This window comes from Treponema sp. SP13, assembly GCF_050938355.1.
GTDB lineage: Bacteria > Spirochaetota > Spirochaetia > Treponematales > Treponemataceae > Treponema_D > Treponema_D socranskii.
In genome coordinates this window covers 114,119-344,804 of sequence record NZ_JADOVM010000003.1, presented here as the reverse complement: position 1 = coordinate 344,804, position 230,686 = coordinate 114,119, and the positions used below count along the sequence as shown (strand labels likewise).

Annotated in this window: 214 protein-coding genes, 3 tRNA genes and 2 pseudogenes (2 of these 219 cut by a window edge); 118 read left to right on the top strand and 101 right to left on the bottom strand. The window is 49.2% G+C overall.

What is annotated here, in order from left to right:
* Together IZU26_RS07880 and IZU26_RS07875 are read left to right on the top strand one after the other, a co-directional pair.
* A protein-coding gene (locus IZU26_RS07880) for a DbpA RNA binding domain-containing protein (protein WP_021329394.1) crosses the window boundary here: on the top strand, nucleotides 1-344 show its 3' end. Its footprint begins 457 nt before the window's first position; only the last 344 of its 801 coding nucleotides appear in the window; its start codon lies off the left edge, out of view; its stop codon occupies nucleotides 342-344.
* Between the two features lie 71 nt (nucleotides 345-415).
* Nucleotides 416-1,102: an MBL fold metallo-hydrolase gene (locus IZU26_RS07875; RefSeq protein ID WP_433278102.1), complete on the top strand. Its 687-nt coding sequence runs from the start codon at nucleotides 416-418 to the stop codon at nucleotides 1,100-1,102.
* Between the two features lie 481 nt (nucleotides 1,103-1,583).
* Here IZU26_RS07875 and IZU26_RS07870 read toward each other — a convergent pair whose 3' ends face one another.
* Nucleotides 1,584-2,426 (bottom strand): sigma-70 family RNA polymerase sigma factor, encoded by an 843-nt coding sequence (locus tag IZU26_RS07870; RefSeq protein ID WP_038080380.1) that lies wholly within the window; start codon nucleotides 2,424-2,426, stop codon nucleotides 1,584-1,586.
* 474 nt (nucleotides 2,427-2,900) lie between these two features.
* Here IZU26_RS07870 and IZU26_RS07865 point away from each other — a divergent pair, with 474 nt between their 5' ends.
* The 13 genes from IZU26_RS07865 (at nucleotide 2,901) to IZU26_RS07805 (ending at nucleotide 16,563) form a co-directional block, all read left to right on the top strand.
* The gene (locus IZU26_RS07865; protein WP_433278100.1) at nucleotides 2,901-3,101 is read left to right on the top strand and encodes a hypothetical protein; all 201 of its coding nucleotides are present in this window, start codon (nucleotides 2,901-2,903) and stop codon (nucleotides 3,099-3,101) included.
* Nucleotides 3,102-3,252: 151 nt separating this feature from the next.
* Nucleotides 3,253-5,046, top strand: a complete 1,794-nt coding sequence (locus IZU26_RS07860) for an FAD-dependent oxidoreductase (protein WP_310822267.1) — start codon at nucleotides 3,253-3,255, stop codon at nucleotides 5,044-5,046.
* A 439-nt stretch (nucleotides 5,047-5,485) separates the two neighbouring features.
* Entirely contained in the window at nucleotides 5,486-6,508 is a 1,023-nt protein-coding gene (gene aroF, locus IZU26_RS07855; RefSeq protein ID WP_310822269.1) for a 3-deoxy-7-phosphoheptulonate synthase, read from the top strand.
* Between the two features lie 39 nt (nucleotides 6,509-6,547).
* Nucleotides 6,548-7,468: a prephenate dehydrogenase gene (locus IZU26_RS07850; protein ID WP_433278098.1), complete on the top strand. Its 921-nt coding sequence runs from the start codon at nucleotides 6,548-6,550 to the stop codon at nucleotides 7,466-7,468.
* A 100-nt stretch (nucleotides 7,469-7,568) separates the two neighbouring features.
* Nucleotides 7,569-7,793: a DUF1902 domain-containing protein gene (locus IZU26_RS07845; RefSeq protein WP_021329482.1), complete on the top strand. Its 225-nt coding sequence runs from the start codon at nucleotides 7,569-7,571 to the stop codon at nucleotides 7,791-7,793.
* 76 nt (nucleotides 7,794-7,869) lie between these two features.
* A complete protein-coding gene (locus IZU26_RS07840; protein ID WP_021329490.1) occupies nucleotides 7,870-8,403 on the top strand; it encodes an adenine phosphoribosyltransferase in 534 nt (177 codons plus the stop codon).
* A gap of 77 nt (nucleotides 8,404-8,480) precedes the next feature.
* Nucleotides 8,481-9,512, top strand: coding sequence for an aspartate--ammonia ligase (asnA, locus tag IZU26_RS07835; protein ID WP_433278095.1), 1,032 nt, complete (start codon nucleotides 8,481-8,483; stop codon nucleotides 9,510-9,512).
* A gap of 31 nt (nucleotides 9,513-9,543) precedes the next feature.
* The gene (locus tag IZU26_RS07830; protein WP_433278093.1) at nucleotides 9,544-10,464 is read left to right on the top strand and encodes an RluA family pseudouridine synthase; all 921 of its coding nucleotides are present in this window, start codon (nucleotides 9,544-9,546) and stop codon (nucleotides 10,462-10,464) included.
* Nucleotides 10,465-10,629: 165 nt separating this feature from the next.
* Nucleotides 10,630-11,586 carry an ACP S-malonyltransferase gene (locus tag IZU26_RS07825; RefSeq protein ID WP_433278091.1) on the top strand — a complete coding sequence of 319 codons (957 nt, stop codon included), beginning with the start codon at nucleotides 10,630-10,632 and terminating at the stop codon, nucleotides 11,584-11,586.
* Nucleotides 11,586-12,329 carry a 3-oxoacyl-[acyl-carrier-protein] reductase gene (fabG, locus tag IZU26_RS07820; RefSeq protein WP_310822278.1) on the top strand — a complete coding sequence of 248 codons (744 nt, stop codon included), beginning with the start codon at nucleotides 11,586-11,588 and terminating at the stop codon, nucleotides 12,327-12,329. The genes IZU26_RS07825 and fabG overlap by 1 nt, the downstream gene beginning before the upstream one ends.
* Before the next feature lie 97 nt (nucleotides 12,330-12,426).
* Nucleotides 12,427-13,677, top strand: a complete 1,251-nt coding sequence (gene fabF / locus IZU26_RS07815; RefSeq protein WP_021329396.1) for a beta-ketoacyl-ACP synthase II — start codon at nucleotides 12,427-12,429, stop codon at nucleotides 13,675-13,677.
* A gap of 22 nt (nucleotides 13,678-13,699) precedes the next feature.
* Nucleotides 13,700-14,137 carry a 3-hydroxyacyl-ACP dehydratase FabZ gene (gene fabZ, locus IZU26_RS07810; RefSeq protein WP_021329455.1) on the top strand — a complete coding sequence of 146 codons (438 nt, stop codon included), beginning with the start codon at nucleotides 13,700-13,702 and terminating at the stop codon, nucleotides 14,135-14,137.
* A 137-nt stretch (nucleotides 14,138-14,274) separates the two neighbouring features.
* Nucleotides 14,275-16,563 carry a DUF4954 family protein gene (locus IZU26_RS07805; RefSeq protein ID WP_433278089.1) on the top strand — a complete coding sequence of 763 codons (2,289 nt, stop codon included), beginning with the start codon at nucleotides 14,275-14,277 and terminating at the stop codon, nucleotides 16,561-16,563.
* Nucleotides 16,564-16,568: 5 nt separating this feature from the next.
* On the opposite strand, the gene thrH is transcribed toward IZU26_RS07805, so the two are convergent.
* Nucleotides 16,569-17,174: a bifunctional phosphoserine phosphatase/homoserine phosphotransferase ThrH gene (thrH, locus tag IZU26_RS07800; protein WP_038080410.1), complete on the bottom strand. Its 606-nt coding sequence runs from the start codon at nucleotides 17,172-17,174 to the stop codon at nucleotides 16,569-16,571.
* Nucleotides 17,175-17,367: 193 nt separating this feature from the next.
* Complete coding sequence (locus tag IZU26_RS07795; RefSeq protein ID WP_433278086.1) at nucleotides 17,368-18,249, bottom strand: hypothetical protein; 882 nt, start codon at nucleotides 18,247-18,249, stop codon at nucleotides 17,368-17,370.
* A 124-nt stretch (nucleotides 18,250-18,373) separates the two neighbouring features.
* On the opposite strand from IZU26_RS07795, the gene IZU26_RS07790 reads away from it, so the two are divergent.
* From IZU26_RS07790 to IZU26_RS07770, 5 genes are all read left to right on the top strand, one after another.
* Nucleotides 18,374-19,603 carry a dicarboxylate/amino acid:cation symporter gene (locus tag IZU26_RS07790; RefSeq protein WP_433278084.1) on the top strand — a complete coding sequence of 410 codons (1,230 nt, stop codon included), beginning with the start codon at nucleotides 18,374-18,376 and terminating at the stop codon, nucleotides 19,601-19,603.
* Between the two features lie 302 nt (nucleotides 19,604-19,905).
* Complete coding sequence (locus IZU26_RS07785; protein WP_310822288.1) at nucleotides 19,906-20,829, top strand: leucine-rich repeat domain-containing protein; 924 nt, start codon at nucleotides 19,906-19,908, stop codon at nucleotides 20,827-20,829.
* 280 nt (nucleotides 20,830-21,109) lie between these two features.
* Nucleotides 21,110-22,639: an ABC transporter ATP-binding protein gene (locus tag IZU26_RS07780; RefSeq protein ID WP_433278082.1), complete on the top strand. Its 1,530-nt coding sequence runs from the start codon at nucleotides 21,110-21,112 to the stop codon at nucleotides 22,637-22,639.
* Nucleotides 22,636-23,814 (top strand): ABC transporter permease, encoded by a 1,179-nt coding sequence (locus IZU26_RS07775; RefSeq protein WP_433278079.1) that lies wholly within the window; start codon nucleotides 22,636-22,638, stop codon nucleotides 23,812-23,814. Before IZU26_RS07780 ends, IZU26_RS07775 begins: the two co-directional genes overlap by 4 nt.
* A gap of 1 nt (nucleotide 23,815) precedes the next feature.
* Nucleotides 23,816-24,751: an ABC transporter permease gene (locus IZU26_RS07770; protein ID WP_433278077.1), complete on the top strand. Its 936-nt coding sequence runs from the start codon at nucleotides 23,816-23,818 to the stop codon at nucleotides 24,749-24,751.
* A 51-nt stretch (nucleotides 24,752-24,802) separates the two neighbouring features.
* Here the strand turns inward: IZU26_RS07770 and IZU26_RS07765 are convergent, their stop codons facing one another.
* On the bottom strand, nucleotides 24,803-25,558 hold the full coding sequence (locus IZU26_RS07765) for an RsmE family RNA methyltransferase (RefSeq protein WP_433278075.1): 756 nt from the start codon (nucleotides 25,556-25,558) through the stop codon (nucleotides 24,803-24,805).
* A 97-nt stretch (nucleotides 25,559-25,655) separates the two neighbouring features.
* Between IZU26_RS07765 and IZU26_RS07760 the strand changes: the two genes are divergently transcribed.
* The 4 genes from IZU26_RS07760 to rsmG all read left to right on the top strand — a co-directional run bounded on the left by IZU26_RS07760 (nucleotide 25,656) and on the right by rsmG (nucleotide 29,445).
* Nucleotides 25,656-26,900: a hypothetical protein gene (locus IZU26_RS07760; protein ID WP_433278073.1), complete on the top strand. Its 1,245-nt coding sequence runs from the start codon at nucleotides 25,656-25,658 to the stop codon at nucleotides 26,898-26,900.
* 64 nt (nucleotides 26,901-26,964) lie between these two features.
* The gene (locus tag IZU26_RS07755) at nucleotides 26,965-27,774 is read left to right on the top strand and encodes a hypothetical protein (protein ID WP_310822297.1); all 810 of its coding nucleotides are present in this window, start codon (nucleotides 26,965-26,967) and stop codon (nucleotides 27,772-27,774) included.
* The gene (locus tag IZU26_RS07750) at nucleotides 27,761-28,750 is read left to right on the top strand and encodes a hypothetical protein (protein WP_433278071.1); all 990 of its coding nucleotides are present in this window, start codon (nucleotides 27,761-27,763) and stop codon (nucleotides 28,748-28,750) included. Before IZU26_RS07755 ends, IZU26_RS07750 begins: the two co-directional genes overlap by 14 nt.
* Nucleotides 28,747-29,445 (top strand): 16S rRNA (guanine(527)-N(7))-methyltransferase RsmG, encoded by a 699-nt coding sequence (gene rsmG / locus IZU26_RS07745; RefSeq protein ID WP_433278069.1) that lies wholly within the window; start codon nucleotides 28,747-28,749, stop codon nucleotides 29,443-29,445. Before IZU26_RS07750 ends, rsmG begins: the two co-directional genes overlap by 4 nt.
* Nucleotides 29,446-29,493: 48 nt before the next feature.
* On the opposite strand, the gene thyX is transcribed toward rsmG, so the two are convergent.
* Nucleotides 29,494-30,330, bottom strand: a complete 837-nt coding sequence (gene thyX / locus IZU26_RS07740) for an FAD-dependent thymidylate synthase (protein ID WP_433278067.1) — start codon at nucleotides 30,328-30,330, stop codon at nucleotides 29,494-29,496.
* A gap of 194 nt (nucleotides 30,331-30,524) precedes the next feature.
* On the opposite strand from thyX, the gene IZU26_RS07735 reads away from it, so the two are divergent.
* From IZU26_RS07735 to IZU26_RS07690, 10 genes are all read left to right on the top strand, one after another.
* Nucleotides 30,525-31,574 carry a mannose-1-phosphate guanylyltransferase/mannose-6-phosphate isomerase gene (locus IZU26_RS07735; protein WP_433278065.1) on the top strand — a complete coding sequence of 350 codons (1,050 nt, stop codon included), beginning with the start codon at nucleotides 30,525-30,527 and terminating at the stop codon, nucleotides 31,572-31,574.
* Between the two features lie 80 nt (nucleotides 31,575-31,654).
* Nucleotides 31,655-32,353 carry an HAD family hydrolase gene (locus IZU26_RS07730; RefSeq protein ID WP_433278063.1) on the top strand — a complete coding sequence of 233 codons (699 nt, stop codon included), beginning with the start codon at nucleotides 31,655-31,657 and terminating at the stop codon, nucleotides 32,351-32,353.
* A 16-nt stretch (nucleotides 32,354-32,369) separates the two neighbouring features.
* Nucleotides 32,370-32,442 (top strand) — tRNA-Ala (locus IZU26_RS07725).
* Between the two features lie 90 nt (nucleotides 32,443-32,532).
* The gene (locus IZU26_RS07720; protein WP_433278061.1) at nucleotides 32,533-33,666 is read left to right on the top strand and encodes a tyrosine-type recombinase/integrase; all 1,134 of its coding nucleotides are present in this window, start codon (nucleotides 32,533-32,535) and stop codon (nucleotides 33,664-33,666) included.
* 466 nt (nucleotides 33,667-34,132) lie between these two features.
* On the top strand, nucleotides 34,133-34,873 hold the full coding sequence (locus tag IZU26_RS07715; RefSeq protein ID WP_433278059.1) for a hypothetical protein: 741 nt from the start codon (nucleotides 34,133-34,135) through the stop codon (nucleotides 34,871-34,873).
* On the top strand, nucleotides 34,874-36,880 hold the full coding sequence (locus tag IZU26_RS07710) for a terminase gpA endonuclease subunit (protein WP_433278057.1): 2,007 nt from the start codon (nucleotides 34,874-34,876) through the stop codon (nucleotides 36,878-36,880). It abuts the gene before it with no gap.
* Between the two features lie 285 nt (nucleotides 36,881-37,165).
* Nucleotides 37,166-37,648 carry a hypothetical protein gene (locus tag IZU26_RS07705; protein ID WP_433278055.1) on the top strand — a complete coding sequence of 161 codons (483 nt, stop codon included), beginning with the start codon at nucleotides 37,166-37,168 and terminating at the stop codon, nucleotides 37,646-37,648.
* Complete coding sequence (locus IZU26_RS07700; protein ID WP_433278053.1) at nucleotides 37,632-37,838, top strand: hypothetical protein; 207 nt, start codon at nucleotides 37,632-37,634, stop codon at nucleotides 37,836-37,838. The genes IZU26_RS07705 and IZU26_RS07700 overlap by 17 nt, the downstream gene beginning before the upstream one ends.
* A gap of 186 nt (nucleotides 37,839-38,024) precedes the next feature.
* Nucleotides 38,025-38,303 (top strand): hypothetical protein, encoded by a 279-nt coding sequence (locus IZU26_RS07695; RefSeq protein WP_433278051.1) that lies wholly within the window; start codon nucleotides 38,025-38,027, stop codon nucleotides 38,301-38,303.
* On the top strand, nucleotides 38,261-38,848 hold the full coding sequence (locus IZU26_RS07690) for a hypothetical protein (RefSeq protein ID WP_433278050.1): 588 nt from the start codon (nucleotides 38,261-38,263) through the stop codon (nucleotides 38,846-38,848). The genes IZU26_RS07695 and IZU26_RS07690 overlap by 43 nt, the downstream gene beginning before the upstream one ends.
* Before the next feature lie 3 nt (nucleotides 38,849-38,851).
* Here the strand turns inward: IZU26_RS07690 and IZU26_RS07685 are convergent, their stop codons facing one another.
* The gene (locus tag IZU26_RS07685) at nucleotides 38,852-39,538 is read right to left on the bottom strand and encodes a hypothetical protein (RefSeq protein WP_433278048.1); all 687 of its coding nucleotides are present in this window, start codon (nucleotides 39,536-39,538) and stop codon (nucleotides 38,852-38,854) included.
* 157 nt (nucleotides 39,539-39,695) lie between these two features.
* Here IZU26_RS07685 and IZU26_RS07680 point away from each other — a divergent pair, with 157 nt between their 5' ends.
* From IZU26_RS07680 to IZU26_RS07585, 20 genes are all read left to right on the top strand, one after another.
* Nucleotides 39,696-39,998: a hypothetical protein gene (locus tag IZU26_RS07680; protein ID WP_433278046.1), complete on the top strand. Its 303-nt coding sequence runs from the start codon at nucleotides 39,696-39,698 to the stop codon at nucleotides 39,996-39,998.
* A gap of 1 nt (nucleotide 39,999) precedes the next feature.
* The gene (locus IZU26_RS07675) at nucleotides 40,000-41,577 is read left to right on the top strand and encodes a phage portal protein (RefSeq protein WP_433278044.1); all 1,578 of its coding nucleotides are present in this window, start codon (nucleotides 40,000-40,002) and stop codon (nucleotides 41,575-41,577) included.
* A 15-nt stretch (nucleotides 41,578-41,592) separates the two neighbouring features.
* Complete coding sequence (locus IZU26_RS07670) at nucleotides 41,593-41,985, top strand: hypothetical protein (RefSeq protein ID WP_433278042.1); 393 nt, start codon at nucleotides 41,593-41,595, stop codon at nucleotides 41,983-41,985.
* A gap of 49 nt (nucleotides 41,986-42,034) precedes the next feature.
* The gene (locus IZU26_RS07665) at nucleotides 42,035-42,238 is read left to right on the top strand and encodes a hypothetical protein (RefSeq protein ID WP_433278040.1); all 204 of its coding nucleotides are present in this window, start codon (nucleotides 42,035-42,037) and stop codon (nucleotides 42,236-42,238) included.
* A gap of 169 nt (nucleotides 42,239-42,407) precedes the next feature.
* Nucleotides 42,408-42,689, top strand: coding sequence for a hypothetical protein (locus tag IZU26_RS07660; protein ID WP_433278037.1), 282 nt, complete (start codon nucleotides 42,408-42,410; stop codon nucleotides 42,687-42,689).
* Complete coding sequence (locus IZU26_RS07655; RefSeq protein WP_433278035.1) at nucleotides 42,658-42,924, top strand: hypothetical protein; 267 nt, start codon at nucleotides 42,658-42,660, stop codon at nucleotides 42,922-42,924. Before IZU26_RS07660 ends, IZU26_RS07655 begins: the two co-directional genes overlap by 32 nt.
* Nucleotides 42,924-43,478, top strand: coding sequence for a hypothetical protein (locus IZU26_RS07650; protein ID WP_433278033.1), 555 nt, complete (start codon nucleotides 42,924-42,926; stop codon nucleotides 43,476-43,478). Before IZU26_RS07655 ends, IZU26_RS07650 begins: the two co-directional genes overlap by 1 nt.
* Nucleotides 43,475-43,804 carry a hypothetical protein gene (locus tag IZU26_RS07645; RefSeq protein WP_433278031.1) on the top strand — a complete coding sequence of 110 codons (330 nt, stop codon included), beginning with the start codon at nucleotides 43,475-43,477 and terminating at the stop codon, nucleotides 43,802-43,804. Before IZU26_RS07650 ends, IZU26_RS07645 begins: the two co-directional genes overlap by 4 nt.
* Nucleotides 43,805-43,861: 57 nt before the next feature.
* Nucleotides 43,862-44,947 carry a head maturation protease, ClpP-related gene (locus IZU26_RS07640; RefSeq protein ID WP_433278029.1) on the top strand — a complete coding sequence of 362 codons (1,086 nt, stop codon included), beginning with the start codon at nucleotides 43,862-43,864 and terminating at the stop codon, nucleotides 44,945-44,947.
* A gap of 14 nt (nucleotides 44,948-44,961) precedes the next feature.
* Complete coding sequence (locus tag IZU26_RS07635; protein ID WP_433278027.1) at nucleotides 44,962-45,342, top strand: hypothetical protein; 381 nt, start codon at nucleotides 44,962-44,964, stop codon at nucleotides 45,340-45,342.
* 38 nt (nucleotides 45,343-45,380) lie between these two features.
* Nucleotides 45,381-46,469, top strand: coding sequence for a major capsid protein (locus IZU26_RS07630; protein ID WP_433278025.1), 1,089 nt, complete (start codon nucleotides 45,381-45,383; stop codon nucleotides 46,467-46,469).
* A 12-nt stretch (nucleotides 46,470-46,481) separates the two neighbouring features.
* The gene (locus tag IZU26_RS07625; RefSeq protein ID WP_433278023.1) at nucleotides 46,482-46,784 is read left to right on the top strand and encodes a hypothetical protein; all 303 of its coding nucleotides are present in this window, start codon (nucleotides 46,482-46,484) and stop codon (nucleotides 46,782-46,784) included.
* Complete coding sequence (locus tag IZU26_RS07620) at nucleotides 46,784-47,149, top strand: hypothetical protein (RefSeq protein ID WP_433278021.1); 366 nt, start codon at nucleotides 46,784-46,786, stop codon at nucleotides 47,147-47,149. The genes IZU26_RS07625 and IZU26_RS07620 overlap by 1 nt, the downstream gene beginning before the upstream one ends.
* On the top strand, nucleotides 47,142-47,771 hold the full coding sequence (locus tag IZU26_RS07615) for a hypothetical protein (RefSeq protein WP_433278020.1): 630 nt from the start codon (nucleotides 47,142-47,144) through the stop codon (nucleotides 47,769-47,771). Before IZU26_RS07620 ends, IZU26_RS07615 begins: the two co-directional genes overlap by 8 nt.
* Nucleotides 47,772-47,827: 56 nt before the next feature.
* On the top strand, nucleotides 47,828-49,291 hold the full coding sequence (locus tag IZU26_RS07610; protein ID WP_433278018.1) for a hypothetical protein: 1,464 nt from the start codon (nucleotides 47,828-47,830) through the stop codon (nucleotides 49,289-49,291).
* Between the two features lie 12 nt (nucleotides 49,292-49,303).
* Nucleotides 49,304-49,681, top strand: a complete 378-nt coding sequence (locus tag IZU26_RS07605) for a hypothetical protein (protein ID WP_433278016.1) — start codon at nucleotides 49,304-49,306, stop codon at nucleotides 49,679-49,681.
* 33 nt (nucleotides 49,682-49,714) lie between these two features.
* Complete coding sequence (locus tag IZU26_RS07600) at nucleotides 49,715-50,140, top strand: hypothetical protein (RefSeq protein WP_433278014.1); 426 nt, start codon at nucleotides 49,715-49,717, stop codon at nucleotides 50,138-50,140.
* A gap of 62 nt (nucleotides 50,141-50,202) precedes the next feature.
* Nucleotides 50,203-50,358 (top strand): hypothetical protein, encoded by a 156-nt coding sequence (locus tag IZU26_RS07595; protein WP_433278012.1) that lies wholly within the window; start codon nucleotides 50,203-50,205, stop codon nucleotides 50,356-50,358.
* The gene (locus IZU26_RS07590) at nucleotides 50,342-52,432 is read left to right on the top strand and encodes a phage tail tape measure protein (RefSeq protein WP_433278010.1); all 2,091 of its coding nucleotides are present in this window, start codon (nucleotides 50,342-50,344) and stop codon (nucleotides 52,430-52,432) included. The genes IZU26_RS07595 and IZU26_RS07590 overlap by 17 nt, the downstream gene beginning before the upstream one ends.
* 48 nt (nucleotides 52,433-52,480) lie before the next feature.
* Nucleotides 52,481-53,179, top strand: coding sequence for a hypothetical protein (locus tag IZU26_RS07585; protein WP_433278008.1), 699 nt, complete (start codon nucleotides 52,481-52,483; stop codon nucleotides 53,177-53,179).
* Nucleotides 53,180-53,189: 10 nt separating this feature from the next.
* Here the strand turns inward: IZU26_RS07585 and IZU26_RS07580 are convergent, their stop codons facing one another.
* The gene (locus IZU26_RS07580; RefSeq protein ID WP_433278005.1) at nucleotides 53,190-53,579 is read right to left on the bottom strand and encodes a type II toxin-antitoxin system HicB family antitoxin; all 390 of its coding nucleotides are present in this window, start codon (nucleotides 53,577-53,579) and stop codon (nucleotides 53,190-53,192) included.
* A 47-nt stretch (nucleotides 53,580-53,626) separates the two neighbouring features.
* The gene (locus IZU26_RS07575) at nucleotides 53,627-53,803 is read right to left on the bottom strand and encodes a type II toxin-antitoxin system HicA family toxin (protein WP_433278003.1); all 177 of its coding nucleotides are present in this window, start codon (nucleotides 53,801-53,803) and stop codon (nucleotides 53,627-53,629) included.
* A gap of 367 nt (nucleotides 53,804-54,170) precedes the next feature.
* Between IZU26_RS07575 and IZU26_RS07570 the strand changes: the two genes are divergently transcribed.
* The 9 genes from IZU26_RS07570 to IZU26_RS07530 all read left to right on the top strand — a co-directional run bounded on the left by IZU26_RS07570 (nucleotide 54,171) and on the right by IZU26_RS07530 (nucleotide 61,727).
* Nucleotides 54,171-54,641: a hypothetical protein gene (locus IZU26_RS07570; protein WP_433278001.1), complete on the top strand. Its 471-nt coding sequence runs from the start codon at nucleotides 54,171-54,173 to the stop codon at nucleotides 54,639-54,641.
* Nucleotides 54,638-54,844 carry a hypothetical protein gene (locus tag IZU26_RS07565; RefSeq protein WP_433277999.1) on the top strand — a complete coding sequence of 69 codons (207 nt, stop codon included), beginning with the start codon at nucleotides 54,638-54,640 and terminating at the stop codon, nucleotides 54,842-54,844. Before IZU26_RS07570 ends, IZU26_RS07565 begins: the two co-directional genes overlap by 4 nt.
* Before the next feature lie 98 nt (nucleotides 54,845-54,942).
* Complete coding sequence (locus IZU26_RS07560) at nucleotides 54,943-56,223, top strand: DNA circularization N-terminal domain-containing protein (protein WP_433277997.1); 1,281 nt, start codon at nucleotides 54,943-54,945, stop codon at nucleotides 56,221-56,223.
* Complete coding sequence (locus IZU26_RS07555; protein WP_433277995.1) at nucleotides 56,216-57,493, top strand: hypothetical protein; 1,278 nt, start codon at nucleotides 56,216-56,218, stop codon at nucleotides 57,491-57,493. Before IZU26_RS07560 ends, IZU26_RS07555 begins: the two co-directional genes overlap by 8 nt.
* A complete protein-coding gene (locus IZU26_RS07550; protein WP_433277993.1) occupies nucleotides 57,481-58,050 on the top strand; it encodes a hypothetical protein in 570 nt (189 codons plus the stop codon). The genes IZU26_RS07555 and IZU26_RS07550 overlap by 13 nt, the downstream gene beginning before the upstream one ends.
* Nucleotides 58,050-58,529 carry a hypothetical protein gene (locus tag IZU26_RS07545; RefSeq protein ID WP_433277991.1) on the top strand — a complete coding sequence of 160 codons (480 nt, stop codon included), beginning with the start codon at nucleotides 58,050-58,052 and terminating at the stop codon, nucleotides 58,527-58,529. Before IZU26_RS07550 ends, IZU26_RS07545 begins: the two co-directional genes overlap by 1 nt.
* On the top strand, nucleotides 58,504-59,727 hold the full coding sequence (locus tag IZU26_RS07540; RefSeq protein WP_433277989.1) for a baseplate J/gp47 family protein: 1,224 nt from the start codon (nucleotides 58,504-58,506) through the stop codon (nucleotides 59,725-59,727). Before IZU26_RS07545 ends, IZU26_RS07540 begins: the two co-directional genes overlap by 26 nt.
* Nucleotides 59,717-60,415 (top strand): hypothetical protein, encoded by a 699-nt coding sequence (locus IZU26_RS07535; RefSeq protein ID WP_433277987.1) that lies wholly within the window; start codon nucleotides 59,717-59,719, stop codon nucleotides 60,413-60,415. The genes IZU26_RS07540 and IZU26_RS07535 overlap by 11 nt, the downstream gene beginning before the upstream one ends.
* Nucleotides 60,416-60,440: 25 nt before the next feature.
* On the top strand, nucleotides 60,441-61,727 hold the full coding sequence (locus IZU26_RS07530) for a hypothetical protein (RefSeq protein ID WP_433277985.1): 1,287 nt from the start codon (nucleotides 60,441-60,443) through the stop codon (nucleotides 61,725-61,727).
* A gap of 262 nt (nucleotides 61,728-61,989) precedes the next feature.
* Here IZU26_RS07530 and IZU26_RS07525 read toward each other — a convergent pair whose 3' ends face one another.
* Entirely contained in the window at nucleotides 61,990-62,181 is a 192-nt protein-coding gene (locus IZU26_RS07525; RefSeq protein WP_433277983.1) for a hypothetical protein, read from the bottom strand.
* Between IZU26_RS07525 and IZU26_RS07520 the strand changes: the two genes are divergently transcribed.
* Nucleotides 62,117-62,959 carry a recombinase family protein gene (locus IZU26_RS07520; protein WP_433277981.1) on the top strand — a complete coding sequence of 281 codons (843 nt, stop codon included), beginning with the start codon at nucleotides 62,117-62,119 and terminating at the stop codon, nucleotides 62,957-62,959. The genes IZU26_RS07525 and IZU26_RS07520 overlap by 65 nt on opposite strands.
* A gap of 13 nt (nucleotides 62,960-62,972) precedes the next feature.
* Here IZU26_RS07520 and IZU26_RS07515 read toward each other — a convergent pair whose 3' ends face one another.
* The 13 genes from IZU26_RS07515 to IZU26_RS07455 all read right to left on the bottom strand — a co-directional run bounded on the left by IZU26_RS07515 (nucleotide 62,973) and on the right by IZU26_RS07455 (nucleotide 72,268).
* Nucleotides 62,973-63,272: a hypothetical protein gene (locus tag IZU26_RS07515; protein WP_433277979.1), complete on the bottom strand. Its 300-nt coding sequence runs from the start codon at nucleotides 63,270-63,272 to the stop codon at nucleotides 62,973-62,975.
* 2 nt (nucleotides 63,273-63,274) lie between these two features.
* Nucleotides 63,275-63,580, bottom strand: a complete 306-nt coding sequence (locus tag IZU26_RS07510) for a DUF4406 domain-containing protein (protein ID WP_433277977.1) — start codon at nucleotides 63,578-63,580, stop codon at nucleotides 63,275-63,277.
* A gap of 27 nt (nucleotides 63,581-63,607) precedes the next feature.
* A complete protein-coding gene (locus IZU26_RS07505) occupies nucleotides 63,608-64,618 on the bottom strand; it encodes a DNA-methyltransferase (RefSeq protein ID WP_433277975.1) in 1,011 nt (336 codons plus the stop codon).
* A 22-nt stretch (nucleotides 64,619-64,640) separates the two neighbouring features.
* The gene (locus tag IZU26_RS07500; RefSeq protein WP_433277974.1) at nucleotides 64,641-65,312 is read right to left on the bottom strand and encodes a hypothetical protein; all 672 of its coding nucleotides are present in this window, start codon (nucleotides 65,310-65,312) and stop codon (nucleotides 64,641-64,643) included.
* A gap of 9 nt (nucleotides 65,313-65,321) precedes the next feature.
* Nucleotides 65,322-68,249, bottom strand: a complete 2,928-nt coding sequence (locus tag IZU26_RS07495) for a toprim domain-containing protein (RefSeq protein ID WP_433277972.1) — start codon at nucleotides 68,247-68,249, stop codon at nucleotides 65,322-65,324.
* Between the two features lie 97 nt (nucleotides 68,250-68,346).
* Complete coding sequence (locus IZU26_RS07490) at nucleotides 68,347-68,571, bottom strand: hypothetical protein (RefSeq protein WP_433277970.1); 225 nt, start codon at nucleotides 68,569-68,571, stop codon at nucleotides 68,347-68,349.
* 15 nt (nucleotides 68,572-68,586) lie between these two features.
* Entirely contained in the window at nucleotides 68,587-69,471 is an 885-nt protein-coding gene (locus IZU26_RS07485; RefSeq protein WP_433277968.1) for a ParB/RepB/Spo0J family partition protein, read from the bottom strand.
* Between the two features lie 2 nt (nucleotides 69,472-69,473).
* Nucleotides 69,474-70,187 (bottom strand): ParA family protein, encoded by a 714-nt coding sequence (locus IZU26_RS07480; protein ID WP_433277966.1) that lies wholly within the window; start codon nucleotides 70,185-70,187, stop codon nucleotides 69,474-69,476.
* Between the two features lie 18 nt (nucleotides 70,188-70,205).
* On the bottom strand, nucleotides 70,206-70,628 hold the full coding sequence (locus IZU26_RS07475; RefSeq protein ID WP_433277964.1) for a single-stranded DNA-binding protein: 423 nt from the start codon (nucleotides 70,626-70,628) through the stop codon (nucleotides 70,206-70,208).
* Nucleotides 70,625-70,894 (bottom strand): hypothetical protein, encoded by a 270-nt coding sequence (locus IZU26_RS07470; RefSeq protein ID WP_433277962.1) that lies wholly within the window; start codon nucleotides 70,892-70,894, stop codon nucleotides 70,625-70,627. Before IZU26_RS07470 ends, IZU26_RS07475 begins: the two co-directional genes overlap by 4 nt.
* A complete protein-coding gene (locus IZU26_RS07465) occupies nucleotides 70,891-71,217 on the bottom strand; it encodes a hypothetical protein (RefSeq protein WP_433277960.1) in 327 nt (108 codons plus the stop codon). The genes IZU26_RS07470 and IZU26_RS07465 overlap by 4 nt, the downstream gene beginning before the upstream one ends.
* Nucleotides 71,214-72,086: a BRO-N domain-containing protein gene (locus IZU26_RS07460; protein WP_433277958.1), complete on the bottom strand. Its 873-nt coding sequence runs from the start codon at nucleotides 72,084-72,086 to the stop codon at nucleotides 71,214-71,216. The genes IZU26_RS07465 and IZU26_RS07460 overlap by 4 nt, the downstream gene beginning before the upstream one ends.
* A complete protein-coding gene (locus IZU26_RS07455) occupies nucleotides 72,083-72,268 on the bottom strand; it encodes a hypothetical protein (protein WP_433277956.1) in 186 nt (61 codons plus the stop codon). The genes IZU26_RS07460 and IZU26_RS07455 overlap by 4 nt, the downstream gene beginning before the upstream one ends.
* Before the next feature lie 89 nt (nucleotides 72,269-72,357).
* On the opposite strand from IZU26_RS07455, the gene IZU26_RS07450 reads away from it, so the two are divergent.
* From IZU26_RS07450 to IZU26_RS07430, 5 genes are all read left to right on the top strand, one after another.
* On the top strand, nucleotides 72,358-72,717 hold the full coding sequence (locus IZU26_RS07450; RefSeq protein ID WP_433277954.1) for a helix-turn-helix domain-containing protein: 360 nt from the start codon (nucleotides 72,358-72,360) through the stop codon (nucleotides 72,715-72,717).
* Between the two features lie 249 nt (nucleotides 72,718-72,966).
* A complete protein-coding gene (gene ptsP, locus IZU26_RS07445; RefSeq protein ID WP_433277952.1) occupies nucleotides 72,967-74,682 on the top strand; it encodes a phosphoenolpyruvate--protein phosphotransferase in 1,716 nt (571 codons plus the stop codon).
* 31 nt (nucleotides 74,683-74,713) lie between these two features.
* Nucleotides 74,714-76,174, top strand: coding sequence for a ribosome biogenesis GTPase Der (der, locus tag IZU26_RS07440; protein WP_433277950.1), 1,461 nt, complete (start codon nucleotides 74,714-74,716; stop codon nucleotides 76,172-76,174).
* Nucleotides 76,175-76,185: 11 nt separating this feature from the next.
* A complete protein-coding gene (locus tag IZU26_RS07435) occupies nucleotides 76,186-76,521 on the top strand; it encodes a MerR family transcriptional regulator (RefSeq protein ID WP_016521687.1) in 336 nt (111 codons plus the stop codon).
* Nucleotides 76,508-77,797, top strand: a complete 1,290-nt coding sequence (locus tag IZU26_RS07430) for a small ribosomal subunit Rsm22 family protein (protein ID WP_433277948.1) — start codon at nucleotides 76,508-76,510, stop codon at nucleotides 77,795-77,797. Before IZU26_RS07435 ends, IZU26_RS07430 begins: the two co-directional genes overlap by 14 nt.
* Before the next feature lie 160 nt (nucleotides 77,798-77,957).
* Here IZU26_RS07430 and IZU26_RS07425 read toward each other — a convergent pair whose 3' ends face one another.
* From IZU26_RS07425 to IZU26_RS07370, 12 genes and pseudogenes are all read right to left on the bottom strand, one after another.
* Nucleotides 77,958-79,211: a hypothetical protein gene (locus tag IZU26_RS07425; RefSeq protein ID WP_433277946.1), complete on the bottom strand. Its 1,254-nt coding sequence runs from the start codon at nucleotides 79,209-79,211 to the stop codon at nucleotides 77,958-77,960.
* Nucleotides 79,201-82,080 carry a FecR family protein gene (locus IZU26_RS07420; protein WP_433277944.1) on the bottom strand — a complete coding sequence of 960 codons (2,880 nt, stop codon included), beginning with the start codon at nucleotides 82,078-82,080 and terminating at the stop codon, nucleotides 79,201-79,203. The genes IZU26_RS07425 and IZU26_RS07420 overlap by 11 nt, the downstream gene beginning before the upstream one ends.
* Nucleotides 82,046-83,950 carry an adenylate/guanylate cyclase domain-containing protein gene (locus IZU26_RS07415; RefSeq protein ID WP_433277942.1) on the bottom strand — a complete coding sequence of 635 codons (1,905 nt, stop codon included), beginning with the start codon at nucleotides 83,948-83,950 and terminating at the stop codon, nucleotides 82,046-82,048. The genes IZU26_RS07420 and IZU26_RS07415 overlap by 35 nt, the downstream gene beginning before the upstream one ends.
* Before the next feature lie 222 nt (nucleotides 83,951-84,172).
* Complete coding sequence (locus IZU26_RS07410) at nucleotides 84,173-86,047, bottom strand: methyl-accepting chemotaxis protein (protein ID WP_433277940.1); 1,875 nt, start codon at nucleotides 86,045-86,047, stop codon at nucleotides 84,173-84,175.
* A gap of 135 nt (nucleotides 86,048-86,182) precedes the next feature.
* Complete coding sequence (locus IZU26_RS07405; protein ID WP_187385199.1) at nucleotides 86,183-86,971, bottom strand: ABC transporter ATP-binding protein; 789 nt, start codon at nucleotides 86,969-86,971, stop codon at nucleotides 86,183-86,185.
* Between the two features lie 3 nt (nucleotides 86,972-86,974).
* Nucleotides 86,975-87,937, bottom strand: a complete 963-nt coding sequence (locus IZU26_RS07400) for an ABC transporter permease (RefSeq protein WP_310822316.1) — start codon at nucleotides 87,935-87,937, stop codon at nucleotides 86,975-86,977.
* Nucleotides 87,938-88,014: 77 nt separating this feature from the next.
* On the bottom strand, nucleotides 88,015-88,956 hold the full coding sequence (locus IZU26_RS07395) for an ABC transporter substrate-binding protein (protein ID WP_433277937.1): 942 nt from the start codon (nucleotides 88,954-88,956) through the stop codon (nucleotides 88,015-88,017).
* A gap of 321 nt (nucleotides 88,957-89,277) precedes the next feature.
* Nucleotides 89,278-90,192 carry an ABC transporter substrate-binding protein gene (locus tag IZU26_RS07390; RefSeq protein WP_433277935.1) on the bottom strand — a complete coding sequence of 305 codons (915 nt, stop codon included), beginning with the start codon at nucleotides 90,190-90,192 and terminating at the stop codon, nucleotides 89,278-89,280.
* A 58-nt stretch (nucleotides 90,193-90,250) separates the two neighbouring features.
* A pseudogene (locus IZU26_RS07385) lies at nucleotides 90,251-91,243 on the bottom strand (ABC transporter permease).
* Nucleotides 91,244-91,253: 10 nt separating this feature from the next.
* Nucleotides 91,254-92,762, bottom strand: a complete 1,509-nt coding sequence (locus tag IZU26_RS07380) for a sugar ABC transporter ATP-binding protein (protein WP_310822319.1) — start codon at nucleotides 92,760-92,762, stop codon at nucleotides 91,254-91,256.
* A 7-nt stretch (nucleotides 92,763-92,769) separates the two neighbouring features.
* Nucleotides 92,770-94,035, bottom strand: coding sequence for an AGE family epimerase/isomerase (locus tag IZU26_RS07375; protein ID WP_310822320.1), 1,266 nt, complete (start codon nucleotides 94,033-94,035; stop codon nucleotides 92,770-92,772).
* 72 nt (nucleotides 94,036-94,107) lie between these two features.
* On the bottom strand, nucleotides 94,108-95,121 hold the full coding sequence (locus tag IZU26_RS07370; protein ID WP_433277932.1) for a LacI family DNA-binding transcriptional regulator: 1,014 nt from the start codon (nucleotides 95,119-95,121) through the stop codon (nucleotides 94,108-94,110).
* A 788-nt stretch (nucleotides 95,122-95,909) separates the two neighbouring features.
* On the opposite strand from IZU26_RS07370, the gene IZU26_RS07365 reads away from it, so the two are divergent.
* The 7 genes from IZU26_RS07365 (at nucleotide 95,910) to IZU26_RS07335 (ending at nucleotide 102,885) form a co-directional block, all read left to right on the top strand.
* Nucleotides 95,910-96,494 carry a hypothetical protein gene (locus tag IZU26_RS07365; RefSeq protein WP_433277930.1) on the top strand — a complete coding sequence of 195 codons (585 nt, stop codon included), beginning with the start codon at nucleotides 95,910-95,912 and terminating at the stop codon, nucleotides 96,492-96,494.
* 130 nt (nucleotides 96,495-96,624) lie between these two features.
* Nucleotides 96,625-97,659 carry a hypothetical protein gene (locus IZU26_RS07360; RefSeq protein ID WP_310822323.1) on the top strand — a complete coding sequence of 345 codons (1,035 nt, stop codon included), beginning with the start codon at nucleotides 96,625-96,627 and terminating at the stop codon, nucleotides 97,657-97,659.
* A 73-nt stretch (nucleotides 97,660-97,732) separates the two neighbouring features.
* Entirely contained in the window at nucleotides 97,733-98,341 is a 609-nt protein-coding gene (locus tag IZU26_RS07355; protein ID WP_021329538.1) for a helix-turn-helix domain-containing protein, read from the top strand.
* A 105-nt stretch (nucleotides 98,342-98,446) separates the two neighbouring features.
* Nucleotides 98,447-98,659: a 30S ribosomal protein S21 gene (rpsU, locus tag IZU26_RS07350; RefSeq protein ID WP_016520808.1), complete on the top strand. Its 213-nt coding sequence runs from the start codon at nucleotides 98,447-98,449 to the stop codon at nucleotides 98,657-98,659.
* 199 nt (nucleotides 98,660-98,858) lie between these two features.
* The gene (locus IZU26_RS07345; protein WP_021329542.1) at nucleotides 98,859-99,806 is read left to right on the top strand and encodes a PilZ domain-containing protein; all 948 of its coding nucleotides are present in this window, start codon (nucleotides 98,859-98,861) and stop codon (nucleotides 99,804-99,806) included.
* Nucleotide 99,807: 1 nt separating this feature from the next.
* Complete coding sequence (locus tag IZU26_RS07340) at nucleotides 99,808-100,974, top strand: tetratricopeptide repeat protein (protein ID WP_433277927.1); 1,167 nt, start codon at nucleotides 99,808-99,810, stop codon at nucleotides 100,972-100,974.
* A 12-nt stretch (nucleotides 100,975-100,986) separates the two neighbouring features.
* Nucleotides 100,987-102,885, top strand: coding sequence for an FAD-dependent oxidoreductase (locus IZU26_RS07335; RefSeq protein ID WP_433277925.1), 1,899 nt, complete (start codon nucleotides 100,987-100,989; stop codon nucleotides 102,883-102,885).
* A gap of 160 nt (nucleotides 102,886-103,045) precedes the next feature.
* Here IZU26_RS07335 and IZU26_RS07330 read toward each other — a convergent pair whose 3' ends face one another.
* The 4 genes from IZU26_RS07330 to murB form a co-directional block, all read right to left on the bottom strand.
* Nucleotides 103,046-103,546: a DUF192 domain-containing protein gene (locus IZU26_RS07330; protein WP_433277923.1), complete on the bottom strand. Its 501-nt coding sequence runs from the start codon at nucleotides 103,544-103,546 to the stop codon at nucleotides 103,046-103,048.
* Between the two features lie 53 nt (nucleotides 103,547-103,599).
* Nucleotides 103,600-104,142 (bottom strand): hypothetical protein, encoded by a 543-nt coding sequence (locus IZU26_RS07325; protein ID WP_433277921.1) that lies wholly within the window; start codon nucleotides 104,140-104,142, stop codon nucleotides 103,600-103,602.
* Between the two features lie 25 nt (nucleotides 104,143-104,167).
* Nucleotides 104,168-105,358: a Crp/Fnr family transcriptional regulator gene (locus IZU26_RS07320; protein WP_021329401.1), complete on the bottom strand. Its 1,191-nt coding sequence runs from the start codon at nucleotides 105,356-105,358 to the stop codon at nucleotides 104,168-104,170.
* Between the two features lie 83 nt (nucleotides 105,359-105,441).
* Nucleotides 105,442-106,374, bottom strand: coding sequence for a UDP-N-acetylmuramate dehydrogenase (gene murB / locus IZU26_RS07315; protein ID WP_433277919.1), 933 nt, complete (start codon nucleotides 106,372-106,374; stop codon nucleotides 105,442-105,444).
* Nucleotides 106,375-106,423: 49 nt separating this feature from the next.
* Here murB and cysS point away from each other — a divergent pair, with 49 nt between their 5' ends.
* From cysS to IZU26_RS07230, 17 genes are all read left to right on the top strand, one after another.
* Nucleotides 106,424-107,893 (top strand): cysteine--tRNA ligase, encoded by a 1,470-nt coding sequence (gene cysS, locus IZU26_RS07310; protein WP_433277917.1) that lies wholly within the window; start codon nucleotides 106,424-106,426, stop codon nucleotides 107,891-107,893.
* Between the two features lie 15 nt (nucleotides 107,894-107,908).
* Nucleotides 107,909-108,478 (top strand): RNA polymerase sigma factor, encoded by a 570-nt coding sequence (locus IZU26_RS07305; RefSeq protein WP_433277915.1) that lies wholly within the window; start codon nucleotides 107,909-107,911, stop codon nucleotides 108,476-108,478.
* The gene (locus tag IZU26_RS07300) at nucleotides 108,459-109,181 is read left to right on the top strand and encodes a zf-HC2 domain-containing protein (protein WP_433277913.1); all 723 of its coding nucleotides are present in this window, start codon (nucleotides 108,459-108,461) and stop codon (nucleotides 109,179-109,181) included. Before IZU26_RS07305 ends, IZU26_RS07300 begins: the two co-directional genes overlap by 20 nt.
* On the top strand, nucleotides 109,178-110,884 hold the full coding sequence (locus tag IZU26_RS07295) for a transglutaminase domain-containing protein (RefSeq protein WP_433277911.1): 1,707 nt from the start codon (nucleotides 109,178-109,180) through the stop codon (nucleotides 110,882-110,884). Before IZU26_RS07300 ends, IZU26_RS07295 begins: the two co-directional genes overlap by 4 nt.
* 49 nt (nucleotides 110,885-110,933) lie before the next feature.
* Nucleotides 110,934-111,632 (top strand): UMP kinase, encoded by a 699-nt coding sequence (pyrH, locus tag IZU26_RS07290; RefSeq protein WP_375164337.1) that lies wholly within the window; start codon nucleotides 110,934-110,936, stop codon nucleotides 111,630-111,632.
* A 250-nt stretch (nucleotides 111,633-111,882) separates the two neighbouring features.
* Nucleotides 111,883-114,021, top strand: coding sequence for a methyl-accepting chemotaxis protein (locus tag IZU26_RS07285; RefSeq protein WP_433277909.1), 2,139 nt, complete (start codon nucleotides 111,883-111,885; stop codon nucleotides 114,019-114,021).
* Nucleotides 114,022-114,377: 356 nt separating this feature from the next.
* Nucleotides 114,378-114,968 carry a DUF937 domain-containing protein gene (locus IZU26_RS07280; protein ID WP_433277907.1) on the top strand — a complete coding sequence of 197 codons (591 nt, stop codon included), beginning with the start codon at nucleotides 114,378-114,380 and terminating at the stop codon, nucleotides 114,966-114,968.
* A gap of 19 nt (nucleotides 114,969-114,987) precedes the next feature.
* Entirely contained in the window at nucleotides 114,988-115,719 is a 732-nt protein-coding gene (locus tag IZU26_RS07275) for a hypothetical protein (protein WP_433277905.1), read from the top strand.
* A gap of 143 nt (nucleotides 115,720-115,862) precedes the next feature.
* Nucleotides 115,863-117,350 (top strand): ketol-acid reductoisomerase, encoded by a 1,488-nt coding sequence (ilvC, locus tag IZU26_RS07270; RefSeq protein ID WP_310822333.1) that lies wholly within the window; start codon nucleotides 115,863-115,865, stop codon nucleotides 117,348-117,350.
* A gap of 75 nt (nucleotides 117,351-117,425) precedes the next feature.
* Entirely contained in the window at nucleotides 117,426-117,704 is a 279-nt protein-coding gene (locus IZU26_RS07265; protein ID WP_162147000.1) for an HU family DNA-binding protein, read from the top strand.
* On the top strand, nucleotides 117,694-119,193 hold the full coding sequence (locus IZU26_RS07260; RefSeq protein WP_021329517.1) for an HU family DNA-binding protein: 1,500 nt from the start codon (nucleotides 117,694-117,696) through the stop codon (nucleotides 119,191-119,193). The genes IZU26_RS07265 and IZU26_RS07260 overlap by 11 nt, the downstream gene beginning before the upstream one ends.
* A gap of 16 nt (nucleotides 119,194-119,209) precedes the next feature.
* Nucleotides 119,210-119,455, top strand: a complete 246-nt coding sequence (locus IZU26_RS07255) for a TIGR03905 family TSCPD domain-containing protein (protein ID WP_021329536.1) — start codon at nucleotides 119,210-119,212, stop codon at nucleotides 119,453-119,455.
* 152 nt (nucleotides 119,456-119,607) lie between these two features.
* The gene (locus tag IZU26_RS07250; RefSeq protein ID WP_433277902.1) at nucleotides 119,608-121,443 is read left to right on the top strand and encodes a phosphoenolpyruvate carboxykinase (GTP); all 1,836 of its coding nucleotides are present in this window, start codon (nucleotides 119,608-119,610) and stop codon (nucleotides 121,441-121,443) included.
* Nucleotides 121,444-121,747: 304 nt separating this feature from the next.
* Nucleotides 121,748-121,821 (top strand) — tRNA-Ala (locus tag IZU26_RS07245).
* A 487-nt stretch (nucleotides 121,822-122,308) separates the two neighbouring features.
* Nucleotides 122,309-122,479: a hypothetical protein gene (locus IZU26_RS07240; RefSeq protein ID WP_433277900.1), complete on the top strand. Its 171-nt coding sequence runs from the start codon at nucleotides 122,309-122,311 to the stop codon at nucleotides 122,477-122,479.
* A gap of 14 nt (nucleotides 122,480-122,493) precedes the next feature.
* Complete coding sequence (locus IZU26_RS07235; RefSeq protein ID WP_433277898.1) at nucleotides 122,494-122,694, top strand: hypothetical protein; 201 nt, start codon at nucleotides 122,494-122,496, stop codon at nucleotides 122,692-122,694.
* Nucleotides 122,695-123,077: 383 nt separating this feature from the next.
* A complete protein-coding gene (locus tag IZU26_RS07230; RefSeq protein ID WP_433277896.1) occupies nucleotides 123,078-124,100 on the top strand; it encodes a PfkB family carbohydrate kinase in 1,023 nt (340 codons plus the stop codon).
* Nucleotides 124,101-124,188: 88 nt separating this feature from the next.
* Here IZU26_RS07230 and IZU26_RS07225 read toward each other — a convergent pair whose 3' ends face one another.
* Genes IZU26_RS07225 through IZU26_RS07205 form a run of 5 tightly spaced genes read right to left on the bottom strand, consistent with a single transcriptional unit; the run spans nucleotide 124,189 to nucleotide 129,573 of the window.
* Nucleotides 124,189-124,665: a methylglyoxal synthase gene (locus IZU26_RS07225; RefSeq protein ID WP_021329523.1), complete on the bottom strand. Its 477-nt coding sequence runs from the start codon at nucleotides 124,663-124,665 to the stop codon at nucleotides 124,189-124,191.
* Between the two features lie 34 nt (nucleotides 124,666-124,699).
* Complete coding sequence (gene prtP, locus IZU26_RS07220; protein WP_433277895.1) at nucleotides 124,700-126,436, bottom strand: dentilisin complex serine proteinase subunit PrtP; 1,737 nt, start codon at nucleotides 126,434-126,436, stop codon at nucleotides 124,700-124,702.
* A gap of 11 nt (nucleotides 126,437-126,447) precedes the next feature.
* A complete protein-coding gene (prcA, locus tag IZU26_RS07215; RefSeq protein WP_433277893.1) occupies nucleotides 126,448-128,298 on the bottom strand; it encodes a dentilisin complex subunit PrcA in 1,851 nt (616 codons plus the stop codon).
* A gap of 9 nt (nucleotides 128,299-128,307) precedes the next feature.
* Nucleotides 128,308-128,889, bottom strand: a complete 582-nt coding sequence (prcB, locus tag IZU26_RS07210; protein WP_433277891.1) for a dentilisin complex subunit PrcB — start codon at nucleotides 128,887-128,889, stop codon at nucleotides 128,308-128,310.
* Between the two features lie 33 nt (nucleotides 128,890-128,922).
* Nucleotides 128,923-129,573: a 5-formyltetrahydrofolate cyclo-ligase gene (locus tag IZU26_RS07205; RefSeq protein WP_433277889.1), complete on the bottom strand. Its 651-nt coding sequence runs from the start codon at nucleotides 129,571-129,573 to the stop codon at nucleotides 128,923-128,925.
* 238 nt (nucleotides 129,574-129,811) lie between these two features.
* Here IZU26_RS07205 and IZU26_RS07200 point away from each other — a divergent pair, with 238 nt between their 5' ends.
* The 5 genes from IZU26_RS07200 (at nucleotide 129,812) to IZU26_RS07180 (ending at nucleotide 133,570) form a co-directional block, all read left to right on the top strand.
* On the top strand, nucleotides 129,812-130,090 hold the full coding sequence (locus tag IZU26_RS07200; protein ID WP_021329442.1) for a co-chaperone GroES: 279 nt from the start codon (nucleotides 129,812-129,814) through the stop codon (nucleotides 130,088-130,090).
* Nucleotides 130,091-130,188: 98 nt separating this feature from the next.
* Nucleotides 130,189-131,073, top strand: a complete 885-nt coding sequence (locus IZU26_RS07195; RefSeq protein ID WP_433277887.1) for an alpha/beta hydrolase — start codon at nucleotides 130,189-130,191, stop codon at nucleotides 131,071-131,073.
* Nucleotides 131,074-131,116: 43 nt separating this feature from the next.
* The gene (locus IZU26_RS07190; RefSeq protein WP_433277885.1) at nucleotides 131,117-131,761 is read left to right on the top strand and encodes a flavodoxin family protein; all 645 of its coding nucleotides are present in this window, start codon (nucleotides 131,117-131,119) and stop codon (nucleotides 131,759-131,761) included.
* A gap of 490 nt (nucleotides 131,762-132,251) precedes the next feature.
* Nucleotides 132,252-132,509, top strand: a complete 258-nt coding sequence (locus tag IZU26_RS07185) for a BrnA antitoxin family protein (RefSeq protein WP_187385069.1) — start codon at nucleotides 132,252-132,254, stop codon at nucleotides 132,507-132,509.
* 251 nt (nucleotides 132,510-132,760) lie between these two features.
* On the top strand, nucleotides 132,761-133,570 hold the full coding sequence (locus IZU26_RS07180) for a class I SAM-dependent methyltransferase (RefSeq protein ID WP_433277883.1): 810 nt from the start codon (nucleotides 132,761-132,763) through the stop codon (nucleotides 133,568-133,570).
* 40 nt (nucleotides 133,571-133,610) lie between these two features.
* Here the strand turns inward: IZU26_RS07180 and IZU26_RS07175 are convergent, their stop codons facing one another.
* From IZU26_RS07175 to groL, 6 genes are all read right to left on the bottom strand, one after another.
* Nucleotides 133,611-135,527, bottom strand: a complete 1,917-nt coding sequence (locus IZU26_RS07175; protein ID WP_433277881.1) for a tetratricopeptide repeat protein — start codon at nucleotides 135,525-135,527, stop codon at nucleotides 133,611-133,613.
* A 20-nt stretch (nucleotides 135,528-135,547) separates the two neighbouring features.
* Nucleotides 135,548-136,000 carry a transcription antitermination factor NusB gene (nusB, locus tag IZU26_RS07170; RefSeq protein ID WP_021329411.1) on the bottom strand — a complete coding sequence of 151 codons (453 nt, stop codon included), beginning with the start codon at nucleotides 135,998-136,000 and terminating at the stop codon, nucleotides 135,548-135,550.
* Nucleotides 136,001-136,009: 9 nt separating this feature from the next.
* Complete coding sequence (locus IZU26_RS07165) at nucleotides 136,010-137,110, bottom strand: peptidylprolyl isomerase (protein ID WP_021329431.1); 1,101 nt, start codon at nucleotides 137,108-137,110, stop codon at nucleotides 136,010-136,012.
* A gap of 130 nt (nucleotides 137,111-137,240) precedes the next feature.
* Complete coding sequence (locus tag IZU26_RS07160; RefSeq protein WP_433277878.1) at nucleotides 137,241-139,049, bottom strand: alanine--tRNA ligase; 1,809 nt, start codon at nucleotides 139,047-139,049, stop codon at nucleotides 137,241-137,243.
* A 74-nt stretch (nucleotides 139,050-139,123) separates the two neighbouring features.
* Complete coding sequence (locus IZU26_RS07155) at nucleotides 139,124-140,710, bottom strand: pallilysin-related adhesin (protein ID WP_433277876.1); 1,587 nt, start codon at nucleotides 140,708-140,710, stop codon at nucleotides 139,124-139,126.
* Between the two features lie 145 nt (nucleotides 140,711-140,855).
* Nucleotides 140,856-142,484, bottom strand: a complete 1,629-nt coding sequence (gene groL / locus IZU26_RS07150) for a chaperonin GroEL (protein ID WP_433277874.1) — start codon at nucleotides 142,482-142,484, stop codon at nucleotides 140,856-140,858.
* Between the two features lie 171 nt (nucleotides 142,485-142,655).
* Between groL and IZU26_RS07145 the strand changes: the two genes are divergently transcribed.
* Nucleotides 142,656-143,537, top strand: coding sequence for a hypothetical protein (locus tag IZU26_RS07145; protein WP_433277873.1), 882 nt, complete (start codon nucleotides 142,656-142,658; stop codon nucleotides 143,535-143,537).
* Nucleotides 143,534-144,709: a hypothetical protein gene (locus IZU26_RS07140; protein WP_433277871.1), complete on the top strand. Its 1,176-nt coding sequence runs from the start codon at nucleotides 143,534-143,536 to the stop codon at nucleotides 144,707-144,709. Before IZU26_RS07145 ends, IZU26_RS07140 begins: the two co-directional genes overlap by 4 nt.
* Nucleotides 144,710-144,764: 55 nt before the next feature.
* Here the strand turns inward: IZU26_RS07140 and IZU26_RS07135 are convergent, their stop codons facing one another.
* Both IZU26_RS07135 and IZU26_RS07130 read right to left on the bottom strand, forming a co-directional pair.
* Nucleotides 144,765-145,061: a BrnA antitoxin family protein gene (locus tag IZU26_RS07135; protein ID WP_021329478.1), complete on the bottom strand. Its 297-nt coding sequence runs from the start codon at nucleotides 145,059-145,061 to the stop codon at nucleotides 144,765-144,767.
* Entirely contained in the window at nucleotides 145,036-145,305 is a 270-nt protein-coding gene (locus IZU26_RS07130) for a BrnT family toxin (RefSeq protein WP_021329406.1), read from the bottom strand. Before IZU26_RS07130 ends, IZU26_RS07135 begins: the two co-directional genes overlap by 26 nt.
* A 135-nt stretch (nucleotides 145,306-145,440) precedes the next feature.
* Here IZU26_RS07130 and IZU26_RS07125 point away from each other — a divergent pair, with 135 nt between their 5' ends.
* Together IZU26_RS07125 and IZU26_RS07120 are read left to right on the top strand one after the other, a co-directional pair.
* Nucleotides 145,441-146,859 (top strand): hypothetical protein, encoded by a 1,419-nt coding sequence (locus IZU26_RS07125; RefSeq protein ID WP_156001993.1) that lies wholly within the window; start codon nucleotides 145,441-145,443, stop codon nucleotides 146,857-146,859.
* The gene (locus IZU26_RS07120; protein ID WP_433277868.1) at nucleotides 146,843-148,498 is read left to right on the top strand and encodes a peptide ABC transporter substrate-binding protein; all 1,656 of its coding nucleotides are present in this window, start codon (nucleotides 146,843-146,845) and stop codon (nucleotides 148,496-148,498) included. The genes IZU26_RS07125 and IZU26_RS07120 overlap by 17 nt, the downstream gene beginning before the upstream one ends.
* 82 nt (nucleotides 148,499-148,580) lie before the next feature.
* Here IZU26_RS07120 and IZU26_RS07115 read toward each other — a convergent pair.
* The 8 genes from IZU26_RS07115 to IZU26_RS07080 all read right to left on the bottom strand — a co-directional run bounded on the left by IZU26_RS07115 (nucleotide 148,581) and on the right by IZU26_RS07080 (nucleotide 155,670).
* Nucleotides 148,581-148,653 (bottom strand) — tRNA-Asn (locus IZU26_RS07115).
* A 156-nt stretch (nucleotides 148,654-148,809) separates the two neighbouring features.
* The gene (locus IZU26_RS07110) at nucleotides 148,810-150,306 is read right to left on the bottom strand and encodes a tripartite tricarboxylate transporter permease (RefSeq protein ID WP_021329512.1); all 1,497 of its coding nucleotides are present in this window, start codon (nucleotides 150,304-150,306) and stop codon (nucleotides 148,810-148,812) included.
* Nucleotides 150,307-150,323: 17 nt separating this feature from the next.
* A complete protein-coding gene (locus IZU26_RS07105) occupies nucleotides 150,324-150,785 on the bottom strand; it encodes a tripartite tricarboxylate transporter TctB family protein (RefSeq protein WP_433277866.1) in 462 nt (153 codons plus the stop codon).
* Between the two features lie 299 nt (nucleotides 150,786-151,084).
* On the bottom strand, nucleotides 151,085-152,059 hold the full coding sequence (locus IZU26_RS07100; protein WP_433277864.1) for a Bug family tripartite tricarboxylate transporter substrate binding protein: 975 nt from the start codon (nucleotides 152,057-152,059) through the stop codon (nucleotides 151,085-151,087).
* 66 nt (nucleotides 152,060-152,125) lie between these two features.
* Complete coding sequence (locus tag IZU26_RS07095) at nucleotides 152,126-153,148, bottom strand: sialidase family protein (RefSeq protein WP_433277862.1); 1,023 nt, start codon at nucleotides 153,146-153,148, stop codon at nucleotides 152,126-152,128.
* A gap of 255 nt (nucleotides 153,149-153,403) precedes the next feature.
* The gene (locus IZU26_RS07090; RefSeq protein WP_310822363.1) at nucleotides 153,404-154,198 is read right to left on the bottom strand and encodes an IclR family transcriptional regulator; all 795 of its coding nucleotides are present in this window, start codon (nucleotides 154,196-154,198) and stop codon (nucleotides 153,404-153,406) included.
* A gap of 166 nt (nucleotides 154,199-154,364) precedes the next feature.
* Nucleotides 154,365-155,441 carry an acyltransferase family protein gene (locus IZU26_RS07085; RefSeq protein ID WP_433277860.1) on the bottom strand — a complete coding sequence of 359 codons (1,077 nt, stop codon included), beginning with the start codon at nucleotides 155,439-155,441 and terminating at the stop codon, nucleotides 154,365-154,367.
* A 103-nt stretch (nucleotides 155,442-155,544) separates the two neighbouring features.
* Nucleotides 155,545-155,670: a hypothetical protein gene (locus IZU26_RS07080; protein ID WP_269207993.1), complete on the bottom strand. Its 126-nt coding sequence runs from the start codon at nucleotides 155,668-155,670 to the stop codon at nucleotides 155,545-155,547.
* Between the two features lie 41 nt (nucleotides 155,671-155,711).
* On the opposite strand from IZU26_RS07080, the gene IZU26_RS07075 reads away from it, so the two are divergent.
* The gene (locus IZU26_RS07075; protein ID WP_433277858.1) at nucleotides 155,712-157,256 is read left to right on the top strand and encodes a DUF5312 family protein; all 1,545 of its coding nucleotides are present in this window, start codon (nucleotides 155,712-155,714) and stop codon (nucleotides 157,254-157,256) included.
* A gap of 92 nt (nucleotides 157,257-157,348) precedes the next feature.
* On the opposite strand, the gene IZU26_RS07070 is transcribed toward IZU26_RS07075, so the two are convergent.
* The 4 genes from IZU26_RS07070 to IZU26_RS07055 form a co-directional block, all read right to left on the bottom strand.
* Complete coding sequence (locus tag IZU26_RS07070) at nucleotides 157,349-158,011, bottom strand: methionine ABC transporter permease (RefSeq protein WP_310822367.1); 663 nt, start codon at nucleotides 158,009-158,011, stop codon at nucleotides 157,349-157,351.
* Between the two features lie 3 nt (nucleotides 158,012-158,014).
* Entirely contained in the window at nucleotides 158,015-159,037 is a 1,023-nt protein-coding gene (locus IZU26_RS07065; protein ID WP_310822368.1) for a methionine ABC transporter ATP-binding protein, read from the bottom strand.
* Nucleotides 159,037-159,462: an acyl-CoA thioesterase gene (locus IZU26_RS07060; protein WP_038080446.1), complete on the bottom strand. Its 426-nt coding sequence runs from the start codon at nucleotides 159,460-159,462 to the stop codon at nucleotides 159,037-159,039. Before IZU26_RS07060 ends, IZU26_RS07065 begins: the two co-directional genes overlap by 1 nt.
* Before the next feature lie 86 nt (nucleotides 159,463-159,548).
* Nucleotides 159,549-162,020: a hypothetical protein gene (locus IZU26_RS07055; protein ID WP_433277854.1), complete on the bottom strand. Its 2,472-nt coding sequence runs from the start codon at nucleotides 162,018-162,020 to the stop codon at nucleotides 159,549-159,551.
* A 151-nt stretch (nucleotides 162,021-162,171) separates the two neighbouring features.
* On the opposite strand from IZU26_RS07055, the gene hflX reads away from it, so the two are divergent.
* Genes hflX through IZU26_RS07040 form a run of 3 tightly spaced genes read left to right on the top strand, consistent with a single transcriptional unit; the run spans nucleotide 162,172 to nucleotide 164,237 of the window.
* Nucleotides 162,172-163,419, top strand: a complete 1,248-nt coding sequence (gene hflX, locus IZU26_RS07050; protein WP_433277852.1) for a GTPase HflX — start codon at nucleotides 162,172-162,174, stop codon at nucleotides 163,417-163,419.
* A gap of 3 nt (nucleotides 163,420-163,422) precedes the next feature.
* Complete coding sequence (locus tag IZU26_RS07045; RefSeq protein WP_021329484.1) at nucleotides 163,423-163,920, top strand: flagellar basal body-associated FliL family protein; 498 nt, start codon at nucleotides 163,423-163,425, stop codon at nucleotides 163,918-163,920.
* Nucleotides 163,921-163,937: 17 nt separating this feature from the next.
* Nucleotides 163,938-164,237 (top strand): ATP-binding protein, encoded by a 300-nt coding sequence (locus tag IZU26_RS07040; protein ID WP_433277849.1) that lies wholly within the window; start codon nucleotides 163,938-163,940, stop codon nucleotides 164,235-164,237.
* A gap of 59 nt (nucleotides 164,238-164,296) precedes the next feature.
* Here IZU26_RS07040 and IZU26_RS07035 read toward each other — a convergent pair whose 3' ends face one another.
* From IZU26_RS07035 to IZU26_RS07005, 7 genes are all read right to left on the bottom strand, one after another.
* Nucleotides 164,297-164,599 (bottom strand): type II toxin-antitoxin system YafQ family toxin, encoded by a 303-nt coding sequence (locus tag IZU26_RS07035; RefSeq protein ID WP_375164333.1) that lies wholly within the window; start codon nucleotides 164,597-164,599, stop codon nucleotides 164,297-164,299.
* Nucleotides 164,566-164,844 (bottom strand): type II toxin-antitoxin system RelB/DinJ family antitoxin, encoded by a 279-nt coding sequence (locus tag IZU26_RS07030; RefSeq protein WP_290121765.1) that lies wholly within the window; start codon nucleotides 164,842-164,844, stop codon nucleotides 164,566-164,568. The genes IZU26_RS07035 and IZU26_RS07030 overlap by 34 nt, the downstream gene beginning before the upstream one ends.
* A gap of 107 nt (nucleotides 164,845-164,951) precedes the next feature.
* Nucleotides 164,952-165,968, bottom strand: a complete 1,017-nt coding sequence (locus IZU26_RS07025) for a peptidoglycan DD-metalloendopeptidase family protein (protein ID WP_433277847.1) — start codon at nucleotides 165,966-165,968, stop codon at nucleotides 164,952-164,954.
* Between the two features lie 156 nt (nucleotides 165,969-166,124).
* A complete protein-coding gene (locus tag IZU26_RS07020) occupies nucleotides 166,125-166,736 on the bottom strand; it encodes an SAM-dependent methyltransferase (protein WP_021329422.1) in 612 nt (203 codons plus the stop codon).
* 112 nt (nucleotides 166,737-166,848) lie between these two features.
* The gene (locus IZU26_RS07015) at nucleotides 166,849-168,432 is read right to left on the bottom strand and encodes an NAD(P)H-hydrate dehydratase (RefSeq protein WP_433277845.1); all 1,584 of its coding nucleotides are present in this window, start codon (nucleotides 168,430-168,432) and stop codon (nucleotides 166,849-166,851) included.
* Nucleotides 168,433-168,505: 73 nt separating this feature from the next.
* Nucleotides 168,506-169,051 carry a hypothetical protein gene (locus IZU26_RS07010; RefSeq protein ID WP_021329397.1) on the bottom strand — a complete coding sequence of 182 codons (546 nt, stop codon included), beginning with the start codon at nucleotides 169,049-169,051 and terminating at the stop codon, nucleotides 168,506-168,508.
* Between the two features lie 12 nt (nucleotides 169,052-169,063).
* A complete protein-coding gene (locus IZU26_RS07005) occupies nucleotides 169,064-169,906 on the bottom strand; it encodes an undecaprenyl-diphosphate phosphatase (RefSeq protein WP_433277843.1) in 843 nt (280 codons plus the stop codon).
* Between the two features lie 143 nt (nucleotides 169,907-170,049).
* On the opposite strand from IZU26_RS07005, the gene IZU26_RS07000 reads away from it, so the two are divergent.
* Nucleotides 170,050-170,685, top strand: a complete 636-nt coding sequence (locus IZU26_RS07000) for a site-2 protease family protein (protein ID WP_433277841.1) — start codon at nucleotides 170,050-170,052, stop codon at nucleotides 170,683-170,685.
* Between the two features lie 77 nt (nucleotides 170,686-170,762).
* Here the strand turns inward: IZU26_RS07000 and IZU26_RS06995 are convergent, their stop codons facing one another.
* The 3 genes from IZU26_RS06995 to IZU26_RS06985 all read right to left on the bottom strand — a co-directional run bounded on the left by IZU26_RS06995 (nucleotide 170,763) and on the right by IZU26_RS06985 (nucleotide 174,754).
* Complete coding sequence (locus tag IZU26_RS06995) at nucleotides 170,763-172,883, bottom strand: TIGR03545 family protein (RefSeq protein ID WP_433277839.1); 2,121 nt, start codon at nucleotides 172,881-172,883, stop codon at nucleotides 170,763-170,765.
* A gap of 2 nt (nucleotides 172,884-172,885) precedes the next feature.
* Nucleotides 172,886-173,401 (bottom strand): TIGR03546 family protein, encoded by a 516-nt coding sequence (locus IZU26_RS06990; RefSeq protein ID WP_021329383.1) that lies wholly within the window; start codon nucleotides 173,399-173,401, stop codon nucleotides 172,886-172,888.
* A 114-nt stretch (nucleotides 173,402-173,515) separates the two neighbouring features.
* Nucleotides 173,516-174,754 carry an FprA family A-type flavoprotein gene (locus IZU26_RS06985; protein ID WP_433277837.1) on the bottom strand — a complete coding sequence of 413 codons (1,239 nt, stop codon included), beginning with the start codon at nucleotides 174,752-174,754 and terminating at the stop codon, nucleotides 173,516-173,518.
* Nucleotides 174,755-174,977: 223 nt separating this feature from the next.
* Between IZU26_RS06985 and IZU26_RS06980 the strand changes: the two genes are divergently transcribed.
* Nucleotides 174,978-175,880, top strand: a complete 903-nt coding sequence (locus IZU26_RS06980; RefSeq protein WP_433277835.1) for a 1-acyl-sn-glycerol-3-phosphate acyltransferase — start codon at nucleotides 174,978-174,980, stop codon at nucleotides 175,878-175,880.
* 101 nt (nucleotides 175,881-175,981) lie between these two features.
* Here the strand turns inward: IZU26_RS06980 and IZU26_RS06975 are convergent, their stop codons facing one another.
* Together IZU26_RS06975 and IZU26_RS06970 are read right to left on the bottom strand one after the other, a co-directional pair.
* Entirely contained in the window at nucleotides 175,982-176,137 is a 156-nt protein-coding gene (locus IZU26_RS06975) for a hypothetical protein (protein ID WP_433277833.1), read from the bottom strand.
* 23 nt (nucleotides 176,138-176,160) lie between these two features.
* Nucleotides 176,161-177,444 carry a hypothetical protein gene (locus IZU26_RS06970; protein ID WP_433277831.1) on the bottom strand — a complete coding sequence of 428 codons (1,284 nt, stop codon included), beginning with the start codon at nucleotides 177,442-177,444 and terminating at the stop codon, nucleotides 176,161-176,163.
* Nucleotides 177,445-177,753: 309 nt separating this feature from the next.
* On the opposite strand from IZU26_RS06970, the pseudogene IZU26_RS06965 reads away from it, so the two are divergent.
* Nucleotides 177,754-178,623: pseudogene (locus IZU26_RS06965) on the top strand (hypothetical protein).
* 319 nt (nucleotides 178,624-178,942) lie between these two features.
* Here the strand turns inward: IZU26_RS06965 and IZU26_RS06960 are convergent.
* From IZU26_RS06960 to IZU26_RS06910, 11 genes are all read right to left on the bottom strand, one after another.
* A complete protein-coding gene (locus tag IZU26_RS06960; RefSeq protein ID WP_310822397.1) occupies nucleotides 178,943-179,641 on the bottom strand; it encodes a DUF3800 domain-containing protein in 699 nt (232 codons plus the stop codon).
* A gap of 454 nt (nucleotides 179,642-180,095) precedes the next feature.
* Complete coding sequence (locus IZU26_RS06955; RefSeq protein ID WP_310822398.1) at nucleotides 180,096-180,344, bottom strand: DUF2442 domain-containing protein; 249 nt, start codon at nucleotides 180,342-180,344, stop codon at nucleotides 180,096-180,098.
* A gap of 3 nt (nucleotides 180,345-180,347) precedes the next feature.
* Complete coding sequence (locus IZU26_RS06950) at nucleotides 180,348-180,617, bottom strand: DUF4160 domain-containing protein (RefSeq protein WP_433277830.1); 270 nt, start codon at nucleotides 180,615-180,617, stop codon at nucleotides 180,348-180,350.
* 16 nt (nucleotides 180,618-180,633) lie between these two features.
* Entirely contained in the window at nucleotides 180,634-180,978 is a 345-nt protein-coding gene (locus IZU26_RS06945) for a hypothetical protein (protein WP_433277828.1), read from the bottom strand.
* Nucleotides 180,979-181,039: 61 nt separating this feature from the next.
* The gene (locus tag IZU26_RS06940) at nucleotides 181,040-181,168 is read right to left on the bottom strand and encodes a hypothetical protein (protein ID WP_433277825.1); all 129 of its coding nucleotides are present in this window, start codon (nucleotides 181,166-181,168) and stop codon (nucleotides 181,040-181,042) included.
* A 59-nt stretch (nucleotides 181,169-181,227) separates the two neighbouring features.
* Nucleotides 181,228-187,701: a hypothetical protein gene (locus IZU26_RS06935; RefSeq protein WP_433277823.1), complete on the bottom strand. Its 6,474-nt coding sequence runs from the start codon at nucleotides 187,699-187,701 to the stop codon at nucleotides 181,228-181,230.
* Nucleotides 187,702-187,776: 75 nt separating this feature from the next.
* The gene (locus IZU26_RS06930) at nucleotides 187,777-192,450 is read right to left on the bottom strand and encodes an Ig-like domain-containing protein (protein ID WP_433277821.1); all 4,674 of its coding nucleotides are present in this window, start codon (nucleotides 192,448-192,450) and stop codon (nucleotides 187,777-187,779) included.
* Nucleotides 192,451-192,928: 478 nt separating this feature from the next.
* On the bottom strand, nucleotides 192,929-193,786 hold the full coding sequence (locus IZU26_RS06925) for a 5'-nucleotidase, lipoprotein e(P4) family (RefSeq protein WP_433277818.1): 858 nt from the start codon (nucleotides 193,784-193,786) through the stop codon (nucleotides 192,929-192,931).
* Nucleotides 193,787-193,943: 157 nt separating this feature from the next.
* A complete protein-coding gene (locus IZU26_RS06920; RefSeq protein ID WP_433277816.1) occupies nucleotides 193,944-195,515 on the bottom strand; it encodes a bifunctional metallophosphatase/5'-nucleotidase in 1,572 nt (523 codons plus the stop codon).
* 204 nt (nucleotides 195,516-195,719) lie between these two features.
* A complete protein-coding gene (locus IZU26_RS06915) occupies nucleotides 195,720-202,052 on the bottom strand; it encodes a right-handed parallel beta-helix repeat-containing protein (RefSeq protein ID WP_433277814.1) in 6,333 nt (2,110 codons plus the stop codon).
* 308 nt (nucleotides 202,053-202,360) lie between these two features.
* Nucleotides 202,361-203,038, bottom strand: coding sequence for a hypothetical protein (locus IZU26_RS06910; protein ID WP_021330376.1), 678 nt, complete (start codon nucleotides 203,036-203,038; stop codon nucleotides 202,361-202,363).
* A 97-nt stretch (nucleotides 203,039-203,135) separates the two neighbouring features.
* Here IZU26_RS06910 and IZU26_RS06905 point away from each other — a divergent pair, with 97 nt between their 5' ends.
* From IZU26_RS06905 to IZU26_RS06895, 3 genes are all read left to right on the top strand, one after another.
* Nucleotides 203,136-203,570 carry a helix-turn-helix transcriptional regulator gene (locus tag IZU26_RS06905; RefSeq protein WP_433277812.1) on the top strand — a complete coding sequence of 145 codons (435 nt, stop codon included), beginning with the start codon at nucleotides 203,136-203,138 and terminating at the stop codon, nucleotides 203,568-203,570.
* Nucleotides 203,571-203,655: 85 nt separating this feature from the next.
* Complete coding sequence (locus tag IZU26_RS06900; protein ID WP_433277810.1) at nucleotides 203,656-204,471, top strand: CheR family methyltransferase; 816 nt, start codon at nucleotides 203,656-203,658, stop codon at nucleotides 204,469-204,471.
* A 36-nt stretch (nucleotides 204,472-204,507) separates the two neighbouring features.
* Nucleotides 204,508-205,692, top strand: a complete 1,185-nt coding sequence (locus tag IZU26_RS06895) for a protein-glutamate methylesterase/protein-glutamine glutaminase (protein WP_433277808.1) — start codon at nucleotides 204,508-204,510, stop codon at nucleotides 205,690-205,692.
* 91 nt (nucleotides 205,693-205,783) lie between these two features.
* On the opposite strand, the gene IZU26_RS06890 is transcribed toward IZU26_RS06895, so the two are convergent.
* The 6 genes from IZU26_RS06890 to ychF form a co-directional block, all read right to left on the bottom strand.
* Complete coding sequence (locus IZU26_RS06890) at nucleotides 205,784-206,473, bottom strand: DNA alkylation repair protein (protein ID WP_433277806.1); 690 nt, start codon at nucleotides 206,471-206,473, stop codon at nucleotides 205,784-205,786.
* Nucleotides 206,474-206,558: 85 nt separating this feature from the next.
* A complete protein-coding gene (gene efp, locus IZU26_RS06885; protein WP_021330369.1) occupies nucleotides 206,559-207,128 on the bottom strand; it encodes an elongation factor P in 570 nt (189 codons plus the stop codon).
* Between the two features lie 54 nt (nucleotides 207,129-207,182).
* A complete protein-coding gene (gene earP, locus IZU26_RS06880) occupies nucleotides 207,183-208,316 on the bottom strand; it encodes an elongation factor P maturation arginine rhamnosyltransferase EarP (RefSeq protein ID WP_433277804.1) in 1,134 nt (377 codons plus the stop codon).
* Nucleotides 208,313-208,948 (bottom strand): SGNH/GDSL hydrolase family protein, encoded by a 636-nt coding sequence (locus IZU26_RS06875; RefSeq protein ID WP_433277802.1) that lies wholly within the window; start codon nucleotides 208,946-208,948, stop codon nucleotides 208,313-208,315. Before IZU26_RS06875 ends, earP begins: the two co-directional genes overlap by 4 nt.
* 30 nt (nucleotides 208,949-208,978) lie before the next feature.
* Nucleotides 208,979-210,457 carry a hypothetical protein gene (locus IZU26_RS06870; protein WP_433277799.1) on the bottom strand — a complete coding sequence of 493 codons (1,479 nt, stop codon included), beginning with the start codon at nucleotides 210,455-210,457 and terminating at the stop codon, nucleotides 208,979-208,981.
* A 102-nt stretch (nucleotides 210,458-210,559) separates the two neighbouring features.
* Nucleotides 210,560-211,699 carry a redox-regulated ATPase YchF gene (ychF, locus tag IZU26_RS06865; protein WP_433277797.1) on the bottom strand — a complete coding sequence of 380 codons (1,140 nt, stop codon included), beginning with the start codon at nucleotides 211,697-211,699 and terminating at the stop codon, nucleotides 210,560-210,562.
* 136 nt (nucleotides 211,700-211,835) lie between these two features.
* On the opposite strand from ychF, the gene IZU26_RS06860 reads away from it, so the two are divergent.
* On the top strand, nucleotides 211,836-213,434 hold the full coding sequence (locus tag IZU26_RS06860; protein ID WP_310822418.1) for a hypothetical protein: 1,599 nt from the start codon (nucleotides 211,836-211,838) through the stop codon (nucleotides 213,432-213,434).
* 57 nt (nucleotides 213,435-213,491) lie between these two features.
* A complete protein-coding gene (locus IZU26_RS06855; RefSeq protein ID WP_021330379.1) occupies nucleotides 213,492-214,562 on the top strand; it encodes a glycosyltransferase group 4 family in 1,071 nt (356 codons plus the stop codon).
* Nucleotides 214,563-214,591: 29 nt separating this feature from the next.
* Here IZU26_RS06855 and IZU26_RS06850 read toward each other — a convergent pair whose 3' ends face one another.
* Genes IZU26_RS06850 through IZU26_RS06840 form a run of 3 tightly spaced genes read right to left on the bottom strand, consistent with a single transcriptional unit; the run spans nucleotide 214,592 to nucleotide 220,219 of the window.
* Complete coding sequence (locus tag IZU26_RS06850; protein WP_433277795.1) at nucleotides 214,592-218,014, bottom strand: PG0541 family transporter-associated protein; 3,423 nt, start codon at nucleotides 218,012-218,014, stop codon at nucleotides 214,592-214,594.
* The gene (locus IZU26_RS06845; RefSeq protein WP_433277793.1) at nucleotides 218,011-218,934 is read right to left on the bottom strand and encodes an efflux RND transporter periplasmic adaptor subunit; all 924 of its coding nucleotides are present in this window, start codon (nucleotides 218,932-218,934) and stop codon (nucleotides 218,011-218,013) included. The genes IZU26_RS06850 and IZU26_RS06845 overlap by 4 nt, the downstream gene beginning before the upstream one ends.
* Nucleotides 218,935-218,947: 13 nt before the next feature.
* Nucleotides 218,948-220,219 (bottom strand): TolC family protein, encoded by a 1,272-nt coding sequence (locus tag IZU26_RS06840; RefSeq protein ID WP_021330378.1) that lies wholly within the window; start codon nucleotides 220,217-220,219, stop codon nucleotides 218,948-218,950.
* Between the two features lie 256 nt (nucleotides 220,220-220,475).
* On the opposite strand from IZU26_RS06840, the gene IZU26_RS06835 reads away from it, so the two are divergent.
* Both IZU26_RS06835 and IZU26_RS06830 read left to right on the top strand, forming a co-directional pair.
* Complete coding sequence (locus IZU26_RS06835) at nucleotides 220,476-220,805, top strand: YhbY family RNA-binding protein (RefSeq protein ID WP_433277790.1); 330 nt, start codon at nucleotides 220,476-220,478, stop codon at nucleotides 220,803-220,805.
* Between the two features lie 198 nt (nucleotides 220,806-221,003).
* Nucleotides 221,004-221,846, top strand: coding sequence for an Rpn family recombination-promoting nuclease/putative transposase (locus IZU26_RS06830; RefSeq protein ID WP_433277788.1), 843 nt, complete (start codon nucleotides 221,004-221,006; stop codon nucleotides 221,844-221,846).
* Between the two features lie 38 nt (nucleotides 221,847-221,884).
* Here the strand turns inward: IZU26_RS06830 and IZU26_RS06825 are convergent, their stop codons facing one another.
* From IZU26_RS06825 to IZU26_RS06800, 6 genes are all read right to left on the bottom strand, one after another.
* Nucleotides 221,885-222,721, bottom strand: a complete 837-nt coding sequence (locus IZU26_RS06825) for an NYN domain-containing protein (RefSeq protein ID WP_310822425.1) — start codon at nucleotides 222,719-222,721, stop codon at nucleotides 221,885-221,887.
* Between the two features lie 111 nt (nucleotides 222,722-222,832).
* Nucleotides 222,833-223,342, bottom strand: a complete 510-nt coding sequence (locus tag IZU26_RS06820) for a hypothetical protein (RefSeq protein ID WP_433277786.1) — start codon at nucleotides 223,340-223,342, stop codon at nucleotides 222,833-222,835.
* The gene (locus IZU26_RS06815; RefSeq protein ID WP_310822428.1) at nucleotides 223,342-224,193 is read right to left on the bottom strand and encodes a metal ABC transporter permease; all 852 of its coding nucleotides are present in this window, start codon (nucleotides 224,191-224,193) and stop codon (nucleotides 223,342-223,344) included. Before IZU26_RS06815 ends, IZU26_RS06820 begins: the two co-directional genes overlap by 1 nt.
* Nucleotides 224,190-224,900, bottom strand: a complete 711-nt coding sequence (locus tag IZU26_RS06810; RefSeq protein ID WP_433277783.1) for a metal ABC transporter ATP-binding protein — start codon at nucleotides 224,898-224,900, stop codon at nucleotides 224,190-224,192. Before IZU26_RS06810 ends, IZU26_RS06815 begins: the two co-directional genes overlap by 4 nt.
* A gap of 82 nt (nucleotides 224,901-224,982) precedes the next feature.
* Nucleotides 224,983-226,032: a metal ABC transporter substrate-binding protein gene (locus tag IZU26_RS06805; RefSeq protein ID WP_433277781.1), complete on the bottom strand. Its 1,050-nt coding sequence runs from the start codon at nucleotides 226,030-226,032 to the stop codon at nucleotides 224,983-224,985.
* Between the two features lie 402 nt (nucleotides 226,033-226,434).
* Nucleotides 226,435-226,899, bottom strand: coding sequence for a Fur family transcriptional regulator (locus tag IZU26_RS06800; protein ID WP_433277779.1), 465 nt, complete (start codon nucleotides 226,897-226,899; stop codon nucleotides 226,435-226,437).
* Between the two features lie 360 nt (nucleotides 226,900-227,259).
* Here IZU26_RS06800 and cas9 point away from each other — a divergent pair, with 360 nt between their 5' ends.
* Nucleotides 227,260-230,646 (top strand): type II CRISPR RNA-guided endonuclease Cas9, encoded by a 3,387-nt coding sequence (gene cas9, locus IZU26_RS06795; protein ID WP_433277776.1) that lies wholly within the window; start codon nucleotides 227,260-227,262, stop codon nucleotides 230,644-230,646.
* A 35-nt stretch (nucleotides 230,647-230,681) separates the two neighbouring features.
* Nucleotides 230,682-230,686, top strand: the 5' end (the start) of a protein-coding gene (gene cas1, locus IZU26_RS06790) for a type II CRISPR-associated endonuclease Cas1 (RefSeq protein WP_315329153.1). The gene runs 916 nt beyond the window's last position; the window shows 5 of its 921 coding nt (coding positions 1-5); it begins with the start codon at nucleotides 230,682-230,684; its stop codon lies off the right edge, out of view.

The following is a 230,686-nucleotide window of genomic DNA, read 5'->3' as shown; positions in this document are numbered from 1 at the left end:
GCGTCGCCGGCCTCGACCGCGACAGAATCGGCGATATCCGCGTGCTCGCAAATTATTCGTTCGTGCAGCTGTTCAAAGACGATACGGAAAAAGCGATCGCCGCGCTCAACGGTTACGATTACCGTGGTCGAAAACTTGCAGTGAGCTTTTCCCGTCAAAAAGACGACACAGCCAACGGCGAAAATGCGTACTCCTCCGATGTGCCGGACACGACGCAAACGACAGAAGACGCAAAGGCCTACGCAGCTGCGGAAAAAGCCGCACAGGACAAAGAACCCTTCGCTTCTCCCGCATATAAGGGCGAAAACGACGAAACGCCGCCGTCGGGCGACTATCTCGTCTAAACATCGGTAAAGCCGTCTCTTTTCGGGACGGCTTTTTTATAAAGGAACGGCGAAAACAAAACGGGGGCATTATGGAAGCATTAACAATTTTGCGAACCGGACCGCTCGGCGTAAACACATATATCGTGCCGCTTGCAGGCGATACCGTATACATCGTCGATCCCGCCGCCTGCGCCCTCTCCGGCGATGAAACGAAAATCACCGCATGGCTTAAAGAGCACAAAAAAGAGCCGCGCGCAATTATCTTAACGCACGGACACTTCGATCACATTTTGGGGCTTCCGATTTTAAAGCGTGCCTACCCCGCCTGTCCGATCGCCGTTCACAAAGACGATGCGTGCCTGCTCGGAGGCACTTCGGCTCAAATCGAATCGCTTCGCTTGATGGGCATTGAAGCGATAGCCCGTACGCTTCGCGATATGCCTCTTTGCGACATAACGTTTTCCGGAGGCGAGACGCTCGAAGAAATCATCCCGTGCGAAGACGGCGGCGTGAGCGCTTTTCTTTCAAAGTGGAAGATAGTGCATACGCCGGGACATACGCCCGGCTCGGTTTGCCTCTACAGCGCAGAACGAAATGAGCTCATCTCGGGCGACACGGTATTTTACCGCAGCTGCGGTCGTACCGATTTGCCGGGCGGAGATGAGCGCACAATGTATGCAAGTCTTGCCTTAATCAAAAAAGAGATTCCGCCGAACACGCTCGTATACCCCGGACACGACGCTTACGGTTTTCCGCTTAGTGAAAATTATCAGTAGAAAAGCGGGGTTTTGAAAGTATCAGCCAATAAAGCTATACTTTCGGCGAGAACTTCGTCCGCTGGCTCACGCCGTTCGCTGCGCTTACTGACGAGTTTGCGTTGCAAACTCGCCGTATAAATGCCGCGGTTGTGCTTTTAAACGCCGCTTCCGCAAGCTGAACGCACAAAATCGTACGCAGGTCTCCCGCTTGAACGCCGCATCGCGCTTGCTTCCGGTCGTTTTGTCACGCGGCCTGAAAGTCGCATCCGTACATTTTTATTTGTTTTCAAAATTTGATATTTAATCGATTCGTAAAACAAACGGAAAAGGGTCTGTCTTAAAAGTTACTTACTTTTTCGACAGTCCTGCGAGTTTTAGAAAACTCGAAATTGAACCTAATAGACAACATTAAATTGATAAAAAACCGCTGCAAAGCGCCCGTATCACTCTGCAGCGGTATGTCACTCTCTCTGTCTCCGATGTTCTCTATGCGGTATGGTTATGCCGTCAGCGTCTCCTCTTTCGCTTCGCCGAAAATGGGTGCGTTTTCTTTTATAAAACGCACTGCACGTATTTCAGCTTTGCGTACGGTTTCCGAAGATACGCCGAGCAGCTTGCTCGTTTCAAATAATGTCCGCTGTTCCATGCTGTCGAAATCGTAACGGCAACACATGACACGACTCTCGCCTTTCGGGAGCGTATCGATAAACGAGCGGACTTCCTGTTTTAAAATCCTGCCGATCGCCGTTTCTTCCGGCCCTGCACTCATATCGGGTATGCTGTCGCCGAACGCGGTATCGTCGTATTCGCTGCACGGAGCATCGAGGCTTACGACGTTCCACGGCATGACCGCGATGTCGCGCACCGTTTTTTCTTCAATGCTCAACACGCGTGCGATATCCGCATCTGACGGCGCAAAACCGTTTTTCGCAAAAAGCTCCATACGCGCTTCGTTGATTTTCCGAAACAATTCGATTTTGTTATCGGGGATATAGACTTCCGTCGATTTTGTGTGTACGTAGCGCTGCATGTATTGCAAAATCCACGGGTAAGCATACGTCGAAAATCGAGTATGAAACGATGTTTTGAATTTCGAAAGAGCGGTCATCAAACCGATATTGCCTTCCTGTATCAAATCCATAAAGGGCGTATACGAATCCGCAAAGCGCCCTGCGATGCTGATGACGAGGCGCAGGTTCGAATTGATAAAGCGCTTTCGTGCAGCTTCGTCGCCTTCGGCAATGCGCTCCAATAGCGCTTTTTCTTCTTCCGCCGTCAGCAAACGGTACGTTTTGACTTCATTGAGGTACAGAGCGTAAACGGTATCGCTTTGTTTTTTCATACGTGTGCTCCATCGTAAAAACGCGTTCATATAGCCGAGCGGCCGCCTCTTCTCAACCGCCGGTATTTGTCACGCTCCGATATATCCCTCCGAAAGTTGAACTCTCGATTATTTATATGCAAATATTGTGCCAAATAATTTATTTTTCACGTTTTTCGACAAATCATATAATTCATTGTAATATAATTAATTATATGTTATATCGAAACAAAAAAGGTTTTCCAATGAAAACAAAATAAGACACTGTATACTTTTTTATACTATTAAAGTAGATGATATGTACAAACTGTCTACTTTTATGCACAGTGAGTACATACCGAAGCGGCAGATATACCGGCCGGTACGACGGCGGGCAGTCAGAGGGGCGTACGGAAAAGTTACGCAAGCGGCGCCCAGCGATGCGTTTAGCATACGGCATCCGAGAGGCTGTCTCAAAAGTCGGTTACTTTTTCGACAGCCAAACCCCGCTTTACGTTGATACGGGACAGTATCGCTTACGGTAATTTGGAAGCAAGCGATGCGCAGATTATCGCTGCTGCCCGCCTTGCAAATGCGGACGCTTTTATCCGCAGACTTGAAAAGGGTTACGATACCGTCATTTCGGGCGACGGCTTCGAAAACGAGAGCACGATTTGTTTTGCGAACAAGCAGATGAGAACGCAGACAATGAGCTGAGAGCGTAAGATGTACGAGATTGACGTCAGGAACGAACCGTGTTAGTGTATCTAAACGTAATTAATAAAAAGCAAAGTGAAAAAATCGAACCGTTGATATGAAGGTTGCAACGTTGTTATCCTGACACTCTGTTTTTTTATAGGAGGAAATTATGAAAAAATCGGTAAAGGTGCTTACGGCGCTTTTGACGGCGGTAAGTTTATTCGCATGCAAATCGGGAAAGGTGCCTGAAAAAAAAGCTTCGTTCAAACCGGGAACGTATTCCGGTCAAGCGCAAGGGTTTCACGGCCTTATCAAACTCAACGTTACGGTGGACGAACGCTCCATCAAAAAAATTGTCATTACCGAACAAAATGAAACGGAAGGGATCGGAAGCAATGCGGTGGAACAGCTGCCCGGAAAAATCGTCAAAGCGCAAAGCTTGGCGGTGGATACGATCGCGGGCTGTACGATTTCGAGTAAAGCCATTCTTGCGGCAGTCGAGACGGCATTGGCGTCGTCGGGAGCCGATACGGCGGCGCTGAAAAAAGTGCAAAAGACGGAGGCTCGGACGGTTGCGACAAAAGAATTAAATACGCAGGTTTTGGTCGTCGGAGCGGGAGGGGCAGGCATGACGGCAGCTCTTCGCGCGGCGCAAAAAGGCCTAAAAGTATTGGTCGTTGAAAAGATGGCGTATGTGGGCGGAGCGACGGCTATGTCGAGCAGTTCCACCTTTGCACAAGGTACGCGTACACAAAAAGAAAAAGATTCTCCCGAAGCGGCAAAAGAAGATTTATTGAAAGTGGGCAATAATAAAAATGACGATATTCCCGTTACGCTGCTTGCGACATATTCCGGAGAAGCAGTTGACTGGCTCGATGACAGCGGTGTCGATTATGCTGATGACACGGGAAGGGCAAGCGCCGAATACCGCGTAGGACGCGCACGTATGCATATTTCAAGGTCGGGAGCAGGATTAATAAAAAATCTTTACGACGTATTGCGTGCACAGGGCGTGGAAGTGAAACTCAATACTCCGGCTTATAAATTGATTACGGATAACGGCAAGGTGACGGGTGCATGGGCACACGGCGAAGATGCCGATTATAAAATCAATGCCGACGCCGTCATTTTGGCGACGGGCGGCTATTGTTATGACAATCGCTATATTTCAAAAGAATTGAAAAAACTCCCGAACAGCGGATCCGTTGCCAATACGGGAGACGGCTTGACGATGGTGGAACCTCTCGGCGCCAAGCTTATCAATATGGAATATGTCGCGGTTGCAGGTCACGGCATCAGAAAAGGTAATTCATCCCAGCATACCAAGCCGCAGTGTTTGACGGCTTACCGTACGACAGGTACTATCCTGGTGAATATGGCGGGTAAAAGAATTGTCAACGAAACGGGTACCGATGCCAAATTGGTGGATGCCATGGCGAAGGCGGGCAGAGTATTCATGCTTATGGACAAAGCCGCTTTCGATGCGTATACGTCGAGTGCCATCGAACGAAAATATTTTTCCGAAGCGGATAAAGAGCAGTGGCTCAAAGAAAACGGTACGGGCATAACGGTGTTCGCGCACGGTGATTCGCTGAAAGAAGTTGCCGAAAGGGTCGGTATGGATGCCGCAGGTCTTGAAAAAACATTTGAAGCATATAAGTCGTACGCGGCGAAAGGCGAAGACCCCAACTTCGGCAGAAAAGCGACGATCGCATTGAGCGATAAAGGACCGTATTATCTTGTCGAACAGTGCCTGCGTTACAGCACGACGCTCGGCGGGGTCCAAATCAATGAAAAATTGCAGGTACTCAAAAAAGACGGTACGGCGATTGAAGGCTTATATGCCGCAGGCGAATTCGTAGGCGGCGTGTTCGGCGAGCGTTTTCCGCCTTCATCCGGCGTCGGCTGGGCTATGACGAGCGGCAAACTGGTCGGAGAATCGGTTGCTGAAGCGCTGAAGTAGACAGATGTTTGTAGACACGGACTTCGGAAAATGATATGCGGTAGTTCGGCAACACCCTTGACAAACGCGATTGTTTTTCGCTAGAGTAAAATCATGAAACACGGCTTTTCCGTAAAAAACGATATGCGCTCACTTTCTGCGGGCGGCTTGCCTGCAGCATACTCTTATTATCGCTATCGCTTTTTCTCTGTATGCGGAAGAGTCCCGCCGGCCTAAGGCTGCGTATGTGTTTTACTGAAAGTAGGTAAACAGAGGGAACTCTTCGGAGTTCCCTTTTTTATTCGTGCAGAGGGTTTAATACCCCGACGCTTGCGTCGTAACAAAGGGTATTAAAGCCGACTGCAACCACCTTATAGAACACACAGTGCGAAACATTGAGCACTGTGCCACGACGCTTGTGTCGGGGTTGTTGATTTTAAATTATTAAAAGGGGTGTGCGATGATTGTTATTTTGAAAAAAAATGCGACGGATGCCGAGATGCAGGATTTTATCCGGCACTGGAAAGAAAGAGGCTACGGCGTTCACGTTTCGTGCGGAGAGGAAGCGACGATCCTCGGCTTGCTCGGTGATACGACAAAACTCGATACGGAAAGCGTTATCGCGAATCCGATTGTCGAAGACGTAAAGCGGGTTACGGCTCCGTACAAAATGGCGAACCGTGCCTTTCATCCCGACAATACGGTCATCACCGTCGGTACGGGAGGAGATGCGGTAAGTTTCGGGGGCAATACGGTTCCCGTGATTGCGGGTCCGTGTTCCGTCGAAAGCGAAGAGCAGGTTGTCGCGATTGCGAAAGCAGTGAAAAAAGCGGGTGCAAAATTGCTTCGCGGCGGCGCGTTTAAACCGCGCACATCTCCGTATGCGTTTCAGGGGCTCGGTGCACAAGGTCTTGAATTTTTAAAATCGGCAAAAAAAGAGACGGGACTTCCGATCGTTACCGAATTGATGGACGTACGCCAGCTGCAGTATTTTGCCGACGTCGACGTGATTCAAATCGGCGCGCGCAATATGCAAAACTTCGATTTATTAAAAGAGATGGGCAAAGCCGGAAAACCGATTTTATTAAAACGTGGCATGGCGGCAACGGTTAAAGAACTGCTCATGTCCGCCGAATACATTATGGCAAGCGGCAACGAAAACGTCATCCTCTGTGAACGCGGCGTGCGTACCTTCGATTCCTATACGCGTAACTGCCTCGACGTGAGCGCCGTTCCGTATCTGCACAAAGTGAGTCACCTCCCGGTTATCATCGATCCGAGCCACGCGTGCGGCATGAGCTGGATGGTACCGACTCTTGCAAAAGCCGCCGTCGCGGCAGGCTCAGACGGCCTTATTATCGAAGTGCATAACGATCCGAGCCGCGCTCTGTGCGACGGCGAGCAAAGCCTGCGTCCCGACGAATTCGCTTCGCTGATGAAAACGCTCGCCCGCGTTGCGGAAATCGAAAGACGAAGCGTGTAACGACACCGTGCATAATGCGCACAATTTATGGGGGAAATTATGAATGCGATGAGTAATCTTCGGGATGCTCTGTACGGCATCGTCGGGCTCGGCATCATGGGCGGCTCCGTTGCAAAAGCCATCCGCGCCAACGTGCTCGACATGCCGGAAGCTCGAGGAAAAATTTTTGCATGCGATGCGCTTGGCGCAACGCTCGACGCTGCCGTCCGCGACGGCGTTATCGACGAGGGCTTTGCTCCGAGCGATGCGGGCGCCATGCTCTCTCAGTGCGATATCGTATATATTTGCCTTTATCCGCACGCAACGCTCGAATTTATTAAAGCGCACCGAAACGATTTTAAAAGCGCATCGATCGTTACCGACATAAGCGGCGTCAAAACGTTTTTAGCCGACGGACTTGCAGATTTTTCGAGGAACGACGTCGATTGTATCTTCGGGCACCCGATGGCCGGCGGTGAAAAGGAAGGATATGTCAACTCGAACGGTGCATATTTTAAAGGGCGAAATTATATCTTGATGCTGCAGCCTTCGAATAAAGCCGAAAACATCGCACTCATAAAAAGCCTTATCGCCGCGATGGGCTTTACACGCATCGTCGAAACGGACTGCAAAACTCATGATCGAAAAATCGCTTTTACGAGTCAGCTGTGCCACGTCATCGCATCCGCCCTGGTCAAAAGCGCCGAAGACGAAACGATTACCGAATTCGGCGGCGGAAGCTTTGAAGACTTGACGCGCATCGCGATGATCAACGCGCCCTTGTGGACGGAACTTTTTCTCGCAAATAAAGACGAACTTCTTTCGCATATCGCAGCCTTTGAAAAGCAGCTTACGCTTATAAAAAAAGCCGTCGCCGAATGTGATGCCGCTTCGCTCGAAGCTTACCTCGAAGATGTGCGTACACGCCGAATGAATATGGGAACCTTCGTCGTCAAAACGAGTACGGTACCGAACGGTTGAGGATGCGCCGATTGATCCGAAGGGGGCTGCCGCTGCAAACTTCGAAATTAAGTAATTTTTGAACCTTGTACTCAGGCGCCAATCATGATACGATATTGATATGGAATATAGGATAAAAACGATTTGGGATCCTGAAGCTGCCGTATGGACTGCGACGAGTGACGATGTACCCGGACTCTGTCTTGAATCCGGTTCACTCGATGCGCTTATTGAAAAAGTTAAATATACCGTGCCCGAACTTTTAGCGATGAATACGAAAACGACTGCCGGTACGGATATCGCGGTTTCATTTGCAGCGCAGCGTAAAGAAGTCGTGGCTCTTTGACGGCGGAATACGAAAAAAAGATTTGTTTAAACCTTCGTATTGACGAGGTGAAGTCCGTTCATTAAAATTGATAACTATGAGCGATCTTGACGTGCTCGACGGAGCGATCCGTCGTGTTCCCGACTTCCCGAAGCCGGGTATTCTTTTCTACGATATCACCGGCATCTTCGTCAACCCGCAGGCGTTTTCATTTTGCATCGACAGCATGGTAAACATATACGGCGATAAAAATTTAGATGCGGTTGCTGGCGTCGAATCGCGCGGCTTTTTATTTGCCGCTCCGTTTGCGCTTCGCATGGGGATCCCGCTCGTGCTCGTACGCAAAAAAGGAAAGCTTCCGGGCGATAAATATACGTGTGCGTATTCGCTCGAATACGGACAAGCGGAAATCGAAGCGCATAAATCCGACATTGAAAAAGGGAAACGCTATCTCATCGTCGACGATCTGATCGCGACGGGCGGAACACTCCAAGCTTCCCGCAGCCTTATCGAACAGGGCGGCGGCATCGTTTCCGATTTTTTCGGCGTCATAGGACTTTCCGACCTGCATTACAGAGAAGCGCTTGAGCCCATACGTGTTACGACGCTCATCGATTATCACGGTGCATAATCAAATTTAACAATCGCAGGCTTCCGGGAACTCGACCGTTTTTTGGAAGTCTCCGATTATCGATTACGGATGTTTTTATGAATGAATTGCCGCAGCATTACAAGCAGATACTGAATTCGAAAGAAACGGAACACGCTATCGTTTTGATAAAAAATTTTTTTCAAACGGCGCTTTCAACCGAATTGAATTTGACGCGCGTCACCGCTCCTCTTTTCGTGCAGAGCGGACTCGGCATAAACGACGATTTGAACGGTGTCGAAGAGCCGGTATCGTTTCCGGTAAAAGATATGGGAAACAAGCGCATGGAAATCGTACAGTCGCTCGCCAAGTGGAAGCGGCTCAAAGTGACGGAACTCGGTATGCAGCCGAGCTTCGGCATTTACACCGATATGAATGCGATCCGTCCCGACGAAACGCTCGATGCGATTCATTCGCTGTACGTCGATCAATGGGATTGGGAAATGGCGATTATGCCTGAAAATCGGACGGTGTTTTATCTGCACGAAATCGTAAAAAAAATCTACCGCTGCCTCAAGCGCGCAGAGTTTTATATTTACGATCACTACGCTGCGATTACGCCGTCTCTTCCGGAAAATATTACGCTGCTGTATGCCGATGATTTGGAACGCGAATATCCGGCTCTCTGTCCGCACGAACGGGAAGCGAGGGCTGCAAAGAAATACGGCGCGGTGTTTATAACCGGCATCGGCGGAAAAATGTCGAGCGGTTCCGTTCACGACGGACGCGCGCCCGATTACGACGATTGGATTACCGAAACGGGCGACGGACACCGCGGCTTAAACGGCGACATCATCGTGTGGAACAGCGTCCTCAAAGCGCCGCTCGAACTTTCATCAATGGGCATCCGCGTTTCTCCCGAATCGTTGAAAGCGCAGCTCAAAGAGCGGGGCTGTATCGATCGCGAAAAATTCGAATTTCACAAAAAATTATTAAAAGGCGAACTGCTGCAAACGCTCGGCGGCGGCATCGGACAGTCGCGGTTGTGCATGTTTTTGCTCAGAAAAGCGCACATCGGCGAAACACAGGTGAGTATTTGGCCGAAAAAAATGATTAAAGACTGCGCCGACTTAGGCATTGCGCTTTTGTAGCGCGAAGGATCCGCATAAAAGCGGCTGCTCGGTGGAAACGATTTTTTTTATTGCCGATGAAACTTCCCGTCTCGACGAGCTTTTGAGAAAAAAACTGGTACAATATTTGAGCGGCGAAAATCCCGTAAGCAATTCGAAAATACGCCGCCTCATCGTCGCAGGCGCGGTATTCGGCGACGGCACCCAGCGGCGAATACCTGCGTACACGGTAAAAAAGGGATGCCGCATCGCAGTAAAAATCGACAGAGAAAAATTTTTTTACGAAAAACAAAACGACGACATATTTTTCGAGCTTTCGGAAAAATCGATTTTATACGAAGACGATTGTTTGATAATCGTCGATAAACCCGATCGCTTTCTTACGGAGCCGACGGTTGCGGGAAAGCGCGGCAATATGCACGATGCGGTCATCGCTTGGTTGTGGAAAAAAGATCCGTCGCTTCGAAACAGGCCGTATGCGGGTATCATGCACCGCCTCGACAGGACGACGAGCGGCGTGCTGCTTTTTACAAAACAGCGATCGGTCAACGCGCGTATGCATGAACTCTTCGAAAACGGCGGCGTGAAAAAGACGTACCGCGCCCTCGCCGTAAAACCTTTCGCATCGCCCGAAGCGTACTTCAGCGTCGAAAGTAACATCGGCAAAATCGGCGGAAGCGGCATGTGGGGCGAAGCAAAAGACGGGCGCTTTGCGCGCACCGATTTTGCACTGCTCGGCGAATGCACGAGGGACGGGAAAAAATTGTTAAGGGTTGAAGCGAAGCCGATTACGGGGCGCACGCATCAGATCCGTATCCACCTCGCCTCTCGCGGCATGCCGATTTTAGGCGACGAACGCTACGGCGGGGAAAAGGCCGAACGGCTTTTTCTGCATGCGTATTCGATTTCGTTTCCGCATCCGCTAAGCGGGAAAATGCTTACGGTGTGCGCTCCGCTGCCTGCGGGATTTTAGGGTGCACGAAATTTAATAACGATTTTGATTTGAATGACGGAGCATACCTTATTCGTTTTTATCTGTCGTTTTTACCTTGACAAAACCCGTAATTTCACTATTATATAATTGTATTGAGTATGACAAAATATCGTGTTTTGTCATTTTGATTTTGACGAGGTACCAATGAAAAAATATGCTTTTTTGTTTCCGGGTCAGGGCGCACAGGAACCCGGCATGATGAAAGACGTGTGCGAATCTTTTCCCGAAGCGCGTACGCTGCTCGATTCCGTTTCATCGATTACCGGGAGGGATATGGCAAAGCTTTTGTGGGAAACGGATCAGGCGGAATTGAGCCGCAGCGACAACAGTCAACTCGCGATCACGTCCGCCTCTCTCATGGTTTCCGAAGCGTTGAAATCGAAGGGTATCGTGCCGTCCGCTGCTATGGGATTCAGCCTCGGCGAATTTCCGGCGCTCGGCATTTCGGGCGTGCTTTCGTTTGAAGACCTCATCCGTGTCGTGCAAAAGCGCGGCGATATAATGCAGCGCGTGTGCGAAGAAATCGCTTCCGCAAATGCAGGTCATGCTCCGGGCATGAGCGCGATTATCGGTTTGCCGCCGGAAAAGGTGCAGGAAATCTGCTCCGGTCTTTCGGACGTGTACGCCGCAAATTTAAACAGCGCCAAACAGACGGTTATCAGCGGTACGGCCGACGGTCTTGCCGCAGCCGAAAAAGCGTGTACCGAAGCGGGCGCTCGGCGCGCGATCAGGCTTTCGGTTGCAGGCCCCTTCCATTGTCCGCTCATGCAAAAAGCCGCCGACGAATTTGAAAAAGCGATCGCGGACGTAACGTTCGCCGATCCTAAAATCGATTTGTTCAGCAACGTAACCGGAGAAAAAGTTCTCAAAGGAAGCGATGCGAAAAAAAATGCGGTGCTGCACTTGACGAATCCGGTACGGTGGACTCTGGAAGAAAAAGTGCTCGCCGATGTCATGGATGCGGATTCCGCAAACGAATGGCGCGTGCTTGAGCCGGGTGTCGGCAAAGTGCTGAGCGGGCTTTGGCGCGATTCTCCTTTCGGCGAAAAGCGGCCGAGTACACCTGTCAATTCGGCCGAATCGATAGGCGGAGTCGAGTGATGCTGCTTAGGGGTAAAAAGGCGCTCGTCACGGGATCGAGCCGCGGCATCGGTCGAAAGATTGTAGAAACTTTTTTGCACGAAGGCGCTGAAGTATGGGGGCTCTGCTCGCATCCGTCGGAAGCGAAATCGGAGCTGGAACAGTTCGCCTCATCGCACGGTACGGCTTTTCACGAACTTGTCGCCGATGCGGGAGATGCCGCCCGCCTTTCGGAAGTCGTTAAAGAAGCGCTTTCGGCTTCCGGGGGATTCGACGTGCTCGTCAATAACGCGGGCATCACGAAGGACGGTCTTTCGTTTCGCATGAAAATCGAAGATTGGCAAAAAGTTCTCGATGTCAATCTCACTGCGGTGTTCGTTGCAACGCAGATCGTTTCAAACGATATGATTCACAAAAAATCAGGTTCGATAATCAATATGTCGAGCATCGTCGGCATACACGGCGGTGCTGGTCAGGTCAACTACAGCGCGAGTAAAGCTGGTCTTATCGGCTATACGAAAAGCCTTGCAAAAGAAGTCGGTTCCCGCGGCGTACGCGTAAACGCCGTAGCGCCAGGCTATATAGAAACGGACATGACAAAGGCGGTGAACGAAAAAGCGCGCGAAGCGTGGGTCGCTCAGATTCCGCTCAAACGTGCGGGGCAAACCGAAGACGTCGCGAACGCGGTGCTGTTTTTGGCAAGCGATCTGTCGGCATACGTTACGGCCCAAGTGCTCGGCGTAGACGGCGGCATGGGCGCGTGAGGCTATGGACGCCTCCGAAAATCATGCCGGATTTTTGGAGACGCTTTTATGTTATTGATTAGTAATTTTATAACGGAATGAACAGGAGTTGGCGGTTATGGAAAAGAGGCGGGTTGTGATAACGGGTATCGGGGCGATTACCCCGATCGGAAATTCGGTTGCGGAAACGTGGGCTGCGGCAAAAGCGGGTAAAAGCGGAGTTGCGCTCATCACACATTTCGATGCGAGTACGTTTAAAGCGCGGTATGCGGGCGAAGTAAAAAACTTCGACGCGACCAAGTATATGAATCCCGAAGCGGCGCGCAAGATGGCGCGCTTTTCGCAGTATGCGGTCGCCGCGGCAAAAATGGCGCTCGACGATGCATCTATTGAAGCGAACAGCGATGTTATCAAAGACGCTGCGATCTTTATGGGCGTCGGTATCGGCGGTTTTGAAGTGAACGAAGACTGCTGCATCAAATATTCGCAGAGTCCGCAGCACCGTCTGCCGCCTATGACGATTCCCGAACTGATTCCGAATGAAGCATGCGGTAACATTTCCATGGCTCTCGGCATTCACGGGCCGGCACACACGGTGACGACTGCATGCGCGAGCGGTTCGGACGCACTCGGAGATGCACTCGATTTTATCAGAGGCGGCAGGCGCGATATCTGCCTCGCCGGCGGAGCCGAGAGTACGATCAACGGATTCGGCATCGCGGGTTTTGAAGTGCTCCACGCGCTTTCGACTTCTTTTGCCGACAATCCCGCAGCGGCAAGCCGTCCCTTCGACAAAAGGCGCGAAGGTTTTGTCATGGGTGAAGGCAGCGCGGTATTCGTGCTCGAAGAATACGAACATGCGAAAAAACGCGGCGCGAAGATATACGCCGAACTCGCAGGCTACGGCGGAACGAGCGACGGTTATCACTTGACCGCTCCGAACCCCGACGGCGTTTGGGGAGCGGCGGCTATGACGGAAGCGCTTAAAGACGCGGGCGTAAAACCTGAAGAAGTGCAGTATTACAACGCGCACGGAACGGCGACGAAAAAGAACGACCCCTGCGAAACGCAGATGTTGAAGATCGCGTTCGGCGAAGAAAACGCGAAAAAGCTGCACATATCGTCGACGAAGAGCATGACAGGACACTGCCTCGGAGCTACCGGTGCAATCGAAGCGATGTTTGCAGTCAAAGCAATCGAAGAAGGCTTTATTCCCCCGACGATCAATCTCGACGAACAGGATGTCGAAGGCGGCTGCGATTTGAATTATACGCCGAACAAAGGCATCGAATGCAAAGTCGACTGCGCCATGAGTTCGACATTCGGCTTCGGCGGACACAACGGCGTTATCGTACTGAAAAGAATTTAATATTTTCCGAACGGGAGACACTATGGTTACGAACGATATCGCTTCTCTTTTGCCGCATCGAAAGCCGTTTTTATTCGTCGATGAAATACTTTCGTGCGATGAAAAAGGCAGCGTAAGCACGCGAAAATTTACCGACGACGATTTCTTTTTTAAGGGACATTTTCCGCAGTATCCCGTCGTGCCCGGCGTTATCCTCGTTGAAACGATGGCACAGGCGGGAGGAGCGGCGCTCAGCTTTCAAAAGAAATTTCAGGAAGACAGTTTGTTTTTTCTCGCTACGGTCGATAAAGTGAAGTTTCGAAATCAAGTGCGTCCCGGCGATACGGTGCGTATGGAAATCGCGAATCTGCGCGTTTCACCGCACATGGTAAAGCAGTCGGGTAAAGCCTATGTCGGCGACGTTTTGGCGGCGGAAGCCGAATGGATGTGCCTCGTCGGAAGCGAAAGCGCCGTACGATAACCACCGCCGTTTCCGGCCGGTTATGCGTTTCCCTATAAGACCGAGATGAGTCTGTCGAAAAAGTAAGCGCCTTTTAAGACAGTCCTTCCCTTATACGATTTGACAAAGTCGTATGTCCATATATACAATAAAGCGTTATGGTACAGGTAACGCATACGAATAAATGTTCGCTCTCCGTTTCCGTCCCGTCCGAGCTTACGGCGGGGAAGCGGAACCTTACGCAAGCGGAAATCGAAGCGCTTGAAAAAAATCAAAACACGTCCGACGATCCTTCGTGGCAAAACTTTTACGTCGATGCGGAATGCTTCGACGCCTCGCTCATACGCGATTCGTCATTTTCCGGTTTTATCGTTTTGGGAAAGCTCAGGCACGCCGCGCTGAAATATCACGACCTCGAACTCGAAGAAGGTATCTACGCTTCCAAATTGATAAACGCCGTGACGGGTGACGACAACGTGATCCGAAACGTCGCGTACTTTGAAAACTACCGGCTCGGAAAAAACGTCATGCTGTTCAATATACAGGAGATGAGCTGTACGACGCATTCGAAATTCGGCGAAGGGATTTTAAAAAAAGGCGAGCCGGAAGAAAACCGTATATGGATCGGCGTCGCAAACGAAAACGGCGGGCGGGAAGTGCTTCCGTTTAAAAGCATGATTCCCGCCGACGCATATCTGTGGTCGCGCTATCGCGAAGACGGCGCTCTTATGAAGCGATTTGTCGAGCTTACGGAAAAAGGTGCTTGCTGTAAAGGAGCGACGTACGGGATTGTTAAAAATAATGCCGTCATAAAAAATACGACGCTTTTAAAAGATGCGGAAATCGGAGAATGCGCGTACATCAAAGGCGCGTTCAAATTGAAAAACATCACAGTGCTCTCTTCGGAGGCGGAGCCGTCGCAGATCGGCGAAGGCGTCGAAATGGTAAACGGCATTATGGGAGCCGGCAGCCGCGTCTTTTATCAGGCGGTTGCGGTGCGCTTCGTCATCGGAAAAAACTGCCAGCTTAAATACGGCGCACGGCTTTTGAATTCGGTGCTCGGAGACAATTCGACCGTGTCGTGCTGTGAGATTCTTAACAATTTGATATTTCCGTTTCACGAACAGCATCACAATTCGTCTTTCCTCATCGCATCGACTATCATGGGGCAGTCGAATATCGCATCGGGCGCGACGATCGGCAGCAATCACAATTCGCGCAGTCCCGACGGCGAGCTCATCGCTTCGCGCGGATTTTGGCCTTCTCTTTCGAGCGATTTTAAACACAACAGCCGATTCGCGTCGTTCGTCCTCATCGCAAAAGGCTCATACCAATACGAGCTCGATATCCCGTATCCGTTTTCGCTCGTTGCGCTCGGGGAAAACGGCGATCGGAGCATACGCATTTTTCCGGCGTGGTGGTTTATGTACGATATGTTTGCCCTCGTTCGAAACCGTTACAAATTCAAAAAACGCGATAAGCGGGTCGTGCCGGTGCAGCACATCGAAACGGATCCCTTTGCTCCCGATACGATGCAGGAGATTATGACGGCGCTCGACCGCATCGTCCGTTTGACGGCGAAAGAGCGGATACCCCATCGCGGACAAACGGAATCAGGTATACACGAAACGGAGGATGTACGAATGCGCGGGAAAACACGCGGCTTCGGAATTCGGACGAGTGCGGATGCAACCGACGGATTCGAAGACGCCGCAGGTGGAAATACTGCAAACGGTACACGCGAAGACGATACGGACAAGGAGCGGATCGCGGAAACGAAGACGTTTTTTGAAAAAAATCCCGACGCCGATTTTACCCTTTCCGACGCGCAGTGCCAGAAAAGATACGGCGCGACGGTATTTCGGCCGGCGTATGCGTATCACCAATACCGGAAAATTATTAAATATTTTGCCGCGAAAACGATAATCGAATACTGCGATGAAAACGGCATCGCATCCGTTTCGCCTGCCGTCCTTGCGGAAATCGCGCGGCATCCGCTGTACACCGGGTGGCTCAACGCGGGCGGACAGATTATCCCGCTCGAAAAAATCGATGAACTGCGTGAAAAAGTAAAGCGCGGGGAAATCGCGAGTTGGGAAAAAGTGCACGCCTTTTACGATGCGTGTGCGGCTTCCTACCTCGCCGACAAAACGCGCTATGCGCTCTATCTTTTGGAATGCATCTACGGCGTTCCCTTTGAGCGATGCAGCGCGGAGCAATACCGCAACCTCGTCGAAAGCGTCGCCGCCGTTTCCGACGATATGTACGCATTGTCGGTGTCGTCGCGTGAAAAGGATTATACCGATTACTACCGAAAAATGACGTACCGGAACCGCGAAGAGATGGACGCGGTGCTCGGCACGATAGACAGAGATGACTTTTTAACGATGCTGAAAGACGACACGGAGCGCTTTAATAAAAAATTGCGCCGCGTATTCACGGTTTAAAACCGTCAGCGCCCCATCGCGTTTTTAATGCCGGCGAGGAGCTCCGAGTATTCGGTGTATGCCGGCAGAGAAGGATTATCTTTAATAATCTGCTCCGTCGATTTGAATAAAAATCCCGCTTTGGAAGCTTTGATCATCGCGAGGTCGTTAAACGAATCTCCCGCCGCGATCGTTTCGAAACCGACAGACTGCAGCGCTTTTACCGTTGCGAGTTTGCTTTCGGGGCAGCGCATTTTGTAACCGGTGATCTTTCCGCTTGCGTCGTGTTCCAGCGTATTGCAGAAAATCGTCGGACGACCGAGCTTTTCCATAAGCGGAGCGGCAAACTGTTCGAAAGTATCGCTCAAGATGAGCACTTGCGTAAACGAACGCAGTTCGTCGAGAAAATCTTTTGCACCGGGCATCGGGTCGATTTTTTTAATCGTTTCGCGGATTTCGTTCAAACCGAGATTGTGTTTGTCGAGAATATCGATCCGGTAACGCATCAGCGTATCGTAGTTAGGTTCGTCGCGCGTCGTGCGCCGCAGTTCGGGAATGCCGGTCGCTTCGCTGAACGCGATCCATATTTCGGGGACGAGCACGCCCTCAAGGTCAAGACAAGTGATAAACATACGGACAGTATAGCGTATCGAAGCGTTTTGTAAAAGGCCGCATATTTTCATATTTTGATAAATAAACGACCCGGCCGGTTTTCGTTTTACGAGAGCGACATCGCAGTGCGGACGAAAAACCTAATGCGCGCTTATGCAAGGTTATCTCCTACGCACCCGAGCTGCTATAACCGGCGAAGCGAATACACGGGTGCTATCGAAAGCGCGAAAGGAGATTTTGTCCCAGAGAACCCGGCGCCTTCGATCCGGCTTTTATCCAAGAAAGCGACTGTTTTGCACTGCGCCTTTTTATCCCGTCAAGGACGGCAAGGTAATCGGCGAGCCAAGATGCGAGAGAGCCGTCTTTTTCAGCCGCATCGTTTTGGACATCGCATGAGACGAGCACGACGGAAACGTTTTGTTTGTCTCCGGCGTAAGCTGCGATATTGTCGGCAAAGGCGGTAAATGCGGCTTCGGCGCTGCTGACAAAGGGACCTGCGGCGGAGGCGGTACTGCTCCGAATCGCCGAAGAGCGAATGACATCCGCCATGCTCGGATGATGACGCACGATATAGATGAGCTTACCGCTTTCTTTGCGCTGTTCGATGCGGCTGAGGATTTCCATCGTTAAGTAGTGATAGCCCGAAATCATCGTGTCGATTGCGCGCGTACATTCTTCGGGCGAAAGCGCCGTAAACTGCTGCGCGTATACGGCAGCGTCGAAATAGAGCACCGTTTCATCGATGACCGTAAATGCGTTTTCCGCCTGGAGCACGAGGGAACGGGCGGAAACGGACGAAGGCCTGTTCCACGATGCGATGACGATATCGCCTGCCGTGACGGCCGCTCCGTCGCTTTCGGGATTGCCCGTTACGACGACATTGTATCCTGCGAGCGCCATGCCGTCGGCAAAGTCTCCGCCGTAGGGCAAATCTTTTCCCGCAATCAAAATTGTCTTTTCCATACACGATACTATAACATACTGTTGCGCAAATAAAAAGTCGTCGTTCGCATGAGTCCGCTTGATGTCGTTCCAATCGATATTTCGGATGACGCCGTTTTGCCATCCCGCCTTCCGCGCTTCGGTAACCCTCATTCCCGCCGTCGCTCCCGCTCGCGGCGGGAACGCTTCGCGGCGCTCCACGCGGGCATAGGCCGGAACGAAACGTACGGCGTGCGTGCGATTGTACGAAGTGCGGACGCTGTGCTATACTGATCGTATGAAACTTTGGCTCAAGTATTTAATCGGAGCGCTGCTCGGTGTCGCGCTTTCGTTTGCCGTGCCGTCGACTTCGGAAGCCGCGTCTTCCGCACTCGCTTTTATTACGGAAGTGATCGTCCGCTTCGGCAGATATATCGTCGTACCGCTCGTTTTTTTTACCGCGATGACGGCAGTCAACAAACTGCGCGAATCGAAGATGATTTTAAAAACCGGTATGTGGACGGCAGCCGTAACGATCGCTTCGGCATTGCTTTTGACTTTTATCGGCCTCGTCGCGATTTTGGCGATCCGTCTGCCGCGCATTCCCATCACTGCGGATAAAGCCGCCGAAGCCGCTTCTCTCAACATAAACGATTTGATACGTGCGCTCTTTCCGTCGTCCGCATTTGAAACGCTCATAAACGGTACGTTTTTGTTTCCCGCATTTTTGTTTGCGTGTTTTTCAGGCGGCGCGTGTACCGGCGATCAGGCGGCATTTCGTCCGATCGTGACGATTACCGACGCGCTTTCAAAGCTCTGCTACAATATCGTAACGCTCTTTACCGAAGTCCTTTCGATCGGCATGATAGCCGTCATGTGCAGCTGGGCGATACAATTCCGCACGGTCGTCACAGGCGGCACTTTCGTTCCGCTCATCCTCCTCCTGTTCGGCATACTCATACTCGTCGCGGGCGGCATCTACCCCGTGCTCTTGCATTATATTTGTCACGATCCGCACCCGTACCGCGTGCTCTATGCGAGTCTGTGTTCGATCATTACCGCGTTTTTCAGCGGCGATACGAACTTCGTGTTGCCGATCAATATGAGAGCGGGTAAAGAAAGCCTCGGCATCAGGCGCAGAATCAACGGCATCGCGTATCCGCTCTTTTCGATTTTTGCGCGCGGCGGGGCGGCGCTCATCGTGACGGTAGGCTTTGTCGTCATCTGGAGATCCTACGCATACATGACGATTCCCGTAAGCAATATCCTGTGGATTTACTGCATGTCGATCGGCTTATCGTTTTTGCTCGGCGGACTTCCTGCAGGCGGCCCCTTTATCGCGCTTACGGTGCTGTGCACGCTTTACGGACGCGGCTTTGAAACGGGCTATCTCCTTTTGCGCCCCGTCGCTCCGATCCTCTGTTCGTTTGCCGCAGCTTTCGACGTTTTGAGCGCGATGTTCGGAAGCTATATCGTCGGTGTGAAAACGCACATGATAGAGCACCATTCGGTACAGCATTTTATTTGATACGATTGAAGGAGTGCAGCGATTCTTTGCGAGAACGCCGACGCGAAACGCTTTGCGCTGAACATAATTTGCATACATAAGCGTGAATCGCAATCGAAGCCGCCCTTGAACGGTATTATATTGCGTGCGCTTATGAATCCTCATAAGTTGTTACCGGTTTTAGGCAAAATTGTTTTCTGTGGTGAAGCAATGCGTTCTCTTACAAAACTGCGGTAAGAGTGATACGGTTTATCCTCGACATCCGTGGCCGGGATAAAAAAATATTTAGTGGAAAGAAGAATCATCAATACGGAGGTGTTACAATGAAACATACGATAAAAACATTTTTTACGCTCGCTTTGGTACTGGCGCTGTTCGGTATGACCGCATGCAAAGGTCCGAGTGACAACAGCAGCGACAGTACGGACGAAGGCGTAAGGCCATGGACGGCCGAACTTACCCTCAGTTCCGATAAGCTTGGCATTAAAGTTACGGTCACAACCGATGACGGTACTCCCGTTACGGTAGAAGGCTGTACCGAAACGGAACTTAAAAGCGGTACCGAAACCGACCTGAACGCAAACGGCACGACGGTAAAGCTTACGGGAAAAATCACTGCGCTGTCCTGCAGCAACAATAAGCTTACCGGACTTAACGTGCGAGGCGGCTTAACCGCATTGCGAAGTCTGTCTTGCGATAAAAATGAACTTGCCTCTCTCGATGTGCAAGGCTGTACCGTTTTGTATAATCTGTCCTGCGATAGCAATAAGCTTCCCTCTCTTAACGTACAAGGCTGTACTGCTTTGAAAGAGCTGCGCTGCGAGGAAAATCAACTTGCCGAACTCAATGTACAAGGCTGTACCGCTTTAAGATGGTTGGGCTGCTACGGCAACAAGCTTGACACCCTTAACGTGGAGGGTTTTACCGCTTTGTCAATGCTGACCTGTGCAAAAAATCAGCTTACTTCTCTTAACATACAGGGCTGTACCGTTTTGGGCTATTTGGACTGCTACGGCAACAAGCTTGACGCAGCCGCACTTACAAAGATTTTGAACGACTTACCTGTATATGAAGGCGGACTTTGTACGCTTTATACTGAACAAACCGACGTTACCGAAGACAATTCTAAAGACTTTACCTCGGCAACTGCCCCGGCGGATCTGAAAGCCGCCTTTACCAAGGCAAAAACCGAAAAGAAGTGGACGATGAAAAAGTATAATGCAAGCGGAAATTCGGTTGAAATTTAATGTAATTAATGGGCACATGTGCGAGGTTTCGGGGACGCGGATGCTTTCACAATCTCACTATCGGCCGGAAGAGAATTCTACCATGATGCCGTCATAACGCAGCAGTTGAATTGTCAAGTATGTAGAAAATATTGAGGCGGCATTCGGTGTAAAAGCCGGAGAGCTGCCTCGATTTTTATCTGCCGCATATCACACACTGCCGGCAAAAAATCCTATACCGCAATTTTGCAATCTGTGCTATACTGTTTTATACAATATCAGTGCATAATCGGAGGCGTGAATGGGCGGCGATAATTACGTAATCGAAATGCTTCACATCAGAAAGGAATTTCCCGGCATCGTTGCGAACGACGATATCACGCTGCAGGTAAAAGACGGTGAAATCCACGCGATACTCGGCGAAAACGGCGCGGGCAAATCGACGCTCATGAGTATTTTGTTCGGGCTCTATCATGCCGACGGCGGTACGATAAAAGTACACGGTAAAGAAGCCGCTGTCAAAAATCCGAACGATGCGACGCGACTCGGCATCAGCATGGTGCATCAGCATTTTCAGCTCGTGCGCAATTTTACCGTCACCGAAAATATCATTCTCGGAAACGAAGGCGCTTTCGTGCTGCACCGGAGGGAAGCGTCGAAAAAAATTAAAGCGCTGAGCGAAAAATACGGACTCAACATCGACCCCGATATGAAGATCGAAGACATTTCCGTCGGTATGCAGCAGCGCGTCGAAATACTCAAAATGCTGTACCGCGATGCGAAGATATTGATCTTCGACGAACCGACGGCAGTGCTTACGCCGCAGGAGATCGACGATCTCATGCGGATTATGAAAAATCTCGCCAAAGAAGGCAAATCGATTATCCTCATCACGCATAAGCTCAATGAGATAAAGACGGTCGCCGACCGCTGTACGATTATCCGGCGCGGCAAAATGATCGGTGTCGTCGATGTCGCATCGACGAGTATGCAGGACATGGCGGCGAAGATGGTCGGTCGTCCGGTAAATTTTAAAGTCGATAAAGCGCCGTCGCATCCGGGGCGCGCGATCCTTGAAATCAAAAATCTCTCCGTCATGAATGCGAAAAACGTTGCAGGCGTCAAAAACTTTTCGCTTTCGGTACACGAAGGCGAAATCGTCGGGCTTGCCGGGGTCGACGGGAACGGGCAGAGCGAACTCGTCGAAGCGATCACGGGTTTGACGCCGATCGCAGACGGTTCGATTTTTATCGACGGGGAAGACGCAAGCGCTTTTACAATCCGCGAGCGCAACGAAAGCGGCATCGCGCATATTCCGGAAGATCGGCAAAAGCGCGGCATTATCCCGACCGAATCGATTGCGGAAAATATCGCCGTCAAAGATTTTTACCGCTGGCCTTTCAGCAAGCGGGGTATCCTCGACGACAAATATATCAATTCATACGCCGAAGACGTCGTTAATAATTTCGATGTCCGCTCGGGCGAAGGAATAAAATCGCCTGCGGGAAAACTTTCCGGCGGAAACCAGCAAAAGCTCATCATCGGCCGCGAGCTTTCCGTTAAACCGAAACTGCTCATCGCCGTTCAGCCGACGCGCGGACTCGATGTCGGTGCGATCGAATATATTCACAAACAGATCGTCGCGCAGCGTGACAAGGGAAACGCCGTGCTGCTCGTTTCGCTCGAACTCGACGAAGTGTTCAATCTGTCCGATAAAATCGCCGTTATAAGCGGCGGCGAACTTATCGATATCGTAAAAACACAAGAGACGAACGAACACGCGGTCGGTCTTATGATGGCGGGCGTCAAACACGGAGGAGCGCAGCGATGAAGCACGGGGCAACGCATATCGAAAAACGCGGAAAAGCGAAAAAACGGAAGGGTGAAAAAAACGAAGATCGTAAAAGCGGGCCGTTTTTAATTGCGCTGAGTGCCGTCGTGCTCGGTCTTATAGCGGGCGGCATTCTCATGGCGGTTATCGGAGAAAATCCGCTTGAAGCGTATCTCTATATGTTCCGCGGCAGCCTTATGAATTCGGAGCGCGTCGGAAACATGATCGCCGTTTCGACGACGCTGTTTTTTACAGGCCTCGCGTTTGCGTTCGCGTATAAAACGGGCTTGTTCAATATCGGCTGTTCCGGGCAAATGCTCGCGGGCGGCATAGTCGCGACGATAGCGGCGCATTATCTCTTTTTGCCGCGTCCGCTCTATCTCATTGCATTGATCCTGTGCGCAGTGCTCGGCGGGGCGCTGTGGGCTGCGATCCCCGGTTTTTTTAAAGCGAAATTCAACGTGCACGAAGTCGTATCGACGATTATGATGAATTGGATCGCATATTGGAGCGTGTATTATTATATTCCCGCGTATCTCAAAGGGCCGTCGCTTGAAACGGAAAGCTCCGCAATCGCCGTAACGCAGTCGCTCCGTACTCCGTGGCTTACAAATCTCTTTGCCGGTTCGACCTATATCAATTTAAGCGTTTTTATCGCGGTCATCGCACTCGTCGCCGTGCAGTTTTGCTTGAGTAAAACGACGCTCGGTTTCAGTTTAAAAGCCGTCGGCGCAAATAAAAGCTGCGCGGAATATGCGGGCATCAGCGTCAATTCGAGCATTGTTTTGTCCATGATGATTTCGGGTGCGCTCGCGGGACTGGCCGGTCTTTCCTATTACACGGGCTATTCGCTCAATATGCAAATCGGCGTCATGCCTTCTCAAGGCTTCGACGGCATAGCGGTCGCCTTACTCGGCGCTTCGACGCCCGTCGGTGTTTTGCTCGCGTCGATATTTTTCGGCATACTGCAGTCGGGCAAAGGATTTATGAACGCGATGACGTCCGTTCCGCCTGAAATCGCCGACACGATCATATCCGTCATCATTTACTTTACCGCGACGAGTATTTTGTTCGAACGGCTGTGGAACGGTGTTTTCCGTGCCATGCGCGGAAAGCGAAAAACAAATAGTAACAATGCCGATAGCGCGCAGCGTACGGCGCAGGGAGGCCGCTGATATGTGGGAACTTTTTTCGCAGATTTTTCCGTACGTCATCGCATATACGATTCCCATGCTCGTCACGAGTTTGGGCGGCCTCTACAGCGAACGTTCCGGCGTTACGAACTTGGGGCTTGAAGGACTCATGCTTTCAGGCTATTTCGGAAGCGCATTCGTCATCAAACTCACCGAAAACGTATTGCCGCACGGCGCGTATACCGCCCTCGGCTTGGCGGCGGGAGTGCTGTGCGGTATGCTCGTCGCGTCGCTTCACGCGTTCGCATCGATCAATCTGAAAGCCGATCAGACGATTTCCGGAACGGCGATCAATATGCTCGCGGCCGCTCTCACCGTGTACGTCGCGCGCCTCGTCACCGGAAGCGGCAATATTCCTATTGTCATGGGCATCGTACGCGACGACATTCCGTTTCTTTCAAAGATTCCCGTAATCGGCGCGCTGTTTTTTTCGCGCTCGTACTGGTCGACGTGGCTCGTGCTTGCGGTGTGGAGCTTTTCGTTTTGGCTTTTATACAGCACGTCCTTCGGTTTGCGTCTGCGCGCCTGCGGCGAACATCCGTCGGCGGTAGAAAGCGCAGGCGTCAACGTGCACAGGATGCGCTGGTTCGGAGTGCTCGCAAGCGGTGCGCTTTCGGGACTCGGCGGCGGCGTTATGCTCGTCACGTACAGCGGTGAGTTCAACGGCAGCGTCGCAGGTCTCGGCTTTTTGTCGATCGCGGCGCTCATCTTCGGGCAGTGGAAGCCGCTCGGTATTTTAGGCGCGACGTTCTTTTTCGGATTTTTTACGACGCTTGCAAACGTGTCGCAGGCGATCCCCGCGCTCAACGTCGTGCCGACGGTCATCTTCAAAGTATTCCCATACATCGTCACGCTCGTAGCTCTCGTCTTTTCATCGAAGCACATGTCCGCGCCTGCAGCCGACGGAATTCCGTATTGAAATCTATGCCGGAAAAGAGAGCGCTTTTTCGGCAAAATTGTTTATCTTAAATTAGCCCAATATTCCCATTTCCGCCAAAATGATCGAAGCTGCGGCCGTCGCCGCGGTTTCCGTGCGCAAAATCCGCTCTCCCATCGAACAGCGCGTATAACCGCAGTTTTCGAAGCGCGCGCGCTCGGCATCCGTCCAACCCCGCTCGCTTCCGATTGCCGCGATAACGGGACACGGAAAAAGTTTTTCTCCCTTCTTTTCCGAAAGAAAGGCTGTAAGCGAAAAAGGTGCGCTTACGTTATCGAGCGCAATTTTAATCGCGCGCTCTTTATCCGCGGCGGCAATACACTCGGCAAGCGTTTCGTGCAGAGAGAGGCAAGGCACGTGCGTGCTTCCCGCTTGAGCACTTCCGTCGAGGAGCATTTTATACGCTGCTCCCCGCTCGACGAGCGACGACTGCATATAGGATTTTTCACCGAGTTCCGTCCCCGTCAAAAAAATGTGCGAAGCGCCGAGACCCGCGACGTCGCGCAAAAGACGCTTGAGCTGGATCGGACGCGGAAATCCGACGATGAGCGTAAGAGGCGAAAGCTCTTTTCCGTCCGTTTCGGGCGTAAACGAAAATCGTATGGCGCCTCCTTCCGTTCCGGAGCTTATATCCGTAATCAAAGCTTTTCCCGCCATTCCTCCGATGACGCCTGCGCTGAATGTGTCGCCCGTTTTTTTGTGAAGAATCTTTACGATATGCCGTGCGCGTTCGTCGCAAAGCGGAAGCGGATTATCGATTTCATCGGCGGTAAAAAGACAGATATTCATAATTTTAAAAAGCGGCGTTTTAAAAATAACCGCCGCGGAAAAATCCTAATTCAATCGGTCGATTTAATCAAGCGCAAAATTATGCTATAATGCGGCCATGCGAAAAAATCGATTCGACGATATGACGTGGCCCCTTATGCTGTCCGCGTTTTCGAAAAGCGCAAGCCTCCCGATCGCCTCATATCACCGTATCCTCTCTCCTGATTTTCCCGAATTTATTAATAAGTATGTCGATCTTCCGATTTTGCAGCGGCTTTCGGGGATCGGACTTTTGTGCGGCACGGATTGGACGCCGCTTTATCGAAATCGATTTTTTTATTCGCGGCTCGATCACAGCATCGGAGTCGCGCTCATATTGTGGCACTTTACGCACGACAGGGCTGAAACGCTCGCAGGTCTTTTGCACGACGTTTCGACGCCCGTTTTCAGTCACGTTGCGGATTTCAGAAACGGAGACGCGCTTACGCAGGAATCGACGGAAAACGAAAACGAATCGATGATCCGAAACGACGATGCCCTTTGCGCTAAACTTCGAACCGACGGTATTTCGATCGATGCCGTTGCCGACTATCATGTCTATCCGCTTGCGGACAACAAGCTCCCGCATCTTTCGGCTGACAGACTCGAATACATGTTTCCCTCGGGAGCCGCGCTTGAAGGAAGCTGGACGCTTTCCGAAATCGCAGAAGCCTACGGCAATATCAATATCTGCATCAATGAAGACGGAGAACGCGAGCTCGGCTTTCGAACGCAAAAAATTGCGGAAACCTACTGTGAAAAAACTTGCCGGACGGGGCACATTCTGCAGCTCAACGAAAACAAACTCGCGCTCAAGCTGCTTTCGGATATCGTCGACCGCGCGATCGCGATCGGGTTGATCGCCGAAAAAGACTGCTATGAAAAAACCGAGCGCGAAATCGTCGCCCGATTCGACTCGTTCAGTGAAAGCGTACAAAGCGGAAATGCAGCAAGCAAAAAATTGTATGGCGGAGAGGCGACCGGCGACAACCGTGATGTCGTGTGCGCCGCTTCCCGTAACCCGCCAGCTTCCGCTCTGCAAAAAGAATTCGTTAAACGCTGGCGAACGTTCCGAACGATGACGCGTATCGAACATACGGAAGACGCATTGCCCGATCATTTTTGCGTATCGCTCGACGTAAAGATGCGCTATATCGACCCGCTCGTCATCGGCGACGGCGAAAGTGCTGCCGGAGCGCGGCGGCTTACGAGCGTTTCAAAAAAATCGGCTGCCCTCATCGAAGATTTTCTTTCGTGGCGCGATACGAAATACGGATGCGCCGAGTACGCATTTCCTCTGCACTTTACGGAAAAAAACGGGTAAAAGCGCATAAGCGCGTGCTGCATATGCGCTCGCAAACTCCGTACGATTTCGCTATACTTGACCTATGGACAACGCAAAAATCAAAGAGCTCCTCCTCGACATTCAAGACACAAAGCTCGACTTTACGGTCATTCAATCGGGAAAAGAGAGCCGGCGCGTCAACGGTTTGTATAAACCCGATACGCATGAAATTATTTTGCACAATAAAAATTTTAAAACCGACAACGAAATGATTTATACCGCCGTCCACGAATACGCGCATCACCTGCTCACCGAAGAAGCGCTTGCGACGATGGGCGACACGGCGCTCCCCAACGCAAGGGTGCACACGCAGGCGTTTTGGGCGAAGTTCAACGAATTGTTGATCATCACCGAAAAAAAGGGTTACTACGCGCTGAACATTCAAAGCTCGCCGGAACTCGAAAAACTCACCGAAGAGATCCGCAAAAATTACCTTGAAAAAAACGGCGAGCTCATGCAAGAGTTCGGACGGCTCCTCGCAAAAGCCTACGATCTCTGTGAAAAAGCCAATATCCGCTATGAAGATTACATCGACCGCGTGCTCTGCCTCCCGCGCAATTCCGCACGCGATATCCGAAAGCTCGGCATGGAAAACGTCAATCCCGCCCTCGGCTACGACAATATGAAATTCGTCGCGTCGCTCAAAAATCCCGACGACAGAAGCGCCGCGGAAAAGCAGCTTTTGCACGGAGGAAGCCCCGACAGCGTGCGCGCCCTTATGCGGCGTAAAAGCTCGGACGATGCCGACGATAAAAAAACGAAACTCGAAAAAGAAAAAAAACGCATCGAGCGCGCGATCGAACAGCTGCAAAAGCGGCTCGAATTCGTGGAGGCGGCAATTGAAAATATGTAAGATCATGCCGGCGGTTTTCGCTTTTGCAATCGTATCGACCGTGATGCCGCTTTCGGCGCAAAACGGAACATCGTCCGGAAGCGTAAAACAGAATGCTCCCGTAACGGCGCCTGTTATGCCGACCCCTCCTTCGATGCCGACGCTGAGCGTTCCTTCGATGAGCGCTCCTCATTATACGCCCGGCCGAAACACCGCCGCACAGCAGCAGACGAACACAGGCTCCGATCCCGCCGCAAACGAAACGCCGCCGCAAACAATGCAACGGATACCGAGCGGCAAAGCGCAAAGTACCGAGCCGGCAGATGCAAACAGCTCGAAAAAATTATCCGCCGTTACAGCTGCAGACTTAACGGCGCTTGCAAACAAAGGTCTCCTTAACAATTTTTATTCGCTGCTCGGCGCGTCGGGAAACGGCGCGCTCCTGCCGGGCGGCACAACAACGGGCGGTCTATCGTCAGGCGGAATATCTTCCGGTGCGGCGCTGCCGTCTTCATCGAACGCGATGCTCGAAAAAATCCTTTCGGAGCTTGACAATGTAAAAAAACAAAATGCCGAAGCGGTAAAATCGAACGAAGAGCAGCCCCTCGCCTCTTCCGCGCGTCCCGGTATTCTGCGTTTTATCGTAAACGGCTACGATGTCCTCTCTTCGTGCCGTGCCGTGTATTTCAGCGACGTCGGGGAAGACGGCACGTTTTTGCTGACGGGCGACAGAACGTATACGGCAAACGGGCAAAAGCGGATGGAAACGTTTTACTTACTCTTTCGGCCGGCAGGAGCAGCGGGATTTTCGGCGCAGTATAAAGTGGAATGCTCCGTCGTACAGGATTATACGAATGTGCATTCGTTCATGTATCGGCTTGCATCGCTCGGCAATTTAAGTGCGGCAAAAACCGGCAACCTCGTTTCGTTGCGCACATCCGATCCGAATTGCCGTGCGGATTTACTCATCGACATCGGAAGCGCGAAACAACAATGAGCGACATACTGAACGAGGGGCTTTCCGAGCTCGGCTTTGCACAGTCTTCGATTCCGCTTTTTGCGCAAAAGCTCGGCACGTACATAAAAGAAATGCAGCTATTTAATTCCGCGTACAATCTCGTCAACACGAGCGACTTCGAAGAGCTTGCCATTCGTCACGTATTCGACAGTCTCGCCGCACACGATATTATCAACTCGCTTGCGGCAGACATACGAAACGTCGGCGTCACCCGCAGCGGCGATATCCTCATCGGCGATATCGGTTCGGGAGGAGGACTGCCGGGCATTCCGCTTGCCGTCGTCTTTCCGCAATTTCGCTTTACGCTCGTCGAACGCATGGACAGGCGATGCGCCTTTCTCGAAAACTGCGCCGTAATGCTCGGTTTGCAAAACGTTGCCGTGCAAAAATCGGAAGCCGAAAAAATTCCGCATGAAAGTTTTGACATAGCGGTGTTCCGCGCGCTGAAACCCCTCGACGCTCGCTTTGCAAAAACGCTTTTATCGCTTATAAAAAAAGGCGGATATCTTGCCGCATATAAAGCGAAAAAAACGAATATCGAAAAAGAAATGGACGCGATACGTTCGGTCATCGCCGATTATACGGCTCTCGAAGTGCGCGTGCCGTTTATGAAAGACGCCGAGCGGAACATCGTCGTCGTAAAAAAAATAAGTATACCGCAACACAGCGCATGACGCGGCATTGAACACTTCACACGAATAAAAACCGCTTTTGCCGGCACGCTACAGCTGCACTCCCGTCCGCAGTTTTTCTTCGAAACGTTCGCGCTTTTTTCCTTCGAGCGGATTTTGTTCTCCGGAAAGTATTTTGCGCAGCGCTTCCATCTCTTCGCCCGAAAAGCGCACGCCTTCGTTTATGTGATTGATAAAGGACTTCGTCGCAAGAGGGGCGACCGTGCGGCACAGCGCAAGGATAACTTTCGCGTATTCGCGGATTTCATACTGCGCGTGTCCGTCGAGCCTGAGTTTTAAAAATCGAAAGAGATTGTGCAGATCCATTTGCCAATAGAATTCGGTATAGAGCGCAAGCGGCAAATCGATACGCGCGATTTCCCGCGCAAGAGACGCATCGATGAGTTTCGTATACGTTTCGTAGGAAACCTTTTGTCCTTCTTCGAGCGCCGCTCGGATATTTTCCGCTTCGTCTTTTGAAAAGGGTTCGGCCGCCCTACCCTGTTTGTTGTCCTTACTCTGCGGTGCGATATTTTCATCGGAGGGAACGTAGAACTCGTCTTTCATGATCGAATAACGGCCGGACACTTCGTTCATCCTGCCCGTGCGGTGGCGCACCCATTGACGCGCGACGAAGATCGGCATTTTAAGGTGAAAGGTCATCACCACCTGTTCAAAGGGAGAAGTGTGTTCGTGGCGCAAAAGATAATCGATGAGCGCGCCGTCCTGCGAAACCGTCTTCGTTCCTTCTCCGTACGAAACGCGCGCCGCCTGAACAATCCGCGCGTCTCCGCCGAAATAATCGACAAGGCGGACAAAACCCTTGTCGAGCACGGGATATTCTTTATCGAGAATCGCTTCCGCTTCGGGAACAACACAGTGAGCCATATATATTCCTCTTGTACATGTGCGTATGTATTATGCATCCAACTTTTCAATTGACAAGAATATAACAAATTTCCGTGCACAGTGCAATATTCGAAAAATGCTCATTCGGACGTATCCCTCGCTTCGCTCGGGTCAGGCTTTCCGGCGTTACGCTGCCGCTTGCCTTTCGGCGCCAAGCGTGATACAGTAGTCCCATGTTGCCCGTAATCCTTTCGGGCGGTTCGGGCTCGCGCCTGTGGCCGCTTTCGACACCCGACGTACCCAAACAATTTCTTCCTCTCACGGACGCAAAGCGGACGATGATCCAGCAGACGGTCATGCGGCTCGACGGTCTCGATTTTATGTCGTCTCCGCTCGTAATCTGCAACGAACACCATACCGCACTCGTCCGCTCGCAGCTTTCGGACATCGGCAAACTGCAGCGTCCCGTCATGCTCGAACCGGTCGGGCGCAATACCGCACCGGCGATCGCGGCGGCAGCTCTGTACTGTACAGAGCACGAAGGCGACGGGCTTATGCTCGTTCTCCCCTCCGACGCAACGATTTTAAACGTACCCGTATTTCAAAAGGCGGTCGCAAAAGCGCATAAAGCCGCATTGAAAAACAAATACGCGCTCTTCGGCATTGTGCCTACAAGGGCGGAAACGGGATACGGCTATATCGAAACCGAAGCGGGTATGCTCGAAGATGCACGTCCGGTCAAAGCCTTCAAAGAAAAGCCGGACGAAGCGACCGCCCGGCGATACGTTGCGGAAGGAAATTATTTTTGGAACAGCGGCATGTTTGCAATTCCCGCCGAACTCTACCTCGCGGAGATAAAAGCGTTCGCGCCTGAAATGCTGTCGCACGTAAAAGATGCGTATAAAAATGCCGAACGGACGGATACGGCCGTAAAGCTCAATAAAAGCGATTTCGAAGCGATAGAAGGCAATTCGATCGATTACACCGTCATGGAACACACGAAAAACGCCGTCGTCATTCCGCTCGATGCGGGTTGGAGCGACGTCGGCTCGTGGAACATGGTGTGGGAACTTTCCGAAAAAGACGAACTGGGAAACGCGGCGAACGGCATCGCTTTTTTCAAAGATGCCTCCGGCAATCTCATTCACACCGAAAACGGAAAAGCGGTCGCACTGCTCGGCATAAAAAATTGCGCCGTCATCGAATCGAAAGACGGACTGCTCATCGCCGATATGCAGTACGTACAGGAAGTAAAAAAAGCCGCCGAACGCTTTTTAAAATAACGCGAACTTTTAAAAATTGCAATTATTAAAGGCTTGCTTTGAACATTTTCTACCCGTCAATACACAGGAGCAGCGACAGCATGAAAATCACACGCCTTATATTCGACCTCGACAGTACGCTGTATGCTCCGACTGCAGGCATCACGGCAGGATTTTCGGATCGCACGCTTTCGTTCGTTTCGGATTTTTTTAACATAAGCCGCGAAGAAGCGCGCGCAAAGCGCCTTCGCAATCTGCCGAATTTTTCCACGACGCTCGAATGGCTGCAAAGCGAAGGTCTCACCGATGTCGAAGGCTATTTGGCGTATATGCACCCCGAAAGCGAAGCGGACGAACTGGAAGCCGATGCAAACCTGCGCCCGCTTCTCGAATCGATCGGCATACCGAAATCGATTTTAACAAATTCGCCGCTCGAACACGCCGAGCGCGTCCTCAAAAAATTAAACGTCGCCGACGAGTTCGAATCGATTTGCGACATACGCGATTGTAATTTCAGAGGCAAACCCTACGAAACCGCTTACCGCGCCGCTCTCAAAAAATGCGGCGGCACGACGGACAACAGCCTCTTTTTCGACGACCAATTCAAATACGTCGACGGATATGCGGCGCTCGGAGGAGTCGCCGTCCTCGTCGGCACTCACAACGGCACGCCTCTGGGAGCGGGAGCATCTCCCGCGCTGAGCGCCGCTTCCGCGCCTCCTTTGCACCCCGGACGTGTGCTCCGCATGGCCGATATTTATGCACTGCCCGCCCTCTTGAAACAAATCGCCGATTTATAGTATAATGGTGAAATACGGGGATATAGCTCAGTTGGTAGAGCGATAGGTTCGCAATCTATAGGTCACCGGTTCGATCCCGGCTATCTCCACTTTTAATTCTTTGCATTATAAGTAATTGCAAGCCTTGTATTGTTTTAAAGTACAGGCAGAATGTCAATAAAATATCAAGGACTTGCATTATGGATTATCATGTATTCAAAAAGCCGGTTGTCGGCAAAAACGGAAAAATCGAAAAACGTTGGTACTACTGGTATGTTTTAAACGGCAAACAGTATCAAAAGATTTGTAAAAACTGCCGAACGCGTGCCGAAGCGGAAGCGTTTATCAGTGAACTTCCCGATGTTAATAAATTAAAATTATTAATTTCAGATGTCGCGAAAGATATGTACTTGCCCGGAAGCGAACACGTTTCACGTCGAGAGCAACTCGGCCGATCGGTCGTACGTGAGACGTTGCATGAGGCGCGTATTTTTACCGACCATATTATCAAACGATGGGGATCGTATCGCTTAGATGAAATTACCGTCAGTGAAGTCGGAAATTATTTGATGGCATTACCGCGTTCCGGATCGTGGAAAAACCGATATGTTTCTATTTTTCGGGAGATATTTGATGAGGCAGCGTGGTACAATGTAAAAGTAATGAAACCGAATTTTCCTCGCTTCGCAAGAAAACGCGGTGATTATGACGTTTTATCTTCAGATGAGCTTAAAATTCTGTTTACGCAAGAGAATTTTACAGCGGAAAAAACGGATGCGGAAACGTTGTTCCTGTTTTTTTATTGTACCGTATATGCAGGTTTGCGTATAAGCGAAACGCGGGCGCTTCGTACAAAACAATTTTTATTTGATAGAGATGCGTTGATTATTGACGGTTATTGCAAGCGAGACGGCACAAGAACGAGTTTTAATAAAAAAGGCTCGATTGAGAAACCGAAACATCGTGCCGTTTGCTTGCCGGAAGATTTGGTGGCTCGTATGCAACTCTATATAATACAACGAAATAAAAAACCCGACGATTTTGTTTTTACCAATGCTTTCGGCGATCCATTACGAGTTGAATACATGGAAGATGTCTTTACTCGCGCGCTGGGCAGGGCGAAAATAAACACTACCGATAGAAAGCTCACGCCGCATTCGTTGCGCTATACGTATATTACAAAAATGCGGCGTATGGTCAGCGGCGATGATGTTATGAAGCTCGCAGGGCATACCGAAGTCGGCATGACAGATTACTACAATACCCCTTCAATCGAAGACGCCCTTGCCGGTATTGCCGATTTAAAGCCGGCAGTGAAACGGCTTTTTGATTAATTTTATCTTTTTCCATAGCAAACATAGCTGATTTTCTGCGAGAGAATCGAATTTGAAAAAAAACGAAAAAAAGTGAGTTTTTCATTTTTTTTCGTTTTTTTTTATTTTTCAATTTTGTGTATTTTACCACGTTTTTTTAATGATTTATATTCATTAATATAGCTATTTATATACGGTAAAGCGGTAAAGTAATTTGTATATGTATAAGTCAGTACCTTGAGATAAAAAAATATCGTCTTTTTTATCTATAGCGAATTAAGTTTATCACGGCAAAAATGCACTACTTTCTTACTGTTTGCCGATAAAATGTTTTACCGAACAAAAGGTACTGTGACAGGGGGATACGGGGTGCAATTATTCGGCGGCGAGTGCCTTTAAAAATTTGTGTGCCATGTCCGGTGTCGGGTTTGCTTTTAGTTTACATCCATATAGCGATTTAACACGAATGTCTTTACAGTTAGCAAGTATGGAAGTGTCATTAGCTGAATTTGCACGTATGGCGGGAGTTTCCCGCGCGGCAATTTCAACGAAAAAGAAAAATCATACACTCGTCATAAACAGCGCCGGAAAACTCGATACGGATAACCCGCTGAACCGCTCGTACCTCGATCGCCGCCGGCAAATGTCTCGACAGCAATTCGAGGCGCGCCGAATCGCAGAGGAAGCGACTGCGCAGGCGACTTCTCACGTGAGAAGTGCCGCGTATACGGCTGCCGTACCGTATGCAGGAAACGCAACCGGCACGACGGGCGCGGCGCAGGAAGCGTTGAATATGACGCTCCGCGATCTCGTCATCAAACACGGGAGCATAGACAACATAGAACGCTATGCGAAAATCCTGCGCGATTTGACGGCGGCCGACGAACGCGATCAAAAAATACAGGCGCGCCGTCTTACGCAAGTGCCGAGAGATTTCGTCGTCTCGCGGCTGTTTTCGTTCGAAGATCAGCTGATGAATAAACTGCTGGATGTACCGGAAAATGTCGTCGATCAAATTATCGCCGTCGCAATGGCGGACAGCGATACGAAACGGCAGGATATTATTAATATTTTAAGCGACAATCTGACGCGGTGCGTCGCCGGAAGTAAAGAGCATATCATAAACGAAGTGAACGCCCTGCGCGGAAAATACGAACGGCAGGAAACGGAAGCCGACGCCCTCGCCGAATTGAACGATCGCTTAGATACCATACAGCGGGAGACGTAAATGCTTGATGCAGGGAGTATCAATGCGAGCGATATCGATTTTATTGTCGAACAGTTTTCGCGTCTGACGGAAAAACGGAGCTACCAAAAACCGAGTGAATACATCGAAAAGGTGCGCTATATTGACCGCGCGCTTTCTCCGTTTCCCGGCAAATTCAGCTACGAAAAATTTCCGTATTTTCGCGAGATCGTCGATTGCTTCGCGCCTGACAATCCTACGCGGCGCGTGTACCTGATGAAAGGCAATCAGATCGGCGCGACGACGGGAGTGCTTGAATCGATTATGATGTATTACATCGGGGCGGTACCGTCGCCGGTGCTGTACGTACTGCCCGATGAGGGCATGGCGCGCGATGCGATGCGAACGAAAATCGAACCGACGATAGACAACTGCGGACTGCGGCCGCTTATTTTTGCGCAGTCGCGAAAAGCGGCGGGATCGAAAAACACGGGCGATACGTCGCTGAAAAAAGAATATACCGGCGGGTATCTGCACGCTACCGGCGCCGGCAGCGGAAACCGCTTCCGCAATTTTTCATACAAAATCGAACTTGTCGACGAAGCGGACGGCATGGAAGCGAAGATAAAAGGCGAAGGATCGATTTACGATATTGCGCTCGCGAGGCTCGACGCATATCCGAATTCAAGCAAGCTCTATATCGGCTCGACGCCGAAAGAAGAGCGCTCGTCGATTATTAATAAATTGTTTCATGACGGAACGCAGGAATATTTTTACGTGCCGTGCAAATACTGCGGAACGATGCAAAAACTCGAATGGTGCGTATGGGACGAAACGCGGACAAAACAGATAGGCGGTATCGTTTGGGAAAACGACGAAAATTATGTGCCGAAGCTGGAGACGGTCGGCTACCGATGTCCGCACTGCGGCGGCGTGATGAAAAATTACGACAAGGCGATCATCATGCAAAAGGGCGAATGGCGCTCCGACGTCGCCGCACATGATTTATTTACGCGCTCGTTTCATTTGACCGCGCTGTATAATCCGCCGGGAATGTTTTCGTGGGAAAATTATGTAACGTCATGGGCGGCGTGTTGGGATTTGAAAGAGAACCGCGTGAAGGACATTGAAAAGTATCGCGTTTTCAGAAACTTAAAACAGGGCCTGCCCTTTCAGGAAAAGAACGAAGGCATTAAATACGAAAAAGCGGTGGTTCACCGTCGGACGGGTTTTGCGCGCGGACACGTGCCGAACGAACTTGCGTCGCAGGATTCCGGCAGTGCGATTTTAATCGTCGTGTGCAGTGTGGACGTGCAGAAAAACAATCTGTTTGTCGATACCAAAGGCTATTCGTGGGGCGGCGTTACGTGGACGCTCGATTTTTTTTCGATCGACGGGCCGACGGAAGATTTCAACGGGCCGTGGGATAAACTCGCCGCGTATATCGACGAACACGTATTCGACGGAGATGACGGAAAGCATTACAAAATCGCGATCACGCTTGTGGATTCGGGCCGCTATACGGACTGGGTGTATTCGTTTGTCGGACGGTTTTCGACGGGTGTGTACGCGTGTAAGGGTATGGACTGGATTAAAAACGGCGAAACGTATCAGCTGTTTTCGCCCGCGACGCTTGCGCGTATCGGCTTGCCACTCGCCTATCACGTCAACACGGGCAAGCAAAAAGACCGCATCAGCAACGCGCTCAATTCGCTGCAGTGGAACGAAGGCGAAAAACAGCCGGCGTGGTATCCGAATTTTCCGGAAGATTTTCACGACGATTATTTCCGTATGTTCGAAGCGGAAGAGAAAGTCGAAGTCATCGACAAAAATACGGGACAATGGCTTAAAACGATTTGGCGGCAAAAGTTCGGCGCGGCGAATCACGGCTTCGACACGTATGTCTATAACCGTACGGCGCTTGAAATTTTCGCGGACGATATCTGCAGGAACACGCTCGGCATCGGGCATTTGGAGTGGGAAGCGTTTTGGAACTACGCGAAAGCGGGCGAGTTTTACTGGGCGGACGCGGACACGCCGACGACATAATTTTATTAATTTTTTTTTATTTTTGCCTCTTGACAAATTCGCCGTTTGGGCGCATAGTATAGATGCATAAAACGAAACTTCAAATGGCGGAAATTCGCGCCGTAACGCGATGTTTTTTTTGCCCGCAGCTTTATACTGCGGCAAAAGAGGCATAGTCGTGTGAATTTGCCGTGACTGTCGGTAACCCGCGAGGGCCCGAACGTTCCACCATTTGGGGGCGTTATGCGCAGTCACGGTTTTTTTTATTTTAAACCGGCTGCATTTTATCAAATGGAGGTACAAGCTATGGAAAAAGGCTTGACCATGCAGGAAGCCGCGGATGCATTAAACGCGGTTGTCGTCAAAGAAACGATCGGCGGTGCGGTTCGCGTCGCGGCGTTTCCCGTCACTTCTCTGCTTCCGGTGCCGAATCTTACGGCGGCGGGGCTTGAGTGGTTCGTGCGCGAAGTGCGTCTCGACATCACAAAGCTCATGTCGATCGCGTCGGTGTGCGACGGGAGCAGGTATTCGGCGTACGTGCCGAAAAATACCGCGCGCATCTTCTTTCCCGAAAAGGAAGGGGGTACGCAGCATCCGGCGTCATGGGTGATCCCGACGGGAGGCGGTATACCGGCTGACATCGTGGATATGCTGGCCGACTGGGAAGACGACGACTACGAGGAATTCAGCGACGAGGATGCCGCTGATGAAGCGCAGGCGCGGGAAGCGGAATCGAAGGCGGAAACTGCCGACAAAGAGGCAGGAGGTTCGCATGAACAAAGGCCTTGATTTTGACGCGGATGCGATGGGTACTGCAATCGACGACGTGGAGATGCTCGGCGATTTGTTGGCGCAGACTGCGGGGGAATCGTTTCGGAAAGGGACGCTCCAGCGTATGGGCATACAGCTGTTGGGTGATGCCGATGTGCTCAACGCGCAAAAGATGCGGCTGCTCGGTTTTACGGGCGACGACGATTAAGTAGCGGCGAACGCGCTGCAGGACGAAAAGTCTTGCGGCGCGTTTTTTTAGAGTTTCCGGCGGTTTGAATATATTTGAATTTTTCTATATATTTTTAAATATAAAACAGTATTTTTATTGAATAAACGCTTGAAATCGGTTATAGTATTATGAAATCAATAATCAGCAAAAGACAGGAAAGGAACTATGGAAACAAAAGAAACTTGTGTGCCGAACAGACAAGTGCTTGTTGCCGGAATCCGTGAATGTGAGACGCGAGAGGAAGTCGAAAATACATTTGCATTATTTTCGGTTTCCGATGACAAAGAGCGGTATGATGTGCTTGTCGAGGCTATGTATCAGCCGGAAATGTTTTTTTCAACGGACAATCCTGCATGGAAGCTGCGATATGAACTCGCGCTCGAACTCTTTTTAACGAAGACATGGAAGGTGCCGCCGTTTTACGAGCAGAGGGGTGCCGTCTGATGGGGTCGTTTGAATTTACCGATGAAACAGTTGCGCATATTGCGGAAAAATTTAATATAGACCGGCAGACGATAAAAACACTTTATGATAAATATGCTGACATTCATAAGCGAATGAAGAGCCAGTATCTTGCGCATGTTATGCGCTCGCTTGAAGATTTTGTACGCGAAGCGTGCCATGCGCCTTCTTTTCGTATTACGTGTACTCCGTCGTCAAATAATCCTGCAATAAAGGGTACCGGGTGCGCGAGTTATCAAAAAAATCATAGTTTTAATATTTTGTTCGATTCAATGCTGAATGCAAGGGAAGCCCGTGTCGTTATTGCGCACGAGCTCGGGCACTTGTTCTCGATAATCACGTTCGGCATGGAATACAAAGACAAGCATGAACCGCTTTCGTCGGTATTTGGTATCTTCACCATTATCGACAAAAATAATTTTTATGCGAATGAAACGCGCCCGCTCTTGCATCATTCATGCAACGATATAGTCGATGATTTTGCGTTGCTGAAAAATCGGGCTGACGAGCGTTATAATATATCCTAATTTCTATAATTTATCCATTTCGCTGTTGTATATTCTCTGCATATCTTCGGCGGCATAATCCGACGCGGGGCGAAGCCACGGGCGCGGTTTTGTCGTCGTGTTTGAAAATTTGAAGTTCCGTATCATTTTTAAAACGAATGACACGCTTGCCCCGTTGCGTTTGAAACGGGTGACGCGGTGCAGGTTTCCACCGTAGTTTATGAGTTTGCCGGTTTTTGCCGCGACGGCTGCCCGTGCGACGGAACGCGAGCGGCGTGTGCCGGATTTGGAAAAGGGGCCGCGCACTTTTTGCATGTCGGACATTTTGTATTGCCGGCGGATGCGGCCGCGGAATGCGTTTCCGGATCGGGCGGCGTTTGTCGGTATGGCAAGTTTGTTTCCGCGTTCGGGGGTATGTATACCGCCGTATTCCTGCCGTTCCATATAGGCGATTTCCCGTACCGCTCCGGTCGTCGCTTTAATGTCATCGATACGGCGGACGCCTTTCGGGCATTGATCGACGAGTACGTGACGCGCGGTGAACGTGTTTCGCGTTATAAAATTGCGCTGTATGTTTTCGATCGCTTTTTTGCGCGCTCGGAACGCAGTTATGTTTACGGTGTTCGCCCCTGCGCGCAGCATTGTTTTTTCGGTGTCTCTGATGACGTTGCGGAACGCATGAGGCCCGCGAAATATTTTTACCGATGCCATAAGCCGACTATAGCCCTTCCCCGCTTCCCGCGCTATATGGACTTCTCACGTGAGAAGTCCGCAAACGGGGCGAGTATACACAAGTAAAAATCCTGATTACATTATTTTTTTAAAATCCATATAGCGAAATTCTCATACAAATCCCATAATTTGAAATATGGGTATTTATTTAGATGATCCCGACGGTGTCGGAAACCTTTCGCCGGACAGCCGCGTACGAATGCAGCTGCAGCACGACAAGGTTTTACTGAATCAAATCGATCGCGCAATTCTCGCGTTTACGCTTACGAACAGCAGCGTGCAGGAATACACGATCGATACGGGACAGGATAAGCAAACGGTGAAACGTACCGACTTGCAAAATCTGTATGCCGTCAAACGCCAGCTTTTGGGCGAAATCGCGCAGTTGGAATCGGCGTTGTCGGGCGGCGGAGCGTTCCGAATCGTACCGGGATTTTAATATGCGAATCACTGAAAAACATCTCGACAATTATAATTTTTATCTTGCGGATTTCGCGCGGGAAGCGCTGGACGGCTGGGACGGCTCGAAATTTTCGGGTTCGCTCGGTGCGCTCGGCGATTTTGATTTTGTCGATTATTGGACGCTGCGGAAACGGTCGCTGCGTCTTTTCCGCGAAAATATTTACGCAAAGGGTATTATCCGCCGCCTTGTCCTGAATGAAATTCATACGGGGCTTATCCTTGCGCCGACGCCCGTCGCATCGGTTATTTGGCCGTACGACGACGGAGCGAAGCGGGACGAGCTGGGAGTTGAATACGGAGATGCGTTTTCTACGCAGTTCGGTTTGTATGCGTCTACCCCCGCTGTTTTCGATTACGACGGGACAATCACTTTCGGCAAGTTTCAGGAAATTGTGCGGACGGAAAGTCTTATCTGCGGGGACGGCGTTATCATTTCGCGGATCAACAGGAATACGAAGCTCCCCTCTTGGCAATGGGTGAACGGGGACGCGGTGCGCACGCCGACGGATTATACCCCGCGCAACGGAAATTATATTCGTCACGGCGTGGAGTTCAATCAATACGGCAAGCAGGTGGCGTTCCATATCAGACAGGAGATCAACGGCAAGGAATCCTATGAGCGGGTACCGTGCCGCGGCGAAAAGAGCGGACGGCGGATCGCGTGGATGGTATACGGATCGAAGACGCTTGTCGACGATATCCGCGGTGAACCGTTTCTTGCGGACACGTTGTATATGCTCAAAGACCTTGACAGATACCGTGACGCGGAAACGAGGGCGGCGGTCGTGAATGCGATGCTTGTGTGGTTTATCAAAAAAAATCAAACGGGTGTGAGCGGTGCCCGTCCTACCGACAATATGCCGAATATTAAGCCCGGCACAAAGTTTGTGTACAGGGGCGAAGATAAAGCGCGCCTTCCGATGAAAGTCAATGAACCGGGGACGGTGTTTGATTTACCGTACGGCGAGGAAGTGCAGAGTTTTCAGACGAACCGCCCGAACGTGAATTACGGGACGTTCGAGGGCGCCATTCTTGCGGCTCTTGCATGGACGCACGATATTCCGCCTGAAATTCTTTTGCTTAAATTCAGCAGCAATTACAGCGCTTCCCGCGCAGCGAATATTGAGTTTGAAGTGTATTTGAAACGGCAGATTAAACGGCTTTCGGACAGTATTTGCACGCCGGTTTATTGCGAGTTTATCACGCAGGCTGTTTTGACGGGGCAGCTTGCGGCTCCGGGATTTATCGAAGCGCACGCGGACGGGAGCGCATGGCGCGTCATTGCGGCGTGGCTTGACTGCGCGTGGATCGGGCTTTCGCGGCCTGCAATCGATCGTGAAAAAGAAATAGACGCGTCGCAAAAAGCGCTTGATAACGGGCTTACGACGTTCGATATCGAATCGCGGCGCGCCTGCGGACTGTCGTTCCGGCAGGTGATGGCAACCCGCAAGAGAGAAAACGAGCTTATGGAGCGTATCGGTTTTACGCCGCATGTGTACGAAGACAATAACGGCGTACCGGTCGCAAAATCCGAAGCGGAAAGTGATGAAGAATAGGAGGGCGGGAGATATATGGCGGTAAAGCAGCAGCAGGTTTCACAGCGGGGTTTACTCGAACAGATGTACGGAAGGATTGAAAACGTCGCTGAAATGTTCAGTGCGCAGGGTGCGGTTTTGGCACGGCTTGATGAGCGGGTACAGTCAATGCAGCGGACGCTTGATTTACATCAAAAAAAAATCGAGGAAAACGACGTCGCGCGCGATGTCAAGATGTTGTGTGAAAAAGTGGAACATTTTGAAATAAAGGTGGATGCAAGTATCGCTGCATTGGACGGACGGCTCGATGTGCTTGAAAAGCAATCGGGGAACACGGCGCTTTCGGTGTGGAAAAAAATCGGCGGAGCGGCGGTTACGGTTATAACGTCAAGCGCGGTTGCGTGGATCGTTTCCGCGCTGAACAAATAGGGCATTACGGCGCAGGGGCGCCGTTTTGATATTTTGTCGGAGGTTTGCTATGAGCAAAATCGTCGCGTTTTTTAAGAACAAAGCGGTCAGAATCATCGCATGGATTTTGCTTGCGGCTTCGGTTGTCGCGCTCGGCTTCGGCGGCGCGATGAAAGAAAGCGTGAGCGGGTTCGATGTGGTTGTATTCTCGGTGGTCGCGGGCGTGTCGGCTCTTATCGCGTTTATTACAAATGCGGTAAAAAGCGACAAGTAGTTTTTACGCCCCTGCCGGCTTTTGTAAAATCCTGTCTCGGCAGGCAGGGGCATCTTGGCGGTATGAAAAAGTTTTTATTTTTGGCAATTTTGGCGGCGGTATTTATTTACGATGTGTATTGTATTTGTTTACTGCTGCGTTTTATCGGGTTTGTGTTTTCGAGGCTGGTATGAAAATTTTATTAATTATTATTGCCGTGCTTTTGTTTTTATGCGCTGTTTTCTTTTTTTTGTGGCGGCTGTCCGCGCAAAAAAACAAAAAAACGAAATATTTGTACGACGAAGCATGCAAGCGGAATATCGCGCTGAACGAGCTGATCGGAAAAATGAAGGCGGGTGAAATTCTAAAAAGCGAGGTACGGAAAAATGCGGACAAAAAAATCGGCGGTATGTACGGCGGCGATAATCGCAGCCGTTTTGATGCTGCAAATAACCTCATGCGCGACAACTAAAGAGGTTCCGCGCGTTTTTATTCCCGAACTCGAAGTGCCGGTCTTCCCCTACCCGTCGTCGGCGGTACTCGACGAAGAGCGCGGAACGGTTACGATGTCGCTTTCTGATTATCTGCGGATCGCCGAATACAAAGTGCGTGTCGACGAGCTGAAAGAATATATCGACGGTTTGAAACGAATCTATGCGCAGGATGAAACTGATTCTGCGCTTGATAAAACAGGCGGAGGTTCATAATGTTTCATTTTGTACTTGCACGCGATCCGAAAAGTTACGATTTCAAAGCGGATCGAAAAAAGCCGGACGGTTTTACGAATAATTGGAAAAACAACAGTATTGACGAGCTTGCGTTATATCACGATGACACGCTCGTTTTTCGTGCGCGCTGTCAGTCGGTTGCAAATTATTGCTTCGGAGCGATGGCGCCGGGCGATACGACGTCTTTCGGCGATACTGTCGCGCCGGGAAAATTTACAGTTCGTTGTTTCGTCCCGTCGCGTGCATTTCACGGGGAAATTCATGCGATCGTCAATACGCGCGATATCGACGGACAGGTCATCAATCACGACGCGATGCAGCTTTCATGCAAGGGTTTCCAAAACGGGCGCTGGCTTATCCATGACAGGTATTCGACGAAGCTCGGACGCGATACGAATTACGCATGGTCGGCGGGATGTTTTATTCTCGCGTCGGCGGATTTGGCGCGGCTTGCCGGTGTTATGCGTTGTGTCGGCATAAAAGCAGGCGATGAAATTTCGGGTGCCGTCATAGAAAAGGGGGCGAAGCTATGATTTTTGACTTGTCTCGACTGCTCGACGCGGGTGTCGGTGTTGCGATTGTGCTCACGGTTATTTTTACGGAGCTTATTAAAAAACTCGATAAAAACGACAGGTTGAAAGGCTATAGGGTATGGATTCCCGCGATTTTGTCGCTGGTGTTCAGCGCCGTTATGGCGTTCGGCGAGTTTTTTATTTTGCAGCAGATTCCGTTTTATGCGGCGGTTATCTTCGGTGTTTCGGTTTTCTGCTACGAGGCAATTTTGAAGCGATTCAGGTCGGATTCGGGGAACGATCGGCGCGATTACGATGCGGGTGAAATCAATATCAACGAAACATAAAAAAATGCAATATCCATATAGCGATATTTTTCAGCGGGCGTAATAATCGAGGTATCTATGTTTGAATTATTAATTAATAAACAGATTGGTGACAGCTTTTGGGACGAAGGCATAACACCGGAGTTCGTGCGGGATCAGCTTAAAAGCGTTCCGGCGGGCGAAGATGTGTGTATCGTTATCGATAGTCCCGGCGGCAGCATTTGGGACTGTATATCGATTTATAACGAAATACGGCAGTTTGCGCGGGCACACGACGGCACGATCGAAACGTATATACAGGGCATGGCGGCGAGCGCAGCATCGATTATTGCGCTTGCGGCAAAAGACGTTTCCCGCAAAAACAAAGTCGTCGTAGAAGACAACTCGGTTTTTATGATTCATAACTCGTGGGTTTTGGTGTCGGGCGACAGGAATCAGCTGCGCGAAAGCGCGGACAATATGGAGCGCATCGACAACCTGATGGCGCAGTGTTATTCGCGTGTCAGCGGCCGCGCGCTTTCCGTCATCAAAAAAGAGATGGATGAAACGACGTATTTTTACGGCGACGAAATCGTCAATGCGGGTTTTGCCGACAACGTTATGGCAACGGAAGAAACGGAAGAGACGAAGGAAGAATTTATCGAAGCGGCGCGCGCAAAGCTGCTGCGGATGCACAGCAAAGCACGGGCGGTTTCCGGAGAGGCAGCATTGCAGAAGCTCGCCGCCCTTGCCGTCAACGTACCTATGGGAAAAGCGGGCAGCAAGCCCGGAAACAATATGCCTACGGGCAAAGTGGAGGGCTGTATGACAGTCGATGAATTGAAAAAAAGCAATCCCGACGTATATGAATCGGTTTTTGCGATGGGCAAAGCGGACGGTGTGAAAATTGAACGCGAGCGCGCCGGTTCGCTTTTGAAGATGGGCGAACTCGCGGGCTGTATGGATGTGTCGGCGGAGTTTATCCGAAACGGATCGGAAGTCGCCGATAACGCCGTGCAGGAAAAATTTTTCGAAAAGCGTCTTGCAAAGAAAACGCTTGACGCGCAGGCGCTTGATAAAGTGCCCGATGTCGTGACGCCGAAGGGCGACGGCATGGAAGACAAGGCGGCGAACGAGCGCGACTTTATGTCGGCTTTTTCAAAGGAAACGGGCTTGGCGGAATAAGGCAAGGAGCGGTTATGAACGGAAATAAAGAGATTATCAATCACGGCGGTGCGAAGCTGCTTTTAGGCGACAACATTTTTGCAAGCGGTATCGTTTCGCTCGGAAACGGAAAAACACTGAAAGACGGTGCGCTGCTTACCGTTGAAGCAAGCGGCAAGTTCGCCGCGGCGACTGCGGCAGGGGCGAATTGTGCCGTGTATGTCGGTGATGAAATCGTCAATCACAGCGCATCCGCGGCGGATATCCCCGTCCGCGTGTGTATCGGCGGAAAGCTCCGGCGCGATGCGGTTTTGGTCGGAGATGCCGCCATCGAGGCGAAGGCTGCCCTTTCGCTTCGCTCGTCGGGTTTGTTTTTGCTTGAAGTGCAGGATATCGGCAAGCAGGACAATCAATAATTTTTTTTGAAAGATTATTAATTATTAAGGAGTGTATTATGATTGAGCTCTTGAAAAAGATTCTCAAGATGTTTACGGATGACGTTCGGATGCAAAAGCGCGGCTTTTTCACGACGTTTTTCAAAACAACGGAAGAGGACTATACGGACAGCGAATACGCCGATATCGACATTGAGCGCACGGGCGATCAGGTTGCCCCCGTGCTCAAAGATCACCGCACGGGCGGTACGATTATCGATGACGATGTTTTTACGGAAAAGAAATTCAAGCCCCCGTTTACCTGTTTGCAGCGTCCGGTACCGCTGTACGATCTGATGAAGCGGCAGCCGGGGGAAAGCGACGCGGCGGATGTGCGAGGGGAATGGTTTGGGAGGCTTGTAAAAAAAATTGTCAAAGCAATCTCGAAGATGCACAGAATGTGCAAGGAACAGGTCGAACTGCAGGCGGCGCAGATTATGCAGACAGGCACGGTTTCCCTTGCCGACGAAAGCGGCAATGTCGTGTACGATCTCGACTATAACATGAAGGCGTCTCATAAACCGACGGTTGCCGTGTCTTGGGGCGCGGCCGGCGCTACGCCGCTTTCGGATATCGAATCGTTGTGCGATGCGATCAACGATGACGGCAAGGCCGATCCGTCTATCGCCGTTTTCGGTAAAAACGCATGGAACGCTGTGCTTAAAAACGATGAGTTCAAAGACATGGTGAAGCGCGATGGGCTTAATCTCGGACAGCTTTCGCCTGCTCTCAAGAATCACGGCGGGCGTTATAAGGGATATATCGATGTCGGCAGCTATCGTCTTGAGTTGTGGGTGTATAACGACAGCTATGAAAAAGTCAAGGACGGCACGCGCGTCAAATTCATGGATCCGGACAAGGTTATCATCACGGCAGCGATCGAAGACCTTGACTTCCGGCTGGTGTTCGGCGGCATTCCGACACTCGGCATGAAAGAACCGTTCCGTAGTGTCGTTCCCGATGCGGTCAAATACGAGGGCTTTATCAAAGTTCAAAACCGCGTTTTCAGCGACGAATCAAACGATACGTATACCGCCGAGGCGAAAATGCGTGCGCTTGCAATTCCCGTTTCGATCGATCGCTTCGGCTGTCTCAAGACGACGGCATAACGGAGGTGTGCAATGAGCAAAAAAACGGTTATCGCCGAGGGTGTTTCGATAACATCTAAGGGCATTATCTATACGTCAGGACAGGAAGTTTCCGCGGACGATTTTGTGTCTAAGGAAGTGTTCGATGTACTGATGAAACGAGGCAAAGTTGTCGAAGTGCAAGACACTTCCGACAAAGCGGCAAAGGCTGCTGCTGAAAAGGCTGCCGCTGAAAAGGCTGCCGCTGAAAAGGCTGCTGCTGAAAAGGTTGCCGCTGAAAAGGCTGCTGCTGAAAAGGCTGCCGCTGAAAAAGCTGCGGGCGGGAAGGGAAAATAATGAATCTGCGACGGCTTGCCGCAAATGATACGGTCATCACGATAGAGGGTGTCGATTCCGGCAACGCGGAATTTACCCTTATCGATGACAAGGGTGCCGTGTGGCATCTTACCGGCATTGTCGGCGATATCGGGTTAATGCTCGATACCGAAGGCAATGTTATCGCGGGGCGCACGGTGCAGGTTGTTTATCGCAGTAATCGAGTAATGTCAGGCGAAACGGTTATCGAACCGAAACGCGGGTGGAAGGTCAGCTATGCGGATCTGTCGGGCAAGGTGTGGCATTTGTTTGTGTCATTTTGCGAACCCGACAGAACGCTGGGGCTGACGCGTATGTATTTAGTGCTGGATTTGAAAAATGAATAAGATCGAGCGATTTATCAACAGCCCCGATTCGATCGAAATCATACGCGATCAAACAGCGGCGATTTTGACGCTCGAATTTGCCCGGCAACATGAGTTTGCACTTTCGGCGGGTGATGCCGATGCGCATGATTATGACGTATGTGTCTACGTTGAAAGCAGCGATCCCCTGCAGCTTGTAAACGACAAGGATAACCCCTTTCCACTTGTAAATGTGAGTGTAGACAGTACCGAACGCGACAGGGGTAGCGATCGAATATATACGCGGCGTATGAATGCGCGGATTGTGCTTGACTGCTATGCGGGGAGTAATTTTACGGGCGCGGCGGATATGAGTGCGGAAGCTACGCTGAAAGCGTGGAAGCTCGCCCGCATTGTGCGGAATATTATCAATGCCGAGCCTTATGTGTATCTTGGGTTGCGCGGGACAGTGTTCGGACGCGATGTTGTGAAGTATGAAGCGGGTGCGCCCGCCAATGTACAAAGTGCGCTGCGTGTGAGCATCGTGCGGTGTACGCTTGAAGTCGATTATCGAGATGATGTCGATGTCGTTTCGGGGGCGGCGTTCGAACTTGCGAGTGTTACGATTAAGAATGACACGGGAAAAATCCTTATTAATAATTAACGGAAAAGTCGCTTCCTTTCGGGGGCGGGAATCGAAACAGTATAGAGAGGTAAATCATGGGTGTAAGTAACAGTGCAATAAGCCGAGTTACCGGTGTCGATGTTGCATACAAAAATTTCAATGTCGGCAAGGCCGCGATGCTTCCGCAGCGCGTCGCGATTATCGGGCAGGGAAACGATGATGTGACGTATCCTCTTGATGCGTACGAATGCGACGGAACGTCTTCGTCTGTTGCCGAGCGATACGGGTACGGTTCTCCGTTGCATCTTGCGGTTATGCAGCTTTTCCCGATGACGGGCAATGCGGCGTCGTTTCCCGTGACAATATATCCCGTCAAAAAGAAATCGGATGCGACAAAGGCTGCCGGCAATATTCTTTTCAGCGGAACAGCGACGGCGGCGGGCCGTATTACGATTTCAATCGGCGGGAACGATATTTCGTTTTTAGCGGCAAAGGGCGATACTGCGGAGAAAATTTCCGCTGCCGCTGTTCTTGCGGTAAATGCCGAACTTTCCGTTCCTGTGCGTGCGGGAGCGGGTGCGAGCGGCGGTGTCGATCTTGCGGCAAAATGGAGCGGCGTGCTCGGCAATGATATTAGCCTTTCGTGTGAGTGCGAAGCGGACGGTATTACCGTGACGGTTACCGCAATGACAAGCGGTTCCGGCGTCCCCGACATATCGGATGCACTTGTCTCTATCGGAGAAGTGTGGGAAACGTTCGTACTCAACACGTTCGGTTATAAAAATGCAGCATTGCTTGATAAGTATCAGGCGTGGGGAGAGGAGCGCTGGAGCGTTACCAATAAAAAGCCCGCGCTTGTATGTACGGGCTGTACCGACGATTACAGCGTGCGGACAGCAATAACCGATGCCCGTCCCGCCGATTTTATCAACTTTCTCGCCGTTTCCGTCGGTTCTCCCGAACTGCCGTTTGTCGTTGCGGCAAAGGCGCTTGTAAGCGATATCGTGACGACTGCGGATAATAACCCCGCACAAAATTACAAGGGAAAACTTTCGGGCTTGAAAGCCGGAAAAGATGCGGCGCAGGAATCGTATGTCGTGCGCAACAATGCGGTCGGCAAAGGCAGCAGCACGAATATTAAAACGGGAAGCGTCGCCGAACTGAACGATATTGTGACAATGTATCATCCTTTCGGCGAGGGAAAATATCCGTCGAAGCGATATGTCGTCGATCTCGTCAAACTGATGAATATCGTGTACAACGTGCGCCTTATCATCGAAAGCGATGCGGTTAAAGGTGCGCCCCTTGTTACGGATGATACGGTTACGAGCAATGAAGCGGCGTTGCAGCCGAAAACATTCCGCACGTGGTTTTCGAACCTTGCCGATTCTCTTGCGGACGTCGCGCTTATCACGGAACCGAAATTCACAAAGAAAAATCTTTCCGTCGCGATTTCGAGCGAAAATCCGAAACGCATCGATGTTGTTTATCCGGTGAAACTTTCCGGCAATGTCGAAGTCGCAAGTGTCGATCTGCGTTTCGGTTTTTATCTTGGTTAATGGAGGTATGTTATGGCAAATGCAAGCGGGCCGATAGAATCGATCGTCATCAACGGACGTCGTTTTACGAGCGACGGGGATGACAGCTGTACCGTTACGTATAACGGGTTCAATAATGAAATTAAGCCGAACGGAGACGGGACGATGCGTATGCTGAAATCCCGTCATGCAGGGAGTATCGGCGGGTTGCATATCGTTATTCGACATGAGCGCAACGATATGGAGTTTTTAAAAGAAACGCAGGACGGCATGGATTTTGTCGCGGTGTCTGCGACGCTTGTCGACGGTACGGTGCTGTCGGGAAACATGCAGCTTACCGATGCGGTCGAACTCGACACGAAAGAGGGGACGGCGTCCATTACGTTGGAAGGGGTGCTTGAAAAATTGTAAGCATCACGATAACGAATCCTGTGAGGTTGGAACATGAAAAAAGATGTTGTTATGAGCAAAGAGCTTGCGCAAGAGGCATTCGATCAATGGGCGGACGAAAACGGTATTGAGCTCGACACGGATATACTCGGCGAAGATACGATAAAGACGATACAACCGTTTAAGGCGCGTATCGTCCGCGCTTTTATGAACGGTGCACTTGTCGTAAACGACAACGGAAACCTTGTGTACACTGTCAGCACGCTTTCCGACGAGGGGTTTGCAGGAGAGCATGTTGAAATCAAAAGCCCGAAGGGTGACGGTTTTATTCCGTCGGGAAAAAGAAAAGACGATGAGGTGTATCGTCTTGTCGAAATTACGGCGAGCATGACGGGGAAAGATACCGGCTGGTTTTTGAAGCTTTCGGGAAACGATTTTAAAGTATTTATCGCCGTCACGTCGCTTTTTTTAATTGCCTGACAGTGACAATCGCCGACAGGTGTGAACGCCGCCGCGTCCCGGCTTGTGTCGGCGTTCCGGTCATGCTCAGGCAGATTTACAGCGATTATCATTTGCCGACGGATCCGAAGGTATTATCGCTTTCGGAGATTACTTTTTGGTATGAAGCGCTGATTCCGCAGCTTATCGCGATACAAAAACTCGACAAAGAGAAGATAAAACATGGCAAGGGCATATAGCATACAAACGAATTTTTTCCTTACCGACTACGCGTCAAAAGCTCTCGCAAATATCGGTGTTCAAAGCGAAAAGATGCAGGGTATGTTTAAAAACTCGTTTGCGGCTGCTGAAACCCGTCTTAATAATTTCAATCATGCGCTTAAAACAACCGCGAAATATGCTACGGGGGCGGCTATCGGTGCTGCGGCTTCGGGTGTCGTTGTCGCAACGCGGCAATACGCGGAATTCGACAATCAACTGCGTCGGGCGGGCGCGCTTTTCAGTGATCTCGATACGACATCGGCGGATTACGAGCAGTCGCTTGCGCAAATAGGGGCTACGGCGCGCGACGTCGCGGCAAAAACGGAGTTCAACGCGGTCGATACATCGCGGGCGCTTGCGGCAATGGCGCAGGCAGGTTATACGAGCGCGGACGCTATGAAGCTGCTTTCGGGAACGGCAGATATGGCAACGGCTGCGGGAACAAGTTTAGGGGAAGCGGCGTCTATCGTTACGTCGTCGCTCGGTGCGCTCGGTCTTGATAAAACGGAAGATGAGCTGCGTCGTGTGTCCGATGTATTTGCGATGGTGCAGTCACGGTCGCAACTCGACATATCCGGTATGTTTACGGGCGTCGCAAAAGCCGGCGGGCAGTTTTCGCGGGCGGGGCAGGATGTCGAACAGCTTGCGGCGGCGGCGGCGCTTATCAGGCCGTCGTTCGCGTCGGCGGAAGAGGCGGGAACGGCGCTTAATGCTGCTTTTGTACAGCTTGGTTCAAGCAAAAATCAGGATTTCCTTAAAAGCATAGGTGTCAACGTAAAAGATGCAAAGGGTGATTTTCTTGCATTTGAAGATATTCTTTCACAGTTGGAAGAGGCGCTTGAAGGCAAGGGAACGGCCGAACGTGCCGGTATTCTCAGCAGTGTTTTCGGAACGCGAGGCGAAAAAGCTATCGGGTCGCTTATTACAAAAGGGGCGGACGCTTACAAGTCGTATATCGCCATGCTCAAAGGAGCAAGCGGAGCGTCGGCAACTATGGCGGCGGCAATGCGCGAATCGCTTCAAAACAGATTCGAAGTTTTGAAGAGTGCGCTCATGGAACTCGGATTCAAGTTTGTCGAGGTGTTTCGTGAAGACGGTGTAAACGCGATGGCAAAACTGACAAAGGCGATAAATGAGTTCGATCCTAAGCCTGTTGTAAAATTTGTCCGCGATGCGGCGACAGTCATCGGTACGCTTGTAAAGGTCGCATGGAAGCTGCGCGGGGTTATCATTGCGGTGTATACGGTAGTGACGGTATACAGAACCGTTATGATGGGTGTCGTCATCTGGCAGCGGGCGCATACGGCGGCAGTGAAGATAGCGATCGCAGTGCAAAAGATATGGAGTGTTTTGATTGCCGCTAAAAATATCACCGTGTATGTGGCACAGCTCGTTGCGGCGAAGGTCGCAACGCTCGCTTACGTTGCCGCATCGAAGATCGCCGCCGGGGCGCAGGCGCTTTTAAACGGCGCGGTCGGGGTCATGAATGCGCTGTTTGTCGCTTCTCCGATAGGTTGGATTGTCCTTGCGATCGGTGCGCTTACGGTTGCCGTTATTTTAGCGCATAAGCATTGGGACAAAATAACCGCCGCGATCGGGAAAGCGTGGGAAGTGACGAAGAGTATAACCGCCGCGATCGGAGGCGGGCTTGTCAACGCATTCAAGTCGCTCGGCGAATGGCTTCAAAATACCGGCATTATCGACGCGTTGCGGGCGATAGGCGCGGCGGTGTTCGATTTTTTGACGTTTCCGCTGCAGAATGTGCTTGAGCTTATTTCGAGGCTTCCGCTTGTCGGAAAGTTTGCGGATATCGGATTGAACGGTTTGCAGGCCGCATCGCAGGCGATTGCGGGAGACAGAGGGGGCGCGGCGGTTGCCGATGCGGGCCCCGTGACGCCCGCATCACGTGCCGCGGCAGCGTCGTATTCGCGGAGTGAGGAAGTGAACACGTCACAGGTTGAAATCGGTTTGGCGCAGGGTTTGACGGCGCAAGTGAGCGGGGCGGCTCCGAATATCACCGTGCGGAGGACGCACAGCGGCGCATTTTATTGATTGACTTTTCGCGCGGTGTGAATATACTTTTATAAGCGGGGGGCGACTATGAGTACCAAAAAACCGACAGATACCGGCTGCTTATCCGTAATCATGTTTTTTATCATGATAAGCTATGCCGTCAGCTCGATTCGAAACTGTTTTACCGGCGGAAAGAAAAAAGCGGAAACGCCGCCCGTGCAAGAGATACAACGAACACCGCCGGTGCGAGAATACGTCGTGCCGCCTGAAATTAAAGGGAAGTATCGCATCGCGTCGACAAAGGACGTGTCGTTCCCGATGGTCAAACGCTATGTGTACAACGTCGTCGTAACGGGAGAACCGACAAAGGCGGAGCTGACTGAAATCGCATACGCGGTTTTTGAGGAAGCAAAAAAACGCACGCCGTTCAACGCTTTATCGGTCGTGTTTTACGATTACGAGTGCCTTATCTATCACGGCATTGTCATGGGGAATGCCGATTTTGCGCCCGACGGAGACTGGGGCAAGGCAATGGATGTGCAAACCGGCAATTACCGGACGATGAAAATTATCAATGAGATCGAAGAGCCGTACTGGCCGAATGCGGTTACGGAAAGAGAAGCGGAGATATACGCCGAATTTCAAGACGCCTTGTATAAAGTCGTATCTGAAGATGCTATGGCGGACGAAGATGTCGTTGCTGCGGAGTTCGCGAAGAAATACGGCATGACGGAAAAAGCGTTCAACGATTTGTACATTCGCGTCAACGCACGACTACGAAAATAGCTCGTGTGATTTACCGTGCGATGCCGAGTTTTTGACAGAGGGCATCCTGCAACGTTTGGCTGAAATTGACGGAAGCCCTTTCGGCTTTTGTGTTCAGCCACGCGGGGATCGAAAGCGTTTTTTTTATCGCCCTGCCGTCAAATTCTTTTCGCCATTCGTCCGTGTCCGCGAGGATATACGACACGGTTCCGCGCGTTTTTATTTTATTAATTTTGCTTGCCGGCGGAATCGCCTGCCCGTCGTCTTCGTAGCTTGCGAGCATCATTTCAATGCAGTCTTTCGCCATTTCGATGGCATCCGCCATATTGTCGCCGAACGTATAACAGTGCGGAATATCGGGAACGGTTACGCCGATTTTTCCGTCGTCGTCTTCGAAAATCGCAGGATACACGTATTTCATATCAAACCTCCGAAAAAAGGCGGGCGTTTTCGCGCCCACCGGAAAACCTATTTAAGACCGGCGTCTTTTAAGATTTTTTGGGCCGTACCCGTCGGTATGTCCCCTGCATGGCGTGGAATCGGCACTTTTTGTCCTGTCGGGCTGACCGCAAGGTCGTGTGCCTTACCGTGAACGATTTTCCAGCCGGCTTTCTTGAACTTCCGTTCAATTTCAAGCTTCGTCATATCGTTCCCCCATGTCTTTAATATAATACGTATTATTACGTATGTCAAGCATTTTTTTAAGTTTTTTTTATATTTTCCCCGCTCCGCATAAAAACCTCGCCGCAAAAAATCGCTTGACAAAAGAGCGTCCGTGATATAAGCTGTAATCACCTAAAACGAAACTTCAAATGGCGGAAATTCGCGCCGGATCGCGATGTTTTTTTTGCCCGCAGCTTTATACTGCGGCAAAAGAGGCATAGCCGTGTGAATTTGCCGTGACTGTCGGTAACCCGCGAGGGCCCGGACGTTCCACCATTTGGGGGCGTTAGGTGCAGTCACGGTTTTTTATTTTAAACCGTCTGCATTTTATCAAATGGAGGTACAAGCTATGGAAAAAGGCTTGACCATGCAGGAAGCCGCGGACACCTTAAACGCGGTTGTCGTCAAAGAAACGATCGGCGGTGCAGTTCGCGTCGCGGCGTTTCCAGTTACATCTTTACTTCCGGTGCCGAATCTTACGGCGGCGGGGCTTGAATGGTTCGTGCGCGAAGTGCGGCTCGACATCACAAAGCTCATGTCGATTGCGTCGGTGTGCGACGGCAGCAGGTATTCGGCATACGTGCCGAAAGATACCGCGCGTATCTTTTTTCCCGAAAAAGAAGGCGGCACAAAACATCCGGCGTCATGGGTGATCCCGACGGGCGGCGGCATACCTGCGGACATCGTGGATATGATGGCGGACTGGGAGGACGACGAGTACGAGGAATTCAGCGACGAAGACGCCGCTGATGAAGCGCGGGCACGGGAGGCGGAATCGAGGGCAGGAACTACCGACAAAGAAGTAGGAGGTTCTGCATGAACAAAGGCCTTGATTTTGACGCGGATGCGATGGGCGCTGCAATCGACGACGTGGAGATGCTCGGCGATCTTTTAGCGCAGTCTTCCGGGGATTCGTTTCGGAAAGGGACGCTGCAGCGTATGGGCATTCAGCTGTTGGATGACGCCGATGTGCTCAATACGCAAAAGATGCGGCTGCTCGGCTTTACGGACGACGACGATTAAGTAGCGGCGAACGCGCTGCAGGACAACATGTCTTGCGGCGCGTTTTTTTTTATAATATCCATATAGCGATATTTTTCGGCGGGGCGTATGATTGTGTTATGTCATGGCAGGATGCTATCGCGGAAGCTGCATATACATCTCATTCGGGAAAACGGCAAACGTTCCGTTTCGAATCGGTTTCCCGCGAAACCGATTTAAAAACCGCGACGTTTACGTTTCCGGGCAAAGACGGCGCGCTTGTGCAGTCGCTCGGCATCGGCGGCAGGCGGTTCCCGCTTACGTGTTATTTTTCGGGCGCGCAGTGCATGAAAGATGCCGACGATTTCGAAGCGCTTTTGCGCGAAAGCGGGAGCGGAAGGCTTTCGCATCCGGTGTACGGAACGGTTACGGTTATTCCGACGGGAACGATAAAACGAAGCGACGATTTGATTGCGGGCCTCAATCAATCGGTCGTCGATGTTACGTTTACCGAAACGCTCGATGTGTCGTTTCCCGAATCGGAGGTTGCGCGCGAAGATACGCTGCAAAGTGCGCTCGGCAATTACGAAGATGCCGCCTGCGCCGCGTATGTCGATATGCTTGCAACCGATAAAATCAGTGATAAAATCGAATTGCAAAGTACGCTGAAAGCGGAACTGTACGAAGTCAATAAGGGGACAGAAAAACTTATCAAACAAGCCCCTGCCCTGTCTAAAAAAAATATTTTATCGGAGCTGTCGTCGCTTTATGCGCAGGTGACCGGTTGGATCGGATCGGTCGATAAAGTCGCAAAATACGCAATGGAGATTGCGGCGGTTACGCTGAAAATTATTAAATTGCCTTCGACGATTGCGATCGGAGCGGAGGCAAAAATCGAGGGATATCGCGCGCTTTCAAAAAACATTATGCGGGCTGCGGGACGGGGAAACGCCGGTGTCGGTGCGCTTCGCAATCGATACGCGGCGACAAGCCTCGTGCTTTCGGCCATATCGGCGCATCTTGCGGCGGGTACGGCGCTCATCGATAACGACTATACGCGCTTTACGTCGCGGAGCGGAGTTCTGCGGGCGGCAACGGGTATATCGGAGCAGTTCGAAAACTATAAAACATACGTCGATGCCGAGACGGCACGGAATATTTTTGTCGCAAGCGATGAGGTGTACGAATGTGTTTTGCGCGTCGTTTCGGCGGCAACTCATGCGCTTTTGACGAAATCGTATTCGCTGCCGACAACGCGCGTTGTTACGCTCGACAGGGATAGGCAGATTGTCGAGCTTGTCGCATCGCTGTACGGTGCGGACGGTTTTAATAAAATCGACGATTTTATTAATGATAATGCGCTTACGGCCGACGAAATCGTGTTGATTCCTGCAGGCAGGGAGATACGCTATTATGTCTAAATGCCATACGGTCGTCGCGGGTGACACGCTTTCCCGTATCACCGTTCGTTATTACGGCAAAGGGGAACGCTGGACGGATATCGTAAAATCGAATCCGCAGCTTGTCGGCAGGCGCACGGCTCCCGACGGCTCCCCTGTTATACGCGCCGGCGATATGCTGCTGATACAGGGATATGACGAGGGCTTTTCTGCAAATAAAGGGGAAACGGTCGTACTCGATGCAAACGCGAAGCGCGATATTACGCTTTTCATCGACGGCAAAAAATTCACCGGATTTACCGCAATTACGATAGACAGCCCCGTCGATTCGTTCGATGCGTTTTCGTTTTCGGCAGCCTGGGATTCGTCGAATGTTTTTGTGCGAAATGCGTTTCGGCCGTTTTCATACAAACGGTGCGAACTGCGTTATGACGAAGAGGTGCTGTTCCGCGGCGTGATGCTTCCTTCCGTTCCGCAGATTTCACCGGAGGCAAAAACGATCGGCGTGCAGGGCTATCCCTTGTGCGGCGTGCTTTCCGATTCGTGCATTCCCGATTCGATATACCCCCCGCAGTTCGATGGGCTTACGCTGAAACAGATCGCCGATACGGTGTGCGAGCCGTTCGGCGTTTCCGTACGGATGAATGATGACTGCGGAACGGCGTTCGAAAAGGTCGGCATTGAATCGAATGAAAAAGTATTCGATTTTTTGAAAAAACTTGCAGAGCAGCGCGGGTTGTTTTTGTCGAATGCTTCCGACGGCTCGTTGCTTATTTGGAAGCCGAAGACGGAGGCGGTCTCGGCGTCGTTCAAAGAAGGCGAAGCGCCGTTTGTGTCGTGCGTACCGTCGTTCGACGGGCAGAATATGTTTTCGCATCTTACGGGATTTACGAAAGTCAGCCGCTTGGAAAAATCGGAAAAATATACCTACGAAAATAATTATTTAATAAAAAACGGCGTTTTGCGGCAGCATACCGTTACGATCGACGATGCGGAATCGGACACGCTTGAAAACTCGGTTAAAGCGCTTGCCGGTCGTATGTTCGCGAGCGCAGTGAAATACACGCTTACCGTGACGGGGCATCGCGATAAGAACGGCAGGTTATACCGGAAAAATATGACGGTTTCTCTTTTTGCGCCGGATGCCGAAGTGTATCGTGACACGAAATTACAGGTCGATTCCGTACAGCTTAGTCGAAGCGACAGCGACGGAGATATTGCCGTGTTGTCGCTTGTCCTGCCAGGCGCGCGAACGGGGCAGCTGCCGGAGGTTTTCCCGTGGGAAGAATAGGGAGGCATTTATCCAGTGAAATAAAAGACTATATCGATCAGACGGTTGAAACACGGATGAATTTCAATCAGCTTGCAGAAACATACGCCCCGTCCGGAGATGATTCGCCGCCTGTTGCCGATGATCGTGTAGTGCTTGTGCAGGTTGACGGTACCGGCCGATTCGTTGCGGTCGGTACACTCGTACTTTCGCAGGGGGCGAAGCCCGGTGAAAAATATTTATTTTCGCGGGATAGAGACGGCAATGTGCAAGCGATTTTGAAATTATTAAACGACGGAAAGGTGCGGCTTGAAGCCCCCGGCGGTGTTTCGCTCGATACCGAAAAAGGCGTAGAAGTGCATGCAAAAGAAAGTATGGAGCTGTCGAGCGAAAAAAAAATAAAACTGGCGGGCGGAGGCGCGGATGCGGCACGGAAAGGGGATACGGTTGAAGTCGAAATTCCTGCAGGGAGCGTTATTGTAGCGGTTACCGGCAATGCGAGCGGGACGCCGAACCCTGCTCCGATTAAATGTACCGGCACGATACGGGCCGGCAGTTCGAATGTGGAGATAGGCTGATGTCGAGCAGTGTTTTTTCAGGCGACGTGCTTTTAAAGGCAACCGATAACGGCGGCGAAATTATCATAGAAGACGGCTTGGTTGTCGATTGCACAGATTTTTCAAGCGCGGCGTATCTTTCGCTTTTCGGCGGCAATGAAGACGATGAGGTCGGAAGAGAAAAAGAAACATGGTGGGGGAACCTTGTGCCGGGGACGTTGAAAAGTGAAAAACACGTTTCGGCTTTTCAGTCGATTATACGGGGTTGTCCGCTTACGGCAATAAATCTTAGAAAGGCACAAGAGGCGGCCGTGTCGGATTTGAACTGGTTTATCGACGAAAAAATTGCAGATGAAATCGCCGTTTCGATACGCGCCGAAGGCGTAAAACAGGTTGTTCTTTCGGTTGTGATAAAAAAAGATGAGAAGGCGATTTTTTCATGCGGTTACAGTTTTCAATGGCAGGGGGCGATAAGTGGCATACGGCAATACAACGATTGACGGCGTCTATACATTGTTAATCAATGCACTACAGGAAAAATTTAATAATCGGCTGCGGCTTTTGCCGAAAGCATTTATCACGGTGCTTGCAAAGGTGCTTGCCGCAATATATATCATCCCGTTCAAGCTGTGCGGTTGGTTTTTTTTGCAGCTTTTCCCCGATACCGCGTCATGGGACACCGTTACCGTGCAGGGGCATACGTTTCGCCCGCTCGTAAAGCTCGGCAACTTATTCGGATTGGGCGATCCGCTTACGGGGGATGCGTGGAGGGGCAAGATTAAAGTAGCTGTGACGGAACAGGGAAAGACGCTGGCATTCGGTACGCAGCTAAAAAGTGCGCGGACGGGTTTTGTGTATTGTATCGCAGATACAGTGCTGCTTGATAAGAGCGAACAGATTGTCGGTGTATATTGCACGGAATCGGGCACGGACGGCAGGCTGTCTAACGGCGAAGAGCTTGCGTTCGTGTCGCCGCTTGCATATGTGGGACGGACGGCAAAAGTTACTGAAACGACACAAGACGGAACCGACGATGAAAGTGAAGCACATTACCGCCGCCGTGTCATCAATAAATACGGTACGCAACCGCAGGGCGGAGCGCTTGCGGATTACAGGCAATGGGCGCTCGATGTCGCGGGCGTGCTGCAGGTTTATCCGTATAACGATAACAGTGTGCCCGGCGGGGTCGCGCTGTATGTTGCCGGTACAACCGATTTATTTCCCGACAGGGTTCCCGGACGTGCGCTCTGTTGTGCAGTGGGAAAAGCATGCACGTATAATCCTGAAACCGGAATTGCGGATAGAAAACCGCTTACGGCTATAATTGATCCGGCGGGAGACGAAACCTATACACTTGTTAAACCGGTTTCGATAAAAAAAATCGATGTATATATAACCGAAATACAAGATGCGTATAAAGCGACGTTCGGCGCGACATATAAAGCGGAGCTTGCTGTGTATTTCGAATCGCGGGAACCTTATATACGAGGTTTATCCGATGATAACAGCAAAACGAACGATGTCTCACGAAATACGCTTATAAGTCTTGCCGATTCGGTAGCGACGTCTCTCAAAATGACATTCGGAAGCGTGGCAATGAAAGTTTCCGGCAGCGACATGCCGCTGTATACGCTCGGCAAGGGCGAGCTGGCGGCTCTCGGCAATTTTTATATAAACGGGACATTGTATGAAGCATAATTTTTTTGATGCGATAAAAGCGTTGCTTCCTACGGGCCGCGCTTGGGATATAACTCAAAACACGAATATGCGTCGTTTTTTTAGCGCAATAGCGAAACTCGGTGATGCGCTGCGAAAAGAAATTGAAGGAGTATATCTCGATTACTTTCCTGATACGACGAGAGCGCCTGAACTATGGGAATCGGTTTTCCGGGTTGTGTTTCAAAAAGACGAACTTTTTGTGCGTCGGCAAGTGCTGTTTGCAATGTGGCAGGTGAACAATGGCGGACAGTCTGCCGCATTTATGCAAAGTATATTGCAAAATATTGTGCCTGCGATACGTGTCGTTGAAAATGTTCCTGTCGGGAATCCCCGACAATCGACGGTTGCTCGATTTTTCGTGTGCGGTTATAAATCTGCCGTGTGTTCGAATCGAATTGCCGCTTGCGATTGGAGAAAGGGGAATGAAATAGGATCAATATCCATTATCGCGAACGATGTATCGTCACCGTATGATATACCGGTCGACAGTCGTTATTGGGGATATTGTTTTTTTGTTTGTAAAGGTGTCGTTCGAAATTCCATCGGGGAAATTGTTTATGTAGAAGTGCTTACTCTTGATAAAAAATATAAAAATTATATCGAATATTTAATTTTACGGACAAAACCGGTGCAATCCGTCGCAGTGATGGATATAAGGTGGATATAAATTATTAATTTTATAGGGGCGTATTATGCAACAGTATAAAGACAACTATTCGGATTATTATAATGCGACGGATAAGGGTTATCCGTTCGGAAAAGCGGTAGATTGCAGTTCGCCGGAATCGATTGACGGCACTCCGATAAAGGCATCATTGGTGAATGATGTTATCGGTATGATGCAGGCTATCTTTTTAGGCGGCATGGGAAGTTCTGCGTTGCCGACGGGAACCCCTGAAAAAGTCGGCGCGTCCGACGTGTGGAATGCGATACAAAAAAAGATAACGGACGTAAATACAGCGGAAGCGCATACGCGCGCGGAAGCGGTTACGCAACTTGAAAATCAATTAAGTGAGGAAATATCCGCACGGCAGAAGGGGCAATCGGAGTTGCATACTGCGCTTGCCGGTCATACAGGCAATAAAAATAATCCTCATGCGGTGACGAAAGAACAGGTCGGGTTGGGAAAGGTTCCGAATGTTCCTACCAATGATCAAACACCGACATATTCCGATGCGGTGTCTTTTGCTACATTGTCGAGCGGTGAAAAATTAAGTATCGCTTTTGCCAAAATAAAACTTGCAATCACAAATTTAATAAATCATATCGGCGATAAATCAAATCCGCATGGCGTTACAAAAAAGCAGGTAGGGTTGGAAAACTGCAATAATACAGCAGATAAAGATAAAAAGGTCGCTACGGCACGGACATGGGAAGCCGTACGTAATTTTGAAGGGCAATTTGTCGACGGCAGTTCGAATGTCGTTTTTTTCGGCAAGAGCGATACTGCGGGAAACATGCAGGCAAAAACGGTGTTTGTAGCGGGAACATTTTCGCTCGTTATGGGAGCGCGTATCAATGTGCAATTTCAAAACGGCAATACGGTTGATAATCCGACGCTTACGGTGAACAATACCGGCACGCATGCGATCAGGATTAAAAATACCAATATGCCCGGCGGCACGGGGTGTTTTGATGCCGGCGGAATTTATGAATTTATTTTTGACGGTACTTATTGGGTGTGTGTATCAAGTGATATCGTTGCCAAATCGCTGGGGGAGACAAGCAGTTATATAAAATATGCGAACGGTTTAATTAAGCAGTGGCTGTTAGCAAGACAAACAGCCTTGTCTCAAGATTTCACACTACCTTTAGCACACAGTACAGTTGTATCTTATGCCGCTTTCGTAAATCAAAACGAATTAAACAGTGACCGTACACGTCTGATAAAGGTATATCAAAAAACCGCTCAAACTGTAACAGTCCAATGTCAAGATTATAGCAATCTGCCTATCAGTATTTTTTCTATCGGGTTTTAAGTTTTTTATTTAAAAACCTATTTTCCAATACAAATAAACGAAAGACTGGAATTTTTTATCTCGTTGGACTGGTTTGCAGCGATATCAAAGCCGCCAAGAGTTTTGTTAAAAACTTTGACAGTTCCCGCATAAGAAGATGCCCCTGTGTTAGACATAGAACCAAGTACCGCAGGAATTGTTATAAATCGTATTGGAAAAAAAACTCTTCCCCCGTCAACCCAATTCGCTGAAACATTTATCGACTGTACAATTAAACCGTTCGTTATTTACCTATACAAAAAAACGAAAGACTTGAATTTGTTATTTCGCCGGAATGGTTTGCGGAGATATTAAAACCTTCACGATTTTTATCAAAAACCTTCACCGTTCCTGAATAAGAGACAGTACCTATGTTGGACATCGAGCCTAAAACGCTTGGAATTTCTGAGAATTTTATGGGGAAATATACCCTCATCGATTCAGACCAATTTCCAGCAACGTTTATCCACTGTAAAATCAAACCGTTCCTTAAAATCATAACCTTCATAGATTTATTATGGAGGTGTTATATGATTTATGGGTATATTCGCGTATCGACCGACGGGCAAACAATAGAAAATCAAAAGTTGGCAATCAGATCGTATTGCAAAAAGATGAAACTCACTCATGTACACTGGATTGCGGAAAAGATAAGCGGGTTAAAGAATCCTGAAAAAAGAAAACTAGGTGAATTATTAAAAACTGTACAGCCGAATGATACAATCATCATGACAGAACTGTCGAGGCTTGGCAGATCATTGATAATAATTCTAAATGTGCTGCAAAAATTATTAGAAAGAAAGGTGCGCGTTGTTACAATAAAAGAGGGATTTGAATTGGGAGATAACTTACAATCAAAGGTTCTTGCGTTTGCCTTCGGGTTATCCGCCGAGATTGAACGTTCACTGTTGTCAGAGCGTACTAAGCAAGGGTTGGAGCGGGCGCGAAAAGCAGGGAAGCAGATAGGGCGTCGCAAGGGTGAAAAACCTCGTTATTATAAATTAACTCCGTATCGTTATAAGATAAAACGCGCTTTAAAAAACGGACGAAGCAAATTATCCCTTGCGAACGAATTCGGGGTAACATGGGTAACGCTGAACAGGTTCGTACGAGAACATATCAATGATACATTACCGCCGCCGCTTACGGAGCGGCCGAAAAAGCACGGTCATCCGACTATTCGCGAAAAAGAATATTTTATTAAAAACCCTTAACGTGCAGGTGCTGTCAGTCAAATAATTCCTGCTGTCGGCAATCGATGATTTCAAACTGACGCAGGTATTTTTTTAGTGAAGGTTGTTCGTCTGCCCATGATTTGATGGCTTCCGTTGCTTTTAGGCGGGCGGAAAGAATCGTCGTTGCCGGTGTTTCTTCGATTTGTTGATATGTTGATTTTATGAATTTTCCGAGTTTACAATTTACTCCGTATGCGTAACCGCCGTGTACGGAATAAATTGTAATTATAATTCGTGATAGTCCGTGTTGTTCGTTGCGGCGATAAGCTACGGGGTGTTTCGTTATATCCATAATTATTTTTGATAAATGACGATCATAGCAAGGGTTACTGCAATGCGGTGTTCCAGTCTTGCGCCGGGGCTTGTTTTCCAGTGGGATAACATATATATTGCATCGCAAGTGAAAAGCGCTGATAAATCATTTCGCATATATTCGGCGTAAGTGGGTTCGCGGCGCAATCGTTGCTGCAGATTTTCAGAAACTTCCACGGGGTTAACTGCAATATAGCCTTGTCGTTCAAGGTATTCTCTTGCGTTTTTGAATTTGTTTTTGTAGTTTTCCATATCGCTCGATATAGCTCCGCTTATGTATATACGCATAAAGATGTTCTCCTTTGTATTTTATATTCACTGGCAAAACAAACCTAGCCGCTCTTTATAAAGGTTTTTATAATTTTCATTTATTTCTATTCCTAGCCATTTGCGATTCAATAGTGTTGCGACTTCTCCTGTTGTGCCGCTACCGAAAAAAGGATCAAGGATAATATCACCTTCCTTGCTGCCGGCTAAAATACACGGTCGTATAAGGGAAGGTGGAAAAACAGCAAAATGGGCGCCTTTGTACGGCGAAGTATTTACTGACCAAACATCACGTTTGTTTCGTTTTGTAATATCGTAATCGTCGTTTTTTCGGTTAAGTCGTTTTTGCGGATAATGTTGCTTTATGGGATCACGCTTGTCGTTGCGACAAAAAGTATATCTTGCGGAAAGACTGTTCAGTTTGCTGTGATAATTACATTCTCTATTTCTTATTATTCCCGGCAAGCGATTTTCAAAAGTTGAAGAATTTTCTTGTATTGCTTTGTAATCAAAATAATAATTTCGTTCTTTGGATAACAAAAAAATATATTCGTGAGATTTCACGCAACGATCTTTGATTGATTCCGGCATTGCATTAGGTTTATTCCAGATAATATCTTGCCGCAAATACCAGCCGTCCATCTGCAGGGCGAAAGCAACGCGCCATGGAACGCCGATTAAATCTTTTGGTTTTAATCCATTTGATGCAGGTGTTTTTTGTAACAAGCCTATATGTCTTCCAGTATGTTTTTCTTCCTTACTTCCATTGCTTAATTTTCCTTGTTTCCCGTCATGATTTCTGCCTTTGCCGCTACTGGCATAACTGTCCCCTAGATTAAGCCAGAGAGTACCGTCATTTTTTAGTATGCGTCTTGCATCACGAAAAACACATACTAAATTATTAACATACTGTTCAACGGAATCTTCTTGTCCGATTTGTCCCTGTGTTCCATAGTCTCGTAATTGATAATATGGAGGACTTGTAACGATACATTGTATACTGTTAGAAGGGAGTGTCGGTAAAATTTCGCGGCAGTCTCCGATTAAAAGTTTATTCATGGTTTCTTTACATTATCTCCTTTTATAGTATGTATTCACGAATAAATCTGTTTGCATAAGTCTGTGATATAAGAGAACGAAGTGTTTGTTTATTTTTGCCTTTTACATAGTCGGATTTCCATAATATTTCAGATTGCAAATTTTCAAAACAAAAATTTTGTTTGGGTTTAAAATTGATAAACCAATATTGTGTCGGTTTTTTTGCAGTATCACCGTATTTACTTCTATCCGTATGTATCACACTGGGTTTTATAGGGAGATAAGTGTGCAAAAAATGCGGTTGTGTGTATGGGTTTTCAATGACAAGACGTATTCGTTTTTCTATGCAGATTAAAATTAATTTGCATAAGAGTTGATAGTGGTTGTGTATTTCATTTTCGATTTTCATTGAATATTCGATTTTTTTTTCATAGTTCCAATTTTTCTGTTGTGCCGCTTCTCCGCGTGAAAGAAGCGGTATTTTTGCGTTGAAACGGGTACATGGAAAAAATGCTAAGGCTATATCTTTGTTGTTAATTTTATCGAATATACTTATTTTGTTCTCGCGTGATTTATTAATTTCTGCAAATAAATCCATCTTGTAATCGGTTTGTGCAAAATCGTCACGAATATCTATATCCACTGCATTTACACCTAATTTGATGAATTCCTTTTTAAAGGTGCCTGATTGTTCGAATAAACACCACGCCTTCATATTTTTCTCCTAAAATATCTCATACGGTTCGTCCGGGAACGGATTGTCGTCCGGCGGAGAATCATCCGGTTTTTGCACTTCGATTTTCGGCGGCTGCGGAGTTTGTGCGATGTCGTCTTTTAATTTTACATTAAAAAAGCATAGTTCCGGGTAGCCGTCGATTTTTTTTTGCTTGTAATTGATTTCGATGTAATCTCGTTTCAAATAACGCGTGAATTTATTGCGAGACAGGGCTTCTTTGCTTTCGGCCGTAAGTCCATAATAAGCGAGGTAGCGTTCATAGACGGTTTGCACTTTTTCATAGACTTCGCCTTTATGAGACAGATCGAATTCAATGCAGTCGTTTACGAATTTATCAAGATCGGTTTTTTGCTCTTCGACATATTGTCCTTTATAGTTTTCGCACTCTTCGGACAATGGAATTTCTCCGTGTAAATTGATATGCAGATTGATATATCGTTCTATGAGCATTTTGATTACAGCGGGGAATTCCGGCCGTAATTCGTTTATAAAATCGTTTGAGGTTTTGAAATTTTTATCGCTTTTGCTGTGTTGTATTTTAAATGGGATAACTATCATTCGGGAAATAGCGGCTTCGTCGTGCGCGTCGAAATTCGGACTGTAGTTTGATGCGATTATTATCTGGGATGTCGGAATAAAATTGTGCGGATCGCGATAGAGATTACGGGCAGTTAGCGTATCGCCGCCGGTTAACTCTTTCCAGAAGTTCGCGTTCAGATATGCGTTTCGCGCGGTTTCCTGTACAAAAGAAGCGCACTTCCCTTCCATCTTTGCAATTTCGGGTGTTGCTTCGTTTCCGCCTTGCCGGCGCAAATTTGTGGAGACAAGTACGTCCGATTTTACTCGTGTGGTCATGCCGGTGAAAACTGCTTCTATGAGGTTCAGTGTCGTTGATTTACCCGTATTGTGGCGGCCGATAAAGATACCGCCATATTTATAGGATGTATTGCGGGACGGAATAAGCGACAGGTAGTCAAGCAGGGTGTTCAGTGTTTTTTTATCGCTGAAATTGCCGTTCATAAATTGCATGAATTTTTCAGGGATGCCGGATTTTTTTATGTCGTCGGTTTTGTAAGGTAACATCTGCCGGCGGTACTCGTCCGGCTGCGATTTTTTATACTCGATCTCTTTACCCGAAAAGTCGACAACTCCGTCGAGCATCGTCAAGGTTCCGCGAATCTGCTGCCCGTCGAATTGTACGCTTTCACGAAAGACTTCCGGTTTTAATCCGTTTAAATCCTGTGCAAGTTCAACGCGGAAACGGCGACCGCCCACTTTCGTAAGCAGTTTGTATACAAGCCGTTTCGATGCAAGCGCGTTTTGAAAAAAATATTTTAATAATGCGGCTAAAATTTCATACGCCATCCCTGCGACGTCGGGTTCGTGAATCCATACATGCCCGTCAAAAAAATAATTTTCTTTTTCGCTTTTAACGTATATCAATCTGTTTTGCAGTACGTCGGCGACGGTACGGGCTGCGCTTCGGACATCATTCGTTTGTAAAAACTGATTCATGTTTTCGTTCTGTTCCATGCTTTTGTAATTGATGGAAACGAGTATTTTTTTATTGTTTATATTTTTGACGATCTCTTCGCCGGGCAACAGTGCAACTTGCAGTTCGGTTTTGAGATATTTCGATATGCCGTATCGCTCACAGGTTTCAAGCAAAAAATACGGCGACGCATCGTTGTCGGCTTCTATTTGTTCGGCTGTAGCCCCCCATTTCAAAAGCTCTTGCCTGACAGCAGGATGACGGCAGGATTTTACGGCGGCGGTTATAAAGGGCTGGACGTCGTCGTCGTCCATTTCGTCCCGCTTTATCTTTTTAAGCAGGGAGACAAGCCGCTGGAGCGTAATCGTTTCGTAACGTTCCCAGATGGTGCCGCGTATATTCGGTTTTTTGTGTAACGGTCGATACGGTTCGGCTTTTTCGATCGCTTCTTTTATCAAATCGGCTTTGCCCGCAATTACGGCCGCATCCTGATCTTTATAGGGGCAATTCTCTTTAAACCTGGCGATTTTTATAATACCCATATAGCCGGCTTTGTGCAGTGTGTCGGGTACGGTTGTGCGTTGTTTTTCATCACTTTCACCGGCTTCAATTCCTGCGGCGCGCCTTCCTGCGGTATCGTTATCAAAAAAGATTATTATTTCCGGTGTGTTCAGCAGATACTGTTTTACTTTCGGCTTTGTAATTCCGTTCACTCCACCGGCGGAATACACATTCGAGATTCCTGCCGCCGTACATGCAAGCGCGTCGAGTTCACCTTCGACGAGTATGACGGACTTATCTTTTTGCAGAGTGCCGGGCATGGGAAATGTACTGCATGATCGCGATCCGCGTTTTTCGCATGATCCGTTTTGATAAAAATGCAGTTTGTATCCCGTACCGAGTTTTACGATAACGCCGGGATGGCTCCATGAACTTATGCCGGTATTAGGGTTTTTGCCGGGAATTCCCGCTTTATAAAGCGTATCGAATGAAATATCCCCTTCCGCTGCGTCATACCCCGGCCAGTAAAAAAAATATTCGGCAAGGTTTTTACGGATTTCATCCGGGTATTGCGCAATCTGTTTATTTGTACTCGATATCGCCCGCGTATTTAAAAATGTCAGTATTTCCTGTTTTGCGGCTTTGTTTTTCGACAAATATGATTCAAGTCTTTTTTCTGCTGTCGGATCGGGTATGAATGTCGTATTTTTTACAGGGACATATATACTCGGTTTTACAGTGCCGTTGAATACGCTTTCTATTTCTTTGAATTGTTCCGACTTCTTTTTTATTCCGTCGATGATTTCGCATGCGTCGTAAATATCACCGTCGATACCGCAACCGTAACAGTGAAAGTGATCTTCGGAGAGTTGGCATGACGGCGTGTTGTCGTCGGTGTGAGATGGATTAAAGCAGTGTATCATTGCGCGGGGCGCAGCTTCTTTGATACCTCGAAGCTGTAGATATTCAATCAGCTTCCCTTTGTATAAATTGTAATTCACTTCCCACCTTGCCTTTTACTCATTTGCTGTACTCGTCTGCGGCGTTGATAATTTCGCCGTTAAATACTTTTTTTAGTAAATGCACTTCAATCGGTAATTCGTTTTCGCCGAGCAATTTTACTTCGTTCGGCGAATACTTTGTGCCGTCGCGGCAAAAAACCCAGCCGGAATTCATATCGTACGCGATTGTTTGTTTGAGTGTTTTCGATTCGATATATTTCCAGTCGGATTTTTTGTCGCCCATTTTTTTAATATATCCTCAATTTTTTAAAATCTGTGTTGCGGGTGTGTCCGTTTCAATGACGTTCACTTCCGTTTCTGCGACATTCGGCGGGAAGAGACCGTGTGAAAAAATACATTTGGAAATATTTTGTGCGAAAAGTTTCCTTCCGTTTTCCGGCCCCGCGATGATGATCGTGAATTGGTTATCATCGATCGGACTGTTTTCGAATATGCTGTTAAGCCGCTGTAATTTTTCCTCTTTGTGAACTGCGCTATCCGGTTTTTGTCGGGTGTTCCGGTCTTTGTATTCGTGCGTAATTTTTTCCGCAGCTTTGTTTGTTCCCCCTGCCTCCGCAAGCATATTGACGGTTTTAGGGATATCTGCGGATTCTACGGTACGCAACTGCGCAAGTGCGCGCGTACCGATATTGTCCGTCTTTATCCCCGCTCTTTCCGCTTTCGCGCGGACTTTTGCGCCGGCGAGTATATCGGACACATAGCTGATCGGTTTATTCAGTTTTTTAGCGATTTCGCTTTGGGTCCATCCTTGTTCAATCATTTTTGCAACCGCGGCTTCTTTTTCTTGCGGTGACAAATTGACGCGCTGTATGTTTTCAATCATGCGCAGCGCCCATGTATCACCGGTTGTTATTTTACAGTCGACAAGTGAAAAATCTTCGCCGCGGGAACACAATAAATCAATCGCACGTTTGCGGCGTTCGCCGCAAATTACTTCGTACATTTTGATGCCGTCTTTTTCTACGGGCGGTTTGACGTTTATCGGCGACAAAAGCCCGTGATCGCGAATCGATTCGGCGAGCTGTCCTATTTCGTTTTCGTCGAATGTGCTTCGGACATTTTCGCCGATAAACAGCTGTGTTATCGGGATTTTTATGTTCGTTTGAGTATTTGAAAATTTCATGTTTACTCCCATTGTTTGTTCGTGATCGCGGCAATAAAATCGGAAAAACGGTTTTGTACGGTTTTATTGATTTTATAGTCGGGGTTCGATGCGATCCGCTGCAGGCTGTTTACTTCCGGCAACGGCGGCATAACCAAAAAATCGCCGAACGTATCAATGTATTTTTGCAGCGTGTTATCAGGATCGCGGCGTTTATTATATGCGTTGCATACAACGAAAACTTCACTTTCGAGACCGCAAGATTCAAGCAACTCCATATATTTGACGGTTGCTTTATAGTCGAGCGGAGAACACTTGCCGCAAACAATGACCGTGTCTGCTGCGAAAACCGCATTACGCGTTTGCGCGTTCCATGCGCCCGGCGGATCGATAATGATATAATCGTATACGTTATTAAAGCCCTGTTTTTGTATTTGCCGGCGAAGCTGGATATCGGTAATATTCGACAACATAGACAGATCGAGATCGGACGGTATGATGTCGATATAGTTAGTGTCTGTTGCTTTTTTGCGATAGGGTTTCACTTCCCTGCCTGTCAAAAGCTCTTTCGAGTTTTCGTCTTTCAGAATAAATCCGTAAATTTCGCTTATCGAGCAGTTCGGATCGACGTCGATAATAAGCACTTTCGCCCCGTGTCTATAAAGATATTCTGCCGTGTATGTACCGAGTGTCGATTTTCCCGTGCCGCCTTTGCCGTTTGTAAAGCTTAATATCATAGTGTGCCTCACAAATAATCAGAACGGGATATCTTCGGGCGGCGCGCTTTCCGTATTTACTGCCGGCACTGTATTTACTTCGTCATCCTGCTTTGTGTGTTTTCCTTCACCGGGACGACGCAACGCGCGGACGTTTTGTACGGCGAGTTCGATTGTAGAATGTTGTTTATTGTTATTGTCAGTCCACGCATTTTGTTTCAGTTCGCCCTCGATAATAACTTCGCGTCCTTTCGTCAGGTCTTTAAAAATCCAGTCGGCATGTTTACCGAAATAAACGGCATTGAAAAAAGAACTCTTTGTCTCCCAGTTGCCGTCTTTTGTTTTTACCGATTTTCCGCAAGCAAAAGAAAACGATACGCGTACGGTACCGTTCGCACATACGGATCGTTCCGCGTTTTTCGTTAATCTGCCTTGCAAAATGACCATGTTCAAATCACTCATACTTTCCTGCCTTCCGGCGTTGCCGGTTTGTAATTATATTCAGGGTGCTTTTTCACCCAGTCTTCCAAAATAATTTCAATTTTGTTGATTTTTATCGGAGCGTATTTATTCTTTTTCAGTTTCATAATCAGCCAAGAATAATTGAGTTCACAATCAATCGCTGCGGAAAATAAGCTGCGATATTTTCGACCGTTGATATAGCACGGTCTTGAATTCTTGCCTTTATTCGCACGCAGATTGTCCGAAAAAATCTGTTCCGTATTCATTTTCTTTTGGGTATTTTTACTCCGAACTGCGAAGCGTATTTTTCAATGTCGGAATCGGGAATAGATGCCCAGATAATGACATCGGACTTTCGCCATGATTTACGACCGGCAATGCGTTCCGAGTGCGTACCTGCGCACGGCTGCAGCCAATATCGAGTTCGGTATGTTTCGTACGCTCCCCCGCCCTTGTATTTAACGGCTGTTGCCAAATCAACCCATTCCGGCAATTCAGCCGGATTTTTGATATTTTGCCGCTGTACCAAATCGAGCATGCGGTCGACTTTGAGCGTTATTTCGGCAAGTTTATATTCCGATTCTGTCATTGTGCTTTTCCCTGCAGCGCGTCAGCAGCTGCGATTCGTGCGAAAACGAGGATCGGGTACCCGTTGATTTTCCTTTGTTTATATTGAATGTTGAGGTATAAACTGCGGATTGTACGGGTGAATTTATTCCGCGATAATTCCGACTGCGGAAATTCTTCTTTGTATTTTTCGTATACCGATTCAACGGGAATGAAATCTTCGTCTTGTCCGGTGATGCGAAAATTTTTATTGAAAAACGATTGTACGTCGTTGTCGTAATTTCTCGTACTGATCGGCAGGCGGGCGTTGAGAACGATATGCCTCCATTCGTAGGGCTTCAAAACCCCCGACTGCATTGCTTCGTTTAAACTTTCGATAAGGCTGTATGCGTCAGGGCGATTGAAAAACGGATAATTTGCTTCGGTTATCCCTGCTGCGTCCGGTATCAAATTTTTATTGATATACATACCGGTTTTTCTAATTGACGGGAGCACTTCGGCGGTTACCCACCTGCGAAAAGCCTTTGCTTGTGCCTTGTGGCTGCTGATGACGATATGGTAAAGACCTGATTCGTTGATAATAATTGTACCTTTGCTGTTCAGTTTCGGGGTGTTTTCTTCGAAATTCAGCAGTTCAGAACCGCCTATTTTGCGATCAAAACCTTGAATTTTGGCGGTTCTACCCTGTTCAGAACCGCCAAATAGGCGGTTCTGAAAATTGTCCGTACCGATTGTCGTAAATTCATCGTCGTCAAGTATCTGAATCATTTTGTGCGCATCCGAATAATCGAGAATCCGTGCGACATCCATTGCTACAAACCACGGCGCATTTTCGACTTGTATCATGCGCATCATATTGTCGCCGAATACAAATACTTCGTTTGCTTTCATAGCACATCTCCCTCTTTTTTATCCGCCCTGATTTCGCTAAGAACGAGATTTCGCATATAGGCAGTTTTTTTAAGGCAATGTCGAGCGGCGAATTCATCAAACTCTCTAGCCTCTTCGAGTGTCAGACGAAATGTCATCGTTACGTGATTATGGTCTTTAATTTCTGTTTGAGTGTATTTCATAACATGATAATAATTCAAATGAAAACATTTTGTCAAGTATTTTTTATAAAAATACTTTAAATAAATCGTTTATCGCGTATAATAAACGCATGGAAATTGAAAAGTATTTTTGGAGTCAAGTAAAAAAGCAGCTTAATTTGCAAAACACTAACTATGAATGGCTGTATCAGGTCACAAAAATACCGAAAGCTACGTTTGCGACATGGAAAGCGAACGGACGGGTGCCGAGGGTGGACGAAGCGTATAAAATCGCATCGTGTCTCGGAGTACAGCTTGAATATCTTGTCGATGAAAATTTCGACGGTGTTCATGCTGTTGAAGTGTACGGCAAGTATCGGGATATACTCGAACAACTTGAAAAATTAGACAGGGAAGACTTATTTGTCGTCTGGAAATTATTGGAGGGGTTAACGGCACTTTCGAAAACGAAAAAGACAGAAACGAAATAAAATGAGGAAATTTCTTGCAAAAAATGTCAATAAAAATATCAATGAAATCGGATATTTATAGCAACAGACCGCAATAGTTTCTTCTATGATATACAAGGCTGGCAACGGGCTAAAACAGGCGGCAACAGGATTGTATTAGCTTCGCAATCTATAGGTCACCGGTTCGATCCCGGCTATCTCCAAAATAATCACAAAAGCACCGCTGTTCTGTTTGACACTCCTCCGAGCCGCCGTTATAATAAAATACAAATGAAAATATTTCTCGGCATTCCGGCAGCTGACGGAATCGGACTCGGAAAAGCGTTCGTCATTCCCGAAAAAACAATAAAAACCGTTCCTCAAAAAACCGTCCGAGAAAAAGAAAAGGATGCAGGCTGGAAGCGTTTTTTATCGTCGGTACGCGCCGTCACCGAAAGGCTCAATGCCGAACTTGAACACTTGCCGAAAAACACGGCGAACAAAACGCAGCGCGATTTGCTCGAAGCCTATACGCTCATGCTCGGCGATCCGATTTTCGCTGCCGAACTCAAAGATTCTTATGAAAAATCGAACGTAAATATCGAACACGTCGTCGATGTAAAAGCGTCCGAATATGCCGAAAAACTGCGCAACGCGGGCGACGACTATTTGGCCGAACGGGCAAGAGACATCACCGACGTATTCGCCCTCGTGCTCGACGATATGCTGTGCGTCCGCGAATTCGATGCAAACGATGTACCTGAAGGAGCGGTCATCGTCGCGTCATCTCTTTCACCGACGAATACGATCGCCCTTGCAAAACGGAAGATCTCGGCGCTCGCGCTCACCGAAGGCGGTCTTTCGAGCCATGTCGTCATATTGGCGCGGAACTACGGCATTCCCGCCGTTGTCGGCATCAACAATATCACACATCAAATTCAAACGGGAGAAACCGTCGTCGTAAACGGCAAAACGGCGGAAGTCATCGCCGGCCCCGACGACGCAACTCTCTCCGAATATCGAAAAAAAATCGAAAAGGAAAAAGCGCACGAAGAAAAGCTTAAAATATTTTTAACAAAATCCGCCGAAACGAAGGACGGCACGAAATTTCAATTGTACGCGAACATCGGTACACCGGAAGAAGCGGACTTCGCGGTAAAAGAGGGCGCGGACGGCATCGGTCTTTTCCGTACGGAATTTTTATACATGAGCTGTATGCGCGAAACGGCAAACTACGCGTACCGTCCCTTCGACGAAGAAGTGCAGTTCAACGCGTATAAGCACGCGCTCGGCGCTATGAACGGAAAGCCCGTAACGATCCGCACACTCGACGCGGGCGGCGACAAGCTCATTCATTCGGCGGACATTCCGGCTGCGGAAGAAAAAAATCCGCTCATGGGACTGCGCGCCGTGCGCCTTTCTCTCGCCTATCCGCAGCTTTTAAAAACACAGCTGCGCGCTTTATACCGCGCAAGCATCTACGGAAACCTGCGCATCATGCTGCCGCTCATCACGACCGTCGATCAGGTGAAGCAGTGCAAATCGATCGCGAAAACGGTGCAGAGCGAACTGCGCGCCGAAAATATTCCGTTCAACGATAAGGTCCCGATCGGCATCATGGTGGAAACGGCCGCCGCCGCCCTGCTTTCCGATTCGCTTGCAAAGCACAGCGATTTTTTTTCGATCGGCACGAACGATTTAACGCAGTACACGCTCGGCATCGACAGGGAAAATCCCGCCGTGTCGGGACTCTACGACGAATTCAATTTGGCCGTTCTGCGCCTTATCGCGATGACGGTCGATGCCGCCGGAAAAGCGGGCATACCCGTTTCCGTGTGCGGAGAGATGGCGGGAAAAAACGACAGCGTTCTCGTGCTTTCGGGTATGGGACTTCGCAGTTTGAGTATGAGCGCAAAATTGATTTCCGGCATCAAAGAGCTTTTGTCGCGCTTTACGATCGACGAATTGAATGCGATTTCGGCAAAGCATCTCAATAATTTATATTAATTAATAATTACGGCGAACGGGATTATCGATTATGCAAAGAAAACGCAAACCTGATTTTTCAAAACCGCTCGAAAAAAAGCGCTCGGAATCGCTCGCGCAAAAAGCAACGGATGAAAAGCGCGACAAGCTGTTTGCAAACTGCCCCGTCGTCGTCATTGCAGGACGTCCGAACGTCGGCAAGTCTACGCTCTTCAACCGCTTTATGAAAAAAAATATCGCGATCACCGATCCGACTCCGGGCGTTACTCGCGATCCCGTCGAAGGTACGGCGCTCATAGCGGGAAAACCCGTTCGCCTCATCGACACGGGCGGTTATAAGCTCGAACGAAAAACGGGTACGCAGGAAGCCGCCCTCGACGAACTCGTCGTAAACCGTTCGCTCGATGCGATACGGAAGGCCGATTTGATTTTGCTCGTCTTCGATGCCGAAGAACTCACCGCTGAAGACGAAGAGCTTATCGGAGAAATGCGTCCGTATCGGGACAAAGTCATCGCCGTCGTCAACAAAACGGAAGGCGGACGCAACAGCGAACAGGCTTACGATTACGCAAGATTCGGCTTCGGCGATTTGATTTTCATTTCGGCCGAACACGGCGATCACATACCCGAGCTTTCGGATGCGATCGTTTCGCGCCTCGATTTTTCATCCGTCGTCGAAATCGACAAAACACCGGTCATACGGATCGCGATCATGGGAAAGCCGAACACCGGAAAATCGACGCTCGCAAACCGCTTGACGCATTCCGACGCGTCGATCGTCAGCGATTACGCCGGCACGACGCGGGACGTCGTCGAAGGAGCCTTTTCGTACGGAGGAGCCGACTTTCAAGTGCTCGATACCGCCGGCATCCGAAGAAAGACGAAGGTAAAAGAAAACGTCGAATACTATTCCGTAAACCGCGCGATCAAAACGCTCGACGAATGCGACGTCGTCATATTGATGATCGACGCGCAGGACGGATTGGACGAGCAGGTAAAAAAATTGTGCGCGCTTGCGCACGAACGCGGACGCGGCATCGTCTTCGCACTCAATAAATGGGACACGCAGGAAAAGGGACGCACGGCGTTCCGCAAAGCGGCGGAAAACATCCGCATTATGTTCGGTCACATGGAATACGCGCCGATCGTCGCGCTTTCCGCTCTCGAAGGCAAAGGCATCAAGGATTTGCTGAATACGGTACTTGAACTCTACGCTCAGCTTACGCGAAAAGTCGAAACGTCGGTGCTGAACGCGGCGCTCAAAGATTGGCTTTTTCAATACCCGCCGCCTGCAGCGAAAACCGCGCATTTTAAAGTACGTTATATGACGCAGACCGGCGTCAATCCCGTGTCGTTTTTGATCTTTGCGACAAAGCCCGAATCGGTACCGCAGACGTATATCGCCTATCTCAAAAACAGAATCCGCGAAGATTTGGGATTTAATAAAATTCCCGTGCAGCTCGAACTGAAAGCGAGCCGGCAAAAATGGGAAGACCGCACGAATACAAACTGACGGAGAGACAAGTGGCATCGTATTCGATCGGCGACGTAGAAGAGATCACGGGCGTAAAAGCCCACGTGCTTCGCTATTGGGAAAGCGTGATACCCGGATTCGCCCCGCAAAAAAATATGGCGGGACACCGCGTGTATTCGCAGCGCGAAATCGATATCATCCTCCGGCTGAAATACCTTATCAATATCAAAAAATTTACGATCGAAGGCGCACGAAGTCAAATCATCGAAGACGCAAATCGCCTCGAAGACGACGCGGATACGCTGCATGCGATCCACGATTTGCGCACCGATTTAACCGACATCTACCTTACGATGAGGAAATACCGAAAGCATGAATCGAACTGACGGCGCAACGCGGTACGAAAAATTTATTAAAAAAAATACCGCGGCAATTTTGAAACGGCGCAGCATGTTTTCAGCCGATGCGATCCCGCCCGACGCACGAAATGTCATCGATGAATTCGACAAGATATTGCAAAGCGTATTTCCCGCAAACGGCAGGCAGCTCGCCTCTCTTCCGAAACACATAAACGCGCTTTCGCACGCGCTCACCGACGAACGGGGCGAACGGAGAAGAGGCTATATGAACGCGCCCGAAACGCTTTCCGCATACGTTCGCTATTTTTCTTGGTGGAACATAGTCCGCTTTACGCGCCTCTTTGCAAACTTTGAAAAAGACGCGTTCGCGCTTTCTGACGGAGATGCCTGCCTCGATGTCGGAAGCGGCCCGCTCACCGCCGTCATCTCGCTGTGGCTTTCCCGCCCCGAACTGCGGAACAAAAAACTTACGTGGTACTGCATGGACATATCGCAGACATCCCTCGCGCTCGGAGAAAACCTCTACCTTTCGATCGCAGCCCGCGTCCCTCCTTCCGATAAAAATGCCGCCCCTCATTGGAATATCGTGCGCGTAAAAGGTGCGCTCGGAGAGCCGCTACGGCAAAAAGCCTCTCTCATCGTCTGTGCCGACATGCTGAACGAACTGCGCGAAACCGATGCGCGGAGCGACGAAATACGCGCAAAACAGTACGCCTCATCGCTCCTCTCCTATGCGGCAAAAAAATGCGGTCTTCTCGTCATCGAACCGGGAGTGCCGTCCGCCGCACGCATTATCAGCTTAATGCGCGATACGCTGCTTAAAAAAAATATGACGATCGTTTCGCCCTGTCCGCACGCGGGAGCATGCCCTATGAACGGATACCGCGCGCATACGGGAAGCGCGTCGAAGTGGTGCAACTTCGCCTTTTCGACGGAGGACGCACCCCCTTCGCTTTTGAAGCTTTCGAAAGACGCAAAGCTTCCGAAAACGAGAGCCGTCGTAAGTTTTCTCTTTGCCCGAAACGCTTTCGAAAACAGGAGCGGAAAAACGTCAAACGCCGCCGTCAGCGAAGCTTCAAAGTCGGCAAGCGCCGAATTTCCGATCCGCATCGTAAGCGACGCCATCACTCTTCCCGGCCGCGCTTCGGGACACTACGCGTGCAGTCCGCTCGGATTGACGCTCGCAGTTCCCGCATCCGGCATCACCCTTTTTTCGGGCGACCGTATTGCAGTCCGCTCGCTCGGCGATTCGGCACGGCTTCCGAAAGACGAAAAAACCGGCGCCGCCGTCATCACCGTGTGAGACTCTCACACGAAAATCGATTTTTATCCGAAAGACCGAATATCGGATTGCGACGAGCAAATAAAAATGTATGAAAGCGACCTTTCGGCCGCGTGACAAAACGACCGGACGCATGCGCGATGCCTGCCGTACAGAAAAATACAAATATCACGTCATTTCTTTAAAACATCCAGCCGACCGAAACTTCGGGTTGAACAATATACTTGGGCATGCCTTTTCTGAACACGATAAAGTGTTCGACGCCGGCTTCGGCATACATCTTTTTGAATACATTTAAAAGCTGAAGCGAGGTTCCCGCGCTGATGCCCGGCCCCCAATACCAGTACGCGGGACTTTTTACATCGCCCGAACCGTCAAACACAAAACGGCTGTTTACCAAAAAGGCGGTGCCGAAGCCTGCATGTACGTCGAGGTTTAAGCGGTGTTTTATAAGCGGGTATATGTACACCGCATTCAGCTGTGCAGTCATGAGCGTGCCGCTCAGCGTGTAATAATCGCGTTTTGCGTTCATCATTGCGGCCGAGTAGGTCAGGTTAAAGCCGAAGTGGCCGTAAGTTCTTTTTATCGGCAGGAGCGAAAAGCGGAATATGCCGCCCAAGGGGGCGATGTTCCTGTTATAGAACGTTTGAAAGACGCTTTCTCCCGCAAAGCCGGTAAACGCATAGCCTGCCGACACATAGGCATCCACGGGCTTTTGGAATTTGAAGGTTACCGTCTTACTTTTGTCGGTTAAGCCGCTTATATCGTGCACGGTAAAAGTATAGACACCGGGATTGAACTTATTTAAGTTTAATTCAAATCGGACCTTTTTTCCGTCTTTGGAAAGCTCGGCCGGCACAAGCGTGATCGGAGCGCCCCCTTGTTTGCTCAGAGAAAATACGGTGTGCCGCAAAAAGTAGGCACCGGATGCGGCAAAGATGCCGTCGAAAAATTCATCCAAATAGATGATCTGCGGCGACACGGAGTCGACTTCCGGCTGGTGCGCAATCAAAATTTCAAAATTGCGGTAGGCGCTGGACGCTTCGGCCTGTTCGAGCAGGTTGATAACGGTTATTTTATAGCGGTAAGTTCCCGGCGGCAGCGACACATCGGTAAAGTTGTCTTTTACCAGTTTTTTATCGATTCTGCGCCAGTTGCCGTTATCATCCTCTTTTTCTAGTTCGAACTCGTAGCCCAAAATATCTTCAACCGCCTGCCACGAAAGTCGTTGGTACAAAACCGAACCGCGTTCGCTTTCCTCGATAAAATAGTGCGTCATTTCCCCGGTCTTTTCGTCGGCCATTCCTTCCGTAGCGGGATTTTTGTCCGCTTGCTCTTGCGCAGGCACGCCGTCAGGCGTTTGTGCCTGTACGAACGGCAGACACACAAAAAAGACGAGCGCACACAAAGCTGCAAAAAATCGTCTATCGCCCATACAGAACTCCCGTATCGTCGGTTTCGATCTTTTTCGTTTGCGGCAAATCTATAACAAAGTTCCGTACGGAAGCGTTCCCGTCTTGGAACAATAAGCCGTTCTTTAAACGCCGTTGGGCGCGTATGTCGACATAAAATGTTCCGCGCGATAATTTGGCAAGATCGGTAAATGTAAAGGTACATTCGTCCGCCTTATTTCCCGCGGAAGCTTCGTTTGCCTCTATGTTGCGTTCGAAAATTTTTTGATTTTTAGCATTGTACAGTTTGATTGAGTAATGCGTAGCCTCTGCGTTCTTTTTCCAGCGGAACACGATACTGCGGTTCGTTTTAAAAAAGTTTGCGCCGAAGGTTTGGTTTTCCGCCGGAGAAAAAACGGCAAGTTTTTCAAGCGGCGGTATGGGCAGCACGGTAAATATCCCGTCCCGTACCGACGAAATGTCCAAGCCGTCTTCGGTTGTCGCGGTAACCCGCCAGCGGTAGGTTCCGGCTTCAAGAGGCGGAAGGTTTACCGTATAATCGGGGTTCGAAGCCGAAATTAAACTGCCTGCTTTGCCGATCTTTTCAAGCACGAGGCGGCTTTTTACGGGTTTTTCGACCGAACTCCATTGCAAACTGCCCGGCTTGAGCGCCGCATCGACGCCGGATATTTTTGCGCCGCGCGGCGGGGACACGAGTTCGACGGGGCGAAGATGCTTTAAGTCGAAGGTTTTGTCGGCGGCATAGCTGTAACGCCTGCTCGACGTTAAAGTCGAGGCGGCAAAGCCCTGCACGTGTATAACATACCGCCCTTCTCGTATCGACTGCAAAGCCATTTTTACTTCGGTGGCGGTAATGTACAGATTTTCATAGAGCGGTACCGAATCCAAGCCCGGCTCGGTGATTTTTACCTGATAATAATCGGCGAGCGGAACGGCCGTCCACGCGAAGGTCGTTTTGGCATCGGGGCGGACAACGACCGAATCACCTATGCCGATAAGTTCCGGACGGGGAAGTGCGGGGACAACGTTCAGCTTTTTTGCCGGCGTATAAAAAGTTTCGTCTTCGCTTTTTACCGCCACGCGCCAATAGCAGTCGCCCCGTTCGAACATAAGGCCTTCGATACCGGAGCCTTGCGCTTTTACGTCGAGGACGGGAGACGAAAAATCGGGCGAAGAAGACACTTGAAAGCGCTGTTCACCTTCCAAATTTGTCTTCCACGTAAAGCGCGTATCGAGGCACAGCGTATCCGCCAACACGTAATTTTCCGGCGGAAAAAGCGAACGAAGGATAACTTCGCTGTCGCGCGTTTTAAAAGAGGCGGCCGCGCTCGAAGTCAAGCGCTCGCCGTTTTTATCGAGCCCTTCGACCGTCCAATAATAGCTGCCGTTCGGGAGCGCTTTTGCGGCGTTTTTCAGTTCGTAATAATTGATGTCGGAAGAACGCTCCAAAACGGGATTGTCCATCGCTTCGGTTTTTGCAACGCGCACGAGGTATTTTTTTACTTCGCTTACGCTCTTCCACGAAAAGGTTACGCTTTTACCTTCGGCCGTATCGGCGATTTTTCCGGGCGCAAGCTGTTCTATGGGCGCAAAGGTTTTTTGTTTTTCGATGTAAAAAACCGATGCGGGAGTCGGCTTGCGGCTCGCTTCGTCTTCCGCCGCATAAATCGGCGTTAAACGCCAGTACCATGTTCCGTCGCCGGGAAGCACAAACGAAATCGATTCGCCGCTCACTTGTTTTGTAACGGCGGGATTTTTCATGCCTGGATCGGAAGCCGCTTCGAGCACATAGGACGAACAGGCTTCGTTACCCTTCCACAAAAAGCGCACGGCCGGAAGCGCTTCTTTATACACATAACGCTTGTCGGGCGCGGGTTCAAGAAGCGCAGGCGGGGGCGCGGCCAACACGGTAAATTTTCCCGAATCGGAAGAAGCATCTTCCGGGCCCTTTTCGGCGGCGTACAGTCTCCAATAAACGGTACCGGAACCCTCATCGACCGTCAGCTCTTTTAAGCCGGTAACCGACACGCGGCGCACATTTTGCGTAAAATCGCGGCTGCGTGACCTTTCAAAAATCAATTCGCTGTTATCGGCAAAAGAGCTGTACCATTTAAACGGAACCGCAGCCGCTTTGCCGTCTGTATTTTTGTTCAGTATTTTCATTTCGGGAGCGGGACTTATAACCGAAACGAAGCGGTTTTCTTCGACGTTCGGAGCAAAAACCGCATCGGAAGCGGCATTCACAACCGTCCCTTCGGTTAATATTTCACCTTGCGCCGCAGAATCCGCTTCGGTGGAACTGCCGCCCGTTTTGCTGAGCGCAGCCCGTCCTTTTTCGACGCTCAAACGCAATACGCCGCCGGAAGAATCGGCTTCCCGGTCGGTCTCAAGCTTTTGCATGTGCAAAACCGAATCTTTTTCCACATTGACCGATGCGTTGTCCGAACGCACGGCCATCGCCGAACCCGCCGTTTGCACCGAAATTTTTCCTTCGTCAACCTGTACGGCCGTTTCGTCTTTTTGCGTTTGCTTAAAGATTTGAATCATCGTGTTCGCGCCGACGCTTATGACGTTTTGATCGGGAAAGTTAATCGTCGCTTCGGATGAAGGCGCGGTTCGGATGATATCGCCGTTATACACGGGCGAATACTGCACGGGTCTGTCCCACACGGAACGGTCGAGGAATTTTCGCTGCACGCTTTTGTATTTATACGAAACGGTTGCGACCGGCGCCTTATCGCTGCGCTCAAGCGTTTTATTCACATCGCGGTAAAACAGATGCGACGTAAAGGCAACCGCAGCGAGAGAAAACACAACGACGGCGATATCCTGCAATACGCTTGCTGCGCTCGGAGAGTCAGGATTGTATTTTGTACTTTTTTTCGTCTTCATCGAGGTTTACCTTCGCAAAATCGGGAACCGGGATTCCGAGTACATCCCGTATTTGTGCAAGGGATTTAGGACCCTTCGCGCCCGCGCCGGGGATGCCGTTTTCGGCGGGCATATTGATAACGGCAAACATTCTCAACGGCTTTTCTTTGCCTTTGACGGTAACCGCCGGCATTTCTTCAACGACAACGTGATCGCGCACCAAATTATACGTGTACTCGGTAATAAGGATATCCGTTCCCATCGGCTTGTTCAAAGCTTCCGTACGCGATGCGAGGTTTACGGCATCCCCGATGACGGTATATTCCATTCGTTTTACCGAACCGATTTGACCTGCAACGACGGGCCCCGAATTGATGCCGCATCCTATGCGGATAATAGGCTTTTTATCGCCGCCGCGTCCGCGGTTAAAGATTATAAGCGCAGCCCTCATACGAAGCGCCGCGCGGATGCAGTTGAGCGCATCTTCTTTCGGACTTCCTGCCGAAGTCGGAGCGCCCCACACGCTCATAACCGCGTCTCCGATAAATTTGTCGACGACGCCGTGGGTCGCGTTGACGCATTCGACCATCGCCGTCATATATTCATTCAAAAACTCGACGACTTCCGCCGGTGTAAGTTTTTCGGAAATCGAAGTAAACGAGCGGATGTCGGAAAAGAAAACCGTTACGTCTTTCGTTTCGCCGCCGAGCGCAAGTTCCCCGCGCGCGGCAAGCTCGGCGATTTCTTTATTGATAAAACGGCCGAAAGAATCTTTGAGTCGTTCACGCTCGGCAAGCCCCTTGCCCATCTTTACGAAGCTCGACGTCAAAAGACCGATTTCGTCTCTCGTTTTCGGCTTCAAATCGAGTTCGTATTCGCCCTGCTCTATTTGCCCGGCGGCGCGCGCAAGGGTTTTAACGGGCCGGCTTATCGACTTGGAAAAAAACCATATAAACACAATCGAAAGAAACAATACGATAACACTTAAATAAATATTACGCCGCGTCGTATCGGCAACCGGTTCCAAAAGAACGTCGGCGTCTGCGGTCGTTAAAACGGCAAGTTCGCCGAAGGCAAGGCGGCGGTACGTACCGAAATATTTTTTGCCGGTATCGTCGGTAACGAGGAGCTGGCGGTTCGTGTCGCCGTTTTCGCGCATTTGTGTAAACAGCGAAAAATTGCTCACGTTGGCGCCGTTTTTTACCAAGCTAAAGTCGGGGTGAATGAGGATGTCGCCGTCGTCGTTGACCAAATACGTCGTTTGCAGCGTTCCGGCTCCGAAACTGTCGGATATTTTTTCGGCGGAAAAGAAGACGGCCAACCCCTGATTTAAGCCCCGCTCCGTATAGGGATAGCACAGCACCAGCAGAGGGCTTTCGAACACGGGAGAAGCGTTCAGCACGTTCGTAATGCCGCGTTCGGTTTCACGGATTTTATCCCGTTCACGGGATAAAAAAATATCGATAAGAGAAGGATCCAATTCGTTCGACAGAAAAAAGGCCGAGCTTAAAAGTTTGCGCTCCAAACCGTCGGGCCGGTTCGAATCGGTTACCAAAACGGCGGCGACCGAAGGATTTCGCTCAAAGTAAAAATCGGCCGCCTGCTTTGCAAACGAACTCCCGCTTTCCGTTCTATTCAAAATATCCAAAAGCAAAAACGCGTTCGCGCGCAGCGAGGACAAATCCTTTTCCGCCAAACCGGCAGCCTGTGCGTTTACCGTGCGGTTGTTTTCTTCGGCGCGGATTCGCACATCCTGACTTCCGAACCACGTAACCAAAAGTGTAATAATCCCGAGCGATAAAATCGTCAACACCGAAATGATGAGAACGAGCTTCGCTCCGATGGAAAATTTAACGTATTTTCGAATATCGTCTTTCTCCGCTTTATTCATATTATAAGAATACAGTAAAATCCGAAAAAGTGCAATTATTAAATATAAAATATCAGTCTTTTATCGGATGCATGAAAAGGTCGGAATATTATTAAAGCTCACAAAGGATAACCCCGCCGCCATACGCTTAAGCGGCAGAATTTCGATTCGCTTTAGCGAGTTTGTAGAATCGCATCGGGCTGTCGAAAAAGTAACCGACTTTCGAGACAGCCTTGATCTCGATTAGCGATTGACCGTAAAGGTATTGATTTCGTCGGAAAGCTTTTGTATGTTTTCTCGGTTCGCCGCCGTTGCGGTATCGACGCTCTGTACGGAGTGGATGATCGACTGCGCTCCGTTTGACATCTCGCTCATCGCGCCGTTGATCTCTTCCGTTAAGCCGGCAAGGGAGGTCATCTCTTCGGCGATCTGTCTGCCGCCGTTCGTCAGCTCTGCAGAACCCTTTGCAACAAGCTCGATCGTCGATTTGATTTCGCTCATCGCTTCAAGCACTTGAGAACTGCCGGCAGACTGTTCCTGCATCGCGGACATAACGGTACGGTTTTGTTCCGTAACGTCGTCGGCAAGCGAAAAGATCGTATCGAATTGATTTTTTACCTGCATCGTACCGTTCGACACTTGCTGAATCGACCCCTGCAGTTCCTGCAGCTGTTCGCTGATCGTCTTACCTTGCTCGTTCGACTGTTCGGCAAGCTTTCTGATTTCATCGGAAACGACCGAAAAGCCTTTGCCCGCTTCTCCCGCGTGTGCCGCTTCGATCGCGGCATTCATCGCGAGCAGGTTCGTCTGATCGGCTATGCTCTGAATGATGTTGCTCGCTTCAAGCAAACCTTCGGAACGTTCGAGAATGTCGTGCGCTCGATCGACCGCCTGTTCTATTGCAGCCCGCCCGTTATCCGATGCGTTACTGAGCTTTTGGGCGGCGGCTCCGCTCGCTTTCAGCGTATTCGTCACCGAACGGATATTTGCGACCATCTCTTCAACCGCCGTCGAAGACGAATCGATGCTTACTTTTTCGCGATCGATGTTTTTGTCGAGATCGTTAATGTATTCGACCATGCTCTTGACGGTCGCCTGCGCTTCTTCGACGCCCGCCGCCTGATTGACGATTCTGCTTTTGACCGATTCGATATTCGCAACGATCTGCGTAATACTCGAAGACGTTTCGCTCACACCGTCGGCAAGATTTCCCGCCGAGTCGGTAGAAACCGCAACCGCACTTATAATGGCGCGAAGCAGGCGGCGCATGATATTGTAAAATTGATTTAAATCCGTCATAAGGACGCCGAAATCGTCACGGCTCGTTACGACGAGACTTTTTTGCGTATAATCGTTTTTGGAAAGATACGCCGAAAATTTCGTTATCGCTACAATACGCTTTTGCATATTGCTTATAAAAAGATACGAATCGAAAATAGCGGCGGCGCTTCCTATGATAAGCACGGGCAAAACGCGCGTTAAAAACAACGGAAGCGCGTCCATCGTTGCGTTCGCCGTACAAAACATCGGCGCGAGTACATAGAAGAGGACGCCTAAAAAACTGAAACCGGTGATATCCGCATTTCTTATGAACACCGAAAGCGTTATATATTCGCTTTTCATCGGAAGATTGTGAATATGTTTTTCAAAATATTCAAGGAACGGAATATACGAAATCAGTGCGAACAGCCATACACTGCCTTGCGCCGCCAACAGAAATACAAGCACTTGATACTCGATACCGTGCAAACGGCATGCTATAAGCATAAACGTAAACAAAGCAAAACCGTTGATATTCGCGCCGATTATGGAGAGATTTTCAAAATGTTTTGCGCGCAGGTTGGTGATCTGCACCGACGCTTGCGAACCGTCGTATTTGCAAATGGTACTTTCATAATACACATAGACACAGATCGGTATAACGGCGTTGAAGACGACTAAGCCTACCAAACAGATAGGTGTAAAGACTATGCGCAGAAGATCCGCCATAGAAAGCGCATGGATAAAGACGAGAAAAGGACCGAACGCAAGCGTCGGCAAAATATACGCCCCCATAAACAGCGCTTTCATAGAAAACGGAAATTTTTCGATCAATTTGATGGAATTTGTATCGCTCATGCAAAACCTCTCAATCGTACAGCTTTATTTACAGCTCATTAATTTACCAATTATAATACATAATTATATAATTTTCAATTGATTTATCGGAGTATTTTTTACCGGCGTCCCCTGCCCACCGTTTCGCCCGCCCCTTTACGAAAGCAAAAGGCGATCGTTCGCTTCTCCGCCTGCGGCATCGAAACGTTTTAACAAATCTTCGACGCGCAGGTTTTTCTTTTCGTCGCCCCGCACGTCGTAAATGATACGCCCTTCGCTCATCATGATGAGGCGGTTGCCGCAACGTATCGCGTCTTTCATATTGTGAGTCACCATAAAGGTCGTCAGTCTTTCGTCGGCGACAAAGGTTTCCGTCAAATCGAGCACTTTTTTTGCGGTTTTCGGATCGAGGGCGGCCGTGTGTTCGTCGAGCAAAAGCAGTTTCGGCTTTTGCAGCGTCGCCATGAGCAGCGTGAGCGCTTGACGCTGACCTCCTGAAAGAAGACCGACTTTGCTCGTCATGCGCTTTTCAAGTCCCAAGCCGAGGAGCGCGAGCTTTTCGCGATAGAGAGCGCGTTCGGCAGGCTGCACGCCCCACGAAAGCGTTCTCCGTTTGCCTCTCCTCATCGCAAGCGCGAGGTTTTCTTCGATCTGCATATTCGCCGCCGTCCCCATCATCGGATCCTGAAACACACGGCCCAAGTATTTCGCGCGCGCGTATTCGGGCATACCGGTCAAATCCATGCCGTCGAGAAAAAGAGAACCCGTGTCGGTAAAGTGAATGCCCGCGATAAGGTTGAGCAGCGTCGATTTCCCCGCACCGTTCCCGCCGATAACCGTGATAAAATCCCCGTCGTCGATTTCGAGGTTGATATTTTTGAGTGCGATCTTTTCGGTGATCGTTCCGGGATTGAATGTTTTCGATACGTTGAATAATTTTAACATCGCTTATTTCCCTGCCGTGTCGGTTACGTCCGTATCGCGCGGGACTTCCGCATCCGAAGCATTCGTACCGGGAATGGCCGAACGGCGGCGGTGCGCGACGCTTCCTTTGACGACGGGAACGGAAAGGGAAGATGCGACGATGATCGCCGTAAACAATTTCAAATCGGTCGATTTCAATCCGAGCTGCAGCACGATCGCGATGACAATTCGATAAATGACCGAACCGAAGACGACCGAAAGCAGCGTATACCAAAACGCAAAGCGCTTTCCGAATACGACTTCCCCGATGATGATCGACGCGAGTCCTATAACGATGACGCCCGTTCCCATACCGACGTCCGCGTATCCCTGACTCTGCGCGACGAGCCCGCCCGACAGCGCAACGAAACCGTTTGCAAGCATGAGACCGAGCATTTTCATCGTGTCCGTGTTGACGCCGAGCGCTCTCACCATCCGCTCGTTGTTTCCCGTCGCGCGCATAGCGCTGCCGATTTCCGTTCCGAAAAACCAATACATGAGAACGACGATACACGCGACAAAAACGGCACCGACGGCAAGCGAAGCGTTCGCCGCGGTAAAACCGCACTTATCGGTAAAAAAAGTCAACACCGTATTGACGCCGAGCAGCGGCGTGTTCGCCTTTCCCATAATGCGGATATTGACGGAATACAGTGCAATCATCGTGAGGATGCTTGCGAGCAGCACGTGTATTTTTATTTTCGTGTGCAAAAGGCCGGTCGCAAGGCCTGCAAGCATACCCGCCGCAAAAGCCGCCAAAAGCGAAAGGAGCGGATGCACGCCGTGCGCGATGAGCACACCGGAAACCGCTCCTCCCGTCGCAAAACTTCCGTCGACGGTGAGATCGGCTATGTCGAGGATTCGAAACGTAATGTATACGCCGAGCGTCATCACGCTCCATAAAATACCCACGGCGAGAGCGCCGTGCACTGCAAACAACAATCCCATCTTTGCTTAAACTCCGCCGGCGGCTGCCCTGCCGATTATCGATCGTATCCGAAAAGCGAATTTCTCAAACACACCCGTTATTTCAAATCGTCGGGAATAGTCATGCCGATCTTCGCAGCCGTATCGCGGTTGATACCGAGCGTACAGTGTTCGAGATATTGAATCGGCATATCCTCAGGCTTTTTCCCGTTTTTAATAATATCGAGTGCCATAGAAGCCGTCTGTTTTCCGAGCGCATAATAATCGATGCCGTACGTCGCAAGCGCACCCCGCTCTACCATGCCTTCTTCCCCGACGATCGTCGGGATCCTGTTTTCGTTCGCAACCTGCGCAACCGTCACGATACTCGATGAAACCATATTGTCCGTCGGCACGTAGATCGCGTCCACTTTACCGACAAGACTCTGCGTCACCTGCTGCACTTCGTTCGTGCTCGATACCGTCACGTCGATATATGCAAGTCCGAGTTTATCGCACTGCGCTTTTGCAAGACCGATTTGAAAGACGCTGTTCTGTTCGCTCGAACAATACAGCATGCCGACGGTTTTCGCGTTCGGCACGAGACGCTTTAATAAATCGATCTGCGCGGCGCACGGCGTCAAGTCGGACGTACCCGAAACATTTGTACCCGGCGCATCGTTCGATTTGACAAGCTTTGCGCTTTCGGGGTCGGTGACGGCGGTGACGAGAATCGGAATGTCTTTTGTGAGATTCGCGACGGCCTGCGCCGCGGGCGTTGCAATCGCGAGGATCAAATCGCTTCGGTCGTTTACGAGCTTTTGTGCGATCGTAACGCAGTTCGCCTGTTCGCCCTGCGCGTTTTCGTAATCGATTGAAATATTCGTTCCGTCGGTATAACCCGCTTCGGAAAGAGCGTCAACGAATCCTTTATATGCGTCATCGAGCGCCGGATGTTCGACAAGCTGTACGATGCCGATTTTAATCGTCTTCGACTTATTCGTTCCCTTGCAGCCGGCCAAAACGCACAGCACTGCAAACACGCCGATCAATCGTTTCATAATCGCCCCCTGCGGAAACACGGCGCAGTCGATGTGCGGCGCTCCGCTTTTCTTTAATAATTATCGTAGAAAACCGTTTCTCATCGGTTCAATTCCATCCGTTTCGCGTATCACCGAATTTAAACGATATAAAATCGTACCCGCGTGCCGGCATTTAGTCAATACGGAAAAAGAAATAACACAGGATAGCTTGAGCAGTGTAAGAAAAAAAAATGATACTGCCCGCCGAGTCACATATAGCGGAAAAGAAAAGCCGGAACAGGTTGTATTCGGTATACACACTTGCGGGCAGGATTTCTCAACTGTTCCGGCTCGTTATTTTTACAAGTCGGATTTTGTAATGATGGAAACTCCCGTATCAAAGTATGCCGGGCTTACTTTTTCTCCTGCTAATACTTTAACAGCGCTTTTTACCCCCTCGTATCCCATCTTATACGGGTTTTGCGCCATAATGCACAAAAGAGCTCCGCTCTTTACTAACGACTTATTCATATCCGACGCATCCGAACCGCAGCCTATAACGTTTTTATCCTTCGCTTCTTTTACGGCATTTCCGACACCGACGGTTGATCCTTCGTTTGCACCGTACACGGCGACGCAGCCTTCAGTAATAAAGTTTGCCGCCATATCCTTTGCAACGGAAGCGTCACCCTGGCAATATTGCGTTTCGAGCAAGGTAAAGTTTGAGCCTTTAAATGCATCGCGGAATCCGAATTCCCGTTGATTGCAAGATTCCGTAGCCGCGTTTACACCGATAATACCGATCTTGCCCTTTGTAATGTTTTTTGATTTCAATTCTTTGATGAGCATTTGTCCCACTTGCAATCCTCCCGCACGATTATCGGTCGCAAGCAACTGTTCCCCGGGAAAATCGGCGGCAGAGTCCACATACACTATCTTAACGCCGGCAGCCGTCGCTTCCTTTAACGCAGACGTAACCGCATCGGGACCGTTCGCAGCAAGAAGAATACAATTAGCACCTTCGGAAAGAGCATTATTAATGCATTCGATTTGCTTTGCGTCGTCCTTAGTATCGGGGGCAAGCCATTTGTATTGAACGGTACCCGCTTCCTTTGCAGCGTCCTGAGCACCCTTGTTGACTTGCACCCAGTGCTGATCCATCTGGTCCATCGTTATCAGGAAGATTTTTTTCTTTCCCGAATCTTGGGAACCGTTAGCAAACATTGTTGCACAGGTTACCAATAAAGTAACAGCGACTACTACGAGTTTTTTCATAAGATACTCCTTTTGCGTTTCCGCTTTTTTTACTGTCCGTATGACACAAACAGTTCGTTTATTTTTTCGTCCTTTTTGCGCCGGAACGATTGCGCACTACAATATCAAGTAAAACGGAGATAACAACAATACAGCCGATCACGATATTTCGAATCGCAACCGGAGCTCCTGCAAATTGCAATCCGTTTTGCAAAACAGCCCAGATGGAAGCTCCGATAACGGTTCCCATCAATATTCCCTGCCCGCCGAGCGTTGAAACGCCGCCTATCACGGAAGCGGCTACGGCATACATTTCATACATGGATCCCGCATCCATCGCCCCCATACCGGCTGAAGCACATTGAACCAATCCGACGATACACGCGCAAAAGGCGGATACTAAAAAAGCTTTCGTAACCGTACTTAACAAATTAACGCCGCTCAGTTTCGCCGCTTCGGGATTGCTCCCTACCGCATAGATATAGCGGCCTGTTTTCGTTTTACTCAAAATAAAATTAAAACAAATCCATATGACGACGGCAATCCAAATCGTATTGAATAAACCCTATATTTTTCCGTAATAGAAAAAATCTCGGAAATTTTGCGCACCTTCGCCGATGCTGTTTGTGTTATAGTTATTGTTAACTATTTGCGCTATACCGCGCGCTACAGTCATCGTCCCGAGCGTCGCAATAAAAGGCGGTATTTTAAATTTTTCGACGAGGTATCCGTTTATGATGCCTATAGTCATACAACATACAAGCGTTATTAAAACCGCTATCCATGGATTCATCCCCTTCGTCATAAGCGTCGCGCTTATCATAGTGGACATTCCCACAACAGAGCCTATCGAAAGATCTATATTGCCGGTAATTAAAACGTATGATTGTCCGATACCGATAATCAAGATAGGGGCTATTTGTCGCAACAGGTTGCTGATATTTCGGCCGGAAAAGAAATTGGGATTTATAATACCGAACACTATACACAAAAAAACCAGACCCGCAGTAACGGTCAATACCTGTCCTGTTCCTCGAGACATGTTTAATTTATTCTTTACAGTAAAATTCATATCGCTCTCCTCATACAGCGAGTTTATTTTTAAAATTCGTTGCCAAAGTCAGAATTTTTTCTTGCGTTATATTCGTACCGGACAGTTCTCCCGTTATTCTTCCTTCACACATAACCAATATACGATCTGCAAAACCGATGATTTCAGGCATTTCAGAAGAAATAAATACGATACCGATACCGTTTTTCTTCAATTCGTTCATCAAATTATAGATTTCGACTTTTGCCGCAACATCGATACCGCGCGTCGGTTCGTCAAATACAACAACGCGGAAAGGCCTTCCCATCCATTTTGCGACAACAACTTTTTGTTGATTTCCCCCTGAAAGCGTTTTTGCCGCAACTTCGGGAGTTGCCACTTTTATATGCAGATTATTGATACAATCGGCTACCATCGCGCTTTCTTTTTTCTTATTAACTTTTTCAATCCTATTGCTCAGCAGATCCAAATTCGGTAAAGCGATATTTTCGCGCACCGGCAGTTTTGTACAAAGCCCGTACTTCTTCCTGTCTTCCGGCACAAGAACAATACCGCGCTTGATCGCATCCATCGGTTTTCGTATATTTATCTCTTGTCCGTCAAGGTATATTTTTCCTCCCGTAGGAGGATCCATTCCGAACAGCGTTCGAGCCATTTCGGTTCTACCGGCACCCATGAGCCCCGCAATACCGACGATCTCTCCTTCTTTTACATCGAATGAGACTTCATGCAGCATAGTATTGGAGCATAAATTTTCTACGCGTAAAATCGTGTTTCCGACGGGAGCATTAATCCTGGGATATTTTTCCTTTATTGTCCGTCCGACCATATTCGTAATGATCGTTTCTATATCGAAATCGGCAAACGGGCCGGCCGTTATAAGTTTACCGTCGCGCATTATCGTTATGTCATCGGTAATATATTTTAATTCTTCGAGTCGATGCGAAATATATGCAATCGCACATCCTTCTTTTTTAAGTTGATTGATGATAGCAAACAGTTCTTTTATCTCTCTGTCGGTCAACGCGCTCGTCGGTTCGTCCATGATGAGTACTTTTGCGTTGAGCGACAGCGCTTTGGCAATTTCAACCATTTGCTGTTTTGATATCGGCAATTCACCGACCAACGTATTTACATCGATATCGCAGCCGAGCTTTGTCAAAATAGTCTTCGCCGCTTTGTTCATGGCGGCATTATCGATAATAAATTTTCTTTTAAATGTTTCTCTTCCTAAAAAAATATTTTCCGCTACCGTCAGATGATGACATAAATTAAGCTCCTGATGAATGATTGCAATTCCTTTTTCCTTAGCCGAATTCGGAGTCAGATCTTTAATCTGTTCTCCGAACAACGTTATAGTGCCGCTGTCATACTTATGAATACCGCCCAGGACTTTCATGAGTGTTGATTTTCCCGCTCCGTTTTCACCGAGCAGCGCCATAACCCTGCCTTTTTTTAAATACAGCGATACATTATCCAAAGCTTTTACACCGGGAAAAGTTTTACAGATGTTTTCCATTTTTACGATATAGTCGCTCATTGTTACCTCATCTTTGCATACAATAATCCAAACGCGTAATGCATTCTGCAAGCGCACGCCCGGTATGATAGATACCTTTCCATGAATTTCCGAGATTTGAAATCAACGGAGCACCGGAACGGCTCAACAATTGTCTGCTTTCTCCGAATTTCTTATTCAAAAAATAGTTATCGATAAATTCCCATGTTTCCGCAAATGCTCTGAAGTATTTTTCATCTCCGAATAAAACGTAGCCGTTAAGAAATCCCGTCATCGATTCAAAGTTTTGCCACCACTCTTTATCGAATATCAATACTTTTTTATCTGCGATGCCGTCTCGATACACGCCGCCGAATTCATTGTCGTACCCGTGATTGAGCGTATGGTCGAGAAGCTTTCGAATAAGTTCATTGTCGTCAGGAGTTCGTTCATGAAGCGTCCGCAGTGCAAAATCAGAAAGCCAGCTCAACTCCACGTTATGTCCGTAACTGGTCGTATCCGTCGGTGCTTCAAGCTTTTCGCCCGTTTCCCGTTCCGCATTCCACGTGCGCTGTATATTGATCGCCGGCAATTTATTAAATTCGAAATCGAATTGATTGTATCCGTATCCTTTTTCCGTATTGACCATATAGCGGACAATCAAGTCGTACACTTCCCGCAATTTTCGCCCATGAATGTATTCTTTTGAAGCCGCATACAGTATCGTATACGTTTCAAGCAAGTGCATGTGAATATCAAGAGATTTTCGATCTCCGGCATAATTACCGACAGGAGAAAGCTTCCAATCCCGTTCAATATTTTCATAATAACCGCCGCGGAAGGTATCTACCGCATATTTTTGCAGGCAGTTAAAGCCCTTTACAGCATAATCGAGCGCTTTTCGGTCTTTGCTCATCATATAATACTCTGCCAATGCATAGATGGCAAAACCCTGCCCGTACGTCAGTTTTGCAGGATCTTTTATCGTGGCGTCACGGTGCAACAACCAATAAAAGCCGCCGAATTCCGGATCCCAAAAACGTTCGATTAAAAATCGTACGCCTTGCGCAGCCGCTTCTTTCATACTCGCTTTATCTTCTTCACGGGCAAAAGGAATAAGATGTGAAAACCCCCATACCATACGGCTTTGCGTTACGATATTTTTCTCAAGGTCTCCGAACAATTCTCCGTTTTCATCGAAACTGGTCAGATAACCGCCGTACTGCGTATCTACAGATCGTTCGAGCCAAAACGGGATGAGCTTATCCCGCAAAAACTCGGATAAATCTTTTTTATACTCCGCCGCACTCTTCATTTTCTTCTCCCAATAAGTTTTTATTTGACAATCGTATAATTGAATCGGTTCAATTATACGACTAAAATTATCTTACATTTCCGCAATAGACTTTCGAAGTACAACTTGCGGCTTAAGATATACCGGTTTCATAACTGTTTGTTCCCCGTTTATAAGTCTAAACAATGTTTCAACGGTAATCTTACTCATTTTGTCCAAAGGCTGATGTACCGTCGATAACGGCGTTTCCTGCAAACCCGAAATGGAGATATCATCGTATCCCGCAACCGATACGTCTTGCGGTACCCGTACTCCGCACGCATGCAAACTGCTGATGATCCCCATCGCCATTACATCGTTGATAGCGAGAATGGCATCGATCTTTCGAGAAAAATATACGGTACGAATGGCGTCATACCCGCCTTGAAAACTCATAGACAAAGTGGTGATGATTTGATCGTTTGAAAACGGTATGTTTCGATCCTTATATGCTTGAACAAATCCCTTGATCCGTTCCGCAAAAGGAACGACATTCGGATTTCCCGAAATAAGTATGATAGAGCGATGTCCCGAATCCAATAGCTGCAACGTCAAATCATACGATCCTTTACAAAGATCCGTCATTACGCAATTTGCAGGGATTCCTTTATAGTAACTCGAAATGAATACAAAAGGAAATTTATTTTTAACCAATTCATGTATATGATTCAAATCGGGACAGGCCTCTATAACCGGTACGATGATGAGCCCGTCAATCCCCCGATCGATGAATTGCCTAATCAATTTCGCTTCCTGCCTGCTCGATTCGTTTGTTAAACCGAACATCAATGCCTTTCCGCGCTGTTCTATTTCATTTTGTAAATGTCCCGCCATTTCTCCGAAAAAAGAATTCAGCAGATCGGGAACCAAAAAACCGATTGTATTTGAAGACGAAAGGCTGAACGAGCGGGCATAGGGATTGCGGTGATAATTAAGTTTCGCTACGGTTTTGAGTACCGATTGTTTCGTTTGCGTTGAAATGCGCGGGGAGTCATTTATTGCCATCGAAGCCGTTTCTACCGACACACCTGCCGCCGCTGCGACATCCTTTATGGTTATTTTCGCCATCTTTTGCCTTTTTCTTACCGGCATTGAACCGGTTCAATGCTTATAGTATACGTCCACTTTTTTACGCTGTCAATCTTTTTTTTATTATTTGATCGAATATGAATCTTAAAAATATTCAATTAAATCGCTAACCTTTATTCCGCAAAGTCCCGAACGGCTTTTATACAGTATCGGGTCGGAAGAGTCATAAAAGCCGACTGCACTTCCTTATGAGGACACAAAGCGCGGCATTTATGCGCGCTTTGTGATAGGAGACGCTCAGCGATTGCTGTACAGAAAGCTTCGCTTCGTTCAATGCACGGCATGGAGGCCGTGTCGCATCTTGGCAAAACGGCTGCGTATTTTTGCGAAGCAAAAATACGGTAGTGAGCGGGCTGTCTCAAAAGTCGGTTACTTTTTCGACAGCCTGTCGAGTTTAAAATTAAGTCTTTATATCGCAATGACTTAATTTTAAACATCGCATAGTAAATCAAGGAAACTTTCCAAAAACTGAAGTTTTTGGAAAACCGCGAACGGCCACTGCTCGGAATCTTATAGGAAGTCGAGAGTTGAAAAACGGCTTTGCCGTTTTTCTCTCATAGGAGACGCTCAGCGATTGCTGCGCGGGGAACTTCGCGCTTCGCGCTCGTTGCAAGTCCCGCACTGCTCGCAATCGTATAAGAAGTCGGGAGTTGAAAAACGGCAAAGCCGTTTTTCTTTTATTGGAGACGCTCGGCAATTCCTGCGCACTGCTCGGAATTGCCGAGCTCTTGCTTTTTTTATACTTCTCATTGTACACTGGAGGCGTTATGAAGAAAATTACGGCTGTTATGGTGACTTCGGCGGTGTGCGGTGCGCTTTTATTTGTCGCCTGCCGCACGGTAAAAGATATCCCTGAAGATTTGACTTCGACGCAGCTCATCCAGCTGGGGCAAAACGCGTACGGAAGCGCGCAGTACAAAAACGCGGAAATCTACTACAAGACGGTGATCGCGCGTTACGGCATCGATTCGTCGGTCTATGTGGAAGCGCGTTATGAACTCGGTCATCTTTATCTGAAGCAGAAAAAATACACGGCGGCGTACGCGTCATTTAAAGAAATCCTCGATATGTACGCATCGACGACGCCGGATGTGCTGCCGGGCGCGTACAATAAATTGGCCGAAATCGGCATGCAGCGGATTCCGAAAAACAAATTGCCGAAAACAAAATCGAGCGAAGTGCAGACGGATGCCGGAACAAAAGGGAAAAGCGCGAATACGGCAAACGAAGCGGCAGCCGTACGGGAAACGCAGGGTACGGATGTACAAAAATCGCAGACCGTCGATGCGCAAGGATCACAGGCTGCCGAATCTTCGGCTGAAGCAAAAGAAGGAACGCAGTCGGCGGAATAAAAAATACCGGCCGCCATACCTCAGGGCGGATCGGTATTTTCCCCATTCGAAGCTTAAACGAAACATTGACGAACGACGTTTCGTTTGTTAAAATTCATAGTATTATTAATAAAGGACGATCGATACGGAAATGACTACTTCTCCCGTCGATATCAAACACATCTACGATACCGACAACATCGCGCGCAGCAAGGATGACAAAGGCATCGTCATCCTCACGGAAAAGCAAAAAAAACTCATCGACGATCTGCTCGTATACATGAGCGAAGCGGATGCCGAGCGCGTATTGATAATCAAAGACCGGATGAAAGACCTCGAACACCTCGCGCGCGCAATCGCACTGTTTCCGTCGCTGCTGGAACAGCACGATTTGCCGGGCGGCATGCGTACGCCGAAAACGCTCGTGGAAATGCTCATCGACAATCGGGAAGCCGGAGATCGTACGCTGCTTTTGCCGTCGAAAGCGAGCCTCGGCAAAGGCTTTCTCGTTGCAAAAATGCACACATTTTCTTCGCTTTCAAAACAGAGCACGCGGATCAAAGCGCCCGCGTCTCTTTCAGAAGAGCTCATGACCGAAGCGGTTACGATGATGTTTTCGCTGTTAGCCGAAGACGTATATTTGAATTTGATCGCAGACAAAACGTTGTCGCGCGAAATCCGCCGTCAATGGGGCTATTCGCTGCTCATGCTGTGGGAATACCGCACGGATGACCGAATCCAAGTTATCGCGCCCATCCTGAACGAAGTGTGGACGGCACGCAGAAAACTCGCTCCCGCTTTCGGCACAATGATGGGCACGAGCGAACTCCTGCTCATTTCGATGCAGATGGACGGCCAGTGGCTCGGTTTTATTAAAAATAAATTAAGCGATCCCGGCGTCTCTCAAGCGATGGAAGAATTTCTGTTCGGCATTTCGTACGAGCAGATTTCGCAGCTGCGCACGATTTTGCGCACAAAAGGCATTGCGGCTATCGGGCGCGACGAAGTGGCGGATTATCTCGGTACGCATATTAAAACGGATGCGGGGCTCGATTACCGCGATTTTTATTCATTGTATACGATCCGCAGGGACGATGCGCGCGAACGGGCGCGGATGAAGCTGCAGGGGCCGCACAAAACGCTCGAAGATTACTTTATCCAATTTGTCACCGAGCAAAACGTATAAATCGAATAGTGCTCTCTGCAGCTCGGCGGATTACGAATGAGAGGCGGCGAAAACCGCACGAGGAGAGGAAGCGATGACACAAAACAATTCAGCCGGTAAAAAAGAGAGCAAACGAGTGCCTTATCATTTCGGCGAAAAGCTGCGTATGGTGCGCGAACACAAAGGCATGACGCTCAAAGTCGTCGCCGAAAAAGCGGGAGTGAGCGAAAGCCTCGTGTCGCAGATCGAGCGCAATAAAGTTTCTCCCGCGATCGATACGCTGCTTGCGCTCGCGGACGCGCTCGACATCAATCTCGAATTTTTATTCGAAGAATATCGGCGCAAGCGTCCGGTCAAAATCACGCGCAGCGACGAACGGCGGACGATTTCGGAAGACGACGTCATATACGAAGAACTTGCAGTATCGGACAGATCGGAAAAAGAAAATCGGTTTGAAGCGTACGCAATAAAAATGAAGCCGCATTCCCGCACGCACCGCGGTTCGTACGGTCATATCGGCTGGGAACTGGGCGTCGTCGTCAAAGGCGTCATCACGCTCAAATACGAAGAAGAAACATACGAACTGAAAGCGGGAGACAGCGCTTCGTTTCCCGCAGGCTCGTCGCACATGCTCGAAAATAAAACGAAAGAAAACGCGGAAGCGATTTGGATCGTCACGCCGCCGCAGCGCTTTACGGAATAGCAAAACAGAATTTAAAAAATATCGATACCGGTCTTGCAAAATAAGGGCATTGTATGCTATAGTACAGACCTTACTCGGTATACCGGTCAGAAGGGGGCGAATGAGATGGCGACTATTGCAGTCGATGATTCCGAAAACCTTGAAAAAGCGATCAAACGTTTTAAAAGAATGGTAGAAAAAGAAGGCATCATTCGCGAATACAAAAAACGCGAATTTTATGAAAAGCCCTCTACGATTTTAAATCGCAAAAACAAAGCGCTTCAGCGCAAGCTGATGAAAAAAACGCACCCGCGTCACGAATCGAAATCGGCATATTGATACGAGAAGTTTGCTGTATCCCGCGCCGATTCCGTGCGTTCCCCGCATTTTGCAGCCGGAACGCACGGCACACGTGCCTGCCCTCCGCGGCGGGCGTTTTTGTTTGCCGACCGGAGGCGCTTTTCCGGCAGCGATATCCCGTATTGCACGACAGCCCGTATCGTTGACGAACGCATACCAATCGATTATCATTTAAAATATGGCGATCGCTACCAACCAGCAGATAACGAATTATTACGATTCCTACTGCGATAAAGAAGTGATTTTTTCGCGTGAAATTCTGCACACGCTCCGCGTCGCTCCCCGTGAAATATACATCAAATGCGGCGGCAATCAATGGCCGTGCATTATCAATTCAACGTCGCTTTTAGCGGCAAAGATAATTCTCGGAAAGACGGGAGGCGCGTTCACGGCGATCACACAAAAAAACGCTCCTCCGGTCAGCCTGCGTTTTTGTTTTTTTATCGACAAAGGTACGGAAACGATGAGTTTTTTTATCGCGGGAAAAGTGACGAACACGGCTCAGTACACGGATTCGAAAGACCTCGCCGTCGTAACGCTCACGTATACGCAGCGACCGCCCGACGATTTTATCGTAAAGATCGGTACGCTCATCGAAGCGAATATCAATTTTATAAAGCGCAGAGAAGAGCGCATCGTCATGACAAGCGAAGCCCGGTACCGGCTCGGTATCGAAAAAGAAGATACGATCATCTACGTGCAAAATGTGCCGCGTAAGTGCATTTTGCGCGATCTGTCGTTTTCAGGCGCAAAGGTCGTTTTGCTCGGAGTGCCGAAATTCGTAAGCGGAAAAGAAACCGTGCTGCGCATCGTTTTCGACGATCCGGCGGAAACGCTGGACATACGCGGCTCGATCGTCGGTGCCGATTTTGCCGAAGGCCGTCAGGACATCGTTACCGCGAGCATCAAGTTCGATGAAAAAGCCGTACCCACCGCGTACAAACTGCACATCAACGATTACCTTACGATGACGAAAAAGAATCTCCTCGATGCCTCTTCTCAAATGCAAAATGCGCCGACGCAGACGGTCGAACAGGCGGCCGCCGTTATGAAAGCGCGTCTCAATGCGGCAGCTTCCCGCGGCACGTCTATACAAAATATTCCCCATACGATAGCAGGAACATAATATGAATCCGTCAAATCCGCTCGACACGATCTATTACATCAAACTTCCCGAAGGCTTTTCGTTGTCCCGAAATGCAATGAGAATCGATCCGGAGATTCCGCTGCCGGTGCAAAAAAAAGACAGAGACGCGCCCGGCACCTTCAATGCCGAAGAATTGACGCAGGAGCAGATCCTCGCAGGTATCCTCACCGTGCTCGCTTACGACAAACACAACGAACACACGGACTATTATCGCTCGCTGCTGCAAAAAGCGCGGCCGAACATCAAAAGGGAGCTTTCCGAAGGGGCGATCTTAAAAGCGAAAAACGAAGACTACGATATCGCAGAAGAAATGTTTTCCGCGCTGCGCGGACTCGATCCCGACGATATGACGACCGTGCTCAATACGGCGCTCTTTTTCGACGAACGCGCAAATTCATATCGCCGTTCGGGATTGAACGAAGATGCCGATGCGTACGACAACGATGCACTCGGCTATTACAAAGCCGCGATGGATGCCGAACCCGCGATTCCCGATGCGTTTTTCAACGCGGGATTTTTTTACCTCAAACAGTACGCATACCGAGAAGCGAAAGACTGCTTTGAAACCTACATCGCGCTCACCTGTGACGTGCCGGATGCTTCTCTCGGCGAAAACGGTATATATAAAAAAGAGCGCGCACAGGAGATCGTCGACAATATCCGCAATCAAAATATGGACGACGCGCATTTTAAAGCCGCCTACGATTTGATTTCATCGGGACAGGAAGAAAAGGGGCTCGAAGAGATCAAACGATTTATCAAAACGAATCAAAAAGTGTGGAACGCGTGGTTTATGCTCGGCTGGGGACTTCGCAGACTCGGACGTTATGAAAACGCGGAACAGGCGTTTTTGGAATCGCTTGCGTGCCCCGGAGGAGAGACGAACTGCGATACGTACAACGAGCTTGCGATCTGCCGCATGGAACAAAACGATCTTGCGGGAGCAAAACGCTATCTTTCGCGCGCTCTCTCGCTCGATCCCGAAAACACGAAAATCATATCGAATTTGGGATTCGTCGCGCTGAAAGAAAACGATGGCGAAAAAGCGAAACAGTATTTTGCGGCGGCGCTCGAAATCGCCCCCGACGATAAAATCGCAGCGTCGGAATTATTGAAATTGGAAAAAGCGGAAAACGGAAATACGTAAACAGGAGTTTTTATGCACACGGATTTTATCGGGCGTATCGTACGGAGATTTACGGTACTGGGTATCGCTGCGATCACAGCGGTATTTTTTTCATGCGGAAAACCGAAGATCGCGTTCAAAGCGGGCGATTATACCGCGACCGCCGCCGGCAGAAACGGGGATATCAAAATCCGCGTTTTATTTACCGATTCGCGCATCAAAGAAATCAACGTCCTTGAAAGCGCGGAAACGGCCGGCTTGGGAGATGTCGCGATTGAAAAAATTGCGAAAAAAGTTATCGATGAGCAAACGCTTGCCGTCGATGCCGTCGCGGGTGCGACGATTTCATCGAAGGCACTGCTCGCAGCACTTGCCGACTGTGTAACGCAAGCCGGCGCGAATCCCGACGCGCTGAAAAAAAGTACGCGCGATGCGTCAGCTGCAAAATCCGAAACGTATTCCGCCGATATCGTGATCGTCGGAGCGGGAGCGGCCGGTCTCACTGCCGGAATCGCCGCGTCCGAAGCGGGTGCAAACGTCATCGTTTTGGAAAAAGGCGCAAGCGTCGCGGTGAGCAACGGAGCGGTCGCGGGCGGGCCTATCGCTGTCGGTACTCGCATTCAAAAAACGGAAGGCGAAAATCTTACGCTTGAGAAGTTGTATACGCACATGAACGATTTCGCAAACAGCACGATCAATTCGTCGCTGCTGCATAAATGCCTTGCCGTATCGGGGGAAACGATCGATATGATGCAGGATCTCGGTTTGGATATTTACCTCCGCAGAGATGCGTACGGAATCGGTTTCCGCGCCCGGCACGGTATCAAACAGAAAGGTGCCGACAGAATGCGCTTTCTCCGGGAAAAAATCGAATCGAAGGGCGGAAACTTTTTATTTGAAACGGCAGGGAAAAAGCTCATCGTAAAAGACGGGCACGTGATCGGTATCGAAGCGGAAAAATCGGACGGCACGAAAGTCATCGTCAACGCGAAAGCCGTTCTTGTCGCGACCGGCGGATATTTGGGCAGCGAAGAATTTATTCGGAAAAAATTCGGCAACATAACGGTAAATCCACTGGGCAATACGCTTTCGACCGGTGACGGTATTGCGATGATATTAGATGCGGGCGGAGTTGAAGACCGCAACTGGGGTATCGTCGCCAATGAATTTTCCGCCGCAAATAAAAAGGCGGGACAATGGACGATAAAATGCAATCAAAATTTACGTTTCGGCATTTACGGCGGTCTCATCGTCAATTCCGACGGCAACCGTTTTTTCAGCGAAGACGTCATGGCAAATAAACCTTTAAGCGGCGCGCAGTCGGCACTCAGGGAAGGAAAATATTACGCAGTAATGGACGACGCATATTACAAATCCGTATGCACGAAGGGAATTTTCGAAACGCTCGGAAAACCGCAAAGCTGGATTGCGGGCGAACGCAATCTGTCGGCGGAAGCGCCGGCATCGGCAGCCCATATCAAAATATTGACGGAAGCACCCTCTCAGCTTGCCGAAGCGATCGAACAGGGTTGGGCGTATAAAGCGGATACGATAGAAGAAGCGGCCTCTCATTTCGCTCTCACCGCTCTCGCAAAAACGGTAGCCCGCTACAATGCATTGTGCGCGACGGGCAAGGACGAAGATTTTTATAAAAATCCGGTATTCCTCACGCCCGTATCGAAGGGACCGTTTTACGTTTTCGAATATGAAACGAGCGCGTGGTGTACGCTTGGAGGTGTAAAAGTTGACGACAGTCTCCGTGCGCTCGACGCGAACAATAAGCCGATTCCCGGACTCTATGCCGCGGGTATCGACGCGGGAAGCGCGTTTACCGCACCGTATTACGATAATGAAGGTTCCGCATTCGGCATTTCGCTCAGCTCTGGAACGCTCGCGGGACGCACTATGGCGGCATACGTAAAAGAATTATAGGAGATGCAACTTAAGCTGCGGATGCGCGCGCTTCGAAAAGCCGCACGCATCAGTGCAAGTGCGCGAGGCCGACAAAGCGTCCGCGTACTTGCCGGCGCCTGCATTTCGCGCGCGGTGTGCCGCAGATGTTTACATTTCGCGTCCTGTGCCGCCGGCGTGCCTACTCCGCGTGCATGTCGAAATCGAAAACGAGCGTGTCGCCGACTTTTATATTGACGCGATCGAACCAGCCTTGGGGCACTTCGAGTGCATAGCGCACGCTCACGGAACTCTCGACGGGTGCGAGGCTGAACGGCGTCATATCGTATATGTCGCGGATGCGTCCGCTCGAATCGATGTACGCGATCGAAAGAGGATGCGGCGTATCTTTCATCCAAAACCTAAGCCGCTCGTCTTTGTCGAACACGAAGAGCATTCCCGTGCCGTCGGGGATGTTCTTGCGATTCATAAAACCCCGGCTCTGCTGGGCAGGGGTACTCGCCATTTCCGCGCGGACGCTCACCGTGCTGCCGTCTGCTCTTTTAAGCGTGAGAGTTTGCGCAGGTAATTTTTTCGTACATGATATAAAAAAGAGCGTTGTCAGCACAAAAATCAAGGTAAGTGCGCCGCTTTTTAGGACGGCCGTTTTTTCGATAATTTTACAGATTATTATTTTTTTCATCGATAATTCTTCCCTTTCTTTCGTACCGTGCAAAGGGCTTTGCATATCGTCCGTCACAGCGAGTCCAAAAACAGTTCGCGCGTCATTTCGGCGGCCGAAAGCGGAACGAGGGATGCGGCGTTCAATTCGTCGAAGACTTTCGTGTCTACATATTTGATCGCAAGCGGCCGCTCGAGGCTCATCGTCACGGTATCCGATTTCCACTCCGATTTTTCGGGCGACAGCGAGGTCGGGTTTCCGTATTTTTTGCACAGAGCGCTGAAGACGCTGTAGTGATCCATGCGTTCCCGATCGACATTGATGATCATAATATAGAGACGGCCCTTGTAAAATTGAAAATAGCACCGGTTGAGGAACGATGAAACGCCTCTCGCTTTTGCGTCGGTTTCTATGAGCACGCGGTTTTCACCGGGAAGCAGCGACACGTCCCGCTCTCCGTGATAGCCGAATTCGCCGTTTTTTTTCAAGCGTTCTTTTACTTCGTCGAGCGTCATGCCGAGCCGGATGCCGCCGTAGCCGAGGGGAAGTGCGTTTTGCGCGACAAGAACAAAAAGCGCGGTGAAAAAGAACAACGCAGCTGCGATCGTTTTTTTCATAGAAAACTCCGCATCACGCGCCCTGTTACGCGTTGTTGTTTTGCTTGCGGTAAAATGCCGCCTGTTTGACGAGTTCGCGGCAGTCGGGCACGAGGATTTTCCCGTTGATAAAGCGGACATGAGAATCGGACTGCAATCGGATGAGACTTTCGGCTTGCTGCTCTTTCGGGAGTCCGCACATATTCGCCAAATCATAGGGCGTCAAATCCGTTTGATACTGGACGTTTTGCTGAGAAAGATTGATTTTCGTTTTTTCAACTTGCAGCGCGAGGATATCGATAAGCTTGTGCAGCGGATCGTGCAGGTTCGCATTGTCGATTTGGCGGTACATCGACCACAAGCGGTCGGCGAGCATCGTCGTCAAGCGCGAGATGAGCTGGGGCTGGGTTGCGACCATCAAATCGAAGTTTTGCCGGTTTACCGCCATGAGTTTGCACGGTTCGTGCGCGATCGCGCTCGCCGATCGCGGCTTGTTTTCGAGCAGCGCCATTTCGCCGAACATATCGCCTTTTTTCAGCATCGCAAGGGTTACTTCGTTGCCGTCGACGACTTTCGAAATCTTCACTTGCCCTTCTTGGATGATAAACATGTCCGGGCCGTTTTGGCTTTCGGAAAATATCATCGTGCTTTTCGGATAGACGCGCATAAGGTCGGGCGTCGATTCGAAATACACCGCATGCGTGCGCTCTTTGAGTACGATAAAACGCTCTTTTGCGCGCCCCGCATTGAGACCGCGCGGACAGGCTTTGAGATATTGATAATAGGCGTATACCGCGATGTCGGAAAAACCCGCTTTATCGTAATAGTCGGCGACGTCGAATATGTGTTCGGGCGTATCGGCGACGACGTTGTTGAGCGTCAACTTTGTCAGCGTTTCGTTCATGGAGCGCATACCGTTTGCAAAGGTGCGGATAATCTTCATGGCGACGGGCGTATTGCGCATGATGAGTTCGGGGTATTGATCGCGGCGGACGGAAATACCGGTGACGTCGGTGATGGCGATAACGGTTTCGATTTGAGAATGCCCCGACATACACGGGATAACGCCGACGAAGTCTCCCGGTCCGAGTAGTTTAATCGGGCCGCCGGGCGCATCGGTCGCTTTAAAACAGCGGACATTGCCGCTTTGAATGATAAAGAAGCGATCGCTTTCTGCCTTCCCTTCAACGACGAGGTAAGATCCTTTTCTAAAATTTACAAATGATAATTGCAGCAATTCGATTCGCCCTCTGTTTTATAAGTATAAATTCCACTGCCTTGTTTGTCAATCTTTAAAATCGGCATAAATTCAACTTATCTTTACCGTATTCCGCAAAATAATATTTCACATTCGAGCGTAAATCCCGTCTTTTGCCGCACGATTTCGACGATGTGATCTACGAGAACGCGCACATCTTCCGCCGTCGCGCCTCCGGTGTTGACGATAAAGTTTCCGTGCCACGGAGCAATCTGCGCGCCGCCGGAGCGCATCCCCTTCAATCCCGCTTCGTCGATGATTTTTCCCGACGGCTTTCCGAATGCACGGTTGTTTTTGAACACGCTTCCGGCACTCGGAAATTTAAAATGCCCCTTTGCACTTCGCTCGGCGACGCAGGTTCTGCAGCGCTCGGCGATTTCGTTTTTTTTGTCTTCGGAAAGCTTTTTCGTTTTAAAAACCGCGCGCGTAACGATTCGAGGCGTATTTTGAAAGGGCGATATTTTATAATCCCAATCCGCTGCGTTGAAGCGGTAGGTTTTTTCTTCGAGCGTAGAGCCGTCGATATAGCGGACTTCGGAGAGGATATCGCTTACGGATACGTCAAAGCATCTTGCGTTCATGCAGACAGCTCCCCCTGCGCTCCCGGGAAGCCCCGCAAACGTTTCGAGCCCCGAGAGAACATGCTCCGTACAAAACGAAACGACGGACGAAACGGAAGCGCCCGCTCCGCACGCGACACATTCGTCTGCGGTTTCGATATCGCAGAGTGCGCTCATAGAAACGACGGCACCTTCAAAGCCCTTGTCCGATACGACGATATTGCTTCCCCCTCCGAGCACGAAATACGGCACGGCATCGGCCTTTAGAACCGAAAGCGTAAAGCGGAGAGACGAAACATCGAAGGGTTCTATAAAAAGAGGCGCCGGCCCTCCGATGCGGAAAGTCGTATGATTTGCCATCGTTTCGGAAAAGAGAATGCGGCCTTTAAAATCGTCCGTATTGAATTTTTCAGCCGTTTCGCGTATGCTTGTCATCACGCTACAGTATACTGAAAACGTCTATACTTTTCGATAGGGATTGCTTATGGGATTACGGGTATTCAATACGATGGGACGGGAAATGCAGGATTTCGTGCCGATTACGCCGGGCTTCGTCGGCTTTTACGGCTGCGGTCCGACGGTGTATAATTATGCACACATCGGAAACCTGCGCGCATACGTGTTTCTCGACATACTCGACCGCACGCTTTCCTACCTCGGCTACGATAAAAAGCATGTCATGAACATCACCGATATCGGGCACCTTACGGGCGATGACGATTCGGGTGAAGATAAAATCGTCAAGACTGCGAAAGAACGCCATCAATCGGTGCTCGAAGTCGCGCAGTTTTATACGGATGCGTTTTTTAAAGATTTGGATGCGCTCAATATCCGCCGTCCCGACGTCGTGTGCAAAGCGACCGATCACGTTTCCGATATGATCGAATTGATAAAGCGTATCGAAGCGAACGGTCATACCTATATGTCCGGCGGAAACCTCTATTATGACGTGTCCACGTATGCCGATTACGGAAAGCTTGCAAACCTCCGCCTCGACGATCAAAAAGCCGGAGCGAGAGTCGGCGTCGATGAAAACAAACGCAATCCCTACGATTTCGTATTGTGGTTTACAAAATCGAAATTTGAAAATCAGGCGCTGTCGTGGGAAAGCCCCTGGGGAAAAGGCTATCCCGGCTGGCATATCGAGTGCTCGGCGATGAGCATGAAATACCTCGGCGATCATTTCGACATTCACACCGGCGGCATCGACCATATCCCGATCCACCACACGAATGAAATCGCCCAGTCGGAAGGCGCAACCGGCAAAAAATGGGTTAACTATTGGCTGCACAACGAATTCCTCGTCGTCAAAAGCGACGCGTCCGGAGACGGAGACAAAATGTCGAAGTCCGCGGGGAATTTTCTGCGTCTTCAAACGCTCGCCGATAAGGGCTACGACGCGCTCGACTACCGCTATTTTTTGCTCGGCGCTCAGTACCGAAGCCAAGTGTTTTTCAGCTGGGATGCGATGGAAAGCGCAAAAAACGCGCGGAAAGCGCTCGTAAAACGCGCCGCGCAGATTATCGAAGCATCTCACGGAAAAGCCTCTTCTTCGCTCGGAAAAAAAGCACAAGGTTATATCGATTCTTTTAAAGCCGCGCTCGAAAACGATCTTGCAACTCCTCAGGCGATGAGTGCGCTGCACCTTGCGGTAAAAGATGCGGAACTGAAAGCGGAAGAAGCGCTTTCGCTCATCAAAACGATGGACGGCGTGCTCGCGCTCAAAATCGAAGCGGAAGCGGCAAAGCTCGAGTCCGCCGCGGTTATCGAAACGCACGAAGGAGACGCGGAAGCGGCCGAAATCGATGCCCTCGTCGCGGAACGGACGGCGGCGAAAAAAGCGAAGGATTTCGCAAAAGCCGACAAAATCAGAGGAGATTTGGCTTCGCGAGGCATCGTCATCACCGATACGCCGGAGGGGCCGGTGTGGAAGCGGACGGCGAAGCAGCCGTAACTTTTTGGAGTTATCGTGTTTACTACGGTAGAGGAAAATCAATCGGGATCGTCTCATCCGCTCAACGCGGGCAATCCCGCAGATTTTAAAACGATATACGACGCGACGATGCCGCTTTTGTTCCGCATTTCGTACAGGGTTGTTTCCGACGAAGAAGCGGCGGAAGATTTGGCACACGATTCGCTCATCAAAGCGAACGAAAAAGAACTCGTCTTTCCGTCGCTCAACGATGCGAAGTATTGGCTCATCCGCGTCGTAAAAAACGCATCGCTCAACTACATCAAGCGGAAAGGCCGTGAACGGAAAGCGTATCAAAAAGCGCTGTACGAAGATCATCGGACGGCGCCGTCGGGTGAAACCGACGTGCTGAAAGCGGAAGCCGCAAAAAAAGCGCGTGAAGCCCTCGCACAGCTTCCGGAAAAGCTCCGCGAAGTTTTGATCTTGCGCGAATACGGAGATTTGAATTATAAAGAAATCGGAAAAACGCTCGGCATTACGGAAGGAAACGTAAAGGTCCGTGTGTTTCGCGCACGCGAACAGCTGTCGAAATTATTAGGAGAAGACGATGTCTACCTGCCCCAGTAACGATATCCATTCGGTGTATCTCGATAACGAACTTCCCGAAACATACGTCGCGTTGTACGAAGCGCACATCAAATCGTGCCCGAAGTGCGCGGCCAAGCTTGCATCTCTTCGTGCCGCAAGCGCCGCGCTGGGAACGGATGCGGCCGCTATGACATTGGATGAAGCTTCTCTCGGCAAAAGCTGGGAACGTCTCCAAGCGCGGCTGAGCTACAGTAAAACGACAAAACGCGTGTACCGCTTTCCCGTTCACAATTTCCGATACGCCCTTTCCGCAGCGGCGGCGGCCGCGGTTTTTGCGCTTATCATACCCGTACGCATTCTCCGCTCGCCGGGTGCGGTGCAGACCGCCGCGATCAATCCGATTTCACGAAGCACAAGCGTCGAGCTTGCAAAAAACAACGTCGTCATCAACGGCAATATCGAACAGCCGCACGCATTCGTGCCGTCTCGGGCGGATGAAACATACGGCACAAATGCGGAATACCGCACGGCTTTCGATGCGTCTTTCGGCGCATTCGACGGCACCCGTTTCGATGTATCGCGGTCGGTAGAGCGGCAGCTCGAAGACGTCGATCTTTTCCGCCCCGACTTTGCGAACGGCAACACGCTGGCAATTAAAATCGGCATACCTGAAATCGGTTTCGTTCCGCCGACTGCCGATATAGATTTTGCAAACGGACAGCTTGTGAGTTCGCTCAAGTGATTTCATCCGGACAATTCAGCTATTCATTCAGAAAGTCGCCGCTGTTTCGGACGATGTGCGCCGCGGCACTTATCGCGTTCGTATGCTGCATCGTTTTAATAATCACAATGCGGATGCGGCGAAAACCCGTCATCGAAAAGCTCGACCCTCCCATCGGCGCTCCGGGCGATCTCGTCGTCATTAAAGGAAAACATTTCGGCAGCATCAAAAATGAAGGTTATGTCGAATTCGCAGGCAGCAAACTCACCGCAAGCTCGTATATCTCGTGGACCGACACGGAGATCAAAGTCGTGTTACCCGCGAACGTCGGTGACGGACTCGTCTTTGTCGGAACGAAAACGAGCCGATCCGAGCCGTCTTTTTTTACAAACGAGCGGGAGATCCCCGTCGCCGTCCGCCCGAAAGCGCAAACCGCCGTTCCGTTTATCGCATCGGTTTCAAACGCTTCTCCCGCAGTCGGCGACCTCATCGTCATATTCGGAAAAAATTTCGGCAATACGCACGATACGGCGGACGTGTATTTTACGACGGAACGGGAAACGCCGCCGAACCGCAGCGCGCTTTCATACGAAACCGGAACGGCCGGCACATTACATATCCCCGCGAGCAAAAGCGATTTCGATTACGAATTTTGGAGCGACACCGAAATCCGCGTGCGCGTTCCCGACGGAGCAGCTTCGGGAACGCTGTATATCGAAACGCCGGCCGGCCGTTCCGCTCCGCAAAAAATTCTTATCGATTCGCGCGCAGGTTCGAAAGCGTACGGCATGCAGCGCACGTATATCGCGCAGCTCGCAGCCGATATAAACAACGTCGAAACAAAACAGCCGGCGACGATCAGGTTTTACTTTCCGCGGCCGGTACTCACCGCAGCCCAACCCTTTGCGGAACTCACCGAATGCGAACCCGAGCCCGCAATCGCCGATTATCAAAATACGATCGTCCATCAGCTGCAGGCGACTAAAGGCCCGTCTCCGGCAAAACGGCGCTTTTCACAAAATTTCGTCATTTCGGTATACGAAGTCAAAAGCGCCGTCCAGCCGAAATACATACGGCCGTATACGGATATGAACAAAGCGCTCTATGCGGCGGCAACGCGCGCGGATAAATTTATTCCGTCGGATGACAGAGCCGTTACGAACCTTGCCGCAGCGATTGTCGGAAAAGAGACGAACCCCTATCTCAAAGCGAAGCTCATCTATTCTTATATGCTCGACAATTACAAATTGCGCGATGCCGCCTCAAAACCCGAATCGCCCCTCAATCTCATAAAAAACAAGCGAGGCGACGCCTATTGTTTCGCCCTGCTCTACACCGCGCTGCTTCGGGCTACAGGCATTCCCGCGCTTGCAGACTGCGGCGTACTCGTCGACCGCGATCTGCATACGCGCAATCACTGGTGGTGCGAATTCTACCTGCACGGCATCGGATGGATTCCCGCCGATCCCTCCCTCGGAGCCGGACTTTCGTACGAAGGTTGGAGTGAAACGGGAGACGCGCGAAATTATTATTTCGGCAATCTCGATTCGCAGCACATCACGTTTACTCGCGGCATCAACGATTTGAAACCCGCCGCGGGCAACACGAAAACCGTACAGCATCCGCGCGGTTACGCACTTCAATCCGTCTGGGAAGAATCCTCGCAGGGTACCGTCCAATACAGTTCGTTTTGGGCAGATCCCGCGATCCTCGGCGTATATTAAAATCACACAGCTTGCGTTTGCAATCGATTGGTTTTATAATAGCGCTATGATAACGAAAATTCTTTCCGTCGGCGGATCGATCATCGCTCCCGACAAACCGGATGTCGAATTCCTAAACAACTTTATCGCAACGGCACGTGCGTGGCTCGACGCGGAACAAGGACGCCGCCTCATCTTCGTTTCGGGAGGAGGTGCTCCCGCACGCATTTATCAAACCGCCTATCGAGACGTACTCGGAAAATCGGGCGGAAAAACGCAGGACGATGCGGCAGATTGGATCGGCATCATGGCGACGCGGCTCAATGCGGAGCTTTTAAAAGCCTGCTGCGGTGACCTCTGCCGTGACGGCGTCGTCTCCGATCCGACGGCGGATATTTCATTCACCGGAAAAATTCTCGTCGCGTCGGGATGGAAGCCGGGTTTTTCGACGGATAACGACGCCGTATTGCTCGCTGAAAAATTCGGCGCGGACACGGTCGTCAATCTTTCAAATATAGAAAAAGTGTACACGGACGATCCGCGCTCCAATCCCGATGCAAAGCCGATCGATACGATCTGCTGGAAAGATTTCCGCAAAATCGTCGGCGATACGTGGATACCCGGAAAAAACGTACCCTTCGATCCGATTGCAAGCAAAAAAGCCGCTTCTCTTTCCCTGACGGTGATCTGCGCGTCGGGGAAAAACATCGCAAACATAAAAAATATCCTCGACGGCAAAAATTTTGTCGGAACGAAGATTACAGGCTGAGACGGAGAACGTGCGGCACGACGCAGTCGAACGCGAGCGTGACGGGTACTGTCGCGCTGCGGTTGCAGACGCACCGCACTCTTATGAATCCGTATGATTTATTACCCGTGCTCCATAAAACCTGATTTCCGTGCACAATACGTTTGCACGATACGTTTGCACAGTGGACGTAATTCGATAAAACACATATACTATAAGAATAGAGTGAAGGGGTATTCCAACAGATACACAAAAGGAGCCTTGCTGAATTATGGAAAATAACGCCACAGCCCATAAAACACAAATAAACGATGCGACCGGAAAAAAACTGTTTTCAATCCGTAAAAAATTAATTATTATTTTCGGCGGCCTAATCGCCGCAGCGATACTTATCGAGAGTGTGCTCGCGATTCGTACCGCACGTAAAGCAGTCATCGAAAAAGTCGAAGCGCATCTCATCGACAAAGCTACCGATACGGCTGAAATCATCGACGGCAGAATAAACGCACTTTTCCAATTTCTCGAAGGCATAGCGCGTATGCCTTCGCTGTACAAATCTTCTTACTCATATGCGGAACGAGTCGCCTTATTAAAAAAAGAAGCGGCACAAAACGCTTCCATCGTCGAACTCGATATAACCAATCCTCAGGGAACGTTTTATTATGACGGCGGCACCGTCCAAGTCGCCGACAGAGTATGGTTTCAAACCGCGCTTTCGGGGAAAAATTTTATTTCCGAACCGTATATCGAGCGGGCAAATCATACGCTTGTCGTTACGCTCGCCGTTCCGATCTATAACGAAAATGAAGACATCTGTGCGGTTTTGTCCGCCGACATTTCCGGTCTCCAACTGCGGGATAATATTAAAGATATCGTCATCGGGCAAACGGGGAACTGCTATATTATCGGTTCGACGGGAACATCCATCGCCGACCAGGATGCCGAACTTGTAACGAGAATGTCCAACTCTTCCGAAGAGGCAAAAACGGATCCTACAATGGTTTCCATCGGAGCATTTGAATCCAAAGCCGTAGCTTCGACGGAACCCCTCATAGGTTCGTATACATACAAAGGCGTTTCAAAAGTCGCGGCAGCTGCAAAGCTTCGTACCGCCGACTGGACGGTCGTTATCAACGCTCCGTATGAAGAATTTATGGGGGAAGTAAATGCGTTGAGCCGTTCGATGCTTATCATCGGCATATTCATTTTAATTACGGTATTCGGTATTATTTATTTTATCGCTACGCAAATGGTTAAACCCGTTCGGCTCGCGGCAAACGCTTTGAAAGATATCGCACAGGGTGAAGGAGATTTGACCGTGCGCTTGCCGATCAGCGGTAACGATGAAGTGACGGACGTATGCGAATACTTTAACGAAACGATCGAAAAAATCGGCGCGTCGATACGAACCGTCGATACAAACAGCAACACGATGACCGATATCGGAAACGACCTCGCGTCGAATATGACCGAAACCGCAAGCGCCGTTCACGAAATCAGCGCGAACATCGACGGCGTTAAACAGCAGGCGCTGACGCAAAGCACAAGCGTTACCGAAACCGCAGCGACAATCGAAGAGATTATCCGTACGATCAGACAGCTCAACAACAACATCGAAGCACAGGCGGCAAGCGTCACGCAGTCTTCCGCGTCGGTAGAAGAAATGGTGGCAAACATCGCGGCGATCGGAAAAACCCTCGACAGAACCGACGAAGCCATAAAAAATCTTGCATCCGCAACCAGCGAAGGCAAGGGAACGCTCGTAACATCGAACGACGTAACGCAAAAGATCACCGAAGAATCGGGTTCGCTCATGGAAGCGTCGAGCGTCATTCAGCATATCGCAAGCCAAACGAACTTACTCGCCATGAACGCTGCGATTGAAGCGGCACACGCGGGCGAAGCGGGAAAAGGCTTTGCCGTCGTCGCCGACGAAATCCGTAAACTTGCCGAAGATTCAGCGACGCAGGGAAAAGCGATAACGTCAACATTGAAAACGCTCTCGGGAGAAATCGAAACGCTTTCGACATCTTCCAAAACCGTCGAAGAAAAATTCAATGCGATCTTTAATTTGGCCGAACAGGTAAAAGAAATGAGTGCCCGCCTCACGGAAGCCATGAAAGAACAGGAAAACGGCAGTAAAGAAGTGCTCAGCGCAATTAAAAACATCAACGCGGTAACGATGGAAGTACAAACGGGTTCCGAAGAGATGCTCAAAGGCGGCGAAGGCGTTGCACGGGAAATGCGCAAACTTGACGATTTGACGCGCATCATCACCGACAGTATGAATGAAATGGCGTCGGGGGCAGTGGAAATCAATAAAGCCGTTCAGGAAGTAAACACGCTGACGCGAAAAAATAAACAAAGCATCGACAATTTGGCGGTTGAAGTCGGAAAGTTTAAGATATAAGCGCCGAATTACCGCGCCGCATCGGCATATCCGCACGCTTTTCGCCTGCTTTTGCAGCCGGCAGTTATTTTGTTGTGCATTCTCTTCGGGCGCCTGCGTGCGCTGTCGGGGGGATAATCGGCGCGGTATAATTTTCGACGATACGCATTTGTGCGAAAGAGCCGGTCGGGTATTGCCCGATGCGCTGCCGTTTTCGCGTACATTGCAGCGTATGCATACGGAAATTTATTCGTGCGGAGGGTTTAATACCCCGACGCTTGCGTCGTAACAAAGGGTATTAAAGCCGATTGCAACCACCTTATGAGAACAACATACCCCGACGCTTGCGTCGGGGGTGTTGATTCACGGAGGAAAATATGGACGCATCATCGATACTGACGACATTGTTGGGCTCATCGAGCGTTTCGAATATCGGCAAAGCGTGCGATGCCGACACCGGCACGGTCAGCACGGTTCTCGCCGAAGCCGTGCCCGCACTCTTAAAAGGAGCGGGCAAACAAGCGGCCGATAAAGCATCGGCAAAGAGCTTTGCGTCCGCGCTCGCCGAGCACGCGGGCGTAAGTACGGCGAATCTCGGCACCTTTATGAAAAACGTCGATTTGGACGACGGCGCAAAGATCATCAAGCATTTACTCGGATCGAGCGCAGCTTCTACGACGAAGTCTATCGCAAAGACGGCGGGCACCGATGCCGGGACCGTATCGAGCATTCTTGCGGCGGCAGCTCCTCTTTTGATGAGCTTGCTCGGAAAAAGCGCCGGAACCGATACGTCGAGCGCCGCGCTTTCGACGCTGATCGGCGGCGTTATGAAAAACGTAAACGTCGGCGATGTACTTGGAAGTCTTTTGAGCACATCGGGTGCGAAAACGCAAGGAACGGCAAAAAAATCCGGAACGTCCGATACTGCGAAGCTCGCAGGCAATTTGCTCAAGGGATTATTAAAATAAATAATTTACGGGAGTATATATGGCGGTAAAACACAGGATCGTATCGGCTTCGACGGGAAAAACGGTGCGGGCGGCACCGAATGCAGGCGGACAATCGGGAAGCGCGCTGCCGCTTCGACTCGCCGCAGTCGTACTGTGGATTTTTGCGATCGCATTTGAAGTGCTCGCGTTGTGCGCGATGACGGAAAAGATCGTCATCCCGTTTTTTGCAAATCTTTCTCCGCTTGTCGCGGGAATCGTTTTGCTCGTCATCGATTTTATTTTCGTCGTCGCGGGAGCTCAATTTTGGAAAAAGGCGAACCGCATCGCACCTGCGTCGGAAGCGAATGCGCTGAAGTTTTGGCTGTGGAACAATATGGGCGTCATCGCGTGTGCGGCGGCTTTTGTTCCGTTTATCGTCCTTTTGCTTTTGAATAAAGATACGGACAAACGCACGAAAGCGGTCGGCATAGCAGCGGCGGCGATCCTGCTCATCATCGGAGGACTTGCAAGTTACGACTTCGATCCCGTGTCGGCGGAATCCTACGCGCAGGCGGCGGGTACGCAGCAAGTGTATTGGACGCCGCACGGCAAACGTTTTCATACGCACGAAGACTGCTCGGCGTTGAGCAGAACGGAAGAGCTTACCGCGGGGAGCGTACAGGAAGCGATCGATGCGGGACGTGAGACGCTGTGCAAAATCTGCGAAAAGCGCGACGCCGCCTTGATCGAAAAAATAAAACAGACGCCGAAAGAAAAAGACGCGGCATAGCGATACGCCGTTTGTCGGCCGAAAATCGAATTTTTGCAGCTTTACGCACGGCGCCTATTCTTCTATACTGTACCCGTTTGAGCGGGCGGCAAAAGACGCTCCTTGAAAAGTATGTAACAGCGATGTATCGCAGAGGTGATTGTATGGGTGAACGAAAAAATTATTTTAATTCGATTCCGTGGCGTGAAGCGCGCTTGCAGCTCGGTCATTGCCGTTCCATGGCGAAAGACGAATTCGATGACGGAGTAAAAGCGCTCAAAGGCAAAAAGATCGTCATCGTCGGCTGCGGCGCTCAGGGTTTGAATCAGGGTTTGTGCCTGCGCGCGAGCGGTCTCGACGTCGCGTATGCACTCCGTGAAAGCGCCGTGTCGGGAAAGCGGCAAAGCTGGAAAAATGCGGTCGAAAACGGTTTTAAAGTCGGCACTTATGCCGAAATGATTCCCTCCGCCGACGTGATCGGAAACCTGACGCCCGACAAACAGCACACGCCGGTTATCACCGAAGTTTTAAAATATGCACGTAAAGGCGTTACGATTTGGTATTCGCACGGATTCAATATCGTCGAAGAAGGCATGCAGATTCCGAAAGAGGATACCGTTATCATGTGTGCGCCGAAGGGGCCGGGTACGGAAGTGTGGCACGAATTCCAGCGCGGTTTCGGCGTGCCCGATCTCATTGCCGTACATCCCGAAAACGATCCGGACGGACGCGGCTGGGCGGAAGCGAAAGCGCTCGCCGTCGCTATGGGCGGCAGCAAAGCCGGCGTTCTCGAATCGTCTTTCGTCGCCGAAGTGAAATCCGATTTGATGGGCGAACAGACGATTTTGTGCGGTATGCTGCAAGCGGGCACTATCGTGTGTTGGAATAAAATGACGGCGAACGGCATCGCGCCCGGCTATGCGGTGAAATTTCTGCAGCACGGATGGAATTATATTTCGGAAGCGCTCAAGTGGGGCGGCATTACGAATATGATGGATCGCCTGTCGAATCCTGCAAAGATCAAAGCGAACGAACTTTCAAAGCGGCTGAAAACATTGCTGACGCCGCTTTACCGCAAACACATGGACGATATCATCAGCGGCGCGTACAGCAGGACGATGATGAAAGATTGGGACAACGGCGACCGCGATCTGCTTGCGTGGAGAGAGGCAACAGGGCGCCTGCCGTTTGAGACGACCGAAGAATCGGGTGATGCGATTTCCGAACAGGAGTATTTCGATAAGGGCGTTTTGCTCGTCGCTATGGTAAAGTGCGGCTGCGAACTCGCGTTCGAAACGATGGTCGAAGCGGGCATCATGCCGGAAAGCGCGTATTACGAATCTTTGCACGAAGTGCCGCTCATCGCAAACCTCATCGACCGAAAAAAGCTCTACGAAATGAACCGCGTCATCTCAGACACCGCAGAATACGGCTGTGCCCTCTTTGCGAACGCTGCCGTTCCTTTCCTCGAAAAGGAATTCATGCCTTCCGTCGGCATCGACGTGATCGGCAAGGGGCTGAACGATGCCTGCAATTCGGTGAACAACACGGAACTCGTCGCCGTCAACGCAGAGATCCGCAATCACCCGATCGAAAAAGTCGGAAGCCGCCTCCGCGCTTATATGACGTCGATGAAGCCGCTCGCCGAATAATGCGCCTGTGCGCGGTGCCGCGCGTACCGCGATATGGCTCTGGCTTTTTTCTCGTTTTATGCTATAATAATTATTATGATACGTTCGGATTTGATAAAAGCGATCAGCGCAGCGGTCGAACTCGATAAGAGAACATGCGGCGAAATCGTTTCGGCGATGCTCGAAGAGATATACACGGTTTTGGAAAACGGCGGCAAGTATACGCAGCCCGGATTCGGCGTTTTCGACACCCACCTCAATAAGGGAAAGATCTCGCGTAATCCGTTTACGAAACAAAAAATGCGTTATCCGGAAAAGCGCACCGTACGTTTTAAGCCGGCAAAAATTTTAAAGGATACGCTCAATGCCGAATAAAAATACGCCTCGCGAAAAATCGATGCAAGCGTCCTCGACGGAATCGGTAACGCTTTCCGTGCTTGCCGAACGTGTGAATCGACGCCTCTCGGACAAATCGCTCGACGACAATAAAATCAAGCAAGTGATAAATTCGTTTTTCGATACAGTACGGCGCGATATCCTTGACAACGGCTCGTTTAAACTGCTCGGTTTCGGTACTTTCGATCGGATGCTCGTCGACGAAAAGGAGCGCACGGATAGGGTTACCGGTGAAACGATTTTTACGCCCGGGTACTATAAAATAAAATTCGTTCCGGTGTCGGCGCTTGCCAAGCGCGTCAATAAACCGTACGAACACTTGCAGCCAGAAGTGATCGAAGAAGCGCCCGTCGAAGAAGAAGCGAAGCCTGAGCCGGATGAAACGCCGATCGATCCCGCGACCGAAGCGCTGCGCGATGCCTTTGACGAAATTGACGATCCCGATATCGATCAAGGTCAGACGGATGAGCCCCGTTTCGATTTTTCATCCGAAGCGCCGCCTTCCGCCGCTTCGGAAAATATTCGCTATGCGCCGCAGTTTACGCATCATGCGGCGCCCGATCCCTATGCACCCCAGTCTGCGCCGTATGCGGCACCCGACCACTATGTGCAAACGGCGGATATGTCGCACTGTTCCGTTTCGCCCGTTTACGATGCGGAAACGCAGCGGAAGCGGAGCGGGGAAATCGACGGCAAAGCGGCGGTCGAAAATCAGACGGTGCGCCATGCGGTCATACAGCAGCAAATTATCGAACAGCAGATCGTGCAGCAGCACGTGATTCAAAATCGGCATGCCGGCGAATTGCCGGAAACCGAAGATAACGTATACGATACCGATTACGACGGTGACGATTATGAAGAGGGAAGCCAGCGCTATATCAGCCGCTGCTGGTTTTTTGCCGGCGTTGCGGTAGTTCTTACCGCTTTGATGATCGGTGCACTCGCATACGTGCTTACGCACCGTACTCCGAAAGCGGCGGCAAAGTCCGTGCGTGAGATGCCGAAAACCGTCGTCGCCGAACCGAAAACCGTTGTCACGGAAGCGGCGCCGGAAATACGGACAGTATCGTTGCGGATTGCTGCCGACGACAATCTCTACGCCGCCCTTGCGCAAGCGGAGTACGGGGAGCGAAACCTGTGGCCGTATATTTTCAGTGCGAATATGCTGCGCTATCCCGATCCCGACAATCCGGGGGCTGCGCGCGAACTGGTCGTGCCGTCTAAACCCGACAGAGCGATCGACCGGCGCGACATAGAACTTTCCGTGATCGACGTGTACGATTCGTACCGTTCGCTCATTGCGGCAAATCCCCGCGGCAGAGCGGCCGCCATACGCAAAGAGCACGCGGTCATTTCGCTCATCTGCGGAGAGTCGCTGTACAGCGGCTTTATCGACAAGTACGCGATTCGCTTCAATGTCGAAGACGTGAGCACGGCACGGGAACAAATTAAAAACGCCGCTCGGTAGCATTCGACATGATACTATGAAAGAAATAACGTTTAAAACACAGGGGACATGCGCCCGCACTATCCGCTTTACAAAAGGGGACGACGGACGTATCACGGATATCGTATTTACCGGCGGCTGCAGCGGCAATTTAAAAGCCGTTGCAAAACTCTGCGACGGCATGACCGCCGAAGAGATTGCGGCGAAACTTGCCGGCAATACGTGCGGATTTAAAAAGACGAGCTGTGCCGATCAGCTGGCAAAAGCGGTGCTGAGCGAATAGTAAAAAATCGATTTTCATGGGTGCGGCGAAATTGACGAGAGCGGCGCTCGACATGCGTGCTCATTGTCAAAAGCCGGGAAATGCGCTATATTGTTTACAAAACCGCTATGAAATCACCGCAGCCGTAATACAGGTATGTATAGGAGTTCTTTATGGAAATAAAAGATTTGAAAAACGCTAAAATCAAAGCGTGGGTTGAAGAATGGGTTAAATGGTGCGAACCGGACAGCGTCTATATCTGCGACGGTTCGAAAGAAGAGTACGACAGGCTTATGAAAGAGCTCGTCGATGCGGGGCTCGCGACGGCACTCAAGAAAAAACCGCACAGCTATCTTTTCCGCTCGCTTCCATCCGACGTCGCACGTGTCGAAGCGCGTACTTTTATCGCGTCGAAAAAAGAAGAAGATGCGGGTCCGACGAATCACTGGATAGATCCCGAAGAACTCAAAAAGACGATGAAAGCGCTGTACAAGGGCTGTATGCACGGCCGTACCATGTACGTCATTCCGTTCAGCATGGGGCCGGTCGGTTCGGCGATCGGTAAAAACGGTATCGAAATCACCGACAGCGCATACGTCGTGTGCAATATGGACATTATGACGAGAGTCGGCACGAAAGTCCTCGACAATATCGGATCGGACGGTGCATGGATTCCGTGTATGCATTCGGTCGGGAAGCCGCTCAACAACGGCGAAAAAGACAACGGCGTGTGGCCCTGCGCCGACATGGAGCACAAATACATTTCGCAGTTCCCCGAAGAACGCACGATTTGGTCGTACGGTTCGGGTTACGGCGGAAACGCTTTGCTCGGCAAAAAATGTTTTGCGCTCCGCATCGCGACGGTACTTGCGCGCGATGAAGGCTGGCTTGCAGAGCACATGCTCATCTTGAAATTGACGAACCCGAAAGGCGAAGTAAAATACATAACCGGCGCGTTCCCGTCCGCTTGCGGCAAAACGAATCTCGCGATGCTGCGCCCGACGCTGCCCGGCTGGAAAGTCGAAACGGTCGGAGACGATATCGCGTGGATGAAATTCGGTAAAGACGGCCGCTTGTACGCGATTAATCCCGAAAACGGATTCTTCGGCGTCGCGCCGGGAACGTCGGACGAATCGAACTACAACGCGATGCGCGCGGCGGAAAAGAATACGATCTTTACGAACTGCGGCCTGACCGAAGACGGAGACGTTTGGTGGGAAGGCATCGGTTACAAACCGGAAGGTAAAGAGATCGTCGACTGGCACGGCAACAAACGCCCCTGCCCGGAAAACGACAAAACGCCGAAAGACAAAGAACAGTGCGTCGCGCACCCGAACGCGCGCTTTACCGCGCCCGCACATCAGTGCCCGTGTATCGCGTCGAATTGGGAAGATCCGAACGGCGTGCCCATCAGCGCGTTCCTGTTCGGCGGACGCAGACCTTCAACGATTCCTCTCGTACACCAGGCGAGAAACTGGAACCACGGCGTTTTCCTCGGTTCGATCGTCGGCTCGGAAGTAACGGCCGCCGTCATCTCCGATCAGGTCGGACAAGTGCGCCGCGACCCCTTTGCGATGCTTCCGTTCTGCGGATACAATATGGGCGATTATTTCGGACATTGGATCGATATCGGTCACAAATCGACCGAAGATAAACTGCCGAAAATTTTCTACGTAAACTGGTTCCGCAAAGACGGCGACGGTAACTTTATGTGGCCGGGCTACGGTGAAAACAGCCGCGTCCTCGCGTGGGTATTCGACCGCTGTGACGGCAAAGACAACTACATCGACACCGCCATCGGCTATATGCCGAAAGAAGGCGCAATCGATACGACGGGATTGAGCGACGAGTATAAGAAAAATATGGCCTCGCTTACGTCTGTCGATGTTGACGGCTGGAAAAAGGAAATCAAAGACATCCGCGAAAACCACTATCCCAAATTCGGAAAGCATTTGCCGAAAGAGCTGAGCGAATGTCTCGACGATTTGGAAAAACGGCTGAATAAATAATACGGTTGAATGTGAGAATGGAACGGGGCTGTCTAAAAAGCGTTCCTTAAAATGCGGCATTGCAGGAAGTATCAACTTTCGAAAATGCCGCATTAGTGCGCGTGCTTCGCAACGAGCGCGACAGCGCGAAGTTTCGAGCGGCGCACAGGTTGATACGCGAGTTTTCGGCAGTCCCGTAAAATGCCTGTGATCGTGCCGGAATGTGCGTACGCTTACCGTGTCAAGCATTGATCAGGCTCGGCTTATTCACTGTGCACCGCATTCTTGACAGTGCAGCCGAAATTTTGTTATAGTAAATAAATATGGGGGTGTAGCTCACCTGGCTAGAGCGCTTGCATGGCATGCAAGAGGTAGTCGGTTCAAGTCCGATCATCTCCAAAAAATAAAGACCGACCGTTATTCTATCGCCTATCAAATTCAACTGTAAATTTGCAAAGAACCGACTACCGGAGTAGTGTTATTGTATTCTTTTGCTTTTTTATGTCTATAATGGGATTTGTGTTGATTTTGATTTCAAGAGAAAAAAATCTCATGTAAGGATAAGTTTTTTGTATTCATTATTTTTTCTGTTTGTTGGCATTTATATGTCTTATACAATGTTATTTTCAAAAGTGATACGGCAAAAAAAGGAAAATAACATTCTTTACGCAAAATGTAATGCTTTTCAAAATGCAACTCGTATTCTTTTAGAGTCTAAAGATATCAATTTATTTTTAGAGCACGAAGATAAGCTTATAGAACAATATTGTGAAATGGTGCTATAAAACATATAAATAATTTATTTTTCGCAAAACTTCTGTAGTTTTTGCAAGGAATATAGCACAAGTGTTGAGGCTTGCTTTTTTTTTACAAGCAGAGTTATATTTTGGTAGAAGAATTCGGAGACGGCAGAATCCTCCTTGAACCTCGTGAACTCACAAAGCCGTTCCAAGTTTCCGAAAATACCCTCAAAATGATGGATTCAAGCATGGAAAATTTCAACAAAGGACTTGTTTCCGAGCCGATCGACTTATCTGCCTATGAGGATATTATCTGATGTTTAATATGCGAATGGGAATTCCTGAAATGAAAGACTTTTGGGAATCGTATCTTGAAAATAACAAACCTGCCGCCGGAAGAATTTTCTGGGTATATGGTCCGAACAAATCCGACATCACGATAATCGGTCTTGAACCTCACCCGAATGACAAAAAAGATGCATATCGGAAAATAACGCTTTCTGCTATGGATAAGTCTTCGGAGCGGAAATGAGCTGTTGCGTTACGAAAAATTATTATTCTCCGCAAAAAAATTTATGCCTATGGGGCCAATAACCCGGTACGCTATATAGACCCTGGGGGTAAGAAAGATGAAAAATAAAATCTTACCGACTTTTATTGGTGTCGTTATTATAAATTTTTGTTTAGCTTTCTTGTTATTTAGATATAATGGAACTGATTTAGGAATAAAAAACACAATAATTCTTTTATCTGATGATTTGTGTGTACAAATTCCGTACATTACAGTATAGTAGAAACAGAAGTACAAAATGGCAGTAGCACTAAAAAATGAAGCATTAAAAGGTTTGTTTGAATGAATTTTACTTTAGTGTCAGTCAAATACCTGCAACACCCGTATCAATTTTGGAAGATTTTATGGCCCAGGTAATCACGTTCGGAGAAATCATGCTGCGCCTCGCGCCGGAAGGCTACAAACGCTTCGTGCAGGCGGATAAATTCGACGTCGTATACGGAGGGGCGGAAGCGAACGTTGCAGTTTCTTTGGCAAATTTCGGCATACCGGTTTCGTTCGTCACAAAGCTTCCCGCGCACGAGATGGGAGACGCGGCGCTGAACGAACTGCGCAAATTCGGTGTCGACACAAAATCGGTTGCGCGAGGCGGAAAGCGGCTCGGCATCTATTACGCGGAAAAGGGTGCAAGTCAGCGCGGCTCCCTCGTCATCTACGACAGGGCGGGTTCTTCTTTTCAAACGGCATCGTCCGAGGACTTCGACTGGGACAAAATATTCGACGATGTGTCATGGTTTCACTTTACGGGCATAACGCCCGCGCTCGGAGACAATGTCGTGGCAATCTGTCTCGAAGCGTGTAAAAAAGCGAAAGCGAAAAACATCACGGTGAGTTGCGATTTGAATTTCCGCAAAAAATTGTGGAATTCCGAAAAAGCGGGCAAAGTCATGGCCGAACTCATGGAATATATCGACGTGTGCATTGCAAACGAAGAAGACGCGGAAAAGGTATTCGGCATCGCCGCGAAAAACACGGATATAACCGGCGGCAAGCTCGATAAAAAAGGCTATGAAGACGTCGCAAAACAGCTTGCAGACCGATTTCACTTGCGGCAGGTTGCGATCACGCTCCGCACGTCGCTCGGCGCATCGGACAACAAATGGGCAGCCCTCCTCTATGACGGCAAACAGTATTATTACAGCAAAGAATATCTCATCCGCATCGTAGACAGAATCGGCGGCGGCGACAGTTTCTGCGCGGGACTCATCTACGGTAATTTGATGGGATCGGATCCGCAAAAGACGGTAGATTTCGCCGTTGCCGCGAGCTGTTTAAAACAGACGATCGAAGGCGATTTCAATCACATTTCGGCGGAAGAAGCGGAAAAACTTATAGGCGGAGATGCGTCGGGCAGAGTGAATCGTTGACGGCGTGCTTCGCTTGCCGGAGTAAAACATAACGGGGCGGGACTGTCGAAAACGCAACCGACTTTTTAAGGCAGCCCCGATCCGCACGTCACTCTTTTACTTTAAGGCTTTCTTCGAACGCTTTTCTGTCAAACGGCGCGTAAATCGGATCTTTCGGCACATAGCCGGCATCGTCCCACAGCGAACTCGTGATCATTAAATCGGCGCTGTAGCGGTTGCACGCGATCGGTATATTGTGGATCCTGCACTGGCGCAAAAGCATTTGAATGTCGGCTTCGTGCGGCTGCGGATTCAAATCGTCTATAAAAAAAACCGCAAAATCGATTTCCTTTCGAACGACGAGCGCCGCGATTTCAGCATCCCCGCCCATCGGCCCCGAATGCATGCACGTGATATCGCTGGCGATGCCGCGCTTCATAAAGGATTCCCGCACGAGCGTGCCCGTCGTCCCCGTACCGAAAAGCCTGTGCTGTGAAAGCATTTCCGCATTGTTTAACGCCCAGTCGACGATATCGGCTTTTCGGTTATCGTGCGCTACAAGCGCGATCCGTAATTTCCGTTTCATAGGATGTTCCTCACGCGGTATCCGTTACAAACCGTCACCAAGCTATCGTAATAGTTTGATCCGAAGTTCCGCCGGTAAAATCCTGTTGTTTTACTTTTGTTCCGTCGGAAACAAACAGCGTATACGCTCTTCCCTTTACAAAACCTTTAAAATCGATTTTACCGGAACTATTCTTCAGCGGCACATATACAAGCGGCGTATGTGTAGCCTTATCGATGATACACACGCTTTCGTTTACCGGAGAACCGAGCCCGGTAACTTCGAGCTTTACCGTTCCCTCGCCGTACACATCGTTTGCGGCAGGAACGGTATTTTTTTGAACCGAATCGGCAGCCGCCAAAACGTTTACCCGTCCGTGTCCGAACCTTTCGTCAAAAGAAGCCGCGCCGTCTATTTTATCGGCAGTATTTTCAATCAGCGTTTTTATCTGATACGGCGTTAAAGAACGCGCGTTGTCAAAAGAAAGCAAATAGCTTATAAGACCGGTTACAAAGGGGGCAGCCATGGAAGTTCCGCTTAGAGAAACATAAGACGATGCAGTCGAATTGCCGCATGAAATAATGCTTTCTCCGGGAGCGGCGACGCTTATCCACGCGCCGTTGTTGCTGAAACGGGCTTTTTTGTCTTTACCGTTTGTCGCACCGACTGCGAGTACGCCGGGGAATGCCGCAGGATAGGCCGGCGTATAGCGCCCCTCGTTTCCCATAGCGATTACGGGCAACACGTTGTGCATAAGTGCGTTCGTTAAAATACTGAAAGCGTATTCCGAACCGATCGAGTTTCCGAACGACATATTTACCGGAACCGTTTTTTGCGTAATTTGAAAATTCGAATCCATATATGAAGGGAGTTTTGCTTTTTCCTCTGCCGTTCTTGCTGTCGGAGCTTTGCGCAAAATTTCGACGGTGTTCGTCAAATCGGCTAAAGCACCGTACACTGCCCATGCCTTCCCGCCGCCTTTACAACCCAGCGATTGATACGAAATAAGTTTTGTCTTTTTCCACGCGACGCCTGCAATACCTTTGTCGTTGTCGCCGAGCGCGCATATAATACCGGAACAGTGAGTACCGTGCCCGTCATCATCCCAATTCGAGCCGAGCGGCACTTCGGTAAAAGGATTTCCGTCTCCGATATATGAACCGCCGACAGAAGTTTGAGCCGATTTTGCATACAACACTACCGATTCCACTCCGTTTTTAAAATCTTCGTGCAGCATATTTATACCGGTATCGATAATGCCTGCAACGACATCTTTGTCGCCGTAGCCTACGGCTTTGTATGCTTGCAGTGCCTTTGTTATATCGAGCGCATAAGCGCTTTCAGCCGATATAGGATCTTTTAAATAGTCGCCTTGTTTCAAGCCTTGTGTACTTATACGAGGCTCTCCGGCTCCAAACGGCAAAACACCGGTTTGTTTTGTACCGTCGGGCGGCGTAACTTTATAATCGTTGTCCGCGCTGAGCACGCCTTTTATCGAAAAGACGGATTTCAGCAATGCCTCATTGCCGGTATTTTTATGCAAATACCAATAGATAAAGCCCGTACCGGTTAGAGAAAGCTCGCCGCATACGTCGATACCCTTATCCGTAAAAAGCTCTTTATCAAAACCGTCGGCAGTTTTTGCGATGACAAAACCTTCGACAATATCGTTTTTGTTCGGTTTATACGGCATCGTGCCAGCCGTAAAACCAGCCGAACCGTTTACAACGGGAGCGCAGGCAAAAAACAGAGCGCCGAATGCCGCAGCTAAAATCGCCAGTATCTTTTTCATCCTTTTCTCCTTTAGTCTGCAATCGTAAACGTAAAGCGGCCGTTTACCGCATTTGCACCGTTTGAGTCGTTGTTTCCGTACGATATGGCAGGACAAAATCCTTCATTACCGTCGTCACCCGTATATGTATATTCTTTTACAAAATACAAAGCGGTATCGTCGTCAAGCGAAACATCATCACTTCCCCAATCCTGTATATCCCACTGATAGCTTGTTCCTTTTTCGTAGCTCATGGGTAAATTCAAACCCTTCCCGCTTCCCATGGGAATAACATTAAAAAACGGAACCCGAACGAATTTTTCGGTAAACTCAATAATCCCCGTCCTTTTATCCACTTTAACAAGGTCGTCAAGTGAACTTACATCGTATCCTCTCAATATACCGGCAGTAATCAAATCGGAAACTTTTTTGCGTCCGACCAGCATGCCGGTCGTCGGATTGCATATTTCGATTAAAATTTCCGGACGACCTCCGTAGTCGAAAACATAAAGCAATTTGGCGCCGAAATAGGGAATACCTCGGAAATCGTTTATCAACAAGCCCAAACGCATATAATCGCTTTGTACCGAGCTGAACATATTCGTATTGCTTATTTTGCACTTATATGTGAAGTTTGCCGCATTTGCAGATGTAACAAGGACATTATTCGCAGGAGAAGTCAATTCATACGTAAACGATTCCAAAAGCTTTGTCGTTATAACGGGAGAATACTTTTCGCTTTTCGCGTTAAATGCTTTGATTTTATATTCGTATTCTTTGTTTTCTTCCAAAAGCGAATCGCCGTCGACACCGACATGAAAGCCCTGTCCGCTGTAAGTTTCTGTCTTTAAATCATCGTATAAAGTTCGGCTCACAAAGCGAAAATCCTGCGGCCTTCCTTTTTCCCGACGATACAGGTCAAAGCCTAATATTTTTTTATGAGAACCGAATTTCGTAAATTCGAACCTTACCAGCATCCTGTAAGACGAACGCCGCCCACCGACAGGTTTGAGGGAGTATAAGTTTTCCGAATACGGCAGCCGTTCGGCGATCACGGCAAGATTTTCGAATTTGCAAGTCGATAAATCGGAAGCGGATGCCGCAGAAGCGCTGAAAGTAACCGGTATATGTTTTTCGATACGATTGTTCGCAATATCGTAGCCTACGACAATCAACGTGTCTTTGCCGTCCGGCACTTCTTCGAGATCGAACGTACACGTCGATGTAAATACGGTGCCGCTTTTACTTACGGCACACGAACCGCTTATTCCGCTCATTTGATTCGGCGCTTTGCCTATGCCGAGCTTTGCACCGAAAGCTCCGGAAGCCGTTTCTTCTACAGCGCCGACATCGGATTCAAATACAATGCGCACTTTATCGGAAGTTGAAATAACGGTACTTTCGTCTATATCGGTAAAACTTCCGTTTCCGGACTGTGCCGACTTTATGTTAGGAGGTGTAATGCCGCGGGTTATCGTTCCGTGTACAGGCTGAATTAAAGACAGGTTTTGTTTTGCTATCGGAAGCGGCTTCCAGTTTTCAAGTCTGGAGCCGGCCCATTTTCCTTTTTCGCCGATAAGTTCGAAATCGTACCGCTGATCCGTCGCAATATCGTAAAGCATAACCTTACCGTCCGTTACCGTGTAACCGCTTCCGATTTGTTCCGTTGTTCCGCTTTTATACACGTTAAGCGTCGTGCCGCTTACAACAGTGCCGCCGATAGAATCGATCACCTGTATCCGTATGGTAGAAAATTCCGCAGACGTTTCATCAGGGAAAAAAGGTTCGTCGCCGCTGTCGGAGGATTGCGCGCAACCCGTCATCGAAATAATCAATGCACACAAACATACCGCCGTGCACGCGGTTTTCCATAGCGTTTTCACCATAACCTCCTATAAATCAAACTCCGGTTTATACCTTTGCAGCTTGACGAAAACGGGCTTTGAAGAGGGAACATCTATACTGATTATAAGGTAGGGAGTTGTAAAAGCTTGCGTTACTATTTGAGTCGGCTCGGGGGCGGTTATTAAAAATACCGTTTCCACGCCGTCTTTTGTATCTATCGCGGAATAAAGTTTGATGCCGTAGCCGCCGGTATTAAAAGGCCCTGAACGCACTGCGATGACCTTTTTCCGCTCAAAATCGATTTTCGGCGCCGGCCTGTCCGAGCGGTCGTGCAAACGCGCATACAGCTTGTCCAAGTCTTTTTGGTTTTCGATTACCGCAGTGCCGAATTCCGCGCCATAATTTCCTTCTTCAAGGATTTCGTATGAGACATCCACACGTCCCTCTCGTCCCGTCAAAACGGCATCGGGATAGAGACCGGCGTTTTTATCACTTTGTGCGGATACAAATCCCCCTGCCTCGTACGATACGGACGGCGCAGTCGTACTATCCTGCAATTTTGCGGGAACCGATTTACACGCGCTCAGAAAAAAAGCGAATAAAACGATTAAAAGAATATGTTTACGCATCTCTTTGTAAAGTAGCATATTTCGTTTTTTTTATCAATATTCGTATCGCTGCACATACCGCGAACACGGGAAGATGCCGTCCTCGCACACGATATGCGAAACGCTCGCGTCGCGGCCGCCGGAGGGGACATCGCTTATGATCTGACACGAAAAACAAATACCCGCCAAAACCGGAGACGCGTAAACAATCCGCGCGATATATCGATCGTAAAAGCCCTTTCCTTTGCCGAGCCGTCTGCCGTCGCGCGAAAAAGCGAGAGCGGGTACGAGAAAAAGCGAGGCGTGCGGAAAGTCTTTCGTATCGACTTTTTCGAGAACGGTTTTCGGCTCCGTGAGACCGTAGGCGCCGATTTCCGTCTGCGCTTCAAACGGAAGAGCCGCATCGAGATAATAAAATTCCATCGTACCGTCAGTATCGATACAGCGCGGGAGCGCGGCTCGCTTTTTGTCTTTCAATGCGGATGCGATGATACCCCTCGTTTCGACTTCGCTCGGATCCGATGCGAATATAAAAACGGCATCTGAGGCCGCATAGAGTTCGGAGCCGAGCAGGAGATCTTCGATCTTTTTCGACGCCGCACCCGCACGATTTTTTTCCGCGGTAAATTCAAAAATCGCCTTCCGCATCGCCTGACGCACGATCCGCTTTTTTTCCGCAAGTTCCGTTTCATCCGATTGTTTCATAATCCGCCGGAAAAGCCTCTTTTCACAATTAAGCGCCCGTTCCCTGTTGACGACGCGGGCACAAAATAAGTATATTATAAATATATAAAGATTGTAAGGCTTTATATACTGTTTACACAAACGAAAGCCGTCATAAAAAGCGGATGCTTTTTATCGACTGCGGTTTTTGCGTTGCGGAAACTGCGGTTTGCGCTTTTCGGCGCGCAGCTGACGGCAGCTTTTACCATAGGAGCATAGCATGAAAATCAAACCTTTAGCGGACAGGGTTCTCGTCAAAAACGAAAAAGCGGAATCGAAAACGGCATCGGGCATCATTATCCCCGAAGCGGCGCAGGAAAAAACGCAGACGGCAAAAGTCGTCGCCGTCGGACCGGGTACCGAAGAAGACAAAATCACCGTAAAAGTCGGCGAACGCATCATGTACGACAAATACGCCGGCACGCAGATAAAAATCAACAACGAAGACCACCTCATCCTCAAAATGAGCGATATCATCGCGGTTATCGAAGACAAATAAATTACAAGCTGCGTTCATCGTAAAGCCGGCGGAAGCCGGTTTTTTTATTTTCGTCATTCATTGATGCGTAAAACGATTCGAAACTTCGGAGAAAAGCGATGAATAGATTTTCAAAAATGACGGCCGCTATTGCCTTTTGGAGCCGTCTTGCTTTATCGGCAGCTGTTTTATGCATCGGAGCCTTCGCCGCGGCAGAGACAAACTCGGCGCCCGCCTTTAAAGTCGAAGAACAAAACTTTCAAAGAAAGGGCATGAAAATATCCGGAGAGCTTTTTATCCCCGACCGCGCATCGCCCGTGCCCTTAGTCATCCTTTCGCACGGATTCGGCGGAAACCGTGGAGGCGTTAAAGGCTATGCCGAATCTTTTGCGGAACGGGGTATTGCCGCATACATTTTCGAATTTATCGGCGGCGGCAACCATATCAAAAGCGACGGAAAAATGACGGAAATGTCGGTACTTACCGAAGCCGAAGATTTGATTGTCATTCTCGATAACTTAAAAGCCGACGCGCGTTTTAAGCCCGAGCAAATCTTTTTATTCGGAGAAAGCCAAGGAGGCTTTGTTTCGACGTATGTTGCCGCACTGCGCCCCGCCGATGTAGCAGGCTTGGTTTTATTATACCCCGCTTTTGTGTTGCATGATTACGTTCGGCGGCGCACACCCGATCCGGAACGGATTCCCGCCGAAATGAAGCTGCTGGGAAAAACCGTCGGGCGGATTTATAATAAGGATGTACTGTCATTTGATATTTATACATTGATGCCGCAATATTCCGGCAAAACGCTCATCATTCACGGAAGCGCCGACTCGCTTGTGCCGCTGTCGTATTCGGAACGGGCGATTAAAACCTTCCCCGACGCGAAACTCATAACGCTTGACGGCGCAGGACACGTCTTTCACGGAAACGCAATGCGGAAAGCCGCGGAAGATGCGGTAGAATTTGTGCAAAGCATAATCGGCGAAAAACGACCTCAGGCTTGATAAGAAATTACCTTTTCAAACATAATATTTTATATGAGGATTTATGAAAAAAATACTTCTATTAAATGCAAGCCCAAGAAAGAATTGGAATACTGCACAAATACTTAAATCGGCTATGAGAGGTGCTCAAACTGCCAGTGCGGAAGTTGAATATATCGATTTATACGATTTGAATTTTACGGGATGCAGAAGCTGCATGCTGTGCAAAAGAAAAGGAGTTGAAAGATGCCGATGTTATTGGAAAGATGACCTTTCTCCAATAATAGAAAAAGTTTTTTCGGCAGACGCACTCTTTATCGGAACTCCTATATATTTAGGAAGACCTACGAGTCACTATTTTGCATTTATGGAACGCTTACATTTTTGTTCACTTTCTTATGATGACTATAGCAATTATTTCAAAGGAAAGGTTAATGTTGTGCTGTTTTTAACAATGAATGCGACAAAAGATTTTTACGATAAACTATATAAGGAAAAATTTGAAAATTACGCAAATGAATTTAAATCATTGAATGGCAATGTTACCTTGTATCCATGTTATAATACACTGCAAGTAAGCGATTATTCAAAGTTCGATATGGCAAGTTTTAGTGAAGATAAAAAGAAAAAATCACGCGAAGAATGTTTTCCAATCGATTTGGGAAATGCCTTTCAGCTCGGTAAAAAATTAAGCGGCCGGCTATCTTAAGTTTTCCTTATCAATCAACACCCCCGACGTAGCCTCGCAGCGAAGCTTCAAGCGGCGTCGGGGTATTAACCCCTCCACACGAATAAAAAATACCGATATTTTGGAAACTATACGAGCTATAGCATTACAAAAAAGATTGACAAGCATACATAAAAGAAATACAATTCCGATATACAAAAGAGGTGTTTTTAATGACAGTCGTTCAAGGGCGTTTTGAATGGGATAGCGATTGGATTTGGCAGTATAAACGGATTAGTAATCGTTGCAACAATTTTCATAGAGCGGGATCGAATAAGAATTATTTCTTCACGTCTTGCAACAAAAAAAGAGGAGGCTTAAATTGAACGTCTGAATAGCGTCGTTCAATTTAACTTCGAGTTTTCTTTCAGAAAACTCGTTCATCGAACTGTGCGCAAGGTGTGCACGAATTGCACAGCTCCTAAATCTGAAGACCTACTCGCTGTGCAATTTTAAGAAGAGGCTTTTTATTATGAACAACAAAAAAACTTTGACAGCTGAAAGAGTTGCAGAAATCAGAGCAAGGGGAATTGATTTTTCAGATATTCCCGAAATTACGGATTTTACCGGCTTTCAACCCAGATACCCGCAATATTTTAAACCTAAAAGAGAACAAGTTTCAATTAGATTAAGCAAATATCTCGTTGATCACTTCAAGGCAATGGGTAAGGGGTGGCAGACAAAAGTAAATGATTTTCTAATGGAAGCAGTAGATAAAGGTCAAATATGAAAACTTACTTAAAGTACATATTTTCGTATATTTTTACTTTATCTTTTTTTCCTTTTTGATTTGTTGTGGGTTCTAAAGTTTAACAAACCCGACGCAGAGTACAGAAATATTAAACCTTCCACGCGAATAAAATTCGGCCGGTTACATTAGGCTTTCCTTTATCAATAAATTTCTCCTGTCAACAATTTTTCCCTTGACTTAAACCGAGCTTTAACTTGTATAATATTTTATGGAGGTGTAATAAAAAACCTATGAATGAATTTAACAGCGTAGCCGATACCATGCTTATTCCGATGGCGGCGCGGATTTATGCGTCAAAACGCTTTCCCGAATATTTTTATGATAAAACGGCTTTGTCACTGGAAGGGAAAATTCCCGCAGGAGCGCTTGAGCGGATCCAAAAATCATCTTCCGAGTACACGATGCTGGCTTCGGTTGCCCGCTATTACAATTTTGACGAAATGATTAAAAATTTTCTTGCGCAACACGAAAAATGCAATATCGTCAATCTCGGTGCGGGACTCGAAACGGCTGCCTTTCGGCTGCATGCGGACGGTACGGTTTTTTACGAAATCGATTTACCCGAAGTGATCGAACGGCGAAAAACTATTTTGGGCGCAAAAGAAAACGAAAGGCTTATCTCAGCCGATATTTTTACGTTGGAATGGACTGAACACATCGATACCTCGCTTCCGTCTTTACTCATCGTCTCAGGTGTCTTTCAATATTTCCGCGAAGAAAAAATCGTGCGGTTTTTATCGGACGTAAAAAAGCGCTTTCCTAAAGGGGAATTGATTTTCGATGCGACGAATGAAATCGGCATAAAATACGCGAATAAGTATGTGCAAAAAACGGGCAACACGTCGGCACAGATGTATTTTTACGTAAACGACGGTCAGGCTTTTGCACAAAAATGCGGCATGAAGCTCGTTGAGCAGCGTACCTTTTATACCGCCGCGCGGAAAATGCTCAAACGCAAACTGAAGCTGTATACCCGCATCGCGATGAAAGTGTGCGATGACGGCGGAAGAACGATCATCCTGCATTTAAAGCTGAACTGAACTGCCCGCGCGAGCAAGAGTTTTGATGCGATCGAAACGCTTATCGGCTTTGTTCCGTAAGGCGGTCTCTTAACAATTTTGCGCGTGCGTGAGTCGGAACAAGGGCGAGCGCGTAACCTGCCGAGCGGAGCGCTTCCCGTGTTTTGCCCTGTGCGCTGTAGATGAGCGCCATGCGGTATTGGATTTCAGCCCGCTGCATCGCATCCGCAGCACGGACGGAAGAGGCCGCATAGAGATCGATCGCCTGTACGTTCGAGCCGAGACTTTCGTATATCATCGCGAGGTTCATGCACGACGGCGTGGAGACGAGGGACGAAATCGTTTTGCCGTCCGTGCCGCCGCCGCTTTCATACACGCAGTATTCGTAGAGTCGTATCGCCGTATCGGCAAGCCGGCCGTAAGCTGCAAACCACGCCGCATATTCGGCTTCGCGGATCGTCATGTCGCGCACGCTCGAAGCGCACGATTCCCAAAAATCGCGCGATGCGTCAAAACCGTACTTTGCGGCGATGCTCTTTCGAAAGAGACGGAAAGCGTCGTCGTAACGCCGGTAGGCTAAAAGGCGATTCAGCGCAAATTCGAAAATAACATCGGGATAGACGTTTGCGCCGACACTGCTGCGTTCGAGTTCGTTCCATACGTCGGATATTTTTTCATCCGGTGTCAGAGAAAAATCGGTTTCGTATTTTAAATGCAAGCGCGCGATATACAATACGGGATTATTGATTCTCTCGAGGCTCCGGTCGATACGGTATTCGGCGTCGCTCACCGGAATCTTTGCGCGCCTGTCGTAAGCTTCCATCTTGAGCGTCGCAAGTCCGTTGTCCCTAAGCGTGAGTTCCTGCAAATCTTCCGACGGAGGCATACTCGTCCGCCGTGCAAAATCCGCATACGCGATGAGGGCCGGCGCATAATCGGGCCATGCGTTTACCGTATCGGTTAAAAGGCGGCTTGCTTCGTCATCGTTGCCGTTCGCTTCGGCGTACAGCGCGCTGTCGACAAAGAGAGAAGGTAAAAGAGAACTCACATTTTCATCCGCAATGTTCATGCCGCCGGTATTCCGCTCCATTTCGGCAATGACGCTGCGCCTCGCCCGCTCGGCTTCTTCGGTCTCCGAAAGCGCGATATGCGAATCGGAGAGGACGGCAGCTATTTCGACGGGCGACACTCTGTGACGGGAACGGATCGAAGAGGTCGGATAGAGCGAACGCGCTTTTTCGGCATAGGCGGCCGCTTCTCCGAAACGGCGCGAATCGAACATGACGAGGCTCCAAAAAAACGCGTCTTCCGGTTCAAAGCAGTCGGTAGGTTTTATCGAATACGCCGTATCGTAATCGCCGTCTTTTAAGCAGATAAGCGCCGCATCTCGGAGCCAATACGCATCGTTCGAACCGGCGTATGCGTCGCAAAAGACGGAAAAAAATCGCTTATCGAAATACTCGGAAGCGTTTGCTCCTTTTTCGAATGCAAGCTCGTGCAAGTACGCTTCGGAATACACCGAGCCGAAACGCGTACCGCGAAGGCATTCGGCGACCTTTACCGCTTCCGCTCCCCTTCCGGAGCACATCAAAAACTGCGCGTACACCGCAGACATTTCGGGATTTTTCGGATTGCGCTTCAATCCGCGCACAAGCGTCTTTTCCGCAAGAGCCGTCTCTCCCATTTCAAAATAACGGCGGTAGATGCCGATACGCGACCACGAATCGTATACGTATTTTTCGGCTTTTTTCAATTCCGAAAGCGCGTCCCTGTCCTGCCCCTGTTCGCTGAGCGCGTCGATGTCATCGAGCATACCGGTAAATGAAGAACGAGATGCGCTCATCCTGCACGATGCGGCACATACGACGAAATAAAAATTAACAATTAATAAAAAAAAACAAAACGCGTTCGGAAGATGAGCGGAATTCCGCCGGAGACAAAAATCGCGTACGCCAAAACACACGAACTTTTTTTTCATGACGTCCCTCGTCCCGTCCCTTACTCGGCGGACGCTTCGGCGGGAGACGGCACGGAAGCGGCTTTGCCGATTTTATCGAGCACCGCGTTGATAAAGCGAAACGAATCGTCCGCTCCGAATTCCTTTGCAATCTGTATGGCTTCGTCTATGACGACGGAAGCGGCGATGTCTTTTTGATATAAGAGCGAATACACGCTCATGCGCAAAATGGACAGCGATACTTTGTTTACGCGGTCGAAATCCCAATTCGCGGCGAGGTGCTTTTTTATATTTTCGTCTATTTCGGAAAGATGTTCGACCGTGCCGGCAGCCAAAAGCCGCGCGAATGCATATTCTTCTTTGTTTGCGTCTTCGGCTGGAACGCCGCTTTCCGACGCCCACGAAAATGAGAGCAGGTCTTCAAGCGGGATACCGCCCACTTCGTAAGAGTACAGCGTTTGAAATGCAAGCACCCTACCCTTTCTGCGCGACACGGGATTTCCTTACCAGCTTAAAAGCTTATCCAGTTCGGCGCCGGTTTTTTTGCGGTCGACGTTTTCGCTCACGTCAAGCGATTTGGAAATCTCGTTTGCGGCCTTTTGCAAATACGCCATCTGCTGCTGCTGACCGAGATACTGCATGATGTAATTGTAAACGGTAATCGTCGTTCCCGGGCGGACGATATCGCTCAAACCGAGCAGTTTCGCGTCATATTTTTCTATGATGGAATAAAATTGATAATTCGTTTCGTTGTCCTGAACGTCGGAAATATATCCGGGCGTACGGGAAAAGAGTTCGAGCAGCACGCGATAGGATATACCGAGCTGCACAGCGCTCGTTTCGGTTTTATTGATAAGCATTTCGCCCGCTTGGAAACCGGATTTTTCAGCCTGAGAGCGGACGCCGATCTGCGTGCGTGCCGAGGACGGATCCTTTGCGCTTTTGAGCGTATTCCACATTTCCGTCGCTTTCGCTTTTGCGTCGTCCGGCGACGCTCCTTTCGGCACAATGACGAGGAAGAGGCGGAGCATATCGCTCCACACGAAATTCGCTTTATTCATTTCATAAAACGAACGGATATCTTCGTCCGTCGGTTTGACGTTGCGAAGTTCGGCTTCACGCTGCTGCTGGATATACTGCTGCGCCGTAATCTGCGCTTTTAAATAATCCTTATACTCGGCGATAGACATACCCGCCTGCTGCTTCATAAACTCGTCGAGTGACATCTTTGTCTGCTGGCGCACGACGGCGTTGAGTTCCTGCTCGGTGAGCGTATCGTTTCTGCCGATCATCTGCGACATCGACTGGAGAAAGTTTTGATTTACCGTGCTGTCGGGAATGGAAATACCCGCTTTTTGCGCCGCCTGATTGATGAGCTTTTCGGAAATGAGGGCGTCGAGCGTTTGCTTGCGCTCGTCGACGGTCAGCATCCTGCCCGCCTGCTTTTCGTACACGCCGACGCGCGTTTTAAGCTGCTTGACGGTAATCGATTCGCTCTTATTGAGCTTTATCACCGCGAGGACTTGCAAATCCGACTGCGCAAAAACGGACGCCGCCGAAACCATCAACATACAACAGATGAGGGTAAAACGGTTTACTTTCATTGTATCTAATCCTTTCCAATAATAACAAAATTTACAGCGATGTGTTACACGTGCGTTTCGTTAAACATTCGTCAAAACCGCTTTCCCGTACATACGTTTTACGCGTTCTAAGCGACGGCTCAACCGAAAACTACGCCCCGAGCGGCAATCCGCCCGAGATGACCGCACGGATGCGGCGCACGCCTGCGGAAGATGACTGCTCTTTCGTTATCTTAAACTGCCCGATCTGCGCCGTATGCTCGACGTGCGGGCCTGCGCACACTTCTTTGCTGAAATCGCCGATGGAATACACGGTAACGCGTTCGCCGTATTTGTCGCCGAAAAGCGCGCGTGCTCCGGTGTCTTTGGCGTCGTCGAGGCTCATCTCTTCCACCGAAACGGGAAGGTCACGCGCGATCTGTTCGTTGACCAAATCTTCGACTTTTTGCACTTCTTCTTTCGTCAACGCACGTGAAAAAGAAAAATCGAAGCGGAGGCGTTCGGGCGTAATATTCGAACCCTTTTGCGCGACTTCCGGCCCGAGCACCCGCTTGAGCGCTTCGTGCAGCAAGTGCGTCGCCGTATGATATTTCGTCGAAATCTCCGAATGATCGCCGAGACCGCTTTTAAAAGCGCCGGCGCTCAGCGTACGCGATTCTTCCTGATGCTTTTTTTCCTCTTCTTTGAACGAGTCGATATCGACCGTCATACCGTGTTCGCGGCCGAGCTCTTCGGTCAGTTCGATCGGAAAACCGAATGTATCGTAGAGCCTGAAAGCGACGCGGCCGGGAATCGTTTTATGCGGATTTTTTAATAAATTCGGCAAAAGCTTTTCAAACTCCGTTTCGCCTTTTTTCAGCGTCGCAAGGAATTTATCCTCTTCCGCGCCGAGCTGTTCGAAAATAAAATCTTTTTTGCCTTCGAATTCGGGGTAAGCTTTAACGTATTCGCCGATGACGACGTCCGCAGGCTTTGCGAGAAAGGCGCCTTCGATGCCGATCTTCCGCCCGTGGCGCACCGCACGGCGGATCACTCTGCGGAGGATATAGCCCGCGCCGACATTGCTCGGCGTCACGGCTTTTTGGTCGCCCAAAATAAAAGTCGCCGTGCGCACGTGATCGGAAATGATGCGGATCGATATGTCGACGTCTTCATTTTCGCCGTACTTTTTTCCCGAAAGCGATTCGATACAGCGGATAATCGGAACAAAAACATCGATTTCGTAAACGGACTTCATACCGCCGAGCATCGCGACCGTGCGCTCGGCTCCCATGCCGGTGTCGACGCATTTTCGCGAAAGGGGTTCGAAGGTACCGTCTGCGGTTTTATTGTACTGCATAAATACGTTGTTCCAGATTTCGACGTATTTTCCGCACGGACAGCCCGGCCGGCAGTGAGAAGCGCAGGCTTCTTTCCCCGTATCGTAAAAAATTTCCGTATCGGGACCGCAGGGACCGGTCAAACCCGCAGGCCCCCACCAGTTGTCGCTCCTCGGCAGATAAAAAATCCGCTCGCGCGGAATGCCGCAGCTTTCCCAAATGGCGGCCGCTTCGTCGTCGCGCGGCACCGCGTCTTCGCCCGCAAACACCGTCACGGAAATTTTTTCCGGCGGAATCGCAAGCCATTCTTTACCCGTCAAAAATTCCCAGCTGAAAGCGATCGATTCTTTTTTAAAATAATCGCCGAGCGACCAGTTGCCGAGCATTTCAAAAAACGTCAAGTGCGACGGATCTCCGACCGAATCGATGTCTCCGGTGCGCACGCATTTTTGATAATCGGTGAGCCGCGTTCCTTCGGGGTGATTTTGCCCTGAAAGATAGGGAACGAGCGGCTGCATGCCGGCGGTCGTAAACAAAACGGTCGGATCGTTGTCGGGAATGAGTGACTGACCGCTTATTTCCGCATGTCCTTTGCTTTTAAAAAACGCGATATATTTGGATCGAAGTTCATCTACAGTCATAAATTTGATGATATAAATTCAGTGCTTTAATGTCAAGGCGAAATCTACGCCTGCCGCGCGGTACCGTCGGAGCGTCAGCCCGCTTCGCGCGTCAACGTAAACGTACGTCCTTCGGCCGGGTAGCACGCGTCGGGTGCGATGCGAACGGGATCGAGAGAGAGCGTATGGTAGTCGGTTTGAACTTCGGCGGCACGGCGGGAAGAAGCGGGAATCGTTACGCTTTTAAAACGCATTTCATACGCGCTTGAAAGCAGCGGAGAATTCAGAGACGATCGAAATTGTACGACGTGCTTTCCTGCAACGGCACCGGCTACATAGATGCCCTCGTCGTATGCGTTATCGCCCGAAACGGTATATGTCGTTTTTCCGAATTTGATAACGAGACCGTTGTCGGTCTTCCACTCCGGCCATTTTTCGAAGATTGTTTCGTATTCATTTTTCTGCCGGGTTTCAGGCGCAAAGGACGCGAGCGCCGTCATCTTCCGATAGCTGCCGTCCCATAAATTATTTTCTTTAATAATCATGCGCACGTCGTCGATGATGTGAATACGCACTTCATCGATGCCCGCAAGCGAAATGTCGCAGCGGCGCTGCATATTCGTAATCGATTTATTCGTCGTCGTAATGTAAATGCCGCTTCTGCGCAGATTGCTGTCTTCCCACGCGTACACTTCTTCGGTATTTTCGTAGAGAAAAATCACTTCTTTTTGCGCATGATCGAAAAAGAGATAGCGTATGCCGTCCTGTGAAGACGACATCTTGTACCACAGGCCGTCGAGAAAATCGGCAAAGGTTTCGACGGTTCCGTCTTGGATGCGCGCAAGTTCACGGGCGGCAATCCTGCTTCCCGTGACGCGCACTTGCCGCGTTTCGGTATATTTTTGTTCCCTTTCGTTCCATCGGTATTCGGTTTGAATTTGGCTCAAATTCGCATTTTCGCCGCCGCCGGAATCTTTTGCGGAACTGTACACCCACACCGGAAAACTCGCGCCGCGCGACTGCGAAAGTTCGTACGATATGGAACGGTCATCCTGCTGAATAAAAATCGTGCCGTCCGATTCGAAATCGCCGATCTGCACGAGTTCGCTTTTATTGCGTTCTTTGCGCATCATGTAGATCGCCAAAACGCTCGTGCCGTCGTCTTTGACGCCTTGATAAACAAGGGCGTTTTGATGTTCGCCGAGCATGTCGATGCCGGTATAGGAAAAGGTGCGCGTGCGGGAAATATCCGTCGTGATTTCCGTTGTGCGGACGTACGCGTTCCGTTCGGCATCGTAGATACCGACGATGAGCACAAGGTACGGCACGCCCTCTTTGCGGACGGCGACGACTTGATCCTCTTTCATATCGTTATTTAAATCGATGGACAGCGTGCTTATCAGCGTTTCGTTGAGCGAAAGCGGCACGAATGACGTTATCGCTTCGTTATCGGCTGAAAGCGCATCTCCCGACGATTGATTTTCGGCTTCTCCCGGAGCAACGGGCGTTACGATCCGCGCGCGCGGAAGGCGCTCCGACTCCTGTCCGATAAAAATGCGTGCGACGAAGAGAAAAGCGATGACGAACGAGGCGATTATAAAAAGCACGGGAATCGCTTTATTGAGTTTGCCGTTTTTCGATTTCGCACCGCGTCGGGCGGACGGAGCGGGTTTTGATGCCATACAGCTACTATACAAAAAAGCGGGTGCACAGGGCAAGTGTTCGGAAAAAAGCAAAGCTTGAAAGCACCGCATCGTTCGCGGCGCTTTCGGATTGCCGAGTTTACAAAGCAACCTGTGCGCGTGCGCGCACAGGTTCATCCGCTTATCAATACATGCCGCCCATATCCGGAGACGGAGCTGCCGGCGGCGCTTTCGGCTCGGGGATATCGGTGATCGCGCATTCGGTCGTCAAAAGCGTACCCGCAATCGACGCTGCATTCGTGAGCGCGGAACAGGTAACTTTCGCCGGATCGATGATACCCGCTTCGACGAGATTTTTCCACTCGTCTTTCGACGCATCGTAGCCGACGCCTTTCTTTTCGGCTTTCGCTCTCTCTGCGACAACCGCACCGTCGATGCCCGCGTTGTCCGCGATTTGGCGGATCGGTTCTTCGCACGATCGCTTTACGATCTTAAAGCCGACTTTTTCGTCTTCGCTGATTTCGGCGGGAATCGCTTCGAGCACTTTCGACGCTTCAAGCAGCGCGAGTCCGCCGCCTGCAACTACGCCGCTTTCGAGAGCTGCGCGGGTCGCTGCGATCGTGTCTTCGACGCGGAACTTCTTTTCTTTCATTTCCGTTTCCGTCGTCGCGCCGACGTTGATGACCGCAACTCCGCCGGAAAGTTTTGCGAGGCGTTTTTGCAGCTGTTCTTTATCGTAGCTCGACGTCGTTTTTTCGATCTGCATTTTGATCTCTTCGATGCGTTCGTTGATGGCGCTCTTTTTGCCCGCGCCGCCGACGATCGTCGTATTGTCTTTGTCGATTTTGACGGTTTTCGCTTTGCCGAGCATATTGATTTCGGCGCTTTCAAGTTTAAGGCCGACTTCTTCGGTAATTACTTGTCCGCCGGTCAAAATCGCGATGTCCTGCAGCATATCCTTTCGTCTGTCGCCGAAGCCGGGCGCTTTTACCGCGCAGCATTTGATCGTGCCGCGGATCGTGTTGAGTACGAGCGTCGTGAGCGCCTCTCCGTCGACGTCTTCAGCGATGATGATAAGTGCCTTTCCTTCGTTCGCGACTTTTTCGAGAATCGGGAGCAGGTCTTTCATCGTGGATATTTTTTTGTCGTGAATCAAAATATACGCGTCGTCGTAAGAGGCTTCCATGCGTTCGCGGTCGGTGACGAAATACGATGAAATATAACCGCGGTCGAATTCCATGCCTTCTACGGTGTCGACCGTCGTGTCCATGTTTTTCGATTCTTCGACGGTGATGACGCCGTCTTTTCCGACTTTTGCGATCGCATCGGCGAGCATCTTGCCGATTTCGGTGTCGTTGTTTGCGGAAATCGTCGCGACGTGCGTGATGTCTTCCTCGCCTTTTACCTGTTTTGCATTTTTATTGACTTCGTCGACGACGAGCTTGACGGCTTTGTCCATGCCGCGCTTTACTTCGATCGGCGTCATGCCGGCCGCAACGGCTTTTACGCCTTCGCGGACCATCGCATAAGCGAGAACGGTCGCCGTCGTCGTGCCGTCGCCCGCATCGTCGTTCGTCTTGGATGCGACTTCGCGCACAAATTGAGCGCCCATGTTTTCATAGGGATCCTGCAGTTCGATCTCTTTTGCAACGGTAACGCCGTCTTTCGTAATAACCGGCGAACCGTATTTTTTGTCATACATAACCATACGGCCGCAGGGTCCGAGCGTTACTTTTACCGCTTTCGAAATCTGCTCAACTCCCGCAAGCAATTTTTTGCGGGCATCTTCATTGAATAACAACTGTTTAGCCATTTTAATGCAACTCCTTACTAAATCGTCTTTAATGCATCGTTTTTTTTCGCAATTAAAGTTAATGCTGACTTATATAAAAGATATAAAAAATTTCTCAATATGGCAACAGGTTTTACGGGAAATCGATAAAAAAACCGCGTAAAACGATAAGATTTCGGCGATTTATATTGCATGAAAAAGATATCGATATTATTCGCCCTTATCCTGCTCGGAACGGGGATAGCGTCGTGCAAAAATCCGCTCGACCGAACGGAAGCGGTTACGTTTTCGCTTCCTTCATGGCCGCCGGACGAGTGCGCCGAATTTCCGCCGCTCGCCTATTGGGAAATACGGTACGCGGGAGGCGCACAGGCGGAGTGCGTCATACGCCTTGAAGCGGGAGTGAAAAACGTAACGCTCGAAGCCGCAGCCGACCGTCCGCTCGCCGTAATCGCTCAGCCGATAAGCCGTCACGGCGAAACGGCCGCCTTATTTTTTAAACCCGCAGGCTGCATCTGGCCGCATGAAAGAAAACTCGGCTGGGAAAGCGGCTTTGCAGCTTTTGTGTGTATGCGGCTCTACTCGTCAAACGAAGCGGCGAACGGCGCATATCTTGCGACGTTCAATTGGAAAAAATTATGCGATGCCCTTGCCGAAAAATCTGCCGACACGGAACATCCCTACGATCCGTGGAAAGCGGATACGGAAACCGTCTGTACTGCGATCGCGGAACATTCGTTCGGCGCGTCGCTCCTTTCGATGAAAAAGACGGCGCTTATTACGATATCGGAACTCGAACAAAAAACGAGAGAAATCGGTGTGCCGCAATCGGACGGTACGGAAGCCGGCGAGCACCAAATACATAGCGGAGAAGGAGCAGCGCATGCGCTTTTTATTCCGCAGTATATTCCGCTTTACCGCACGCATCGCCGAACGGGAAAAACACTTCTTAAAAAAGCCGGCGTTACGAGCTACTTGTACACGATCCAAAGTATCGCCGCAGTGCAGTACCGCGCGGACGGCTTTCCGGCACTTGCAATATCGGCCGTACCGCTATACACTGGGGAGCAATGAAATGCAGATACATAGCCGTACTGTGCGCCGTCCTCTCGCTCGCTTCGTGCAGCGGAAAAAATCGACAAGCCCCGCTCCTTTCTTCGGACACCGCTCCGGGGAAAAAAGCTCACACGTGGTATTGTTTTGACGGCGGAGCGATAAAAGCAATCGACGACGTAAGGCGCGCACCGATGCAAGCGGAAAAACCGTGGACGGAAGCCGTACGCATTTCATCGGCATCGAGCGCGATCGGCGACGGAAACGAAGCGCCCTGCGCATACGCCGTCGTCAACAGGCTCGGCATGATCGTCTTTACCGGCAGCACGTTCAGCTTGTATACGGACGCCGCAGTTTTTGCCGACAGAACGGCCGGCAATCTCGTATTCCAAAACGATACGCCGATTTTTTCTTTGTATAAAAGCACCTTTTTCAATGCATCGCTTGCAAACAACGCTGCAGACGGCGTGCATCACTTTCTCGTTCTTTTCGATACGGCGTCGAGCGTCTTTTACCCGCTCATCACGTGCACGGCTCTCGCCCTTCCCGCCGAGTCTGAGATAACCGATTTCGTGTGGGACGGAAACGTTTTTGTATGTTCGGTAAAAAAATCGGCAGAAGAAAAAACCGATTTTTCATATCTGTCCGTACAGCCGAAAATCCCGCTCCTTTCGCTTTCGCCTGCATCGGCAAAAAACGATCTCCTCATCTCCGAAACTGACGCCGACGCATACCGATCGCAGGCGGCGCCGGTCAATATCGCATTCGCCCCCAAACGCCTGCAGGAGCTTGCATCGCTCGTCGACGACGATACGGCGTTTTTCGTCGAATGCCGAACGGCAGGCGGACACTCGCCGCGGCGTTATACAAATCAAATGCAAAACGACGATGCCTCACCGCTTTCGGCGAACGCGCTCATCGCCGACACCTATGCCTGCCTCATGTTCGGCGACGGTACGACGTACGCAAGCGGCGCGCTTTACGGAAGACATATCGTAAACAACGGAAAACCCGTCGCATTCAGATTGCCGAAACTTCCCGCAGGCTATGCATACACCTCATTCGCCGTTTCCGGTACGACGATGTACGCGGCGTGGGAAAAAAGCGATTTTTACAAAACGGACAAAAGCGGTTTTCTCTCCGTCGATTTGGACGCGATCCTCTATGGAAGCGTTTCCGATGCCCCTCGGTAAGAATTGTGCAATGTACACATCTCGAATATATATTGCAGCTTATTGCTTATCGTATCTATTCCAAAACGGCTTTGCGTAAAATTGCATTGATGCGGGACTGATATTCCGTGCTTTCCGCTTTGAGCGCAGCCAAAATATCGTTATCTATGGTAATCTGTACGGTAGTCTTTGTATCGTCGAACCATTCGGGATGAATATCGTATGCGGATTTTAAGCGTTTAAGCTGCGCATCGGTAAGTTCCGGACAATCGGAAAAATCGGTGTTTTTAAAATCGTCGATTTCTTTAATACGTTCTTTCATAAGCGGCGGCAGCTTTTTAATTTCTTCAAAGGTCATCGTTTTTATAGCCATATATTTCTCTCTTGGTTGCTTTGCGCGCGGAGATAATACGCAGAGCATTTTTTTCGCGTTCCGTAAAAACCACAAACAGCATTTTATCGGCAAAACCGACGGCATGCCACCGAATTTCCGATTCTTCCGAATCAAGCACTATCTTCAAATTCGGATCGGCGAAAACACGGACAGCCTCTTCAAATGCAATTCCGTGTTTACGTTTATTTTCTCTGTTTTTATGTTCATCCCATTCAAACAGCATTATCCGAATCCCGATAAAATTATACATCACGCTGCAGAGTAAATCAAGAAATACTTATATATCCGCAAATTTGCCGCGCGCTAAACACTCGTATTTTCGGTGGATTTTTCGCAAAAAAGTTACGATAATAGAAGTATGAGCGATAATCAGACTTTTTTCGGCGCGCTCGAAACGGCGATCGCGGAAAAAACGGAAAACTTAAATGCAAAAGTGCTGCCCGGAGTGCTTTCGAATTTTCAACTGCTCCATACTTGCGTCAAAAATATGTATACCATGCTCGTTCAGCGCGCGCTTATCAAACCGGATCCGTACAAGCTTGAAAAGAAAATCACGGAAATCGTATTGCCGGACGAATCGACATATATGGAGAACGAGCGTTCCATCGTCATGGGTACGCGCTTTTCCGACTATGAAAGTATGCTCGAATTCGTGTGCACGTATTATAAATTTTCGACCGACCGGCTCGATTTGGCGCAGACGAAACGTCTGCTCGATTTGGCAACCTGCATCGACTGGCGCGCGTTTTCAATCAACAGTTCAAAGGTAAACACGCGGGGGCTCGCGACGCTCGTAAACGAAGCGCACGTCCACGCGCCCCAGATGGTTTTGAGCCTCATAAGCGATTCGCTTAACAAAAGCAGCACGGCCGTTTCGGCGATTTATTCGGGTTTGACCGATTTGGTAAATTTCAAGCGTGAATCTTATAAATTTGAAGTCCGCAAAAAAGTGCTCGAAAATCCGGCGTTCGATAAAACGACGCTCTCTTCGTACAGCGCGGAACTCGCGGAAATCAAGCGGCTCTTTCCGAAGCTGCTCGATAAAAAACAATATTACGCCGAATTGATTCAAGAAATCGCTAAAGAAGACTGTTCTCCTGAAAAAGAACAATTTCGCCAGCAAGCTCTCTCTCGCCTGCGCGTCACGGAAAAAACGGTGCGCGAAGTAAAGCAAAAAGTGAACACGCGAGCCATGCTGCTCGACACCGTACTTTCGCTTTCGGCGCTCGCACCGCAATACGAACAGGTTATCGCAAAAATCGATTCGAATCATGCCGTCCTCATATCGGAGCACAACGGCTTTTTCGATAAATTAAAACGAGCGCTGCGCCAAGCCTTTAATTTAAAAGCGGCGCAGGAAGAATACGAATTGGTCATCGTAAATCAAAAGAATGAAGCGCGTACGACGAAAAAAATCGAATACAATACGTTTTTTGCGCTCCTCGTACGAAAGCAGCAGTTTTTACAATCTTTCGCGGATACGCAGGGCGACGAGTTCCGAAAAATCGCGGCAGCGGCGGAAGAGACGGTATTGGGGTTTGTCAATCGGCAGCTTGCCGACAACTGGGAAATTCTTTTACAGCTGAATGCGCTCGACGAATATTTTAAATCGCAAGTAGCCGCAGCGGACAAAGATAAAATCAAAGGGATGAAAATGGAACTCGTTACGATGAAAAATACGCTCGTCAAAACGAACCAAAAACGCGCGGAATACGTAGCCGTTATCGAAGAAAAAATGCAAATGGAAAAATTGGGAATCGATGAAGATGCGCTTTGATTTTAATAAAATAGATTTCGTAAAAAAATCCCGCATCGTTCTTTTTGCCGTACTGCTGTGTATGACACCATTCTTTTCGCAAACGCACGACGTCCCCGACACGAACATTTCCGAAAGCGATAGTAACGACGACGCTTTTTTCGAAGCGGAAGATATCGATCCCGCGCTGCAGCACAATTTTACGATCATCGTTCCGGTGCACGAATACGATTTGAACCCGCACACGGCTTCGTACAGCTCCGAATCGCAGATCCTCTCATCGCTCTACGAGGGGCTTTTTTCCTACGACCCCGTAACGCTCGAACCGAAGAACGCGCTTGCAGTGCGTTACCGCATTTCGAGAAATAAAAAGCGCTGGACTTTTACGCTCCGCAAAAACGCCAAGTTCGGCGACGGCTCTCTTATTACGGCACGAGACGTGTACGATGCATGGCTCGATTTACTTGCGGAACCGCGCGCACCCTATTCGTCTATGTTCGACATCATCGAGGGAGCGGCCGCATATCGAAACGGAAAAGGCAAACGGGATGCGGTCGGCATACGCGCGCTTTCGGACACGACGCTCGTCGTTGAGCTCGCGTCTCCTGCAGGATATTTGCCGCGTGTTTTGTGCCACAGCGCGTTCGTCGTCTGCAAAAAAGACAAAAGCGTTTCAAGCGGCGCGTTTTCCATGCAGCAGAATGCGGCAGGCGAAATAATTTTAATAAAAAATAATAATTATTGGGACGCCGAACATACGCACATTGAGCGGATTGCAATCGTACAGAGCGATAACGCCGATGAAAACGTGTTTTTATTCAACACGGGAATCGCCGATTGGATAGCGGGAAACGTCACCGTTCAAAAGCTTCTCGACAAAGACAGCGCGCAGATCAACGCGGAGTTCGCGACGGAATATTTGTTTTTCAAATGCAGAAAAAAAAGCGTATGGAACAATCCCGATCTGAGAGCCGCCCTCCTCGAAGCCGTACCGTGGGATGAACTCCGTTCGCAAGCTTTCGTCAAAGCACCGACCCTCGTCTATCCGATAAACGGCTATCCGCAGGTTGAGGGATTTACCTATACCGACACGGATGAAGCTGCATCCCTGATGGCCGATGCGAAAAAAAAGGCAGGCATTGCGCAAAGCAAAAGACTTCCGCTCGTGATCGGAATCCCCGACACCGACTATATGAAAAAGCAGGCCGAGATTTTGGCAGGAGCATGGAAAGCGCTCGGCGTCGACGTGTCGGTACAAACTTCTCCGATACATCGCTACCTCGAAAGCATTCCGTCATGGGACGCCGACCTCTTTTCGTATACGTGGATCGGCGATTTTGCCGACCCGCTCGCATTCCTCGAACTCTTTCGCTCGACATCGACGCTCAACGTCGCACAGTGGAAAAACGCCGAATACGACAAACTGCTCGGAGAAGCCGCGCTCTATACGGGAGAAGAGCGGACAAAACTGCTTGCGCGGGCGGAACAGCTTTTGCTCGATTCGGGCGAAGTGCTCCCCATATCGCATCCGGTGAGCCTCAATGTCATCGATTTGGAAACGACGGGCGGCTGGTCATCGAATGCATTCGACATTCACCCGTTTAAATATCTGTACAAAAAGCGGAAGACCGCTCCACTCCCGAACATCGTCTCGCGGTAAAACTCTCGGTTCAAAACCTGACATATCGGCAATTCACCGTTGCTTGTTAAACAAAAACAGCCGTCGAATTACGACAGCTGTTCGCCCCCTGCAGGTTTTGAACCTGCGACACATGGATTAACAGTCCATTGCTCTACCAGCTGAGCTAAGGGAGCACGTTTTTCAAACGTAAAAACAATAGTAGTGAAAGCGTAAAAAAAAGTCAATAGTTACGCGCGGCATGTGAGATAACCCTCCGCGCGAATAAAAAAGCTGACCGAAAACCGCTCAGGCAGAAAGTTCCGAACAGCTTTTTTGTGTTGCACGGTATTTTAGTTCGTTTTATGAAACACTTTTTTTATCAAAATGCCGAAAAGCGGAGAACATAACGAAATAAAAGCGACGGCTAAAAATATCGCGCATATGGGGCGTGTAAGGAATACCGACGGATTGCCGTCGCTCATAATTAAAGAACCTCTAAAATTGGCTTCGGCCATGCTTCCCAAAATAATACCGATTACGATAGAAGACATGGAAAATTCCATTTTATTGAGAAAGTATCCTAAAAATCCGAACCCGACCATAACAAAAACGTCGATTATCGAATTATTATAGGCAAAGGCCCCTACAAATGTAAGCAAAAAAATAATCGGCAGCAAAATCGTCTTTGAAATATTAATCACTTTTGCAAACAAGCGTATTAAAGAAAATCCCATTGCCCCCATAATTACATTCGCCAACAGCAAGCCGATAAAAATCGAATACACTTCTATGGGCTGCTGGATGAACAGCAAGGGGCCGGGCTGCATTCCCTGCACTAAAAGCGCACCGAGCATAATAGCGGTTGCGCCGTCACCGGGGATTCCCAACGTGAGCATCGGAATCATTGCACCGCCGGAAACAGCATTGTTTGCCGATTCCGGTGCGACAATGCCTTCGGGAGCGCCGTCGCCGAATTTCTCCTTTCCTTTACTCCACCGTTTTGCCTGGTCATAGGCAATAAAAGATGCGATATCGCCGCCGGTACCTGGGATACAGCCGATAACGGTTCCCAAAGCGGATGAACGCAGCAAAGCTTTCCAAGTTGCTTTTATGTCATCAAATTTGGGAAGCACTCTGCGGATTTTAATATTTTGTTTTACCTGCTCTTTGCCGTAGCATTCTTCAACATTTAAAAGAACTTGCGAAAAAGCAAAGAGTCCTATCAGGACAGGTACAAAAGATAAACCGCCCAGCAAATAAGTCGAGCCGAAGGTAAAACGCAGTTTTCCGCTCATCGCATCTATGCCGATAGTAGCTATAAGCAATCCTATAATACCGCCCATAATCCCCTTAATCATGGATCCGGCGGAAACGCTTGTAATAATACTTATGCCGAATATCGCCAACGCGAAATATTCCGGCTTTGAAAACTGCAAGGCGACCTTCGCCAGCTGCGGAGAAAATACAATCAAACATACGGCGCTGAAGATTCCACCGAACATGGAGCCCATAGTGGACAAGCCCAAAGCTCTGCCGGGCTGACCGTATTTTACCGCCATCGGGTACCCGTCCAATGTTGTGGCGGCGGATGCCGGCGTACCGGGTGTTCTGAGCAATATTGCCGAAACGGATCCGCCGTAAATAGCGCCGCAATAAATTCCTAACAGCATTAAAATGCCGCCGACACCGGAGAAGGCAAAACTCAACGGGAAGAGTAAGGCGATCCCCATATTGACGGAAAGTCCCGGCAATGCGCCGATAACTATTCCGGCTCCTGTTCCGAAAATAAGGCCTAAAATATTAATCGGTATAAATATATTGCGCAATGCCTCGTAAATCAAGTCCATACGCTAACCTACCTTCCTTAACGCATAAAGATGGGAGCCGGCAGCGGCGTTTTAAGCAACAGCTGAAAAATAATATATATCGAAAGAACAATGATAAAATCGACGATAAGCATTTGTTTGAGGCTTTTAATTCCCAACATTCTCATTGCAGCCGGAATAAACACAAGGGCGGCAATGATTATTCCGAAAACGTACATCAGCACACAAAAGAGAACCGTCAATCCCATAAAAATATACACTTGAATATTTGCCCGCGATAAAAGAGAAAATGTTTTTTGCGATTCTTTTTCGGAATTGACGGTAGTTAATACGGTCAATAAACATGCCAAAAAAATCAAAACGCCGGCCAACATCAACGGCCATATGTCTGCACCGGGATCCCCCGTTTTGGAAGGAGTATGAAGAGAGCGTGAAAGAAAAATTACGCCGAGAGCAAAGGCAAACATAACGACCGAAATAATGTAATTCCACCGTTTCATATTCGACATATTATTACATACCTTCCTTAAAATTGCACGGCGAGTAAATCTTCGGATTTAGGAGCCGGGCAATTAGTGCGCGTGCGCACACACGTATATCCGCAAGTTTTCAAAAGAAAACTCGAAGTTAAATTGAACGGCGCTATTTCAGACGTTCAATTTAAACCTTCCTTAAAATGCGGCATTGCAGAAAGTGTCAACTTTCGAAAATGCCGCATTGGTGCGCGTGCGCGCACACGTATATCCGCGAGTTTTCGAAGAAAACTCGAAGTTAAATTGAACGGCGCTATTTCAGACGTTCAATTTAAACCTTCTATTTTGGGCAGCATTTCACCGAACATTTTATGATCCGCTTTCATCATTTCGTAGCAGGTTTCGCCTACAATGTTTACCGGATCGATTCCTTGTTTAATCATATACGCTTGATAATCCGAATCTTCGACAAGTTTTGCGGCAGCATTCCTGAGTACGGACAGAATTTCGGCAGGGGTTTCTTTAGGAGCGACAATGCACGCCCAAGCGCGAATCGTCATATTGTGTCCCAGCTCGGCGAAGGTCGGCACATCCGGATATATTTTGCTTCTTTCGGCAGCCATAACACAGAGGATTTTAATTTTTCCCGCTTTGTATTGCCCCAGTACACCGGAAGGATCGGCAAGAGTGGCATCGATATGTCCTCCGACAAGAGCCGCAATAATATCCGCCGTACCGTTAGGATACGGAACATGTTTGAGTTCCACATTGAATTCATTTTCAAAGCTCATTGCCGCAACATGCCATATCGCTCCCATGCCTGAGTTTCCCATCTGTACTTTTCTGGGATTCGCTTTACAGTATGCGACAAATTCATCCAGAGTATTGTATGGAGAATCGGAAGGAACAATTAAAGCGGCAGGGGCTGCGATTTGCGCAAAAATGGGCGCAAAATCCTGATAGGTTACTTTGCACTTATCCTGATGGGGAAACATAGCCAATTCTACGGTTACGGCGCCGAGCGTATAACCGTCCGGTTTAGCTAGGGCCGTATTCATCATTCCCGTAACGCCGCCTCCGTCAGGTTTGTTCACGCAAACGAATTTAGCATTATCTATATATTTTCCCAAATATTGCAAAGCGCCTCTGGTAGAAATATCGGTTCCCCCTCCGGCTCCCTTCGGAATAATAACGGTGATATCTTTTGCCGCAGGATACGGCTTTGATACGTTACAAGCGGTCATGATTCCCGCAGCCAATACGATAATCAATGCTAAAGTTGAAATTTTACCTGATTTCATCTTTACTTTCCCCCTACAATAATGTGTATTTTCAAATGAGCTTAGCTCATTTGTATCCCTTGTTAACTAGGCACCGATATATTCGAGTTCAAAATAACGTATCGCCTTTCTTTTCCATGTATAGCTTATATAGAGTATATTTTCTTCAGCAACAATACACGGATACGAAAATTCGCCGTCTCCCGTATCCAAATCGAAAACAGTGTGCCATTCATTTCCGTTATCGCGGGAACAGGCAAGCGTTATAGGAGTACGCGGTCCCCAATTTTCTCCCACCGGATTATAAACCAAAAAAAGAGTACCGTCACTCGTTTTATCTAAATCGATTCCGCTGTTATTATTCGGAAGAACAGTTGGATAGGCAGGACACCACACGTCCCCGTTATCCGAAGAATCACTCCTGAAAATCCGAGCTTCGCTGCTGCGAAGCAGCATATGTACTTTTCCCGACTCGGACTCCCACAATGTCGGCTGAATGACGCCCCTGCCGCGGAAAGACTGCGCACTGACCGCAACGGTCGAATTTATTTTAAGATTTTCGTCTTCTTCATACACAAGTCCTTCGATGCGGACTTCCGTGCTCTTTCGCCACGTTTTTCCCTCGTCGTCGGAAATATCGCAAAAAGCTTTCCATATACCCGTCTCTATGGAAGCAGGTGCAAGAAGGCGGCCGGACTTTACGCGAAGAACCTTATTGCGTACGGGCCCTCTTCCGCCGCGATCAAAAGGCACAAGTTCCGCCGGAGCCGTCCAGGTTTTCCCTTCGTCGAATGAAGAACAAAAAAGTGTTCGCCATTCGGAAATACGCTGCCCCACTTTAAAGAACAAGATGATGCCGCCGTCCGCCGATTTCATCAAAACAGGATTCCAATGAGCTTCATTGGATTGCGCTAACAGCACCGGTTCGCTCCATCCCGTTTTTTCGCGTACGGCAAACCATATGCCCGTATCGGGAGAGCCTTCGTGAGAACCGCCGAACCATGCCGCCAGGATTTTTCCGGCATTAAGCGGCAGCAGGGACGAAGCATGGCACATGGCCGAAGAAGACTGCTCACCTATGAATTCTTTCTTTTTTATGACCGTTTTCATAAACAGCTATTATCTTTAGCGATCAACCGTTTTACCGGCTGCCGATTTGATTCCGTGTCGAAATTACCGTTTTTATCGAACAAAGTTATCATCGTGGGTCATACGCCACTGGTAATGCTAAATTCCACAACAATCAACTAAATATCGTTCTGTAATAGAGAACGATATTCTCTTGTAACATGCTATATCATGAATTTAAATCTGTCAAGAAAAAAATATACGTTTCGGATATTGTGCCGGACAAAAACGTCAGCGTTAAAACAAGTTTTTAAGTTCACGCGTAGCTGTAGTTAAAACCTGCAAATAGCGATGAATTTCGTTCTCGTCAAAATTCAACGCAGCACCCGAAATGCTGATGGCACCGACAACTTTCCCCGCGCAGGATAAAATGGGAACCCCCATGCATTTTATGCCTGTTTCATGTTCGCCGTTATCGATGGAATAACCGCATTCATATATTTTTTTCAATTCCGCATATAAAAGTTTTTCATCGACAATCGTATTCGCAGTAAAACGTTTACGCGGAAGTTTTAATATACGGTCTATATCGCTTTTATCCATAAATGCAAGCATCGCTTTGCCTAACGACGTACAATAATAGGGCGCCGTTTCTCCGATAATTATCCGGTATGAAGACAAAACCGTTTTTCCCGGCGGATAAGCGCTGTTCAAATAAAAAATTCGGTCTTTTTGCGGAACGGCAAAATAAGTAATAAACGATAATTCTTTCGCAACATACGAGATTATATCGTAAGCCGTATTTTGATACGATAAATTTTTATTGATAATATAGGTATATTCCAAAAGCTTTAAACCGAGCCGATAACGTTTGCTTTCTTTATCGCGTTCAAGATAACCTTTTTTTTCAAAGGTAGAAATAATATTATGAACGTTACTTTTATTTAATTGAAGTTTTTCCGCAATTTGTGCGATTCCCAATTCGGGAGTAAGCGAATCGAAGCATTCCAAAACGGTCAGCGCTTTTTCAAGCGATTTTACCTTTGTACCGTTTTCTGTTTCCGTATACTGCCTGCTGTTATCTTTTACCATACAGTATCCTTTATGCATTATTCGGTAGATTTTTACTTCACGGCAAAGGCAAGTGTATTTTATGATGCGGAATTTGTCAATTCAATTTTCTTATTTGACAAACGCACCCCGAACCGTTTGCGCCATAGACAAAAAATCGTCGGCTTCAAAAAACAAACCGACCTTTTTACCGCGCGCTCTTTTTTATACCGAGCAGGCACCACCTGACAAAGGGAATTCGCACCGTCGCTTCATACAGCAAAAAAGCACCGAAAAATGCGGCAATTGTCGCAATCGCGTATGTCGGCACCGCGGGAATCTTTGCGTACCGCGCAAGGAGCCACGCCGTAAGCGTCAGCGGAAAATAATGGAACACATATAAGCCGAAACTCCGTTTTGTCACAAAACGCGTAAAAGCCGACTCGCGGTCATAACGGCGCTTCATCAGCGCTAAAAACGCAAGCGAAGCGAGCCACGCATAGGTGACCGCCGAAACGGAATTGACGGTCGGCATAACGGCATACTCATCGCCGTAATGCAGATAGAGATACAGCGCTCCCGACAGCAATGCCGTAATACCGAGTGCGATGTCGATTTTACCGAGCCGGTCGATAAGAGTTTCGTGCGCGAATACAAAATAACCCAGAAAAAAAGAAACAGCGTAAATGCCGAAGCGGTACACGGGGACGACAGGCGTGTTTAAAACGAGCCCCGAAAAATAAAGAGGGATACCCAAAAGAAGGAGCACGAAAACATTCGCTTTACCGCACAATGCGTACAGGCCGCCTTTTTCGAATTTTCTTACGAGCGCAAGCAGCATCGAAAAAAGCCACAGCATTTGTATAAACCATAAAACGCTCGTTCCCGATGCGACCGTAATAGCGAATACGGCGACGCGCGGCATCGTATCGGGAATCCCGTCAAATCCGCCGGCGAGGATCATATTCAGCCGGCCCTGAATCCAGCCGAAAAGGAGCAAGCCTATCGTCGACGGCACAAGCAGCTTGTGTGTCCTCGTACGCACAAAATCGCGGATCGAATGCGTTTCAAGGTAACAGCGCGAACTTATTCCCGCAACGATAAAAAGCAAAATCATAAACCACGGATACAAAATATACAACAAAGCGTCCTGCACCTGCGTTTCGGAGAATGCGCCGATAAGACGGTACGGCGGCATAACCGCATTGTAAATATAAATCACGTGATACAGAACGACCGCACACACCGTCATCCATCTGATGTTATCCAAATAATGTCTTCTCATACATTTCACACCTTTGCAATTATTGTTTACACAGTATAAACGCAGTGCACCGGCGCGTCTATCAACCGAACATAATCTCACATGATTATTTTGTCAGCTTTCATTACGGACGACACTGTTTTGCCATCCCGCCCTGCGCGGCCCGCTCACGCTCGGCCGCTCCGTTCGCTTCGCTCTCTCCGCGTCTGCCTTCGGCACCGCTCCGGCCGGGCGTATGCCGTATGCACATTTACAAAACTCATCGTTCAAGCTATGATGTATGCAGATTTTATGACAAAAGCAAAATCATCCGGCGGAAATTTCATTCAAAAACTACTCGCGTCGATTTTAGGTTCCGACGATCCCGAATACGAAAAAAAACGGCAGTTGAAAGCGATTGCAAAACGCCTTTCGAAATCGCACTATCGTTTTTATAAAGCGGGAAGCGGCGAAGTGCTGCCGGGTTTTGCAAAACTCCTCTACGAAATCTATAAAGCCGTATCGCCCGCGCAGCTTTTATTTCAAAACACAAAAAATCAAAATGCGATGAAAGTCGCAATTATCGAATATTTTCTTTCCGATAATCAGCACAAAATCGAAGAAGAACTGACGCAGGAAGCAATTGCCGAAAAAAGCAAAACGATGCCGCTTCGTCGGTTTACAGCATACGTGCAGCAGAGGCTCCAAGCGTTTATCGACGAATTCACGCTCGATCGAACGACGATGATCGAACAGCGGTACAAAGAGCTGCTGTGCTTTAAAGATTTTTGTTCGTACGATTATTATTTTACGCTGAAAAAATTTAACGCGTCTCTAGTCGAACGGGATTTTTCCATACCGCCGCAGTTTGAAAAAACGGACGGCAAATACCTCGCCGACGATATCAAAGATTTTACGACGCTCATGTGGAACATAACGGGAAACATCGACTGGGCGCCCATGATAAAAATGCTCAAAGACATACGCGGAGTCGAACCCGTTCCGATCGGCGTATGGAAAAAGATCGTAACGAAAATGCAGCACATACAGGCGACGGGCGTATTCGACATGACGGTACAGCTGATCACGCAGGATCCCGACTACACGCCTATTTTAAACGATATCACGACGAATATCGTCGAACCGTTTATTACCAAATTCAAACTCGAAACGACGGCTGCGATTAAAAAACTCGAATCGGCTGCAACGAGCGGCAAAGTAAACGAACTGCTCGTAAAACTTTTCAATACGGCATCCGTTTCATATTTGAAAAATTATATCGCTGAAAACAGTTCCACACTTGAAAAGAAAAAACTTACCGGCTATCTCTACTGCGACGCGCTCAATTACGTCAAAGGCTTTCTCATCGAATTTGTTAAAAAAGACATACGCGAATACTGCGACCTCGTCCTCGTGCGCGGCGCCTGGGTATCGACCCCCGTGTCAATGCCGATGTCGAACGCATATAACGATCTGCTTTCCGCATCCGAAGCGATCACGGCTTTCGATAACGGACTTGCCGAAGACGGAGAAGTCGGCATAAAAATCAAAACGCTGCTTCCGCGCACGCAGCACGCACCCGACGCAGCGGCGATCATCAATCGGCTTGTAGGCGAATCGAACGAACAGGCAAAAACGTATATCGTAAAATCGACGCGCAATCTCGTCGCCATCGGCAAAATGATAAAATGGCTTATCGAAGACGAAAAGAAAAAATCGCCGGAAGTGATCACAAACTGGAAAGAAATCGAGCGAGCTTCCGACAAACCTCCCTATGAAATCGGAGCTGCCGTCTATCAAAAGATCTACGTATTTGCGACGCTCATGCAAACCTGTATGGGAAGGGCAGCGCAGTAACGGTCGCCGTTTTGCACTCATTCGTCCCCACAGGCGCGTCCGCTCCCGCCGCTTGAAAACATTACCGCACGGCCGCTTTTTGCGAAAGCGTTTTACCGCTTTGCCGCCACTTTATGCGAAAGCGCCGTACCGAGCATTTGAATCAATTCGACCATCAGCAAAATCACGACAACGGCGATCGCCATGATTTCGGAACGAAAACGCTGGTAGCCGTAGCGGATCGCCAAATCTCCGAGTCCGCCGCCGCCGATAGCGCCCGCCATCGCCGAATAGCCGATCACGTTGATTATCGTCAGCGTCACGCCGTCGATAAGAGAAGGCAGCGCTTCGGGGATGAGCACTTTAAAGATAATCTGCATCGTCGTCGAGCCCATCGCACGGGCGGCCTGTACGACGCCTCGATCCACTTCTTTGAGCGCCGATTCGATGATGCGCGCAACGAAGGGAGCGGCCGCGATCGAAAGCGGAACTATCGTCGCCTTTGTTCCTATGCTCGTTCCGACGAGAACACGGGAGAGCGGAAAGAGTACGATCATCAAAATGATAAACGGAAACGAACGGAGTGCGTTGACGATCCTCGTTAAAATCTGATACAACGCCGGGCGCGGCCGGATTCCCGACTGCGGATCGCTCGTACACAAAAGGATGCCGAGCGGGAGACCGAGTAAAAGGCTGAACAGCGTCGAAAAGACGACCATGACGGCAGTCTGTGCCGCCGCATCGCGTACGAGAATTATTATTTTATCGATATTCATCCCTCATTCTCCTTCGACCGAAACGCCTTCGCTTTTCAAATACGCGATCGCTTTTGCAACTTCATCGGCATCGCCTGCGATATCGGTTATAAGCGTGCCGACGCGGCTCTCCGAAAGTTTTTGTATGCCGCCCGCGCGTATGTTGAATTCGACGTTGAATTTTTGTGCCATGCGGCTCAGCACGGGCTCGTCGGTAAGCGTGTCGGTAAAGCGCAAAACGTATTTGCCGCCGCACTCCGACCAGCGTACGATGCCGCCGTCGGCACCCGCTTCTTTCGTCGGCGTCAAGTTCAGCAAAAAATCCTTCGTCACATTGCTCTTCGGATGCAAAAAGATATCGTTTACCGTGCCCTCTTCGACGACGCTTCCTTTATCGATGACCGCAACATAACTGCACGCGTCGCGTACGACTTCCATCTGATGCGTAATCATTACGACGGTGAGATTCATTTGATTTTGTATTTTTCTTATTAAATTTAAAATCGATTCCGTCGTCTGCGGATCGAGCGCACTCGTCGCTTCATCGCAAAAAAGGATATCCGGTTTTGCCGCAAGCGCACGTGCAATCGCAATGCGCTGCTTTTGTCCGCCGGAAAGCGTACTGATCGGAGCGTTTCGGCGGTCGGCCAAATCGACGATGGAAAGCATTTCCGTCACTCGAGAAGCGATTTCCGCTTTCGGCGTACCGCATATTTCAAGCGGGTACGCGACGTTTTGTCCCGCAGTGCGCGAGCTGAATAAATTGAAATTTTGAAATATCATGCCGATCCGCCGGCGCCGGGCAATGAGATCCGGAGGCGAAAGATCGTCGACGCGATTTCCGTCGTAAAACACTTCGCCCGAATCCGGTTTTTCGAGCAGGCTTATCAAACGCACAAGCGTCGATTTTCCCGCACCGCTTTTTCCGATAATGCCGAAAATCGTATTCGACGGTATGGAAAGACTTATGCCGCGCACCGCGTTGATTTCGGATCCGTGCGCGCCGCCTTCATAGGTTTTAACAAGATTCTTTAAATGGATTTCCATCAGTGCGCCGCCTTTTGTTTTCGCGCGTCTCCGTCCGGGTACAAGCCATCGACCATATATTTTTCGGGAATCTTCGCGGGTTTGCCGCCTTTGACGCTCGCCCACGTAACATCGGCTTCGACGCAGACCGTTCCGTCTTTTTTGCGCACGATTTGATGAAAGGTTCCCTGAATGACGCCGAGCTTTACCGGTTCGACATCGACGAATAACTCATCGTCGAGAAAGGCCGACGCTTTATAATAGATATCGATATGTGTGATATACAGATAATAGCCGTCCGCGACGAGATTTTTATAATCGAAATCGATTTGATGCAGATATTCCATTCTCCCGTATTCGAGGAAGTTCAAATAGACTGCGTTATTTACGTGGCCGTACGCATCGCATTCATAGGTGCGCACGACAAGAGGTGCCGTATATTTCATGCCGACAGTATAAATAAAAACGACGCGCGCGACAACACATATAATAATGGGTAATCAGGTCGTTCCCATTATCCGTTACCCCATTATCATTTAATAACGGAATCGACTAAGCGTTTAAACGCTTCATCCTGTACGACATCGTCGAACGCGATACCGGATGCAATCGAAAAAACGCCGTCTTTTCCTTCGACGATGACGTCGTCGGAAACGGGCGAGAGGTTTTGTATGTTCGCTTCGTTCGCCGCAAACGACGTAAACGAAAACGGAACGGCACCTTTGTCGTTTTCGATAGGCTGAATATCCTCCGCACCGTCCGGATCGGATGCAGCGGCGGCGCTTTTGCTTTTTTCGGCGAGCGGTAAAACATCGCCGTGTACGGCTTCGTCTTCCGGTGAGCTGCCGAAGCTGCTTTCTTTCCGCTCTTCATCGAGAAATAAAAAGTTCGGCGCCGACACGACGTCGAAATCGATCGGTTTGATTTCTTTATGAGCGGCGTTGTCGGTTCTCGGCTCGCCCAACTGCAGCGGCTCAGCAAAGATGCTGTCTTCCGGCGGAGGAACATTGCTCGTCGTTTCCATAAATGAATCGATATCGACGGCTTCCATTGCAGACGATTCCGCATCGGCTTTCGCAGACAATGCGAAAGGTGCGCTTTCAACCGACTCGGCGATTTCCGTTTCGACCGCTGCGTCCTTTTTTGCCGCATCGTTTTCGATGTGTTCCGAAGCGCTCATATTCTCAAAAAAGACTTCTTCCGTTTCCGTCGCTGTGTTTACGATTTCGATATCCGCATCGGACAAGCCGTCTGCGTTTTCTTCGGCCATACGTATTTCGCCAAATACGTCGATCTTTTCAGCAGCATCGTTTTCGATGTTTTCCGCATCATGCATTTCGCGCTGCCCGCTTTCGGAAAGCTCGGCAGGGTTCGCTTGATCGGGTGCCTTTTCCGAAATCGTTTTTTCCGCCGGCGCATCGGTTTCTTTTTCCGGCGGCATCTTTTCCGCTGATGCAGTTTCAACCGGCACATTTGCTCCGGACGCATCCGTTTCCGTGAACTGAGCAGCCGTCATATTTTTAAAGAACGATTCTTCGGCTGCGGTCGCCGCGTTCACCGCTTCCGTATTCGTTTCAAACGTTATGCCCGTTTCCGCGCTTTCCTGCGCGAGCGATATTTCTTTCGGTATCGTTTCCGTTGCAGGCAATACGGCGCTTTGCACTTGTATCGTGCCGCTCCGCAAAATCTCTTCGAGCATTCTGCGGATCTCTTTTGAGTCCTGCAAAGCGCTCGCTGCAGACGCATTCGTTTTGACGCTCAGCGCACCGATGATCTCGTCCCAGCTTTTGTCGATCAGCGCATCGGTCTCTTTGAGATGCCGCTTTGCCCGTTTTCCGAGACTCTGTTTAATCGCTTCGGAAACGTCGGTTTTGCGCCCTGCGATTTTTTTGGAAACGTCAGCCCAATTTATATTCTCCTTGTTTTCGAAATATTCGTTGATCAGTGCGAGCTGAAAACGTTTGACTCTGTCTCGAATGACGACCATATCGTCGCGCCGCAGATTGAACAGCATAAATATCATGAGAAACAGCGTAATAAAAACGCATGCGAGTAAAAGAATCTGCACGGCAGGCGGCATAAGAAATATCGAATCGCGGTAAACGCCTGCGGTTTTGATAAAGCGGCTGCGGTTACTCGAAATCAAAATCCAATACGATTCTTTCGATGTGCTCCCGCTTGCGGGAATCGAAGCGATTTTATCGGGACCCGGCGAATTGTCTCTCCAGCGTGCAATCGCCTCGCGTTCGATATCGTTACGCCCGACCGTCGGCATACCGAATACAAATCCTCCGATCGCTCCGGTACTGTCGGAAATAAGATCGCTCGTGCTTGCAACGGTCGTAAGATTCCGTGCGATAAGCGCACGGTTGAAATCCTGCACGTTGACGTAAAAAATTATCGTACCGCGGTATACGTCGTACGGATCGTAAAACGGAAACGCGAATAATATTCGATTGTCTTCTCCGTCGAACACGATGCGATACCTCTGTCCGTCGGCGGAATCGAGCACCGAAACTTTAAAAAAAGCGAATTCGTCGTTACCGAGCGGCGTACGCAGTTCATCGTAATTCTTATATATACGCATGCTGTCGGTTTGCTTAAGCATATCTGCCGAATAAGTGCTGAAGTGAACGCTGCGTCCGTTCGCGTCGACAAGACGGATACCGACGAGTCCGCTCGCTTCGGAAAAAAGAGCAGCGGTTCTGCGCGTACGCTGCTGTACATCGCTGTCCGACGGAAAGGACAGCGCATACGAAGCGATCGATCGATCGGATAGATACGCATTTTCTCCCGTACTGAATTGTTCGAGGAGGGTATTAATATAGGTTTCGCTGTATTCCGCGACCGAATCGAGTTGCTTTCGAATATCGGCTATCTTCGCCGGTTCGTAAAACCGCGCTTCGATTTTGGAAAAAAGCCCCGCAAATGCCGTAACGACAAAACAGGCAAATATGACGACTGTCGTTACAATGCTTACGGCGATTTTTTGTCCTGAAGTCACTTCGTCCTATCTCCTCTTACAGTATCGGCATAAAACGGATAAAAATCCAGCGGCATTTCCCGTCCGTTCCGCACGGTAAAAACATCGCCGAAAGCACAGCGTTATGATAGAAATACTTTCAAAACGCAGCGTTTATCCGTATAATAGCGCGATGGAAGAACTGCAAAAAGAAGCGGAGCGGAAAACCCGCTGCGTGCTCGTCGGAGAGCCGGGCAACGATCTTCGAGAACTCAAAAGCCTTATCGACACGCTCGGCATGGAAACCGTTTCGGCGATTACGCTTTCGCGGCTTGAAGTGCAGCCTGCATACGGCATGGGCAAAGGCAAAGCCGAAGAAATCGCATCGGGTGCGAAAGAATGCGAAGCGGACTGCATCGTCTTCGACTTTACGCTCGAGCCGACGAAGCAGCGCAACTGGGAAAAGCTTTCGGGTCTGCCCTCTTTCGACAGGGAAGAAGTGATTTTGCGCATCTTCGCTTCGCGCGCGCAAACGCATGAAGCGGTTTTGCAAGTCGAACTCGCCCGCCTCGAATATTCACTCCCGCGTCTCGCACATATGTACGGAGATTTGGCAAGGCAGCGGGGCGGCAATTACGGCGCGAAAGGTTCGGGAGAAACGCAGCTCGAACTCGATCAGCGCCAAGTACGGGAAAAAATTTTTCGCGTCAAACGGGAACTCAAAAGCGTCGCCGCAGGGCGCGATACGCAGCGCAAGCGGAGAAGCAAAGTTTCCGTTCCGTCGTGCGCGCTTGTCGGCTACACGAACGCCGGAAAATCAAGCCTCTTGAACGCGCTTACGGGAGCGGACGTATTCGTCGAAAATAAATTGTTTGCGACGCTCGATCCGACGACACGGCGCATGCGGATAAAAGACGGAAGCGCGGTTTTGCTTACCGACACCGTCGGCTTTATCTCAAACCTTCCGCACACGCTCGTCAATGCGTTCAAATCAACGCTCGAAGAAGCGGTGCGCGCCGATCTTTTGCTCATCGTCATAGACGCTTCGGATGCGAATGCGGAAAATCAATACGAAACCGTGTGCCGCGTACTCGGCGAAATAGGAGCGGTCGAAAACGAACGCCTCGTACTATTAAATAAAATCGACGTGCTCGAAAAAGACGGCGGAAGACTTGCCGAACTGCGCGCACAATTTCCCGACTCTCTTTCCGTAAGCGCAAAAGAAAAGACGGGCTTCGACGAACTCAGCAATAAAATTGCGGGCGCACTGTTCGGAAAACGCTGCAAATGCGTGCTGCTTCAGGACAAAAGCCCGCTCCTCGCCGACATACGCAAAGGCGGCCGCATCCTAAACGAGCAATGGCTCGAAGACGGCGTACACGTAACGGTATACGCGCGAGGAAAATCACTTGCCCTCATCGCGCCGTATCTGGTAGAGTAACGTATGCAATCGATTTTAAATCGCGTGCTCGCCGTCATCGCTTCTCTTTTGGCGGCGGCGATCGTCATCGGAACGCTCGTGTCGTTCGCTTTGAAAAAAGCGCAGCCCGGAAAAAATATCCGCACTCCCGACCCGTCCCCGCTTGCCGTTTCGTCGATGAGCGCGCCCGACAATACAAAGCTCGACGCCTTTACCGGACTCGGAAGGCTGCGCGCGGCGACAAAGCCCGATCCGAAAAAAGCGGCCGGCGGAACTCCCGTCGTCGTCACTCCGTGGTTTCCCTATCCCGCAGGCGACAGGGCTTTTTACGAAGAGCTTTCGCAAAAAAGTACGATCATGCGAGCCGTCATCACGGAATATTTTTCAAAGTACACGGAAGACGAACTGCTCTCACGCGGTGAAGAAAAAATCAAAGCCGACCTGCTTGCAGCGCTCAACGAACGCCTTTCGCTCAACAAAATTCAAGCGATCTATTTTTCGGATTATCTTTTTATCGAATAGATAAAATAGATGAAACTATGGTCACGAGTAAAAAATTATCCGGCACGGCGGCGCTTATATTTTTTATATATTGCACGATCGCACTTTCTCAAAACGCACGAGACCCCAAAGGTGCGCGCTCGTACCGCAGTATGCGTATGAGAGCCGTCATGCGCCGAAACGAAGCGCACGAAAGAAGCAGCGGAGGCGTGGGATTGGGATTGTCGATCGTCAAAAGCATTATGAGCGCGATCGGCGGAACGGTGCGTGCCGAAAGCGAAGCGGGAAAGGGATGTACGATCGTACTCGCCGTGCCGGAAACGGCAAAAGAAACGTAAACGCGCGACAGAGTCCGCTAAAAATCCAAGCGCGTTTTTGGAGATTCTTTTACTTGATTTTAAAATAATTCACTGTGCGTGCCGACCCGTAAAGCGGTCAAAACTAAAATATCTTCTTCCTTTTTATAAATTAAAACCACATCGGGACGAATATGACAGTCACGGCATCCCTTGTAATTACCAAGCAAGGGGTGATCTTGATATTTTGTTTCGAGCGTTTCTCCGTTCAAAAGTTTATCGATAACGATATCGAGTTCGCGGATAATTTTTTGATCGGTAAGTTTACGATAATCTTTTTTAAATTTCGTCGTATACTCAAACCGATATTTCATTCCGCCAGACTTTTTTTTGCTTCTTGCCACGAAGCAAACGGAACCCTGTATCCGTTTTTTATTTCATCGTGTATGACGTCCGCTTCTTTTATCGCCTGCAATGTTTCGTCGTTGCAGATATCCAAGCGCACGTCAAACGGAAATCCGCCCGCTTGTATGGACTTTCGGAGAAAAACATTGATCGCCGTCGTTAAATTGAGACCGAGAGCATTATACAGAGACTCGCTTTGTTTTTTTATATCGGAGTCCATTTTTATACTGAAAGTAGACGTCATCGACATAAGTCTTATATCTCCCGTACTCGTTTATATATTAACTATACGGCTATTGCACCGCAATTGCAAGGGGCGGTCGAGAAAGTAACCGACTTTTGAGACAGCCCCTATCGCAGCAGGCCGAGCGGATTTACCGTCTTCCCGCCTTTAAAAACCGTAAAGTGCAAGTGCGGTCCCGTGCTCAACCCCGTATTGCCGACACGGCCGATACGCGTGTTCATGTCGACGTTTTGTCCGCGTACGACGGTTACCGCACTCATGTGACCGTAAAGCGTCCGATACCCCGAATGATGAGAGATGATGACATAATTGCCGTAAGTTTCGTTGTAGCCGACGGCCGCGACGCGACCCGGAAGTGCCGCATACACCGACGTACCGTGAGGAGCGGCCATATCGATACCCGAATGAAAGGTACGCGAGCCGGTAAAAGGACTTTTCCGCCATCCGTAATACGACGAAAGCCAATAGCGTCCGTGCAGCGGCCGCCTGAACAAGTCTCCGTTGATTTCCTGTTTTGTAACCCAATCGAGCTCCGCGTCGGGAACGAAAATCGTAACGCCGGAATCCATCGCCGCCGTTTTGGAAAGCGAATTGACAAGCGCACACTTATCCGCACTCACTTCGAATTTCGCTGCAACCGTTTCAGGCGTTTCCCCGTTTTGCTTGACCGTATATAAGATGCCGGGCATCGACGGAATCTTCAAATACTGTCCGACCTGCAAAAGACGCGATTGACGGATGGCGTTTACGCTGATAATCGTATCCTGCGTTACGCCGAACGTATCGGCAATGACGCCGATCATATCGCCCGATTTGACGCGGTAAGTAAAATACGTAAGCTCCTTTGCCGACGCTTCGCTTTCAGGAAGCAACGCGGCAGCGGAAGCGATATCTTCGTCGGAAGCAGAGGAATCGGCAATCGGGAGGACATCTTCGGAAAATTTCGGAACGCCCGGCGTTTCAAGTCCGCCGACGCCGTTTTCGGTACGTATGCCGCCCGCAAGAGCTGCAAGTCCGGCGCACACGGCGGCTCCGAAACAAAATGCCGCAATGCTGCGGAACACGAGCCGCCCGCCCTGCGAGGGGATGAGCGTATACAATACAGCGCGTAACTTTTTTATCATAGCATCCGCCGTTTTTTTCAAACCGTATATGAACATACTGTACCTCAAATTACCGCAAATATCAATCGAGCGTCTGATCCGCCGCCGCACTTCCGGCAGCAAGCCTGCCCCTTGTGCGGAAAGCTTCGCGCTCATTGCAAGTGCCGCGGCAGCTCGTCACTTTTTTCCGATGCCGACAAGGTAAGTTTCAAACGATTCGGAACGGCACGCGGAGGGTTTAAATCCTTTCGCCGATTCGAACATGCCGCGCATCTTTTGCAGCAGCGCCTGTTGGCTGCCGTTTTGAAAAATCTTTACCGCCATATTGCCGCCGGCTTTCAGCATCGACTCGGCATACCACAGTGCCATATCGACCAACTGCTCCGAGCGAGCCGTATCGACGATGCGGTTGCCCGTTGTAAGCGGGGCGGCGTCGCTCACGACGATATCGTAGGGTCCGAGCGATCCTATCTTTTCTCTGACCGCTTTTTCATTCAAATCGCCCTGAATAAAGGTTAAATTATCGCCCTTGACGTTTTTTGCAAGCTCGTTCAAATCGCATGAAACGATATGCCCTTCCCCGTTAAACTTCCGCAGCAAAAACAGCGTCCAGCTGCCCGGTGATGCGCCCAAATCGAGGGCATTGCAGTTTTTCGGATTCGGAATAAAATCGAATTTTTCGTCGATCTCCTGCAGCTTGTATACCGACCGCGCGGGGTAGCCCTCGGAAAACGCTTTTTTCGACCAAAAATCCGGCTCCGCATAAGCCTTCGATTGTTTTGCAGACATATCATATAAATTTCGGCAAAAAGCGGATATTTCATGAGAGACGGTAAGCCGTTCTTACAGCTTTTCGACGTTTGCTTCGCCCTGTCCGTGCCGTGAGCCTTGCGCGCGGCATTCACACCGGCTGCGATTCGTTCATCAGGTTTCCGACGGTATCGATCAATTTCAACGGCGTCAAATTGTACGAGCATGGAAAGCGTTGAGATGCGATGCCGTGTGCGAGGACTGCCGTAAGGGCCGCATCTTGGGCGCCGTATCGCTCGGCGAGCAGCGCGCAGATGAGACCTGCAAGCACGTCGCCGCTTCCGGCTTTTGCGAGGCTTTGATTTCCTTCGACGCTTACAAATACGCCGCGCTCCGACGCGATTACCGTATTCGCGCCTTTGAGCACGAGCACGATATGAGGAAAGCGCGCGGAAAATTTTTTGACGATTTCGATCCTATCGTCCGCAAGCTGTCCGATCGTATAGTCGCCGAGCGCACATAACTTCAAAAGCGATTGAAATTCTTTCGGATGAGGTGTCAGTATAACCCTCGTGCGGCGCTTCGAAAGCACATCGAGCAGTTTTACAATATCGCCGTAATAAAATGCGTCGGCGTCGAGCACGATACCGGCACCTTTGTACGCTTCGATCTGCGTGCATACGTTTTGAAAGGCTTCCGCCCGACCGCGCCCGAATCCGCTTCCGAGTAAAATCGCAGTCGTGTTTTTCGGAAAGGATTGTGCGATCATCAAATCCGGCGGCAATTTAAATCGAGATGTCGCTTTCTCTTCCGTTTCGATGAGCGTCGCAAGCCCCGCACCGAAACCGAGCGCCGCGCTTCCTGCGATAATCGCAGCTCCGGCTTTTTCTCCTGCAGCGATCGCAGCGTGTCCGAAGTTTCCTTTGTGTACAGATTTTTTTGTCCGCACGGGAAGACGCATATCGTCCGCTTCGAGAAGGTATAGGTCGGCTGCGGCATCCTCTTCAAATACGAGAGCGCTTACGCCGATACCGTATTTTTTAATAATTCCGCAAAAGTCCTTCGCCGCGTCTCCGAAATACGCCGCTTTGAGCGCACCCATCGAAACCGTTAAGTCGGCATTGAACGCAAGCGGCCTATGTTTGTATTCGGTCGAAACCGCACCCCGCTTGTCGATGCCGCTCGGTATGTCGCACGCAATGCGGAAACACGAAGCATTATTGATCTTATCGATAAGAGCGGAAACGTCGGGCCTGAGCGTTCCGTGAAAACCGGTACCGTATAGACAGTCGACGACGATCGCAGCCGATGTAAGCAGCTTGAAAAATGCCGGTCGGCTTACCGGTTTTATACCGGCTGCGAGCGCCGCATCCCGCTCCCGTTTGCAGTTTTCCGTTTTAGCGTCACAAGCGGCGTACACCGCGGCGGGAATATCGCCTGCGATCCTGCGGGCAAGCGCATAACCGTCGGCACCGTTGTTGCCGCTTCCGCACACGATAAGCACATCGTTCGAAAATACTGTCCCGCGATGTGCCGCATTTGATGTGCTCGGCCGTTCCGTTCGATAAACCGGCCGTTTTTCGTAAGCCCGTACGGTATTTCGATCATAGAGGGCTTTCCGTACTTCACTTTCAAGCGCGCTTGCCGCGTTTTCTATCATCACGTCTTCGGTGATGCCGAAAACTTTATGCATGCGCTTTTCAAGCTCTTTTACATCGATAAAAACCTTTTGCATATTCGCACTCCCGCAAGCCGGCGGCACCGATTATATTATTAATCAATAATCATTCTGAAAAATCGTCTTGCACTCATTTTTGCTTTTTAAAAATCGTCGGCTCGGAAAAATCGTGACCGTCTTTGTCGGTCGGAATATGCGAACAGCGAAGTGTAAGCGTACCGTTCGTTTCATCAAACGAATATAAAATCCGCCACGTCTTTTCGTCATCGGATTCGCTCTTTGAATACCCCGTATCCGTCCCCGATTTTTCGACGGTAAAAACGATGAGCGCCTGCGTCGCCGAATACGTTCCCTTCCAATATCGGATATCGAGCGCCGCTTTTTGCATAATCGTCATCATCTTATCTTCGTTGATTTCGATCGTCGTCGTTTCGCTCGTCCCCTCGTATACCCACGTACCGTAATATTTCGGAGTAAGCGAATTCTGTATATCTTCTCCGATTCTTTTGCCGGTTTCACCCATCGCTTTGCCGAAGGATTTGAACGCGTCGGCGGATTTTTTACCGAACTCTTTCCATTCCCGTTTTACGGAAGAATCCGAATCGGCTGCGACCGGCAAGCCAATGACAAACAACGGCACGATGACCGCAATTTTAATAATTTTAGATAAACGCATAATTGCCTCCGCTTATTTAAAAAATAACAATCCCGCTATGCCGAGCGGAATCAGATAGCACGCAAACCATCCGAGTTTTCCTTTTTTAATAATTTTCATGAGAATCGACAGGGACGCATAGCCGACGACGAAAGAGGCTGCGCAGCCGACTACAATCGGCAATACCCCGATCGATTCCGACATTGTATCGAAGTCTTTAAGCTCGAGGATAAAAGCACCGAGGATCGCCGGAATCGAAACGATAAACGAAAACTCACCCGCATCCGCACGACCGACGCCGGAAAGCAATCCGCCTGCGATCGTAGAGCCGCTCCTTGAAATGCCGGGCAGCGTTCCGATACCTTGAGCCGCTCCGACGACAAGCGCCTGTTTCCACGAAACGCCGGTTGATTCTTTTACGCCCTCTTTCTTTTTGCTCGCATATTGAGAAAAAAGCAAAATGAGCGCAGTAACTATAAAGAGCACGCACACGAATCGTATCGAAAGCGACGGCAGCATTTTTTCCGCAGCGATGCCGATAACACCCGTCACAAGCGTTGCAACGATGACGGCGGTAACCGTTTTGCGGGAAGCTTCATCGTTTTTCGTCAAACCGCTTTCGCCTGAAATGCCGGGAACGACGGGACGCCGCGCGATCATCCTACCGAGCGCGCAAAAAAGTTTCAAAATGCTGTGTCTGAAATAAAGCACAACGGCAGCGAGTGTTGCAAGATGCAAAAATACATCGAATAAAAGCGGCACATCACCGAGCGAAAACAGATGCTGCGCGACGGCAAGATGACCGGATGAGGAAACCGGTAAAAATTCCGTTACGCCCTGAAGCGCACCGAGTAAAAAGCTTTGTAAAATCGTCATAAATCCATCATAACAAAAGAGAGGAAAGATGTCATGAGCGATATCGACGATACACGGTGACGACACGGAAAAGGCGCGTGTTTTCGTCTCGCCGTACATCGCGTGCATTGTCACCGCTGTAAAAATGCAATACAATGCTTCGTATGCATTTTGACATCATCGATACCCTGTATTCCCTGCCCGGAATCGTCATCGGGCTTACACTGCACGAATACTGCCACGCACTCGCCGCGTACAAGCTCGGAGACGGAACGGCAAAAGCGGACGGAAGGCTCACCTTCGATCCGATCAAACACATCGACCCGATCGGTTTTTTGTTTATCGTCATCGCGGGTTTCGGCTGGGCAAAACCCGTTTCGTTCGACCCGCGGAATTTGGCACATCCGAGACGGGACAGAGTCATCATCGCGCTTGCGGGCCCGCTGTCGAATCTTGCGCTCGGTATCGTTTCTCTTTTTATTGTAAAATTGTTCAGCCTTGCGGGCATTCACATTTCGTCTTTGCCGCTGTTTGCCGTGTACAAAACCGTTTTTTACATGCTCCTCTATACGGCGACGATCAATCTCGGATTATTTATTTTCAATATTTTACCCATCCCGCCGCTCGACGGCAGTCACGTATTTTTTTCGGGGATGAACTTCAGCAAAGAAAAAGAAGCGCGCTTTATGCAATGGGGCACTTTCGCTTTGTTCGCCCTCATCGCAGCCGAGCGGGCGACAGGCATCGACTTTATTCCTATCGGCGCCTTTGTCAATAAAGTCGTATCGTTGGTGTTGTAAAATGTTTTCGTGCGTACGCTTTTCCGCCCCGATGCGATACTGCGTATAGTATCGCATCGGGGCGGCGTATGATTGTCCTACCTTCCGAACAATCCTTTGAGTGCGCCGGCGGCTTTTTGTACGGCGTCGCTTCCGGTTTGGCCGGCAAGCTGTTTGAGTATGTCCCGCTGCGCTTTTTCGAGCGCTGCGTTCATATCGCCGAAGTTCGCTTCCTGCAGTTTGATGCCGTTTTGAATATCCGTAAGCTTTGCGATTTCAGCTGAGACGCCGCCCGTCTTTTCGGCAAGCAGTTCGTTTACTTTTTCGCGCGCGGAAGCGGTGAGCGACGTCAATTCCGAGGCGAGCATGCTTTGGAAAATTTCGGCAAATCGTTCGGCCGCGTCCGTGTCGATCGACAGCACAATGCCCGATTCGAGCGCGTAGCCTGCGGTAAAGCCGACTTTGAGCGCGGTAAACCGTTCCGTCGCTTTGCGGTAGATTTCGTATACGGGAGCGGGTTCGAAAGACGGAGTCGCGATTTTCATACCGCTCATATCGAGTGCACCCTGTACGCGAAAGCTTCCGTCGTCATCGCCGAGTACGGTGCACGAAAGGGCGGACGAGTGCGCGGCAAGCGAATACGCGTCGTCGATTTTCAGCGAAAGCGGAAAACCCGATCCGCTGTACTTTGCGGACAAAAGCGGATTATCCGTTTTGCGTCTCCCGTCGATAACGGCGCTTATCGCGTTGTCGATTCCTTTAACGGCGAAAGCGGCGGAAAGCTCTGCGGGCTTTCCGCGCTTGTCGGGATCGCTTGAAACTTCTTTTGCCGACACGCTCCAGTTTGCACCCGAACCGTACGCGTTTTCGATTAAAAACTTCGGAACGGTATCGTTTTTATAATAGATATCCGTGCCCTTCATGCGTCGTGAAACTTTTTTCGCTTTCTTTTTTGCAGGCTTCGGAGCAGCTTTGCTTTTAAATTGAAGTGCCGTATCGATCCCTTTTTGCACGTAGGGATAATACGTGCCGAACAAATTGTACATAAACGCCGTGAGTACTTTGTTGAAGACGCCGCCGATGCCGTCGTTTTTGAGCGTTTTGAATTTGGCAATCTCTTTGTCGATGAGCGCTTTGTCGGACGCGATCGCAGCCACGATTTCTTTCGAAAGCCGCTCGGCCGTTTCGGTATCGCTTTTAAAGTCTGCGGCAATTTTTTCAGTCTGCGTTTTTATGTTTTTTCCCTGCACGACGGCAGCGTTGACCGCGTCGAGCGCTTCTTTTAATTTTACGGGATCTTTTACGCCCGCCCAATCGGTTTTGATAAGAGTATCGACGGAACTTGAAAATTCGCGAATCGATTTTTCCATCGACTGAGGCGTATCTTTCCACTTTGCGACCGTCTCTTCGATCGCAGCCTTTGTGCTTTCCGCCATCGCCGGAGATTTCAAATTGCTTTCGACATTTTTAATAATCGTTTGAGGATTGTATTCGGCAAAGGTGTCGGAAAGCGTTTTTTGCACGTCGGCAAGGAGCGCCTTTTGCATGTCGGCGATGCGGCTTTCGTTTTGTTTTTCTTCGCGCTTTTGTTTTATCGGAATATAGCCGGACGTTTTCCGTTCGGTACCGATGAGCACGTCCGCGACGGTGATGTTTTCCGCGTCGAATTTGCCGCGCAGCAGTTCGGTCAAATTGAAATCGAACGTGATTTCCCCGACTTGAAAGATGTTTTTCATCACATCGTTTTTGTTTGCCTGCTGCAAATCTTTTATCGTAAGCTTTGCGCCGAATATTTGAAAATCGAGGTAGCCGATGTCGGTTTTTGCTTGGAAAGCGCTTTGCATTCCCGCGACGATCGCGCGCTTTACGATGATGTTTTTAAACATACCGACAACGACGCAAACGGCGACTATGGCGCCGACGAGGGCCGCAAGCGGGATAAGCTTGATGCCGAATTTCTGCTGCCGTATTTCTTTTGCGATAGTTTTAAGGCGGATAAAATCCGCTTTGACGATTTCCGAATTTTTCGGGATGCGCACGCTGTCCGTTTTATCCGCATCGGCGGTAAAATAATTATTAATAAATTCTTTATCCGCCGCCACGTATATTTTTTTCAGTATTTTCTTTTCGAATTGTTTTCGCGTATAAGATTTTTTTAACAATCCGGGGAGTTTTTTTGCGGGAACGGTTTTTTGCGTTTTAGCGACTGTTGTTTTCATACTTACACAAGCTCCGACGCCTTTGCGGCTATTTTTGAAATAATCGGCAGCGCACCGATCGCTTTTCCGATTTTGCTGTTTTTGACGGCGCCTGCGATGACCGTGCGCCACTGTTTAATCAGCAGGATTGCAAGAATAAAAAGCGGCACATAGCAGACTATGCCGCAGACGAGAGAACCGCACACGATCGTATTGTTGAATCTCGTAAAACCGACGAACGGAACGTCAAGCAGGTATGAAAAAATCGGTTCGAGCGGAGCAAGCGTAAGAACTGCGTAGCCGGTTTTATGGAAAAGCGGGTCGAGCAAAGGAGCAGCGAGAGAGCCGAGCGCCATTGCGATAAGGTACGCGCCCTTGTTGATCCGCATAAATAAAAACAGTACGACAAGCAAATACCACAGCAAATTGTCTTTCGGCATAAATCCGAGTATGAGCCCGAGGCAAAGTGCGTTTGCGATTTCCGACGGCTTCGAATTCGAATTGAGCGCGCGGAATAATTTGACGATGTATCCGATCATCGGATTCCTCCAAATGCAATAAATTGAATATTTTATTAGAGCAAATGTCGAATTTTATTAAACCCCGACGAGCTGCCGAAAAAGCGACCGGCTTTTAAGACAACCCCTATGCCGCTAATTATTTAAAACAGCCGCGGCAAGTTCCGCGCCTTTTTTTTCGAGCGCTTGTAAATCCGCTCCTGTCGGAACTCCCTGCCATTCGTACTGTTCGAACTGTTCCCACTTGAGCGGCGCCGAAATTTCGTCGTACTCCTTTTTTGCGCCTCCCGACCAGCCCCAGCTTCCGATGCGCAGCGCTTTTTTTCCGGTGATGTGCTTGCGGTTGAAAAGATCGAGAATGTGCACCATAGCGGGAAAGAGTTTGTATTCGTATGTCGGAGCGGCTATGACGATGCCGCGGGAACGGAGCGCGGCTGCGAGCACGTGCGAATCGTCGGTTCCGGGAACCTGCAAAAAATCGATTTTGATCGACGCATCGGCCGCCTTGATGCCGCGCATAACTGCTTCCGCGCCTTTTTTCGTATTGCCGTACATGGACGAGCAGATGACGCAGATTTCTTTTTCACCCGTTCCCGTCGTGTTGTAAGAGGCAAAGCGTTCGTAGTCGGCGATGATCCGTTCGGGATGCGCTCTCCGGATGATGCCGTGGCTCGGCGCAATCGTTTTGATTGCAAGGTTTTCGGCGCGGAGCTTTTCGACCGCTTTTTTGACAAAGGGGCTGAAGCTTGCGATAACCGTCGCATAGTAGCGAAGGCTTTCTTCTTCGAACGATGCGAGCTCGCTTTCGGAAAATTCGTCGTCGAATACACGTTCGCCTGTCGTGCCGTAGCCGCCGAAAGCGTCGCAGCTGAAGAGCGTTCCCGACTCCGCATCGAACGTGCACATCGTTTCAGGCCAATGCACGTTCGGGATTTCGTAAAACGCGAGCGTCCTGCAGCCGAGGTCGAGCACGTCGCCCGATTTTACTTCGCGGATCTTAAGAGAGGGACACCCGTCGGCCGCTTTGATAAAATTTTTTACGAGAGCGCATCCCTTTGCAGTCGCGACGATTTCGACGTCGGGATTTTGCTTTACGAACTCGGGTAAAAATCCCGTGTGATCCGGCTCAAGGTGATTGAGGACGAGGTAGTCGATTTTTTTGCCGCCGTCGATTTCGCCGAGCTGTTTTTCCAAGAGTTCAACGGCTTCGCTCCAGTCGGCGGTGAGATCGATAAGCGCGGTTTTTTCTCCGCGCACAAAATACGAATTGATGGTCACGCCGTTCGGGATCGGCCAATAGCCTTCGAATAACGGCTGATGACGGATATCCGAATGGATGACGGAAATATACGGTACAATTGAAACAATACCCATGCCGCTATTTTAGCAATGAAACGTCATGTAGGCAATAAGAGTATTTTCTCGTACGATGAGCAGCGTTTGAACGATTATCTTCCGTCATTCATCCGTTTCGACAGTATGACAAAAAGAGTTCAAAGTGTCGTAATTCATTTTAGCGTTGACACATCGCGCTTTCAACTTTACTATAACGGTAGTATCGGCTTATCGTGCCGAAGTTCAGTATCAGGAGACTTTCATGGGAGTGCCCCTCGCAGAAAAATGTAAAAAATATTTTGCCGAACTTACGGAAGCATCGCGCGCAGCTGCAAAGATCGATGAAGAAAACGTATATCAGGAAGCAAATCCTCTGACGAGGAAAATGATGGATGAACTCTTGTCGGAAATCATGCTGCCGGGTTCGGGAATTGTCAATATCGAAAATTTCAAAGCTTTTTACCGCGCGATAACCGAAGAGGGCAAAAGCGGTCTCATTTTGATGGAACACTATACGAACCTCGATTTACCGGAAATCTGCTATCTGCTCGACCGTGAGGGAGAAATATGGGCAAAGGATTTGTCGAAACGGATCGTCGCTGTCGCCGGCATGAAGCTCAACGAAGAAAGCCCGATCGTGCGCGCGTGGGCGGAAGGCTTTACGCGAGTGGTCATCTATCCGACGCGCAGTCTCGACAAAGTCGCAGCGAACGCGCAGTCGGAAGCGAAAATCGAAGAAGAAAAAAAGCGCGCGCGCAAAATCAATTTGGCGGCGATGCACGCTATGGACGATTGCAAAAAAAGAGGACAGGCGATTCTCGTATTTCCAAGCGGCACGCGCTACAGGCCGGGCAAACCCGAAACGAAACGCGGGCTGCGCGAAATCGACAGCTATCTGCGCCTCTTCGACGTCATGTTGCTCGTGTCGATCAACGGCAACTGCCTCCGCATCAATCCGGAAGTCCCCGACAATATGATGATGGATCTCATCGAAAACGATAAAATTACGCTGTCGGCGTCTCCTGTCATCGATTGCAAACAGTTTCGGCGCAACGTGCTCGCGAGTTTGCCGGAAACCGAAGAAGACGCAAAGCAAAAGATCGTCGACCGCGTCATGGCGATTTTGGAAGAGCAGCACGAAGCGGTAGAAGCAGGGCGGAAATAACGCTGCATTGCGCGCGGGCGTCCGCAGAGCGCGAGGGGCGCGGATGTGCGGAAGGTGCGTGCAGGCAGGGGAAAGGGAACGGGCGCGAGACTTTTGATATATTAATTAAACTTAAAAGAATAATTCGGAAATTCCATCTTAGTAAAATCTTTCGGCGGAAAATACAGCTTTACATTTATATACACGGGAGTTTCATCCATACCGTATTTTTTTATAAAAAATACTCCGTTAACGCCGTATCGTGCTGCGGCGTTCATATTCTCCTTCCGAAATCTCGTCATTATTGAATCGGATGTTGAGTAAACTTTGCATATTCTGCAAATATAACCGATTTTCCCGTTTTAATGACTTCATTGATAACTTTATTGATTAAATTATAGCCTTCTATATTTGTACCTATCAACCCGGTTTTTAACAGTGATATAAATAGAGAATTATTAAAATACGAAGGTACATTTTCATAACAAACTTTCACTCCTCCTCTTTCACCTCTCAGTTGACCTTTTGTAATTAATTCGTTGAAATATGATAAAGGCAAGTACATCCCGTCAACAAGGTCTCGATTTTGAATAGGTTGAATATCTTTGCAAAACTTAAAATAAAATGCGTCATTATTAAATCGATAACCTGTACTTATTTGTTTGGCTAAAAATGATTGAATTTCATTAATTGTTTCCATTTCCTTTAGAAAGTTCACATCCGACGAAGGGTAATAGCATTTTGTATTTGCCCCAATGAGCCGTTTATACTGAACTAATAGTATTACTTTATTATTTTCATCAACATAAATCAGGTCTACCCCGAGCGTTTTTTCTAACGGCATTCTGTTTGCATATAGAATTGTAATTCTATTCTTTCCATCACTTAAGGAAGTAGAAATCATATTTTTGGAATCAATGTCCATTCCTTGAATAATTTCCGAATCATGTATAATCATCAAATCTTCCCGAGCTATGATTCGATCAAGATTGGCTATTAAATTGTTCGAGCCGTTATTTTTATATTTATCTACTTCAGTTTGCTTTAAATATGAGTCAAAACCGGCTATTTTCATTGCTAAAGTAAATGCATCCACTTCGAATCCTGCATTTTCTCTATATCTCTCGGATTCTTTTATACAGGGATACGATCTATCAAACAGTTTTTCCAATACAGCAAAGTTTTCTTTATCATTGTCACGTAAATAGAGAATGAAATCATTCCATACTCTCAGATCAATTTTTGCTATATGAGCTGTTGTTTTAATGCTCTGCCAATAATTTGCAATTTTACTTGTTCCTTTTTTTATAATATCTTCAATATTGATCGGTTTTTGTGCTTTTACTACAGGTGAAAGTTTAAAACGTCTTTTTTTTGCAGCAACTTTTCCTGCCTTCATTCCAATTCCGAAATGTGTAATAAAACCCGCTTCCGTTGATATGAGCACACAAATATCGCGGGCTAACGCTATCTCAAGTTCATCATATATATCTGTATGATAAGAAAAACGATCAATGTTATTTAAAAATATTTCAGCGTGTTTATCATCAGAATAATTTATATAAATAATTGATGTCGATACCATCATATTATACCGTTTTGTGCTGAAGGCGTATGTTTGATATTTCTTCGCTTTCTCATCATTTATATAATAAATTCATAAAATTTTCCAGATCTTATCGGTGCAAGAAGATGGCAGGCTTGACCCGCCGTATAAAAGCACTATGTTATCTAATTTTTTTTATCGTTAATAAATAATAACAGAGATTTCTGAAACCGCGTGCTGATTATTCATTCTTCAGGTATTTTCTTTTGGGGACACTGCGACAACAAACAGATATCTTCCAAAATCCTATCATCTATGCTACACTGCAGTACGCAAGGGAGAACAGCTATGAGTACGGCAAACAGAAAATATAAAGACTCGGTATTTGTTGACTTTCAGTGAAGATGAAAAGGCAAAAGAGAATTTTTTGTCGCTGTATAATGCCTTGCATAATACCAATTTACAGCTTTCATGCCCGGTAGAAAACATAAAGCTTGATAATGTCATGTATATGAACATCATCAACGATGTTTCCTGCCTTGTCGACAATAAGATTATCGTACTTGCTGAACATCAGTCTACTATAAACGAGAATATGCCTCTACGCTTTTTGCAGTACATCGCAAGACTGTATGAAAAACTGCAAAAACCAACCGACAGGTATTTAAGGGCACTATCAAAAATACCGACACCTGAGTTCTATGTCTTTTACAATGGATTAAACGACTACCCTGAAACTACAGTGTGAAAACTATCCGATGCTTTTATTGTAAAACCTGAACAAGTGCCGCTGGAGCTTGAGGTAAAAGAAAATCGCGAGAGGTACGATAAAAAGCATCGACTGAAATAGTGCCTCCGCTTTTTATCTCGAGTTTGCGTCGCAAACTCGACTATAGTACGGGTGCGCTCGTGCGCACAGAAAAAACTTTTTCGGAAGTTGATACTTCCTGCAAAAGTTTTTTGAGAGGGATCAATATGTTGGTGGCAGAATATGACTATGATACGGATATTGCGGTACAAAGAGAAGAAGCAGGCAAAATAGCCTTTGCCAAAGGAATATCTCAAGGCAAATCCCTCGGTCTGGCAGAAGGCGAAGTCCGCGATTCCCATCAAAAAGCTCTCGAAACAGCGCGCATATTAAAGCAATTAGGCGATTCTGTACAAAAGATTATGCAAGCCACCGGCTTAACCGTACAGGAAGTGGAAGCGCTGAACTAACGAATAATGGGGAATTAAAAATTTTACCTTACATTCGCAACCGCAAAGCTACAGAGACTTTCCCTCTATACAATAAAACAATTGCTCGTTATCCGATACCTTTTTTATCGTATATGAACGGGAAACCACCGGAGACGGCTCTTACCGGAAAGCACTTGAAACGGCAAAGATTATGCTCGAGCGAAACTATCCACCGGCAGAAATTTGTCTGATGACGGGACTTTCCAAATCTGAAATCGAAAAGCTATAATCCAATCGGTCGATGATAAAACTTACCGCTGACCTTTTCCGCACTGCCGGATACCGTTGCTTGTGAAAATTATATGCTATTTTTTTCCAAAAGATATAATCCATGTTGTAGATTTTTTTCTTTATCAAAGCAATCCTTAATTATTGAGTAATATGTATCATCATTATATTCAAAATTTCTGAATAATGAAAATGCTATTAAATCAGCAATTTGTATAGAGCGAGACATTTCCGAATCTAAAAACAATGGAACTTCTGAAAAATTGTTTAACTTTTCTTTCCATTGATTTCCCATCGTTTGATAAATCTTTGACCAGTTCTGATATTGATTTTCCATTTTTGATTTATCAAAAACGGCTAAACCACGTGCTGATTCTTCATTCTTTAGGTATTTTCTTTTTAAGAATTTATCAAATCGGCTTGTGATTTGTGTAAACAGATTCTCAGGTACATTTTCTGTTGAGTTATCAATTACTGCACCAAAAAGAATAAACTGACGAGGATAGTTATTTTTTACGTAATCAAGGCATTCCCTTAAAATGGATTCTCTATTTTCTTTTGGAAAACTTCTCCATATACCTCTTCCGCTTCTTATAGGACTTGCATGTAATTCTAAATCTGCCCTGCCTATATATTTTAGCATAATATCATCTACAGCTTTTTGAATCCAATATGTTTGATTTTCAAAAGTTGCAAAGCCAGCTAGAACACTATACTTTACATTTGGGTCTGAAGTTACTCCTGAATCATCAACGTATAGTAAATACATGAAAATCCTCCAGACAAAAAAAGAGAGCCAAGCGAGAAAACTCGACGCACCGCTTAAAGGCAGCACTCTTGACCCTACTTCAAAATATACACATATTTCATACTAAAGTCAATATTTCATATTTCGTTTTAATTTTCCCCCTGTGGCAGTTCCATCCAATACTTCATACCGATCCCCTCACCAAACCCGCTGCCTTTTCCGCAGTTACTCCCCATCACATAAAAAAATTCCCCGCCGCAACCCCCGACGAGAGATAACCCGCTAAATTGTGTATTAATGGAATTACCTTTAACAAAGTGAAAGTCTTTTTCATTTCCTGATAAGATTGAACATCAAGCAATACTGCACGAGATTCTCCGTTTTGTGTTATAATAGCACGGAAATCCAATATTGTTTTAAACCGCAAACCGGCTCGACTGGTTTTTCGGCTTTGAAAATGCCGTTTTAGAAATGACTATATAATTTTCCCATACTCGTAAATAGAATCACTTGCTAAATCAATTCTATCATTCCAATATACACAAGTACGGCTTTCATCAAGCGCGAATTGTTTCCATAAACCTTTTATTGATATTAAGTCCTTAAAGTCAGGAATCTGATTTATATCTTCATTAACATCGTAAAGGACACGCCTTCCATCATCAAAGAGAACTTCTAATTTATAGTCATTTCTATCAATAATTGATTTAATTCTTGGAATCATATTCTACTCCAATGGAGCTAATTTCACGATAGTTTGAGTATCCCACATTTTTTGAAGTTCTTTATCATGTATGCTTAACCATTCTTTAACTAAGTTTTGAGCTTTTGATGGTAAATCACCGTTTGGCATTTCATGTGTTCTCAAATCAAAAACACCGACACATTCACCATACAAGGCATGAATATGAGAAGGTTCATGTTCCTTCGGTCGGTTTGAAGAACATCTTTTGACAATCTCATAAAATCGTGAAATCTCCGGTAAAGCAACATCCAATCGGTGGCATATCTTCTTATGATATCCACCGATACTTCCTAATCATATCTTCTTCTTTTGTTTCAAATTTTCTTTTATCCTTATGCACTACTTTTTTTAATAACCATCCACCATCTTTTCCGGCTTCATCAACAGGATCAGCTTTTTTTAAATTATTATGCTTTTCCCATAATTTAATCATAGGTGTATCATTCCAGTAATAATTATCACCTCCCATTAAATCACGTAGAGAGAACCATTCATTTTTTCTATTTTTACACCAACAATACACGGCACCTTGCAGAAAGTTCATAATATCTCTTTCTTCATCGGCAGAGATTCCTGAAACCGCTCGTAATTCATTATTACCGCTTACTATCATCTTTTCCTCCTAGCGGGACAATACAACCGTCCGTCATAATATTCCCACCTGTATTATCCCCTTACTCTTTCACTTTTGCAAACCCTTTTATCCGAACGACTCGGAACACCGCACCTTTCATATAAAAACAGCCGGCAAGCATCCGCTTACCGGCCGTTGCTTCTTTTACTTCGTCAACACTGCCATTCATAATCAAAGCGGGCTGCCCCGTATTTCGGAGCAGCCCGCTTTTTATTTTCTGCGGTTTTTTTACTTTCCTACATAGAATGCCGCACGGTAATCGGAACCGGTGGTAAATCCTACGGCAACAGGCATCTTTTCCGCAGTATTGTAATATTTTGCCTGTGTTTCAATGCAGATACGGCTGTGTGCAGCGCGCTCGTTGAGAGGAGCGGTCATGGTTTCCCAGCCTTCCACATCCGTTCCCGTATTGTTGAAGTCCATAGATGTTTTATAAGCGATGCGGATAGCATCGTATGAGTTGGGACGGGACACATACGAGATATACGGAGTCGCGCCGTTCATAGTCATATCTATAGACATACCGGAATCATCCAAAACTTCCGAAGTTCCAAACGCATACTTTGTTGAACCGTTATCGGACGTATTCGTAGACTTTACGTACACGAGCTGCCCCTTGGTGTTTTGGAACGCGATATGCAGATAGCCGTCGGTAGTACCGATGCCGGCTCTTATGTAGTTGCTTGCGAGCCTGCCGTTCGGATCCGAAGAAGCGAGAACGCTCTGAATCTTCCAATCGCTTGATGACTTGGGCTGTTTTGACGTACTTCTTGCAAGGCGCAATCTTCCCGTAGTAGCATCCATATACACTACTATGGGATAGCCCTGTATAGTTGTCGCAACGGCAATGGATTCCCACACCGTATGTGAAACGGAAAGTCCGTCTTCAAAAGCAGAAGCGCTCAGTACATACGGAGATGCATAAGTTGAACCGTCGGGGCTTACAAATGTAAATGAGTCCGCCGGATGATCCGGAACCGTTCCATTCGTATCGGTTACATCGGTATTTCCGTCTATAACGCACCACGGAAGCGCCTTGAGGCTTGTATCCGGTGTTTTGCTGTCGTCTACCCATGAGAATTTTACGGCTCCGGTCAATCTGTCATAATAGACAACATAGATGTTATTGCCGGAACGCACTGTCCGTATGTTTTTAAACTGCTGCAACTCATTATCGTAGGTAAACAGTTCAAACCGGTATATCTTAGCACTATTGCCATTGCCGACAAGTGTATTGGTGGCATCTTTATCATAGAGGTATATACCGCCAGCAGCGGTAGGGCTGGTATCATTCCAATCAAAAGTGAAGCCATCACCCCAGAACTCGTCCCGTCCCCCATGATAATTTGCAGCATAGAATACGTTTACTTCCGTTCCGCTAACAGTTATATCGGTTTCTTCGGGCGGATCATATCCCGTAAATACCTTTGTAGTACCGGTTCCTCCTACTGCAACAGTACTGCTTCCCGTAAATGCACTTGAATAATACACTTCCGACTTTGAGTAATTACTGAACGAAGCATACAGCGTTCCGTCGTTTGCTTTGCTCATTGCCGGATAGATGGCATTTTTGCTGCCCTTAAACGTATCTTCCTTATTTACACGCCAGATATGCACAAGCCTGTCGTCGGAATGTTTTGCGGTTCCGTATGTATTGGAATCTTCCATATTGCTTGCAGTATACGCATTTGTATTATTCACCGCGGCAACACCGTTTACAACAAGATGCAAATATCCGTCTTTTGCCGTATCGGGAACTTTAAAGGTAAAACTCTTCTTATCACCACTTAAAGTAAGATTGTCCATTGCAACTGAAGAACCGGTTCCGTCTTTATTTGCGGTAATCTTTAAAGAAGTAGTACCTGCTGTTGTAAAGTTAAAACCTGTAAGCGTATTGCCTTCTTCCCCGCGGAGCAAAGGTATGGCGCCGCTTCTCGCTCTGTTTGTATTGTATGTACTGTTTCTGCTGACAGCGGTAATATACGGTACAATATCGACTCTACGATTTTTTGCAACCTCATTGGTCTGGTTTGTATCTTTCACCTTGATCGTAATCGTTTTATCGGTTCCGACAACGCCTGTTATCTTTGCGGTATTCCAATCGAGCCGCCATTTAACGGTATGACCGGTTTCCACACTGAAGTCACTCGATACGACGCTGAAGTGCCAGCCTTTTGTATTAAAATCACCGACAGATGGGAACGAACCTGACGTAAAGGTCGCAAGTTTCGTCTCTCCTCCTTCAGCAGCTCCGGCTATGCCGTCAAACTTAAAGCCGTCGATCTTTGCCCAAATTTCAGTGATAACCTGATCGTCGTGAGCTGTACCGGTAATACTTATTTTGCCGGAAACTTTATCGTCCGTATCCATAAGGCCGCTTGTCTGGTCAAAAACGGTTGTATTTAAATCGGTTCCTATTTCGATGTGTCCGTTATCACGGCTGTTGCCGTACAAGCTGTTTTTAGTTTCGGAAACCCATTCAAACGGGTCTATCTCGTTTGTAGGAGGTATTCTGTCCTTCGTATCGACGATAACATCAAGTTCCAGTTCCGCCTTCCATGTATCGGTACCGACTGATAAACCGACCGCGGAATCCCATACGGTAAGCAGAAGTTTGCGCTTTTTCGGAACGGGCGCGGTAAGATCGTCGCTTTGACCTATTTTAGTAAAAGCAGCCGCATCCAGCGTAATGACGCCTGCCGATAATTCGGTTAATCCGTGTACATCCGTATTATTTGTTACACATCGTAATGTATACTTTTTAGTTCCGTTCCCGCCGGATATACCCACTTTAATCTGCGACTTATTATTTTTAAACCTGAAGACATCCCCATCGGCTTTACCGTGCCAATCGTATTTTTCGCTGTCGATACCGTTAGGCTTATCGGCATCATAGGTCAGAGCCAACGTTTTGGTTTCAACCGTAGAACCGGCATTAGCAATAGTGCCGTTTCGGTTAATATCCGTTCCCAGCTCTACAGAACTTATCTTCAATGAATTTTTCTTCAGTTTTACCGGTACTTCAATCGGAGCATGCTCATTATTTGCACGGTCAATCGGAGTAATAACGATTTTTCCTTTACCGTCGGCAAAGCTGCCTACATCGATCACTCCTTTCCATGTTACAAAGTTGACATCTCCGCTGCCGACATCCGTTTGCACGCCGCTCGGTACCTCTAAAGTAATTTCGGTTGCAGAAGCGTTGTTATAGTTTACTTTGACCCTTTCAACTCCCGCGCCTACATCGTATGCAGCACCAAACACGCCGACCTTGCCGGTGCCATCAGGCCGCAGATATTCAATAGGGCTGTAGATAAGATAACCCTTTGTGGGATGCGCCGGAGCGGAGGCAAGCGTAACCTTGCCGATGCTTCTGTCGAAGCCGGTAATTGCAATATCCTCGCCTGAAGCAAAAAACTTCGTTGTTGAAGCGTCGATATTTGTTTTTCCTATCAACGCAGGATCGGTAAACGAAGTTTCGCTCACCTGTACGGTGCCCGACGAAGCTATTTTTGTACCGAACACAGCTGTAGGAGCACTGTTATCGTATTTAAAAGAGAATGAATCTGAAGCCGTCAGATCACTTGCAGTCGGATCCAACTTCTTTGCTTTTATCGTGATATTGATCGTAAAGCCGTTATTGCTTCCGGGGCTTGCCGTAGTTTTTAACGGGATCTGCATTTTATAATTGTTACCGTTTTGTACAAAGCATTGCTGATTATGGATCTTATAGCCGGTTATTTGACTATCGCCCACCAAAGAAGTCGGAGAAGTGTAGTTACCGCTTATAGAGATCATTTCTATACCTGCACTATGCGCCAATTCCGCACATAGATAAAGCGCATCTCCTTTTATCCACATATTTGAAACATAGGTTTGGTTTTCAGGGTTAAGCGGACCTGAAGGGACGGACGTATTGATATTACCGCTCGTCGCAACCTTCATACCGGTAATGGTCGGAGCGGTTTTATCGATTTTGATTTTAACGGGTGATGTCCACTGCCCTTCGACTCCACCGGTATTTTTACCTCGCAATCTGAACCAAATAGTTCGCGGAGTATCGCCCGGAGGATTAAATTCTTTACCGCTATTTATTTCCTGAGACCAATACGGACTTCCCGCCGTATATGAGGTTAACTGTTTTCCGCCGGAAGGACACCAGTCGGTTGTGCCGAACATGGCACTCTGGTCAAAATCAGGTTGATCGGGATGCCCTGTTTTTGTTTTATCGGTGATTTGAATCCACACGGAACCGACTTGTCCCGCCGCAGGATTGGGTACGCTGACTGTCCCCGAAATAGTGATCGTACCGCCTAAAACTTTATCCTTCTCAGGTGTTAACACCGTTACTTCAGGGATATCTCCGTTAGGGTCTACTCTTATTATTCTTAGGATAATATCGATATTGCCTTTTTGCGTACTTTCACCTGCTTTATCCTCAACTAAAAAGAAGATCGGAATATCATACAGTTCAACTCCCGCTGCGAGCCCTTCAACCTTTTTACCAAGCGTTTCAGCTTTGGCTTTTTGAGTGATATTATCCGTGCCGGTAAAGCCGATAGCCCACGTATCTCCCGACAAACTAAGCGGTTTCCATTCCGTAGAGGTTTCAGACGGTTTTACCGTTATATCGTTGGTATCTCGCTTACCGACGATATATTTTATGCTCTTTACACCGCTGGGTGTATCGATAACCGAGCCGCGCATAGTAAAATCACCGCTCTGACTTCTCGATAAATCGGGACTTGTTATCTCCACCGTCGGTGCCTTTGTATCAAAGGTAAAGTCTGTTTTATCCGTATCGGTTGAACCTGAACCCGCTTTACCTAAAAAGTGAATTATATGAGTTCCGTCTGAAAACCCGACCGGAAGTTCTTTTTGTTTAGATACTCCGGCAGGATCCTTCCATTTTATAACGTACTTTCCCGATTCTTTAACTATTTCAACTTCTACTTCATATCGCGGATCATTGGCTGCTGCAGAGGCTTTTTTAAGTTCTATATCACTATCGTTAACGTTCGCACCTATATTGCAATAGACGTGACCGGTTGTTGTATCGATTCCGGTAACATCAGCTGCAAGGACGAATTTTGCATTTGCCTTTTTAAACCCTTGCGGACGGATCGGTCGTATTCTCGGCCCGGTTCCGACGGCAAGGAAGTTTATAATATAAAATCCGCCGCTCGCCGTATTGGAATCGTCATACGCTTCAAAGGTATGCGAAGAATCTTCTGTGTTATCCGTGCCTTTAACCTTTACGGCATAGTAACCTTCGCCCCAAGACTGATTGAATACGCATTTTACGCGCAATTTTCCGTCTTCCATCGTGATACGGCTTGTATCCGTCAAATCGTGAAATTTTACAAGCGATTTTTCCTCAAGATTTGTACCGTTTTTAAAGCTGGCTTCCGGCGTACCGGTTCCGTTCCACTTTAACAAAACGATTTCGATATTGCTTGCTTGATATGCCGCAAGGCCGGAACCTCCAACCAGCGGAGTATTGTCTTTGTTGCGGATAAGCTCTACCGAAAATGCCGTTTCGTTTCCCGACTTAAACAGCAGTGAAGACGCTTGCGAAACGTTTAACGAATTTCCGGGCAAATTCTTTATGCCGATAACTTTAAATCCCGGCGATTTGCTCGGTTCCAGTTTAAAAGTGCTGCGCTTTTCGCTCATTTTTATCATCGCCGTTTTAAGCGCAGCCAAAGCAGCCGTGTCGCCGCGCAATGCTTTTATTTTTTTATCGTGATCGTCTTTATCCGACCCTTTTTTACCGGCAAAATAATCGCTGATCACTTCGGGCGTATACCCCTTTGCGATAACAGCGGTATATATGTCATCCCACAAATAGTACCAATCGGCTTTATTGCCTTCGCCTGAAGCGTTGTCGCCTGTATATTCGCGGGCATTGTCGTATAAATACAATTCGCTTCTGATAGGCTTCGTTTTATCTTGTGCCTGTAAACCGTATAAAGCATCTGTAGGAGTGTAAACGGCGACTTGCGCGTTTATATTGTTGCCGACAAACATATTGGTCATATCGATCGGCGGCGTTCCCGGAACATACACATTCAGCTTTTCAACGGTATTTTTTTCCCCTGCTTGCCCTACGACCGAAAAGATCGCTCCGTAACCGTCCGCCTGCGGAGTCGTCGTCTCGGTTATCTTTACAACCGTCGACGGCCTCGATACGATAAACACCGGCGGCGTATTGTCGATTTTATAATTTTTCGTAAAGTTTGACGTTTTGCCGCCGCTGTCGGTAACGGTAACGATGGCCGTATATTCGCCGTCGGGTATGGGATAGATTTTTACGAGTTCATGAGGCGCGGCTTCCGTTTCCGTAGATTCATTGTTTATGTTTGCAGTCCACGATGTGCTGTACGCACTCGGGGATGAAAGTTCGGCCGGAAAGGAACGCGTCTTCGCTTTCGTTTCGATGTTTTCAAACACAATCGAAACCGCTTGTACGCCTTCGTCGTCTTTTGCCGTGCCTTTTAACACAAAGCTTCCGCGTATCGGAGTTTCACCCGCATCGGGATAAGTGATTTCGCCGCTCGGAGGCAAAATATCTATGCCTCCGCCCAACGAAACGTACTGCGGACAAGCCGTGCATACAATCAACGTCGCAAACAGCAGTGCAGCATACAAAAATCCGCGCCCCGTTCGCCTGTTTTTATTTTTTAATATTGTATTTTTCATAACCTTCCTCCTAGTAAGAGGCTGTCGAAAAAGCAATCACTTTTACGGCACCCCCTTTTATATATCTCTTACCGCTTAAAATACATTAACACGAACACCGCCTGCTATATGCGGCATAACGGATTTTATCGACGGTCCGTCGACATCGGTCGGAATAAACCACAGCTGCCCCTCGGTAAAGAACGAGAATGAGCTGAAGCGTTGCCGTTTGTGCAGCTTTACGCGCGGAAATTCCACTTGAACCAAACCGGCCGAAAGCACTTGGGGCTTTCCGCTTTGCGTTTCGCTGAACAGCGAAAACTGCGCGCCGACCGCTACGTTCAAATAGAGCCACTGCCAATCGGGCCCGAAATAATAGCCGAAGGGCAGTTCGAATACGTTTGCCAAAAGTTTTATAGAGCCCACGTGTCCGCCGTAACGGATCTGCCGCAGCGAGCGGTCTTGCGTTTTATAAAACCAGTCGAATTGACTTTGCGTAAACTGCCCGTAATGGAACTGCAGTTTTACGTTGTCGTCGAAAAAGCTTAAACCGATACCGGCGTTCCACAGCGTCGCGCCCCAAAAGCCGAGTTCGAAATGCAAGCCCTGTATGAATTTGGGCACTCCGTACGTCGCTTTGTCGCCTTTGCGCAGCGCGGCGCTTGCCTCTTGCAGTGCAATATTATCCCGCGTTAAACCGGTAAACGATATGCTTCCGTTATAGCGTCCGCCTTTGCCGGGCGAAATCAGCGTTATGTCGGGAGCCGTTTTGTCTATTTGTATAATCGTCCTGCATATCGCGACTTCTTTGTTTTCCATGACGGCACGCACAAGCAAAAAATGATTACCTTCGACCAAGTCTTCCGTTTCGATCCGGTACTGCCAACCGTTTTTGAGTTTTGCGGGAGCGAAGGTTCGTCCGTTGTTGAAACTCACTTCAACTTGCTTTAAGCGCTTCGATGCAAAAAGGTGTTTCGCATCCGCCGATGCGTCTTTGGCAAAGGCGGCGTCTTTTTCCGCTTGCGAAACGGCGTAGCCCGCCCTGCCTTTTAGATACGGACGGTCGATCGCAAAGTCTCCCATCGCAAGGTTGTCGATCGTGATCCACGGGCCGTCTTCGTTGTACTGCATGGAAACCCCGCTTGAAATCACCGTTTGGTTTGCGGGAAGAATTCCCTTTATTTCAATCGTATGCGTACCTTCGCTTATGACATCGGAATTCAATTGAAACGATACGTAAGACGTTTTGGATACATCGGATGTCGTTATCTGTGTTCCGTCTATAAACAGCGATACTTGTTGTATGTTCGAAGAGGGATCTACACGGCCGTACACGTTGAATTCGCCGCACAGGGTTTCGCCGTTTAAGGGGTACAGTAACTCGATTTTATTTTTATCCGCCTTTCGAGAGACGTCGAAGTTTACAGCCGCTTCGTTCGTATTGCCCGCTTTGTCGACGCCCGATATTTCCAAATTGTAACGGCCTTCCGGTAAAGAGGCGATATCGATGCTTTCGGCGATAAGCAATTCCGTTTTCAATTTTATCTGTGCGAGAGATGCCGGAACCGTCGTATTCGAAAGGCTCTTTATTTTCAACGTTACGCCTTCAAGCGAAATATTGTCCCACGCCTGACCGGATACAAACAAATCTTTTTCGAGCGTCGAGCCCGCCAAAGGATATTCGATTTCCAATGAAGGCGGAGTGTTATCGGTATTGATCAAAGTCGACGACACCGATTCCAATCCGTACTTGTCGATCGTTTTGATGAGCACGACGTGGGTGCCGTCACCGATAACCTGCGTGTTGAGCGAATAGCTCCATTTTTCCGCTCCTTCGGTACGCAGAAAACTGTTTCCGTTATTCACCGATATGTATACTTCTCCGATACCGTTTCCGTCGGAAGCCGTACCGCCTATCGTTATGAGACCCTTTACCGTTTCGTTGATATCGGGCGAAATCATGTGCGCGACAGGTTTTTCGAGAGACACTCTGATTTTGCGTTCGACCGGCGCGCTTTTTACGCCGTAAATGTCTTCACCGTATATGCTGATCGTATGTTCGTTGTCGGTCAAAGACGAGAGAGCGACCGGAATAGAAAACGTGTGCGTGACGTCGAGCGTCGTATACGGCGCATTGTCGATCTTGTAATGAATTTTTGCCGGAGCGTCGTCATCGTACACGATACCCGAAATCTCGAAGTCTTCGACGATAATCTGATTTTCAAACGGCAGATGTATTTCGACAATCGGAGCGTCTGCAGCGGTATCGATATCGAAATCGTACGTATCGATAAGCTTTGCGTTTCCTGCGGCGTCGGTAAAGCGGAACTTCATATTTTTGCTTATCGGTTCCGATGCGGTGCCGATAACGACATTCGAAAGCGACGCATACGGAAATTCCTTCCATGCGGAATTCTTATCTTCGGCTTTGTATTCGGCTTTTACGCCGCCGAATTTTTCGCTGATTTTAAAAGCCGCCGTTACCGAACCGTTTACTTTATCGCCGTTTGCGGGCATCACCATGCGCACGTCCGGCGCTTCGGTGTCTTTTATGAAAATCCTGTGTTCCGAAGTTTTTTTGCCGACGCTGTCCGAAGCGACGACGGTGAGGAGGAGCGCGCCGTCGGGAAAGCCTTTTACATCAAGTGTTTTTTGAAAGCGGCTTTCGAGCGTTCCCGTTAAAACTTCGTCCGAAGACGCAGACGTCAGGCTGTATTCAAGCGGGAACGACGTGCCGCTCACGCTTCCTGAAAATGCGATCGAATCCTTTACGTACGACGATGATGCGGATTGTTCGAGCGTTATGACGGGGAAAGCCGTATCGACCAGTATATCGATGCTTTCGCTCGTCATTTCTTCGCCGTCGCTTGTACGTATCGTCACGCGGACGCCGTTATATGTACCGTCTTTTGCCGCAGCGATTTTTACAACGTTTCCTTCAACTTCGCAAGCGAGTTCCGCGGAGCCGGACAATTCGGCGCTTTCGATCTGCGCGCCTTCGGCCGAATAATACAAACCGGTTAAAAACTCATCCGCTTCAAGAACCGTAGCGTTTCCAAGCCGTCTTCCCGCCCACGCAAACGCAGCGGAATCGCTTGAAGCAGCGCTACCTGCAATGCCGATGAGCAGTTTTTGCCGTACGACACGGTCTGCCGTATCCGTTGCGCTCACGGATATCTCGTATATGCCTGCGCTCATTTTTTCGTTTACGGGCGGCCGCACGGTGAATTCGGTTTGACCTTCTTTAAGGGCGAACGCTTTTTCTTCTTCGCCGTTAAAACCGACAAGCACTTCGCGCAAGCCCGCTTCGGCTTTAATGCGGACGGCAGTCGAAACTTTATTTTGCGCGCCGTACAAAGGAATGACAGTGCCGCCCGATTCAAACGAGATGACGGGCGCTTTTCCTATTGAAGAGAATTGAACGGTATGCGCGTTTCCCGCCGTTCCGTCGGCGCGTACGGCGTACGCAACAAGCGTATGGTTTCCCGCGGAAAGTTCGTCTTCGGTCGCGGCAAAGGTGCCCGACGATTCGGATACAGCGACGGTTTTTTCTTCACCCTTGTCGATTCTATAACGAATTTCCGACGCGTTTGCGTATCCCAAACCGGAGATAAAAAGCGTGCCGTCTATTTTTTCGTTCCCTTTCGGACTTGCGATTTCCAAATCGGGCTTGTCTTTCGCTTTATCGATTTCAATCTTCTTTCTCTCTCTCACGACGTTTCCCGCAACGTCTTTTGCAACGAATTCGATGATAACCGATTTTGCACTTGTACGGGTAAAATCGAATTCTTTAACCCAATAATCGTTGCCCGGCGTTACGGGGATGTCTCCGCTTTCTTTTCCGCATATCCACGAAAGCGATTCGAGTCCCGTACCGTCGGAGACTTTACCCGCAACGGAAAAAACGCTTGAAACGGTTTCGGTTTCATCGTCCGGATAGATAAACGAAAGGGTCGGTGCAACATTGTCGACAAAGAACAAAAAAGTGTAGATTCCCGTCGAGCCCTGTTTATCGACCGCTTTAAACCAGCATACGTTCGGGCCGTCGGAGAGCAGTCCCGTTTTTACGTCGAGTTTAAAAAACGAACGATTCAGTTTTTTATTGTGTGAAAGGCGTACTTCTTCAAATTTGTTCCCGTTGTCGAGCGAATAAAATAGGCGATCTATACCGTTTCCGTCTTCAACCGTTCCTTCCAGCTGCACGGTACCGGACACCAAAGTACCGGCTCCGGTATTCGTAACGTCCGTGACCGGCTGTCGTCTGTTCAAATTAAACGAAGTCTTTACGCTTTTTCCCTGAATACCGTTTACATCGACACCCCACACTTCGACGGTGTGCACGCCTTCGGCTAAAGACGCCGTATCGAGCGCGTACGACCAAAACTCCGTACCCTTAGCCGTATATATTTGTTCGCCGCCGTCGATGCGGAGCGAAACGCTCGAAACCTCATCGTCGTCATAACAGGTTCCGACGATATCCACATTGCCGCTTACGGCCGCGCCCGAACCGGGAAAAGCGATCGACGTAACGGGTAAATCCGAAGCGGGATCTATGTACATATTAAAAGGGCCCGCATAACCGACATTGCCGGCGATATCGCGAGCCGTTATGAGGATATTGTATTTTCCTTTTTTTTTCGCCGAAATATCTACCGTTTCCTGCCAGCTTTCCAACGGCCTGAGTTCGGTTTCGGTTATATCTCTGGAACCGAATGCGTAGATACCGCCTAATGTGCAGCAAAAGCAAATGATACATGCAAGTTGTTTCATAAAACTCCCTTAATTATAGTAAGTATAACCGATAAACGATTTTCAAACGACTGTTCAAAGTAGGTACCGGCCGATAAAAACATCGATTCGCTCCATTATCGGCGCGCCCTTTCGAAATCTTTACGTCGGGACATTGCGGCCGAAGAGTATTTGTCCAAAACGGCGAACAGTTAATTCTGTCATATTCTGTACTAAAATATTTTTAATTAAAATACTCTAAAGTATCTAATTACTCTAAATTATAGCAAAGAAGCAAAAAAAATGCAAGCGTTTGTGCACAGTTGTAATAGCAGCGTACCCTGTTTATTATATAAATATCGATATGCAGTGCGTTTCGGCAGAGACGGTTTTGTCTTTTTCGAAACGGGGCGGCGTATCGCCGCACACACATTGCGCACGTTTTACCGCAGCACCCCGTATCGACAGGCTGCCGAAAAAGTAATCGACTTTTAAGACTGCCCTTTTTCCGGCCGTAGAATTATTTTTTCCAAACTTTTAAATTATCTCTGCGGATCTTCAGCTTACCGGCCGCATCGGTTTTATAATAATCGACGTTCAGCCCTCCTTCCCAATTTCCGTAGAGGGGATTCGGCAAAACGATGTATTTTATGCCGAAGTCGGCTTTGTATTTGTCGACGGCCGCACGGCGTACATCGTTGAGCTGATGATATGTTTCTCCCGTAAAGGCGAAATCGTCCAGATTGTCGCCGATAAACACGACGATTTCGTAGCCGGCTTTTTCCACCTGTTCAAAGCGTCCCGTTTTTTTCGACTCTTTGTCTTTTAAGAGCATCGATGTTTCATCGACGCCGGTAAAGCCGAGCGCTTTTAAATTATTAACCGTCGGCTGATATTCCGCACCGGCCGTACGGTTCGAAACGTAAAACATTTTGCCGCCGTGCGAATTAACGTAATTTGCAAATTCGACGGCTCCGGGAATCGCGCGCGCCTGTTCGGCTTTGCACCACGTCGTCCAAGACGCGGGATCGACTCCCTTGTGTTCGAGCAGGCGGCTCGCGCCTTCGGCGGAATTATCGATCATCGTTTCGTCGAGATCGACGACGACCGCTTTTTTCATGCCGTTTGCCGGAGCGGCCGCATCGAACGCCGCTTTTGCCGCATTGAACGCTTGATATGCGAGCGCGCGGTATTCGCCCGATTGCTGCATCCAGTTGAACGCCTGCATCCCCTGTTCCGCGAGCAATACTTCGTCCGCTTCATTTTTCGCCGCAGCTGCCTGCTTCGGTTTTTCCGCCGCCCCTAAAGCGGTCGTACATAATGCGAAAAAAATCGCGCCGATAAAAATTTCCGAAATCGATTTTGTTATGCGTTTCATCATAACCTCCTGATGTATGTAATAAAAGTATACGGCTTCGATGCCGAAAAACGACGCCGATGCCGTAACGAGTTTTTAATTTTACAGCACCGGACGCGGTTTTGCAAGAAATCGAGAATGTTTTGATAAAAAAACGCGCAACCGTTTTCCCCGTTCGTCACTCGGGCAGTTTTCCGCCTACAAGCGTAATGCGTCCGTCGGTCGAAGGCGTGACCGCGCCCTCGAGCCGCTGCGCGTATTCCATGACGACCGTGCTGATGAGCATCGACGTGTTGTAGGTGTCGATCGAAGCTTTCAACACCGTATAGCCGTCGCCGCCCTTTGCCATATAATCGTTCGTCGCAATGCGATATGTGCGGTTTTTGTCGATCGGTTTTCCGCCGATTGTGACACCGCCGATCTTTCCGTTGCCGTCCGCGTCATAGGTGATCGTGTAGCGGATCTCTTTTGAAACCTGCGTAAAGGCACCGGCTCCCTGTTTGATGCTTCCGATAAAATCGAAGAGCTTAACGACGTCTTCGCCTTTCAGCGTGAGCACGTACACATAGTTTTCAAAGGGCAAAACCGTGAGAATGTTTTCCCGCGTAACGTTGCCCGCAGGAAGCGGAGCGCGGATGCCGCCGCCGTTCGTGATCGCACCGTCGACGGTTACGCCGGTCGTTTTGAGATAGTCGACCATCGCATCCGTCACGAGATCGCCGAGCGCCATTTCTTGGTAGCGCGTGAGGCGTTTTCCGAATTCGAAAGCGGCCGTCGTTTTCATGACGACTTCTTTCAACGCCGCGTTCGCTTTATCGACATAGGGTTTCAAAAGCGCTTCGACGTCGGGATCGGGCGGGAAGGCTTTGAGCGTGATAGGAACGGCTTTCCACGTAAAATCCGTCACTTTGCCGTTGACGATTTTCATAACGCCGTCGCCGACGTATTTCCCGTATTCGTTTGCGGTGACGATCGGTACGCCGTTGACGATTTTCGGCTTTTCAAAATACGAATGCGAGTGACCGTCGACGATCAGATCGATGCCCGAAACCCGTTCGGCGAGCTTTACCGACGTATTCTGCGTTTCCGTTTCCTGGACATCGCCTAAGTGCCCGTCGATGATGACGATATCGGCTTTTTCTTTTTCACGTACGCGTTTTACCATCTGCTTTGCCGCTTCGATTTCATCGATAAAGGTGAGACTCTTGTCGGGGCTTGCGATGACGAGCGTGCGCAGCGTCGTCAATCCGATGACCGCGACGCGGAAGCCGTCGTAATCTTTAATGATATACGGTTTGACGAGGTAGTGTCCGCCGCGCTTGATGTTCGCGGACAGCCACGGGAATTCGGCAATTTTTATCTGCCGTTCGAGCTTTGCGAGCGTTCCGTCGAATTCGTGGTTTCCGAGCACTATCGCATCGAATCCCATTTTATTAAAACTCATGATGTCCGGTTCCGCGTTGAACATATTCGACAGCGCAGACCCCGTGTTTACGTCTCCAGCGTGAAGCACGAGCACGTTTTTGTTTTGTGCGCGCACTTGCTTGATAAACGTCGCCATGGACACGAATCCGCCGATGCCGTCTTTGGTCGCCAATACGGCGCCGTGCGTATCGTTTACGTGAAGGATGACAAGCTCATGCGCTTTGCCGTCGCTCCGGCGGGGAGAAGGCGTGCTTGCACAACTGCTTGCAAAGAGAGCGATCGCCGCGGCTGCCGCAGCGATAATCATTCCGAATCGTTTTTTCATATTGCCTCCATAAAGTTTACGAATAATTATGTGCCGTATTTCAATCCGTACTCATATCACACCCCTGCATTATGCTGCAGCATACTCCCGCACTTACCCTGCGCCACGGACGGCGGCAAAACTGCAACCAAACTCGTCGCTCAAAATCCGTAAACGGACTTTGAGCCGTTTTCAAACAATTATCCGCTGCCAATCCCTTATGGTTTACGGCGTCTTTAGTGTCCCGTCGCTGTCTACCGACCAAGTTTGACCGCCTTGCGGTGTTACGGTGAACTTATTCGTATAAGCCCCTACCGATGAGCTGTCCGACATTCGTACTACAATCTCGCCAGGTACATAGCTCTCGGGAGTAATACAGGCAACCTTCGGTTCCGTTATGGGATTGCCTTTATCGATTTTTATGCTGGCAGGCGCGCCGCTGTCATCGTTTTCTTTTAAATACACATCATTGCCGTCTTTTAGGGTACCGTCGCTTCCCCAGTCCCCGACACAGGCTTTACCGCCCATGATAAAGTAACCGTCTTGGTTGCCCATCCCACCGGAAGAGGCTGCTACATAAACGCCTTTTCCCGCATCGCTTGTATTATTCTTGATTGTACCGCCATACATCTTAAATGTACTGTTCATATCTACATACACGCCGCCGCCGCGCTTTGCGGTGTTGCCCTTAACGGTGCAGCCTTCATTTTGGTCGTTATTTTGAAGCGTTACTGTGCAGTCCCCTCCGATATAGATACCGCCGCCGTTGCCTTCGTTTGCTCCGGTTCCGGTCGCTTTGTTTGCGTCAGCTCCCGTGCCGCCGATGGTACCTCCTTCGATGGTTACGTCGGATCCGGCGCTGTCTTTTACCGCGTAGATTGCGCCGCCGTTTTTCGCCTGATTCTTCGTAAGGGTGCAGTTTGTCATGCCGGCAGTTCCGCCCTCGATAATCATGCCACCGCCATTGTTGTTTGCCGTGTTACCCCTAAGAGTACAGCGCGTCATGGTGAGCATTCCCCCGTGAGTATACACGCCGCCGCCGCCGCCAAAGATGGTGCTGTCTGTCGCCGTGTTGCCGCTAATGGTGCAGTTTTCCATGGTAACGGTTGAGTTGTTTGCACGCACGCCGCCTGCCCTTCCTGCCTCGTTGCCGATAATCCGTATGCCATGCTTGCCGCCGAATACGTCCGTGTACTCGTTAAGCGTCAAGGTACAGCCATCATTTACATAGATGCCGCCGCCGAAGCCATACGGATCGGTTACCGTGTTTGCGTCCGTGCCCGTGCCGCCGATAGTGCCGCCGCTGATTGTTATATGTGCGCCGGTAGAGCCGTTCTTTACTGCATGCACTGCGCCGCCGTTCGATTTCGCCTTGTTGCTCGTAAGGGTACAGTTTGTTATGGTGACGGTTGCGCCGCTTGCATAGATTGCACCGCCGCTGCTGTCAGTGGTACCTGCCGCCGTGTTGCTGGTAAGGGTACAGTTTGTTATGTTGACGGTTCCGCCTCTTACAAATATTGCGCCGCCGGAACCTTGCTCGCCTGTTCCTGTCGCCCTCCCGTTCTTAAGCATCAGGTTTTCAAGCGTGAGTTCTCCGCCGTTTTCTACGGTAAAGACACGGCTTAGGCTGCTTGCGTTGAGTGTGGGAAAGCCGCCTCCTTTTACGGTGATCTTTTTTGTTACGCTGATCGCGCCGTGGTCACCCGGCGCGCCTGTTGCCGTTATAGTACTCTTTATAACGAATTCGTCGCCGTTTTCCACCGTCGGCGCTTCGATCGCCTCTTTCAGCGTCTTCCACGTAGCGGTACTTGGTATGAACGTCGTCGCCTGGTTCAAAACGAGGGCGCTGCCGTTATATTTGAGCTTCCACAAAACCGTCGAAGGCGGAGGCGATGGATTTTGCTGATCGCTTATTTTAAACCTGTCCGCATACGCGCTGATATCTACACTGGCGGAAGCGGCGTTTACGGCTGTGACGCCTGCCGTATAATCTTCAGGCGTTATCTTTGCGACGGTGTGGGTGCCTGTAAGAGGCGCCGTTACGGTTATCTTTGCGTTTTTAGACGAGTCGTACGGAACATCGGTGCTCTTTGCCAAATAGACGTCGTTCGCTTCGTCGATCTTCATACCGCCTGCTATATTGCATGTGCCGCCGCTTTCGACATAGATACCTGCGCCTGCACCCTTATTCAGCGAACCGTTGCTTACCCCATTATACTTCATAGTATCTACATCGTTGAGACTGCATGTACCGCCCTGTGCAACGTATATACCGCCGCCCTTTCCCTCGCTCGATGACAAAGTATCGCCGTCGGCGTAATTCTGGGATATCCCCGTGCCGGTAAGCGTACAGCTGCCGCCTGCGACATAGATACCGCCGCCGTACCTTGCCCCATTGCCTCCCTGATCCGGTCCGCCGATCGAACCGCGCGTTAAACTGAGCGTGCCCTTCGTATACACGGCGCCGCCGTCGCCGAGCATGGACATACAGCCTCCAATACGGCAATCGGTAAGAGACGCGCCTGCACCGGTATTAACAAATATACCGCCGCCCGGAACCCCTGAAGCCGGTTCGCTGTCTTTGAGCGTAAGGTTTTCAAGATTAAGCGTACCGGAGTTCACGAGGAAGATACGGCTTTTATTTGCGTTCCAAAGATCGAGTCTATTTGCGTTTATAACGGCGGTAGTTGCGCCGTCGGCTTTTTTTATCGTGAGGTTTTTGCTGATAGTGATTTCGCCGTAGTTGCCGGGAGCATTCGTCGCTTTTATCTCTCCGTCTATGATGATAGTGCCGCCGTCGGCAACATTATTCACAGCTTGTCTAAGCTTTTTCCACGCATTACCCGTGCCGTCAACGGTTACCGCATTCAGTACGAGCGTTCCGTCGGTCTTTATTCCCCACTCATCGCCGCCGTCCGGCGTTACGGTAAATCGGTTCGTATCGGAAACAGTGAGCGTATAGCCGTCGCCTTTCATGACCGCTCTTCCGGCGATATACCGACCCGGCGTAATGCGTGCAACCGGAGCCGTACCGGTAAGAGCGTCTTTAAGCGTAATATACTTATCCTGCATCAGATAGACGTCGTTTTTGCCGGCATCGGCGGTAGTCGGAGGCACAATACGGGCATCACTTTTCATAACAAAAGTTCCGGCTACATATACGCCGCCGCCGGATCCGGCGACGGGAACCGTATTATCGAAACCCGCACCACCTATGACGGTTCCCTCATCGAGCGTACAGCTTCCTGACGCATAGATACCGCCGCCGTTTTCCGCCGCGGAATTGTTTTTGATTTCCGTATGCTCCGTCGTAAGCGTACCGCCTGTGTTATGGTAAATACCGCCGCCCGACTTTCCGTCGTTGTTTAAAATCTCGACTTTTTCGCTCGAGTTTCCTTCTATCTCCAATGTACCTGCATTATAAATACCGCCGCCGCTGCACACGGCACTGCCGTTATTCGAAATCTTCGTAAGACTCTTTATCGTACAGCTTCCCGCAAGTCCGACATATATGCCGCTTCCCATGGCCGAGCTGCCGGAACACACATTGTGATCGATCAGTGTCGATGTTGTATCTTTCGGCTCGACGGTACATTTTCCCTTAACAATACAGATACCGCCGCCGCTTCGCCCCGCTTTGTTATACGTGATATCCGTGCCTTCGATCGTACAGCTTGCAGGATCGGTCGGCACACTGCATATCGCACCGCCGTCATCCGTCGCTTCGTTCGCGCTTGTATTGGAGCCTATATGACACACGGATAAGCCGAGCGTGCCGCCGTTATGGATTGCGCCGCCATTTTTCGCTTTGCATCCATAGATATGCGTATTGCGTATATCCGCAGTCGCTCCCGTTTTAATAAGGATTGCCCCTCCGTCGCCCGAGCCTGCGTTGCCGTTTTGCAGCCGGATACCGTCGAGCGTCAGTTCCCCGCCGCTCTCTACGCTAAAGATTCGATGAGGCGCAAGAGGAGCATCGGAAGACGGAGTACCCGTATGGTTGCTGTTTGCGTCGAGTGCGGCGGTTGTATTTTCGCCTTTTACGGTGATCTTTTTTCTTACGGTAATTTCACCGCTGTTTCCGGGATCCTTGGTCGCTTTTATTGTCCCCTTTATCACAAATTCGTCGCCGTCTTCCACCGTCGGCGCTTCGATCGTCTCTTTCAACGTTTTCCATGCGTTGGAAGCGCTTCCGTCCACGGTTATCGCCGTCGTCGGTTTCAAGACGAGGGCGCTGCCGTTATATTTGAGCTTCCACAAAACCGTCGAAGGCGGAGGCGATGGATTTTGCTGATCGCTTATTTTAAACCTTTTCGCATACGCGCTGATATCTACACTGGCGGAAGCGGCGTTTACGATTACACGATTCGCCGTATAATCTTCAGGCGTTATCTTTGCGACGGTGTGGGTGCCTGTAAGAGGCGCCGTTACGGTTATCTTTGCGTTTTTAGACGAGTCGTACGGAACATCGGTGCTCTTTGCCAAATAGACGTCGTTCCCTTCGTCGATCTTTGCGTTACCTGATATGTTGAATGTGCCACCGCTTGCAAGATAAACGGCCGCACCTTTGCCACCCGGCGCAGTGTTACCGGAGATTGCGCAGCCGGATCCGACGGTAAGGCTGCCGTCTATTTTGACATATACCGCGCCGCCCTGTCCGCCGGGTACGGTACAATTTTTAATATCCGTATCCGTCATTTCGCATGAAGAATCGTTATCTCCTATATAAATACCGCCGCCGTAACCGCCGGAAGAATCTTCGCCGTTTTGCAGCGTTACATTTTTAAGAATGAGTTTTCCGTTAAATTCTATACTAAATACGCTGCATAAATTTGAAGCATCGAGTATCGAAGAAGTTTTGGAATCCCCTATGACGGTAACCGTTTTGCCCGGATAAATACCCGCAGCTTTTTCTCCGCTGACATCTATAGTGCTATCGTTTACTACAGATACAGGTGGAGTGCCGGGAAGCGGAGGATAGCTGATATTTTCCGCTTTTACGGTTCCGCTTATTTTGACGGTGCCTGCCCCGCCTAAGGGGATTTTCTCTATGGCGGCGCCGAGCATATACCACATCGGCAAATTGTTGACGGCCTTTATTTCCCTTCGCACTTTGTAATACAGCGTGCGTTCATTGCTGTCGTCAAAGCCCTCGCCCGATGCCTTAAAGCTGACTTTATACACGGCTTCCCCTCCGCCGTCCGCCGGAGAAGGAAGCGTAACGGCGGCACTTCGTCCTTCAGCAAAGGATGCAGTGCCGGAAACGGAATCGCCCGAGTGTTTTTCCGCGCTTCCCGTTACGGTAACCCCTGCAAAATAGTCGTTTCCGTCAGGTTTTTTTATCGTGAGTTTTACATCTTCCCCGTATGCGCTGTACACGGGGATCGCGTGAGTTTTGTCCGAACCGTCGGGTGATACGCCGCCGATCGGGGCGCCCCCGCCGTTTAAGTCGTTACTGTCTATGGTAGCGGTGCTTCCCGGCGTAACAATTTTAGTCGCTTCAGTATACACACCGAAAGCGGCTACATTGTCTATGTCCGCATGGGCAAATACCTTCGGAACGGGAAGCGTGCGCTTGCCGATGGTCTGTTCCGCACGCGCGGAATAGAGTTTTCCGTCGAAGAGCCGTATGCCGTATTTTTCCGGAACCTCGCCGACGGGAACGTTCGTTTTAAGGTAGAGCACCCACGGGCCTGAAGGAACGGTGTCCGGATGCGGGCTGCCCGAAAGAGGCGCCGCTTCTGCAGGCAATAACTCAGCGACAGCCGTTTTCGCTATAAAAGCGGTGTTGGAAGTGTCCGATATATCGAAGTCGGTATGTCCTGTAGTAAGCGTAACGGGATATGCCGTTTCAGCGCCGCCGTTTTTGCTCACGTACACGCTCTTAAGATCGCTGTGCAAATCGGGTGCACCCGGTTCGGCAAAACCCGCGACTTTAAAGCACAGAACGTAATAGCGTTTGCCCTGCGAATCGGCTGCGGCCGTTTTAAAAAGCGCGATGTGATTATCGTCGGACGCGGGAACGGATGCGGGATCCGGCGGCGGCGTATTCGCTTCCAAATCGAACGAATAGGTTTGATTGAACTTTCTGCCGTCGGTACTGTAGAGTGTAATTGAAGCGCCGATGTCCGCGCGGCTTTGCTCATAGCGTTTCAAAAAAGCCGGTTCGTACGTCAGCGTCAAGGTATTTTGTCCGCTTTGCACAAGCGTATAATCGACACCTGCTTCGGGAGCCTTTGTCCCAGAAGCATCGTGTATACCGCTTCCGAAAGTTACGATATCAGAAGGAGAGCCGGGCGTACCCGGCATTATAAACGTAAAGTTTTTGGGATTGCGCACGGTCAGCGTAAACACCGCATCGCTTGCCGAAGGTGCACACTGAACGCCCGCCGCGCTCGTCTGTACCGGAGACGCCGCTCTGAAATTTGTGATGACGGGCTCCGACGCCCAATACGAAAAATCCTCTTCTATGTCCGCAAAAAGCTCTTTGCAAGCGGTTATAGTCAACAATGCCGCTGCCGAAGCAACGCCGATAAGTACCGTACCGATTTTACGCATTACACATTTCCTTATTCTATACATATCTCTATCTCAAATTCCTGCGGCGGGAAGTCGGAATATGCAATAAATGCATCCGCCGGTTTCGGAATTGCAGCTGCAGGGAGAGCGTCCGGTCCGATGTAAAAACGTAAAAGTCAAGCGCAGGTATTTTTGACGGCTTTCGCAAATACCTGTCGATCGATGTTTACGGTGAAAAGGTTAACAAAAATCGAATCTTCGTATTTCCGGTTCACCGCAGTCATAACGACTCCCTCGCTTATTATATTATAACATAAATCAGGCGATCTTGTTAAGGGAATATTTTTTTACGAAAAGCCCGTATGCCGGCCGCGTGAAGCGATAAATTTTTCAAATCGCATATCGGCATACCGCGGCGAAATACGCACGTATTCGAGAGACGCTCCGTCTGCGTTCTCGTTTGCCGCTTCGACGTATTCCCGTTTTGCCCGCACGATGCGTTCGTTTGCCGTCCGTTCTTCGGCAATTTCGACGATATAAAAATGCGCCGCCTTTGTTTCGATTACGAAATCGGGACGGTACAGGCACATCGCGCGGGTATCGAAGTCGCGGTACGGAACAAAAAAATCCTCCGTGCCGGCAAGGGACGTTTTATCTGCAGCGCGCAACGTTTCATCCGAGACGGCATCGTTCGGTGCTTCGGACAAGCGGCTTGCCCGCATACCCGTGTACCAGATGTGCGCGATCGATGCGTCGTAAAAGAGGTTTATGTCGAAAAACAATTTTTTTACATTCGAAGAAAAAAAGTATTCGGAAAGATGGAAACTTTTTCTGCTGCCGCCCAGCTGATTATACGGTTCATAGAGCGCATCCGATTCGGAAGCGCAGAGGTCGCTCACGGGAAAACGGATCGCCTGTCGTTGAAGAGGAGCGCCTCTTGCAGGCGGCAGCGCTTCGGGAAACAGCGGAACAATGTTTGCGCGGACAAAGACGGCGCGCGTCGCCGATCCGACGATCGTAGTCATAGACAATTCCTGCGGATTTTAAAACCGAATAAGGTTATTATAACGCACTACGGTAAATAAATCCATGCGATAACAGCTTTTGTGGTACACCTGTACTATGCACCTGTTTTGGAAAAACGTGTATCGGATTATCGGCTATCGGGAAATCAATTTAAAAACGCTTGCGATACTCGCGGGTGTGCCGTATTCGACGATCACGAACGGAAAAAATAAAGGAGACGGCCAACCGTCGGTCGGGACGGCGTATAAAATCGCGTCGGCGCTCAACGTGTCCATAGAATCGCTTATGCGCGATACGATAAAAATCGAAAACGAACGCGACGTTCTGTCGGTGGAAAATTCGCTGCCGAAAGACAAAACCGAACTGTACCGCAGATACGAACACATCATCGACGCACTTGAAAAACTTCCCGTCGGAACGAGAGAATCGATCGCCAATGTAATTTTAACCGTTGCCGCCGGCGGGCAGCCTGCCGCGGAAAGCGGATCAAAAAAATCCGCAGAAAAACGGATGTACCGCGTCCGCCATTGACGCAACAACCGTCCGCACCGACGAAGTGACAAAAGACTTTAATCATTACTAGCTATAAACCGAAAAATACTGTACAATAATAAATATGTCGGATTTATTGAGTGATGCGGAATTTGAAATGTTCCGTAAGGTTATCTATGACGAAAGCGGTATTACATTTTCAGGGACGAACCGTTCCGTTTTAGACAGCCGCATTAGAGAACTCCTGCGCCAAAAAAAAATCGATTCGGTAGCGAAATATTATACGATGATTTTGCAAGACAAAGAAGAGATGAAAGAGATGCTCGATTCGGTAACGACGAATCTGACGCATTTTTTTCGAACGCAGCCGCATTTCGATGCGCTCATCAATTATGTCATACCGCATCTCATCGACTATAAAAAGCAGCACCGTTCCGACGTGATCCGCGTGTGGAGCGCGGGTTGTTCTACCGGTGAAGAGCCGTATACGATCGCGATGATTTTAAAAACGATTTTGCCGCCGTCGTTTAGGTTTAAAATCACCGCATCCGACATTTCCCTCAAATCGCTCATGGTGGGACGGCTCGGTTTTTATGCGGACAGCCGTGTGGACGGAGTTCCGGCTGATTACCTTGCGAAGTATTTTACGAAGTCGTCGGGCGGATACCAAGTCAATCGCGACATCATGGACACGATCAATTTCGATTATCACAATCTCAGTCACGATTCCGGCAAACACGATTTCGATATCATATTTTGCCGCAATGTGCTTATCTATTTCGATGAAGCGGCGCAGGCGGCCGTCGTTCAGCGGTTTTGGGACGCAATGGCGCCGCATTCGTATCTGTTTATCGGGCATTCGGAATCGCTGTTCGGCATGAAAACGAAGTTTGAATTTTTAAAAACGGAGTGGGCGTGCTTGTATCAAAAAATGGAATAACGCCAAACAGCAAAATACATACGGCAGGAAGACAAAATGGATAACATAGAAGTGCTTATTTGTGACGACTCCGCGTTGATGCGCAATTTGGTGACGCGCATCGTTGAGGGAACCGAAGGTTTGCACGTCGCGGCGACGGCGATGAACGGACAGTTTGCAGTGGACAAGATTCCGCTCGTAAAACCTGACGTGATCGTCCTCGATATTGAAATGCCGGTGATGAACGGCGTCGAGTTTTTAAAAGAGCGCAAAAAGCGCGGCTGGGATATTCCGGTTATCATTTTATCGAGCGTCGCTATGGAAGGAGCGGCGGTCACGATGGAATGCCTCGAACTCGGCGCAAGCGATTTTATCACAAAGCCCGGCAGTTCCATTTCGACGGATTTGACGGCGGTTTCGGAACATCTCGTCGAACTGCTCGCTTCTTACGGCAGTGCTTATGCGCGCGCACACGGAAAGCAGACGCATGATTCCGATTATTTTTCACATCAGATAAAGATGCGCGAAGCCGAGCGCTTTGTCGCCGAAAAAAAGGGTATCGCTCCCGCAAAAAATCCCGCAATCGCACCGACGCTGTGGAACCAAACTGCCGAAAAAAACAAAGAGCCCGCCGTCGTTGTGCCGCTCCGCGAAGGAGGCCGCATCGAAGTCGTTGCGATCGGAATTTCCACGGGCGGCCCGAACGCGCTCCGCGATGTTTTTAAAGATATCGACGTGCGATTTCCGCTGCCGATCATCGTCGTCCAGCACATGCCGGCGGGCTTTACGGCGGAGTTCGCAAATAGTCTCGACCGCATCTGCCCGCTCGACGTTACCGAAGCGAAAGACGGAGAGCCCATCGTACCCGCGCATATCTACATCGCACCGGGCAACTACCACGTCTATGTCGCCCGGCAGGGAGCAGGTTTGGTCATAAAGCTTTCGCAGGATCCGCCCCGCAACGGGCATCGGCCTTCCGCCGACTACCTGTTCGAATCGGTCGCAAAGACGTATCAAAACCGTGCGCTCGGTGTCATCATGACGGGCATGGGTAGAGACGGCGCGGCGCAGCTTGCCGAAATGCGCAAACAGGGTGCATGGACGCTCGGCCAGGACGAAGAGTCGTCGATCGTATACGGCATGCCGAAAGTCGCGTGGGAATTGGGCGCGGTGCAGGAACAGGTGCCGCTTGACCGCATGGCGGCAAAAATAAGCGAGCTCGTGCGTGATCATTCGAAATAAACAGGCAAGTATGTACCGCCATGTATGTGCAAAAACTCGGCGGTATGCTATGCCGCTATCGGCTTTATGCAGCCGATTTATCGGAATGTGATTAGGATTTTCGTTTTAAACCGCGCAGATAATTTTTACACTCGTCGGAAATGCGGTAGCTTTCGATCGCTTTTTGAATCGTTTTATTGTGTGTCCATGTATCGAGTTTTTTCTTTTCGATAAACGGAAGCACCGCATCGTACTGTTTGGCGAGCGCCGTCGCAAAATACCACGCGATCATCATATTGATATAGTATTCGCCGGAACGTATTTTCGAAACGAGAGAGGCGGATGAAAGCGTAAAATGTTCGTCGAGGAAAAAGCGCATCAGCATACCGATACCGAAGCGCACCGTATAGGTTTTACCCGACGCGATCCATTCCCGTATTTTTTTGTACAATGCGGGAATATTTTTTTCGAGCGCTTTCGGACTCATCGAATCGCAAGTCGCCCAGTTGTCGACGTACGGTAAAAACGCGTCGAGAGCAGCGACGGCTGTATCGAAATCGGCGATCGTTTCGATGATAAACGCGTGCACATTGTTTTCTTCGTAATAAACATGCGGAAGCTTTTTAATAAATTTTTTTGCATCGGGGGTTTTTGCGAATTCTTTTGCAAACGAACGCAACACCGGCGTGCGTATACCGATGATCGTTTCGCTCGAAACCGTCGGCAAAAGCTTTTGTTGAAATCGCCGGTAGGACATATCCTGCATTTCGAATAATTTTTTTTGAAGCGCTGTCTTTATCATACAACGAGTGAAATAAAAGAAGGCGCGTCTCTACAAACCGGATCGGCCGTGAACGGCAGAAAACTCGGGGAACGCGCCGCACAAATCAGTCTTTCGCGCGCTCGACAAAAGAGCCGTCGCGCGTATCGATGACGATGCGTTCGCCTTCGTTGCAAAAAAGCGGAACGTTCACTTCAATGCCCGTATCGAGCGTCGCGGGCTTAAACGTTTTGCCGCTCGTGTTGCCTTTTACGCCCGGCTCGCAGTACGTGATCGTGCGCGTAACGTTGACGGGAAGTTTGACGCCGACCGGCTTTCCTTCATAAAACGTGATCGATATGTCGATGTCATCGTCGGGGGAAAGGTAACCCGCGTTGTCGCCCAAATCTTCTTTTGTCATTTCGAGCTGTTCATAAGTTTCCTGATCCATAAACACGTACGTATCGCCTTCGATGTAGGAAAGCTTCATCGTTTTTTCGTCGAGATCGACTTCATCAAATTTTTCTCCGGCGTCGAGGCCGAGATCCTGCGTCTGTCCCGTGACGATATTTTTTACGCGCAGCTTTGTCACCATACCGCCGCGGCCCGATTTTTGACCGAGCATACGCTGTACCATAAGCGGATTGTTTTCATACATAAACGCAGAACCGACTTTGATTTCCGATGTTGTAACCATAGTGCTACCTTCTATAAATTAATAAGATTTGACAAAATTGAAAAGTGTATATGATTATAACGCAAAACGCCGCAAATAATCAAGCAGGCAGCGGGCAAAGTCGCCGTTTGCAATAAGCGCGGATGCAAATGCGGAAAAATATTTTTTTATCCTGCCGGAAGCTTCCAAAAAAGCAAGGAGCGCTTTTTCCGTATCGCAAAAAGCCGTGCCGGAAGCATTGTACAATGTCCACGCATTTTCGACGATCGCAAAATCGTCACGCGGAAAAAAATCTTTTATGCGATGCAAAAGCGCTTCGACTTTTACGCGCTGATAATCGTCTTCCTGCGGATATGCCTGCCACACAAAGGGAATACCCGAAAGGCACGCGCGCGAAAGCGAATCTTCCCCGCGTATAAAAAGCGCGTCCATAGCATAGAGCAGATCATCCCATTCGCTTTGCACTAAAAACGGAAGCCGTTCCGCAGCAAAATGCACACTCGAATCCGCGTATGTTTTCATAAACGCATCCTGCCCCTGTCCCGCAGCGGCGTAGGCACAAAGTTTAAAGCGCTCGTCCGATTTTCGCTTTTCCGTTTCAAATGCACAAAGGGCGCGGACGACGGGAGCGTAATCGCGGACATAACCGAAAATCAAAACCGAAAATTCATCGGGATTTTTTTTTGCCGGCACGTACGCGGGCTTCCGATCGAGGATGAGTCCTCCCGTCTTTGAAGTAAAGCCCGGCATAAAATTGACTTTTTGTACGCGCGACGATCGCGTGAGCGACTTGAGGCAGTGAAATTCTTCGGCGTAATCTTCCGCCGTAAGGTAGTCGATATTCACGACGTGAACGACGGCGGTATTTTTTTTATCGAATAAAAGCGCTTCAAGCCATTCGGGATAAGGGCATTGAAAACACTGCAAAACGATTTTCGGCATCGCTTTTGAAAAAAAAGCGCTACACGCATCCGCCGCGTTCCAATCGAAAACCGTCCAATTTCCGTACTGCTGTACCGACGCATGAGAGTCGATTCCGGGCGCAAGCAAAGCGAAAGACGCAAGATCATCGATGACGAATCGAATGTGCACGCTGTCGTCAAGCGCCGAAAGAGCGCGCGCGAGGCGGTATGCAAATCCGACATCGCCGTAATTGTCAACGACTTTGCAGAGGATCGCGATATCGAGCGCGCGCGTTTTATCCGTCATATATGCCGGGCGATACAGGATGCAATCGCTTCCATGCCTTTTTTATTCGGATGCAGTTGGTCGGCGAGCATATCCTCTACCGCGATTTCCGATAAATCGATCGCACGGATATTCCGATCGGCAGCATGCGCAGAGGCGACCATAGAACGAACGCTGTGCTGCAGATCGAGCTGCGTCCAGCCGCAGTCGTTTTTTTCCGTCAGATCCCAATCCAAACGTACGGGCGGCACGCAAAAATACGCGACGGCGTGCGGCAGCGCTTTTCGTATTTTTTTAATAAGGAGCGTATAGGCAGCTTCGAATACCGCAAGCGGCGCAGCGCCTTCCGCGCGCTGACCGAAATCGTTCGTGCCGCCGAACACGATCACGGCGTCTCCTTTCAAACGCGCGATACGCGAATCGGAAACGAAGGCGGACCAAAGGGGGCGCGAGCCGGTTTCCGAAACGCGGCTTCCGCTGTACGAATCGTTGCAGATCATCGTATTTCCCGTCAGCCGTTCAAAATGCGCCCACCACATATCGTCCCTGCGATAAACGCCGGAATCAGGCATCGGATACGCGACCGCATAATTTTCGGGCGACGTTCCTTCGAACGAAGAAATGGAATCTCCCATAACCGAAAAGGTAAACATACGAGCACCTCTTTGTTTTTTTACAGTATACTACAATTTTTTTTGCGCCGCGTCGTTTATAGCCGCAACGGCAAGCTGCAATTCATCGGCATCGGAAGACGTCACCATCCAGCGGGCAACACCTTTTTCGCTTTGGCTCGCGCGCTGTGCGATCCAGCACCACTTATCTCCGTCCCAATCGCGTTTTAACAATGTCGTACCGAGCGGAGAGCCGTCTTCAAGCGTTTTAAGCGGCACGTATCCTCTTTCCGTAAAAAAATTTTCGGTCGCACAAAGCGCATCGTCCCGGTCTTTTTCATCCGCATAGGTATAGCCCCATTCGCGTTCTCGAAGCACGCTGTTTTGACGGGCGACGAGCGCATCGAATTCCGTTTTAGCGTTTTTCCAGCGTTTCAAAAACAGAAGACAAAAGAGCAGCGTGCTTTCCATCGGAACCGTGTTTTCACCGTTCGGAAAATTCAGATAATAATGCGCGGTCTCTTCGACGGCGGCGATTGCTTTTTTTTGCAGCAAAATATCCTTTATCTGCGAATGCCCGTTCGGAACGAGCAGCGGATTGTTGCCGCCGCTTTTCAGTTCCGCGTGAACGACGGGAGACGCTTTCGAGTCGATTCCGATATGCGCTTCCCCCGTATGCGGCACGATCGACGTGAGCACGGAAGACAAAAAAGTCATAATCACGGAAGGAGAAATCTCCGTGCCGTCGCCGCTTCTCGTATCGACGCGGTCGCCGTCGCCGTCGAATAAAAAGCAAAAATCGACCGACGAGGGATGCGCACGTATATAGTCGAGCGTACCTTTGATATTATCTTTAATAATCGGATTCGGCGCACCGCTCGGAAAACTGCCGTCTGGAACCACGTTTCGCGCAACGCACGAAATACCCGCATAGCGAAACGCACGCATCACTTCGCTTCCCGCGCTGCCCGATAAAAAATCGGCGACGACGGATATACCGGAAAGTTCGTCTTTTTCGATCCGTGCCAAATCCAAACAGGCGCGCACGTATGCGTCGCCGTCGTCGATGACCGTAACGCTGCCGTCCTCTTTTGCGGAAACGGTTTTTCCTTTTAAAAACGCATCGCGGACGGCGACAAGTCCGCCTTCCGGCCCGACGTTTTCGGCGATGGGTCTCACGTTCGGCCCGACCGTTTTTTGTCCGGTATAATTTTTCGGATTGTGCGAAGCCGTATACATGATTCCCGCACAGCTCGGGCGCTGCATACAGCTGAAATAAAACTGACACGTCGAAACGGGCAGCACGTTCGTATACACGCGAAATCCCATCGCGGAAAAAGTGTCGATCGCGAGCTGCAAAAAGTGTTCGCCTTTTTTGCGCGTATCCCGGCACAAAACGATTTCGTCGGTGCCGAGGCATTCTCTGAAATACCACGCCTGCGCATTGTACAGACGGGACGCCGTTTCATCGGTCAGCCGTTCGGCATCGATTCTTATATCAAAGGCGTGAAACAGTTCATGTGCGATTTTTTCAAGTGCATTGTCGGCCATATTTTCTCCAAAGAAAACTTTTGCAAAAAACCGAAGTCTGCGGTTGCTTTTTATTAAATCAAGAAATCATTAATATTTAATTTCGATTTTAATTAACAATTATTATTTTCCTGCGGTATTGAATTTAATAAACAATACGTCGCCGTCCTGCACGACGTAATCTTTTCCCTCAATACGGTATTTTCCCGCTTCTTTGATCTTCGCTTCCGAGCCGTAAGTGCGCAAGTCGTCGATCGAATACGCTTCTGCTTTAATAAAACCTTTTTCAAAATCCGTATGTATGACGCCCGCCGCTTTCGGAGCGGTGTCTCCTGCGCGGATCGTCCATGCATGACAGTCGTCGCTTCCCGCAGTAAAAAAAGTACGCAGCCCCATGAGCTTGTACGCCGTCCGCGCAAGATTTGCAAGCGCCGATTCTTTGAGGCCGGCGGCTTCCATAAATTCCTTGCGGTCGTTTTCGTCTTTGATTTCCGCCAAATCGGATTCGAATTTTCCGCAGATGACGACGGTCTCCGCGTTTTCTTCGGCGGCGATTTTTTTTACCGCTTCAACGTAGTCGTTCGTACCCGCAGCGATCGCGTCTTCGGCGACGTTGCAGACGTAAAACGTCGGCTTCATCGTAAGCAAAAACATATCGCTCACGGCCGCCTTTTCTTCCGGCGACAGAAGGGCGAGCCGCGCGCATTTTCCCGATTCAAGCAGCGGTTTGATCTTTGCAACCGCGCTCGTCCAATGCACATATTTTTTTTCTTCCTCTTTTCCGAGCGCGCGGCTCGCCTTCGTCACTTTTTCCTGCCGCTTTTTTATCGTATCCAAATCGGCAAACGCGAGCTCCATATCGATCGTTTCGATATCGCCTTTCGGGTCGATCGGCACGACGGTATTCGCATTTTCGCGGACGTGCATGATATCGGCATCGTCAAAACAGCGAACGACGTGTGCGATGCACGCCGTCTCCCGGATATTCGCCAAAAATTGATTGCCGAGACCCTCGCCCTGAGCCGCGCCTTTAATAAGACCTGCGATATCGACGATCTTTACCGACGTAGGCGTAATCTTTTTCGGCTGAAAAACGCTTGCGAGAAAAGCGAGGCGCTCGTCCGGTAAATCGACAATGCCGACGTTCGGATCGATCGTACAAAACGGAAAATTTTCCGCAGCGGCAGGAGCTGCCGTCAGCGCCGTAAATATCGTAGACTTGCCGACATTCGGCAGCCCGACGATTCCGCAATCGAGTGACATGATTCCTCCGTAAAAGCGTGCAAAGAAATTGCACTGTAAAATCGAGTGTTCAGTATATATGATTTGGCGGCGCTGAACAAGGCAATTGTTGACACCGTTGTTGTGTACCGGTACTTTTTATGTTATTATTTCGAATATGAAAAATCGGGCGCTTTTGTATACCGACGATACCGACAATCTCATGACCCTTGCTCGATGCCTTGTAAAACGGGACTGGGAAATTCTGTCGGCGGGACAAACCGGAAAGCTGCTCACGGACGCCGGTATCGCCTATACGGCGGTATCCGTTTTCGACGATTCGCCCCGCACTTTCGGCGACTATGGGGCGACGCTGCAATCGCTTGTCGCAAGCGGCCGGCAAAACGAATACGGTTATTCCGACGAAACGGACACGATCCGCCTCGTTTGCATCAATTTGGAACCCGCATCGCACGCGCACAAAAATTATAAAGCGTCCGATTCCGTTGCGGACAAAATCGATATGCGCGCTTTGTCGTTCGTTCAGGCGGCGTGCAAAAATTATAAAAACGTACTCGTACTCACCGATTCTGCCGATTATGAAGAAGCGATCGTCAAAATAGAGACGCAAAGCGTTTCCGAAGCGTTCCGCCTCTACCTCGCGGCAAAAGCGTTCAATATGGTTTCGGCCTGCACCGCCGCGGCGGGAAACGCGATTTTGCGGCAAACGGGCGACAAGTCGTATCCGCGCTATTTTATGCTGCCGTATAAAAAATCCGAAGAGCTCATAAACAAAGAGCAGTCGCACCGTTCGGCATGCCTCTATACGCTTTTGCACGGCGGTGCGCTCGACAGCTTGCGGAAAAACCAGGGCGGAGAACTTTTGTACAGCCTCTACGTCAACATCGATGCGGTGTGGGAAAGCCTCAGCAATTTTTCCGCATTGTTAAAAAAGCCTCCGACGGTGATCGAACGCGGCGACAATGGAAACGAAACGGAAATGCGCTTTACGCCCGCCGCAGAATCGGTATTCACCTGTTCGTCAAAGCACGGCATTCCGATCAGCGCCGCCCTCGGCTCGAACTCGGCCGAATCGTTTCAAAAGATGTCCGGCTGCAGAAAAGCGTTTTTCGACAGCGCCGTCGCAGGATTCAGCGCGGTCGTCGACGAACACGCCGCACATGAATTATTAAAATCGAATTTGGCGGCGGTTGTCGCTCCGGACTTTACGGCGGGAGCAAAGGCGCTGCTTGCCGAGCGGAAAGATATCCGCCTGATTACGATGTCGACTCCTGCAACGATATCGTACACTATCCGTTCGCTCAACGGCGGCCTCATCGTCGAAGAAGACAAGCTTACGCTCTTCGATTCGTGGAATGTCGTCACAAAGGCGCGCCCGACACAGCTTCAAGCCGACGAAGCGGCGTTCGGGCAGCTCGTCATGCTCGGCGCAAAACACGATGCGGCGGCCGTCATCGGAAACATGACGACGATCGGCATGTGCTGCGCGGCGCTCGCACCGGCGGACGCGTGTTTTGCCGCAATCAATCGGGCAGCGAACAATATGCGGGCAGAATTAATAAACGGCGCCCGGTCTGCCGAAATTTTGGTAAGCGGCAGCGCGCTGCCTTTTGACGGCGGTTTTGACCGTTTCGTAAAAAGCGGCATACGCCTCCTAGTACAGCCCGGAGGAACCGACACCGACGCCGAATCGATTGCCTTTTGCGACGAACACGATATCGCGATGGTTTTTACGGGTGCTGAAATCGATCGCTGACGATGAATCGTTTTAATAATATTCGAAATAGAATTTATTAATTAAATCGAGGTTATGATGATATACTATTTGGGTGCATACCTGCAGCAATTTTTCGGGCCGGCGCGGCTCCTCCAATCGTACACGGTACTCATAACGCTCGCGCTCTATACGGGCTTTATCGCTTCGATGCGCCTTTTGCCGCGTTTTTACGCGCGTTTGCCGCACGACAGAGGCAGAGAGTTTACGCTCAGCGCGGAAGTTTCGAAAGGAAAGCCGACGGGCGCGGGCATCGTCTTTATTTCGGTATTCATCGTCATCGCGTTTTTGTGTACGCCGCTTACGATTCTGCAGGGCGGCACGCTTATGCTGACGTGGATTATGATGCTCACGGGATTTCTTGACGATAAGAGCCTTGCAAGCTGGGGCGAATACCGAAAAGCGCTGCTCGACTTTATCGTAAGCCTCGCCGAAGCGCTCTTGCTTTTTTATTGTCTCAAAAGCGTATCGTCCGACGGGTGCGTCTATTTTTGGCTGCCCTTCGTCACGCATCCGGTTGCGGTAAACGTCGCCGTATATATCATCGTGTGTACGGTTATGCTGTGGGCATCGATCAATACGACGAACTGTACCGACGGCGTAGACGGACTTTCGGGTACGCTCGTACTCATCGCACTCATCACGATGGGAACGATTTTTTACTTTGTGCTCGGACACGTCGATATAGCCGAATACCTGCTCGTACCGCATTTGCCGAAAGGTGCAAACTGGGCGGTTATAAATTTTGCGCTCGCGGGTTCCCTCATGGGTTACTTATGGCACAACGCGTATCCGAGCAAAGTGCTCATGGGAGACGCCGGCAGCCGCGCGCTCGGTTTTTTTATCGGCGTATGCGTTATGGTCGGCGGCAATCCGTTTTTGATTTTGGCGACATCGACGATCATGTCCGTAAACGGCGGCATGGGATTATTGAAAGTAGCGCTGCTCCGATTTTTTCACATACGCATATTCAACGACATCCGTTTTCCGCTGCACGATGAAATGCGCAAAAAACGCGGATGGTCGCCGACGCAGGTGCTTATCAAATTCGTCATCATGCAGCTGCTCATAACGGTAGCGCTGATCGGCATATTCTTTAAAGTGCGCTGACGCTTTTGATACGCTGTCCGTGCGGACAATCACATAAGAAAGAGCTTTATCCCCTCTTTCGGAAATTTTTTCTTCAGCATTCGAACAGCCGCCGAAATCGTCGCGACATCTTTTCGTTTCATATATGCAATCATCATAAAATTCTGTTCGGGCCACGTCGTAGTTCCGAGCTTATAGTTGTCGCCGCCTCTACCGTTCACCGTCGGAATGATCGTATAGCGGATATCCGGTATAAGCTGTTCAAGCGTTTCGACGATATCGTCTTCGACGGATTGATTTGCGACGATGCCGGCTTGCACATTATCGGTTTCGATATCGACAGCTTCTCCGCTTTGAACGAAGTCCGCGACAGCCTGTGCGGCACCGGTATCGATCGATTTTTTTTCTTTCATGACAAGCGAATAAAGTACCGGAATGATAAAGAGCGTGACGAAAGTGCTCGACGTCAAACCGCCGACGATCGAAAGACCGATCGGCTGTACCATTTGAGCGGTTCCTTCGAATTGGAAACACATCGGAAGCGTACCGAGGATCGTCGTAAACGTCGTCATGAGCACGGGACGAAGCCTGCTCGCACCCGCTTCCAGACACGCTTCTTTCATCTTCATACCGCGGTCAATGAGGAGGTTCGTATAGTCGACGAGGATGATACCGTTATTGACGACGATACCGACAAGCATGATGATACCGACCATCGACGTCATCAACAGCGTCTGTCCGGTAAGCTTGTAGATAAAAACGACTCCGATTATTAAAAACGGAATCGTCATCATATTGATGAGCGGCGCTTTAAACGATTCGTAAGTCGCGGCCATAACGCCGAACACGAGGAGCAGCGCCATAAGCGCGATCAAACCGTAAACGCGTCCCTGTTTTTGTACGTCGCTCCACGAACCTTCGTAGCTCACGGTAACGTTTTCGGGAATGACAAAGGTATCGGCGATACGAGACTTGATTTCATCTTCGACGACGTTCGCATTTTCATCGGATATGATATCGGCCGACACTTCTATGACGCGGCTTTGATTTTCCCGATTGATGCCGACCGGCCCGAGCCCTTTTTTAAGCGAAGCGAAATTCACAACGCTCACCATACCGTTCGTGCCTCTCACGTAAATCGATTCGAGGTCGGATACTTTGTCGCGGTCTTCCGGCCGGTACATAACGACGACATCATATTCTTTGCCGTTCGAACGGTATACCGTCGATGTAACGCCGTTCATCGCGTAATTGATTTCACGCGCAACCGTCGTAACGTCGACGCCGAACGCGTATGCCCGCTGTCGATCGATGACGACTTCGACTTGCGGCAAACCTTTTTTCGTGTCGATCGTCACTTCCCCTACGGCATCGATTTTTTCCATCACGTCTTTTATTTTGTCGGAAACCGAAAGCGCCGTTTCAAGGTCGTCCGAACGAACCTTTATGACGATATCGCTTCCCGAAATCTGACCGCGCCAGCCGGCACCGAACGAAAGCTGCGCGTCCGCGAACTCGTCGAAGTGCGCGCGAAGTTTCCGCTGAATCGTTTCGGATGTGTCGATCCGTTTGCTCGTTTCGGGAAGGCGTATCGAAAGCGAACCCGTATACGTCGACGCGCTCGAGCGCCTGCCGCCCGTTCCGACGCTCATGATCAGCGTCGTATAGCCCTGTATTTCATTCTTGGTGATCGTCTCAAACGCTTGCACGACTCTCGTCGTTTCCGCAAGCGAGGTTCCCGTCGGCATCGTCACGTTGAGCGTCACGCTGTCGTCTCCGCCGCCGCGCCCCATAATATTGATTTTGAGCGTCGGGAAGAGGGCGAGCGCCATAAAGAGAACGCTCACGCTTACGACGATCGTCACCGCCCGGTGATCGAGGGCGCTCTTCAATCCCCTGCGGTACAATTTCGTGAGAGCGTCTATGATATTTTGAAACGAAGCGTACATCGCTTTTAAAACTCGGTTTTGTACCGGTTTTTCCGTTCTGTTTGAAAGCGGTAAAAATTTGCCGGCCAGTACGGGCACGAGAAAGATCGCGACGAACAAGCTCGACACGAGCGCGATGACAACGGTAAATATTATCCCCTTGAACATCTGCCCCATCATTTCAAGGTCTTTGAGAAAAAACAAAAACGGAACGAATACGCAGATCGTCGTGAGGTTTCCGGAAACGACGGACATGAGCATTTCCTGCGAACCGAGTGCGGCGGAGATTTTCGGCTTCGCACCGCGCGATCGGTACGCATAGATGTTTTCTATCATAACGATGGACGCATCGACGATCATACCGACGCCGAGGATGAGACCGGTCAACGTCATGATGTTGATCGTGATCCCCGCAAAGGACATACACATGATCGTAATGACAAGGGAAAGCGGAATCGATATGGATATAATAAGCGTGCTTTTAAAATTCTGCAAAAAAAAGAACAGAATGATAACCGCGAGCAGCAAGCCTTGCCACGCGGAAGTCACGAGCGTACTGATCGTATCGCGGATCGCAGTCGTATCGTCCGAGATGATTTCAAGCGTAATATCGGACGGAAGGAGCGCCTGCACTTGCTCGATTTTTTTATACGTCGCGTTTGCAACGGTTACCGAATTCGTACCCGACTGCTTTGTAACCGAAACGTAAACGCCCGGCTCCCCGTTTATGTAGACCGTCGAAGATGCGTCTTCGTAGCCCATAAACGCGTTTCCGATATCGCTGAGCTTTACGTCGTATCCGTTCACCGTTGTGATAACGGTATCGTCTATTTCAGCAACGGACGAATATTCGCCTGTCGTACGCACGACGTAATTCATTTTTCCTTCGGTAATCTTTCCGCCGCCGAGTTCGAAGTTTTGCTTTGCGAGCGCGGACGATACGGCAGATATGTTGAGACCATAAGCGGCAAGCCTGTTTTCCGAGATTTCGACACGGACGATTTTCGCGCGTCCGCCGGAAACGCTCGCTTCGGCGACGCCGTCCGTCTGTTCGAGGATATCGATAACGTCGTCTTCGGCTATCTGCCGAAGATCGTCCGTCGAACGGTTTCCCCGCATCGCGATACGCATAATCGGCATGGCGGACGCATCCATTTTAAAAATACTCGGAGTCGATGCACCGTCGGGCAATGAACGTTTGACACGGTCGAGTTTATCGCGCACGTCGTTGACAGCCGATTCCAAATCGGTTCCGTAATCGAATTCGAGAAACACCATGCTCGAACCTTCCGATGACGATGACGTGAGCTCTTTGAGTCCGTTGACGCTGATGAGACTGCTTTCAAGCACTTTCGTCACCGATTTTTCCACCGACTCCGGGCCGGCGTTCGAATAAGTCGTCAACACCATGACATAGGGACTGTCGATATCGGGAAAGAGGCTGATTGCAATATTATTAAAACTCGATATGCCGATGATGCCGAGCAGCACAAATACGATGAGTACGAGAACGGGATGTTCGAGCGTTTTCCGCGATAAACTCATTCTTTACCTCGAACCGCGCTCGATATGTCGCGCACTTTCACACCGTTCGAAAGCACTTGCCCGCCTTCGACGACGACGCGTTCTCCTTCTTCTATGCCCGACAAAACCTGCACGACGCCGTCAACCGATTGTCCGAGCGTTATTTCCCGCTGTTCGACGGTATCGTCGCTTTTGACGACGTAGAGATACGGCTTGTCGCCCTTCGTAACGACCGCGTCCGACGGCAGGGCGACGGCTCCTCCGTAGTCGAGCGTATACAATTTCACTTTGCCGAACATGCCGGCGTTGATTCGCGTATCGTTTTCGTCGAATGTCAAAACGATCTCTTTCGTGCGCGCATTGACATCGAGCACCGGCGACACGTGTGTCACGGTTGCGGCGAACACGGCGTCGGGATAGGCTTCAAGCGATATCTCCGCTTTCAATCCCGTGCGCAGAGAAGCGACGTAGCGCTCCGGAATCTTCGCGGTGATCTGCAAACTCGCAATATCGCCGATCGTCGTAACTGCGCTCGACGTGGTAACCTTCGTTCCGACTTTGAGCGGCGTTTTAATAATGCTGCCGTTGATCGGAGCGAGCACGGGACTCAGCGTATAACTGCTGCCCGGCTCGGACGGATCTACCCGGGCGATCACGTCTCCTCTCCTGACAGGAGAGCCGAGCGTTACGTTCGTACTCACGATTTTTCCGCCGATATCGGGATACACGGTAACCGAGTTTACCGCTTCTATGTCGCCGTTCGTATTGATATAGTCGTGCAGCGTTACGACTTCCGCAACCTGCGTACGCACCGTCAAAACCGTTTGAGACGGCGCCCTGCCGCGCATCGCCGCCGTATGCCGCATACTATAGAAAGCATAGCCGCCGACACCCAAAGCCGCAGCAAGCACAACGATTACGATCACCGTCGATTTTTTCATAATATCATTCTCCTCATCGACCTAAAGAGCCGAACGGAACGCCGAGCGTGTATTCCAGATCAAGCATCTTTGTGATAAGCGTATACTCCTGCAGTGCAAGATCCGTACGCGCGTTCAAAAGCGAATCTGCCGCAGTCTGCAGCGTAAGCAAATCTCGCGAACCGTGAGTGTATGCGTCTTTCGTCATATTGTACGACTTTTGCGCCAAGCCGACATTTGCCTGAAGCGATGCGATCTGCGATTGTATCTGCCGTATCTGCTTGACGTAGTTATCGATTTGCACCGCAAGCGTCGTACGGCTGTTTTCGAGTGTAAGCTCCGCCGTCTTCAGGCTGTCCGCTGCCGAAGCAACGGAATCGGCACCCTTCGACCACGGAAGGTATCCGTCGAGCGGAATCGAAACGCCGACCGAAAACGCATTCGTCGTCGAAAAATCATCCGCGATATTCGTCTTCGATTTGCCGTACGTCCATCCCGCGCTCAGCGTCGGCCCCCACGCGGCAAATCTCCGCGCGAGCAATGCCGCTTGCGCAATCTTTACGCTGTTTTTTCCGGCGCGGATCACAGGCGTATCTTCCGCATCGACTTCGACACTTATATCGCCGAAAGAACAAGCGGCGGCGAGAGAACCGGAAAGCGCGAGTTCGGCCGACTGATCAAGACCGAGCATCTGTTTGAATGATGCCGAATCATTGGCAAAGGTTATCTCGGCGGATTCGAGCATCGGCTTCAACCGTTCGTATTTTACTTGGCTCGTCAGCATATCGAGTTCCGAAAGCTGACCGCTTTTGTATTTTTTCGTATTTTGCTCGTACTGCTGGCCGGCGGTTTCGAGATTGCGCCTCTGCAGTTCGATATATTCAAGCTCGTACAGGAGATGATAAAACGCGCTGCGAACTTTGAGTTCGATCGAGCGCAGAGCTTCGTCGTAGGTAAGCAGTCCGTTTTCGTAATTGAGAGCGGCGGTTTTTACGGACGAATAGAGGGACGGGGAAAGCGCAAAGTTGAGAGAGCCTTGAATCGATAGGCTGTAATCGTATTGACGCGCATCACCCGCAGCGGGAAAAAGCATATTGGCGCTGACGGACGCGCTCGGACTCACGCCGTTCCACGAATGATTTTTTGCGCGTTTGAGTGCGTCGAGCGTGATTTTATCTTTTTTCACGGAGATATTGTTTTCAATCGCGTATTGCACCGCGCTGTCCACCGTCAGCTCTTCGGCAGATACAGCACCGGCAAGAAGAGATGCACAGAAAATCACTGCTGCCGTTTTTTTCAAAGTCATACCGCCATCCTCTACAGCTTTATTATAAATTAAACTATAACAAGGTTACAAGCGGATTGCAAAAACAAATCGTTATTCTGAAATAAAAAATTGTTATTCGTGCGGAGGGTTTAATACCCCGACGCCGCTTGAAGCTTCGCTGCGAGGCTGCGCCGGAGTTGGTGATTTTCGCTGAAAATTAATAAGAGCCGCATCGCGTTTATACATCACGTTTATGCAGTTGCGCAATCGGGCGAATACCGCTAGTATTTCAAACATGATTGAACTTTCAAGCAAGCAGAGAAAAATTCTTGAAAAATATGCACAGCCCCTGCAAAGCGTCGTCATCGTCGGACAAAACGGCGTTACCGAAGCGGTCGAAAAGATGACCGACTCCGCGCTCGCAGCTCACGAACTTGTTAAAATCAGCTTCAACGAATTCAAAGATGAAAAAAAGGATCTCGCCGCTTCATTGTCGGAAGCCTGCTCCGCCGTCCTCGTGCGCGTCATCGGTAACAAAGCGATTTTGTACCGCCCTGCAGAAAAAGCGGACGAAAGAAAATACGAAAAAGCGCTCGAAAAAGCGAAAGCGAAGCAAAGCATCTGAAAACATCGTCAATCGATACGGCACTCCCATTTTCAAGGTTTATCATTCTGTTGATATACGAAACGACAGGAAAATTTCGAAAAAAACGAGCCTATTTCTTATACATTTCTTTAAAAACCGCGTAATTTGTTAATTTACGGGCGATATATAGGTCAGCGGCTTCCTTGCCGCATTATCTCAATAACCGAAGGTGCAGCTATGGAATATACCCATAAACCCGTCGAAGAACTCACCTTTACCGACGACTTTATGTTCGGCACGGTCATGAAAAACAAAGCGATTTGTAAGGGCGTCATCGAACGGCTCCTGCATATCAAAGTCGGTAAAATCGAATATCCCTCCCTGCAAAAAACGATCACTCCGTTTTACGAAAGCAAAGGTATACGCCTCGACGTTTACGTTTCCGACTCGGAGCGTGTCTTCGATATCGAAATACAAACGTCGATTCCACCTTTTCTTTCCAAACGCACACGCTATTATCAAAGCCTTATGGATGTCGATAACCTCTTGCGGGGCCAGAATTATGCGGAATTAAAAGAGAGCTACGTCATCTTTATCTGTACGCAGGATCCCTTCGGTAGAGGTTTACCCGTATACGAGTTTTGCAATATCTGTACCGCCGACGGTACGCTTTTTCTTGATGACAAAAGCGTTAAGGTGTTTTATAATGTGGGTGCCTACGGTAAAGAAGACGAACCTGAATTGAGTGCATTGTTGGAGTATCTTTGCGAGAGGCGGGCGACGAGCGGTTTTACACAGCGGATCGATGCGCTTGTCGAAAAAGCGAAACGGAACGAAAAGTTCAGGAGCTGGTATATGTCGTTGAATATCAGAGAAGATGACTTGCGCATGGCAGGTGAAAAGATCGGCTTTGAGCGGGGCGTTGCTGCGGGAATACGCAGAGGTCGACGCGACGGCATCGCCGCGGGAGCTCATCAAAAAGCACGAGAGACGGCAAAGCTGATGGCTGAACGCAAGTACCCGCTATCTGAGATTCTCCTTATGACCGGTCTTTCGGAAGCGGAAATCGAAAAACTGTAATGTTATTTATTTTCCAAGCTCGCCGCTCGACTTATTAATTATTCTTTTTCGACAGGGCGATACACTTTATTGCCGCCGCGGCCGCCCATACCGGAGCCTTTCATTTCAAAATCGTCGTCGAGGTAAGCGATCAAATCCGACAGCTTTTTAAATCCGAAATCGCGCGTGTCGAAACCGGGATTTTGCCGCTTAAACAGCGAACCCGCCGCAGCGACGGGCGCCCAGCCGGTATCGTCGGCGTACTTTTCGTACGCGTTTGTAAGCAGCTTGTAAATCTGACGGAACTGCTTGTCGGTCATCGTGTCACCGTCCGCGTTGACGCCGACCGTAGCACCGGCTGCGGCCGTACCCCCTGCGGGAGCCGCTCGCTTTACTTTTGCACGCCGCTTGTGTGCGGCATCGATTTTTTCCGGCAGCGACGAATCTTCGACGCCGTGCAGATTTTCTATGTAGATAAATTCGTCGCACGCGTTTACGAAAGACACCGGCGTTTTCTTTTCGCCGACGCCGAACACGTACTCCTGCGATTCGCGGAGACGCGATGCGAGTTTCGTAAAATCGCTGTCGGAGGAAACGAGCACGAAAGTATCGTATTTTTCGGTATAAAGCAAATCCATCGCGTCGATGATCATCGCCGAATCGCTTGAATTTTTTCCCTGCGTATAGCTGAACTGCTGTATCGGCAAAACGGCGTTTTCATTTAAAACGGTTTTCCACGCGCGCAGCTTGTCGCTCGAAAAGTCGCCGTACGCGCGCTTGGTGATGACATGCCCGTGCACCGCCATCTCTTCGAGGATAGCCGGCAATTTATTGTGCGGAATATTTTCCGCGTCTATGAGCACTGCGATTTTTTTTTGTTCGTCTATATCTACCATGACAACGAGTATAGCATATTTTCCGCCGATTGCAACTACGACCGCGCTGACGGAAAATATATGCGATAAAAATAGCTGTATTTTGCAGCGGCTTCGTTTGTGGCACTCGGCCTATTTCCGCACGGTCATATCGGCGTCGATCAAAAGCGTGTGCGTAAATCCGTCTTCTTCATAGGTGTAAAATGTCCCCTGCACGGTAATGTTCGTATTCGGTTCGGGATAATCGGCGGGATACGCATGTTCTCCGCGCAATCGGAATTCGATTCCCTGTGCGCAGCACGCGGTCGCATCCATAATGATACACGCAAAGGTATACGTACCTTTTTTTTCATCGGGATAGACGTAAAACATACCGTTCATTTTTACGGTTTTGCCGACGTAATTTTCCGGCTCGACCATCATATTGAACACTTCGGCATACACCATCGTCGCGCTCATCCGCGTCAAATCGACGACTCCCGTGTTTCGTTTTTGAGAAAAGAGCGCATTTTTAATCTGAGCCGGCAAAGCTTTTGCACAGCCTGAGAGCATCCCGACGGCAAGCAAAACGCATAATTTTATTCGTATGGAGGGTTCAATATACCGGCGTACCGCGGCGAGTCTGTTTATTAATTTTTTCATTACGCACATCTCCGCTTCAGATTTTCGATACAGGAAAAAACAATGAATACTATAATGTGAATGGCGACGATTGTCGAGCCGACGGGAGTTCCAGCGACGATCGAAATAGCAAGTCCGAAGAATGCACAGCCGACCGACAGCAGCACCGAACAGATCGTAACGGCTTTAAAGCTTTTAAAAACCCGCATAGCCGACAGAGCGGGAAAGATGATGAGCGCGGAGATGAGCAAAGAACCGACGAGATTCATCGCGAGCACGATAACGATCGCGGTAACGACTGCGATGAGCAAATTGTATACGCCCGCCCGAGTGCCGACTGCGCGCGCAAAACTTTCGTCGAAGGTAACGGCAAAAATCTTTTGATAAAACAGCATGAACAGCGCAACGACAATGATCGACAACACGACGCATACGATCACTTCCGATTTTGTCAGCGTTAAAATCGATGTCGAACCGAAGAGCGTGCTGCATACGTCGCCGGTCAAATTTGCCGACGTCGAAAATATATTCATCAAGAGATAGCCGATCGCAAGCGCGCCGACGGAAATCATCGCAATCGCGGCATCTCCTTTGATTTTCGTATTTTGTCCGGTGCGCAGCAAAAGGATCGCGCAGAGAACGGTTACCGGCAGCATAAGGAGCATATTATTTGAAAAACGCAAAACGGTTGCAACGGCCATAGCACCGAATGCGACGTGGGAAAGCCCGTCGCCGATAAACGAAAAGCGCTTGAGCACGAGGGTTACGCCGAGCAGCGACGAACACAGCGCGATCAAAATACCGACGATAAACGCATAGCGCACAAAAGGATAGCCTACATAAAATGAAATTTCTTCTATCATGCCGTTCATCGCATTTCGCTCCTCGATTCCGGCGGCAAACCGCCCGCTCCGTTTTGCACGAACGCTTCCTTCGTTTGAAACGTCGCTCGCTCCCCCCCTATGTGCAGGATATGCGTCGCATAACGCAAGGCAGAAGGGATATCGTGCGAAATCATAATGATCGTAACGCCGTCGTCGTGCAATTCCTGTATCAATCGATACATATCTTCCGCCGCATTCGGATCGAGTCCCGATACCGGTTCGTCCAAAAGCAAAAGTTTTTGCGTGGAACAAAATGCCCGCGCAAGCAACACGCGCTGCTGCTGCCCGCCGGAAAGATCGCGGTACGAGCGGCCTGCAAAACGCGCGATGCCCATCCGTTCCATACTTTCGGCGGCAAGACGCTTTTCCGCTTTGTTGTAAAACGGGCGCATACCGCACCTTCCCTGACAGCCGGAAAGAACGATCTCGTACACGGACGCGGGGAAGTCCCGCTGTACGAGCGTCTGCTGCGGCAGATAGCCTATTTCATTCCGCTTCAAACCGTCGCCCGTCACAATCGTACCGCTTGAAGGGGCGTGAAGTCCGAGCAGCGTTTTTATCAATGTCGTTTTGCCCGAACCGTTTTCCCCGACAACGCAGAGGTAATCGCCTGAGTTTACGGAAAAAGTGATATCGCGCACGATCACGTTTGCGTCGTATTTCAACGATACGTTTTGACAAGCGAGCAATGCCATACAGCCTCCAAAAACGCGCGTTTGCAAATGCAAAACGCCCCGCAGACGGAACGCACCCGCAGAGCATTCCGCCTGAAGCGCTTTACTGCAGCGCCGATTTCAACACGTCGGCGTTTTTCGTCATAATCGACAAATAGGTGATACCTTTTTTCACATCATTCGACGTCGTCGACTGCATCGAATCGAGTGTCAAAATCTTTTGATTTTTCGCTTTCGTATTTTTAATAATCGTCTTGGCAATTTTTCCGTCCGACTTTTCGATCGTCAGCACGGCGGGAATGCCCAACTCATCGACTTTTTTTGCAAGAAATAAAATCGTTTTAAAACTCGCTTCCGTTTCCGCAGAGCAGCCGACAAAGGCCGCATAATACGAAAGACCGTAATCGTCTACGAGATAGCGGAACGGAAAGCGGTCGCCGAAGAGAACCGTTTTTTTCGACGCCGCATCGACGATCTTTTGATATTGCGCATCGAGTATCGAAAGTTTTGCATTGTAAGCGGCGGCGTTTGCACGATAGGTTTGCGCATTTTTCGGATCGATTTCCGCAATTTTTTCGGCAATCGTATTGCACAAAATTTTTGCATTTTTCACGGACAGCCAAATGTGCTCGTCGTATTCCGGCCCCTCTTCATCTTCACCGTGTTCATGATGGTGTTCGCCGGCGCTTTCGTGTTCATGCCCGTGATCATGCTCATCCGCGCTTTCGTGATCGTGATCGGCTTCCATGCCTTCGACGACTTCTTCTTCCTTTGCCGCATCTCCGAGCGAATCGAGGAGTTTCAGCACGACGCTGTTTTTATTTTTGATCTCTTTGCACGCATCGTCCATCCACCCTTCGGATTCGCCGCCGACATAAACGAAGAGATCGCATTCGGCAATTTTTGCGACATCGGCAACCGCCGGCTGATAGCTGTGCAGATCGACACCGTTGTCGAGCAGCAGCGTAAGATCGATTTTCGCCGCGCTGTTTTTCGTTATTTCGCGAACCCAATCGTACACGGGGAAAATATCGGTAACGATTTTTACCGTACCGTCCGACGCATTTTTTTTAGCAGGTGCGGCAACAGCGCCCCCTGCAACGAGCGCTGCAAAAATCAATGCAGACGCAATCTTAATAATATTTTTTTTCATAATAATTTTATAACCTCTTTCAATTTATTTTTGTTTTTTACAAAACCGCACAGTCGACAAGCAAGGGCGGCATATCGATTAAAAGTCCTTGTCAATTATTTAATTTAATCTTTTGCGAGACGAGCGTCAAACAAAATGCCGAGACACAAAAATATATTACCGCTTCCACCCGCTCATACGAGGGAGCAGCGACATACGCAGTTTCGGCCAAATAAATTTTCAGCTGCAATAAATTGTTTTTTACCGAACGGATACACGCGCATACGGGACAATCCTCTCCGCTGCAAACGTGAACGCTTTCGTGAACGATGTACCCGACGGAAACGATCGTTATCAAAAATAATACGGCATAAGCACATAGCGCTCGCTTCGTTTGCGCCGCTTTTCGCGCATAAACGTAACTCAATCTCTGCATACGTTTCGTTTTCCCGCCGAACACCGTGCGTGCTTTCGCCCCGAACATTCGCCGCAGGTTCCGTAGAGCACCGTCCGGTACGAATCGATTTTAAATCCGTGAGATGCCAGCAGATGGCTTTGCATCGTCGAAAATTTCGAACAGCGCACGTGGATCAGCTTGCCGCAGTCTTTGCATTTGCAGTGAAAAAACGGTTCCGCGTCGTGCCGTTTTTTGCCGCCTGTATATTCGAAACAGGCGGGGCTGTTGGCATCGATGATGTATTTGTTGACGATGCCCTCTTCGACCATGTGTTCGAGCCGGCGGTATACCGTCGCCGTACCGATCGCTTTGCCGTGCGATTTAAAATATGAACAGACCGCATGCACCGTAATGTGCGTACCTTTCATCGATTCCAAAAATGCGAGCAATTCTTCGTGTTGTTTTGTTTTGTACTGACTTTTCGTATTCATACGCGCAATTCTCAAAATGAGAACGATTCTCATTTTACCGAATTCCGCAAGATGCTGTCAAGGAGAGGGAAAGGAGGGTTTTCGCACACGGCGGTATTGTATGCACGGCAATGTACGCATGGCGACGTGCATGTTTCTAAAAAACAAAAAGGAAGCCGAAGCTTCCTTTTTTCACGTGATGATTTTTACATTTTAGTAAAATGTAAAAACATTTTGCGGAGTCAAAGACTCCTTGTTAGCAGGTTGATCAAAAAAATTAATCAGTAACCGTAGTGTATAACAAAATTATTTTATTGTCAAATATTTTTTTCGGCCATATTTTTTTTACACAGTTTATATTTTTGTGCTATAATTATCATTATGAATGATAAAAATCAAAAGTACCGCTTGGGACTCGATCTGGGTACCAATTCAATCGGCTGGTGTATATATTCATTGGACGTCAACAATAAACCTGAAACGCTTATCGATATGGGCGTTCGAATATTTTCCGACGGGCGTGATCCGAAGACAAAGGAACCGCTTGCCGTGGAACGCAGAACTGCACGCGGATTGCGGCGGATTTTGCATCGAAGAAAGCTGCGCAGAAGGCAGATGTTTCGCCTGCTGCAGGAACAAGGCTTGATGCCGAACGATGCCTCTGAAGCGGCAGCGCTTAAATCCTTAAATCCGTATGAACTCCGCGTAAAAGCGCTGGATACAAAACTCGAACCGTATGAACTCGGCCGCGCTTTATTTAATTTATCCGTCCGCCGCGGATTTAAAAGCAATAGAAAAGAAGCGGTACAGGAAAAAGAAAAAGACAGTCAAAACGATGCAAAATCACAAAATGAAAAATGCGAACACCTTGCAAAAGCGATAAAAGATTCGGGCTGCAGAACACTTGGTGAATTTTTGTGGAAACATAAAAATACGGAAACGCAGCAAACAGAAAACGATGCACGCAATATCGGCATGCGCTTTGTGCCCGGCCGTTCGAATTATTATCCGACTCGCCGAATGTATGTCGAAGAATTCGATGCAATCCGCAAAGCGCAGGAACCCTATTACAGCGGCGTAAATTGGGATGCGCTTCATGAAAAATTGTTTTACCAGCGGCCGCTCCGTGCGCAGGAACGCGGCAAGTGCCGGTATATGCCCGACAAAGAGCGCACCTTTAAAGCGATGCCCTGCTCGCAAAAGATCCGCATTCTACAAGAAGTATACAACATGGATTACATCGACGAATACGGGAAAACGATTCCGCTCGAAGAAGCTCAAACGGACAGCTTGATTTCGCTGCTCGACAAAAGAGAAAAGCTTTCATTTAAGGCAATGAAAAAAGAGCTGGGGATCGATGAATCCTGTACGTTTAATTTGGAAAGAGGCGGACGGGAATATTTACAAGGAAATGCAGCCGCCGTTAAATTGCGCAACAAAAAAAGATTCGGCGAATTGTGGGATTCTCTTTCTTTGGCAGAGCAAGACGCGATTGTTGAAAAACTGATTACGGCAGACGAAGATGCGGAAATCATCTCCATGCTTGCGCAGTATAATTTAACGGACGAGCAGAAGAAAAATATTGCCGCTACCGTCCTGCCGTCGGGAACGGCGATGCTGTGCAAAGAAGTGACGGAGATGCTTGTAGAAAAAATGGAACAAAACAAAATACCGCTGACCGTCGCCGTTCAGATGCTCGGTTATACATACGCCGATCAATCGGTTCGTGAAGAAGATACGCTTCCCTACTACGGTGCAATTTTAACCGGTTCCACGATGGGGGCGCATCCGGAGGCGGATGAATCGGAACTTGAATTGAAATACGGGAAAATAAGCAATCCAACCGTACACGTGGCGCTGAATCAAACCCGTATCGTCGTCAACACGCTGATAAAAGCGTACGGCAAGCCGCAGCAAATCGTCGTAGAGCTTTCACGCGATTTGAAAGCGAGCAGAGAAGCAAAAGCGCGAATTCAAAAAACGATCACTGCAAATCAAAAGCGCAATGAGCGGGACAATAAAAATATTACAGATATCACAAAGATTCCATACCCTAACAGAAACGACCGATTAAAATACCGCTTATGGGAAGAATTAGGCAGCGGCAGCAATTCTTTCAGCAGAAAGTGTTTGTATTGCGGAAAGCCCATCAGCGGATCTGAAATTTTTACAGAAAATATTGAAATAGAACATATCCTTCCGTTCGGACGCACGCTCTTTGACGGCGAAACGAATAAAACGGTCGCGCATACGGACTGCAATAGGGATAAAGGCGACCGCTCGCCGTTTGAAGCCTTCGGTTCGAGTCCGAACGGGTATAATTGGCATGAGATTTGCGCAAGAGCAAATTCGTTAAAAAATCCTGCAAAGAGAGCGCTGTTCGCAGAAAACGCGATGGAAAAATTTGAAAAAGACAACTCTTTTATACAGCGTCAGCTTACCGACAATGCCTACCTCTCACGTTCCGCGCTGCGGTATCTGCGATGCATCTGCAAAGATGTGTGGTCGATCAACGGAGGCATGACAAAACTGCTGCGCGACAAGTGGAATATAGATTCGATTTTAAAACGGAAAATCGACGATCCTGAAATAGCGCATTTCGAATTAAAAAACGATCAAATCGGACAATACAAAAAGAACCGCTACGACCATCGTCATCATGCCCTTGACGCTTCCGTCATCGCATTGATCGACCGCGCAATGGTGCAGGAGATTTCACAGCTAAACAAAATTCGGCTAAAAAACAGAATCGAAGCGCCGCAAATGCCCGTACTCCGCAGCGAATTGATCGAAAAAGTAAAGCATATCACGGTCAGTTTCAAACCCGATCACGGTCGGCAGGGAAAGCTTTCAAAAGAAACGCTTCTCGGCAAAATAAAAAAGATTGAAAAAGTCGATATCGATTCCATACAAACGGATGATATTGCCTCGATAAAGGACGATGCAATCCGTACTCGGTTTGAAACAAAACGCCGCGAACTTGGCGATATAACAAAAGCAAAAGCCGCATTAAAAACCGAGTTTCCGAAATTGGACGTCTTTAAAACATACTATGTTTCGCGTACGCCGATAGTGTCGCTTACGGAGAAAAACATAAACAGTATCGTCGATGAAAAAATAAAAGAAAAACTGAAAACATTTATTAAAGAACATGCCGATTTGTCTTTTGCGGAACAGCTGCAAAAATTCAGCGAAACGGAATGGATCGGAAAACCGAGCGCGGCAGGTAAACCCGGCAAAAAATACCGCATCGAAAAGGTGCGCTGTATAAACTGGGGACAAACACCGATTACGATTACGAGTTCCGCCGTCCCCCGTTACCTGTGTCCGGAAGATTATTTAGCGGCCGTCGTTTGGCAAATACCGTCTAAAAAGAAAGATACCGAACCCGAATACAAAGCGACATTTCTCCGACGTGATGAATTTGACGTCAACAATAAACCTAAAAAATTGGAAAAACCGCATGATGCGGCACAGTATATCTGCATGCTCTATAAAGACGACTACCTCGAGTTCACTGAAAGCGGGGCAACACATCTTTGCAGAATAGCAGGGCTTCCGGCATCGCAAAATAACAAGATCGACATCCGCCCGATATATGCGGTTTCTGACTGTAAAGATTGGATTATCGCGACAAATGAAAATATGCTTGAGCCCTGCTGGAAACCGCAAAAAGAAGAAAAGCGTATTTCGGTAAATGTGCTGTTCGGAAAGCACAAAGCGCGCAGCGTAACGGTTAATCCGATCGGACGTGTTTTCCGAAAATAATAATTTCCCGTGTATATGCCGATAATACATACGGCGTGAT

Bases quoted from the DNA above. Each gene is read 5' to 3' on its own strand.
- IZU26_RS07875 (WP_433278102.1), top strand. From the start codon at position 416: ATGGAAGCATTAACAATTTTGCGAACCGGACCGCTCGGCGTAAACACA.
- IZU26_RS07870 (WP_038080380.1), bottom strand. From the start codon at position 2,426: ATGAAAAAACAAAGCGATACCGTTTACGCTCTGTACCTCAATGAAGTC.
- IZU26_RS07860 (WP_310822267.1), top strand. From the start codon at position 3,253: ATGAAAAAATCGGTAAAGGTGCTTACGGCGCTTTTGACGGCGGTAAGT.
- aroF (WP_310822269.1), top strand. From the start codon at position 5,486: ATGATTGTTATTTTGAAAAAAAATGCGACGGATGCCGAGATGCAGGAT.
- IZU26_RS07850 (WP_433278098.1), top strand. From the start codon at position 6,548: ATGAATGCGATGAGTAATCTTCGGGATGCTCTGTACGGCATCGTCGGG.
- IZU26_RS07845 (WP_021329482.1), top strand. From the start codon at position 7,569: ATGGAATATAGGATAAAAACGATTTGGGATCCTGAAGCTGCCGTATGG.
- IZU26_RS07840 (WP_021329490.1), top strand. From the start codon at position 7,870: ATGAGCGATCTTGACGTGCTCGACGGAGCGATCCGTCGTGTTCCCGAC.
- asnA (WP_433278095.1), top strand. From the start codon at position 8,481: ATGAATGAATTGCCGCAGCATTACAAGCAGATACTGAATTCGAAAGAA.
- IZU26_RS07825 (WP_433278091.1), top strand. From the start codon at position 10,630: ATGAAAAAATATGCTTTTTTGTTTCCGGGTCAGGGCGCACAGGAACCC.
- fabG (WP_310822278.1), top strand. From the start codon at position 11,586: ATGCTGCTTAGGGGTAAAAAGGCGCTCGTCACGGGATCGAGCCGCGGC.
- fabF (WP_021329396.1), top strand. From the start codon at position 12,427: ATGGAAAAGAGGCGGGTTGTGATAACGGGTATCGGGGCGATTACCCCG.
- fabZ (WP_021329455.1), top strand. From the start codon at position 13,700: ATGGTTACGAACGATATCGCTTCTCTTTTGCCGCATCGAAAGCCGTTT.
- IZU26_RS07805 (WP_433278089.1), top strand. From the start codon at position 14,275: ATGGTACAGGTAACGCATACGAATAAATGTTCGCTCTCCGTTTCCGTC.
- thrH (WP_038080410.1), bottom strand. From the start codon at position 17,174: ATGTTTATCACTTGTCTTGACCTTGAGGGCGTGCTCGTCCCCGAAATA.
- IZU26_RS07795 (WP_433278086.1), bottom strand. From the start codon at position 18,249: ATGAGGGTTACCGAAGCGCGGAAGGCGGGATGGCAAAACGGCGTCATC.
- IZU26_RS07790 (WP_433278084.1), top strand. From the start codon at position 18,374: ATGAAACTTTGGCTCAAGTATTTAATCGGAGCGCTGCTCGGTGTCGCG.
- IZU26_RS07785 (WP_310822288.1), top strand. From the start codon at position 19,906: ATGAAACATACGATAAAAACATTTTTTACGCTCGCTTTGGTACTGGCG.
- IZU26_RS07780 (WP_433278082.1), top strand. From the start codon at position 21,110: ATGGGCGGCGATAATTACGTAATCGAAATGCTTCACATCAGAAAGGAA.
- IZU26_RS07775 (WP_433278079.1), top strand. From the start codon at position 22,636: ATGAAGCACGGGGCAACGCATATCGAAAAACGCGGAAAAGCGAAAAAA.
- IZU26_RS07770 (WP_433278077.1), top strand. From the start codon at position 23,816: ATGTGGGAACTTTTTTCGCAGATTTTTCCGTACGTCATCGCATATACG.
- IZU26_RS07765 (WP_433278075.1), bottom strand. From the start codon at position 25,558: ATGAATATCTGTCTTTTTACCGCCGATGAAATCGATAATCCGCTTCCG.
- IZU26_RS07760 (WP_433278073.1), top strand. From the start codon at position 25,656: ATGCGAAAAAATCGATTCGACGATATGACGTGGCCCCTTATGCTGTCC.
- IZU26_RS07755 (WP_310822297.1), top strand. From the start codon at position 26,965: ATGGACAACGCAAAAATCAAAGAGCTCCTCCTCGACATTCAAGACACA.
- rsmG (WP_433278069.1), top strand. From the start codon at position 28,747: ATGAGCGACATACTGAACGAGGGGCTTTCCGAGCTCGGCTTTGCACAG.
- thyX (WP_433278067.1), bottom strand. From the start codon at position 30,330: ATGGCTCACTGTGTTGTTCCCGAAGCGGAAGCGATTCTCGATAAAGAA.
- IZU26_RS07735 (WP_433278065.1), top strand. From the start codon at position 30,525: ATGTTGCCCGTAATCCTTTCGGGCGGTTCGGGCTCGCGCCTGTGGCCG.
- IZU26_RS07730 (WP_433278063.1), top strand. From the start codon at position 31,655: ATGAAAATCACACGCCTTATATTCGACCTCGACAGTACGCTGTATGCT.
- IZU26_RS07720 (WP_433278061.1), top strand. From the start codon at position 32,533: ATGGATTATCATGTATTCAAAAAGCCGGTTGTCGGCAAAAACGGAAAA.
- IZU26_RS07715 (WP_433278059.1), top strand. From the start codon at position 34,133: ATGGAAGTGTCATTAGCTGAATTTGCACGTATGGCGGGAGTTTCCCGC.
- IZU26_RS07710 (WP_433278057.1), top strand. From the start codon at position 34,874: ATGCTTGATGCAGGGAGTATCAATGCGAGCGATATCGATTTTATTGTC.
- IZU26_RS07705 (WP_433278055.1), top strand. From the start codon at position 37,166: ATGGAAAAAGGCTTGACCATGCAGGAAGCCGCGGATGCATTAAACGCG.
- IZU26_RS07700 (WP_433278053.1), top strand. From the start codon at position 37,632: ATGAACAAAGGCCTTGATTTTGACGCGGATGCGATGGGTACTGCAATC.
- IZU26_RS07695 (WP_433278051.1), top strand. From the start codon at position 38,025: ATGGAAACAAAAGAAACTTGTGTGCCGAACAGACAAGTGCTTGTTGCC.
- IZU26_RS07690 (WP_433278050.1), top strand. From the start codon at position 38,261: ATGGAAGGTGCCGCCGTTTTACGAGCAGAGGGGTGCCGTCTGATGGGG.
- IZU26_RS07685 (WP_433278048.1), bottom strand. From the start codon at position 39,538: ATGGCATCGGTAAAAATATTTCGCGGGCCTCATGCGTTCCGCAACGTC.
- IZU26_RS07680 (WP_433278046.1), top strand. From the start codon at position 39,696: ATGGGTATTTATTTAGATGATCCCGACGGTGTCGGAAACCTTTCGCCG.
- IZU26_RS07675 (WP_433278044.1), top strand. From the start codon at position 40,000: ATGCGAATCACTGAAAAACATCTCGACAATTATAATTTTTATCTTGCG.
- IZU26_RS07670 (WP_433278042.1), top strand. From the start codon at position 41,593: ATGGCGGTAAAGCAGCAGCAGGTTTCACAGCGGGGTTTACTCGAACAG.
- IZU26_RS07665 (WP_433278040.1), top strand. From the start codon at position 42,035: ATGAGCAAAATCGTCGCGTTTTTTAAGAACAAAGCGGTCAGAATCATC.
- IZU26_RS07660 (WP_433278037.1), top strand. From the start codon at position 42,408: ATGAAAATTTTATTAATTATTATTGCCGTGCTTTTGTTTTTATGCGCT.
- IZU26_RS07655 (WP_433278035.1), top strand. From the start codon at position 42,658: ATGCTGCAAATAACCTCATGCGCGACAACTAAAGAGGTTCCGCGCGTT.
- IZU26_RS07650 (WP_433278033.1), top strand. From the start codon at position 42,924: ATGTTTCATTTTGTACTTGCACGCGATCCGAAAAGTTACGATTTCAAA.
- IZU26_RS07645 (WP_433278031.1), top strand. From the start codon at position 43,475: ATGATTTTTGACTTGTCTCGACTGCTCGACGCGGGTGTCGGTGTTGCG.
- IZU26_RS07640 (WP_433278029.1), top strand. From the start codon at position 43,862: ATGTTTGAATTATTAATTAATAAACAGATTGGTGACAGCTTTTGGGAC.
- IZU26_RS07635 (WP_433278027.1), top strand. From the start codon at position 44,962: ATGAACGGAAATAAAGAGATTATCAATCACGGCGGTGCGAAGCTGCTT.
- IZU26_RS07630 (WP_433278025.1), top strand. From the start codon at position 45,381: ATGATTGAGCTCTTGAAAAAGATTCTCAAGATGTTTACGGATGACGTT.
- IZU26_RS07625 (WP_433278023.1), top strand. From the start codon at position 46,482: ATGAGCAAAAAAACGGTTATCGCCGAGGGTGTTTCGATAACATCTAAG.
- IZU26_RS07620 (WP_433278021.1), top strand. From the start codon at position 46,784: ATGAATCTGCGACGGCTTGCCGCAAATGATACGGTCATCACGATAGAG.
- IZU26_RS07615 (WP_433278020.1), top strand. From the start codon at position 47,142: ATGAATAAGATCGAGCGATTTATCAACAGCCCCGATTCGATCGAAATC.
- IZU26_RS07610 (WP_433278018.1), top strand. From the start codon at position 47,828: ATGGGTGTAAGTAACAGTGCAATAAGCCGAGTTACCGGTGTCGATGTT.
- IZU26_RS07605 (WP_433278016.1), top strand. From the start codon at position 49,304: ATGGCAAATGCAAGCGGGCCGATAGAATCGATCGTCATCAACGGACGT.
- IZU26_RS07600 (WP_433278014.1), top strand. From the start codon at position 49,715: ATGAAAAAAGATGTTGTTATGAGCAAAGAGCTTGCGCAAGAGGCATTC.
- IZU26_RS07595 (WP_433278012.1), top strand. From the start codon at position 50,203: ATGCTCAGGCAGATTTACAGCGATTATCATTTGCCGACGGATCCGAAG.
- IZU26_RS07590 (WP_433278010.1), top strand. From the start codon at position 50,342: ATGGCAAGGGCATATAGCATACAAACGAATTTTTTCCTTACCGACTAC.
- IZU26_RS07585 (WP_433278008.1), top strand. From the start codon at position 52,481: ATGAGTACCAAAAAACCGACAGATACCGGCTGCTTATCCGTAATCATG.
- IZU26_RS07580 (WP_433278005.1), bottom strand. From the start codon at position 53,579: ATGAAATACGTGTATCCTGCGATTTTCGAAGACGACGACGGAAAAATC.
- IZU26_RS07575 (WP_433278003.1), bottom strand. From the start codon at position 53,803: ATGACGAAGCTTGAAATTGAACGGAAGTTCAAGAAAGCCGGCTGGAAA.
- IZU26_RS07570 (WP_433278001.1), top strand. From the start codon at position 54,171: ATGGAAAAAGGCTTGACCATGCAGGAAGCCGCGGACACCTTAAACGCG.
- IZU26_RS07565 (WP_433277999.1), top strand. From the start codon at position 54,638: ATGAACAAAGGCCTTGATTTTGACGCGGATGCGATGGGCGCTGCAATC.
- IZU26_RS07560 (WP_433277997.1), top strand. From the start codon at position 54,943: ATGTCATGGCAGGATGCTATCGCGGAAGCTGCATATACATCTCATTCG.
- IZU26_RS07555 (WP_433277995.1), top strand. From the start codon at position 56,216: ATGTCTAAATGCCATACGGTCGTCGCGGGTGACACGCTTTCCCGTATC.
- IZU26_RS07545 (WP_433277991.1), top strand. From the start codon at position 58,050: ATGTCGAGCAGTGTTTTTTCAGGCGACGTGCTTTTAAAGGCAACCGAT.
- IZU26_RS07535 (WP_433277987.1), top strand. From the start codon at position 59,717: ATGAAGCATAATTTTTTTGATGCGATAAAAGCGTTGCTTCCTACGGGC.
- IZU26_RS07530 (WP_433277985.1), top strand. From the start codon at position 60,441: ATGCAACAGTATAAAGACAACTATTCGGATTATTATAATGCGACGGAT.
- IZU26_RS07520 (WP_433277981.1), top strand. From the start codon at position 62,117: ATGTTGGACATCGAGCCTAAAACGCTTGGAATTTCTGAGAATTTTATG.
- IZU26_RS07525 (WP_433277983.1), bottom strand. From the start codon at position 62,181: ATGAGGGTATATTTCCCCATAAAATTCTCAGAAATTCCAAGCGTTTTA.
- IZU26_RS07515 (WP_433277979.1), bottom strand. From the start codon at position 63,272: ATGGATATAACGAAACACCCCGTAGCTTATCGCCGCAACGAACAACAC.
- IZU26_RS07510 (WP_433277977.1), bottom strand. From the start codon at position 63,580: ATGCGTATATACATAAGCGGAGCTATATCGAGCGATATGGAAAACTAC.
- IZU26_RS07505 (WP_433277975.1), bottom strand. From the start codon at position 64,618: ATGAATAAACTTTTAATCGGAGACTGCCGCGAAATTTTACCGACACTC.
- IZU26_RS07500 (WP_433277974.1), bottom strand. From the start codon at position 65,312: ATGAAGGCGTGGTGTTTATTCGAACAATCAGGCACCTTTAAAAAGGAA.
- IZU26_RS07495 (WP_433277972.1), bottom strand. From the start codon at position 68,249: ATGATACACTGCTTTAATCCATCTCACACCGACGACAACACGCCGTCA.
- IZU26_RS07490 (WP_433277970.1), bottom strand. From the start codon at position 68,571: ATGGGCGACAAAAAATCCGACTGGAAATATATCGAATCGAAAACACTC.
- IZU26_RS07485 (WP_433277968.1), bottom strand. From the start codon at position 69,471: ATGAAATTTTCAAATACTCAAACGAACATAAAAATCCCGATAACACAG.
- IZU26_RS07480 (WP_433277966.1), bottom strand. From the start codon at position 70,187: ATGATATTAAGCTTTACAAACGGCAAAGGCGGCACGGGAAAATCGACA.
- IZU26_RS07475 (WP_433277964.1), bottom strand. From the start codon at position 70,628: ATGAGTGATTTGAACATGGTCATTTTGCAAGGCAGATTAACGAAAAAC.
- IZU26_RS07470 (WP_433277962.1), bottom strand. From the start codon at position 70,894: ATGAATACGGAACAGATTTTTTCGGACAATCTGCGTGCGAATAAAGGC.
- IZU26_RS07465 (WP_433277960.1), bottom strand. From the start codon at position 71,217: ATGACAGAATCGGAATATAAACTTGCCGAAATAACGCTCAAAGTCGAC.
- IZU26_RS07460 (WP_433277958.1), bottom strand. From the start codon at position 72,086: ATGAAAGCAAACGAAGTATTTGTATTCGGCGACAATATGATGCGCATG.
- IZU26_RS07455 (WP_433277956.1), bottom strand. From the start codon at position 72,268: ATGAAATACACTCAAACAGAAATTAAAGACCATAATCACGTAACGATG.
- IZU26_RS07450 (WP_433277954.1), top strand. From the start codon at position 72,358: ATGGAAATTGAAAAGTATTTTTGGAGTCAAGTAAAAAAGCAGCTTAAT.
- ptsP (WP_433277952.1), top strand. From the start codon at position 72,967: ATGAAAATATTTCTCGGCATTCCGGCAGCTGACGGAATCGGACTCGGA.
- der (WP_433277950.1), top strand. From the start codon at position 74,714: ATGCAAAGAAAACGCAAACCTGATTTTTCAAAACCGCTCGAAAAAAAG.
- IZU26_RS07430 (WP_433277948.1), top strand. From the start codon at position 76,508: ATGAATCGAACTGACGGCGCAACGCGGTACGAAAAATTTATTAAAAAA.
- IZU26_RS07425 (WP_433277946.1), bottom strand. From the start codon at position 79,211: ATGGGCGATAGACGATTTTTTGCAGCTTTGTGTGCGCTCGTCTTTTTT.
- IZU26_RS07420 (WP_433277944.1), bottom strand. From the start codon at position 82,080: ATGAAGACGAAAAAAAGTACAAAATACAATCCTGACTCTCCGAGCGCA.
- IZU26_RS07415 (WP_433277942.1), bottom strand. From the start codon at position 83,950: ATGAATAAAGCGGAGAAAGACGATATTCGAAAATACGTTAAATTTTCC.
- IZU26_RS07410 (WP_433277940.1), bottom strand. From the start codon at position 86,047: ATGAGCGATACAAATTCCATCAAATTGATCGAAAAATTTCCGTTTTCT.
- IZU26_RS07405 (WP_187385199.1), bottom strand. From the start codon at position 86,971: ATGTTAAAATTATTCAACGTATCGAAAACATTCAATCCCGGAACGATC.
- IZU26_RS07400 (WP_310822316.1), bottom strand. From the start codon at position 87,937: ATGGGATTGTTGTTTGCAGTGCACGGCGCTCTCGCCGTGGGTATTTTA.
- IZU26_RS07395 (WP_433277937.1), bottom strand. From the start codon at position 88,956: ATGAAACGATTGATCGGCGTGTTTGCAGTGCTGTGCGTTTTGGCCGGC.
- IZU26_RS07390 (WP_433277935.1), bottom strand. From the start codon at position 90,192: ATGAAAAAACTCGTAGTAGTCGCTGTTACTTTATTGGTAACCTGTGCA.
- IZU26_RS07380 (WP_310822319.1), bottom strand. From the start codon at position 92,762: ATGAGCGACTATATCGTAAAAATGGAAAACATCTGTAAAACTTTTCCC.
- IZU26_RS07375 (WP_310822320.1), bottom strand. From the start codon at position 94,035: ATGAAGAGTGCGGCGGAGTATAAAAAAGATTTATCCGAGTTTTTGCGG.
- IZU26_RS07370 (WP_433277932.1), bottom strand. From the start codon at position 95,121: ATGGCGAAAATAACCATAAAGGATGTCGCAGCGGCGGCAGGTGTGTCG.
- IZU26_RS07365 (WP_433277930.1), top strand. From the start codon at position 95,910: ATGAAGAAAATTACGGCTGTTATGGTGACTTCGGCGGTGTGCGGTGCG.
- IZU26_RS07360 (WP_310822323.1), top strand. From the start codon at position 96,625: ATGACTACTTCTCCCGTCGATATCAAACACATCTACGATACCGACAAC.
- IZU26_RS07355 (WP_021329538.1), top strand. From the start codon at position 97,733: ATGACACAAAACAATTCAGCCGGTAAAAAAGAGAGCAAACGAGTGCCT.
- rpsU (WP_016520808.1), top strand. From the start codon at position 98,447: ATGGCGACTATTGCAGTCGATGATTCCGAAAACCTTGAAAAAGCGATC.
- IZU26_RS07345 (WP_021329542.1), top strand. From the start codon at position 98,859: ATGGCGATCGCTACCAACCAGCAGATAACGAATTATTACGATTCCTAC.
- IZU26_RS07340 (WP_433277927.1), top strand. From the start codon at position 99,808: ATGAATCCGTCAAATCCGCTCGACACGATCTATTACATCAAACTTCCC.
- IZU26_RS07335 (WP_433277925.1), top strand. From the start codon at position 100,987: ATGCACACGGATTTTATCGGGCGTATCGTACGGAGATTTACGGTACTG.
- IZU26_RS07330 (WP_433277923.1), bottom strand. From the start codon at position 103,546: ATGAAAAAAATAATAATCTGTAAAATTATCGAAAAAACGGCCGTCCTA.
- IZU26_RS07325 (WP_433277921.1), bottom strand. From the start codon at position 104,142: ATGAAAAAAACGATCGCAGCTGCGTTGTTCTTTTTCACCGCGCTTTTT.
- murB (WP_433277919.1), bottom strand. From the start codon at position 106,374: ATGACAAGCATACGCGAAACGGCTGAAAAATTCAATACGGACGATTTT.
- cysS (WP_433277917.1), top strand. From the start codon at position 106,424: ATGGGATTACGGGTATTCAATACGATGGGACGGGAAATGCAGGATTTC.
- IZU26_RS07300 (WP_433277913.1), top strand. From the start codon at position 108,459: ATGTCTACCTGCCCCAGTAACGATATCCATTCGGTGTATCTCGATAAC.
- IZU26_RS07285 (WP_433277909.1), top strand. From the start codon at position 111,883: ATGGAAAATAACGCCACAGCCCATAAAACACAAATAAACGATGCGACC.
- IZU26_RS07280 (WP_433277907.1), top strand. From the start codon at position 114,378: ATGGACGCATCATCGATACTGACGACATTGTTGGGCTCATCGAGCGTT.
- IZU26_RS07275 (WP_433277905.1), top strand. From the start codon at position 114,988: ATGGCGGTAAAACACAGGATCGTATCGGCTTCGACGGGAAAAACGGTG.
- ilvC (WP_310822333.1), top strand. From the start codon at position 115,863: ATGGGTGAACGAAAAAATTATTTTAATTCGATTCCGTGGCGTGAAGCG.
- IZU26_RS07265 (WP_162147000.1), top strand. From the start codon at position 117,426: ATGATACGTTCGGATTTGATAAAAGCGATCAGCGCAGCGGTCGAACTC.
- IZU26_RS07260 (WP_021329517.1), top strand. From the start codon at position 117,694: ATGCCGAATAAAAATACGCCTCGCGAAAAATCGATGCAAGCGTCCTCG.
- IZU26_RS07255 (WP_021329536.1), top strand. From the start codon at position 119,210: ATGAAAGAAATAACGTTTAAAACACAGGGGACATGCGCCCGCACTATC.
- IZU26_RS07250 (WP_433277902.1), top strand. From the start codon at position 119,608: ATGGAAATAAAAGATTTGAAAAACGCTAAAATCAAAGCGTGGGTTGAA.
- IZU26_RS07235 (WP_433277898.1), top strand. From the start codon at position 122,494: ATGGGAATTCCTGAAATGAAAGACTTTTGGGAATCGTATCTTGAAAAT.
- IZU26_RS07230 (WP_433277896.1), top strand. From the start codon at position 123,078: ATGGCCCAGGTAATCACGTTCGGAGAAATCATGCTGCGCCTCGCGCCG.
- IZU26_RS07225 (WP_021329523.1), bottom strand. From the start codon at position 124,665: ATGAAACGGAAATTACGGATCGCGCTTGTAGCGCACGATAACCGAAAA.
- prtP (WP_433277895.1), bottom strand. From the start codon at position 126,436: ATGAAAAAGATACTGGCGATTTTAGCTGCGGCATTCGGCGCTCTGTTT.
- prcB (WP_433277891.1), bottom strand. From the start codon at position 128,889: ATGCGTAAACATATTCTTTTAATCGTTTTATTCGCTTTTTTTCTGAGC.
- IZU26_RS07205 (WP_433277889.1), bottom strand. From the start codon at position 129,573: ATGAAACAATCGGATGAAACGGAACTTGCGGAAAAAAAGCGGATCGTG.
- IZU26_RS07200 (WP_021329442.1), top strand. From the start codon at position 129,812: ATGAAAATCAAACCTTTAGCGGACAGGGTTCTCGTCAAAAACGAAAAA.
- IZU26_RS07195 (WP_433277887.1), top strand. From the start codon at position 130,189: ATGAATAGATTTTCAAAAATGACGGCCGCTATTGCCTTTTGGAGCCGT.
- IZU26_RS07190 (WP_433277885.1), top strand. From the start codon at position 131,117: ATGAAAAAAATACTTCTATTAAATGCAAGCCCAAGAAAGAATTGGAAT.
- IZU26_RS07185 (WP_187385069.1), top strand. From the start codon at position 132,252: ATGAACAACAAAAAAACTTTGACAGCTGAAAGAGTTGCAGAAATCAGA.
- IZU26_RS07180 (WP_433277883.1), top strand. From the start codon at position 132,761: ATGAATGAATTTAACAGCGTAGCCGATACCATGCTTATTCCGATGGCG.
- IZU26_RS07175 (WP_433277881.1), bottom strand. From the start codon at position 135,527: ATGAAAAAAAAGTTCGTGTGTTTTGGCGTACGCGATTTTTGTCTCCGG.
- IZU26_RS07165 (WP_021329431.1), bottom strand. From the start codon at position 137,110: ATGAAAGTAAACCGTTTTACCCTCATCTGTTGTATGTTGATGGTTTCG.
- IZU26_RS07160 (WP_433277878.1), bottom strand. From the start codon at position 139,049: ATGACTGTAGATGAACTTCGATCCAAATATATCGCGTTTTTTAAAAGC.
- IZU26_RS07155 (WP_433277876.1), bottom strand. From the start codon at position 140,710: ATGGCATCAAAACCCGCTCCGTCCGCCCGACGCGGTGCGAAATCGAAA.
- groL (WP_433277874.1), bottom strand. From the start codon at position 142,484: ATGGCTAAACAGTTGTTATTCAATGAAGATGCCCGCAAAAAATTGCTT.
- IZU26_RS07145 (WP_433277873.1), top strand. From the start codon at position 142,656: ATGAAAAAGATATCGATATTATTCGCCCTTATCCTGCTCGGAACGGGG.
- IZU26_RS07140 (WP_433277871.1), top strand. From the start codon at position 143,534: ATGAAATGCAGATACATAGCCGTACTGTGCGCCGTCCTCTCGCTCGCT.
- IZU26_RS07135 (WP_021329478.1), bottom strand. From the start codon at position 145,061: ATGGCTATAAAAACGATGACCTTTGAAGAAATTAAAAAGCTGCCGCCG.
- IZU26_RS07130 (WP_021329406.1), bottom strand. From the start codon at position 145,305: ATGCTGTTTGAATGGGATGAACATAAAAACAGAGAAAATAAACGTAAA.
- IZU26_RS07125 (WP_156001993.1), top strand. From the start codon at position 145,441: ATGAGCGATAATCAGACTTTTTTCGGCGCGCTCGAAACGGCGATCGCG.
- IZU26_RS07120 (WP_433277868.1), top strand. From the start codon at position 146,843: ATGAAGATGCGCTTTGATTTTAATAAAATAGATTTCGTAAAAAAATCC.
- IZU26_RS07110 (WP_021329512.1), bottom strand. From the start codon at position 150,306: ATGGACTTGATTTACGAGGCATTGCGCAATATATTTATACCGATTAAT.
- IZU26_RS07105 (WP_433277866.1), bottom strand. From the start codon at position 150,785: ATGAAACGGTGGAATTACATTATTTCGGTCGTTATGTTTGCCTTTGCT.
- IZU26_RS07100 (WP_433277864.1), bottom strand. From the start codon at position 152,059: ATGAAATCAGGTAAAATTTCAACTTTAGCATTGATTATCGTATTGGCT.
- IZU26_RS07095 (WP_433277862.1), bottom strand. From the start codon at position 153,148: ATGAAAACGGTCATAAAAAAGAAAGAATTCATAGGTGAGCAGTCTTCT.
- IZU26_RS07090 (WP_310822363.1), bottom strand. From the start codon at position 154,198: ATGGTAAAAGATAACAGCAGGCAGTATACGGAAACAGAAAACGGTACA.
- IZU26_RS07085 (WP_433277860.1), bottom strand. From the start codon at position 155,441: ATGAGAAGACATTATTTGGATAACATCAGATGGATGACGGTGTGTGCG.
- IZU26_RS07080 (WP_269207993.1), bottom strand. From the start codon at position 155,670: ATGTGCATACGGCATACGCCCGGCCGGAGCGGTGCCGAAGGCAGACGC.
- IZU26_RS07075 (WP_433277858.1), top strand. From the start codon at position 155,712: ATGACAAAAGCAAAATCATCCGGCGGAAATTTCATTCAAAAACTACTC.
- IZU26_RS07070 (WP_310822367.1), bottom strand. From the start codon at position 158,011: ATGAATATCGATAAAATAATAATTCTCGTACGCGATGCGGCGGCACAG.
- IZU26_RS07065 (WP_310822368.1), bottom strand. From the start codon at position 159,037: ATGGAAATCCATTTAAAGAATCTTGTTAAAACCTATGAAGGCGGCGCG.
- IZU26_RS07060 (WP_038080446.1), bottom strand. From the start codon at position 159,462: ATGAAATATACGGCACCTCTTGTCGTGCGCACCTATGAATGCGATGCG.
- hflX (WP_433277852.1), top strand. From the start codon at position 162,172: ATGGAAGAACTGCAAAAAGAAGCGGAGCGGAAAACCCGCTGCGTGCTC.
- IZU26_RS07045 (WP_021329484.1), top strand. From the start codon at position 163,423: ATGCAATCGATTTTAAATCGCGTGCTCGCCGTCATCGCTTCTCTTTTG.
- IZU26_RS07040 (WP_433277849.1), top strand. From the start codon at position 163,938: ATGGTCACGAGTAAAAAATTATCCGGCACGGCGGCGCTTATATTTTTT.
- IZU26_RS07030 (WP_290121765.1), bottom strand. From the start codon at position 164,844: ATGACGTCTACTTTCAGTATAAAAATGGACTCCGATATAAAAAAACAA.
- IZU26_RS07025 (WP_433277847.1), bottom strand. From the start codon at position 165,968: ATGATAAAAAAGTTACGCGCTGTATTGTATACGCTCATCCCCTCGCAG.
- IZU26_RS07020 (WP_021329422.1), bottom strand. From the start codon at position 166,736: ATGTCTGCAAAACAATCGAAGGCTTATGCGGAGCCGGATTTTTGGTCG.
- IZU26_RS07015 (WP_433277845.1), bottom strand. From the start codon at position 168,432: ATGCAAAAGGTTTTTATCGATGTAAAAGAGCTTGAAAAGCGCATGCAT.
- IZU26_RS07010 (WP_021329397.1), bottom strand. From the start codon at position 169,051: ATGCGTTTATCTAAAATTATTAAAATTGCGGTCATCGTGCCGTTGTTT.
- IZU26_RS07005 (WP_433277843.1), bottom strand. From the start codon at position 169,906: ATGACGATTTTACAAAGCTTTTTACTCGGTGCGCTTCAGGGCGTAACG.
- IZU26_RS07000 (WP_433277841.1), top strand. From the start codon at position 170,050: ATGCATTTTGACATCATCGATACCCTGTATTCCCTGCCCGGAATCGTC.
- IZU26_RS06995 (WP_433277839.1), bottom strand. From the start codon at position 172,883: ATGAAAACAACAGTCGCTAAAACGCAAAAAACCGTTCCCGCAAAAAAA.
- IZU26_RS06990 (WP_021329383.1), bottom strand. From the start codon at position 173,401: ATGATCGGATACATCGTCAAATTATTCCGCGCGCTCAATTCGAATTCG.
- IZU26_RS06985 (WP_433277837.1), bottom strand. From the start codon at position 174,754: ATGGGTATTGTTTCAATTGTACCGTATATTTCCGTCATCCATTCGGAT.
- IZU26_RS06980 (WP_433277835.1), top strand. From the start codon at position 174,978: ATGGGAGTGCCCCTCGCAGAAAAATGTAAAAAATATTTTGCCGAACTT.
- IZU26_RS06975 (WP_433277833.1), bottom strand. From the start codon at position 176,137: ATGAACGCCGCAGCACGATACGGCGTTAACGGAGTATTTTTTATAAAA.
- IZU26_RS06970 (WP_433277831.1), bottom strand. From the start codon at position 177,444: ATGGTATCGACATCAATTATTTATATAAATTATTCTGATGATAAACAC.
- IZU26_RS06960 (WP_310822397.1), bottom strand. From the start codon at position 179,641: ATGTATTTACTATACGTTGATGATTCAGGAGTAACTTCAGACCCAAAT.
- IZU26_RS06955 (WP_310822398.1), bottom strand. From the start codon at position 180,344: ATGATTCCAAGAATTAAATCAATTATTGATAGAAATGACTATAAATTA.
- IZU26_RS06945 (WP_433277828.1), bottom strand. From the start codon at position 180,978: ATGATAGTAAGCGGTAATAATGAATTACGAGCGGTTTCAGGAATCTCT.
- IZU26_RS06940 (WP_433277825.1), bottom strand. From the start codon at position 181,168: ATGAATGGCAGTGTTGACGAAGTAAAAGAAGCAACGGCCGGTAAGCGG.
- IZU26_RS06935 (WP_433277823.1), bottom strand. From the start codon at position 187,701: ATGAAAAATACAATATTAAAAAATAAAAACAGGCGAACGGGGCGCGGA.
- IZU26_RS06930 (WP_433277821.1), bottom strand. From the start codon at position 192,450: ATGAAACAACTTGCATGTATCATTTGCTTTTGCTGCACATTAGGCGGT.
- IZU26_RS06925 (WP_433277818.1), bottom strand. From the start codon at position 193,786: ATGAAACGCATAACAAAATCGATTTCGGAAATTTTTATCGGCGCGATT.
- IZU26_RS06920 (WP_433277816.1), bottom strand. From the start codon at position 195,515: ATGAAAAAACGATTCGGAATGATTATCGCTGCGGCAGCCGCGGCGATC.
- IZU26_RS06915 (WP_433277814.1), bottom strand. From the start codon at position 202,052: ATGCGTAAAATCGGTACGGTACTTATCGGCGTTGCTTCGGCAGCGGCA.
- IZU26_RS06910 (WP_021330376.1), bottom strand. From the start codon at position 203,038: ATGACTACGATCGTCGGATCGGCGACGCGCGCCGTCTTTGTCCGCGCA.
- IZU26_RS06905 (WP_433277812.1), top strand. From the start codon at position 203,136: ATGCACCTGTTTTGGAAAAACGTGTATCGGATTATCGGCTATCGGGAA.
- IZU26_RS06900 (WP_433277810.1), top strand. From the start codon at position 203,656: ATGTCGGATTTATTGAGTGATGCGGAATTTGAAATGTTCCGTAAGGTT.
- IZU26_RS06895 (WP_433277808.1), top strand. From the start codon at position 204,508: ATGGATAACATAGAAGTGCTTATTTGTGACGACTCCGCGTTGATGCGC.
- IZU26_RS06890 (WP_433277806.1), bottom strand. From the start codon at position 206,473: ATGATAAAGACAGCGCTTCAAAAAAAATTATTCGAAATGCAGGATATG.
- efp (WP_021330369.1), bottom strand. From the start codon at position 207,128: ATGGTTACAACATCGGAAATCAAAGTCGGTTCTGCGTTTATGTATGAA.
- earP (WP_433277804.1), bottom strand. From the start codon at position 208,316: ATGACGGATAAAACGCGCGCGCTCGATATCGCGATCCTCTGCAAAGTC.
- IZU26_RS06875 (WP_433277802.1), bottom strand. From the start codon at position 208,948: ATGTTTACCTTTTCGGTTATGGGAGATTCCATTTCTTCGTTCGAAGGA.
- IZU26_RS06870 (WP_433277799.1), bottom strand. From the start codon at position 210,457: ATGGCCGACAATGCACTTGAAAAAATCGCACATGAACTGTTTCACGCC.
- ychF (WP_433277797.1), bottom strand. From the start codon at position 211,699: ATGTCACTCGATTGCGGAATCGTCGGGCTGCCGAATGTCGGCAAGTCT.
- IZU26_RS06860 (WP_310822418.1), top strand. From the start codon at position 211,836: ATGAAAAATCGGGCGCTTTTGTATACCGACGATACCGACAATCTCATG.
- IZU26_RS06855 (WP_021330379.1), top strand. From the start codon at position 213,492: ATGATATACTATTTGGGTGCATACCTGCAGCAATTTTTCGGGCCGGCG.
- IZU26_RS06850 (WP_433277795.1), bottom strand. From the start codon at position 218,014: ATGAGTTTATCGCGGAAAACGCTCGAACATCCCGTTCTCGTACTCATC.
- IZU26_RS06845 (WP_433277793.1), bottom strand. From the start codon at position 218,934: ATGAAAAAATCGACGGTGATCGTAATCGTTGTGCTTGCTGCGGCTTTG.
- IZU26_RS06840 (WP_021330378.1), bottom strand. From the start codon at position 220,219: ATGACTTTGAAAAAAACGGCAGCAGTGATTTTCTGTGCATCTCTTCTT.
- IZU26_RS06835 (WP_433277790.1), top strand. From the start codon at position 220,476: ATGATTGAACTTTCAAGCAAGCAGAGAAAAATTCTTGAAAAATATGCA.
- IZU26_RS06830 (WP_433277788.1), top strand. From the start codon at position 221,004: ATGGAATATACCCATAAACCCGTCGAAGAACTCACCTTTACCGACGAC.
- IZU26_RS06825 (WP_310822425.1), bottom strand. From the start codon at position 222,721: ATGGTAGATATAGACGAACAAAAAAAAATCGCAGTGCTCATAGACGCG.
- IZU26_RS06820 (WP_433277786.1), bottom strand. From the start codon at position 223,342: ATGAAAAAATTAATAAACAGACTCGCCGCGGTACGCCGGTATATTGAA.
- IZU26_RS06815 (WP_310822428.1), bottom strand. From the start codon at position 224,193: ATGAACGGCATGATAGAAGAAATTTCATTTTATGTAGGCTATCCTTTT.
- IZU26_RS06810 (WP_433277783.1), bottom strand. From the start codon at position 224,900: ATGGCATTGCTCGCTTGTCAAAACGTATCGTTGAAATACGACGCAAAC.
- IZU26_RS06805 (WP_433277781.1), bottom strand. From the start codon at position 226,032: ATGAAAAAAAATATTATTAAGATTGCGTCTGCATTGATTTTTGCAGCG.
- IZU26_RS06800 (WP_433277779.1), bottom strand. From the start codon at position 226,899: ATGAATACGAAAAGTCAGTACAAAACAAAACAACACGAAGAATTGCTC.
- cas9 (WP_433277776.1), top strand. From the start codon at position 227,260: ATGAATGATAAAAATCAAAAGTACCGCTTGGGACTCGATCTGGGTACC.